General features: G+C 56.5%; 210 protein-coding genes, 1 tRNA gene and 4 pseudogenes (2 of these 215 only partly in view). 93 read left to right on the top strand and 122 right to left on the bottom strand.

From position 1 onward, the window contains the following. Positions 1-350 carry the 5' portion of an imidazolonepropionase gene (gene hutI / locus ACR0I8_RS10905; protein ID WP_170690482.1) on the bottom strand. The gene continues 859 nt to the left of window position 1, outside the view, so the window shows 350 of its 1,209 coding nt (coding positions 1-350); it begins with the start codon at positions 348-350; the stop codon falls past the left edge of the window. Between the two features lie 82 nt (positions 351-432). Between hutI and ACR0I8_RS10900 the strand changes: the two genes are divergently transcribed. Together ACR0I8_RS10900 and ACR0I8_RS10895 are read left to right on the top strand one after the other, a co-directional pair. After that, positions 433-1,791 (top strand): formimidoylglutamate deiminase, encoded by a 1,359-nt coding sequence (locus tag ACR0I8_RS10900; RefSeq protein WP_170690481.1) that lies wholly within the window; start codon positions 433-435, stop codon positions 1,789-1,791. Between the two features lie 78 nt (positions 1,792-1,869). Next, positions 1,870-2,571 carry a GntR family transcriptional regulator gene (locus ACR0I8_RS10895; protein ID WP_170690479.1) on the top strand — a complete coding sequence of 234 codons (702 nt, stop codon included), beginning with the start codon at positions 1,870-1,872 and terminating at the stop codon, positions 2,569-2,571. Between the two features lie 18 nt (positions 2,572-2,589). Here ACR0I8_RS10895 and ACR0I8_RS10890 read toward each other — a convergent pair whose 3' ends face one another. Beyond that, complete coding sequence (locus ACR0I8_RS10890) at positions 2,590-3,546, bottom strand: LysR substrate-binding domain-containing protein (RefSeq protein WP_170690477.1); 957 nt, start codon at positions 3,544-3,546, stop codon at positions 2,590-2,592. 358 nt (positions 3,547-3,904) lie between these two features. On the opposite strand from ACR0I8_RS10890, the gene ACR0I8_RS10885 reads away from it, so the two are divergent. Genes ACR0I8_RS10885 through ACR0I8_RS10875 form a run of 3 tightly spaced genes read left to right on the top strand, consistent with a single transcriptional unit; the run spans position 3,905 to position 10,263 of the window. Next, positions 3,905-7,084 (top strand): CHRD domain-containing protein, encoded by a 3,180-nt coding sequence (locus tag ACR0I8_RS10885; protein ID WP_170690475.1) that lies wholly within the window; start codon positions 3,905-3,907, stop codon positions 7,082-7,084. Between the two features lie 21 nt (positions 7,085-7,105). Next, positions 7,106-8,896, top strand: a complete 1,791-nt coding sequence (locus tag ACR0I8_RS10880; protein WP_170690474.1) for a type I secretion system permease/ATPase — start codon at positions 7,106-7,108, stop codon at positions 8,894-8,896. Continuing rightward, the gene (locus tag ACR0I8_RS10875; protein ID WP_170690472.1) at positions 8,893-10,263 is read left to right on the top strand and encodes an HlyD family type I secretion periplasmic adaptor subunit; all 1,371 of its coding nucleotides are present in this window, start codon (positions 8,893-8,895) and stop codon (positions 10,261-10,263) included. Before ACR0I8_RS10880 ends, ACR0I8_RS10875 begins: the two co-directional genes overlap by 4 nt. A gap of 77 nt (positions 10,264-10,340) precedes the next feature. On the opposite strand, the gene ACR0I8_RS10870 is transcribed toward ACR0I8_RS10875, so the two are convergent. Next, positions 10,341-10,958, bottom strand: a complete 618-nt coding sequence (locus ACR0I8_RS10870; RefSeq protein ID WP_170640170.1) for a TetR/AcrR family transcriptional regulator — start codon at positions 10,956-10,958, stop codon at positions 10,341-10,343. Between the two features lie 147 nt (positions 10,959-11,105). On the opposite strand from ACR0I8_RS10870, the gene ACR0I8_RS10865 reads away from it, so the two are divergent. The 4 genes from ACR0I8_RS10865 (at position 11,106) to ACR0I8_RS10850 (ending at position 14,887) form a co-directional block, all read left to right on the top strand. Beyond that, positions 11,106-12,035 carry an AEC family transporter gene (locus ACR0I8_RS10865; protein ID WP_170690459.1) on the top strand — a complete coding sequence of 310 codons (930 nt, stop codon included), beginning with the start codon at positions 11,106-11,108 and terminating at the stop codon, positions 12,033-12,035. A 105-nt stretch (positions 12,036-12,140) separates the two neighbouring features. Next, the gene (gene fghA, locus ACR0I8_RS10860) at positions 12,141-12,974 is read left to right on the top strand and encodes an S-formylglutathione hydrolase (RefSeq protein ID WP_170690456.1); all 834 of its coding nucleotides are present in this window, start codon (positions 12,141-12,143) and stop codon (positions 12,972-12,974) included. 3 nt (positions 12,975-12,977) lie between these two features. After that, a complete protein-coding gene (sthA, locus tag ACR0I8_RS10855; protein ID WP_170377338.1) occupies positions 12,978-14,435 on the top strand; it encodes a Si-specific NAD(P)(+) transhydrogenase in 1,458 nt (485 codons plus the stop codon). Beyond that, complete coding sequence (locus tag ACR0I8_RS10850) at positions 14,432-14,887, top strand: YaiI/YqxD family protein (protein WP_170690455.1); 456 nt, start codon at positions 14,432-14,434, stop codon at positions 14,885-14,887. Before sthA ends, ACR0I8_RS10850 begins: the two co-directional genes overlap by 4 nt. An 84-nt stretch (positions 14,888-14,971) precedes the next feature. On the opposite strand, the gene ACR0I8_RS10845 is transcribed toward ACR0I8_RS10850, so the two are convergent. Beyond that, positions 14,972-16,213 carry an MFS transporter gene (locus ACR0I8_RS10845; protein ID WP_170690453.1) on the bottom strand — a complete coding sequence of 414 codons (1,242 nt, stop codon included), beginning with the start codon at positions 16,211-16,213 and terminating at the stop codon, positions 14,972-14,974. Between the two features lie 149 nt (positions 16,214-16,362). Between ACR0I8_RS10845 and zapE the strand changes: the two genes are divergently transcribed. The 7 genes from zapE (at position 16,363) to ACR0I8_RS10810 (ending at position 24,934) form a co-directional block, all read left to right on the top strand. Next, positions 16,363-17,421, top strand: coding sequence for a cell division protein ZapE (gene zapE / locus ACR0I8_RS10840; RefSeq protein ID WP_480703144.1), 1,059 nt, complete (start codon positions 16,363-16,365; stop codon positions 17,419-17,421). Between the two features lie 325 nt (positions 17,422-17,746). Next, entirely contained in the window at positions 17,747-19,051 is a 1,305-nt protein-coding gene (locus tag ACR0I8_RS10835) for an amidohydrolase family protein (protein WP_170690450.1), read from the top strand. 36 nt (positions 19,052-19,087) lie between these two features. Beyond that, positions 19,088-20,071 carry a BMP family protein gene (locus ACR0I8_RS10830; RefSeq protein ID WP_170690448.1) on the top strand — a complete coding sequence of 328 codons (984 nt, stop codon included), beginning with the start codon at positions 19,088-19,090 and terminating at the stop codon, positions 20,069-20,071. Beyond that, positions 20,052-21,446, top strand: a complete 1,395-nt coding sequence (locus tag ACR0I8_RS10825) for an amidase (protein WP_170690447.1) — start codon at positions 20,052-20,054, stop codon at positions 21,444-21,446. Before ACR0I8_RS10830 ends, ACR0I8_RS10825 begins: the two co-directional genes overlap by 20 nt. Beyond that, the gene (locus ACR0I8_RS10820) at positions 21,443-22,963 is read left to right on the top strand and encodes an ABC transporter ATP-binding protein (RefSeq protein ID WP_170690445.1); all 1,521 of its coding nucleotides are present in this window, start codon (positions 21,443-21,445) and stop codon (positions 22,961-22,963) included. Before ACR0I8_RS10825 ends, ACR0I8_RS10820 begins: the two co-directional genes overlap by 4 nt. After that, positions 22,953-23,996, top strand: a complete 1,044-nt coding sequence (locus ACR0I8_RS10815; protein WP_170690444.1) for an ABC transporter permease — start codon at positions 22,953-22,955, stop codon at positions 23,994-23,996. Before ACR0I8_RS10820 ends, ACR0I8_RS10815 begins: the two co-directional genes overlap by 11 nt. Further along, on the top strand, positions 23,993-24,934 hold the full coding sequence (locus ACR0I8_RS10810) for an ABC transporter permease (RefSeq protein WP_170690442.1): 942 nt from the start codon (positions 23,993-23,995) through the stop codon (positions 24,932-24,934). Before ACR0I8_RS10815 ends, ACR0I8_RS10810 begins: the two co-directional genes overlap by 4 nt. A 508-nt stretch (positions 24,935-25,442) precedes the next feature. On the opposite strand, the gene ACR0I8_RS10805 is transcribed toward ACR0I8_RS10810, so the two are convergent. Genes ACR0I8_RS10805 through ACR0I8_RS10790 form a run of 4 tightly spaced genes read right to left on the bottom strand, consistent with a single transcriptional unit; the run spans position 25,443 to position 31,697 of the window. Beyond that, complete coding sequence (locus tag ACR0I8_RS10805) at positions 25,443-26,717, bottom strand: bifunctional folylpolyglutamate synthase/dihydrofolate synthase (protein ID WP_170690441.1); 1,275 nt, start codon at positions 26,715-26,717, stop codon at positions 25,443-25,445. After that, entirely contained in the window at positions 26,714-27,646 is a 933-nt protein-coding gene (accD, locus tag ACR0I8_RS10800) for an acetyl-CoA carboxylase, carboxyltransferase subunit beta (protein WP_170690439.1), read from the bottom strand. The genes ACR0I8_RS10805 and accD overlap by 4 nt, the downstream gene beginning before the upstream one ends. A 60-nt stretch (positions 27,647-27,706) precedes the next feature. Then, positions 27,707-28,597 (bottom strand): type II CAAX endopeptidase family protein, encoded by an 891-nt coding sequence (locus ACR0I8_RS10795; RefSeq protein WP_170690437.1) that lies wholly within the window; start codon positions 28,595-28,597, stop codon positions 27,707-27,709. Beyond that, entirely contained in the window at positions 28,590-31,697 is a 3,108-nt protein-coding gene (locus tag ACR0I8_RS10790) for an ABC transporter transmembrane domain-containing protein (protein WP_170690435.1), read from the bottom strand. Before ACR0I8_RS10790 ends, ACR0I8_RS10795 begins: the two co-directional genes overlap by 8 nt. 204 nt (positions 31,698-31,901) lie before the next feature. On the opposite strand from ACR0I8_RS10790, the gene ACR0I8_RS10785 reads away from it, so the two are divergent. The 3 genes from ACR0I8_RS10785 to ACR0I8_RS10775 all read left to right on the top strand — a co-directional run bounded on the left by ACR0I8_RS10785 (position 31,902) and on the right by ACR0I8_RS10775 (position 34,638). Further along, on the top strand, positions 31,902-32,663 hold the full coding sequence (locus tag ACR0I8_RS10785; RefSeq protein WP_170690433.1) for a DUF6478 family protein: 762 nt from the start codon (positions 31,902-31,904) through the stop codon (positions 32,661-32,663). An 11-nt stretch (positions 32,664-32,674) separates the two neighbouring features. Continuing rightward, on the top strand, positions 32,675-33,034 hold the full coding sequence (locus tag ACR0I8_RS10780) for a hypothetical protein (RefSeq protein WP_170690431.1): 360 nt from the start codon (positions 32,675-32,677) through the stop codon (positions 33,032-33,034). 77 nt (positions 33,035-33,111) lie between these two features. Further along, entirely contained in the window at positions 33,112-34,638 is a 1,527-nt protein-coding gene (locus ACR0I8_RS10775; protein WP_170690430.1) for an MFS transporter, read from the top strand. A 32-nt stretch (positions 34,639-34,670) separates the two neighbouring features. Here the strand turns inward: ACR0I8_RS10775 and ACR0I8_RS10770 are convergent, their stop codons facing one another. From ACR0I8_RS10770 to gpmI, 3 genes are read right to left on the bottom strand one after another with little or no spacing between them, the layout of a single operon-like run. After that, entirely contained in the window at positions 34,671-36,008 is a 1,338-nt protein-coding gene (locus ACR0I8_RS10770; protein WP_170377303.1) for a S41 family peptidase, read from the bottom strand. Positions 36,009-36,014: 6 nt separating this feature from the next. After that, the gene (locus ACR0I8_RS10765) at positions 36,015-37,145 is read right to left on the bottom strand and encodes a murein hydrolase activator EnvC family protein (RefSeq protein WP_480703140.1); all 1,131 of its coding nucleotides are present in this window, start codon (positions 37,143-37,145) and stop codon (positions 36,015-36,017) included. Then, entirely contained in the window at positions 37,142-38,656 is a 1,515-nt protein-coding gene (gpmI, locus tag ACR0I8_RS10760) for a 2,3-bisphosphoglycerate-independent phosphoglycerate mutase (RefSeq protein ID WP_170690426.1), read from the bottom strand. Before gpmI ends, ACR0I8_RS10765 begins: the two co-directional genes overlap by 4 nt. A gap of 213 nt (positions 38,657-38,869) precedes the next feature. Here gpmI and ACR0I8_RS10755 point away from each other — a divergent pair, with 213 nt between their 5' ends. After that, positions 38,870-40,003, top strand: a complete 1,134-nt coding sequence (locus tag ACR0I8_RS10755; RefSeq protein WP_170690424.1) for a DUF819 family protein — start codon at positions 38,870-38,872, stop codon at positions 40,001-40,003. 3 nt (positions 40,004-40,006) lie between these two features. Then, positions 40,007-41,428 carry a pyridoxal phosphate-dependent decarboxylase family protein gene (locus ACR0I8_RS10750; protein ID WP_170690423.1) on the top strand — a complete coding sequence of 474 codons (1,422 nt, stop codon included), beginning with the start codon at positions 40,007-40,009 and terminating at the stop codon, positions 41,426-41,428. Here ACR0I8_RS10750 and ACR0I8_RS10745 read toward each other — a convergent pair. From ACR0I8_RS10745 to ACR0I8_RS10730, 4 genes are all read right to left on the bottom strand, one after another. Continuing rightward, positions 41,425-43,065, bottom strand: coding sequence for a sulfatase-like hydrolase/transferase (locus tag ACR0I8_RS10745; RefSeq protein ID WP_480703165.1), 1,641 nt, complete (start codon positions 43,063-43,065; stop codon positions 41,425-41,427). The genes ACR0I8_RS10750 and ACR0I8_RS10745 overlap by 4 nt on opposite strands. Before the next feature lie 93 nt (positions 43,066-43,158). Continuing rightward, on the bottom strand, positions 43,159-43,395 hold the full coding sequence (gene nqrM / locus ACR0I8_RS10740; RefSeq protein ID WP_170377292.1) for a (Na+)-NQR maturation NqrM: 237 nt from the start codon (positions 43,393-43,395) through the stop codon (positions 43,159-43,161). Between the two features lie 15 nt (positions 43,396-43,410). Then, positions 43,411-44,436, bottom strand: coding sequence for an FAD:protein FMN transferase (locus tag ACR0I8_RS10735; protein WP_170690419.1), 1,026 nt, complete (start codon positions 44,434-44,436; stop codon positions 43,411-43,413). A gap of 66 nt (positions 44,437-44,502) precedes the next feature. Then, the gene (locus ACR0I8_RS10730; protein WP_170377287.1) at positions 44,503-44,688 is read right to left on the bottom strand and encodes a hypothetical protein; all 186 of its coding nucleotides are present in this window, start codon (positions 44,686-44,688) and stop codon (positions 44,503-44,505) included. A 112-nt stretch (positions 44,689-44,800) separates the two neighbouring features. On the opposite strand from ACR0I8_RS10730, the gene ACR0I8_RS10725 reads away from it, so the two are divergent. After that, positions 44,801-45,325, top strand: coding sequence for a CBS domain-containing protein (locus tag ACR0I8_RS10725; RefSeq protein ID WP_170472451.1), 525 nt, complete (start codon positions 44,801-44,803; stop codon positions 45,323-45,325). A gap of 43 nt (positions 45,326-45,368) precedes the next feature. Here the strand turns inward: ACR0I8_RS10725 and ACR0I8_RS10720 are convergent, their stop codons facing one another. Continuing rightward, on the bottom strand, positions 45,369-46,112 hold the full coding sequence (locus ACR0I8_RS10720; RefSeq protein ID WP_170554961.1) for a metallophosphoesterase family protein: 744 nt from the start codon (positions 46,110-46,112) through the stop codon (positions 45,369-45,371). A 125-nt stretch (positions 46,113-46,237) separates the two neighbouring features. Here ACR0I8_RS10720 and ACR0I8_RS10715 point away from each other — a divergent pair, with 125 nt between their 5' ends. Then, complete coding sequence (locus ACR0I8_RS10715; protein WP_170690415.1) at positions 46,238-47,251, top strand: SDR family NAD(P)-dependent oxidoreductase; 1,014 nt, start codon at positions 46,238-46,240, stop codon at positions 47,249-47,251. Between the two features lie 15 nt (positions 47,252-47,266). Further along, on the top strand, positions 47,267-48,550 hold the full coding sequence (gene tviB / locus ACR0I8_RS10710) for a Vi polysaccharide biosynthesis UDP-N-acetylglucosamine C-6 dehydrogenase TviB (RefSeq protein WP_170690414.1): 1,284 nt from the start codon (positions 47,267-47,269) through the stop codon (positions 48,548-48,550). A 44-nt stretch (positions 48,551-48,594) separates the two neighbouring features. Here the strand turns inward: tviB and ACR0I8_RS10705 are convergent, their stop codons facing one another. From ACR0I8_RS10705 to ACR0I8_RS10675, 7 genes are all read right to left on the bottom strand, one after another. Next, positions 48,595-48,966 (bottom strand): hypothetical protein, encoded by a 372-nt coding sequence (locus tag ACR0I8_RS10705; RefSeq protein ID WP_170377278.1) that lies wholly within the window; start codon positions 48,964-48,966, stop codon positions 48,595-48,597. Positions 48,967-49,082: 116 nt separating this feature from the next. Next, positions 49,083-50,306: an NADH:ubiquinone reductase (Na(+)-transporting) subunit F gene (nqrF, locus tag ACR0I8_RS10700; RefSeq protein WP_170377276.1), complete on the bottom strand. Its 1,224-nt coding sequence runs from the start codon at positions 50,304-50,306 to the stop codon at positions 49,083-49,085. Positions 50,307-50,316: 10 nt separating this feature from the next. After that, a complete protein-coding gene (gene nqrE, locus ACR0I8_RS10695; RefSeq protein WP_170377273.1) occupies positions 50,317-50,925 on the bottom strand; it encodes an NADH:ubiquinone reductase (Na(+)-transporting) subunit E in 609 nt (202 codons plus the stop codon). Continuing rightward, positions 50,925-51,578, bottom strand: coding sequence for an NADH:ubiquinone reductase (Na(+)-transporting) subunit D (locus ACR0I8_RS10690; protein WP_152460184.1), 654 nt, complete (start codon positions 51,576-51,578; stop codon positions 50,925-50,927). The genes nqrE and ACR0I8_RS10690 overlap by 1 nt, the downstream gene beginning before the upstream one ends. Then, positions 51,578-52,405 (bottom strand): Na(+)-translocating NADH-quinone reductase subunit C, encoded by an 828-nt coding sequence (locus ACR0I8_RS10685; protein ID WP_170377271.1) that lies wholly within the window; start codon positions 52,403-52,405, stop codon positions 51,578-51,580. Before ACR0I8_RS10685 ends, ACR0I8_RS10690 begins: the two co-directional genes overlap by 1 nt. Further along, on the bottom strand, positions 52,398-53,606 hold the full coding sequence (locus ACR0I8_RS10680; protein ID WP_170472437.1) for an NADH:ubiquinone reductase (Na(+)-transporting) subunit B: 1,209 nt from the start codon (positions 53,604-53,606) through the stop codon (positions 52,398-52,400). Before ACR0I8_RS10680 ends, ACR0I8_RS10685 begins: the two co-directional genes overlap by 8 nt. A 5-nt stretch (positions 53,607-53,611) precedes the next feature. Continuing rightward, entirely contained in the window at positions 53,612-54,955 is a 1,344-nt protein-coding gene (locus ACR0I8_RS10675) for a Na(+)-translocating NADH-quinone reductase subunit A (protein WP_170690576.1), read from the bottom strand. A gap of 296 nt (positions 54,956-55,251) precedes the next feature. On the opposite strand from ACR0I8_RS10675, the gene ACR0I8_RS10670 reads away from it, so the two are divergent. Together ACR0I8_RS10670 and ACR0I8_RS10665 are read left to right on the top strand one after the other, a co-directional pair. Continuing rightward, positions 55,252-56,367 (top strand): THUMP domain-containing protein, encoded by a 1,116-nt coding sequence (locus ACR0I8_RS10670; protein WP_170659348.1) that lies wholly within the window; start codon positions 55,252-55,254, stop codon positions 56,365-56,367. A 105-nt stretch (positions 56,368-56,472) separates the two neighbouring features. Then, a tRNA-Pro gene (locus ACR0I8_RS10665) sits at positions 56,473-56,549 on the top strand. Positions 56,550-56,875: 326 nt separating this feature from the next. Here the strand turns inward: ACR0I8_RS10665 and ACR0I8_RS10660 are convergent. Further along, positions 56,876-57,724, bottom strand: coding sequence for a TauD/TfdA family dioxygenase (locus tag ACR0I8_RS10660; protein WP_170690412.1), 849 nt, complete (start codon positions 57,722-57,724; stop codon positions 56,876-56,878). A 144-nt stretch (positions 57,725-57,868) separates the two neighbouring features. Between ACR0I8_RS10660 and ACR0I8_RS10655 the strand changes: the two genes are divergently transcribed. Beyond that, the gene (locus ACR0I8_RS10655; protein WP_170690410.1) at positions 57,869-58,756 is read left to right on the top strand and encodes a LysR family transcriptional regulator; all 888 of its coding nucleotides are present in this window, start codon (positions 57,869-57,871) and stop codon (positions 58,754-58,756) included. Positions 58,757-59,405: 649 nt separating this feature from the next. Beyond that, the gene (locus ACR0I8_RS10650) at positions 59,406-59,831 is read left to right on the top strand and encodes a GFA family protein (protein ID WP_480703137.1); all 426 of its coding nucleotides are present in this window, start codon (positions 59,406-59,408) and stop codon (positions 59,829-59,831) included. A 312-nt stretch (positions 59,832-60,143) separates the two neighbouring features. Here the strand turns inward: ACR0I8_RS10650 and ACR0I8_RS10645 are convergent, their stop codons facing one another. From ACR0I8_RS10645 to ACR0I8_RS10625, 5 genes are all read right to left on the bottom strand, one after another. Further along, positions 60,144-60,407, bottom strand: a complete 264-nt coding sequence (locus ACR0I8_RS10645; protein ID WP_170690408.1) for a hypothetical protein — start codon at positions 60,405-60,407, stop codon at positions 60,144-60,146. A 413-nt stretch (positions 60,408-60,820) separates the two neighbouring features. After that, entirely contained in the window at positions 60,821-61,711 is an 891-nt protein-coding gene (locus tag ACR0I8_RS10640; RefSeq protein ID WP_170690406.1) for a DMT family transporter, read from the bottom strand. A gap of 58 nt (positions 61,712-61,769) precedes the next feature. Further along, positions 61,770-62,393, bottom strand: coding sequence for an NAD(P)H:quinone oxidoreductase (gene wrbA, locus ACR0I8_RS10635; protein WP_170667022.1), 624 nt, complete (start codon positions 62,391-62,393; stop codon positions 61,770-61,772). A gap of 106 nt (positions 62,394-62,499) precedes the next feature. Beyond that, a complete protein-coding gene (locus ACR0I8_RS10630; protein ID WP_170690405.1) occupies positions 62,500-63,387 on the bottom strand; it encodes a LysR family transcriptional regulator in 888 nt (295 codons plus the stop codon). Positions 63,388-63,728: 341 nt separating this feature from the next. Then, positions 63,729-64,184, bottom strand: a complete 456-nt coding sequence (locus ACR0I8_RS10625) for an Lrp/AsnC family transcriptional regulator (RefSeq protein ID WP_170423874.1) — start codon at positions 64,182-64,184, stop codon at positions 63,729-63,731. 115 nt (positions 64,185-64,299) lie between these two features. Here ACR0I8_RS10625 and ACR0I8_RS10620 point away from each other — a divergent pair, with 115 nt between their 5' ends. Together ACR0I8_RS10620 and ACR0I8_RS10615 are read left to right on the top strand one after the other, a co-directional pair. Next, positions 64,300-65,499 (top strand): methionine gamma-lyase, encoded by a 1,200-nt coding sequence (locus ACR0I8_RS10620; RefSeq protein WP_170667018.1) that lies wholly within the window; start codon positions 64,300-64,302, stop codon positions 65,497-65,499. Positions 65,500-65,513: 14 nt separating this feature from the next. Next, positions 65,514-67,886 carry a 1-deoxy-D-xylulose-5-phosphate synthase N-terminal domain-containing protein gene (locus tag ACR0I8_RS10615; RefSeq protein ID WP_170690403.1) on the top strand — a complete coding sequence of 791 codons (2,373 nt, stop codon included), beginning with the start codon at positions 65,514-65,516 and terminating at the stop codon, positions 67,884-67,886. 510 nt (positions 67,887-68,396) lie between these two features. On the opposite strand, the gene ACR0I8_RS10610 is transcribed toward ACR0I8_RS10615, so the two are convergent. The 9 genes from ACR0I8_RS10610 to ACR0I8_RS10570 all read right to left on the bottom strand — a co-directional run bounded on the left by ACR0I8_RS10610 (position 68,397) and on the right by ACR0I8_RS10570 (position 77,724). Then, positions 68,397-68,576 (bottom strand): NAD(P)/FAD-dependent oxidoreductase, encoded by a 180-nt coding sequence (locus tag ACR0I8_RS10610; protein WP_170377249.1) that lies wholly within the window; start codon positions 68,574-68,576, stop codon positions 68,397-68,399. A gap of 266 nt (positions 68,577-68,842) precedes the next feature. Further along, positions 68,843-69,769: a 3-hydroxyacyl-CoA dehydrogenase NAD-binding domain-containing protein gene (locus ACR0I8_RS10605; protein ID WP_170690401.1), complete on the bottom strand. Its 927-nt coding sequence runs from the start codon at positions 69,767-69,769 to the stop codon at positions 68,843-68,845. Next, on the bottom strand, positions 69,769-70,515 hold the full coding sequence (locus ACR0I8_RS10600) for an SDR family oxidoreductase (RefSeq protein WP_170690400.1): 747 nt from the start codon (positions 70,513-70,515) through the stop codon (positions 69,769-69,771). Before ACR0I8_RS10600 ends, ACR0I8_RS10605 begins: the two co-directional genes overlap by 1 nt. Continuing rightward, positions 70,508-71,929, bottom strand: coding sequence for an aminobutyraldehyde dehydrogenase (locus ACR0I8_RS10595; protein WP_480703135.1), 1,422 nt, complete (start codon positions 71,927-71,929; stop codon positions 70,508-70,510). Before ACR0I8_RS10595 ends, ACR0I8_RS10600 begins: the two co-directional genes overlap by 8 nt. A gap of 12 nt (positions 71,930-71,941) precedes the next feature. Then, the gene (gene kce, locus ACR0I8_RS10590; RefSeq protein WP_170690397.1) at positions 71,942-72,871 is read right to left on the bottom strand and encodes a 3,5-dioxohexanoate:acetyl-CoA acetone transferase; all 930 of its coding nucleotides are present in this window, start codon (positions 72,869-72,871) and stop codon (positions 71,942-71,944) included. Between the two features lie 154 nt (positions 72,872-73,025). Then, entirely contained in the window at positions 73,026-73,820 is a 795-nt protein-coding gene (locus ACR0I8_RS10585) for an SDR family oxidoreductase (RefSeq protein ID WP_170690395.1), read from the bottom strand. 1 nt (position 73,821) lies between these two features. Beyond that, positions 73,822-75,354 carry a choline-sulfatase gene (gene betC / locus ACR0I8_RS10580; protein WP_170690393.1) on the bottom strand — a complete coding sequence of 511 codons (1,533 nt, stop codon included), beginning with the start codon at positions 75,352-75,354 and terminating at the stop codon, positions 73,822-73,824. 96 nt (positions 75,355-75,450) lie between these two features. Next, entirely contained in the window at positions 75,451-76,590 is a 1,140-nt protein-coding gene (locus ACR0I8_RS10575; protein WP_170690392.1) for a ring-hydroxylating oxygenase subunit alpha, read from the bottom strand. Positions 76,591-76,686: 96 nt separating this feature from the next. Continuing rightward, on the bottom strand, positions 76,687-77,724 hold the full coding sequence (locus ACR0I8_RS10570) for a GlxA family transcriptional regulator (RefSeq protein ID WP_170690390.1): 1,038 nt from the start codon (positions 77,722-77,724) through the stop codon (positions 76,687-76,689). Between the two features lie 449 nt (positions 77,725-78,173). Here ACR0I8_RS10570 and ACR0I8_RS10565 point away from each other — a divergent pair, with 449 nt between their 5' ends. Beyond that, positions 78,174-78,308 (top strand): hypothetical protein, encoded by a 135-nt coding sequence (locus ACR0I8_RS10565; RefSeq protein ID WP_480524902.1) that lies wholly within the window; start codon positions 78,174-78,176, stop codon positions 78,306-78,308. Between the two features lie 165 nt (positions 78,309-78,473). Here the strand turns inward: ACR0I8_RS10565 and ACR0I8_RS10560 are convergent, their stop codons facing one another. The 15 genes and pseudogenes from ACR0I8_RS10560 to ACR0I8_RS10490 all read right to left on the bottom strand — a co-directional run bounded on the left by ACR0I8_RS10560 (position 78,474) and on the right by ACR0I8_RS10490 (position 96,008). Next, positions 78,474-80,657 (bottom strand): esterase-like activity of phytase family protein, encoded by a 2,184-nt coding sequence (locus tag ACR0I8_RS10560; protein WP_170690388.1) that lies wholly within the window; start codon positions 80,655-80,657, stop codon positions 78,474-78,476. 458 nt (positions 80,658-81,115) lie between these two features. Next, the gene (locus ACR0I8_RS10555; RefSeq protein ID WP_480703133.1) at positions 81,116-81,418 is read right to left on the bottom strand and encodes a hypothetical protein; all 303 of its coding nucleotides are present in this window, start codon (positions 81,416-81,418) and stop codon (positions 81,116-81,118) included. 4 nt (positions 81,419-81,422) lie between these two features. Continuing rightward, positions 81,423-81,821 (bottom strand): annotated as a pseudogene (locus ACR0I8_RS10550) (M24 family metallopeptidase); the annotation flags it as partial. 665 nt (positions 81,822-82,486) lie between these two features. After that, positions 82,487-83,416 (bottom strand): SMP-30/gluconolactonase/LRE family protein, encoded by a 930-nt coding sequence (locus ACR0I8_RS10545; protein WP_170690385.1) that lies wholly within the window; start codon positions 83,414-83,416, stop codon positions 82,487-82,489. Positions 83,417-83,508: 92 nt separating this feature from the next. After that, complete coding sequence (locus tag ACR0I8_RS10540) at positions 83,509-85,011, bottom strand: aldehyde dehydrogenase (NADP(+)) (protein WP_170690383.1); 1,503 nt, start codon at positions 85,009-85,011, stop codon at positions 83,509-83,511. Between the two features lies 1 nt (position 85,012). Further along, positions 85,013-85,924 carry a dihydrodipicolinate synthase family protein gene (locus tag ACR0I8_RS10535; protein ID WP_170690381.1) on the bottom strand — a complete coding sequence of 304 codons (912 nt, stop codon included), beginning with the start codon at positions 85,922-85,924 and terminating at the stop codon, positions 85,013-85,015. Then, positions 85,925-87,100: an L-rhamnonate dehydratase gene (locus ACR0I8_RS10530; RefSeq protein ID WP_170690380.1), complete on the bottom strand. Its 1,176-nt coding sequence runs from the start codon at positions 87,098-87,100 to the stop codon at positions 85,925-85,927. A gap of 10 nt (positions 87,101-87,110) precedes the next feature. Beyond that, a complete protein-coding gene (locus ACR0I8_RS10525) occupies positions 87,111-88,115 on the bottom strand; it encodes a 4-hydroxythreonine-4-phosphate dehydrogenase PdxA (RefSeq protein WP_170377218.1) in 1,005 nt (334 codons plus the stop codon). Then, positions 88,112-89,074 (bottom strand): YncE family protein, encoded by a 963-nt coding sequence (locus ACR0I8_RS10520; protein WP_170377216.1) that lies wholly within the window; start codon positions 89,072-89,074, stop codon positions 88,112-88,114. Before ACR0I8_RS10520 ends, ACR0I8_RS10525 begins: the two co-directional genes overlap by 4 nt. Before the next feature lie 74 nt (positions 89,075-89,148). Continuing rightward, positions 89,149-90,300 (bottom strand): substrate-binding domain-containing protein, encoded by a 1,152-nt coding sequence (locus ACR0I8_RS10515; RefSeq protein ID WP_170690378.1) that lies wholly within the window; start codon positions 90,298-90,300, stop codon positions 89,149-89,151. Between the two features lie 84 nt (positions 90,301-90,384). After that, positions 90,385-91,512: an ABC transporter permease gene (locus tag ACR0I8_RS10510; protein WP_170690376.1), complete on the bottom strand. Its 1,128-nt coding sequence runs from the start codon at positions 91,510-91,512 to the stop codon at positions 90,385-90,387. An 11-nt stretch (positions 91,513-91,523) separates the two neighbouring features. Continuing rightward, on the bottom strand, positions 91,524-92,285 hold the full coding sequence (locus tag ACR0I8_RS10505) for an ATP-binding cassette domain-containing protein (RefSeq protein ID WP_170690374.1): 762 nt from the start codon (positions 92,283-92,285) through the stop codon (positions 91,524-91,526). Between the two features lie 119 nt (positions 92,286-92,404). Then, positions 92,405-93,451 carry a substrate-binding domain-containing protein gene (locus tag ACR0I8_RS10500; protein ID WP_170690372.1) on the bottom strand — a complete coding sequence of 349 codons (1,047 nt, stop codon included), beginning with the start codon at positions 93,449-93,451 and terminating at the stop codon, positions 92,405-92,407. A gap of 20 nt (positions 93,452-93,471) precedes the next feature. Next, positions 93,472-94,491 carry an ABC transporter permease gene (locus tag ACR0I8_RS10495; protein ID WP_170690370.1) on the bottom strand — a complete coding sequence of 340 codons (1,020 nt, stop codon included), beginning with the start codon at positions 94,489-94,491 and terminating at the stop codon, positions 93,472-93,474. A gap of 11 nt (positions 94,492-94,502) precedes the next feature. Continuing rightward, positions 94,503-96,008 (bottom strand): sugar ABC transporter ATP-binding protein, encoded by a 1,506-nt coding sequence (locus tag ACR0I8_RS10490; RefSeq protein ID WP_170690369.1) that lies wholly within the window; start codon positions 96,006-96,008, stop codon positions 94,503-94,505. Positions 96,009-96,136: 128 nt separating this feature from the next. On the opposite strand from ACR0I8_RS10490, the gene ACR0I8_RS10485 reads away from it, so the two are divergent. Next, a complete protein-coding gene (locus tag ACR0I8_RS10485; RefSeq protein ID WP_170377202.1) occupies positions 96,137-97,174 on the top strand; it encodes a LacI family DNA-binding transcriptional regulator in 1,038 nt (345 codons plus the stop codon). Positions 97,175-97,350: 176 nt separating this feature from the next. Here the strand turns inward: ACR0I8_RS10485 and ACR0I8_RS10480 are convergent, their stop codons facing one another. The 7 genes from ACR0I8_RS10480 to ACR0I8_RS10450 form a co-directional block, all read right to left on the bottom strand. Beyond that, positions 97,351-98,787 carry an arylsulfatase gene (locus ACR0I8_RS10480; RefSeq protein WP_170690367.1) on the bottom strand — a complete coding sequence of 479 codons (1,437 nt, stop codon included), beginning with the start codon at positions 98,785-98,787 and terminating at the stop codon, positions 97,351-97,353. Between the two features lie 298 nt (positions 98,788-99,085). After that, the gene (locus ACR0I8_RS10475) at positions 99,086-100,102 is read right to left on the bottom strand and encodes a DUF2955 domain-containing protein (RefSeq protein WP_170473361.1); all 1,017 of its coding nucleotides are present in this window, start codon (positions 100,100-100,102) and stop codon (positions 99,086-99,088) included. Then, the gene (locus tag ACR0I8_RS10470) at positions 100,092-101,156 is read right to left on the bottom strand and encodes an HlyD family secretion protein (RefSeq protein WP_170377197.1); all 1,065 of its coding nucleotides are present in this window, start codon (positions 101,154-101,156) and stop codon (positions 100,092-100,094) included. The genes ACR0I8_RS10475 and ACR0I8_RS10470 overlap by 11 nt, the downstream gene beginning before the upstream one ends. After that, positions 101,153-102,232: an AI-2E family transporter gene (locus ACR0I8_RS10465; protein WP_170377195.1), complete on the bottom strand. Its 1,080-nt coding sequence runs from the start codon at positions 102,230-102,232 to the stop codon at positions 101,153-101,155. The genes ACR0I8_RS10470 and ACR0I8_RS10465 overlap by 4 nt, the downstream gene beginning before the upstream one ends. Positions 102,233-102,412: 180 nt before the next feature. Further along, positions 102,413-102,682, bottom strand: coding sequence for a potassium channel family protein (locus ACR0I8_RS10460; protein ID WP_480703130.1), 270 nt, complete (start codon positions 102,680-102,682; stop codon positions 102,413-102,415). Between the two features lie 141 nt (positions 102,683-102,823). Beyond that, positions 102,824-104,437 carry a mechanosensitive ion channel family protein gene (locus ACR0I8_RS10455; protein WP_170690363.1) on the bottom strand — a complete coding sequence of 538 codons (1,614 nt, stop codon included), beginning with the start codon at positions 104,435-104,437 and terminating at the stop codon, positions 102,824-102,826. After that, positions 104,434-105,759 (bottom strand): mechanosensitive ion channel family protein, encoded by a 1,326-nt coding sequence (locus ACR0I8_RS10450; RefSeq protein ID WP_170377189.1) that lies wholly within the window; start codon positions 105,757-105,759, stop codon positions 104,434-104,436. The genes ACR0I8_RS10455 and ACR0I8_RS10450 overlap by 4 nt, the downstream gene beginning before the upstream one ends. Positions 105,760-106,131: 372 nt before the next feature. Here ACR0I8_RS10450 and ACR0I8_RS10445 point away from each other — a divergent pair, with 372 nt between their 5' ends. Beyond that, positions 106,132-106,464: a DUF1254 domain-containing protein gene (locus ACR0I8_RS10445; RefSeq protein WP_170377187.1), complete on the top strand. Its 333-nt coding sequence runs from the start codon at positions 106,132-106,134 to the stop codon at positions 106,462-106,464. After that, positions 106,465-106,638 carry a hypothetical protein gene (locus tag ACR0I8_RS10440; protein ID WP_170690361.1) on the top strand — a complete coding sequence of 58 codons (174 nt, stop codon included), beginning with the start codon at positions 106,465-106,467 and terminating at the stop codon, positions 106,636-106,638. Between the two features lie 181 nt (positions 106,639-106,819). Here ACR0I8_RS10440 and ACR0I8_RS10435 read toward each other — a convergent pair whose 3' ends face one another. Beyond that, on the bottom strand, positions 106,820-107,731 hold the full coding sequence (locus ACR0I8_RS10435) for a LysR family transcriptional regulator (protein WP_170377183.1): 912 nt from the start codon (positions 107,729-107,731) through the stop codon (positions 106,820-106,822). Between the two features lie 113 nt (positions 107,732-107,844). Here ACR0I8_RS10435 and ACR0I8_RS10430 point away from each other — a divergent pair, with 113 nt between their 5' ends. Then, entirely contained in the window at positions 107,845-108,780 is a 936-nt protein-coding gene (locus ACR0I8_RS10430; RefSeq protein WP_170690359.1) for a VOC family protein, read from the top strand. Positions 108,781-108,794: 14 nt separating this feature from the next. Next, complete coding sequence (locus ACR0I8_RS10425) at positions 108,795-109,415, top strand: alpha/beta hydrolase (protein WP_170690357.1); 621 nt, start codon at positions 108,795-108,797, stop codon at positions 109,413-109,415. Here ACR0I8_RS10425 and ACR0I8_RS10420 read toward each other — a convergent pair. Then, entirely contained in the window at positions 109,377-110,351 is a 975-nt protein-coding gene (locus ACR0I8_RS10420) for a LysR family transcriptional regulator (RefSeq protein WP_170690355.1), read from the bottom strand. The genes ACR0I8_RS10425 and ACR0I8_RS10420 overlap by 39 nt on opposite strands. A gap of 113 nt (positions 110,352-110,464) precedes the next feature. Here ACR0I8_RS10420 and ACR0I8_RS10415 point away from each other — a divergent pair, with 113 nt between their 5' ends. The 9 genes from ACR0I8_RS10415 (at position 110,465) to ACR0I8_RS10375 (ending at position 119,594) form a co-directional block, all read left to right on the top strand. Further along, complete coding sequence (locus ACR0I8_RS10415; RefSeq protein WP_170690354.1) at positions 110,465-111,226, top strand: pirin family protein; 762 nt, start codon at positions 110,465-110,467, stop codon at positions 111,224-111,226. Continuing rightward, positions 111,223-111,477 (top strand): DUF1427 family protein, encoded by a 255-nt coding sequence (locus ACR0I8_RS10410; RefSeq protein ID WP_170556323.1) that lies wholly within the window; start codon positions 111,223-111,225, stop codon positions 111,475-111,477. The genes ACR0I8_RS10415 and ACR0I8_RS10410 overlap by 4 nt, the downstream gene beginning before the upstream one ends. 30 nt (positions 111,478-111,507) lie before the next feature. Further along, entirely contained in the window at positions 111,508-112,212 is a 705-nt protein-coding gene (locus ACR0I8_RS10405; protein ID WP_170690351.1) for a hydrolase, read from the top strand. A gap of 132 nt (positions 112,213-112,344) precedes the next feature. After that, complete coding sequence (locus ACR0I8_RS10400; protein ID WP_170690349.1) at positions 112,345-114,078, top strand: amidohydrolase; 1,734 nt, start codon at positions 112,345-112,347, stop codon at positions 114,076-114,078. A 24-nt stretch (positions 114,079-114,102) separates the two neighbouring features. Then, positions 114,103-114,411 carry a GNAT family N-acetyltransferase gene (locus ACR0I8_RS10395; protein WP_170473324.1) on the top strand — a complete coding sequence of 103 codons (309 nt, stop codon included), beginning with the start codon at positions 114,103-114,105 and terminating at the stop codon, positions 114,409-114,411. Then, on the top strand, positions 114,395-116,005 hold the full coding sequence (locus tag ACR0I8_RS10390; RefSeq protein WP_170690348.1) for an MFS transporter: 1,611 nt from the start codon (positions 114,395-114,397) through the stop codon (positions 116,003-116,005). Before ACR0I8_RS10395 ends, ACR0I8_RS10390 begins: the two co-directional genes overlap by 17 nt. A gap of 14 nt (positions 116,006-116,019) precedes the next feature. Continuing rightward, the gene (locus tag ACR0I8_RS10385; RefSeq protein WP_170690346.1) at positions 116,020-116,904 is read left to right on the top strand and encodes an efflux RND transporter periplasmic adaptor subunit; all 885 of its coding nucleotides are present in this window, start codon (positions 116,020-116,022) and stop codon (positions 116,902-116,904) included. Positions 116,905-116,959: 55 nt separating this feature from the next. Continuing rightward, positions 116,960-117,412 (top strand): (2Fe-2S)-binding protein, encoded by a 453-nt coding sequence (locus tag ACR0I8_RS10380; RefSeq protein WP_170690344.1) that lies wholly within the window; start codon positions 116,960-116,962, stop codon positions 117,410-117,412. A gap of 1 nt (position 117,413) precedes the next feature. After that, entirely contained in the window at positions 117,414-119,594 is a 2,181-nt protein-coding gene (locus ACR0I8_RS10375) for a molybdopterin cofactor-binding domain-containing protein (RefSeq protein WP_170690343.1), read from the top strand. Between the two features lie 7 nt (positions 119,595-119,601). Here the strand turns inward: ACR0I8_RS10375 and ACR0I8_RS10370 are convergent, their stop codons facing one another. From ACR0I8_RS10370 to ACR0I8_RS10325, 10 genes are read right to left on the bottom strand one after another with little or no spacing between them, the layout of a single operon-like run. Next, positions 119,602-120,423 (bottom strand): 3-oxoadipate:acetyl-CoA acetyltransferase, encoded by an 822-nt coding sequence (locus tag ACR0I8_RS10370; RefSeq protein WP_170668339.1) that lies wholly within the window; start codon positions 120,421-120,423, stop codon positions 119,602-119,604. A gap of 1 nt (position 120,424) precedes the next feature. Then, on the bottom strand, positions 120,425-121,309 hold the full coding sequence (locus ACR0I8_RS10365) for an intradiol ring-cleavage dioxygenase (protein WP_170690341.1): 885 nt from the start codon (positions 121,307-121,309) through the stop codon (positions 120,425-120,427). Between the two features lie 39 nt (positions 121,310-121,348). Further along, on the bottom strand, positions 121,349-123,106 hold the full coding sequence (locus tag ACR0I8_RS10360) for an FAD-dependent oxidoreductase (protein WP_170690339.1): 1,758 nt from the start codon (positions 123,104-123,106) through the stop codon (positions 121,349-121,351). Between the two features lie 28 nt (positions 123,107-123,134). Then, complete coding sequence (locus ACR0I8_RS10355; protein ID WP_170690337.1) at positions 123,135-123,716, bottom strand: VOC family protein; 582 nt, start codon at positions 123,714-123,716, stop codon at positions 123,135-123,137. 3 nt (positions 123,717-123,719) lie between these two features. Then, complete coding sequence (locus ACR0I8_RS10350) at positions 123,720-124,787, bottom strand: branched-chain amino acid ABC transporter permease (protein WP_480703125.1); 1,068 nt, start codon at positions 124,785-124,787, stop codon at positions 123,720-123,722. Beyond that, positions 124,787-125,650 carry a branched-chain amino acid ABC transporter permease gene (locus tag ACR0I8_RS10345; protein ID WP_170680886.1) on the bottom strand — a complete coding sequence of 288 codons (864 nt, stop codon included), beginning with the start codon at positions 125,648-125,650 and terminating at the stop codon, positions 124,787-124,789. The genes ACR0I8_RS10350 and ACR0I8_RS10345 overlap by 1 nt, the downstream gene beginning before the upstream one ends. Next, the gene (locus tag ACR0I8_RS10340; RefSeq protein WP_170690335.1) at positions 125,647-126,357 is read right to left on the bottom strand and encodes a branched-chain amino acid ABC transporter ATP-binding protein; all 711 of its coding nucleotides are present in this window, start codon (positions 126,355-126,357) and stop codon (positions 125,647-125,649) included. The genes ACR0I8_RS10345 and ACR0I8_RS10340 overlap by 4 nt, the downstream gene beginning before the upstream one ends. Further along, positions 126,357-127,076 (bottom strand): ABC transporter ATP-binding protein, encoded by a 720-nt coding sequence (locus ACR0I8_RS10335; RefSeq protein ID WP_170690334.1) that lies wholly within the window; start codon positions 127,074-127,076, stop codon positions 126,357-126,359. The genes ACR0I8_RS10340 and ACR0I8_RS10335 overlap by 1 nt, the downstream gene beginning before the upstream one ends. Positions 127,077-127,125: 49 nt before the next feature. Continuing rightward, positions 127,126-128,400, bottom strand: a complete 1,275-nt coding sequence (locus tag ACR0I8_RS10330) for an ABC transporter substrate-binding protein (RefSeq protein WP_170690332.1) — start codon at positions 128,398-128,400, stop codon at positions 127,126-127,128. Positions 128,401-128,425: 25 nt separating this feature from the next. Continuing rightward, entirely contained in the window at positions 128,426-129,487 is a 1,062-nt protein-coding gene (locus ACR0I8_RS10325; protein ID WP_170690330.1) for a maleylacetate reductase, read from the bottom strand. 105 nt (positions 129,488-129,592) lie between these two features. On the opposite strand from ACR0I8_RS10325, the gene ACR0I8_RS10320 reads away from it, so the two are divergent. Next, on the top strand, positions 129,593-130,522 hold the full coding sequence (locus tag ACR0I8_RS10320) for a LysR family transcriptional regulator (RefSeq protein ID WP_170690328.1): 930 nt from the start codon (positions 129,593-129,595) through the stop codon (positions 130,520-130,522). Positions 130,523-131,150: 628 nt separating this feature from the next. Here the strand turns inward: ACR0I8_RS10320 and ACR0I8_RS10315 are convergent. Next, complete coding sequence (locus tag ACR0I8_RS10315; protein ID WP_170690327.1) at positions 131,151-132,062, bottom strand: LysR family transcriptional regulator; 912 nt, start codon at positions 132,060-132,062, stop codon at positions 131,151-131,153. 107 nt (positions 132,063-132,169) lie between these two features. Here ACR0I8_RS10315 and ACR0I8_RS10310 point away from each other — a divergent pair, with 107 nt between their 5' ends. From ACR0I8_RS10310 to ACR0I8_RS10290, 5 genes are all read left to right on the top strand, one after another. Further along, positions 132,170-132,946, top strand: a complete 777-nt coding sequence (locus tag ACR0I8_RS10310; protein ID WP_170690325.1) for a CmcJ/NvfI family oxidoreductase — start codon at positions 132,170-132,172, stop codon at positions 132,944-132,946. A gap of 13 nt (positions 132,947-132,959) precedes the next feature. Then, positions 132,960-133,925: an LLM class oxidoreductase gene (locus tag ACR0I8_RS10305; RefSeq protein WP_170690323.1), complete on the top strand. Its 966-nt coding sequence runs from the start codon at positions 132,960-132,962 to the stop codon at positions 133,923-133,925. A 12-nt stretch (positions 133,926-133,937) separates the two neighbouring features. Next, a complete protein-coding gene (locus ACR0I8_RS10300) occupies positions 133,938-134,726 on the top strand; it encodes an SDR family NAD(P)-dependent oxidoreductase (protein ID WP_170690321.1) in 789 nt (262 codons plus the stop codon). 92 nt (positions 134,727-134,818) lie between these two features. Further along, positions 134,819-135,664: an enoyl-CoA hydratase/isomerase family protein gene (locus ACR0I8_RS10295; RefSeq protein ID WP_170690319.1), complete on the top strand. Its 846-nt coding sequence runs from the start codon at positions 134,819-134,821 to the stop codon at positions 135,662-135,664. A gap of 80 nt (positions 135,665-135,744) precedes the next feature. Next, positions 135,745-136,731, top strand: a complete 987-nt coding sequence (locus ACR0I8_RS10290) for a zinc-dependent alcohol dehydrogenase family protein (RefSeq protein ID WP_170690318.1) — start codon at positions 135,745-135,747, stop codon at positions 136,729-136,731. Between the two features lie 183 nt (positions 136,732-136,914). Here the strand turns inward: ACR0I8_RS10290 and ACR0I8_RS10285 are convergent, their stop codons facing one another. Both ACR0I8_RS10285 and ACR0I8_RS10280 read right to left on the bottom strand, forming a co-directional pair. Then, the gene (locus ACR0I8_RS10285) at positions 136,915-137,814 is read right to left on the bottom strand and encodes a histone deacetylase family protein (protein WP_170690316.1); all 900 of its coding nucleotides are present in this window, start codon (positions 137,812-137,814) and stop codon (positions 136,915-136,917) included. A 288-nt stretch (positions 137,815-138,102) separates the two neighbouring features. Then, a complete protein-coding gene (locus tag ACR0I8_RS10280; protein WP_480524970.1) occupies positions 138,103-139,062 on the bottom strand; it encodes a LysR family transcriptional regulator in 960 nt (319 codons plus the stop codon). 137 nt (positions 139,063-139,199) lie between these two features. Here ACR0I8_RS10280 and ACR0I8_RS10275 point away from each other — a divergent pair, with 137 nt between their 5' ends. The 7 genes from ACR0I8_RS10275 (at position 139,200) to ACR0I8_RS10245 (ending at position 147,152) form a co-directional block, all read left to right on the top strand. After that, positions 139,200-140,207, top strand: a complete 1,008-nt coding sequence (locus ACR0I8_RS10275; RefSeq protein WP_170690314.1) for a TAXI family TRAP transporter solute-binding subunit — start codon at positions 139,200-139,202, stop codon at positions 140,205-140,207. An 80-nt stretch (positions 140,208-140,287) separates the two neighbouring features. Further along, positions 140,288-142,501 (top strand): TRAP transporter fused permease subunit, encoded by a 2,214-nt coding sequence (locus ACR0I8_RS10270; RefSeq protein WP_170690313.1) that lies wholly within the window; start codon positions 140,288-140,290, stop codon positions 142,499-142,501. Between the two features lie 4 nt (positions 142,502-142,505). Continuing rightward, a complete protein-coding gene (locus tag ACR0I8_RS10265; RefSeq protein ID WP_170690311.1) occupies positions 142,506-143,744 on the top strand; it encodes an FAD-dependent oxidoreductase in 1,239 nt (412 codons plus the stop codon). Positions 143,745-143,772: 28 nt separating this feature from the next. After that, entirely contained in the window at positions 143,773-144,513 is a 741-nt protein-coding gene (locus tag ACR0I8_RS10260; protein WP_170690309.1) for an aspartate/glutamate racemase family protein, read from the top strand. A gap of 37 nt (positions 144,514-144,550) precedes the next feature. After that, a complete protein-coding gene (locus ACR0I8_RS10255; RefSeq protein WP_170690307.1) occupies positions 144,551-145,279 on the top strand; it encodes a TSUP family transporter in 729 nt (242 codons plus the stop codon). A gap of 16 nt (positions 145,280-145,295) precedes the next feature. Further along, entirely contained in the window at positions 145,296-146,312 is a 1,017-nt protein-coding gene (locus ACR0I8_RS10250; RefSeq protein WP_170690305.1) for a D-cysteine desulfhydrase family protein, read from the top strand. A gap of 354 nt (positions 146,313-146,666) precedes the next feature. Beyond that, positions 146,667-147,152, top strand: coding sequence for a DUF3124 domain-containing protein (locus tag ACR0I8_RS10245; protein ID WP_170690303.1), 486 nt, complete (start codon positions 146,667-146,669; stop codon positions 147,150-147,152). 274 nt (positions 147,153-147,426) lie between these two features. On the opposite strand, the gene ACR0I8_RS10240 is transcribed toward ACR0I8_RS10245, so the two are convergent. Beyond that, positions 147,427-148,083, bottom strand: a complete 657-nt coding sequence (locus tag ACR0I8_RS10240; RefSeq protein WP_170690301.1) for a class I SAM-dependent methyltransferase — start codon at positions 148,081-148,083, stop codon at positions 147,427-147,429. A 96-nt stretch (positions 148,084-148,179) separates the two neighbouring features. Here ACR0I8_RS10240 and ACR0I8_RS10235 point away from each other — a divergent pair, with 96 nt between their 5' ends. Both ACR0I8_RS10235 and ACR0I8_RS10230 read left to right on the top strand, forming a co-directional pair. Next, positions 148,180-149,079: a LysR family transcriptional regulator gene (locus ACR0I8_RS10235; protein ID WP_170690300.1), complete on the top strand. Its 900-nt coding sequence runs from the start codon at positions 148,180-148,182 to the stop codon at positions 149,077-149,079. Between the two features lie 16 nt (positions 149,080-149,095). Then, on the top strand, positions 149,096-149,587 hold the full coding sequence (locus ACR0I8_RS10230) for an ATP-binding protein (protein ID WP_170690298.1): 492 nt from the start codon (positions 149,096-149,098) through the stop codon (positions 149,585-149,587). A 467-nt stretch (positions 149,588-150,054) separates the two neighbouring features. Here the strand turns inward: ACR0I8_RS10230 and ACR0I8_RS10225 are convergent, their stop codons facing one another. Continuing rightward, positions 150,055-150,177, bottom strand: coding sequence for a hypothetical protein (locus ACR0I8_RS10225; protein ID WP_480703169.1), 123 nt, complete (start codon positions 150,175-150,177; stop codon positions 150,055-150,057). Here ACR0I8_RS10225 and ACR0I8_RS10220 point away from each other — a divergent pair. Beyond that, the gene (locus ACR0I8_RS10220; protein ID WP_480703163.1) at positions 150,131-152,083 is read left to right on the top strand and encodes a bifunctional 2',3'-cyclic-nucleotide 2'-phosphodiesterase/3'-nucleotidase; all 1,953 of its coding nucleotides are present in this window, start codon (positions 150,131-150,133) and stop codon (positions 152,081-152,083) included. The genes ACR0I8_RS10225 and ACR0I8_RS10220 overlap by 47 nt on opposite strands. A 586-nt stretch (positions 152,084-152,669) precedes the next feature. On the opposite strand, the gene ACR0I8_RS10215 is transcribed toward ACR0I8_RS10220, so the two are convergent. Genes ACR0I8_RS10215 through ACR0I8_RS10190 form a run of 6 tightly spaced genes read right to left on the bottom strand, consistent with a single transcriptional unit; the run spans position 152,670 to position 157,413 of the window. Next, a complete protein-coding gene (locus ACR0I8_RS10215) occupies positions 152,670-153,452 on the bottom strand; it encodes a TonB family protein (protein ID WP_170690295.1) in 783 nt (260 codons plus the stop codon). Positions 153,453-153,490: 38 nt separating this feature from the next. Continuing rightward, entirely contained in the window at positions 153,491-153,886 is a 396-nt protein-coding gene (locus ACR0I8_RS10210) for an ExbD/TolR family protein (protein ID WP_170690293.1), read from the bottom strand. Continuing rightward, positions 153,883-154,254: a biopolymer transporter ExbD gene (locus ACR0I8_RS10205; protein WP_170690290.1), complete on the bottom strand. Its 372-nt coding sequence runs from the start codon at positions 154,252-154,254 to the stop codon at positions 153,883-153,885. Before ACR0I8_RS10205 ends, ACR0I8_RS10210 begins: the two co-directional genes overlap by 4 nt. Further along, a complete protein-coding gene (locus tag ACR0I8_RS10200) occupies positions 154,244-154,909 on the bottom strand; it encodes a MotA/TolQ/ExbB proton channel family protein (protein WP_170690289.1) in 666 nt (221 codons plus the stop codon). Before ACR0I8_RS10200 ends, ACR0I8_RS10205 begins: the two co-directional genes overlap by 11 nt. A gap of 4 nt (positions 154,910-154,913) precedes the next feature. Further along, positions 154,914-155,321 (bottom strand): hypothetical protein, encoded by a 408-nt coding sequence (locus ACR0I8_RS10195; RefSeq protein WP_480703120.1) that lies wholly within the window; start codon positions 155,319-155,321, stop codon positions 154,914-154,916. Between the two features lie 52 nt (positions 155,322-155,373). Next, positions 155,374-157,413 (bottom strand): TonB-dependent receptor domain-containing protein, encoded by a 2,040-nt coding sequence (locus ACR0I8_RS10190; RefSeq protein ID WP_480703118.1) that lies wholly within the window; start codon positions 157,411-157,413, stop codon positions 155,374-155,376. A gap of 238 nt (positions 157,414-157,651) precedes the next feature. Between ACR0I8_RS10190 and ACR0I8_RS10185 the strand changes: the two genes are divergently transcribed. The 4 genes from ACR0I8_RS10185 to ACR0I8_RS10170 are packed head-to-tail and all read left to right on the top strand — an operon-like array spanning position 157,652 to position 161,401. After that, positions 157,652-158,704 (top strand): ChuX/HutX family heme-like substrate-binding protein, encoded by a 1,053-nt coding sequence (locus ACR0I8_RS10185; RefSeq protein ID WP_170690285.1) that lies wholly within the window; start codon positions 157,652-157,654, stop codon positions 158,702-158,704. Beyond that, positions 158,704-159,555: a heme/hemin ABC transporter substrate-binding protein gene (locus ACR0I8_RS10180; RefSeq protein ID WP_480703116.1), complete on the top strand. Its 852-nt coding sequence runs from the start codon at positions 158,704-158,706 to the stop codon at positions 159,553-159,555. Before ACR0I8_RS10185 ends, ACR0I8_RS10180 begins: the two co-directional genes overlap by 1 nt. Next, complete coding sequence (locus tag ACR0I8_RS10175; RefSeq protein ID WP_170690283.1) at positions 159,552-160,625, top strand: iron ABC transporter permease; 1,074 nt, start codon at positions 159,552-159,554, stop codon at positions 160,623-160,625. Before ACR0I8_RS10180 ends, ACR0I8_RS10175 begins: the two co-directional genes overlap by 4 nt. A gap of 2 nt (positions 160,626-160,627) precedes the next feature. Beyond that, positions 160,628-161,401, top strand: coding sequence for a heme ABC transporter ATP-binding protein (locus ACR0I8_RS10170; RefSeq protein WP_170377086.1), 774 nt, complete (start codon positions 160,628-160,630; stop codon positions 161,399-161,401). A 49-nt stretch (positions 161,402-161,450) separates the two neighbouring features. Here ACR0I8_RS10170 and ACR0I8_RS10165 read toward each other — a convergent pair whose 3' ends face one another. Further along, on the bottom strand, positions 161,451-161,879 hold the full coding sequence (locus ACR0I8_RS10165) for a hypothetical protein (RefSeq protein WP_170377084.1): 429 nt from the start codon (positions 161,877-161,879) through the stop codon (positions 161,451-161,453). Positions 161,880-161,984: 105 nt separating this feature from the next. On the opposite strand from ACR0I8_RS10165, the gene ACR0I8_RS10160 reads away from it, so the two are divergent. Continuing rightward, a complete protein-coding gene (locus tag ACR0I8_RS10160) occupies positions 161,985-162,749 on the top strand; it encodes an MmyB family transcriptional regulator (RefSeq protein WP_480703114.1) in 765 nt (254 codons plus the stop codon). A gap of 256 nt (positions 162,750-163,005) precedes the next feature. Next, the gene (locus tag ACR0I8_RS10155) at positions 163,006-164,334 is read left to right on the top strand and encodes an MATE family efflux transporter (protein WP_170690280.1); all 1,329 of its coding nucleotides are present in this window, start codon (positions 163,006-163,008) and stop codon (positions 164,332-164,334) included. Between the two features lie 80 nt (positions 164,335-164,414). Here the strand turns inward: ACR0I8_RS10155 and ACR0I8_RS10150 are convergent. The 4 genes and pseudogenes from ACR0I8_RS10150 to ACR0I8_RS10135 all read right to left on the bottom strand — a co-directional run bounded on the left by ACR0I8_RS10150 (position 164,415) and on the right by ACR0I8_RS10135 (position 167,327). Beyond that, a pseudogene (locus ACR0I8_RS10150) lies at positions 164,415-164,795 on the bottom strand (GFA family protein). Next, positions 164,788-165,249: a DUF2087 domain-containing protein gene (locus ACR0I8_RS10145; RefSeq protein ID WP_480703161.1), complete on the bottom strand. Its 462-nt coding sequence runs from the start codon at positions 165,247-165,249 to the stop codon at positions 164,788-164,790. The pseudogene ACR0I8_RS10150 and the gene ACR0I8_RS10145 overlap by 8 nt, the downstream one beginning before the upstream one ends. A 335-nt stretch (positions 165,250-165,584) precedes the next feature. Then, entirely contained in the window at positions 165,585-166,001 is a 417-nt protein-coding gene (locus ACR0I8_RS10140) for a VOC family protein (RefSeq protein WP_170690276.1), read from the bottom strand. A gap of 75 nt (positions 166,002-166,076) precedes the next feature. Next, positions 166,077-167,327 (bottom strand): MFS transporter, encoded by a 1,251-nt coding sequence (locus ACR0I8_RS10135; RefSeq protein WP_170690275.1) that lies wholly within the window; start codon positions 167,325-167,327, stop codon positions 166,077-166,079. A gap of 119 nt (positions 167,328-167,446) precedes the next feature. On the opposite strand from ACR0I8_RS10135, the gene ACR0I8_RS10130 reads away from it, so the two are divergent. Continuing rightward, positions 167,447-168,226, top strand: a complete 780-nt coding sequence (locus ACR0I8_RS10130; protein ID WP_170690273.1) for an AraC family transcriptional regulator — start codon at positions 167,447-167,449, stop codon at positions 168,224-168,226. A 211-nt stretch (positions 168,227-168,437) separates the two neighbouring features. After that, positions 168,438-168,818 carry a hypothetical protein gene (locus tag ACR0I8_RS10125; protein WP_170377070.1) on the top strand — a complete coding sequence of 127 codons (381 nt, stop codon included), beginning with the start codon at positions 168,438-168,440 and terminating at the stop codon, positions 168,816-168,818. A gap of 314 nt (positions 168,819-169,132) precedes the next feature. Here ACR0I8_RS10125 and ACR0I8_RS10120 read toward each other — a convergent pair whose 3' ends face one another. The 5 genes from ACR0I8_RS10120 to ACR0I8_RS10100 form a co-directional block, all read right to left on the bottom strand. After that, positions 169,133-170,149: a GlxA family transcriptional regulator gene (locus tag ACR0I8_RS10120; protein ID WP_170690271.1), complete on the bottom strand. Its 1,017-nt coding sequence runs from the start codon at positions 170,147-170,149 to the stop codon at positions 169,133-169,135. Positions 170,150-170,221: 72 nt separating this feature from the next. After that, a complete protein-coding gene (nhaC, locus tag ACR0I8_RS10115; protein WP_170690269.1) occupies positions 170,222-171,694 on the bottom strand; it encodes a Na+/H+ antiporter NhaC in 1,473 nt (490 codons plus the stop codon). Positions 171,695-172,215: 521 nt separating this feature from the next. Beyond that, the gene (gene tcuB / locus ACR0I8_RS10110; RefSeq protein ID WP_170690267.1) at positions 172,216-173,295 is read right to left on the bottom strand and encodes a tricarballylate utilization 4Fe-4S protein TcuB; all 1,080 of its coding nucleotides are present in this window, start codon (positions 173,293-173,295) and stop codon (positions 172,216-172,218) included. Then, on the bottom strand, positions 173,285-174,679 hold the full coding sequence (gene tcuA / locus ACR0I8_RS10105) for an FAD-dependent tricarballylate dehydrogenase TcuA (protein WP_170690265.1): 1,395 nt from the start codon (positions 174,677-174,679) through the stop codon (positions 173,285-173,287). Before tcuA ends, tcuB begins: the two co-directional genes overlap by 11 nt. A gap of 20 nt (positions 174,680-174,699) precedes the next feature. Then, a complete protein-coding gene (locus tag ACR0I8_RS10100; protein ID WP_170690263.1) occupies positions 174,700-175,371 on the bottom strand; it encodes a GntR family transcriptional regulator in 672 nt (223 codons plus the stop codon). A 78-nt stretch (positions 175,372-175,449) separates the two neighbouring features. On the opposite strand from ACR0I8_RS10100, the gene ACR0I8_RS10095 reads away from it, so the two are divergent. Beyond that, complete coding sequence (locus tag ACR0I8_RS10095; protein ID WP_170639206.1) at positions 175,450-176,514, top strand: AbrB family transcriptional regulator; 1,065 nt, start codon at positions 175,450-175,452, stop codon at positions 176,512-176,514. Here the strand turns inward: ACR0I8_RS10095 and ACR0I8_RS10090 are convergent. The 5 genes from ACR0I8_RS10090 to ACR0I8_RS10070 form a co-directional block, all read right to left on the bottom strand. Next, on the bottom strand, positions 176,483-177,463 hold the full coding sequence (locus tag ACR0I8_RS10090) for a D-2-hydroxyacid dehydrogenase family protein (protein ID WP_170690261.1): 981 nt from the start codon (positions 177,461-177,463) through the stop codon (positions 176,483-176,485). The genes ACR0I8_RS10095 and ACR0I8_RS10090 overlap by 32 nt on opposite strands. Before the next feature lie 14 nt (positions 177,464-177,477). Further along, complete coding sequence (locus ACR0I8_RS10085; RefSeq protein ID WP_170690260.1) at positions 177,478-177,696, bottom strand: hypothetical protein; 219 nt, start codon at positions 177,694-177,696, stop codon at positions 177,478-177,480. A gap of 51 nt (positions 177,697-177,747) precedes the next feature. Next, positions 177,748-178,836: a 4-oxalomesaconate tautomerase gene (locus ACR0I8_RS10080; RefSeq protein WP_170690258.1), complete on the bottom strand. Its 1,089-nt coding sequence runs from the start codon at positions 178,834-178,836 to the stop codon at positions 177,748-177,750. A gap of 87 nt (positions 178,837-178,923) precedes the next feature. Next, positions 178,924-180,954, bottom strand: a complete 2,031-nt coding sequence (locus ACR0I8_RS10075) for a tripartite tricarboxylate transporter permease (protein WP_170659840.1) — start codon at positions 180,952-180,954, stop codon at positions 178,924-178,926. A 79-nt stretch (positions 180,955-181,033) separates the two neighbouring features. Then, a complete protein-coding gene (locus tag ACR0I8_RS10070) occupies positions 181,034-182,122 on the bottom strand; it encodes a type 2 periplasmic-binding domain-containing protein (protein WP_170690257.1) in 1,089 nt (362 codons plus the stop codon). A 139-nt stretch (positions 182,123-182,261) separates the two neighbouring features. On the opposite strand from ACR0I8_RS10070, the gene ACR0I8_RS10065 reads away from it, so the two are divergent. The 4 genes from ACR0I8_RS10065 (at position 182,262) to ACR0I8_RS10050 (ending at position 187,098) form a co-directional block, all read left to right on the top strand. Further along, on the top strand, positions 182,262-182,930 hold the full coding sequence (locus ACR0I8_RS10065; protein ID WP_170377045.1) for a response regulator transcription factor: 669 nt from the start codon (positions 182,262-182,264) through the stop codon (positions 182,928-182,930). Then, the gene (locus ACR0I8_RS10060; RefSeq protein WP_480703109.1) at positions 182,927-184,294 is read left to right on the top strand and encodes a sensor histidine kinase; all 1,368 of its coding nucleotides are present in this window, start codon (positions 182,927-182,929) and stop codon (positions 184,292-184,294) included. Before ACR0I8_RS10065 ends, ACR0I8_RS10060 begins: the two co-directional genes overlap by 4 nt. Before the next feature lie 301 nt (positions 184,295-184,595). Then, positions 184,596-186,080: a BCCT family transporter gene (locus tag ACR0I8_RS10055; protein WP_170690255.1), complete on the top strand. Its 1,485-nt coding sequence runs from the start codon at positions 184,596-184,598 to the stop codon at positions 186,078-186,080. 316 nt (positions 186,081-186,396) lie between these two features. Beyond that, positions 186,397-187,098, top strand: coding sequence for a hypothetical protein (locus tag ACR0I8_RS10050; RefSeq protein ID WP_170690253.1), 702 nt, complete (start codon positions 186,397-186,399; stop codon positions 187,096-187,098). 341 nt (positions 187,099-187,439) lie between these two features. Here the strand turns inward: ACR0I8_RS10050 and ACR0I8_RS10045 are convergent, their stop codons facing one another. The 6 genes from ACR0I8_RS10045 to ACR0I8_RS10020 form a co-directional block, all read right to left on the bottom strand. Further along, entirely contained in the window at positions 187,440-188,840 is a 1,401-nt protein-coding gene (locus ACR0I8_RS10045; RefSeq protein WP_170690252.1) for a TRAP transporter large permease, read from the bottom strand. Positions 188,841-188,851: 11 nt separating this feature from the next. Next, entirely contained in the window at positions 188,852-189,484 is a 633-nt protein-coding gene (locus tag ACR0I8_RS10040; RefSeq protein WP_170690250.1) for a TRAP transporter small permease, read from the bottom strand. A 68-nt stretch (positions 189,485-189,552) separates the two neighbouring features. Beyond that, entirely contained in the window at positions 189,553-190,563 is a 1,011-nt protein-coding gene (gene dctP, locus ACR0I8_RS10035; protein WP_170690248.1) for a TRAP transporter substrate-binding protein DctP, read from the bottom strand. 125 nt (positions 190,564-190,688) lie between these two features. Continuing rightward, positions 190,689-192,029: a sigma-54-dependent transcriptional regulator gene (locus tag ACR0I8_RS10030; RefSeq protein WP_170690246.1), complete on the bottom strand. Its 1,341-nt coding sequence runs from the start codon at positions 192,027-192,029 to the stop codon at positions 190,689-190,691. Then, positions 192,026-193,756: an ATP-binding protein gene (locus tag ACR0I8_RS10025; RefSeq protein WP_170377032.1), complete on the bottom strand. Its 1,731-nt coding sequence runs from the start codon at positions 193,754-193,756 to the stop codon at positions 192,026-192,028. The genes ACR0I8_RS10030 and ACR0I8_RS10025 overlap by 4 nt, the downstream gene beginning before the upstream one ends. 340 nt (positions 193,757-194,096) lie before the next feature. After that, positions 194,097-194,513, bottom strand: a complete 417-nt coding sequence (locus ACR0I8_RS10020) for a hypothetical protein (RefSeq protein ID WP_170377030.1) — start codon at positions 194,511-194,513, stop codon at positions 194,097-194,099. A gap of 167 nt (positions 194,514-194,680) precedes the next feature. On the opposite strand from ACR0I8_RS10020, the gene ACR0I8_RS10015 reads away from it, so the two are divergent. After that, positions 194,681-196,315, top strand: a complete 1,635-nt coding sequence (locus tag ACR0I8_RS10015) for a winged helix-turn-helix domain-containing protein (protein ID WP_170690244.1) — start codon at positions 194,681-194,683, stop codon at positions 196,313-196,315. Positions 196,316-196,354: 39 nt separating this feature from the next. Here ACR0I8_RS10015 and ACR0I8_RS10010 read toward each other — a convergent pair whose 3' ends face one another. The 9 genes from ACR0I8_RS10010 to cuyA form a co-directional block, all read right to left on the bottom strand. Beyond that, positions 196,355-198,268, bottom strand: a complete 1,914-nt coding sequence (locus ACR0I8_RS10010) for an adenylate/guanylate cyclase domain-containing protein (RefSeq protein ID WP_170690242.1) — start codon at positions 198,266-198,268, stop codon at positions 196,355-196,357. Positions 198,269-198,561: 293 nt separating this feature from the next. Beyond that, positions 198,562-198,759 carry a hypothetical protein gene (locus ACR0I8_RS10005; protein ID WP_170690240.1) on the bottom strand — a complete coding sequence of 66 codons (198 nt, stop codon included), beginning with the start codon at positions 198,757-198,759 and terminating at the stop codon, positions 198,562-198,564. Positions 198,760-198,843: 84 nt separating this feature from the next. Beyond that, a complete protein-coding gene (locus ACR0I8_RS10000; protein ID WP_480703106.1) occupies positions 198,844-199,098 on the bottom strand; it encodes a hypothetical protein in 255 nt (84 codons plus the stop codon). 240 nt (positions 199,099-199,338) lie between these two features. After that, entirely contained in the window at positions 199,339-199,641 is a 303-nt protein-coding gene (locus tag ACR0I8_RS09995; protein WP_170690236.1) for an SH3 domain-containing protein, read from the bottom strand. Positions 199,642-200,340: 699 nt separating this feature from the next. Then, complete coding sequence (locus tag ACR0I8_RS09990) at positions 200,341-201,063, bottom strand: alpha/beta fold hydrolase (RefSeq protein WP_170690234.1); 723 nt, start codon at positions 201,061-201,063, stop codon at positions 200,341-200,343. Beyond that, positions 201,060-202,604 carry an ABC transporter permease subunit gene (locus ACR0I8_RS09985; protein ID WP_170377015.1) on the bottom strand — a complete coding sequence of 515 codons (1,545 nt, stop codon included), beginning with the start codon at positions 202,602-202,604 and terminating at the stop codon, positions 201,060-201,062. The genes ACR0I8_RS09990 and ACR0I8_RS09985 overlap by 4 nt, the downstream gene beginning before the upstream one ends. Continuing rightward, positions 202,601-203,656 carry a betaine/proline/choline family ABC transporter ATP-binding protein gene (locus tag ACR0I8_RS09980; RefSeq protein ID WP_170690232.1) on the bottom strand — a complete coding sequence of 352 codons (1,056 nt, stop codon included), beginning with the start codon at positions 203,654-203,656 and terminating at the stop codon, positions 202,601-202,603. Before ACR0I8_RS09980 ends, ACR0I8_RS09985 begins: the two co-directional genes overlap by 4 nt. A 69-nt stretch (positions 203,657-203,725) precedes the next feature. Continuing rightward, positions 203,726-204,685, bottom strand: coding sequence for an ABC transporter substrate-binding protein (locus ACR0I8_RS09975; RefSeq protein WP_170377011.1), 960 nt, complete (start codon positions 204,683-204,685; stop codon positions 203,726-203,728). A 31-nt stretch (positions 204,686-204,716) separates the two neighbouring features. Continuing rightward, a complete protein-coding gene (cuyA, locus tag ACR0I8_RS09970) occupies positions 204,717-205,730 on the bottom strand; it encodes a D-cysteate sulfo-lyase (protein ID WP_480525153.1) in 1,014 nt (337 codons plus the stop codon). Positions 205,731-205,924: 194 nt separating this feature from the next. Between cuyA and ACR0I8_RS09965 the strand changes: the two genes are divergently transcribed. Further along, a complete protein-coding gene (locus ACR0I8_RS09965) occupies positions 205,925-206,890 on the top strand; it encodes a LysR family transcriptional regulator (RefSeq protein ID WP_170690231.1) in 966 nt (321 codons plus the stop codon). 109 nt (positions 206,891-206,999) lie between these two features. On the opposite strand, the gene ACR0I8_RS09960 is transcribed toward ACR0I8_RS09965, so the two are convergent. From ACR0I8_RS09960 to ACR0I8_RS09945, 4 genes are read right to left on the bottom strand one after another with little or no spacing between them, the layout of a single operon-like run. Continuing rightward, the gene (locus ACR0I8_RS09960) at positions 207,000-207,431 is read right to left on the bottom strand and encodes a cytochrome c (protein ID WP_170377010.1); all 432 of its coding nucleotides are present in this window, start codon (positions 207,429-207,431) and stop codon (positions 207,000-207,002) included. Then, entirely contained in the window at positions 207,428-208,738 is a 1,311-nt protein-coding gene (locus ACR0I8_RS09955) for a multicopper oxidase family protein (RefSeq protein ID WP_170690229.1), read from the bottom strand. Before ACR0I8_RS09955 ends, ACR0I8_RS09960 begins: the two co-directional genes overlap by 4 nt. Positions 208,739-208,746: 8 nt before the next feature. Then, positions 208,747-209,613 (bottom strand): CopD family protein, encoded by an 867-nt coding sequence (locus tag ACR0I8_RS09950; protein WP_170690227.1) that lies wholly within the window; start codon positions 209,611-209,613, stop codon positions 208,747-208,749. A gap of 2 nt (positions 209,614-209,615) precedes the next feature. Then, complete coding sequence (locus tag ACR0I8_RS09945) at positions 209,616-209,957, bottom strand: copper resistance CopC family protein (RefSeq protein ID WP_170690225.1); 342 nt, start codon at positions 209,955-209,957, stop codon at positions 209,616-209,618. 528 nt (positions 209,958-210,485) lie between these two features. Between ACR0I8_RS09945 and ACR0I8_RS09940 the strand changes: the two genes are divergently transcribed. The 3 genes from ACR0I8_RS09940 to ACR0I8_RS09930 are packed head-to-tail and all read left to right on the top strand — an operon-like array spanning position 210,486 to position 212,971. Further along, positions 210,486-211,067, top strand: a complete 582-nt coding sequence (locus ACR0I8_RS09940) for a GbsR/MarR family transcriptional regulator (RefSeq protein ID WP_480703103.1) — start codon at positions 210,486-210,488, stop codon at positions 211,065-211,067. Between the two features lie 42 nt (positions 211,068-211,109). After that, entirely contained in the window at positions 211,110-211,811 is a 702-nt protein-coding gene (locus tag ACR0I8_RS09935; RefSeq protein WP_480703101.1) for a DUF4166 domain-containing protein, read from the top strand. Next, positions 211,808-212,971, top strand: coding sequence for a saccharopine dehydrogenase NADP-binding domain-containing protein (locus tag ACR0I8_RS09930; protein WP_170690222.1), 1,164 nt, complete (start codon positions 211,808-211,810; stop codon positions 212,969-212,971). Before ACR0I8_RS09935 ends, ACR0I8_RS09930 begins: the two co-directional genes overlap by 4 nt. A gap of 292 nt (positions 212,972-213,263) precedes the next feature. Here ACR0I8_RS09930 and ACR0I8_RS09925 read toward each other — a convergent pair whose 3' ends face one another. The 3 genes and pseudogenes from ACR0I8_RS09925 to ACR0I8_RS09915 form a co-directional block, all read right to left on the bottom strand. Next, a complete protein-coding gene (locus ACR0I8_RS09925) occupies positions 213,264-214,274 on the bottom strand; it encodes a cytochrome d ubiquinol oxidase subunit II (protein WP_170690220.1) in 1,011 nt (336 codons plus the stop codon). Positions 214,275-214,280: 6 nt separating this feature from the next. Next, complete coding sequence (locus ACR0I8_RS09920) at positions 214,281-215,648, bottom strand: cytochrome ubiquinol oxidase subunit I (protein ID WP_170690218.1); 1,368 nt, start codon at positions 215,646-215,648, stop codon at positions 214,281-214,283. Between the two features lie 103 nt (positions 215,649-215,751). Next, positions 215,752-215,978: pseudogene (locus ACR0I8_RS09915) on the bottom strand (hypothetical protein); the annotation flags it as partial. Positions 215,979-216,569: 591 nt separating this feature from the next. Between ACR0I8_RS09915 and napF the strand changes: the two are divergent. The 14 genes and pseudogenes from napF to ACR0I8_RS09845 all read left to right on the top strand — a co-directional run bounded on the left by napF (position 216,570) and on the right by ACR0I8_RS09845 (position 228,986). Further along, on the top strand, positions 216,570-217,082 hold the full coding sequence (napF, locus tag ACR0I8_RS09910) for a ferredoxin-type protein NapF (protein ID WP_170690216.1): 513 nt from the start codon (positions 216,570-216,572) through the stop codon (positions 217,080-217,082). Then, on the top strand, positions 217,079-217,351 hold the full coding sequence (locus tag ACR0I8_RS09905) for a chaperone NapD (RefSeq protein ID WP_170641165.1): 273 nt from the start codon (positions 217,079-217,081) through the stop codon (positions 217,349-217,351). The genes napF and ACR0I8_RS09905 overlap by 4 nt, the downstream gene beginning before the upstream one ends. Before the next feature lie 17 nt (positions 217,352-217,368). After that, positions 217,369-219,861 carry a nitrate reductase catalytic subunit NapA gene (gene napA, locus ACR0I8_RS09900; protein ID WP_170690214.1) on the top strand — a complete coding sequence of 831 codons (2,493 nt, stop codon included), beginning with the start codon at positions 217,369-217,371 and terminating at the stop codon, positions 219,859-219,861. 27 nt (positions 219,862-219,888) lie between these two features. Next, entirely contained in the window at positions 219,889-220,707 is an 819-nt protein-coding gene (gene napG / locus ACR0I8_RS09895; RefSeq protein WP_170690212.1) for a ferredoxin-type protein NapG, read from the top strand. Further along, positions 220,704-221,621, top strand: a complete 918-nt coding sequence (gene napH, locus ACR0I8_RS09890) for a quinol dehydrogenase ferredoxin subunit NapH (protein WP_170690211.1) — start codon at positions 220,704-220,706, stop codon at positions 221,619-221,621. Before napG ends, napH begins: the two co-directional genes overlap by 4 nt. A gap of 12 nt (positions 221,622-221,633) precedes the next feature. Continuing rightward, entirely contained in the window at positions 221,634-222,071 is a 438-nt protein-coding gene (locus tag ACR0I8_RS09885) for a nitrate reductase cytochrome c-type subunit (protein WP_170376987.1), read from the top strand. A 29-nt stretch (positions 222,072-222,100) separates the two neighbouring features. Beyond that, positions 222,101-222,793, top strand: coding sequence for a NapC/NirT family cytochrome c (locus ACR0I8_RS09880; protein WP_170690209.1), 693 nt, complete (start codon positions 222,101-222,103; stop codon positions 222,791-222,793). Between the two features lie 13 nt (positions 222,794-222,806). After that, entirely contained in the window at positions 222,807-223,070 is a 264-nt protein-coding gene (locus tag ACR0I8_RS09875; RefSeq protein ID WP_170640276.1) for a hypothetical protein, read from the top strand. A gap of 383 nt (positions 223,071-223,453) precedes the next feature. Beyond that, positions 223,454-223,559: pseudogene (locus ACR0I8_RS09870) on the top strand (IS5/IS1182 family transposase); the annotation flags it as partial. A gap of 205 nt (positions 223,560-223,764) precedes the next feature. Then, positions 223,765-224,715 (top strand): LysR family transcriptional regulator, encoded by a 951-nt coding sequence (locus ACR0I8_RS09865; RefSeq protein WP_170690207.1) that lies wholly within the window; start codon positions 223,765-223,767, stop codon positions 224,713-224,715. A 113-nt stretch (positions 224,716-224,828) separates the two neighbouring features. Continuing rightward, complete coding sequence (locus ACR0I8_RS09860; protein ID WP_170690206.1) at positions 224,829-225,818, top strand: pyridoxal-phosphate dependent enzyme; 990 nt, start codon at positions 224,829-224,831, stop codon at positions 225,816-225,818. A gap of 92 nt (positions 225,819-225,910) precedes the next feature. Then, the gene (locus tag ACR0I8_RS09855) at positions 225,911-226,864 is read left to right on the top strand and encodes an ornithine cyclodeaminase family protein (protein ID WP_170690204.1); all 954 of its coding nucleotides are present in this window, start codon (positions 225,911-225,913) and stop codon (positions 226,862-226,864) included. A 22-nt stretch (positions 226,865-226,886) separates the two neighbouring features. Further along, the gene (locus ACR0I8_RS09850; protein WP_170690203.1) at positions 226,887-228,014 is read left to right on the top strand and encodes an aminotransferase; all 1,128 of its coding nucleotides are present in this window, start codon (positions 226,887-226,889) and stop codon (positions 228,012-228,014) included. Positions 228,015-228,056: 42 nt separating this feature from the next. Then, the gene (locus ACR0I8_RS09845; RefSeq protein ID WP_170690564.1) at positions 228,057-228,986 is read left to right on the top strand and encodes a Rossmann-fold NAD(P)-binding domain-containing protein; all 930 of its coding nucleotides are present in this window, start codon (positions 228,057-228,059) and stop codon (positions 228,984-228,986) included. Here ACR0I8_RS09845 and ACR0I8_RS09840 read toward each other — a convergent pair. Both ACR0I8_RS09840 and ACR0I8_RS09835 read right to left on the bottom strand, forming a co-directional pair. Then, on the bottom strand, positions 228,983-230,086 hold the full coding sequence (locus ACR0I8_RS09840) for a mandelate racemase/muconate lactonizing enzyme family protein (protein ID WP_170690201.1): 1,104 nt from the start codon (positions 230,084-230,086) through the stop codon (positions 228,983-228,985). The two genes, ACR0I8_RS09845 and ACR0I8_RS09840, sit on opposite strands and share 4 nt — an antisense overlap. A gap of 66 nt (positions 230,087-230,152) precedes the next feature. Beyond that, positions 230,153-230,686, bottom strand: partial view of an FAD-dependent oxidoreductase gene (locus ACR0I8_RS09835; protein ID WP_170690199.1) — the 3' end only. It continues 1,944 nt past the right edge of the window; the window shows 534 of its 2,478 coding nt (coding positions 1,945-2,478); its start codon lies off the right edge, out of view; the stop codon is at positions 230,153-230,155.

Raw genomic sequence — 230,686 nt, 5'->3', positions numbered from 1 at the left:
TCATCCAAACTGGCATCGCGCGTGGCCGTTACCGTCGAGATGATCCCCCCTCCGGCGCGGGCGACCTCTTCATAGCTCGCCCCATTCAAGCGCATCTCAAACTCGACAGCGCGGTGGCCGCCGTGGATGACATGCGTGTGGCAATCGATCAGAGCGGGCGCCACCAAACGCCCCGCGCACGACGTCTCAGACAACCCGACATAGGTTTCGGGCAATGCAGCCTGCGGCCCGACCCATGCGATTTTTTCGCCCTTGATCACAATTGCCGCTGACTCGATCACACCATAGGGCGCGCCATTCTCCGCCATGGTTGCGGCGCTCAAGTCCTTCAGGATGTGGGTTGTGGGCATTTGATTCTCGCAGTGGATGCAATTCTCTCTTTTCTAGTACATTCCAATATGTTTTATGTCTATCCATAAAATGGAGAGCTACATGACCATCTTCGCGAAGCGCGCATTGCTACCAACAGGTTGGGCAGAAAATGTCAGGCTGGACCTGAAAGGCGGGCACGTTGCCGCTGTGACAGTTGGCGCTAAAGCGCAGGACGCAGATGTCACGGTCGACACCCTGTTGCCTGCGTTGGCCAACCTTCACAGCCATGCCTTTCAGCGTGCCATGGCAGGAATGACCGAATACCGACGCGCCGGGCGGGACAGCTTTTGGACGTGGCGCGATGTGATGTATCGCTTCACTGCACAACTGACGCCCGGTCAGATTCAGGCCATCGCTGCACTTGTCTATATGGAGATGCAGGAGGCCGGGTTCGCCTCCGTCGGAGAGTTTCACTATCTGCACCATCAACCCGGCGGCGCACCCTATGAGCGGCTAGCCGAGCTCTCCGACCGCATCATGGCTGCCGCCGTCGAAACAGGTATCGGCCTGACGCATCTGCCCGTCCTCTACTCCTATGCCGGGGTCGGAGAAGTGCCTTTGGAACCCGGGCAACAGCGGTTCGGCAACGACGTGACACGTTTCCTGCGACTGGTGGACGAGGCCAAAGCGGCCACCGCTGCACTTCCCGAGGACGTCCAGGTCGGTATTGCCCCACATTCTCTCCGCGCGACCTCGCCCTCGGATCTCAATGAAGTGCTGAGCCATCACAGTGGTTTGGTCCATATCCACATAGCCGAGCAGCCCAAGGAGGTTGCGCAAGTACAGGCTGGTTTGGGCGCGCGCCCGGTCGAATGGCTGCTGGGCAATACCCCTGTCGACAGGCATTGGTGCCTGATCCACGCCACCCACATGACGGATGAAGAGACGCGCGCATTGGCGGCCTCCGGCGCTGTCGCAGGCCTTTGCCCAATTACCGAAGCCAATCTGGGCGACGGCCCGTTCAACGGCGCTGTGTACCTGACCGCAGGCGGAGCATTCGGTGTGGGATCAGATTCCAATATCCAGATTTCACTAACCGAGGAGCTTCGGACGCTGGAGTACTCCCAACGCCTGCGCGACTTGTCACGCAATGTGTTGGTGGTTGGCGAAGGGTCCGTTGGACAAACCCTCTATTGCGGCGCCGCGACGGGTGGAGCGCAAGCGCTGGGTCGCAACGCGGGGCAGATCGCTGAGGGCGCTTTGGCCGACCTTATTGCCATCGACAGCAGCGACCCGGCGCTGTGCGCTTTGCGACCTGAACAGTTGCTGGACGGGCTTGTGTTTGCCGCACAAGACAGAGTGGTGACCGACCTCTGGTCGGCTGGGCGACACAAGGTCAAGGAGGGTCAACACGTGGCACGTGACCAGACCGTGACGCGGTACAGAAAAGCCATAGCCGAGATACTGCCTAACTTGTAACGCTCGGCATCCTCTTTACGCGAGGGTCGCCTGCCATACATATTATGAATAAGCTTATTGAGGAAACGGGATCAGATCGTGACGGAACAGAAGAACATCGGTTTTCAGGATATCCGTGACGAGGTGATCTACCGTATCCAAAGCCGCATCTGGCCTCAAGGCAGTTTGCTTCCAACCGAGCTGGAACTGGCCGCCGAGTTCGGCTGCGCGCGTGCCACCGTGAACCGTGCGCTTCGAGAGTTGGCGGAACAGGGCATCATCACCCGTAAGCGAAAAGGCGGCACCCGGGTCGTCACCACCCCGGTCAAACAGGCCAAACTGCCGATCACCGTTGTCCGCCAGACGATCGAGGATATGAATGCCGAATACCGTTATGCGCTTGTCAGCCGCACGCAGATCGACTGCCCCGCGTGGCTACAGGCCAAGCTGAGCCTGCAGGAAGGCGCACAAATCCTGCATCTGCAATGCATGCATCACGCCGACAACCGCCCCTTTCAGTTCGAAGAGCGCTGGATCAATTTCGATGCCGTACCTCACGTGGTAAATGAGAGCTTTGTGACCACCGGCCCCAATGAATGGCTGCTGTCCGAAGTTCCCTTTTCCAATGCTGAGATCGCCTTCTCGGCGGTTCCAGCCACCGGGCAGTTGCAAGACTTTCTTTCTGTGCCACCCGGCACACCGCTGTTCCAACTGGAACGCACGACATGGTTCCAAAGCAAACCGGTCACATTCGTCAGAATGACCTTCCATCAAGGTTATCAGATGCGGACAACCTACTAACCCTTTGGCCGGACACGATCAGGTCGTCGCAGGCTGTTTTGGCGGATTGACATGCTCGGGTTGATAGGTCGGGATCACTCCGATTGGGGGTTTTTCGCGGATGTATTCTCCGATCCGCGCCAGCATCGGTTTGCGCGGGCAATTGGGACGCGTCGCCGCCCCTAGATCGCGCAGATGGCCTGGCCCTTCGAACGGAATAAAGCAAAGCGGCCAGTTGTCCCGCTTGAACTGCTCGGCCGCCACGGCGGAAACAATCGTGCAATCGTCAGAGTGGCAGATATGACGGCAGATCGTCTCGAACCGCAAAGCGGTCAGATCAAAGCGCTTACTGATACGGCTGGAGGGATCCTGCTTGGGCAACCGTTCTTCCAGCGCATAGCCGAAACTATGGGGCAGACGGATGAAATCATGCACTGGCACCTCATCGGCGGAAATCGAAGGTAGCGTATGCAGCGGATGCCCTTCACGCAGCGCCAGAAACAGAGGCTCGGACCAGATCGAGGTGAAATCCAGCGCGTCGCTGTTGTTGATCTTGGCGACAAGCGCCAGATCCAGCGTGTGATCTTCGACCATCTTCAACATGTTTTGCGGCAGGTCTTCGATCATCGTCACCCGCATGCGCGGAAACAAAGTGCTGAACAGCTCTGAGAAATACTGCGTTAAATATGGGGCCAGCGTGGGCGTCATACCAATGGTGAAGGGCACCGCCTCGGGGTCGCGGAACTCGGTCGCTGTGTCGCGAATCTTTTGCGCGTCATTCAGCATCCGGGTTGCGATGTCGACGATTCGTGCGCCGCAGGCGGTTGGGCGGACCTCATTGTTCAGGCGCAGGAACAGCTCGGCCCCCAGCTCCTGTTCAAGCTTCTTGATCTGGTTGGACATCGCAGGCTGAGACACGTTGCAGGCCGATGCGGCCTGACTGAACTGACCGTGTTTGGCGATGGCAATGACGTATTCCAAGTCTCTGAGGTTCATGGCGGGGCAATTCAAACAATCAAATAGGTCAAGTTACCTGTGACACTACGCGGTGACCCCCTGTTTCAGAAGCCCGGACAGCGGTTTGAGGGGGATTTGACCCCCACAATTCGTCACAAATAGGTGAAACTTCGTCATCAAATAAGTGAGCGACCCGCGTTTTCCCATCGCATCGCCGTTTGAATCAAGGCCCTGACCAGCGAAGACTTCACGAAACCCGTGAGTATTTGCGTTGGTTATACCCCCAATTTGGACCATGAATTTCCGCTGACCACGGGCCAGGCCTACTGATTTGTTGCGTCGGTTGCCCGATCAAACGGGCCACCTGCATCACGCAACAAACCAGACGGAGTGACCCATGCTGTCCCAATTCGTAGAAAGCCTGCGCGCCCGTCTCTTGACCACGTCAACACTGGCGCAAGAGACCACACGTGACGGCCAAACCCTTTTCAACAACTTCTTCCAGAACACGATCGTGGATGACACGCCCGCCTTTGTTCTGGCCAATGACTTTTCGCGCTTGCTGAACTTTGGCGAGATTATCACCAACAACGCCGTCGCCGCCGTTCAGGCGCAGGGCGAGGATGTTGACGTGTTCAACTTCCGCTCGGGCGTGATTGAGGCGAATAGCGGCCCCGATACACTGGCGACCGGCATTCAGGTCACCGGCAGCGCCGCCGTGCGCAACTTCGGTGAGATCTCGGGCGACTTTAACGGCGTTCAGTTTGCAGGCGCCGACAGCTCGGGCAGCCTGGACAATTTCCGCGGCGGCGTGATCTCCTCCGACAGTCGTGCCGTGGACATTCAGGGCCAGGGCATTGATGTGCGCAACTTCGGCGACATCCTTGGCACCGGAGATCAACGCAACGGCACGATCTACACCAACAGCACCGCCGAAGATATCTCGATCTCGAACTTCACGGGCGGAACCGTGGATGCTGGCGTAGGCAATCAGGGTGCCGGGATCTCACTTCAAGTCGGGGATGAGGTTGGTGACCGCGTGGAAACCGATATTTTCAACGGCTTTGGCGGCACCATTCAGGGCCGTGGTCAGGCGGCATCGAACACCGGTCTGGCCGGTGACGGTATCCGGATCAACAACGGTGCCGAGGGCACGATCCTCGAGACCGAGATCCTCAACAGCGGGTTGATCACATCGGAAAGCACGCAAGGCACCGCAGCCGGTATCCGCATCGCGGATGGTGCAAGCGCCGAGGGCGAGATCCTGAATACCTCGACCGGGGTGATCGAGGGTGCTGCAAACGGGCTTTACATCGGTCAGGGCACGCATGATCTGGATGTTCTGAACTTCGGCACGATCCAGTCCGACAGCCGCGCGGTGAATATCGACGGCACGGGTGTGAACCTAGTGAACGGCGGCGATATCCTTGGCACGGACAGCCAGCGCAACGGCACCGTTTATGCCGACGGCACCGCCGATGATTTCGCAGTCAACAACCTGTCCACAGGCACGATCGACGCGGGTGAAGGCAATGAAGGTTCGGGCTTTGGCGCCGAGATCGCAGGCGAGAATGCGTTTTCGCTGAACAATGACGGTCTGATCCAGGGTCGCGGCAATGCCGCAGCGGGCACCAATGCCGCAGGTGACGGTATCCGCATCGGTAATGTCGGCAACGCTGGCACGTTCACCGGCTCCATCACCAACGCAGGCACCGTCCTGTCGGAAGGTGCAAACGGAACCGTCGGCGCGTTCCGCGCGGTGAACAACGTCAACTTCCAAGGCCAATTGGTCAACGAAAAAGGCGGCGTGTTCGCAGGCGTGCAAAACGGCGTCTACTTCGGGACCGGTGATCATACCGGCAGCTCGTTTGTGAACCGTGGAACCGTCACGTCGGACAGCCGTGCGGTGAATATCGACGGTGAGGGGCTTGAGGTCGTCAACGAAGGCGAAATCCTCGGCACCGGCAACCAGCGCAACGGCACCGTCTATGCCGATGGCACTGCCGACAACTACACCTTCAACAACACCGGTCTGGTTGATGCGGGTCTGGGCAACAACGGCTCGGCCGTGTCGCTGCAAACCGGCGATGTCGCAGGCGATATCGTGTCGGCAGCCATTCTGAACGAAGGCACCCTGCAAGGTCGCGGCGACGCGGTTGAGGGCAATCAGGTCGGCGATGGTCTGCGCCTGTTTACCAGCCAGTCCGAGGCCGGATTTGCCGGAGTGGTCGTCAACGAAGGCCTGATCGCAGGGTCCGAGACCTCGGACGCAGCCGCAGGTATCCGCGTTGACGGTGGCCTGAAACTTCTGGGGGCGATCCTGAACGAAGGTGAGATCCGCGGGACGGTCAATGCAATCGACGCCTCGGATGCGGGTGACGTGACCATCGTCAATGACGACGAAGGCGTGATCAACGGCAACGTCCTGCTGGGTGCGGGCGATGACATCTTTGTCGATCTGGGCACCACCAACGGCAATATCGACGGTGGTGCGGGCGACGACGTTCTGATCGCTGGCGATGCGGACAATGTTCTGACCGGTGGTCTGGGCAATGACTTCATCGACGGTGGCGACGGTATCGACACAGCCGACTTCTCGGATCTGGATGTCGCGGTCGAAGTGCGCCTGGGCGCCAATGGCAACGGCACAGCAACCCGCGATACGGGCTTCAAAGTCTCGGTCAAGGACGCCGTGGTCTCTGCCCCTGGTCAGTTCGGCGCGAACATCGCCAACGGTGCGGCCTTTGTGGAACAGGCGCTTCAAGGCAACCTGTACTACAACATCCACACATCGGACTTCCCAGGCGGCGAAATCCGCGGGCAACTGCTGGTGGACAGTGTCGAAACCGAGCATGGCATTCGCACCGTCACCCTCAGCGGCGGTCTGGACGCGGCGCAGGAACCGGGGCCGACCTCGGACAGCGAAGCCACCGGCGAGGCCTCTCTGGTCATCACCCAAAACCTGCGCACAGGTGAGGTGACCTATTCCAGTGAGCTGACCGTTGTGGGCCTGAACGAGGCCGACCTGAACACGCCGATCCCGGGTGTTGTCTCGGCTATCCATCTGCACAACGCTCCGGCTGGCAATAATGGCCCGGTCGTACAAGACACGTTGGTGGATGCAGGTGCCACGCTGGACGTGAACGCCACAGGCGGCACAGGCGTCATCGGTCAGGACGTCATCGACAACCAGATCGAGGTCGATGTTCTGCAGTCGATCGAGAATGTTATCGGGTCCGACGATGGTGACATCATCATCGGCAGCGATCTGGACAACAAACTCAGCGGTGGTGACGGCGATGACCTGATCTTGGGGGAGGGTGGCAATGACATCCTGATCGGCGGTGCAGGTGCGGATACCTTCACCTTCGGCGCGAATTTCGGAAACGACGTGATCCAAGACTTCGAGGTTGGCCTCGACCAGCTGCAGTTCGGCGATTTCGGTCCCGATTTCGGCGGTGCGGTGAATGTCGCACAGGATGGGAACGACGCCGTGATCTCGTTCGGAACCGAAGGCTCGGTCCGTCTGGCGGGCGTCAACACCACCGAACTGACCGAAGACGACTTCGTCGCTTAATTGAAAACGGACGGGGCGGCATTGACCGCCCCGTTTGCCAAACCGGAAAAGGGCAAGACGATGTTTCAGAAATCCACCCCCGTACAAACCGCATGGGCCTCGTTGCGCAAAGGGTTTGTTGCCGTCGCTTTCTTCAGCCTGTTTCTCAACCTGCTGATGCTGGCCGGGCCGCTTTACATGCTGCAGGTCTATGACCGGGTCCTGACCAGCCAGAATGTCGACACGCTGATCGCGCTGACCCTTCTGCTGGGCGGCGTCTTTGTCGTGATCGCCTGTCTCGACCTGATGCGGATGCGCATCCTGGGCCGCCTGGCCGCCCGGTTCGAAATGGCCGTCGGTGCGCCTGTTCTGGGGGCCGCCATGCGCCGCCGGGTTCAGGGCGAGGCGCAGAGCGCTGAGAATCTGGTCGACGACGTCAACGGATTTCGTGAGTTCATCTCGGGCTCGACCCTGACCGCCTTTTTCGACGCGCCGTGGATTCCCATTTACCTGCTGGTCCTCTATGTCCTGCACCCGCTGCTGGGTCTGCTGGGACTTGCCGGAGCCGTCACCCTGACCGTCATGGCGCTGATCAACAACGCCCGCGCGCAGAAACCGATGCGAAACGCCGCCGAGGCCCGAGGGCGCTCGGACGCGCTGTTCAAGACCTCGGATCGCAATGCCGAACTGGTCCAGGCTCTGGGTATGAAATCTGATCTGGTGCGCCGCTGGACCGCCCTCCAAATCGACGCCCACGCGCACAAAACACGCGCAGCTGATCGTATCGCCGGTTTTTCGGTATTGTCGAAGACCATTCGCATGGGCCTGCAATCAGCCATTCTTGGCTTGGGCGCGGCCCTTGCAATTACCGGCGAATCCACCGCTGGCGTCATGATCGCCGCCACCATCGTGTTAGCGCGCGCGCTGGCGCCGATTGATCAGCTCATCGGCCAATGGCGTGGTTTTCTGGCCGCGCGCGGTTCCTACGCCAAGATCAATGCGCTGACAGAGGAGTTCGCCGAAGACACTCCCAATCTGCATCTGCCGCGCGCCTTCAAAACGCTGGACGCGAAAATCGCTCAAGCCGGGCCGCCGCGCGCGATCAATGCCACCATTCGGGGTATCGACTTCGATCTGGCCGCGGGCGACGTTCTGGCTGTCATTGGCCATAGCGGCTCTGGCAAGACGACGCTGGGTAAGATGCTGGCCGGGATCTGGCACCCGCAACGGGGTGAGGTTCTGCTGGATGGCAGCCCGATGTCGAAATGGAACGCCGAGGATTTGGGCAAACAGATCGGCTACCTGCCGCAGGATGTCGAGCTATTCGACGGCACGATCCGCGAAAACATCGCGCGCTTTTCGGTCGCCATCGACGACGCTGAGGTTTTCCGCGTCGCGCAGGAGGCGGGCATTCATGAGATGATCAGCGCCCTGCCCGAAGGCTATGAAACGCGCATCTGTCAGGGGTTCTTTCTGTCCGGCGGTCAGCGGCAGCGTCTGGCCCTGGCCCGCGCGCTTTATGGTGATCCGTTTGTGCTGGTGCTGGACGAGCCGAACTCGGATCTGGATGCCGAAGGGGAACAGGCCTTGCGCGATGCAATTCTGGCCACTCAGGCCCGCGGCTCCATCGCCATCGTCATGACCCACCGCCCCGCAACATTGCAGGCCGCCAACAAGGTCATGGTTATGCGGAACGGGTCCCAGACACAGTTTGGCGACAAGGATGACGTGCTGAAAGTCAATCGCCGGAATGTTCTGGACAGCTCGGGCAAGGGCACCCGCCCGACCCCTCAGCCCGTCCCGGAAACGCAAATCACAGGAGCAGCCCAATGATACAGATTGTCCCGCACAACGCCTCTCGCAATGCGCTGTCGCTGAATGAGGCAGAGTTCATCGACATCTCGGACGCTTCCCCCCGGATTGGACGCTATGTCTGGGTTGGCGTGATCACCCTAATGGCCTTTGTCGGAGGCAGCGCCTACTGGGCCTTCGCCTCGAAACTGGACGGGGCGGTGGTTGCCCCTGCCTCATTCGTGGTCGAAGGCGATCGCAAAACGGTCGAACATCTGGACGGCGGCATCATTCGCGACATCCTGATTGCCGACGGAGATTTCGTTCAGGCCGGTCAACCTCTGATCCGGCTGGACAGCACCGACATCGACGTCGACCTGAACGTGCTGGGCAGTCAGATGGGTGAACTTTCGGTGCGCCGCGCTCGCTTGCTGGCACAGATGAGCGGTCAGGATCGGTTTGATGAGGCCTCGGCCACGGCCGGTTTTCAGGCGGGAATGGAGAGGCTGCACTGGACGTCCGCCTATCTGACGCAAAAACAGCTGTTTGACGCCGAAGCCCGCGCCCGCCAGACAGAAACCCGGATCAACGAACAGCGGATCTCGGGCCTGAAGGATGAGGCGCAGGGGCTGACCGAGCAGCGCGTCAGAACCCAGAATCAGATCGAGATCACGCTGACCGAACTGACCAACCTGCAGACCCTGCTGGACAAGGGGTTGGTGTCAGCCACCCGCGTCAGCTCGCGCCAGATTGAGCTGCAGCGTCTCTACGGCGTCGATGCTTCGCTGCGCACCCAGATCGCGCAGGCTGAAAATCAAGTTAGAGAGCTGGAACTGACGCTGATCAGCCAGCAAAAGCTGCGGGATGAGGTGATCGCGGGTGAGCTTGCGGTGGTTGAAGCGCAGCTTGATCTCGTGCGCCCGCAATATGCAGGCACCGCCGAGCGTCGCAAGCGGATCGAACTGTTGGCCCCGACCAGCGGGCGGGTGGTCAATCTGGCGGCCTCGACCACGGGCGGCGTCATTCGTCCGGGCGAACACATCATGGACATTGTCCCGGCGGATCAGGCGCTGATTGTCGAGGCGCGGGTCAAAACCGGTGATATTGACAAGCTGCGGATCGGCCAGTCCACCCGCATCCGCTTGTCGGCCTTCGCACAGGCAGACGTCCCCGAGGCCAGCGGCAAGATCTTCGATATCTCGGCCGACGCGTTGGAAGACGAACGCACGGGCGAGCCCTACTACAAGGCGCGGGTCAAACTGGATGCCCAGCAGCCCGACGCGGTGGCCGCGCTGGATCTGGTGCCCGGCATGCCGGCTGATCTGTTCGTCAATACCGGCGAGCGGGCCGTGATCGCCTATCTGTCACAACCCATCAGCGACCGGTTGGCCAAAACCTTTATTGAGTGAGTGGGTACCCAGGTAACGAGTAAAATTTTAACCAGTGGGAATGGTCTGCAGATGGGGCTGCAGGCCATTTCACTTTGTCAAACGCCGTAACGAGCCATGAACATATCGACAGCTTGCAGGGCAACCTCGTCGATCTCCGCTTGGGAGAACTCTTCCTGGATGCCAAAGGCGGCGCGCAGCCATAGGCGCACTTTGCACAGCTCGGCGAATTGTTCTGCTGCGATCGTCACGTCCTCGATCACCAATTCGCCTTTGGCGACGGCCTTTTCCAGATACTCGACCATCTTGCGCTGACCGTTCTGAGGCCCAGCTTCATAAAAAACGCGTCCAAGTTCCGGGAAACGATCCCGTTCAGCCACGCAAACGCGGAAAATCTGGCGATTGAAGTCCGAAACGAAGAAGCTGACCAACTGCGTCGCGGTAATCGTCAGAACCTCACGCGCTGGTTTGGTTTCGTCGATCATCGAGATCACGCGCTCAGCCATGCGGCGGCACTCGGTTTGCGCCACCTCAATAAACAGCAGGCGCTTGTCGGGGAAATAGCTATACAGCGTCGCTTTTGAGACACCCGCCGCCCGCGCGATGTCATCCACGCTGGCCCCCTCGAACCCATCCGCGAGGAAAACCTCTCGGGCCCCGCGCAGAACCTGGTCGAATTTTCGGCCGGTGCGCAGGATGGTGGCGGATTGGGTCATGATGGCTCCTACAGCGGGTTGTGGAACGAATTTATAAACCGATCTGTTCAGACACAAGGATTCTTGGTGTTTTCTGACGGGCCGTCACACAAAACGCCGTTCGATCCGTGACTTGCAGGTCGCGCAATCCATGTTAGGAGGGTATCCATGGTCGAGATCTTTCTGCGCACCCTTCCATTCTTCGTGATCATCGGCCTGGGTTACTGGGCTGGGCGCACGCGGTTTTTCACAGAGGAAGCCACCGCCTATCTGACGAAATTCGTCTTTTTCTTTGCCCTGTCGGCCATGCTGTTCCGCTTTGCCGCCACCCTACCCTTTGCCGAGATCTTCAATGGGCGGCTGATCATCGGTTATCTGATCGGCACACTTGCGGTCTATGCTCTGGCGTCACTGGTTGCGTGGATACGGGGCCTCGACATCCCGACCGCAGCGGTTGAGGCCCAGTGCGCCGCCATCGGCAATGTCGGGTTTCTCGGTCTGCCCATGTTGGCCATGCTGCTGTCCGAGGCTGCGATCGGGCCTGTCATGCTGATCCTTGCGGTGGATCTGGTGGTGTTTTCCTCGCTCATAGTGATCCTGATCAATGGCGGCCGGGACGGAAAGCTAACGGTCAAAACGCTGCGCCTGATCGGGTTTGGGTTGCTCAAGAATCCGATGATCGTGTCGATCTCGGCCGGATTGATCTGGTCGGCGCTGCAGATTCCGGTGCCCGGCCCGATGAATGATTTTCTGACCATTCTGGGTGGGGCCGCAACGCCCGGAGCACTGTTCGCAATCGGCGCCTCGCTGGCTGGGAAATCGGCCGAACGGGTCCAAATCGCGGGCTGGCTGAGCTTTTGCAAGCTGATCGTCCACCCCGCCTGTGTCGCCGTCGCCCTGCTGTGGCTGGTTCCAGTCGATACATTCTCAGCCACGGTTGCAATTGCCGCCGCTGCGCTACCGGTTGCGGGCAACGTCTACATGTTGGCGGCGCATTATGGGGTCGCGCCTCATCGCGCCTCGGCGGCGATCCTGCTGTCTACGGCGGCCAGTATTCTGACGGTTCCGCTGATCATCGGATGGCTTACCGCTCTGTAAACGCGCAACCCCACCAAAAAGTCATGCACATAGCGACTGCCGCACTTTACGCGGCGTCCTTAGGGCGATAGCCATGGCGCGACCCTAGATTAAGGACTCGACCAGATGGAAACCCTTTCGGAAAATGCCTGTTTTGGTGGTGTGCAAGGTGTCTACCGCCATGCCTCGACCACCTGCCAATGCGATATGACCTTTGGCCTGTTCCTGCCTGCCGAGGCCAAGGACGGCCCCGTTCCGGTGTTGTGGTACCTGTCTGGCCTAACCTGCACCCACGAAAACGCGATGACCAAGGCTGGCGCACAGGCCTGGGCCGCCGAACAGGGCATAGCAATTGTGTTTCCAGACACGTCGCCCCGCGGCCAAGGCGTCGCCGACCACGAAGACTATGATCTGGGCCAAGGCGCGGGTTTCTACGTCAACGCAACGCAAACCCCGTGGGCCCCACATTTCAACATGTGGGACTATGTGGCCGAGGAACTGCCCGCGCTGATCGCCGAGAATTTTGCTATCGACATGGATCGTCAGGCCATCACCGGCCATTCGATGGGTGGCCATGGTGCGCTGACACTGGCGATGAACCTGCCGGGGCACTATCGCTCGGTCTCGGCCTTTGCGCCCATTTCGAACCCGACGGGCGCGGATTGGGGCCGCAAACAGTTGAGCGCATATCTGGGCGATGATGAGGCCGTTTGGGCCAAGCATGACGCCTCGCTATTGATGAAAGAGGTCGGATTTGACGGCCCGGTCCTGATCGACACGGGTGCGAGCGACCAGTTCATCGACCTTTTGCGCCCCGAAGCACTGGCGTCGGCCATCGCCGAGCGCCGACAGCAGGCGACCTATCGTCTGCAACCAGGCTATGACCATTCCTATTTCTTTGTGTCCACCTTCATGGAAGACCACATCACGTTCCACGCCGAAGCGCTGTACGGAGACTGAGGCATGAGCAAGTATGACTATGACCTGATCATCATCGGGTCTGGCCCTTCGGGCCGGTCGGCAGCGATTCAGGCGGGCAAGCTGAAGCGTCGGGTGCTGGTCATCGACCGGCACGATCGTTTCGGAGGCGTATCGGTGCATACCGGCACGATCCCGTCCAAAACCCTGCGTGAAACCGTGCTGAACCTTTCGGGCTGGCGTGAGCGCAGCTTTTACGGCCGCTCCTACCGGGTCAAGGAGCAGATCCGCGCCGAGGATCTGAAGGCCCGGCTGCACATGACGCTGGACCACGAAGTTGACGTGCTGGAGCATCAGTTCAACCGAAACCATGTGGATACCCTGAACGGGCTGGCCTCGTTCACGGGCCCGCATGAGATCGAGGTGGCGACGGATAGCGGTGAGAAAACCCGCCTGACCGCCGCAAAGTTCCTGATTGCGACCGGAACCAAAACCTATCGCCCGGACTATGTGCCTTTCAACGGCAAAACCGTTGTGGATGGCGATGAATTCCTTGAAATGGCCGAGATCCCTCGGTCGTTGGTCGTGATCGGTGCCGGGGTGATTGGCGTAGAATACGCCACTATGTTCTCGGCCCTGGATGTCCGTGTCACCCTGATCGAGCCGCGCGACACCTTCCTTGATTTCATCGACAAACGCCTGATCCACGATTTCACCCATCAGATCCGCGAAAATGGAGTGGATCTGCGGCTCGGCTCGGCCGTCGAAAAGATCGAAGATGCGGGCGAGCATGTCGAGGTCACTCTTGAAAACGGTCGTCACGTCCGGGCCGAGATGCTGTTGTTTGCTGCCGGTCGGATGGGCGCGACCTCGACGCTGAATCTGAAAGCTGTGGGCGTGGAAACCGATCACCGCAACCGGATTAGCGTGGATCGCAAGACCTACCAAACCGAAGTGCCGCATGTCTACGCTACTGGCGACGTGATCGGGCACCCTTCGCTGGCCTCAACCTCTCTGCAACAGGGGCGCGTGGCGGCCTGTCACGCGCTTGAAACCCCAACCTTGCCGGAAAGCCCTTGGTATCCTTACGGGATCTACTCCGTGCCCGAAATCTCAACCTGCGGCATGTCCGAGGAAGAGTTGCAGGAGCGCGGTATCCCATACGAGGTCGGCGTAGCGCGGTTTCGCGAAACCTCGCGCGGGCATATTATGGGGTTGGAACATGGCATGTTGAAGATGCTGTTTTCCCTGAAAACCCGCCGGGTGCTTGGTGTGCAGATCGTGGGCGAAGGCGCGACGGAGCTGATCCATATCGCGCAGGCCGTACTGAACCTGAAAGGCACCGTGGACTACTTCGTGCAAAACACGTTCAACTATCCGACGCTGGCCGAGGCCTATAAGATCGCGGGTTTGGATGCCTTCAATCGGATGCCGATCCCCGAAGAGTTCAAGGTCAAGAAAAAGCCTGTTGAACCCGCAAAGAAAGAGGCAAAGAAGGCGTGACAACGCTCTATGTCGATGGAGACGCCTGCCCTGTGAAAGCCGAGGCTGAGCGGGTCGCCACCCGACACAAAGTGCCTATGGCGCTGGTGTCGAATGGCGGGTTGCGGCCATCGGCAAACCCTCTGGTGCAGGTCGTCATTGTGGCCGAGGGCGCGGATGAGGCGGACAAATGGATCGCCGAGCGTTGCGGAACCGGCGATGTGGTGGTTACCTCGGACATCCCGCTGGCGGCTAAGTGCGTCGAGGCCGGTGCTCGTGTGCTGCGGCCAAATGGAGAGGCTTTCACAGCTGCCAATATCGGCCAGCAACTGGCGATGCGCGACCTGATGGCGGATCTTCGGGCTGCAAACCCTCTGGGCTCAGGAGGTGGCGGCAAACCGTTTGGAAAGGCCGATCGCTCGCGGTTCTTGGACGCTCTGGAGCGGGAATTACGAGCAGCGCTGCGCGGCTGACCCTCCCGTCAGTCAAGGACGCATCAAAGATGCGCCCTCGCCTGTTGGGCCAAGCAGCGCGTGCCGCGCTGAGGGTGCGCCCAGCTATGCAGCGGCGGGGGTTGGACCTCGGTTCTCGCGAATGGGCAGGTGGACAATCGCGCTAAACGCGCCCACGGCGATACCGATCCACCAAACCATTGTGTAGTCGCCATAGACGTCATACATCCGACCGCCCAGCCAGATACCAAGGAAACTTCCAAGTTGGTGGCTGAGGAAGACAATTCCATACAGCGTACCCATGTAGCGCAGACCATAGAGATGCGCGACCAGACCGGATGTCAGCGGTATTGTAGCCAGCCAGAGAGAGCCCATAGCCAACGAAAAAACGATGACCGAAATTGGGGTGATCGGAAACATGATGAACACGACAGCAGCCAGCGTGCGCGCCGTATATACGATGGCCAGCAAGTATTTCTTAGGGAAGTGGTTCCCAGCCCAGCCTGCCAAAAGCGTGCCGCCGATATTAGCCAGCCCAATCAGCGAAATGGACAACGCACCCAAGGCGGACGTGGTCGTTATGCCTATCGAATGCAGCACGCCGCCCGGCTGGATGGGGCCGCACATCTCGGTCACGAACGCTGGGAAGTGAGCTGTGATAAAGCCGAGCTGATAACCGCAGCTGAAAAAGCCAAGAGAGATCAGCGTGTAAGACGGGTCTCGGAGAGCACGCCCTAAGATTTGACCCATGCTTTCTTCCAACTCGGCCTTACTGCTTTGCTGAGGCGCGCGCATGAAGGGCAGGATCAGCACGAGGCAGAGAATGGCGACGGCGAACACGATATAGACCTGATGCCAGGGCAGGAAGGTCAGCATCCATTCGGCCGTGGGCGCACCCAGAACCTGACCGAAACTGCCCGCTGCCGTGACGATGGCCAAAGACATGGATCGGTTTTCATCAGAGGACGCCCGCCCAACCACGGCCAGAACCACGCCGAAGCCGGTCCCTGCAATGCCGAACCCGACCAACCATGCGTAGATCTGGTGTTCAAACGGAGTGACGGACCAAGCTGAGAGCACCATACCAGCGGCATAAGTCAACGCACCAAGAACGATGGCCTTTCGGTCGCCGATCTTTTCAGCGATAGCGCCAAAGATCGGCTGCCCGATCCCCCAGGCCAGGTTCTGGATCGCAATTGCCATTGAGAAATCGGTGCGCAGCCAGCCGAACTCAGAGGCGATCGGAATCTGGAACACCCCGAACGAGGCGCGCACCGCGAAACTGACTGTAATGATGATACAGCCCACGATCAGAATTGGATTCAGCAGACGTGCGGAGTGCGGCATTAGGACCTCAGACAAACAAGTCTTGCGACGCTACTGTTTTTCGTCGGCCCGTCAATTCAGTAGATTTGCGGTTCGACATAAGGAAAATTGATGCGTGCCTGAAAATGCCTACTTTTCAACGCGTAGTGCGGGCGCTATGGCTCAAACCCATGACGGATCTGATTTCGCTTTATAACGAACGTATCTCCGATGGGTCCCTGACGCGGGATGACGCGCAGGAAGCCGTTCTGCCGCATTTCGAGCGTATCCGGGCCGAGTTGAGCGCGCCGGTGAAGCGGGGATTGTTCCGCAAGGCTCCGCCGCCGCCCAAAGGGTTGTACCTGTGGGGCGGGGTTGGACGTGGGAAGTCCATGCTGATGGATATGTTCGTCGATGCGCTGGAAGATATACCGGCGCGGAGGGTACATTTTCACGCGTTCATGCAGGAAATCCATGCGGGTATGCACAAGGCACGCAAGGAGGGTGTTGAAGACGCGCTGGCCCCGGTCGCGCAGGAGGTCGTGAAATCTGTCAAGCTGCTGGCGTTTGACGAAATGCAGATCACCGATATCACCGATGCCATGATCGTCGGACGCCTGTTTGATCTGCTGCATGCGGGGGGGGTGGTCATCGTAACGACCTCGAACCGGCATCCGGATGAACTGTACAAGGACGGTTTGAACCGACAGCTGTTTTTGCCCTTCATTGCCCATATCAAAGAGCAGCTTCAGGTGTGGGAGCTGGTCTCGCCGACCGACTACCGCCAAAACCGCCTTGAGGGCGCGCCGGTCTATTTCTCGCCAATTGGCCCGGAAGCGCGTGAGAAGATACGCGCCGTTTGGACGGATCTGTCAGGCGGCACGGCAGAGCCCTTGATCTTGCAGGTCAAAGGTCGCGCTGTTGAGCTCCCAGCTTTTCGCAATGGGGTTGCGCGGGCCTCGTTCTACGACCTGTGTGGACGGATGCTGGGTCCCGGGGACTATCTGGCTATCGCCGAAACGGCCAAGGTTTTGGTGTTGGAGGATATTCCCCGCCTGTCGCGCAACAACTTCAATGAGGCCAAACGCTTTGTGACGCTGATCGACGCGCTGTATGAGGCCAAAGTTCGGTTGATCTGTTCTGCAGCGGCTGAGCCCGAGATGCTTTATGTCGAGGGCGAAGGTACTTTTGAATTTGAGCGAACCGCTTCTCGCCTAAGGGAAATGCAGGACCAGGATTGGGGGAAGTAGGGGCGTTGCCAAGTCTTCGATCGCACTGTTGGTTGGCACACGTCGCACTTGTCAATTTTGGCCAAATGCCTTGATGCCGCGGCAAATAGATTGGTGCCAAGGCGATCACCGCGCCATTAATTTAATGCGGTCAGGATATTTGGACGGCGCGGATGGCTCCATAGCCGCCATCCATCGATACGACGAATTGCTGCGTTCGCATTCCGCCTTGCAGGCATTCGAATTGCGTCAGACTATCCGAGGCGATGGTTCCTGAAACACAGCAAAAAAATGTAGCATTTTTTCAGAATACTTTTACCTTGTGGTCAAATTTGGGGGAAGATGAATGCTAGACATCATCATTAGACAAGCCCAACTGCCGGATGGCCGAGGGCCGTTGGATATTGCGATCAAGGGTGACCGCGTCACAAAGATTGCCCCCAAGATCGAGGCTGAAGCAGGCGAAGACATTGACGCGGCTGGGCGCTTGGTTTCGCCCCCGTTTACCGACCCGCACTTCCATATGGACGCGACCCTGAGCCTTGGAACGCCTCGCATGAATGTCTCGGGTACATTATTGGAAGGCATCGCGCTTTGGGGCGAATTGAAGCCCCTGCTGACACCCGAAGCAGTAATTGAACGCGCCATGCGATATTGCGACCTTGCCGTATCGCAGGGATTGCTGGCCATCCGATCGCATGTGGATGTTTCATCCACACCTTTGGTTGGCGTTGAAGCGCTGTTGGAGGTCCGCAAACAGGTCGCTCCCTATATTGATCTACAATTGGTAGCATTTCCGCAAGATGGCCTTTACCGCGCAGAGAATGCGGAAAAAAATTTGATCCAAGCCCTTGATATGGGTGTCGATGTCGTGGGCGGCATCCCGCATTTTGAGCGTACGATGTCGGAAGGTGCACGGTCGGTCAGAAGACTGGCCGAGATAGCGGCGGACCGAGGCCTGATGCTGGATTTGCATTGCGATGAAAGCGACGATCCAATGTCGCGCCACGTGGAAACCTTAGCCTATGAGACCACGCGCCTTGGGCTTGGCGGGCGGGTAGCGGCAAGTCATGTCACCGCGATGCACTCGTATGACAATTACTATGCATCGAAGCTCATACCGCTAATCGCAGAAAGTGGCATGAACGTGGTGCCCAACCCGCTCATCAATATAACGCTGCAAGGTCGCTCGGATACCTATCCGCGTCGTCGGGGGTTGACCCGAGTGCCAGAGCTGCGCGCGGCAGGTGTAAATGTCGCCTTCGGGCAGGATTGCACGATGGACCCGTGGTACTCGCTTGGTTCCGCCGACATGTTGGAAGTGGCTCACATGGGCGTGCATGCCGTGCCGATGACATCCCGCGAGGCGATGGAGTGGGCGTTTACGTCCGTTACTCAGAATGGTGCCAAGGCAATGGACTTGCCCGACCCGACGATCCGCGAAGGCGGCCCCGCGAATATGGTTGTGCTGCAAGCGAAGGACCCGATCGAAGCAGTTCGCATGAAAGCCACCCGGCTTGCCGTTATAAAAAACGGAAAGGTGTTGGCCCGCACAGAACCACGAATGGCCGCGCTTTCTTTGGCTGGCCGTCCCACGACCCTGGATCCCGCAGACTACGCGCCCAGGCCCAATACTCAGGAAGCTCAATAACAAGAAGAATTGCCACCAACAGAAGAGGATCTACCAATGAAACTCAACACAACCCGCCGTCAATTGATGGTCGGCGCTGCGGCCACGCTGGCCCTGCCGGCTTATATCCGTCGCGTGAATGCGCAATCTGCGATCCGCGTCGCCGGCGTGCACATGTCTCCGGTCGAAAATGCGTGGAACAGCCGCATTCACCTGGCGATGCAGGAAGCCGCCGGCGCTGGCCTTATAGAGTATGAGTTTTCAGAAGGAGTAGCTCCGACCGACTATCCCCGCGCGATGCGCGAATATGCCGAGGGAGGTGCGCAAATCATCTGGGGTGAATCTTATGCTGTGGAGCGTGAAGCACGCGAAGTGGCGGGTGACTACCCCGACACCGCGTTTCTGATGGGGTCTTCCGGTGGGCCAGAAGGTGACAATTTCGGTGTCTTTGGCACACGCAACCACGAGGCAGCCTATCTGGCCGGTATGCTCGCGGGTCAAATGTCCGAAAGCAATGTCTATGGCTCGGTCGGTGGTTATCCGATCCCCGAGGTGAACCTGTTGATCAATGCTTTCCGCATGGGCGTAAGCGAAGTGAACCCAGACGCCACCTTCGTCAACGGCTTTATCGGTGCATGGTTCGATCCGGCCCGCGCGCAGGAAGCTGCGATTGCCCAGATCGATGCGGGCGCGGACATACTGTTTGGTGAGCGCATTGGCACTGCGGATGCGGCCCAAGCGCGAGGTGTAAAGGCCATCGGTTCGCTCATCGACTATACTCCACGCTACCCGGGCACGGTTTTTGCCAATGCGATCTGGAATTACGGTCCCACAATCGAGGCCATCGTGGCGGATGTTCAGGCCGGCAATCCAACAGGTCGTAACTACACGGAATATTCTTTTATGGCCCATGGCGGCAATGAACTGATCTATGTCGCCGATGAAGTGCCAGCCGACGCCATCCCGGGGATGGAGGCCAAACAGGCCGCGATTCAATCCGGTGAGTGGGACGTTCCGATTGATGAAAGCGAGCCCTCCTGATCCAGAGGGTCTTGACGTGACCGATGCCACGGCTCTTGCAGCTGCCATCACGGCAGGGCAGATGTCTGCCTGCGAACTGATGGAATCCAGCCTTGCCGCCTGCCACGCACGGGCGGATTTGGGGGCCGTGGTATATCTGGACGAAGAAATGGCCCGCGATGGGGCAAAAGTGGCAGACGCTTTGCCACCAGACCGGCGCGGTCCATTCCATGGGGTTCCGTTTTTAGTGAAAGGCCTCGGCGGATTCGCAAAAGGGCTGCCGGCGGCGGCGGGATCTGCAGCAATCCGTGCGCGATGTCGTAGACCCAAAAGTGACAGCCACCTGCTACAACATCTTCGCCGAACCGGCGTGATCCCTTTCGGCTTGACCGCAACACCGCCGTTTGGCCTTTCACTTACATGCGAACCCGATGGCATGGCTGCGACGCGCAATCCATGGAACCCTGCACTGTCACCCGGTGGTTCATCCGGCGGCGCCGCGGCCGCGGTTGCGGCTGGTATTGTTGCAATTGCTCATGCCACGGATGCCGCCGGGTCCATCAGGGTTCCCGCTGCGTGTTGCGGCTTGACCGGACTCAAACCTTCTCGTGGCGCGGTGCCCGGAGGCCCTGATTTTGCCAATCACCTGATGGGCATAGCGTCTGAGCTTGTCCTTGCGCGGTCGATCCGCGATGTGAAGACCGCCTTTGACGCGGTAGCTCAGCCCTTGGCACCGGTATATCTGCCAGAACGCCCCCGCGTCGCATTGGCATTGCCGGAGCGGTGCGGTGCCGACCAGTGCAAGGCAGCGAAAAGTGCTGCCGACGCGCTGCGCGATGCAGGCTGTGAGGTGTGCGATATTCCTGCCCCCGACCAACTTGGGGATGAGGCTCACGCAATCGCCCGAGCCATACTCGCTGTTTCCTTGGCCGAGTGGCTGACTGCGCTCAGGATAACTGATGATGAGATTCCACCACTTGCCGCAGCCATGGCTGCCGAGGGCCGTGCGACGTCCGCCACGGCGCTTTTTGCGGCCTCGCGACAACTCGCACGTCTGACAAATCGATCTCGCAAGCTTTTTAAGTCTGCCGATGCTGTCCTGATGCCGATCCTCTCGTCTGCGCCGCCCTTTGTTGGCGCTTTGGATCTGTCCGGCTCCTCCCCAGACGATCACATGGCGCGGCTAGAGGCTTTTGCCCCGAACGCAGCACTTGCAAATGTAGCGGGCTTGTCAGCTTTGGCGCTGCCTTTTGGCATGGCAAATGGTCTTCCAATCGGCGTTCAGCTGATTGGTCCCCCCGGCTCGGATTTTGCTCTGCTGAAACTTGGCGCACTTATCGAAGCCCGCGCGCCCGCAATCCCTTTTCCACACGCAATCGCAGGCCTGACCACATGAACAAGGTTCTGGAACTAAACGGCATAACCAAGCATTTCGGAACACTCACCGCCAATGACGATGTGACCCTAACACTAGAAAAAGGTGAAATTCTTGCTCTTCTGGGCGAAAATGGTGCGGGTAAGACCACGCTAATGAATATCCTGTTCGGCCATTACGCAGCCGACGAAGGCTCGGTCAGGGTGTTTGGCAAAGAGCTGCCCCCGGGTCAACCACGCGCAGCGATCGAGGTGGGTGTGGGAATGGTACACCAACACTTCACGCTTGCGGGCAACCTCACGGTTCTTGAAAACGTTATGCTTGGCTCCGAACCGCTGACGCGTAGCCGTTCTGCTCGTGGCGAGGCGCGCAAGAAACTGTTGCAGATCTCAGAGCGGTTCGGCCTGCCTGTAAATCCAGAGGCCAAGGTTCGGACGCTTTCCGTTGGTGAACGTCAACGGGTCGAGATTCTGAAAGCGCTCTATCGCGACGCGCGCATACTGATCTTGGATGAACCTACTGCTGTTCTGGCCCGGCCCGAGGCGATGCGCCTGTTCGAGACGCTGCGAGATATGACGAAAGAAGGCCTCTCGCTTATTTTCATCAGCCACAAGCTGCACGAGGTCATGGCAGCTTCTGACCGCGTGGCGGTGCTTCGTGGCGGCAGGATGGTCGCGGAACGCAATACATCCGAAACCACACCAGAAGAGTTGGCGGAACTGATGGTTGGCCGCAAGGTTGAACGCCCCGTACGTCTAGACCATGAGATTGGAGCGCCAGTCCTGATCGCAAAGGATGTGAGCGTAGTGGAAGACGGTGAGTTGCGGCTGGATGATATGTCGTTCGCTGTCCATGCCGGTGAAATCCTTGGTATCGTTGGCGTATCAGGCAATGGTCAGTCTTCCCTCGGAGCGCTGCTGTCAGGATTGGCACACCCGAGTACGGGTCAGTTAACACTTTTGGACGAAGATATCGGCCATCTGGGTCCGCGCGGCATGATCCGCGCGGGGGCAGGCAGGGTGCCTGAAGACCGGCATGCAGAAGGCGTTGTGGGCGAATTGAGTTTGTGGGAAAACGCGGTGCTTGAGCGCTTGCGCACACCGGAATTTTCGCACCGCGGCTTTGTTCGACAACGCGCCGCCCGGGATTACACTGCAGGGCTGATCGAACGTTTTGATATCCGTGGCGCCAGCCCCGATACGCGAACAAGGCTGCTGTCCGGCGGCAATATGCAAAAGCTGATCCTTGGCCGGGTTCTGACCAACGGGCCGCGCTTTGTGCTCGCAAACCAGCCAACGCGTGGTCTTGATGAAGGGGCAATTGCTTCGGTTCATGCCGAGCTTTTGGCAGCACGGGCCGAAGGTGCCGCAATCCTGCTCATCTCAGAAGAATTGGAAGAAGCTGTAGCCCTGTCAGACCGAATACAGGCCATCGTAAAAGGTCGCTTGTCAGAACCGATATCGGCGGATGAAGCCAACCCACAACGCCTTGGCCTGATGATGGCAGGTGTCTGGAAGGAAAATGATGATGCGGCTTGAACGACGCTCACATGTGCCGCTGCACCTCGCGATTTTTGCACCTCTGGCCGCGATCTTTACTGCATTGCTTTTGGCCGCAGGTCTCATCGCTGCTGCTGATGTAGATCCGCTAACGGCTTATGGCGAAATGGTGAATGGCGCATTCGGCTCGCGCCTTTCCATCGCCGGAATGCTGACCCGCGCCACTCCTCTTATATTTACGGGGCTTGCCGCAGCTGTCGCCTTCAGAGCGCGGCTTTGGAACATCGGGGGCGAGGGACAGTTCTTTGTTGGGGCGCTAATCACCGCTTGGATCGGTCATTCACTCGGAGTTCCAGGGTGGATAGGTATTCCGATCTTGATGTTGGCAGGCATGGCGGCAGGCGCGGCCCTGTTGGCAGGGCCTGCCTTTCTACGCTTGCGTTTCGGCGTAGATGAGGTGGTGACAACCCTGCTGCTCAACTTCATCGTGATCCTTTTCGTTGGCCTCATGATTGAGGGTCCTATGCGCGATCCGCTGGCCTTTGGGTGGCCCTCTTCCGTGCCCGTAGACGGGAATTACCGCCTTCCGGATCTGATCCCCCGTACACGTCTCCATATCGGTCTGCTTATTGCTATCGCTGCAGCAGGTACTGTTTGGCTGATCCTTGCGCGCACTGTTTTTGGTGCTGAAACACGAGCTGCAGGCTTAAACGCCAGTGCCGCTGCTTTTGCCGGAATTTCCCTGCCCCGAACGATCATGGGTGTGGCCCTGCTTTCGGGCGCGCTGGCTGGGCTTGCCGGGTCAGTCGAAGTCATGGGGGTCACTGCGGGTGTCACCACCACTATGAGCCCCGGATTTGGTTATGCAGGCATTGTCGTCGCCATGCTCGCCGCTTTGCATCCGGCCGGAGTGGTCGCTGCCGCTGTTTTCGTCGCCACTGTCTTTGTCGGGGCCGACGCCATGAGCCGTGCGACGGGTGTTCCCAGTTTCATTGCTGATGTTATCGTGGCGCTTTGCCTGCTCACCATGATCGTGGCCCTTCTTTTCACAACCTACCGGGTGCGCAGATGAGTGATGCAATTGACCTGCTGCTGAATACCAGTCTTTGGGCTTCCGTGCTGCGTATTGCTACACCGCTCATATTTGGTGTTCTGGGTGCGTTGCTTTGCGAACGTTCGGGCGTGCTCAATCTTGGAATCGAGGGGATCATGACCATGGGGGCGATGAGCGGTTGGCTTGTCGTCTATATGGGCGCACCATTGCTTGCAGGCCTCATTTTTGCAGCGTTTTGCGGCGCGGTGATGGGATTGCTTCATGCAATGCTGACAGTTCCACTTGGGCTTTCCCAACACGTCTCAGGGCTGGGCATAACGCTGTTTGCATCCGCTTTGGCCTATTACCTGTACAGGTTGCTTGTTGAGGTGGGAGATCTGCCCCCTACGATCGAGGCTTTTAAGCCGCTCGATATTCCGATCCTGTCAGATATTCCCGTCTTGGGACCGATCCTTTTTAATCAAGCTTTGCCGACCTATCTGGCGCTCGCCGCGGTGGCTGTGATGGCCTATGTTCTTGCCCGCACGCCCTTGGGGTTGGCTATTCGTATGACCGGAGAGAACCCTCATGCGGTTGAGGCGCAGGGGCTGAACCCGATCCGTATCCGTATCGGCGCAGTTGTTGTCGGGTCGGCTTTGATGGCGGTGGGCGGGGCCTTCCTGACCACAACGGCGTTCAACAGCTTTTTCCCGGGCATGGTGCAGGGGCGCGGTTGGATCTGCATTGCATTGGTAGTCTTCGCTGGCTGGCGGCCCGGTAAGGCTCTTATTGGCGCGATGTTGTTCGCTTTATTCGACGCCTACCAACTACGATTGCAGACAACTGTTGAGGGTGTGCCATATCAGTTGTTCCTTATGGCGCCGTATGTACTTTCGATCGTTGCGCTTGTCCTTGTCGCCCGCAGAGCCGAAGTCCCCGCGGCATTGATGGCACCCTACCGACGCGGCGAACGTTAGTTGCAAAGTCCGAATATATTGGCCAGGAAACGATAAACTCATCAAAAAATCATCTACTCGACCAGATAACGAAGCGCTGCGCACAAGACCTAGATCACAATCCGGAATTCTCTGCACAATATCTATTTTTTCACTTTCCGGTGTCATTCAGTCGCGCAGATCGAAGTCCGGACTAAAGATCACTTGAATGCCTGCCTCCGATTATTCTACCTGACAAGCTCGCGCACGCGGCGAATGGACGGTTTCCGCCCTTCGATGAATGCTGCGCTAATCGCATTGGTCGCTTTTGCACTCGAACCAGACCTTCGATGCCGCTGACGCAAATAGCCGCTTCGAGCCAATTTTGACTTTCGTGCTTGGGCCCTGCCACAGAGATCGCAATCAGGGGAAATAACTTCTCGGTCACAATTGAAAGTGCGACTATCGAACGGGCTATCGTACCTGCCGCCGCCACTCCTGTCGGCTCCTGCGGGATTTCTTCAGCAAAATGAAGCCCTGTGGGCGGATCTTAGCCGTTTTCGCGCAGGATATTGCCCGCAAGGTAGAGGGACCCGCAGATCAGGATACGTGCATGCGGGTCTTTGGCGACGATTGTGTCGAGCGCCTCGGCCACGCTGTTGGCGGTTGATGCGGGCAGATCGACCTTGGCGGCAGCGGCGGCTGTTTCTTCGGCGCTGAGGGTTGCAGCCTCACCCGGAATGGAAACGGCGGTCAGGCTCAGGGCCTGTTTGGCAAGCGGCGCGAGGTAGCCTGTTACGTCTTTTGTGTTCAGCATACCGCAGATCATATGGGTCGGGCGTTTCGGCAGGTTCGACAGAACCTCGGCCAGAGCGATCCCGGCTGCGGCGTTGTGCCCCCCATCCAGCCAAAGCTCGGCCTGACTTGCGACTTGCACAAGCGGGCCGGTTTTGAGGCGTTGCATCCGTGCGGGCCATTCGGCCTTGGTCACGGCGGCCTCATAGGCGGCATCGCCAAGGTCGAGGTGGCGCAGAACGGCAAGGGCCGCTCCTGCGTTCTGGATCTGGTGGGCACCCAAGAGGTTGGGCAGACGCAGGTCACGCAACCCGGTTTCGTCCTGATAAATCAGGCGGCCGTTTTCTTCGGTGACGTGCCAATGTTGACCATATGCAACAAGAGGCGCGCCGAGACATGCGGCGGTCTGTTCAATCACCTCCATCGCCTCATCAGGTTGCGGGCCGACGATGCAAGGCACGCCGCGTTTGATGATACCGGCCTTTTCACCGGCGATTTTCGCCAGGGTATTGCCCAGAAACTGCTCATGGTCGATGGAGATCGGAGTGATCACCGTCACGGCAGGTTTTTCGATCACATTGGTCGCGTCCAGACGCCCGCCGAGGCCGACCTCAAGCAGGGAATAGTCCGCTTTGGCCCGCGCGAAGGCCAGAAGGGCCGCGCAGGTCGTGATCTCGAAATAGGTGATGTTCTCGCCGCCGTTGGCCGCGTAGCACTCATCCAGCACCGCCGTGAGGTCGGGTTCCGAGATCAGTTCTCCGGCCAAACGAATGCGTTCATGGAACCGTGCAAGATGCGGTGAGGTATAGGCGTGGGCCGACAGCCCTGCCCCTTCAAGCCCGGCTCGGATCATCGCTTGCGTCGAACCCTTGCCGTTGGTCCCGGCGATGTGGATCACTGGTGGCAGCTTGTTCTGCGGGTTGTCCAATGCCTCTAGCAAACGCCAGACGCGATCCAAGGTCAGGTCGATGATCTTGGGGTGCAGCGCCATCATCCGGTCGAGGATGGCGTCCGATGTTTGGGCGGTCATTTCTGATCCGTATCTTCAGCAGGTGCGTCTGCGGCGGCCTCTTCCGGTTCCGGCGCGGGCAGGTCGCCTTTGATTGCCGGCGGCTGGTTCATCAGCATTCGGGTGATAGTGATCAGTTCCTCACGCAGCTCGGTGCGCTTGGTCACGCGGTCGAGCATACCGTGGTCCAGCAGATATTCGGCGCGCTGGAACCCTTCGGGCAGTTTTTCACGGATGGTCTGCTCGATCACGCGGGGACCGGCAAAGCAGATCAGCGCGTTGGGTTCCGAGATATGCACGTCGCCCAGCATCGCGTAAGATGCAGTCACACCACCGGTGGTTGGGTGGGTCAGAACGACGATATAGGGCAGGTTCGCCTCTTTCAGCATCTCGACGGCCACGGTGGTACGCGGCATCTGCATCAGGCTGAGGATACCTTCCTGCATCCGGGCACCGCCCGCAGCCGAGAACAGAACCAGCGGACGCTTTAGCTTCACCGCCTCTTGCGCGGCTGCGATGATCGCGTTGCCGACATACATGCCCATAGACCCGCCCATGAATGAGAAATCCTGCGCCGCTGCAACAATCGGGGTGCGCCCGATTTCGCCAGTGGCCACAAGCATGGCTTCTTTCTCGCCGGTTTTCTTCTGAGCCGCCTTCATGCGATCAGGGTATTTCTTCTGATCACGGAACTGCAGCGGGTCATCTTTGGGCGCAGGCACCGCAACTTCGGTGAAAATCCCGCCATCGAACAGGTGACCGAACCGGTCGCGCGGAGTGATTGCCATGTGGTGGCCGCACTGGGTGCAGACGTTCTGGTTTTCGGCCAATTCGCGATGAAACAGCATCGTTCCGCATTCACCGCATTTGTGCCACAGGTTTTCTGGCACTTCTCGGCGCGAGAAGATCGAGTTGATCCGGGGGCGGACGTAGTTTGTGATCCAGTTCATATCAGAGCCTTGGATTGTGCGGCGTTGACGTCAAATAAGACGCTACGGAAAGAAATGCAATCAGCGCCTGATGACTAGTCGTGCTGTCAGCCAGCAAACCATCATCGAGCCGAAATCCACCCACAACCACTGCCGCAACACCCCATCATCCGACATATCGTAGGGCAACACGAAAAGGGCCAGACCACTGAGTGTATCGGGCAATGAGATAATCAGGAGAGAGATCACATTATTGAAGAAATGCAAAGCGATAGCCGGACCCAAAGTGCCAGAACGAGCCGTCAGATCAGCCGCCAGAACGCCGAACACACAGGACCAGACCGCAACCAGCAGCGCGTTGTCGCCAGCAATCCCCGGCGCATAGTGACCCGCTGCAAACAAGGCCGAAGGCACGCCTACCCAGATCAGCGGTGACTGAAACCGCGCGGCCAGAGATTGCTGCAGGTAGCCGCGAAACAGGATCTCTTCGGCGCTGGTCTGAATCAGCACTGCGCCTGCTGCGAACGGCAGGAGTAAGATCCAGGTCGAGAAGGCAAGGTTCTGGGTCAGCGGATCCCCCATTCCGTAAGGCGGTAGGGCTGCCAGTGCCAGACCGAGAACCACCAGGGCCACCAAAACCCGTGTGAATTGACTGATTGCCAGGCGGCGCTCTCCGAGAATCGCCCAGAGTGATCTTTGCTGCATCTGTTTTGCAGCAACAGCAACGCCAATCGTCAGAAACCCAAAGCTGGCCAGCAGGACAAATGTCGCAAGGGGAGACGTGCCGCGCAAAAACCCTTGGGCCTGAGAGGGCGGGATCAGCGCTCCGACGATCGCGAAAAGTACAGTGTTCGCCGCCAAATATAGCGCGCAAACAATCACCAGCCCGACCAGCAGCCGCCACAGATCAGGGCGCGCGCGGGCGTCGCGCACCAGATGTTCATGCGCAGCGTAGGCAGCGGGTTCAATCATCACGTTGACCCTCGTCAGAAACGGTTTCCTGCACCACGTCCGGGAAGACATCCGCCGGGTTGGCAACCGTGTTCACGCGCGTGGCGAGCGTAGTCAGGTATCCCGCGACGGTTTGCAGCAACTGCGTCGCGACCGAGGCGTCGCTTTCGACAACGGCGCGCAGTTCTTCGGCTCCGATACGCAGGAAGGCGCAATCTGTGTTAGCGACCAGATCAAGTTGTCGGCGGTCACCGGTGATGATCGACAGGTCCCCGATTAGGCGGCCCGGCTCAACAATCGAAATGGGACGTTTGTTGCCATCTTCATCCGACCAGTCCAACCGGGCCTGACCCCGAATGCACAGGTAGGCTGCGTCCGCCGTCTGCCCTCGCGAGAAGATCACCTGCCCCGCGGCGACGTCATACCATTGTGCCGAGAACGCCAGCAGCCGTTGGTTCCGCGCGTCGATGCCCGAGAAAAGCTCGGTGGTCGAGATGATTTCGAGCTTTCTGCTGAGGTCGGCAGTAGCCCCCTCTTGATGCAGAACGGGCGTGCGTGAGACACCGTCGATGCGGCCATCCTTTACCTCGACGAACAGGTCATAGGCTTCGGGATGGGCAAAGTGATCCTCCATGAAGATCATGATCGACTCGGGCAGCAATTCCCGCAGGCGCAGCCGGGTGCGCAGGCGGCTTTCCGAATCATGGCTGGCCAGCGCCTTGTCGAGGATCAGGATATCGGGCCGTTTGATACCCGCACGCGAGAACGATGCGCGTTCCTGGAACACCGTAGGCAGGTTGTTCCCCCCCAAGCCCGAGGGTAGGTCGAACATGGTAGCTGCAGCGCGGCGGCGCAGACCGGCCTCATTCACGGCCTGGGCAACCAGATCCTCAATCTCTTCGGCGTGCGCACCCGCCATGAGAGAAACGCGCCCATAGAGGACATTCTCGATCACGGTCAGGCGCGGGAAGTAGGCGTCAGGTGACAATGGGACGAACATCCCATCCAGCGCCTCATGCATGGCGGCGGATTGCTGTTTTCGGATCGCAAGGATCTTGTCCTTGTATTCATCCGGAAAGTCGGGGCCAATTTGCTCGGCCGTCAACAGGAACGGCACCGTCAGCATCAACGCACAATCCGGTTCTGAGACCGCATCGTCCCCTTTGGTTTTCAGGCGATCCTTGATGTCCAAAAGCCTGTGATACATGTCTTTGGACATTCCCAACCGTAGGAAAAGCGGGTGATCGGTGCCATCGCGACCAAAGGCCTGGTCCAACGTCTCGATCACGGTGCTGGCCATGTTCATTGCTTCCTCGGCCAGATCATGGCTGCGCAACATGTTGCGGAAACGCTGATCACCAGCCAACGACTCTGGTGTGATATCCCGCGCGGGCGTTGCAAACAGCAAGTTGCCACCCAAAGGCACTGCCGGATTAAACTGATCCGGGTCGAACCGGTAGACATAGCGATCGAGGCCCTTGTCCTGCAATTTCTGGGCCACTGTCTCGCGAAGTTTCACAAGCTCTTGCGCCAAGCCTGGATGCAATTTCGGGTCAAACTGCGTGCGCAGGGTGCGTCGCAACATGAACTCGTCAATGCCCATCGCCTCGACCAGTTGGAACCACCACGCTCGGATGTCGTCGATATCGTCCAGCCCGGCCAGCCCCGGATCGACCCACTCATCCTCGAGCGAATCTATCGGATTGCCGGACCGAACGGCCTCGATCTGGCGGTGGGTCGGAGCCTTCTTGGCCTCAGTCTCGTGCTGAGGATATGGGCGCAGCGGCATCAGCAGGTTGTCACCCAGAGTTCCATCGAACAGGTAGGGCCGCGAGTAGGCGTATCCGATCCGAGCAGCAATCACCGCCTGATGCAGCTCGTTCAGATTGTGCCCGGCCAGCAGGACCTCGCCCTGAACCGGCACCACCTCACGCGTCAGAAGCTGCGCCAAGGCGGTGCGTTCGGCCGCGTTGGTTGACTGAATCGCCACCCGCGCGCCCTTGGGAATTCTCAGATCGATATCTTCCAGAATGGTTTTGCCGTCATCATCGCGAACGGTGATGTTCCGCAGCTCAATATCACCGGTGAGGTGCGGAATGACCTCGGGCCGGCCTTCGAACAGGTGTTCGGGGATCATGTTGGATGGGGCGAAGCGTTCGGTCACGATCTCCCATCGCAGCGACATGTCCTGCACCTGATTGTAGTAGGTCAGCAGATCCTTCCACGGGCCACTCAGATCTTTGTACGCCCCCAAGGCAGCGACCAGAGCACCTACCGTCACCTCTCCAGTGATCGCCAAATACCCGCCGACCGAGTAGAACAGGAACGGCGTCATCTGAGTGATCAGATTGTTGAGGAACTTCATGAAGAACTTTTTGTTGTAGATCTTGAAGCGGATCTCGAACAGGTTCCCCAGACGGTAACTGAACTGCGCCAACCGGTAGCGCCAGCCACCATTGGTGCGCAGATCGCTGATCCCAGCGGCACTCTCGCCGATCTCGGAACTCAGGTGACGGACCTCCTGAATGCGCTCTTTATTTAGCAGGTTAATCTGGCGTTGCAGTTTCGGGATCAACCACGCCTGCAGCGGGATGAGGGCGATACTGGCGAGCCCGAACCAGACGCTCTGCATGAACAGGAAAGTGACAATGGTCATCATCTGACCGAACTGGAACACGGGCTGGGCGATAGCGTCGCCCATCAGACCGCCCATCGGCTCGGCCTCGGAGGTGATCATCGAAACCAGTTCACCCTGACTGGTGGTGGCGAAATACGAATTCGGAAAGCGCATCGACCGGTTGATCAGCGTAAATCGCAAGCGACGCAGCATCCGTTCCGCCAAAACGCCCTTCATCGTGTTGATACGCATCTTCATCAGGCCGCTGGCGATCACAGTGGCCAGAAAGGCAAAACACAGGATCATAAGGTATTGAATCTGCGTGACAGTCACCCCCCAGATCGTGACCGTATCCGCGGGCGCACCAATGGCGTCGTTGATGATTTGCTTGGGCAGCTCAAGCGAGGCATAGAGGAACGGAAACGAAAGAACCGTCAGAACCAACAGCACAAGCTGTTGTTTTTTGGAGTGTTTCCAAATGAACGAAAACAGGGTGGGTTCCATGGCCGGGCCTTGTCGAATGAAAAACTGATGCGTGGCGTGGTTGCTGGCGACCCGCTTTTTCAAGAGGCCCGACCCTAAGCACAGACCCGGCGTAATGCAAGAACCGACGGTGGCCTCACGCACCGAAAACCGACAGATCCAAATTCCGGGTTTGTCCCTCGCCCGCTCTTTGACTAAAGAGGTCCTACGTCGGACGAAGGGACCATGGGCAGGATTCTCGAACGCTATTTTCACCGCAGGGTTTTGGACCGCTGGCGCAAGGCCGCGCAGATGGCGGGTGTCGCCCCTCAGGCCGAACTGCGACGCCAGCGCGACAGCGCGCGCGCCCTGCAAACACAGCTTCGGCAGGTGATTGACACGGCGGACATGCGGCTGCGCGACCCGCAAATCGGCTCGAACCAGTTTCCCAAACCGATCGGCACGGATTGGAGCTGGCGCCCGGATCTGTGGCGCTGGCCCCTTGCGACGCCCGGCCTTGCCTCCCCTCCGCGCAAAGCGTCCCTCAATGATCAGGTGCAGGTGTTTCATGATTGCCCACAGGCCGAGATCGCTATGCGCCAGAACCGCAACCGTCTGCCCAGTGATCTGGCCCCCTTCAACATGGGCGTGGAGGTCTTTGGCTTCGAAGGTAGCTTCCTCTCGCTTTCGATCCAACTGCCAAGCGATGCCTCTCAGGGCCTGAGCCTGCAGCACCTTATCCGCCTGGACACGCATATTGACGCGGAGCAGGAGATCGACCTCTTTGCCCGGCTCAACATCCTCAGCGGTCCGAATACCGAGCAGGTTCTGCGCAAGCTTGATCTAGCCAGCCCGTCGCCCAGCGTCGATTTCGATCTGGCCCATCTGCCGTTGAATGAGAAACGGATCGAGAAGATCTGGTTGGACCTGATCCTTGAAAACCCCGGCATGAACAGCGTCACTCTGCGCGATCTGACTTTGTGCCGCCACCATCGCGCTGATTTGTGAGGTCTTTGGGAATGACTGAGCCACGACTGACCCGGACCCGGTTTGAAAACGGAATTTGGCAAGGACATCTGCGCGCCCAGACCCAGCCGGATATTCAGGTGCTTTACCGTGGCGAAGATGTCGAAGGCGTCACCCTCTCGGATGTCGAGGACGGTTGGACCGTGACCATCCCGGTGCCGGCCGCGGCCCTCTCGGACGGAGTCCACAGCTTTGTCATATCCGAGCGCTCAACGGCCCGGAAACTGGGTGATTTCACGGTGATATCGGGCGAACCTGCCGCCGACGACCTACGCGCCGAAGTCGAGCTATTGCGCGGTGAGCTTGACATGCTCAAGCGGGCTTTTCGCAGAATTTGCCGGGACCCGAGCTGAGCCACTACCCGGGTTTTCCTATCTTTTTCGCCATTTACATGCATCATTGAGGTAGCCGCAACACTCCGGAAGCCGCCATGGATCGCAAAAGTATCATCAAAGTCATTGCCTTGATGGTGACCGCATTTGGCATCGGCATCGACTTTACCGGGGCTCTGATGCTGGTTCCGTCAATCGAAAGCAGCTTTGACAGCGATATCACCAGCACCCAGTGGGTTCTGAACATTTACGCACTGTTCTTCGCCATGACCATGGTCGCCGGAGGTCGTTTGGGCGACATGTACGGACACCGCAGAGTGATGATCATCGGCCTGTCGATCTTTCTGTTTGCCTCGGTGATGTGCTTCTTCGCCCCCGGCCTCGATTTCCTGATCGGCGCGCGTGCCTTGCAAGGCATTGGTGCAGGATGCGTCTGGCCCTGCACCTTGGCCTTTGGGGCCACCAAAGTCTCCAAACAGGAACACCGCGCGCTTGTCATGGGTCTGATCCTGGCGGGCGTGACCACGGGCAATGTATTTGGCCCAATGATCAGCGGACTTGCCGTCAGTTTCGGTGAATGGCGATACTTCTTCCTCGCCAACGTCGTGTTCTCCTGCATCTCGATGGCGACCGCGCTGATTTTGATGGAACGGGAGACCCAGCACAAACAGGGCGAACATATCGACTTTGCCGGGATGGGGATCCTGTCCTTTGCCGTGCTTCTGTTGCTCTATGGGTTGGACGTGGGGGCCGATTGGGGCTGGTCGTCGATCCCGCTTTTGCTGCTATTCTTTGTTAGCGCCATTCTGTTCCTGCTGTTTCCACGCGTTGAAAAGCGGGTGAAGGAGCCGCTCCTGCTGCCGCAATTAATGCAGAACCGAGAGTTTCTGATCACGCTTGGCCTGAATATGTTCAACGTCTCAGCCGCCTTCGTCGCGTTGCTGTATTTCCCGCAATACATGCAAAAGGTGCTGGGCTGGACAACATTCCAATCAGCGCTTGGTCTGGCCCCTCTGACCATTCTTCTGGCGGTGGGGTCAATCGTCTCTGGCACGCTTTACAATGACTTCGGCCCCAAACGCCTGCTGTTCTGGGGCTATGTTCTGGCGACCGTTGGATCGGCTAGTATCGTGATCCTGCCCAGCAGTTTGGGCTATTTCCACATCCTGCCGGGTATGGCGATGATCGGTTTGGGCGCGACCCTAACGGTCGGACCGTCCGGAACCGCTGCGGTTTGCGCGGTCAAACCTGAACGCGCCGGGCTGGTTGGTGGCCTCAGCTTCATGACGCATCTGGTCTATGGGGCAATCTCGGTCGCCTGTGCGACCGCCATCATGTATGCGGTGTCGCTGTCTACCCTACGAGACAAATTGGCCACCGCCGGCATTGATCTGACCGATGCCGAACAACGGGCGATCAATGGCGGTTCCCTTAGCACCGACTCTGCGCATGCGGTGATGGCAAAGCTGAACGCGGATCAAGTGGAAGCGGTCAAGTCCGCGCTCACAACTGCCTTTGACAGCGGCATGAGCATGGCGTTCATCTTTTCCACGATCTCGGTGTCCGTGGGCATTCTTCTGGCGTTGATGCTGGACGAAGCCAAGCTGCATAAGATCGAAAGTTGAAAGGGCCGCGCCTGGCGCGACCCTTTTGGGTTTTACTGAGACGGGCCGTCAGGATTGAACGCCGACAGACCTTTGAGGATGTCGATGGCATAAGCCAGCTGGTAATCCTCTTCCCGCAGCTCAGCGGTGGCTTCAGCTTTGGCGCGGTCTTCTTCGATCTGACGGATTTCATCCTCGCTGAGGCTGTCATTGTTCAGACTGCCGCGAAGATCCGCCTCGGAGCGTGCCGGACGATCATCCTCTTCTTCAGTTTCCGGAGCCGGGCGCGGTTGTTCCACGATGATGTCCGGGCTGACACCCAACGCCTGGATCGAGCGGCCAGACGGCGTGTAATACCGAGAGGTGGTCAGACGCATCGCCCCATCACCGCGCAGCGGCATTACCGTCTGGACCGAGCCTTTCCCAAAGCTCTTGGTGCCAACAACAATGGCGCGACGGTGGTCCTGCAAAGCGCCGGCCACGATTTCAGAGGCCGAGGCCGATCCACCATTGATCAGCACCACAATCGGCTTGCCTTCGGCCAGATCACCGGGGGTCGCGTTGAACCGTTCACCGTCCTGCGGATCACGGCCACGGGTCGAGACGATCTCACCTTCGTTCAGGAACGCGTCCGAGACCTTGATCGCCTGCGTCAGCAGACCGCCCGGGTTATTGCGCAGGTCCAGCACAAAGCCGTTGACCTTGTCGATCCCGCCTGCTTCCTCGATCTGCTCTTCCATTCCGGCCTGCAGGTTCGGGAAGGTTTGATCGTTGAACGTGGTCACCCGCATGACAACGCTGGTGCCCTCCGTCCGTGCGCGTACGGCGGTCAATTTGATCGTGTCGCGAATGATGGTCACATCGAACGGATCAGGCTCACCCTCGCGCACAACGGTGATCACGATTTCCGAGCCGACAGGGCCGCGCATCAGCTCAACCGCCTTGTCCAGTGTCAGGCCCAGAATGCTTTCGCCATCCACATGGGTGATGAAATCTCCGGCCTCAATCCCGGCCTCATCGGCGGGCGTGTCGTCAATCGGAGAGACGACTTTGACAAAGCCTTCCTCTTGCGTGACCTCGATACCAAGCCCGCCAAACTCACCCCGGGTCTGGACGCGCATCTGTTCGGCGTCGTCAGGCGACAGGTAGCTGGAATGCGGATCGAGCGAGGTCAACATGCCATCAATCGCGGCTTCGATCAGCTCTTCCGGCTCAACCTCTTCGACATATTGCGCGCGGATGCGTTCGAAAATGTCACCGAACAGGTCGAGTTGCTGGTAGACATCGGCCTTGCTCTCGGCCTCCTGCGCCAGCAGGGGTCCTGCGATCTGAGTTGTTGCAATGATGCCTGCAACCGTTCCGGCCAGTCCGGCCATCACAAATTTCTTCATACTCGTTTATCCATCCTTGCTGGTCCGAAACCACGACTCGGGGTCCACGGGGCTGTTATCTTCTCTGACCTCTATATAGAGCGTTTCTGACCGGTCAGTTCCAGTGCCATCACCACGAGTTGACAAAATAGCACCGATTTCCGGCGTTTCACCGGGCATCAAACCGACCGGAGTGCCCTCTGGTATCACTTGACCTATGTCTCCGTAGACTTCCTGCAAGCCCGAAAAGACAAACAGAAGGCCGGGCTGAGGCTCAAGAATGATCAGATTGCCAAGGTCCAGAAGCGGCCCTCGGTAGCGAATTGTAGCCGCCGTGGGCGTTGTTACCAGGGCACGCGGGCGTGCTCCCAGTACAAGTCCGGGCCGCGTCACGCCTGCCGCGTCTATTTCCCCGGCCCGGTGCAATAAAACGCCTTGAACCGGCAGAGGCACTACGCCCTTGCGGCTTTGAATAGAATCGTCACTTTGCGCGATCTCCCCTTCCGAGATTTCCGAAAGGCCTGTTGCAAACCCATCCAGTGTTTCGGTCGAGGAGATCAGGATCGCAGTTTTGATCGGATCCTCGACAAAACGCTGCGGCAACCCGGTGCGATCCGCGATGGCTTCGCTCAGGCGGGTGCGGGCGGACTGCACCCCGGTCAGACCTTCGGTCAAGGTTTCCGCTGCATCCTGCTGCAACAGGCGCAGGGTCTGAACCTCTTGCAAATCCTGTGCCAAAGCCTGCGCCTTGGCATTCAGGCCCGGTGTCACTTCGGACAGCATCATCCCGGCTCGCGCAGCCCCCAAGGGGCCCGAAGGGTGCAACATCAGCACCGGCGGGGTGGTCGTTTCAATGGTCTGCAATACACCCAGCAACTGTGCCACATCCTGTTCCCGTGAACGCAGCTCCGCCGACAGCTGCGCCTCGCGCGTGGCGGCCATGCGCAACCCGTCCCGCATGGCGGACAACCCAGCCTCGTAAGCTTGGATCGTCTCTGTTAGAGCACGCACCCGGTCGCGCGCGCTTTCTGCCTCAGACAGCGAGATGGACGCCTGTTCCAACATCTCGGCCGCCGCCAGCGCCGCCTGAGAAGGCGTGTTCTGCGCCTCCGCCGGGCCACAGAAAACCACCGCCAAGGCTGCGGCCAGAACCCTCATGACAGCAGGCTTTCCCCAGTCATCTCAGGCGGTTTGGGCAGGTTCATCAGTTCCAGCAAGGTGGGCGCAAGGTCCGACAGACGTCCGGAGCGGAGCGTCGCACCCTCGGGGCCTCCAACCAAAGCCACCGGCACCGGATTCAGCGTGTGCGCCGTATGTGGGCCACCTGTCTCCGGGTCCACCATGACTTCGCAATTGCCGTGATCGGCGGTGACGATCATCGCCCCCCCGGCTTTTTCCAGCGCGGCCACCACGCGGGCCAAGCCTTGATCCACGGCCTCGCAGGCTTTGATTGCAGCGCCAAGGTCTCCGGTATGGCCGACCATATCGGGGTTGGCATAGTTGGTGACGATCAGATCATAGCCCGCCTCGATGGCCTCAATAAACTTGTCCGTCACCTCGGCCGAAGACATCTCGGGCTGTAGATCGTAGGTGGCCACTTTGGGCGATTTGGGCATGAAGCGATCTTCGCCAGCTTCGGGGACCTCCTTGCCGCCGTTCAGGAAGAAGGTGACATGGGGGTATTTCTCCGTTTCGGCCAGACGGAACTGACGCAAACCCTGTTTGGCCACCCACTCGCCCAGAGTGTTCACGATGGCTCGTTTTGGGAACACCGTCGTCATATAGGCATTGTGGCCGTCGGAGTATTCAACCATGCCAAGTAAAGCAGACAGCGCTGGACGTGTGCCGGTTTCGAAATCGTCAAAGCCCGGTTCGGCAATCGCGCGCAGAATTTCCCGCGCCCGATCGGCGCGGAAGTTCAGACAGAAAAACCCGTCACCATCTTTGATGCCATCATAGCCTTCCAGCACGGTCGGCACGATGAACTCATCCGTTTCGGATTGGTTGTAAGCGTAGTCAACCGCTCCATGCGCCGAGTTACCGGCTCGGCCCTGACCTTTGATCATGGCGTTGTAGGCTTGGCTGACACGCTCCCACCGATTGTCGCGGTCCATGGCGAAGTAACGCCCGCAGACGGTGACGATACGCGCTCCTTCGGGCAGACGTTCCTCAAGCTCGGAGATGTAGGTGAAAGCCGATTTCGGAGCGACATCGCGCCCGTCGGTCACTGCATGCAGAGCCACCGGAACGCCAGCATCCGTGATCGCTTTGGCCGCCGCAACGATGTGGTTCACATGCCCATGGACACCGCCATCCGAGGCCAGCCCCATCAGATGCGCCGTCCCGCCCGTCGCTTTCACCTTAGCAATGAAAGCTTGCAGCGCTGCGTTGTTAAAAAATGAGCCATCCTCGATCGCCAGATCAATCTGGCCCAGGTCCATCGCCACCACACGGCCCGCGCCGATATTGGTGTGCCCAACCTCGGAATTACCCATCTGACCGCTGGGTAAGCCCACATCCGGGCCATGCGTAATCAGCGTGGCATGCAGGCCCTGCATGATCGCATCGAATGTAGGTGTATTGGCCAAATATGGCGCGTTGGCCTGAGTGTCTTCGGACAATCCCCAACCATCAAGAATACACAGAACTACGGGTTTGGGCGTGGCCATTTTGGTCTCCGGTAACTGCTCTTGGCGAACCTTCTATCGCCTGACCGCTTTGGGGTGAACCGCCTTTACGCCCATCGGCGCAGATTTAATCGTTTCGTAAACCGACCCAGACACCCGGATTTCCTTACCCGAAAGGAACGTGAACCTTACGTCAGACCACCTTGTGCGAACGGCGTCGTGCTGCCTAGTCTCACCTTCAGGGAGAGGGAACCTATGCAGCCAGAGATCGCAGTCTTCGCACTGATATACCTTTTAGCGCCCGCCGCGATGGTGCTGCTAGCGAGGCATTCGACTTTGGCCGGACGGCTGGGGCCGATTGTGCTGTGCTATATGGCCGGATTGGCGCTGGGGCTATCTGGTCTGCAACCTGACGCGGCGGGTCAGGTCCGTGACGGGGTCATGGAGGCCAGTTTAGGACTGGCCCTGCCTTTACTGCTGTTTGGAGTAGACCTTGGGGCTTGGGGGCGCATCGCAGGTTCTGCGCTTTTGTCGATGGCATTGGCCGTTGTCTCGGTCACGCTTGTTGCAACGGGCCTGTTCTTTGCGTTTCAAGCAGGCGGCACCGCGCAGAGTGAGCAGCTGTCCGGCATGGCCGTGGGGATGTATACGGGCGGCCTTGCGAATATGGGCGCGATCAAACTGGCGCTGGATATCCCCGAGAACCGATATCTGCTATTTGCAACCGTCGATACTGTTGTCGGTGCAGGTTACCTGCTGTTCGTGCTGACGCTCGCCCCGTTGGTTTTCGCCCGCTTTCTGAAGCCGTTCCCGGGTGATCGCGACACGCAAGTGCCCGACGCGGGCGAGGCCAATGCGCCGAATATGCTCCGTCAGGGGGTGTTGGCCTTTCTGGTCAGCACATTTTGCGTGGCCGCAGCGGTGCTGTTGACCCCTCTGTTCAGCTTTGCGCCATCGCAGGTCATGACCGTGGTTCTTCTAACGTCGCTGGGTCTGCTCGGCTCGGTCACGCCGTCTTTGCGCAAGAACCGGGCCGCACCTCATATGGGCATGTACCTGCTTTACGTGTTTTCGTTCAGCGTTGCGGCGTCGATGGATCTGGCAGAGTTGCGCGATATGGATCTGTCCGTTCTGGGATTTGTGCTGATCGCCACCTTCGGCAGCTTCGGTCTGCACGCACTGCTTGCACGCACCGCCGGGGTCGACCGGGATACCTTCCTGATCACCTCGGTCGCTGCCCTTATGTCGCCTGCCTTTGTGCCCATGGTCGCGCGCAGCTTGCGCAACCCTGCGATCTTGATGTCGGGCATGGCAACCGGCATTCTGGGTTTTGCCATCGGGAACTATCTGGGCATTTCACTGGCGCTGCTGCTGGCCGGGAAAGGATAGGATATGGATCATCAAAAACTACCGGAAACGGGCCGCCCCGAAGGCGAGATCCTGGACCAGCTAAAATCCTTTGCCGAAAACGACCCGAATTACCGTGAGGGCCGGACATGGAGCCTTGTGTATCATCTGGACGATGATCACGACGCGTTCACAGCCAAGGCCTATGGCGCGTTCTCATCGGCCAACGGGTTGAATCCAGCCGCGTTCCAAAGCCTCAAGCGGATGGAGACGCAGATCATCTCAACCATGGCCGGGCTGCTGAAGGGTGGGCCGGAGACCTGTGGCGTGGTCACTGCGGGCGGCACCGAGAGCTGCCTGATGGCGGTCAAAACCTATCGGGACATGGCCCGCAAAAAGCGTAAGGTGACCCGTCCGAACATGATCCTGCCCAAGACCGCCCATGTCGCCTGGTTCAAGGCGGCCGAATACTTCGGCGTTAAGGCGCGCCTATTGCCGATGACGCCGGACTACGCCACAGACATCTCCAAGCTTAGAAGGATGATTGACGCGGGCACTGTGATGATCCTTGGTTCCGCGCCTGAATATCCGCATGGAACCATTGATCCGATTGCCGAGATGGGCGCAATCGCGCAGTCAAAAGGCATTCCCTTGCATATCGACGCCTGCGTCGGCGGGTTGATCCTGCCCTTCATGGAACGGAACGGCGTTGACCTGCCCGATTGGGATTTCCGGGTGCCGGGGGTGACGTCCATCTCGGCTGATCTGCATAAATACGGCTATGCGGCCAAGGGGGCGTCGACCATCCTCTATCGCAATCTTGACCTGTTGAAGCACCAGATGTTCGTCTGTCAGGATTGGCCCGGAGGAGTTTTTGCCTCGCCCGCCTTGCTGGGCACAAGACCGGGCGGCGCCTATGCCGCCGCCTGGGCTGTGATGCAGAGGCTCGGTGAGGACGGCTACTGCCGGTTGGCGAAAGACACGACCGAAGCGGTCGAGACGTTGAAGGCAGGCATTGCGGCGATAGACGGCCTGCGCATTCTGGGGAACCCGCAGGGGCCGCTACTGGCCTATGGCTCAACCGATCCGCAGCTCAACATCTATGCCGTGGCGGACCAGCTGGAGCGCGCCGGTTGGAGCATCAACCGCGTTCAGAACCCCGACGGCATCCACTGCATGGTCACGGCCAAACACCGGCATGTCACCGATGAATACCTGAGCGATCTCGCCCAGGCGGTTGCGACCGTTCGCGCCAACCCCGAGCTCGCCAAAACCGGAGGGGCCGCGACCTATGGCATGATGGCCCATGTCCCGCTGCGCGGTATGGTGAAATCCAAGGTGCTGGATGTGTTTGCCGAGATGTACCGGGCCGGTGGTGGAGATTTGCATCTGGATAACGGCAAAGCCCCGAACCTGCTGGAACGCGGTATGGCCCGATATGTTCAGTGGAAAGCGCGACGCAGCTAGTCCTTGAGATAACTCTTGTACGGCTTGGCTTTGCGGTTTCGGTATTTGACCGTCAGGTCCAGCGGCATGTCATTTTCGTCGTAGATCCCCAACACGATCCCCCTGCCCCGGCTTTTGGTTCGCATCTCGATCAGTTGCTGTTCAGACCGCGTCGTGCGCTGTGACGGGCGGCGTGCCCAGGCAAACAGGTGGTCGTACATTTCACCAATCACCTCTGTATGATCTTCGCTGTCGCCCAGATCAACCAGCTCCTCCGGGTCGTTTTCAAGATCGAACAGGATCGGACGGTGCCCACCCTCACAATGGATCAGCTTCCAGCGTTTGTTTGCGACCATGAACATCACCGCATCGCGGACAGAGGCGTTTATCCGCTCAGCAATTGGCGACGCGGAATAGTCGTATTCGCAGATCACCACACCCCGAGGAAGCTCCTGTGCCTGTCCATGCAGGATCGGCAACAGGGAATGACCTTCGAGGACATGACTGGCGACGTCGCCTCCGGCCACTTCGACGAACGTCGGAGCAAGATCAATGGATTCGACCAGCGCATCGCTCACCATGTCTCGGGTCGCGTCGGCCTCGGGCGAAGGGTCATAGATGATCAGTGGCATTTTGGTCGAGGTATCGTGGAAGAACGTCTTTTCGCCCATCCAATGGTCGCCGAGAAAATCCCCGTGATCCGATGTCAGGACGATCATCGTATCGTCCATCCGACCGGTCTGCTCCATCCAGTCGAACAACCGGCCCATTTGATCATCGGCCTGCTTGATTAGGCCCATATAGGCCGGGATCACCGCCTCACGCACATCCTGGCGCGAGAAGGTCTCACCGATTTTGGTCTCCATGAACGCTTTCAACACCGGATGCGCATTTTGGCGTTCCTCATCGGATCGCACCACCGGCAGTACATGCTCAGGTCCGTACATCGAGGCATATGGCTCTGGCACGATATAGGGCCAGTGCGGTTTGATGAAGCTCAGGTGACAGCACCATGGGGCGTCATGGGTTTCCATGAACTCGATCCCGCGCCCGGTCAGATAGGGAGTCTCGCTGTCTTCTTCGGCAATGTTCGCAGCCTCGCACGAGTTTTTCAGGAACCAGCCGGACAGAACATTGCCGTGCGCGTCCAAACCAGAATTTGCGAAGTCATGCCAGGGGTTGTCGCTTTCATAGCCTTTGTCGCGCAGGTATTCATTGTAGGCCTTGGCCCCATCGGGGTCATAAAACCCGTCCGGCCCTTCGGGGCGCATCCCGTCGTCGCGTTCGAAGACATCAAAACCACATTCCGCCACACGAGCGCCAATAAAGCTGTCCGGTTCAAGGCCGAGCCGCGCCATGCCCTCTGCATCCGCGCGCATATGGGTTTTGCCAACCAGCCAGCATTCCATCCCCGCCTTGCGCAGGTGGTCGCCCATGGTCATCTCGCCAACCTTCAAGGGGATCCCGTTCCACGAGGCACCATGCGAATGTACGTACCGACCCGTATAGGTCGACATGCGCGAACTGCCGCAAATCGGCGATTGGATATAGGCGCGATTGAATCGCACACCCCGAGCCGCCAGACGGTCGATATTGGGCGTGTGGAGGTGCGGATGCCCGTAGCAGCTCAGGTAATCCCAGCGCAGCTGGTCGAACATGATGAACAGGATATTCTTGGCTTTGGCCACACGCGCCTCCGATCTGGTCCGGAGGCTATCTAGCCAATTCCCAGCAGGTGGTGCAAATGCTGATTAGGCCTGACGCTCCATCTGCTCCAGCATCTTCTTGGCGCGTTTGCATTGCAGCTGGTCCCGCAGAGGGCTGTCGGGGTCGATGTCCTTTTGGCAGACCACGCATTTATCTGCGCCTGAGATCGCGTTCAGACCGCCGCAGCTGCCCTTGATGGTTTTACCCATCAACATCACGCCCAACGACATGCCGACCATGACCAGAGACAGAAGAATAAAGGCCAGAATGAAGGTGCTCATCTCGGTTCCTACCAATCAGTTGGTGCCCAGGGCGTCTTTGAACGCGCTGCTGTGGGAGGTTATATAGGCATCATCGCCGCCTGTCACATCCCGCGAGATGAAATACACGGCAAGTTTATGCTCTTCGGCCAGTTGCATACCCTTTTCCTGACCCAGTGCCAGCATTGCAGTCGCCCAGGCATCCGCCATCATGGCGTTTTCCGCCAGAACGGTGACCGAGGTCGTACGATGCGTGATCGGACGCCCGGTTGTCGGGTCGATGATATGCGAATAGCGCACGCCATCCTGTTCGAAGTAGTTCTTGTAATCGCCCGAACTGGCCATACCGCGATCATCCAGCGACACGATCAACTGCAGGCTCTGAGACCCGGCCTGAGGCTTTTCGATCCCGATTTGCCACGTTTCGCCCTTGTCGTTCTGGCCTTTTGAGACCAGATCGCCGCCGATCTCGACCAGATAGTTTTCGATGCCTGCGTCCCGCAGGGTCTCGGCGACAGCGTCAATGCCATAGCCCTTGGCGATGGCCGACAGATTGATCCCAACGCCAGGTTCGGATTTTGCCAGCGTTCCTGCCTCAGCATCCAGGGTCAAAAGCCGCATTTGTCCAACGCCTGCCAGCGCGGCCTCGATATCAGCATCGGATGGCACAGGGTCTTCGGGCTTGCGCGGGCCAAAGCCCCATAGCTCGATCAACGGGCCGAGGGTGACGTCAAAGGCTCCATCGGTCTTGTCGTGAACGTCATTTGCGGCGGCCAGAACCAGTACGAATTCGTCGGATACCGCAACGGGGTCGGTGCTGGTGGACGCCGAAAAGGTCGAAACCTCGGAATTTGGATCCCAGTTCGACATCTTGGCGTTGACTGCGGCCAGAGTCTCTTCGACCGAAGCAGCCAACGCGGTTTCATCCAGATCCTCGCCAATCGCAGTGACATTGAAGGTCGTGCCCATGGTCTCACCCGACAGGCGCACCACATCGTGTTCCTTGTCGAACAGGCAACCAGTCAAAAGGGTGGTAAGGGCCAGCGCAGGCAGTAGACGCATGGATCAGTCTCCGGGAAAAGCAGTGCCCGGCATATGCCAGCCACCCCGGTCAGAGTCAAACCGGCTTCACAGCTTCAGCGGCAAAAAACCCAACATCAAAAGGCCGATCCCAGCTGGAAGTCCGAACAACCACGCCCGTTTCTGCCACCCGTCCGGCTGCTGTTTCCACACCATGCGAAAATTATGGCCGCAGACCACCACAACAAAGAAAATCAGCGCAGCAATGGGGGGTGTCAGATAGATGTCACTCACAGGCTTGGACTCCGGGTTTTCGCCGATGCGGGCATTTGCACCCTATACAGGCCATTTAGCTGCGCTAAGGTGAAAGGGAAAGACTTTGCAAGAACCAAAAAGGAGATTGCCCATGGCCCCAACCTCATACCAGGCCCCCACACGCGGCGACAAGCAGGACAAGTCCACCTACAGCCAGTCGACGGGATCGAACCTGTCGCAGTCGCAGACGACCGTGGCGAAACTGCTTGAGGGGAAAGGCGACGCGGTGTTCTCGGTCCGTCCGAACGAGACGATCCACACGGTGGTCAATATTCTCAAGGAAAAACACATCGGTGCCGTTTTGGTCACTGATCAGAACGGAGCGCTGCAGGGCATCCTGTCCGAGCGTGACATCGTGCGCCGTATGGCTGACACGCCCGGCCAGACCCTGCCGCAATCGGTCGAGGATCTGATGACCAAGGAGGTTCAGAGTTGCTCGCCCGACGATACGTTGAATGCGGTTCTGAAAACCATGACCGAAGGCCGGTTCCGCCACATGCCAGTCGTCCGCGATGGTCTGTTGTGCGGCATGATCACCATCGGTGACGTCGTGCATTTCCGTCTGAAAGAGCTGGAATACGAAGCGCTGCGCATGAAGCAGATGATCGTGGGCTAAAGCAACCCGGCCCGCGGCGACCTGACGCCTCGGGCCAGACAAGCTAAGCTGTTGCCGTGAACGTGACCCCTCCGGGGTACAACTCAGCAGCGGTCAGGCAGTTTGTCGCGAAAGCGCCGGTGTCGATCGAAATCACCCCGTCTCGAACTTGAACATGATCCACGATCGTGTGCCCATGCACCACCCATTGACCATCCCGGCGCGGCTGCTGTCGGAACTTGGGATGGCCCCAAAGACAGGTTTTCCGGTCCTGTTTTTCCGCTGATGCCCGAGGGTCCAGAGCGGCGTGAACGACCGAGACATTGCCGCTGGTCCACATCAGGGGCCGCTCGGTCAGCCAATCAACAAGCTCCTGTCCCATGGCAATGCGCAAACGTTCCGCTAGATCGCCCTTGTCGGCATCGAAATCTTTTATTCCAAAGGAGGCAAGCGTCTGGGCGCCCCCGTTGTTCATCCACAGCGGGCCAATTCCGAACGGGTCTTCGAGAAACCGCAGTAACATCTCTTCATGATTGCCTAAAAGGCACGTCACACGCCCGTTTGACGTTAAACTCAGATGTTTCAATTGCCGCAACACCTGCGCGCTGTAATCGCCCCGGTCGACATAATCGCCGACAAACACCCAGGGCAGGCCCTCGTCGAGCTTCGGCAGCAGGGCTTGCAACAGGTCCAAACGTCCGTGGATATCTCCGACCGCCACAAAGCGCGCCTCGGGCCTTATGCCCGACACATCCGCGCCGCGCATTCCGCCCGGTCCAAGCAGCCCTCTGATCCAGCCCGTCACCATGCAAAGACCTCTACTCTGACCGGCTGCGACGGACAATCAGCAATCGGTCCGGAAACGGGCGGTTGACCAATGGGCGCGCAACCTTGATAGACAATGCAGACGGGTCGCCGAAGCGTGAGGGATGTATGAAGCGGGTTTTGATCACGGGCACGGCCGGATTTATCGGCTTTCACCTGGCGAAGCTGTTGCTGTCCGAAGGGTTCCGTGTGCATGGCTATGACGGGATGACCGACTATTACGACGTCGCCCTCAAGCAACGCCGCCATCAGATGTTGCTGCAAAATCCCGGCTTTACCACCACTGAAGACATGCTGGAAAACCATGAACGGCTGATGCAGGTCGCGGATGAGTTTCAGCCCGAGGTGATCATCCACCTCGCCGCGCAGGCCGGTGTGCGCTACAGCCTAGAAGAGCCGCGCAGCTACATCAACTCGAACGTTGTCGGCACCTTCAACGTGATGGAGGTCGCGCGTCAGCACAAGGTGCAGCACCTTCTGATGGCCTCGACGTCATCGGTCTACGGCGCCAATGAGGATCTGCCCTTTACCGAGGTCGAAAAAGCCGACACGCAGCTGACGATCTATTCGGCCACCAAGAAAGCCAATGAGGCGATGGCGCACTCCTATGCCCATCTTTGGGACCTGCCGACCACCATGTTCCGGTTTTTTACGGTCTATGGCACCTGGGGACGGCCCGATCTGGCGCTCTATAAGTTCGTCGACGCGATCCTCGAAGACCGCCCGATTGATATCTACAACCACGGCGACATGTATCGCGACTTTACCAATGTCGAGGACCTGGTCCGTGGCATCCGTTTGCTGATCGACGTGCCTCCGGTGCGGCCCGCCGGCGCCGATGAGATCGAGGACGGCGACAGTCTGTCCCCCGTCGCGCCGTACCGGGTTGTCAATATCGGCAATGGTGACAAGGTGCGCCTGATGGATTTCATCGAAGCCATCGAAGCCGCGATCGGAAAAAAGGCCAACCGCAACTACATGCCCATGCAAATGGGCGACGTCCCCGCCACATGGGCCAATACTGACCTGTTGCAAAGTCTGACAGGGTACCGCCCGGAAACCAATTTCAAAGACGGGATCGCGCAGTTTGTTGCGTGGTTCCGCGACTATCACGGCAAGTAAAGGGCCAAGACCGGAATGCTGGAGACCAATCCTGACGCCCGCAAAATCGCCGTGATTGGGTTGGGCTATGTCGGCCTGCCGCTGGCGGTCGCTTTTGGAAAAATCGGCCCCGTGGTCGGGTTTGATATCAACGCCGCACGGATCGACGCCTTGCGCAATGGCAAGGACGCAACGCAAGAGGTCGAACCCGAAGACCTAGCCGCCGCATCGGGCCTGAGTTTCACGACGCAAGCCTCCGACCTTGCGGCATGCGACACCTTCATCGTCACGGTGCCCACACCAATCACCGCAGGCAAACAACCTGATTTGACACCTCTACTCGCGGCCTCGGAAACCGTGGGATTGGTCCTGAAACCCGGCGACCTGGTGATCTACGAATCCACCGTCTATCCCGGCGCGACCGAGGAAGACTGCGTACCTGTGCTGGAACGCACCTCGGGCTTGAGCTTCAACACTGATTTTTTTGCCGGCTACAGCCCCGAACGGATCAATCCCGGCGACAAGACCCATCGGATCGCGGATATCTGCAAGGTGACCTCGGGCTCGACCCCGCAGGTGGCGGATCTGGTCGATGCGCTTTATGCGCGGATCATCACAGCGGGAACGCACAAAGCTGAAAGTATCCGCGTGGCTGAGGCTGCAAAGGTGATCGAAAACACCCAGCGCGACCTGAACATCGCGCTGGTAAACGAGCTGGCGATGATCTTTGGCCGGATGGAGATCGACACCGAGGCCGTTTTGCGCGCCGCGGGAACCAAGTGGAACTTCCTGCCCTTCCGCCCCGGTCTGGTCGGCGGGCACTGTATCGGCGTGGACCCCTACTACCTGACCCATAAGGCCGAGGCCGTGGGGCATCACCCTCAGATCATTCTGGCCGGTCGACGACTGAACGATCGGATGGGCAGTTATGTGGTGTCTCAACTGGTCAAACGCATGACCCGCAACGGCATCAATGTCGGTGCGGCACGGGTTCTGGTTCTGGGCCTGACCTTCAAGGAAAACTGTCCTGACCTGCGGAACACACGCGTCGTTGATATCATTGAGGAATTGCAGAGCTATGGCATCAGCGTTGATGTCCACGATCCCCATGCCGACCCTGCCGCAGCCGAGGCTGAATACGGCCTCTCGCTTTCAAGTTCCCCTCAGGACGGAGCTTATGATGCAGTCGTTCTGGCCGTCGCGCATCAGGAATACAAAGACGCTGATCCGTCAACGTTTCGAGCTTACGGCAAACCCAACAGCGTGGTGTTCGACATCAAGTCCTGCCTGCCAAGGGACGCGAGTGACTTGAGGCTGTAGTGACTTTGAAAGTCACGGTCGGGTCTACTTGCTCGTAGCTAGAACTATTCAACTTGACCACAGTCTTGCGGAACCAATCCGATTTCAGTCTTGAGAATAACGTCCGGTGCACAGTGTTTTGCATCCAGGTGGAACAACAGCGTCAACGCTCCGACCGTTGCCGCAAATGACGCACAAGTAAACATTGCATTTCGTCCCATTGTTTTGACTGCATTGGCATTCCCTCTATTGCGGAGAACTCGCCACATCGAGAAGAAGCCGCCTGAGAAAGAGTATTCACGAGGCCGATCTCGACCGGCATCCAAGGTCGCAAAGATGAGACTATGCAGCGATGCGAGCAGCATAAGAAAGAAGTACATAGTCGCAAACAAACCGACGATAACCCCAAGAAAAAGGGCAACAATTAGTAGTTTCACGTGGGTCTAATTCTGTCAAAATAGCTTAATTCAAACATCAGCGGGTGAAACGAATACCTGCTTGTGAAATAGGGATACGAAAAAAGCCGGCGCACCATGCGCCGGCTTTTTGTCTCTTACCCGCCGAAATCGTCGAGCATGATGTCTTCGCGGTCCACACCCAGATCCAGCAGCATGTTGATGACCGACTGGTTCATGATTGGAGGACCACACATGTAGAACTCGCAATCCTCGGGCGCGGGGTGGCTCTTGAGGTATTCTTCGAACAGAACGTTGTGGATGAAGCCGGTATAGCCTTTCCAATCGTCCTCGGGCTGCGCGTCCGACAGGGCAACGTGCCAATCGAAATTGTCGAACTCTGCGGCCAATTGGTCGAAATCTTCGACAAAGAACATCTCTTTCTTCGACCGCGCACCGTACCAGAAGCTGATCTTGCGATCACGGTTTTCCAGACGCTTGAGCTGGTCGAAGATGTGGCTGCGCATGGGGGCCATGCCTGCACCACCGCCGATGAAGACCATCTCTTTTTGGGTTTCGCGGGCGAAAAACTCTCCGAACGGACCCGAGATGGTGACCTTGTCACCCGGTTTCAGGTTGAAGATGTATGACGACATCTGACCCGGAGGGATGCCATCGGACCCAGGAGGGGGCGAGGCAACACGGACGTTCAGCATGATCATGCCCTTTTCGTCCGGATAGTTCGCCATGGAATAGGCACGCTCAATCGGTTCAGCGACGACGGACTCGTACTGCCATAGATTGAAGCGATCCCAGTCTTCGCGATATTCCTCTTCCACATCGAAATCGGTATATTTCAACTGGTGCGCGGGAGCTTCGATCTGGATGTAGCCACCAGCGCGGAAGTTCACGTCCTCGCCTTCGGGCAGGTCCAGGGTCAGAGCCTTGATGAAGGTCGCCACGTTCTCGTTCGAGCGAACGGTGCATTCCCATTTCTTAACGCCAAAGACTTCCTCGGGGACTTCGATGTCCATGTCCTGCTTGACCGCAACCTGACAGGACAGACGGTCACCACAGGCCGCTTCACGCTTGGTGATGTGGCTTTCCTCGGTCGGCAGGATCGATCCGCCACCGGAATGCACCTTCACCCGGCACTGCGCGCAGGTACCACCGCCACCACAGGCAGACGGAACGAAAAGCTTTTCGGCCGCCAAGGTCTGCAGCAGCTTGCCACCGGCAGGGACCGAGATGGTCTTTTCGCCGTTGATGGTGATGTTCACATCACCGGTCGAGACCAGTTTCGAACGGGCGGCCAGAATGATCGTCACCAGCGCGATGACGATCACTGTGAAAAGGGCAACGCCTAAACCAAAAGTTTCCATTCTGCCCTCCTTACAGTTTCACGCCCGAGAAGGACATGAAGGCCATCGCCATCAGACCCGCGGTGATGAAGGTGATCCCCAGACCTTGCAGGCCGTCGGGAATGTCCGAGTATTTCAGCTTTTCACGAACGCCCGCCATTGCGGTGATGGCCAGTGCCCAACCAAAGCCTGAAGACAGCCCATAGGTGGTTGCCTCGGCAAAGTTGTAATCCCGTTCCACCATGAACAGCGAACCACCCAGGATGGCGCAGTTCACCGTAATCAGCGGCAGGAAGATCCCCAGCGCGTTGTAGAGCGGCGGGAAATACTTATCCAAAACCATCTCGAGGATCTGAACCATCGCCGCAATCACGCCGATATACGAGATCAGACCAAGGAAGGTCAGATCAACATTGGGGAACCCGGCCCAGGACAGCGCACCCGGCTTGAGAAGGTAGTTCAGCAGCAGGTTGTTGGCAGGAACGGTGATGGCCTGCACGACCATGACCGAAATTCCCAGACCCAGCGCGGTCGAGATCTTCTTCGACACGGCGATGAAAGTACACATCCCCAGGAAGAAGCTGAGCGCAAGGTTTTCGACAAAGATGGCCTTTACGGCCAGTGAGATCAGACCTTCCATCAGTGGGCCTCTACCTGCTGAATTTTGTATTCACGCTCTTCCACCTGGTTCGGCTTCCATGTGCGGAAGGCCCAGATGATCAGACCGATGATGAAGAACGCCGACGGGGGCAGCAGCAACATGCCGTTGGGCACGTACCAGCCGCCGTTGTTGACGGTCTCCAGAATGGTGACACCGAACAGCGACCCTGCACCGAAAAGCTCACGAATGAAGCCGACCAGCAGCAGGATCAGGCCGTAGCCCATACCATTGCCCATGCCGTCGATAAAGGACGCAACCGGAGGGTTCTTCATGGCAAACGCCTCGGCGCGGCCCATCACGATACAGTTGGTGATGATCAGGCCGACGAAAACCGAAAGGGTTTTCGAGATCTCAAACGCATAAGCCTTGAGGATCTGGTCCACTAGGATCACCAGCGAGGCGATGATCACCATCTGCACGATGATCCGGATCGAGCCGGGAATCTGGTTGCGCAGGCATGAGATGAAGAAGGACGAGAACGAGGTCACGAAAATCACCGCCAGCGCCATCACCATCGACACCTGCAGCGACGAGGTCACCGCCAGCGCCGAACAGATGCCCAGCACCTGCAAGGTAATCGGGTTGTTGTCGACAAGCGGGTCGACCAGCATCTCTTTCTTGGTCTGGGACATCAGAGCTCTCCTGCTTGCAGTTTGGCCAGAAACGGTGCGTAGCCCGCATCGCCCATCCAGAATTTCACCAGGTTATCGACACCCACCGAGGTCAGGGTCGCCCCCGCGAGCGCGTCGATATAGAAGTCGGGTCCTGCGGCGGGCTGGGATTTCGACACGGTGATTTGCAGATCACCATTATCGTCACGCAGCTTCTTGCCATTCCACAGCGCCTTCCAGCGTGGGTTGTCCACCTCAGCCCCAAGGCCGGGGGTTTCACCGTGCTGATAGAACTGCAGGCCATAAATGTCGTTGCCGTTGTTCTCCAAAGCGATAAAGCCATAGAGCGTGGACCACAGGCCGTAGCCGTGCAGCGGTAGGATCACCTTGTCCAGCGCGCCCGCATCATCCCGCAGCAGATAGATCACCCGATACTTGGCCTTGCGCCCAATACCCGCCGGGTCATTGTCCAGCGCGACGCTGAGGTCGGGATCACTGGCCGCGGCGATGTCATCGAACGTGGCCGGGTCGAACTGATCATCGACGAAATCGCCGGTGGACAGCTCCAGCACGTGGGGTTCAAACGCGGCGAAGGCTTCGGTGACGTCGATGTCAGGCTCATAGACACCCGCTACCTGCAAAACGTTGACCTGCTTGTCCTTCAGGCGGTTGGTCTCCTGCACCGGGCGCAAGCTAACGGCGGCTGCGGACACGACCATCGAAGCGACCAGACAGACGGCAACCGCGATGATAATCGTCTTGCCGACAGAGTCCGGCGAGGCTGCCAGGAACTTGGCGATCGCGCCTTTAGGTGCCTCGTTTTGATCTGGGGATTGCGTATCAGACATGGCGACGCGCCCTCCGTTTGATGTTGGCTTGGACGACGAAGTAGTCGATCAGCGGAGCAAAGACGTTGCCGAACAGAATGGCCAGCATCATGCCTTCTGGGAAAGCTGGGTTGATGACACGGATCATCACAACCATGATACCGATCAGCGCGCCATAGATGTAGCGGCCCATGTTGGTGTGGCTGGCGGAAACAGGCTCGGTCACCATGAAGGCCAGACCGAAGGCATACCCACCGATGACCACGTGCCAGTACCAAGGCATCGCGAACATCGGGTTCGTGTCCGAACCAATGAGGTTCAGCAGCAAGGTAAAGCCGATCGTACCGGCCAGACAGCCGACAATCAGGCGGTAGTTGGCGATCCGCGTGGCCAGCAAGAAGGCCAGACCGATCATACAGGCCAGCGTTGAGGTTTCACCAAAGCTGCCCTGGATCGACCCGAAGAACGCGTTCCACCAGGTGATGCCATCAGCCGCCAACGCCTGGAAGCCCTGCGACGCAGAGACGGACAGGGCAGTCGCGCCCGAGAACCCATCAACCGGCGTCCAGACTGTGTCACCGGACATGCTCGCCGGATAGGCGAAATACAGGAACGCACGACCAACCAGAGCCGGGTTCAGGAAGTTCTTGCCGGTGCCGCCAAAGACTTCTTTCCCGATCACGACGCCGAAGATGATGCCCAAGGCCACCTGCCAAAGAGGCGCGGTTGCGGGCATGATCAGCGTGTAAAGCATTGAAGTAACAAGGAAACCCTCGTTTACTTCATGACCGCGCACAGTGGCAAAGATGACCTCAAAGATACCACCCGCGACAAGTGTCACGATGTAGATCGGCAGAAAATAAGTGAGCCCGTGCATCACATTGGCAAAGACGCTGGAGGGATCCAGCGAGATACCAAACATCTGCAGCAGAGCAATCCGCCAGCCGGTGGCCGATTCAGGCCCCAGCAGCGCAATGGCCGAGTTCGCCTGATAGCCGGTATTGTACATCCCCCACAGGATACAGGGGATCGTCGCTATCACGACGTAGGTCATGATCCGCTTCATGTCGATATACGACCGAGCATGCGGCGCGGCGGTGGTTACAGTTTTCGGAGTGTAGATGAAGCTTTCCACCATCTCGTAGATGGGGAAGTACTTCTCGTACTTGCCGCCCTTGGTAAAGTTTGGCTCGATCCGATCAAAGAAGCTGCGCAAACCCATTTGGATCAGCCCTCCTTTTCAATCTTGGCGAGGCAGTCGCGAAGCGCCAGCCCATATTCATATTTCGCCGGACAGGCAAAGCTGACAAGGCCCAGATCCTCTTCGTCCAGCTCCAGTGCACCCAGTGCCTGAGCGGTATCGGTGTCCATCACCAGCAGGGCGCGCAGCAGCTGCGTGGGCAGGTAATCCTGCGGCATCAGCCGTTCGAACACGCCTGTCGGTACCATCGCGCGACGGCCACCATTCAGGTTGCTGGTCAGATTATACAATTTGTTGGACAATGCCGAACCCAGAACCGGTTGGACCGAGTATTTCGACGGCATCGGACGAATCCAGCCCATCGGAATCTGATCGTGGTCTTCCCGGATGATGGTGATCTGACGCGCGAACCGGCCCAGATAGGCGGTCGGTCCCTCGGCTTGAGTACCCGACAGAACCGAGCCCGAAATAATCCGGGGTGTTCCCTCCAAGTTGATCTCATCCTTCGTCAGCTCATCTGTCGAGGCACCCATGGCGGTGCGGATCAAACGCGGCTGACGTGCGCCTGGCCCAGACAGAGCGATCACGATATTCGGATCCAGATGGCCGGACTGCATCAGGCGGCCGATCGCGATAACGTCCTGATATCCGATGGTCCAAACTTGTTTGTCGCCAGCGAGCGGCTCCAGGAAGTGGATGTGAGTACCAGCCAGACCGGCAGGGTGCGGGCCTGCGAAGGCCGCCGCTTCCACTCCGGCAACGTCTGCACCGGGGATTTTGTCGCCATCCTTGAGGCAAAGGTAGGTCTTGCCCTCCGACAGCTTGGCAACCGCCGCCAGACCGGCGGCAAAAGCTTCCCCTGCATCGGCGATGATCACGGCGGCGTCCGCAGCCAGCGGCTCGCTGTCCATCGCGGTGACAAAAATTGCTGCTGGTTTGGTGCCTGAGGACGGCATTTTCGAATAGGGCCGTGTGCGGAACGCCGTCCAAAGACCCGCCGCGCAGAGTTTTTCTGCCACGCCCTCGGCCGTGTCGCCATTGCCCACGCCCGAGAAATCGACGCCCGCGTCATTCGGGTCGGAGATTTCGATCACAACGCTCTGCAAAACGCGGCGCGCACCCCGGTTGATTTGAATGACCTTGCCGCTCATCGGGGCAACCATCATCGCCTCGGCGACGTCCTTGTGGCAGAACAGCGGAGTGCCACGCTGCACCTCATCGCCTTCCTGCACCAGCATGCGGGGCTTCAACCCCAAATAATCGCCGCCCAAAGCCGCAACCTTGCTGAATTCCGGCCCTGGCTGGATCGTTTGATCCGGGGCACCCTCAATCGGCAATTCCAGCCCTTTTTTCAGTTTGAAAGTTTGCATCTCGCTACTGTCTTCCAAGCCTCTCTCCTGCGCCAGCTATCATAGCCCAATTGGAAGGGGCATGTGATAGCGCGGATGATAAACCAACCGGGTCGCAAAGAGCTATTTGCTGGTCGGAATCCGCAGGCGTGTGTCTGATGTCGGTCCTTTACGCGCCGACGACCAGAAACGCAAACCCGTTAGGCTCGAAATTATCTATTGTTTGTCACTTTGTCTTAATCGAATGTTCATATTGGCGCTAACACACCGATATTTTGCCGGTCGCACCTCTGCCGCATCCGGTGTAAGCAACAAAAATGAGCATGACTCACGACCTTGATATCTTCCTGGTGGCAACACCGGGCCTCGAAACCCCGCTCTGCGCCGAGGCCACCCAACACGGATTCGCAGGCGCGCGTGTCGTGCCCGGCGGCGTAAGCTGTACGGGCGACTGGTCCGAGGTCTGGCGGGCCAATCTTGTCCTGCGCGGTGCCAACAAGGTACTCGTGCGCATCGGCAGCTTTCCTGCCGTCCATCTGGCCCAGCTGGACAAACGCGCGCGCAAGTTTCCCTGGTCGGACTTTCTCTGCCCCGACGTGCCCGTCAAGGTCGAAGCTACAAGCCGCAAGTCTCGCATTTACCATGCCGGGGCCGCGCGCCAGCGCATTGAGCGCGCAATCTCTGACACCTTGGGCGCAGCAATTTCTCCCGAGGCCGATCTGCGCGTTCTGCTGCGCATCGAAAAGGATCTCTGCACGCTGTCGATCGACAGCTCAGGCGAGCCGCTGCACAAGCGCGGTCACAAAACCGCTGTTGCCAAGGCCCCCATGCGCGAGACCATGGCCGCGATGTTCCTGCGCGAATGCGGGTTCGAGGGAACGGAGCCGGTTCTCGACCCTATGTGCGGCTCGGGCACCTTTGTTATTGAAGCCGCCGAGATCGCCCTTGGGCTGGCGCCGGGACGTTCGCGATCCTTCGCTTTCGAGCAGCTGTCCGGGTTCGACAAAGCGGCGTGGGAGGCAATGCGGAGCGCGTGGCGCCCATCCGAGAGCCCCCTTCAGTTCTACGGCTCCGACCGCAACACAGGCGCTGTCGAGGCCGCCTCTGTCAATGCCGAACAGGCTGGTGTGGCGGAACATACCCGTTTTCAGCATCGTGCCGTTAGCGATGTCAAACCACCCCCCGGACCCGCTGGTCTGGTTATCGTGAACCCCCCATACGGTGCACGGATCGGTGACGAAAAACGTCTGCGTTCGCTTTATGGCAGCCTTGGCAAAACGCTGATGAACCGCTTCCAGGGGTGGCGCGTCGGCGTCATCACCAGCGCCCCTGCCCTCGCTCGCGCGACGCGCCTGCCTTTTCTGCCTACTGGTCCGTTCGTCGATCACGGCGGCACGAAAATTCGCCTGTATAGAACCGAGATTCTAGAGTAGTGCATTCAGCCCAACCTAGTAGAGAGCGCCAAGAATTTTCCAATTTCACGCACAAGAATCCCTCTTGCGCATCCCAACCCACGCGTATAGACCCGCCGCCACGGTCGGAGTGTAGCTCAGCCTGGTAGAGCACTGTCTTCGGGAGGCAGGGGTCGGAGGTTCGAATCCTCTCACTCCGACCAAATTTTACAACAATTTCAATATCTTGTACACTTTATGCCGAGTGGACATTGCTCGTTAATCGCGTGGGGCAGCACCAGGGCAGCACCAAAAGAATCCGTTTGACTAGGAAATTATTTTTCGCGGCATCGCCCCTAAACGTCGGTACAAATTCGACCAGGGCTTTCAATACCGTTGACTTGAAATGAGTGGCCCGCAAAAATACTGATCTCTTTTGTAAACTCTCGAATGTCGGCTGTGAGACCGAAGTGGAAGTTCAACTGACCTTTGGTCGCTGACGTATTCTCCGTATAGCGAACTCGGCTAGAGCAATTCGGTTCGGTCGAGACTAAACAGGTCTATCGCCTTTCACGGTCACACGTCGCCCTTTACGCTCTTCGGGCCAATAGTCCCAGATAGCACGATGCATACAGCACCGGTTGTCCCAAAAGGCCATGTCGTTAATCGACCACCTGAACCGGATTTGATAGTTGATATGTTCCGCATGCTCGAAAAGCATGTTGAGGATCGCATCGCTTTCCTTATCCGACAAGCCCACAATCTTTGTAGTAAATGTTCGGTTCACAAACAGCGATTTCCGGCCCGTTTCCGGATGAGTTCTAACAATCGGATGAACTGCTTCGGGACAATCAATATCGCTGTCTTTTTGGCCCCGGTCGCTATAGCGGCCTTTATAGATATGCTCTGAACTATGAAGTGCAGATAACCCGTTGATCATATCTTTTATCGGTTCAGATAGATCGTCGTAGGCCGCATACATATCACTGAACATAGTGTCCCCGCCACAGGGGGGGGCGATATGGATTTGTAGCATAGTTCCAAGGGGCGGCGTTTCATCGCAAGAGACGTCAGAGTGCCAGAACTCACCGTTGGCTACTTTGGAATTCTTCGTTGCATGGATTTCGAATATCTCTGGATATCCTTCCATTGTCGGGGCCGCAGGGTGCGCATGAAGCGGTCCAAAACGTTTCCCAAATTCGATGTGCTGCGTAGGCGGTATTTCCTTCTGCTCTTTGAAGAACAGCACCTGGTAGGTGTGAAAGGCGTCGCAGATCTCAGCAAACTGATCGTCAGGCACAGGCTGGCTCAAATCGACTCCGTAGATCTCGGCGCCAAGGTTTGGAGCGAAGGGTTTGGCAACGATGGAAGTATAGGCGTTGGATTTGGCAGCAACCATAAGCACCTCTGGGTTTGATTTCTTTGGGCATGCTATGCGCAAGTTACACTCCAACAAAAATGAACTAAAACGAAATTTCTTTGACTAATTGATGAAAAACTTTCACATATCGATCACGGATTAGGCGGTAGCGAGGTTACCGGAATGAGCATTCGGTCACTGCGAACTCTAATAGCAGTTCATCGACATGGTAGCTTCCGTGCCGCGTCAGAGGCGGAGCATCTAACTCCGTCTGCGGTTAGTCACCAGATGCGGAATCTGGAGGTCACGTTGGGGCTCGAATTATTTGACCGATCAGCCAAATCGCCCAAACTTACTCATACCGGGCTAACGTTCGTCGGTGAGGCCGCTGCGGTGGTGGCCGCATATGATGGTTTGGCGGAAAGGGTGAAGTCGAACAACGAACTCTTTGGTGAAATAACTTTGGGTGCCGTTCCAACGACCCTGACTGGACTGGTGCCGATTGCGCTAGCGAGGCTAAAGTCCGTGAATCCGGATATCCATGTACGGATTGTTCCAGGTTTGACTAATCAGCTTTTGCTACAGTTAGACCGCGGGCAGATTCAAGCGGCGATCATTTCCCGACCAGATGTTCTGCCAAACACGTTGGAATTCTCTGAAATTGTATCCGAAAAACTGGTCCTACTTGTCTCGGAAAACACCCCAGATTTACCTCCGAAAGAACTGCTTGGTGCGTCACCGTTTATTCGTTTTACGCGTGATGCGGTTGTAGGAAGGCAAATCGAGACTTGGCTGCAAAGAAAAGGCATTGAAGTCAAAGACGCTATGGAACTAGAGAGCCTTGAAGCAATCTCAAGTATGGTGGCCGCTGAACTTGGAGTATCAATCATCCCTGACAGCCGCTTAGCTGCATATGACCACTTGCGTCTTAAAAGGATCCCCCTTGAACAGAACGGACCTAAGCGCATTGTTGGTTTGGCAAGTATGACCGCATCGCCTCACACTAAAATGATCGACGCAGTTACTGCGGCGCTATTGGAGGCAGCAGATGGCCAACGGGTTTATTCTTGAGTTGGCACTCTATTTGGTATCCACAAGATGTTTTCGACCACTTGAACTAAGAAAACTGGAAGTCAAAATTGGGCTTGGGTCAGTCACTAGCATGCAATTTGGAGAAAAACAGCTTCGAGCCTATAGAGAGCACACATCCGATGTCGTTGTGCCGTTTTGCAAAGTATCTCTGACACTGGCCACAAGTTAAATTCAGAGATGTAGAGGCAACGTACGGCCGGAAGAACAGCATTGACGCTCTTAATTTGCATTCTAATTCGCTGGTTGCCCTTGCAAAAAAAGCAGACTGCCTTTGTAATCTAACATTTTAACTTTACGGTCACTTGCGGTCCAAGAGTAAGGTGCCCACGTTGCTGGTTCGTCGGTAGTGAGTGACGTTGAACCAGTTTCGTCGGTACGGCTTTAAGCGCTGTCTAAGTGGGGCCTCGCGTGCGCTAGACTTTCCCCAACTCGGCCTCGCGAGGTTTCAGACACCGCTTGAGGGGTTCCCGGTTAACTTAGCGCCAGCTATCCAACCATCGCTGTCGGACCTCTTTTTTCGAGCCCGAATTGACCATGAACTTCGACGTTTTCTGCTTACGAAACGTCCAAAAGTATCCACCAAAAGAACACCAGATTTTTATGCTTCGGGAGGTTAGGAGAAAAACGAATGGTGACGCGGGGGTACTGTCTGTGTAAGAAAACTAGCTGGGCCTATCAGGGTGAACAAACATGGGCATGCTATTGCCACTGCGACGACTGCCGTCGGAATTGCGCCGCGCCGGTGGTTGCTTGGTTCGGTGTGCCGATAGAAAACTTTGAATGGACAGGTGATAAACCACGCACTTATGAAAGCTCTAAAGGCGTTTGCAGGCACTTCTGTGGAACTTGCGGGCCACCAATTGGGTTCGAAGCCGATCACTATCCGGGTGGTATGCACCTCTACGCCGCGTCACTCGAAAACCCGGAATATTTCGAGCCGACTTTTCATGTTAACAAGCAAAGCAAGTTGCCTTGGCTTCAAATGACTGATGATCTCGACGCCTTTGAAGGCACATTATTGCACACCCCAAACGACCCAGACGGATATCAGTAGATTGGGAAGCCAACTAGTTTTCCATATCGCAGGTTTGTTCGTAAAGCGGTCACTGGCGCACTGCGCAGCGAACAACTGTTCCGAGCCCTAAGTGACCAAGCATACCGCCGCACCTATGCCAGAAGACGAAGCACAGAAATGATAGCTACAAGACCGAAGAGCCCCTCGAATAATCGCCCGAAGAAATGCGCAAAACCAATCAGCGCTATCCGTATGTGAGAACGCCTTAGTGGATCGTCTCTTTTTCGGAACGATGCGGGCACAAGCGTAAGTAAATTGAGGCTTATGAGCTGACCAGACTCCATTAGTGCTTTAATCTCTGGCCTTTTTGTTTGGCGGCGAAAGCTCAGCGGCATCAAAACAAACAATAAAATTATCCAAATGAGGCCCAATAGATTTCTGTACTCGGTTGCGTCCATAGAACAGTTCCGACAATGATCCCACGACAACGCGGTTCATCGCACTAGAATTTGCAATCGTTCCAAGTGACTTGGATGTGAGAATTGGTTGGCGCAAAATACCCGTTCCAAAACAGTAAGCAATGGCGGCTTTGTTCGCATAGCTTTCGCGTTCCAACGCGGTTCGCCTTCAAGGGTGGTAGAGAAACGGCCCTTTCCAGTGCCAGAAACGCTGCCATCCAGCCACTGCCAGAACCCCGACCTTCGGTCCTTACGCGCCGTCTCTGTGCCCCCAGCCCGCCCCACAGTCGTCCCGATTATATCGCGCTTCTAGGTCAGACCGGGCGTGTCCTAGCGCTAAGGCGCCTTTGTTGTTTTCAGAGGAATGGCCGCAACGATATCCGCTACGTTTCGTTCGATAAATGTGCTCAGTTCGTTCACTACCGACATCCACCAACTACTGAATTGGCACTTAATATCTTCTAATTTATAATTCCCGCTGCGTTCTTAACGCATCTGGACTGTAGGACCGATAGACGTTTTCCAAGGTTTCGCGCGAGGTTGCAAAATAGGCCGTGGCGTCCTCCAATGTCATGCCGCGCATGCTGGTCTCCATTTTTTCAAACCCGAATTGTCCCTTCGACTCACGCTCTGGCCAACCACAACAGAACTAATAGCTATGACCGCTCCTATGGACTGGGTGAGGCTAAGCGTTTGCCCCAAATATACCCAGCCGAGCACGACAGCTGTTACAGGACTCATCATGCCAAGCATCGAGACTGCACCGGGCTCCAGGCGCGCTATACCACGAAACCAAAGAGCATAGGTTGCTGCAGCACCAATCAACCCGAGCCAAATCAGGCCGGCGACATTTGTCGCGCTGAGCGCAGGTAGAGGCGGTTCAAGGAACAGTGCGAGTGGCAGCAGTATCAAACCACCGGCTGTCAATTGCCACGCAGTGAAGCTTAGCGCCGAGACCGGAGGTTGCCATTTACGGCTGAGAACAGTGCCAGCAGCCATTGACGCGGCTCCTCCCAAACCCGCTACGATACCGATCCAATCAAGTTGTGCTTCTGGTCCGATCAACAGCAGAGACACACCCATTACGCCAGTCGCTGCGGCGCCGAGTGCACCAAGTCGGATTGGGGTTCCCAACCATCCCCACGCCATCAAAATCACGATCATCGCTTGCAACGATCCTAGGGTGGCGGCCACACCACCAGGCAGCCTATACGCAGCAACGAAGAGGAGCACCCAGAACAGAGCAAAGTTAAGACTGCCTAAGACGAAAGTTCGACCGAGCCATTCGCGCGGTGGAACGCAGCGCGTCACTGCAAGTAACAACAAGCCAGCAGGCAGAGCTCGTAACGCAGCCAGGGTAATCGGATAGCCAGCCGGGAGCGCTTCGGTAGCTACCAGATAGGTGCTTCCCCATACCGCTGGGGCGAGTGAGGTGAGAAGAATATCGGTTAAGCGTGACATGGTATGTCTCCCGGCTTAGGCGTTTGAGAATTTGAGTGAGACGTCAGACGCGCGCAGGTTACGCTGCTTCCGCTTGCAGATTTGATCCAGCGAGGCACGCTGCAATCCTTGCAACATGAGCGCCCTGGAACCGCGCTCCGGCCAGGTCAGTTTCCGTAGGCGTGCGGGAACCATCAGCACCGGCGATCGTTCCGGCACCATATGGTGCGCCGCCAATGATTTCTTCTGATGTAGTCTGACCAGCAAATGTGTAGGGCATTCCGGCAATCAGCATACCGAAGTGTTGCAGCGGAACTTGCGTTGTAAGAAGGGTCGCCTCGTGCCCACCATGCTGCGAACCCGTAGATGCAAAGACCGCCCCGACTTTACCAACCAGAGCATTCCTGGCCCAAAGCCCGCCGGCCTGATCCAGGAACGACTTCATTTGACCGGCCATCATGCCAAATCGGGTCGGCGTTCCCAGAATTATTGCATCATAGCTTTCCAGGTCTGTCGGCGAGGCAATAGGTGTATCATCGACGACATAGCCGGCCTTTTGGCGGACTTCTTCAGGGACGGTTTCGGGCACACGCCGAACATCAACTTCGATGCCAGGAACACTTCTGGCGCCTTCAGCCTCGGCACCGGCCAATGCGCGGACGTGGCCATAGCTTGAGTAGTAGAGAACGAGAATACGTGACATAGGATACCTCTCAGGGCTGTGACTTGTTCCCTGAGAGAATGGAATTTGTTACGCCGCCAATTAAGTCGCGCTCTTTGACATCACTCTTTAACTGTATTGAACAATGTCACGACCTGAGAGCCAGGCGCAGATGATCAAGAAAGGCTTTGACCTTTGCGTCCATTCCCAAGCGAGATGCTGTAACGGCGAATACTTCCGGCGCAGGCAGTTCATGGTCAGGAAGAACTCTCACCAAGGCCCCGCTAGCTTCAGGAGCATCAGAGACGAACTCGGGCAGAGTTCCGATACCTTGCCCCGCTATCAGCAGATCCCGCAAAACGAGGCTGTTGCCAACCCTCACACGTGGATCAAGCTCCAATGTTGTGACACCATTGGCGGCCGAGAGCTTCCAGCTCGTCAAATGATCAGCAAGCAAAAAGCCAATCATCGCGTGATTATTCAGATCCGCCGGCTGGGTCGGCGTCCCGCATCGCTCCAAATAGTCAGGAGACGCAAAAATCCGTTGTCGCATCACGCCGATCCGTCGCGCAACAAGGGCCGAATCCGGCATGGCAGCGCGGATGCGTATAGATAGATCGAACCCGCCCTCGACCATATCGATCACCTTGTCGTCCATCGAAAGCGTAAATCGCAAATCGGGATAGGCTTCCAAAAACTCGGGCAGCATCGGTGCAATAACGGTTTGACCGAAAGAGCTTGATGCATTCACCCGAAGGTGCCCGCGCACTGCTTTTGAACCATCCCTGATGGTTTGTTCCGTTTTTTCAACCGCATCGAGGATTCCAATTGCATCTTGGTAATAAAGGCTGCCTGTTTCAGTCAGTGACATGGATCGGGTCGTTCTGGTCAGAAGGACGGTTCCCAGACTTTCCTCCAGAAGCTTGATTTCTCTGCTGAGAAGCGCAGGAGAAACACCAAGGTCTTCCGCCGCACGAGCAAAGCTGCCGCGTTCAACGATACGGCGAAAAGCTTGCATGACTGACAGTTTGTCCAACTCTTGGCCCCCGAGCAGTTTTTTGAGCCGCCCAGTTGGGCGTAACGACTTGCAAGTTATACGACTGCGTCACTGGTGCGAAGGGGCGACGCGCCTGTGTTTCTTGCGGTGATTTCCGGGCGATTGCAGAAGATGCAGAAAGGTGCCTCAAGGGTTCAATGAAGCTTCTCTCTTGAAGTCGCCACACGAACTTCCAAAGGAACAACAGAACATACAATCAAAGTACAGCCTTCAATACGCTTTACTGCTAATCACAGGCTATCCAAAGAGCACTTAGAAGCAACGGAGCATAAAAAAGTCTAGGTAGGCATTCGGAGATAATCCATTCTAACGCGGTCCATCTATCCGGGTGGAAAAATAGCGGTCTTTTTTACCGTTCCATAGACAAAGCTGGTATCGATCGAGGCTATCCCACCGATCGGATGAATTCGGTGGCGAATAAATTCCTCGTAGGCCTCGAGATCCGATACCAAAACCCGCAACTGGTAGTCCATTGCCCCTGTCAATACGTGGCATTCAAGAACTTCATCGATCATCCGAACGCGTTTCTCGAAGTTCTGAACATCCGTTTCGTTGTGTCGCTCCAACCTGATACGCACGAAGACGGTAATGGCCATCCCATACGCGGCAGCGTCAACGTCGGCGCTGTATCCCTTTATCACTCCGTTGGCTTCTAGGTTTTTGACCCGGCGCAAACACGGTGAGGGAGACAGGTTCACCTCGTCGGCAAGATCCTGGTTCGTCATGCGCCCGTCCCGCTGAAGCGCTCGAATGATCTGCCTATCCTTAGCGTCCATTTATCCCTCTTGCTTAGCAGAATATGCCAATATCACCACTCATGTTGGTATATTTCGCAACCATTAGCCCAAAGTAAAGGCGCAAACTAGCTTCAGCATGATTCAGGAGCTTCTAATGACTCGTCCAACCGGATTTGCCACCCGCGCCATTCACCACGCTTATAACCCTCTGGAAAATGACGGTGCGCTGACACCACCGCTGCATTTAACGTCCACGTTTACGTTTGAAACCGCAGAGGCTGGTGGAGAGATGTTCGCCGGCGAGCGTGAAGGTCATATCTACAGCCGTATTTCAAACCCCACATGCGACCTTCTTGAACAACGCATTGCCGCGCTTGAGGGGGCCGAGGCTGGACTGGCGCTCTCAAGCGGCATGGGGGCGATCACGGCAGTGCTTTGGACCCTGCTGTCACCAGGTGACGAAGTCATCGTGGATAAAACTCTTTATGGCTGCACCTTCGCCTTCATGCGTCATGGTTTGGCGAAATGGGGGGTCACCATCACACATGTCGACATGACAGACCCTGAGAACCTTAAAGCGGCTGTTTCTGACAAAACCCGCGTTGTCTATTTTGAAACTCCGGCCAATCCGAACATGCGTTTGGTGGACATCGCCGCGAGCGCCGCAATTGCGCATTCAGTCGGCGCAACGGTCGTCGTCGATAACACTTACGCCAGCCCGTATCTGACCCGCCCGATCGAGCACGGTGCAGATATCGTTCTACACTCCGCCACCAAATACCTCGGCGGCCATGGAGATGTGGTTGCCGGTCTGGTGGTAGGAACCGCCGAACAGATTGCTGAGATCCGCCTTGTTGGGATGAAGGACATGACCGGCGCGGTAATGGCCCCTTTCAACGCGATGCTGATCCTGCGTGGCCTGAAGACACTGAACCTGCGTTTGGATCGTCACTGTGCGTCCGCCAAGGTCGTCGCAGATTTCCTCAAAGCACATCCCGCCGTCAGCGAGGTTTTTTTCCCCGGGCTTGAGAGTTTCGCCCAGCACGAGGTAGCGCAGCGACAGATGTCCCAACCGGGCGCTATGATAGCGTTTGAGGTCAAGTCCGGTCTGTCTGGTGGAATTGAATTCATGAACCGCCTGAACATGATCCAGCGCGCAGTGTCCCTGGGCGATGCGGAAACCCTGATCCAGCACCCCGCATCCATGACCCATTCGACGTATACCCCGGAAGAGCGGGCCGAGCATGGGATCAGCGATGGCCTGATCCGTCTGTCCGTCGGGCTGGAGGATGTCGAAGATATCCTTGCAGACCTGGAACAAGCTTTGCCCTACCCTGCTCGCAGCGCCGCCTAAACCCGGAGACCAACATGCACATCGATCCCACCCAACTGAAGATCGTCGAACAGCGCCTGTTGTGGTTGTCTCATTGGATGATCCACCATGCCAACCATGTCCGACCAAAGGTGGATGGGATCAAAATCGGTGGCCATCAGGCTTCGTCCGCTTCGATGGTATCGATCATGACAGCGCTCTACTTCTCGGCCTTACGTCCTGAGGATCGGGTAGCAGTTAAACCCCATGCCTCTCCGGTTTTTCATGCGATGCAATATCTGATGGGCAATCAGACGCGTGAGAAGATGGAGAACTTCCGCGGATTTGGCGGCGTGCAAAGCTATCCGAGCCGAACCAAGGATATCGACGATGTTGATTTCTCGACCGGGTCGGTTGGATTGGGTGTCGCGATCACCTCGTTTGCCCAAATCATTCAAGACTACATCAAGGCCAAAAGCTGGGGCTCAGACGCGCCAATGGGACGTATGGTAGCCCTGGTAGGCGACGCCGAACTGGATGAAGGCAACGTCTATGAGGCATTACAAGAAGGCTGGAAAAACGACCTACGAAACACGTGGTGGATCATCGATTACAACCGACAGTCGCTGGACGGTATCGTCCGGGAAGGACTGTTTGAACGGATCGAGAAAATCTTCGATGCTTTCAGCTGGAATGTCGTTCGTGTGAAATTTGGCGTCTTGCAACGCGCGGCCTTTGAAGAGCCCGGCGGCGACCGCCTGCGTGATTGGATCGACGCTTGCCCCAACCAGGATTACTCCGCTTTGACTTTCATGGGTGGTGCGAATTGGCGACAGCGCCTCATGGACGATCTGGGGGATCAGGGGGATGTGACCGCCTTGATTGAAAGGCGGACGGATGCAGAGCTCGCGGCCCTTATGGAGAACCTCGGCGGCAACTGCGTCGAGACCATGGCCCAAACATTTGCCGACATCGATCATGATCGCCCAACATGTTTCCTGGCCTACACAGTCAAAGGATGGGGCACCCCAATTGCAGGCCACAAGGACAACCACGGCGGGCTGATGAACAATAGCCAGTTTGCCGCGTGGCAATCGCATATGGGTGTGCCAGAAGGCGAAGAATGGGAGCCACTTGCGACAGTGCAAGACCCAGACGCGCTCAAGGGTTTTCTGGCCAGCACCCCGTTCTTTGCCAAAGGTCCGCGCCGCTATTTTGATGACAAGCTGGATGTGCCTCCAATCGGGATCGACACCAACCGCGAAATCTCGACACAGATGGCGTTTGGCAAGATTCTTGACGATCTATCAAAAGGCGACAGCCCATTGGCCGAACGCATAATGACGACCTCCCCAGATGTGACAGGCACAACAAGCCTTGGTCCTTGGGTTAACCGGCGCAAACTGTTCGCCCGATCCGAGCAATCCGACGCCTTCATAGAACACCGGATCCCTTCGACGGCAAAATGGGAATTCACTCCGGAAGGGCAGCATATCGAGCTTGGTATCGCCGAAATGAACCTCATGTTGCTTCTGGGAGCTGCGGGTCTGTCGCATTCCCTGTTCGGTAAGCGGCTGATCCCAATTGGCACCGTCTATGATCCGTTTGTCAGCCGCGGTCTCGATGCGCTGAATTACGCCTGTTATCAGGACGCGCGTTTCATGCTGGTTGGCACACCTTCGGGCATCACACTCGCCCCGGAAGGTGGAGCACACCAATCCGTTGGAACACCGCTCATCGGTATGAGCCAAGACGGTTTGGCCGCTTTTGAACCCGCCTTTGCCGACGAGCTGGCGGTGATTATGGAATGGGCCTTCGATTACCTGCAGCGCGATGGCGAAGGGCAACCGGATGAGCGCACATGGCTACGTGATCAAACCGGAGGCTCCGTCTATATGCGCCTGACCACCAACCCGATTGAACAGCCCGGAAAACGTGTCGACCAAGAGTTCCGCCAAGGTGCCATTGATGGGGCCTATTGGTTGCGAAAACCCGGGCCCAATTGCGAAGTTGTAATTGCCTATCAAGGAGCAGTCGCGCCGGAGGCAATCAAGGCCGCCGGTATGATTGGTGAAGGCCGTCGCGACATAGGTGTATTGGCCGTGACATCCGCAGATCGCCTGAATGCCGGATGGACCGCCGCTCAACGGGCACGTTCGCGCGGCAACCAAGCGGCACGCTCCCACATCGAAACCCTTATGTCCGACCTTCCGCCACACTGCAAGCTCGTCACCGTTATCGATGGTCATCCTGCAACTCTATCCTGGCTCGGGGCAGTGCTTGGACATCAGACTATTCCAATGGGTGTCGAGCACTTTGGTCAGACCGGAACAATCGGCGATCTATATCGCCACCATTGCATTGACGCAGACGCTATCCTAGAGAAAGTGAATGGACTGACCCATGGCAGAACTCTTCACCGTGCATAAGTGGGCTTGATCTGGGCAACAATGCATAGAACAAACTAGCATCGAACATAGAGAGCTGGATGACCTACTGAAAAACAAGAGCTTACCAAGATACGACAGGGGCCGGGTTTACTCGCAATGAAACCGCAACGTTATCGCAGCGCTATCTGCTACTGAAGTGCAATGGTTGGCACTCAAGGCCCTTACTTTATTTACTTTCACCCCAGGAGCTCGCCTTCGGGTGGCAGGGGTCGGAGGTTCGAATCCTCTCACTTCGACCAGTTTTCATAATAATTACAGAATGTTGCCGCGATAACTTTAATCTAATTGCAGTTGCCTATTGTTTCGCGCTGCGCTGGGATGGCACGAAAATAAAAACCGTCTCAATTATGAAAATTATTTCTCCGTGAAGCGCCCCTCACAATTGAAATCTGCACGATTGTCAAAAGCAAAGCCTTAAGGCGATCTCCCTCACGCTAAAATCGTAGGTTCTTCAAGTCCGCATCCGTCCGACTTTTTATCTGTAGACTACTACTTAATCGGCACCAAGACATCCAAACGTCGACTTGCTGCCTCGGCATCTGTCGGATCGCGCATGGTCAACACGCCGTTCAGGTTACGCCCAACGACATCTGGCAAGCGCGGCGAGGGAGAGCCAGTTGTCAGCACCAGATGATCATCGAAGACGGAGCCGTCTGTTTCGGTGCGCACCTAACTGTTTACCCGGTCTATTTCCACATCACGGCAGCCTGTGCGCAGAGTGATGTCATTCTCACCGCAATACCCTTCAGACCGCAGAAGCAAACGCGCGCGCCATCCCGCCCAGAAGAAGCACCTTGACACCAGAGGGCGTTGATAGGGCAGCGCGGCTCCTCTCCGACCAGCGTGATCGGCTCTTAATGCCCGCGCTCACGCAGGTCAGCGCAGACCGAAAACCCGGCCCGCCCGGGGCCAATAGCCACAACGTGGTTCATCAACTAACGCAAACCTGAAGTGGCTTTCTGCATCGCCAGGATCAACGCGTCGCGTTTTGCCGACAGCTCGGCTGGGCTTTGCCCGCGTGTCTCGTCGCGCACACCTTGGATCAAGATGCGCGAAACATCGTCATCCAGATGCACCTGTCCCAGATCATCCCACCAGCTGTTAAACGTGTCGGTGAAATGGTCGCAAAACGCCTGAAGCCCGCCTGCGCCCGCGCCCAGGTTGAACAGCATGGTTGGCCCCATCGCGGCCCAACGCAGGCCGGGTCCTGCCCAGACTGCCTTGTCCACGTCTTCGACGCTCGCCACGCCTTCGACCACCAATGAAATCGCTTCGCGCCAGATTGCGGCTTGCAGGCGGTTCGCGACGTGGCCGTTCTTTTCCTTGTTCACCCGGATGGTAACCTTTCCCACTGCTTCGTAAAACCGTTCGGCCCCGTCCACCGCCGCCGGGTCGGTAAGGTCATTGCCCAGGATTTCCACCAACGGGATCAGGTGGGGCGGATTGAACGGGTGCCCCAGCACGAAGCGTGCGGGGTCTTTCCAGCCTTCCTGCATCTGGCTCAGCATCAGGCCCGAGGCCGAACTGGCGACAATGGCCTGCGGGTCTAGAACCGGCTCGATCTCGGCAAAGGTGCTGTGTTTAATAAGCAGGCGTTCAGGCACGTTTTCCTGGATGAACGCGGCTCCGGCGACTGCCTTGGCGGCACTGTCGTGAAAGCTGATTGCGTCAGGGGCGCCGTTCTCGGTCAGTCCCAGCTCGGTCAGGGTTGGCCAGGCCATCTCGACATAGTCGCGCACCTGCTTTTCCACCTTCGACGCCGGATCGAACACCGCAACCGAACGTCCAGAAGCCAAGAAAAGCGCCGCCCAGCTGGCCCCGATGACTCCACCACCAAGGCAGGCCGTATGTGCAAATTCCATCAGAACAATCCCGGGTTGAGGGGCGAGGCAGCAGTCATGCCGCCATCGACTGTGAAACATTCGCCAGACACATAAGCCGACTGATCCGAGGCCAGCCAACTTACCATGTTGGCAATGTCGGCGGGTTCCCCGAACCGGCCCACCGGGTGGCGGGCCAATGCGTCGGCCATGGCTTTCTGCGGGTCTTTTGCCAGTGCAAACCCGTCCTCGGCCATCTCCGTCATGATCCAGCCCGGGCGGATCGCGTTGCAGCGTACTTTTGGCCCGTGATCAACGGCAATCGAGCGGGTCAGCCCGTGTACAAAGGCCTTGGACGCATTGTAAAGCGCCATGTTTGGGTCCGCGACCATGCCGGAGATTGACCCGATATTGATGATGTTGCCGCCATGTTCGGCCATATCCAACAAGGCCACGCGGCACATGTTGAACACGCCTTTGCAGTTCACGTTCATCACCAGATCCCAATCGTCATCATCGCTGTCGGCCACGGTTTTTTCGACCTGAACGCCTGCGTTGTTGACCAACAAGGTGACTCGACCGAATGCGTTGTTTGCGGCTTTGATCAGCATCGCCGCATCGCCGGATTTCGACACATCCGCCGTGACCCAAACGACCGCATCCGGCATGTCCTCAGGCCGGACGCCGCGTCCGCATGTGACAACATCAAAACCGTCTGCCAACAGCCGGTCCACAATAGCCCGGCCAATCCCCCGGCTTCCGCCGGTAACAATCGCGCAATTATCCATGAGCGATCATCACATGTCTGACGGCGGTGTAGGCATCGAGTGCAAAGACGCTCATATCACAGCCGGTTCCCGAAGATTTCATCGCTGCCCAGGGCATCTCCGGGGTCGCGACGCCGTGGGTATTCACCCAGGTAAATCCGTAACGCAGTTTCGCCGACATCCGCATCGCCCGTCCGGTATTGTTGGTCCAGACCGACGAAGCCAGCCCGAACGGCCCGGCATTGGCAACCCGCAGCGCCTCGTCCTCGTCGCTGAACCGCGAGATCGTGACGACGGGGCCAAAGATCTCGTTGCAGAACACTTCCGCATCATGGGGCACATTCGCGAGCACTGTGGGTTCATAGAAGAAGCCGGGGCCGTCGATCATCCTGCCACCCGCGACAACCTCGCAAGTGTCGCGCGCCCGGTCGACAAATCCGGCCACGGAGTTGCGTTGTCCGGCCGAGATGATCGGGCCCATTTCCGTGCCCTCAGTCTTTTGCGCACCAACCTTGATCTGCCCAACCTGATTGAGCACAGCGGCGACCACCTTGTCATAGACGGCATCCTGCACCAGCAAGCGGCAGGGTTGCGCGCAATCCTGACCGGCGTTGAAGAACGAGCCATAGCGCACGGTTTCTGCAACCGCGTCGATATCGGCATCGTCAAAGACGATCACGGGGGCCTTGCCGCCCAGCTCCAGATGCACGTGGCGGATCTGACGCGAGGCCGCTTTCATCGCCTCGGCCCCAGTCGCATTGGACCCGGTGATTGAAATCGCCTCGGTGCGCGGGTCGTTGATCATCTGGCTGCCGATCTCACGGCCCGAACCGTGTAGAACGTTCACGACGCCTTTGGGGGCGATGTCTGCAATCAGCTCGGCGGCCTTCAATGTGGAAAGTGGCGTGAGCTGAGAGGGTTTCAGCGTCACGGAACAGCCCGCCGCCAAAGGCGCAGCCAGCTTCCAGGCGGCCATCATCAAAGGGTAGTTCCAGGGCGCAATCGCCGCCACTGGTCCGACCGGATCTTTGCGGATCATGCTAGTGTGGCCGGCTACGTATTCGCCCGCCGTCACCCCGGTCATAGTGCGCGCGGCACCGGCGAAAAAGCGGAAGGTGTCCAGCGTCAGCGGGGTTTCATCGTTCAGCGCCGAGTGCCAAGGCTTGCCTGCGTCCAGACTTTCCAACTCGGCCAACTCCTCGATATTGGCTTGAAGGACATTGGCGATATCTGTCAACAGTTGCGACCGCTCCGCCGGGCTGGTCTGCCCAAACGTGTCAAACGCCTCATGCGCGGCGGCAGCTGCGGCGTCTGCTTGTTCCGAGGTGGCGGCATTGACGGCGCAAATCTCTTCTCCGGTTGCCGGGTTCAGGACCGGGATCGCCGCCCCGTCTCCTTCGACAAGCTCGCCATTGATCAACATCTTTGTCTGCATGTGCTCCCCTCCTTAGAATGCGACCTGATCGCCGCCCTTCAGACCCAGACGCGCGCGCGCCTCGGCGGGGGTGGCAACCTGAAGCCCCAAATTTTCGACAATCTCCCGAATTTTGCGAACCTGCTGGGCGCTGGACACAGCTTTCTCTCCGGGTCCGATATATAGGCTGTCTTCCATACCCACACGCACGTTCCCCCCAAGCAAAGCGCTTTGCGTGGTGAACGGCATCTGGTGACGCCCGGCGGCCAGCACCGACCATTCATAGTCATCACCAAACAGTTTGTTGGCAATGGTGTGCATGTGCATCAGGTTGTCCAGATCAGCCCCAACCCCGCCCAAGATGCCAAACACCATCTGCACGAAAATCGGCCCCTCGATCCAACCCTGATCAATGATCCAAGCAAGGTTATAGAGGTGGCCAAGGTCATAACATTCGAACTCGAAACGCGTACCGTGGCCCTGACCGAGTTCCTTTAGGCAGTATTCGATATCCGCGAAGGTGTTGCGGAAGATGAAATCGCGGGTCATGTCCAGGAATTCGGGCTCCCAGTCATGCTTCCAGTTCGAATACTTGTCCTTCATCGGGAAAATGCCGAAGTTCATCGACCCGATATTCATGCTTGCCATTTCCGGGCTGGCGACCGTTGCGGCGCGCAGGCGTTCTTCACGAGACATGCCCAACCCACCGCCCGTAGAGACATTCATGACCACATCTGTCGCCTGCTTGATGCGCGGCAGGAAATCCATGAACAGGTCGGGGTTCGGGTCGGGCTTGCCGGATTCCGGGTCGCGCGCATGCAGGTGGATGATCGAGGCGCCGGCCTCGGCGGCCTCGATGCTGGCGGTTGCGATCTCGCTCGGAGTGACCGGCAGGTGCTCCGACATGGTGGGGGTGTGAATGCCGCCTGTAGGCGCGCAGGTGATGATGACGGGCTTGGTCACGTGATTGGCTCCTCGAAGGTCTTAGGGACAACTAAGAGGTGGCGTGGGTTCTCTGGCATGCCCCAGATCGGCTTTCGCCAAGCCATCTCTCCAAACGCGAACAGAGGCATCCCAGCAGCGACCTCTGGCTCTTGAGAGCGCAGCGCTTCTGACATCACAGTCTCATCTGCTGGACTTGCGCAGACAGTCCGCCGTCCAATACCCAAAGTTGACCGCTCGCATAGCGGGCCTCGTCCGAGGCGAGCCAGTTGACAAGGTTCGCGATATCCTCGGGCGTGCCATAGGTGCGCATCGGGTGTACGTCGCGAACAGCCTGTTGCAGCTCGTCAATCGACTTGCCTCCGCCGCCGGACCCGTCGCCGGTGAAGAAACTTTGCAGCATTGGTGTGTCTATATAGCCCGGGCAGATCGCGTTTACGCGGATGCCCTCAGGGCCGTGGTCACAAGCCATGGCGCGGGTCAGCGCATGCACCGCGCCCTTGGTGGCACAATAAGCCGCAAGGCCGGGATCGGCGATGAACCCGTCATAGCTACCAAAATTGATGATGCTGGCCGAAGCGCCGATCTTCGCCGCCGCGCGCATCAGGGGCAAGGCGTATTTCGATGTCAGGAAGGTTCCGGTGCAGTTTACAGCGAAGCTCTGGTTCCATTCCTCAAGCGTGGTGTCTTCGATGGTCTTCTCGATCTCAATCCCGGCGGCGTTCACCAGAATATCGAGCTTGCCTCCGTCAGCCTCGATCCTCGCCATCGCAGCTTTTACCGCAGCCTCGTCTGCCACGTTCATCGCAACAAAGCGGCTGCCATCATCGTCATGTTTGGTCAATGATCCTTGTGGTGTCAGATCGGCGGTATAGACAATAGCACCTTCGCGCAGAAAGCGCGCGACGATGGCCCGACCAATCCCTCCACGACCACCAGTTACGAGGGCGATTTTTCCCTGTAGTTTCATATTAGTCGTCCTTTTGTGGCGGGAACCGATAACGGCCTGCGGCTTCGGTCCAATCCATATGATTGCGCACATATTGCTGGCTGGCATCAGAGGGTGGGTTGTAATCCCAATGCTCACCAGCATCGGCTTCCATCGCCGCATGAAGCGCGCGGCGGGATTTCTGCGTAGCGATCACATCTGTGCGCAGCTGGTCGCTGTTCCAGCGGGCTCTGACTTCGGCGGCAAAGCCTGCAGCGGCTTCGGCATAGGCTGGATCAGCAGCGACATTCACCTTCTCCAACGGGTCAACCGACAGGTCATAAAGCTGTGGTGGATCGATGTCGCAATGGATGTATTTCAGTGGCCCGCGTCGGATCATGAAGACCGGCCAGGGGGTCATTTCGGCGCAGTATTCACCGATCGCCTCGTCCACCGGGTCGAGCTCACCGCGCGCTAGTGGCATTAGTGATCGACCGTCGACCGTTTCACCAAACATCTCCGGGGTGCCGCCTCCGATATCAACAAAGGTGGGCAACAGATCCAGTAGCGAACAGGCGTTGGGCGCGCGGCCCTTGGCCACCCCCGGCCCGGCCATGATCAAGGGCACGCGAGCCGAGTGTTCGAAGAAGTTCATCTTGTACCACAGGCCGCGCTCTCCCAGCATGTCGCCGTGATCTGCAGTGACAATGACGATGGTGTTGTCCAGCTCGCCAATGTCTTTGAGAGTCTTGACGATCTTGCCTACCTGACTGTCGAAGAAGCTGACATTGGCCAGATAGGCACGGCGGGCGCGCCGGACTTCTTCGTGTGTCAGAGGTATATAGCTGGCTTCGATCCCATCCATGACGCGACGCGAGAACGGGTCTTGGTCTTCAGGCGATAACGTGAACTCGGGCATGTCGACGTCATCATCGTCATAGAGGTCCCACCATTCCGGCTGCGCAATATAGGGATCATGTGGGTGAATGAAACTGGCGACCATACAGAAAGGCGCTTCCGATCCGTGCGCCCGATCGCGCCCGCGATCTATCAGCCAGCGGCGCGCGGCAAAGCCGACCTCGTCGTCATAGTCGGTCTGGAAGGTGGCGACGGCCACGCCGCTTTCCTTGACCGTCTGCATGTTGTGGTACCACTTGTCGATGCGCTCATCATGGGCCTCCCAATCGGGCGTCCAAGCGAAATCGGACGGGTAGATGTCGGTCGTCACCCGGTCCTGAAACCCGTGTTTCTGGTCGGGGCCTACAAAGTGCATCTTGCCCGACAGGCAGGTGTGATAGCCCAACGTTTTCAGGTAATGCGCGAATGTTGGCACGCTGGCGCGGAATTCGGAGGCATTGTCGTAGGCGGCGATACGGCTGATCAACTGGCCGGACATGAAGGCAAACCGGGAAGGTGCGCAAAGTGGTGAGTTGCAATAGGCCGCATCAAATCGCATCCCGCGCGCGGCCAGCGTATCGATATGCGGTGTCTTGGCGACCGGGTGGCCGTAGGCCCCGCAAAATTGCGGTGCCAATTGGTCGGCCATCACGACGACGATATTTGGTATTCTTGGCAAAATGCTGTTCCTCCCTGCCTGCCAATATGCGGTGACTGCGCGCGTTCAGTCACGAGCGGGGAGGAGGTTGGAACTGCATTCTTTTGGAAAACTGACTCACCCGGCGGCCCTTTTGTATGCGTCCAAAACAAGACCGTGGAAATGGTGCACCGCATGTTCCGACATGCCCGAGCCATCAGGGTCGTTCACGATGCGGCCCGCGTCGAAGGCTGGAGTGTTCATCCCCTTCTGCACGCTTTCAACGATGTTGATGTCTTCAACCTGCAATACTTCATCCAGATAGCGGATCGTTTCGACCTCGGCCTCGTTTGGCTGCTTGGTCTCAAGGAAGAAGTCGTAGGTTTCCAGCGTCCGATCGGGGCCTGCAGGGATGATGTTGAGGATGATCATCGACGACCGACCCGGATACCGCATGATGCAGGTGTTGGGCCATAGCCACCAAACGGCATGGGTTTTCACCGTGGCATTCGACACGTCATAAGCGCTGTTGGTCGTGTTGCCCGCGTCTGCCATGTGACTGGAATAGATGCCGTGCGTGGTCACCTTGTAGGTGTCCATATCGACAAGTTCGCAAAAATCCTTGTGGGCGGTCGGACAGTGGTAGCACTCCAAGAAATTGTCGACCACGTTCTTCCAGTTGGACTTGATGTCATAGGTCAGTCTATGAGCAAATGTCAGCTCTTCGATATCCGGCGCCCAGTGGCGGATTTCTGTTTCCAGATCGCCGGACAGCTCCGACAGGGGTGAGGCCTCTCGATCCAGGTTTACATAAACAAACCCACAGAATTCCTCTACCTGCACCTCGTCCAGACAAATCTCCTTGGGCTCGAAACCATCCAGATTCTCGGTATGCGGGGCACGCACCAGCTGTCCATCCAACTTGTAAACCCAGGCGTGATAAGGGCACATGATGCGGGTTGTGTTGCCCTCGCCCGACAAAAGCTCATGGGCGCGATGTTTGCAGACATTGTAGAACGCACGCAGAACGCCTTCCCGATCACGTACCACAGCTACCGGCTGACCAGCGATCTCGATCGTGACAAAGCTGCCTGGTTTGCGCAGCTTTTCGACATGGCAGACCCATTGCCACGTCTTGGCGATGATCTCGCGCAGGTCCACAGCGTGCCAAGCTGGATCCGTATAGGCCTCGGCCCGCAGCGAAAACGAACTGGATGGGTTTTCGTGATAGCCCTTGGCAATATCCGCGAATTGCTGGGACGTCGGCTGTTCGGTCATTGCGGGCGTCTCCTGTGAACAAAACCCTGCCGAGTGACTCGGTCAGAGGTATAGGATCGCGTCTCTCAGACATGACCAATGTGCACAGATCGCCATCTACTTAACTTTATTCGCCACCCGCCTATCGGTCTTGCGGTGCATGGGCCAGGCTCGAAATTCAAAAGGAACGCGGCCTTCCACCCGATCATTGCGCGGTGACAGCCCAAACCGTTCGCGGTATGCGCGGCTGAAATGAACCTGGCTGGCAAAACCCGAGGCCACCGAAACCTCAAGCAAAGACATATCTGTCTGTGTCACCAGCCCGCGTGCACGGTCCAGCCGGATGTCACGATAATACATGGTTGGAGTTTTCTTGACGTGCCGCGCGAACAGCCGATTCAACTGGCGTTGTGACAGGTTTATGGAATCACAGATCTCGGGAATGCTTAGCGGTGTTTCCAGGTTCTGCTCCATCAACGCTATCGCCCGTTTTACCGCTGTGGGGGCCAGTTGACCCATCGGCTCGGCCAGTCCCGGACTTTGCATAGCGCCTTGGGGGCGCACGGTCTGGTGAAAAACGTATCGTGCTGCCGCATTGGCCAAAGCGTCGCCCTTGGTGCCCTTGATGATATGCAAGGCAAAATCCAAGGCTGCCGCGCCGCCGCAACAGGTGATGCGGGCCTTGTCGAATACGAACAACTCTTCACTGACCTCGACATTGGGATAGAGCTCTTTCATCGCGTCGATATGCTCATAGTGCACCGTGGCCCGACGCCCCTTGAGCAAACCAGCTTCGGCGAGGATGAAAGCCCCGGTGTCCAGCCCGCCCAGCGTGCTCCCTTGACCGGCCCAACGCCATAGCGACGTATGAAGCGGGGTCGAGTTGTAGGCTTCCGGCGCCCAACTAGACGAGACGATCACGAAATCCTTGCGCCCTTCCTGAACCTCGGCCAGCGCAATCGTGTCGATGGTCATCCCGTTGCTTGCAGTGCAAGGACCACCATGCAGGGATGCGATCTGCCAATGAAAACGTGCCTTGCCTTCGAGATAGTTTGCGGCGCGAAACGGGTCGATGAAACCCACTGTTGCTGCCATGTTGAAGTTTGGTGTTACCAGGACAAGAAGTGTCAGAATGTTGTTTGGTTGAGACGCCATGAGGCCATCTAGGTTAAATGGGCGTCGGGATTGGTCAAGACTATCATTTCGATCAGGACCAACACGTGTCGTCTTTTAGTCGCTGTTTAAAAAATGCCTGTCGGTCGAATTCGCATTCGGCTCATTTGGGCAAGAAATATTTCCCCTACATGCCAGCGATCTGAAAGGCCGCCTTTCTCAAATCGGCACAGGCTGGTTGGGGTTCAAAAGGTCTGTTCAGATTCAGCGCACAGAATGGTGATACGGTCCTTCTGAGTCGAATTTTCACGACATCATTTTAGTCATTGAGCGTTAGGGTACCGAGATGCGCTGTTGCTAACTTCGTCATACACCAAAAATGCCACAAACTTCGCCAAAATACACATGTGCGAACGACTCGGCAGACCTGAGATGACATGCTAGGTCGCCGGTTTTTCTAGCGTATGAGAGCCAAGTACAATTGATGGCCCGTGAAGGTTAACCACCACAATGCGAAGTGGTTCGGCACCGAATGGGATGGCAGGATGCGCTACCACAAGATCACCCCTGTTGGCCGCGATGATGACAGGTCGGAGTTCTTCAACTTTGTCGAGGCGTGGTGGTAACTCGAAGTAGATCCCCGAAGAAAGCGACAGACGAAAACAACTTTCCAATCAGGCTGCGTGTAAAAGTTCATTAGAAAACATACGGCCAAAGGGATCAAAACTGGCTTTGAATGCAAAAGCCCCGCGCAATCTCTGCGCGGGGCCTTTTGATTTCTGATGTTTAGTCTAGTTCCCAGCCGAAACCGAGCCGATCGACCAGAACATCGTCTCGCCCGAGGCATCATCGACGCCGTCATTGTCGGTCATAACGAATGCCTCGCCCGAAGGCAGGATGGCCAGACCTTCGATCTTGTCCAGTACGTAGCCGCCGGTCGAAGTCAGGTCGGGCAGCAAGTCACGGACCTCTTCCTTACTGACCACGGGCAGCTCACCACCCAGCGGGGCCGGGGTCATTTCAGACAGCGGGATGCGGTATATTTTCTTGGTAACTGCACGGTGGTCGTGCTGGTTGTCGCGTTCGATGACATAAACATGGTCACCGAATGCAGTGATCTCCGACAGACCTACCCAACCAGTTTCCGGGTCAGCTTTGGGATAGTGCACCGCGCCCCATTCCTTGGTTTCAAGGTTATAGGCGACAAGTTTCACGTGGTTTTTGGGGTCGTCCTTCCATTCGCGCTGAACTGCCATCCACAGGGTGTCTCCAACCTTGGTAATGCCTTCGAACCCGAAGCGTTTTTCGACGGCCATCAGTTCCGGCGGCAGGCCGATCTCACCCTTGCGGTCCTTGATCTTGCCTTCGGCCGAGACATGGTAGATCGCGTGGGGGATGACACGGTCGGTTCGGCCTTCAGAGGCGACGTAGAAGCCACCTTTGCCGTCCAGCGTAATTCCTTCCAGATCCAGCTTTTGCGCCGGGTTGCCGTCCTGACGGTGGATACGAATGACGTCCATGATGCGGGCAGGTTGCTGGCTGGGATCGATCTTGAAGATCGAGGGCTGGAAGCCGTAGAAGCTGTCATTGACCGCATAGATCATGCCGTCCTCATCAGCGACCAGACCGGACAGCGCGCCCCATCCGATCAACTCATCCGCGCCGGCGGAGGTCAGATGCGGATAAGCGGCGGGTGCATCCTGATATTCAAAGATCGACACATGCGCACGCGGGCCGCCATCTTCGATCAGGTCTTTTTCATTGGCCGAGACCAGCAGATTGCGCTCAGGGATAGCAACGTAGCCTTCCGGCCCCACGCCCGAGGGCAGCAGTTGTTTCAGAACCGGGTTGGCCGGATCGGTGGCGTCGTAAACACCCACGACCGAGGCGCGTTCGGCACCCACAAAGATCATCGGCGTACCACCAAAGGTCGCTGCAGTTACGCTTTCTGGTTCTACACCTTTTGCGTCTGAGCGTTTGTCGGGATAGTGCCCGATCTGGATGATGGCTTTCTCGAAATCGGTGCCGTTCTCGTAAACAACGGTGCCGTCCTTGTGGAAGATCGTCCAGCCGCGCGAGCCACCTTTGTAATCACCTTCGTTGGCGGTGGCAAAATGGTTGTCGTCGATCCACTTCACCGCATCAGGCTCGCGTAGACGGCTCTTTTGGCTTTCTGTGAAGATCAGCGCGCCGCGCTCGTCCGTGGCGTCAATACCTTCCAGATCAACCGCGCCAGCCGAGAAATGGCTGACTACGTTCCCGTCCTTGTCAACAACCGCGATGTGGTTGTTTTCCTGCAGAGTGATGACGGTTTCGCCCAGAGCGTTGATGTCCACAAACTCAGGCTCGGGGTCGGTGGGCGCGACGTCTGCCAGACCAGTCAGCGAGGCCATCTTCATGCCGCCGCAATCCAACGCACCGTCTTTCAAAGGCACCAGCGCCAGCGATCCGGCGGGCAGTTGCGGGATAACGCCGTCGTTCAGGTCTTCGTCCCGCTCGTTCTCTATCGCTACGGCTACAAAGCTGCCATCTGGGGCAACCGCGACGCTGTCGGGTTGACCACCCAGATCACAGGCGCCGGTTTCCGCCTTGCGTTCGATGTCGACCGAGATCAGTTTGCCCGACGGAGCGGTGTAGCTTTCCGAAGTGTTCACGCCCACAAAAGCCGTCCCACCAACGATCCCAACTGACGTCGGCTCGCCGCCCACTTCCATCGCGCCCAGAGGTGCCGGGTTCGCTGGGTCGGTGATGTCGACCATGCCGATTACACCCAACGGGCTATCTGTATAGACCAACGTCATCCCGTCTGCGGTCGCAGCGATGATCTCGGGTGAGGTCTCACGTTCGGTATCAGTTCCCTCGGCCATATTCTTAACGACGGGGAAAGAAGCAATTCGGTTGAAATTCATTTCTGCCGAAGCCTGGCCGGCGGTCAGGGCAAGGGCAGATGTCAGGCAGGCAAAGCGCAACGACATCAGGTGGTATCCTCTCTCACTTGGATGAGAAGGGGATGAACCCGGGTCATTGCGGTTTTGTGACGGTTTGGATTCAGTTTGGTGACAAACGCAAAAAAAAATGAAGTTCGCATCGTATTCAGTGACCAATTCGAACACCGTCAGATCAAAGGTGGTGTCGCAAATATTCAGCGTTTCTATCCGAGGCGAGATACTCGTGTTGGTCGCGTCCCGTGCTTTCACATGAGCCAACCGTGGCAAACTCGTTCAGGCGCAAACCTCCTGTCGCTGTTTCCTTATTTCCCATACGGATTTTCCCTTGGATAAGTCGCGTGGGGATGATTTGGTCAGAGCTCAAAGTCACGGATGCTGTAATCGGCACAGATTTCTGCATGATACGGGAAACAAACATGGAACTGGAGCCATACGAGCCAAAGCTGTCGTTAGAGTTTCCGAAATTCGATGTCCTCCGTAAGGAATCAACTGAAGTGCTTGAGCGTTGGGTACATTGATCGGCTTGTTGGCAGCAGGTGATTTACTTTTAATCGCGGTTTAAGCGAACTTGGTGTTTCGACGGATCCAGATACGTTGTTGACCAGATGGGCCCGCCTCTGATCAAAACGTCCGCGGGTTGTTGTTTCGAGCGCTGCGTCGGTCAGGAACAAGTCCAGAGCATAGGTCACCTTCGCACCGGGAGCCGCCCAGTCGATAACCTTGAAAAACGCCTGCGCCGGGTTTGTGGTGCAGCTGACGTCAACTCCCTCCGCTATCACTGCCTGCACGCTCTTAGATCCGCGGCTGAGGAAATGCGGGTTGAAAACTAAGGTCCATCAGGCTCTCTTTGAAGGGAAACTCCGACAGAAGTTCAACGCCGGTCTCTGTCGCCAGCACTTGTTGTTCCAGCTTAACACCCTCATGTCCCTCCTCCTCACCGATATAGCTTTCGACACAAATGGTCACGCCCGCCTCGATCACACCGTCATAGCCCGCATCGCGGGAGTCACCACGGTGGTAGAGATAGGGAAATTCGCCGGTCATCCCGCAATCATGCGACGACAGGTAGAAACGGTTGGCATAGTATTTCTCCGCAACATCCAAGGCCTGTTCAGCATAGTCTCGAAGACTCATACCCGCCCGCAGGATGGACATGTTGTGATATACCTGCCGCGGCGCGGTCTGGTAGAGCCTACGCTGCGCGCCCCGTTAAGGATTGTAGCAAACTCTGCGGTGTCGCTGTTCTGGCTCAGTCCGCTATTGAAAGCCTTCGGTCTGTCGGATCAGGCCTGTGCTGTGGATCTAGTCACGTCCGACCAGGCGAAGTCCGGCTTACTTGGTTCGCGACCTGCTGCATGAGCAAAATCCCAAAGCACGATTAATGGCCGGCATGCGCTTTTGCTTTCAGTCGGGACACACATAGAGAATGCCATGAGCGAGCCCCAAAGCTACAGATTAAACGGTTGTGAAGAATGTCAGCTTAGTTCCAGAATACGACGCGGGTTTGAGGCTTATCGCGTCTCCGTATCTTTCATCTGGAAAAGAATTGGGTGGGAGTGCGGGCGCCTGGCAGGTTGGTCAGTTCCGGCTCAATCATGCCATTCGACTGCGTGCTTGAATGCTGCAGTCTTACTCAAATTGTGGACATTCGCTAGGTTCATCTAAAAATGCCTTGCAGACCCGGGCACTACGATTTGCACGGCAGGCACAAAGAACGCTTTAAAAGCGGTTTCTTAAAAAAGTAGCAGTCCTTTCATAAGCTTGTGCTGTGACTAGTTCAAGAAACGTTCGATTGGGATTTGCGTCTACTTCTGCTGATGTCTCCCCAGCTTACAACTCTACTTTAGCAAGTAAAATCAAACCGGTGAGACACCGTTCACATTGAGATAGATCGCGTAAAGGCTGCTTGTACCCGCCGCAAAGAGCCGGTTTAATTTGGCCCCGCCAAAACAAACATTTCCTACCATCTCGGGTATGTGCACCTTGCCGATTAGATCTCCTTGCAGGTTCAGGCAATGAATACCGTCCGCGGCGGAACTCCAGATGCGGCCTTCGCGGTCTGGCCTAAAGCCATCGAACAGCCCTGCGGAACACTTCGCAAACACCTCGCCCCCCGTCAGAGTTTTTCCATCGCTAGAGACACTGAACCTGCGAATATGGGCAGGACCGTCCGGGTCATGGGTTATGCCCGTGTCGGAGATGTAGAGAGCGCTCTCGTCCGGCGAAAAGGCCAAGCCATTGGGTTTCACGAAGTCGGTGGCGACAGCTGTCACCTCGCCTGACATCGGATCTACACGAAACACATGACACGCCCCGATCTCGCTTTCGGCGCGCTCACCTTCATAGTCCATCATGATCCCGTATGAAGGGTCTGTGAACCAAATGGAGCCATCGGATTTGACAGCAACGTCATTGGGAGAATTCAGGCGCTTTCCCTTCCATTCGTCCGCCAGAACCGTGATAGAGCCGTCATGTTCAGTCCTTGTGACACGCCGGGTCAGATGTTCGCATGACACCAACCGACCCTCGCGATCCACCGTGTTACCATTGGCATTGTTCGAGTGCTGCCGAAACACTGAGACCGAGCCATCGGTGTCATCCCAGCGCATCAAGCGGTTGTTGGGGATGTCAGACCAGACCAAATAACGCCCGGCGGCAAACCAGGCTGGCCCTTCGGACCAGCGCGCACCGGTCCACAACCTTTCGACCCGCGCGTGGCCGATGAAACAGGCTTCGAACTCTTTTTCGAGGACCTCAAATCCGGTGCCGTCCAGAACGCCGTACATCCATTTGCTCCTTTATTTGTCCTTTAGCCGCCGCCGAACCTGTGCGTTCGTGGCGTTTTGGGGTCAGGCCACAGATGGCCTGACGTGGATCCTCAGCCCTGCAGTTCATTCGGCAGCAAAGCACCAGGCATGTTCTGATAGCTGACCGGGCGCAGCCATCGCGCAATACCGAGAGTGCCGACGGAAGTCGCGCGCACGTCGGTGCTGGCCGGGTAAGGCCCGCCATGCATCATCGCCGAGCACACCTCGACACCCGTGGGAAAGCCATTGGCCAACAAACGTCCGGCTTTCTCTTCGAGAATGGGCATTAAGGTACCGGCGAAGTCATGATCTGCGTCATCCATGTGCAACGTAAGGGTCAGTTGGCCTTCCAGTCCTTCGGCAAGAGCCACCATCTGATCCGTGTCGTCGCACAGAACAATGATACCCGCTGCGCCAAACACTTCGTGCTGCAATTTGGGGTTTGCCATCCACTCTGCAGCGCTGACTTTGAACAACGCAGGCAGGGCTGCGCGTTTGCCCACGGCAGAACCGGAGGACGTGACCTCGGTCATCAGATCACGGAAGGCGCGGACGCCCTGTTCGTATGCATCGAGGATACCGTCGGTCAGCATCTTTTGTTCCGCCGTTTGGTTCAGTGCGGCCACACAGGCGGTTTCTAATGCGTCGGCATCTGGTCCATTTAACATGACCGCGACGCCGGGGTTGGTGCAGAACTGCCCGGCCCCCATGGTCAGAGACGCGGCCCAGCCCGCGCCGATCTCTGCCGCACGCTTGTCCATAGCGGCGGGCAGACAGAACATAGGGTTGACCGAGCCAAGCTCGCCGTAAAACGGGATCGGGTTCGGGCGCGCGTGACACAGATCATAGAGCGCCCTGCCCCCAGCCAGCGATCCGGTAAAGCCAACCGCGCGGATATCTGGATGCTGTACAAGGGCCGAGCCGACCTCGCGCCCCGATCCCTGCACGATCTGGAACGTACCCGTCGGCATATCGCAGACCTCAATCGCCTTGGCGATGGCCTGAGCCACCAATTCAGCGGTACCCGCATGGGCGCTGTGGCCCTTGACGATCACCGGGCATCCAGCGGCCAAAGCCGAGGCGGTATCCCCGCCCGCCGTGGAAAAGGCGAGCGGGAAGTTCGACGCACCAAAGACGGCCACAGGGCCGATGGCTTTGTGCGTCAGGCGCAGATCAGGACGGGGGAGTGGCGTCCGATCAGGAAGTGCGCCGTCTTTGCGGATATCGAGATACCCGGTCTCTTCGATCAGATCGGCAAACATGCTCAACTGACCGGTGGTACGGCCGCGTTCGCCCACCAAGCGCGCCTCGGGCAGTCCAGTCTCAGCCATGCCGGTCTGGGTAATCTCCTCCCCCAGAACATCCATCTGCTCGGCAATCGTACGCAGGAATGTGGCCCGCTCGGCCCGCGACTTGCCCGCATAAGCACGGAAGTCACGGCGGGCGGCGCGACAGGCCTCGTCGACCTGCGCAGCTGTCACCTGAGCGAAGCTCTGCCCGTCCAGATCATCTGAGGCACGCTGGTTTTCTGAGCCAACCCAGTTTCCGTCGATCAGGTTTTGTCCAAGGATCATCTTATTTTCCCCACTTCAGGACCATCGGGTCCAAAGGTTTTAAAAGGTCGATCAAACGGTCGCGGATCGCCGGTTGAAGCAGGTCAATCGGGTGACGGCAGAACTCGGACCGGATCACACCACCTTCGACCATCGCAGCCTTGCAGGATTGCCAGCCGCATTGGCGGTTTTCATGGTTGATCACCATCGCGACACGCCCATAAGCGACGGTGGCCTCGTCAATGCGGCCTGCATGGTGATGGGTGATCACTGGTTTGATCTGATCGACGATCATGCCTGAAGTCATCGACCCCGTGGCCCCCGCATCCAGATCGGCCAGCAGGGTGATCCCCTCTTCCCCATCAAACGGCGCTTCAATCGCGTCGCCCCCTTCGGCAATCAGCGCACGCAGCTTGTTGGCGGCACGGGGACATTCGATCTTGAACAGCTTCACCATCTCGATCTCTTGCGCCATACGCACCAGCAGAGGCACCGGCAGGTCGATACCCGACAAAGGCGCATCCTGCACCATAATCGGAATGCCGACCTCGCCCACTGCAGCAAACTGCTCGAAGGTCTGCTGTGCATTCCCTTTCAGAAGCGCCCCGTGATAGGGCGGCATCATCATCACGATGTCCGCACCCAAGTCCTTGGCAAATTGCGCCCGTTCCACCGCGATCTGAGTGGCGAAATGGCTGATCGTCACGATCATTGGAACGCGTCCTGAGACGTGCTCAAGGCTCAGCCGAGTCAAAGTCTCGCGCTCGGCATCAGAGATCAGGAACTGTTCCGAGAAATTCGCCAGAACACAGATCCCATCCGCGCCCTGATCGATCAGACAATCAAGAACGCGCTTCATCCCGTCCAGATCAAGCGTTCCGTTCTCGTTGAACGGTGTTGGCGCAACGGGCCAGATACCGGTGTAGGTCATCATCTACTCCGTAATGTCAAAATGTTTCAGATGTTTATCGGTGATTTCAATCCCCAGACCCGGCTTGTCGTCATCCAAATCCAGGAACCCATCCACGGCTGCCGGATCCCCTTCGAAGATGTAGTAGAACAGCTCATTTCCGACCTCGACGTCGAAGACGGGGAAATACTCGCTGATCATGCAATTGGCGTTTGCCATTGTCAGATGGTAATTGTGCATCTGGCCCGCATGGGGGATCACGGGCACCTGAAACGCCTCGGCGATCGCGTTGATCTTCTGCGATGCCGTAATCCCGCCCACCCGGTTTGTGTCATATTGCAGAACCGAAACGGCCTTTTTCTCGATCAAGTCCTTGCAGCCGATGACCGAGAATTCATGCTCACCGCCCGAGATTGGCACGATATTCATCGCATTCAGTTCGCGGTAGCCTTCGACATCATCGGCGATCACCGGTTCCTCCAGCCAGCGGGGTTCATATTCGACAAGTTTGGGCAGCATCCGCTTAGTGTAATCGAGATTCCAGCCCATGTAGCATTCGAGCATGAGATCGACGTCATAACCGATGACCTCTCGCACGGCCTCGACCCGTTTGAGGTTCTCGCGCATCCCGGCCATACCATCTTTGGGGCCCCAGCCGAACCGCATCTTGTAGGCGGAATAGCCGTTCTTTTGCGCCTCTGCGGCCTCGGCCTGCATCACTTCGATGGGGCCGGAATAGAGCTTGGAGTAGTAGACGGGGATTTTCTCTTTCGTGCGACCGCCCAGCAACTTGAAAACCGGTTTGCCCGTCAGCTTGCCCATCAGGTCCCAGATCGCCAGATCGACAGCCGAGATCGCCGTCATCCCGATGCCCTTACGCCCCCAGGCATGGCTGCGACGGTACATCTTTTCCCACAGATAGGCATAGTCGAACGGGTCTTCGCCGATCACCAGCGGAGCAAACCATTCGTCAATGGCAGCCTTGACCACCGAAGGAGCCAATGCCGCGTTGCCGATGCCGATGGTGCCGTCTTCGGTCTCGACCTCGCAGGTCAGCCATTGATGGAACCGGAAAGACGACATCGCATCGCCTTTTTCGTAAAGCACGTCTGAGGCGTTGGTGCAGAAATTGCCCGTCGGCGGCACGGTTGGTCCAGTCCAGTTCCAGACGCGGGTGCGCACGGATTTAATCTTGGTCATCTTGGTCTCCTCAGTCCGCGCGGCGTTCGGCGCGATGTGTTTTGGCCATGCGCACCAGCAGATCAAACGCCTGCCGCGTTGCGCCCGGATTGGCCTTGTTCTGTCCGGCGATATCAAAGGCCGTGCCATGCGCGGGGGTTGCGACCGGAATGGGCAAGCCGCCGGCCACGGTCACGCCGCGCTCAAAGCCCATCAGCTTGATCGCGATCTGACCCTGGTCGTGATACATGGTCACTACCGCGTCGACCTCGCCCCGCTGCGCCTTCAGGAACACTGTGTCTGAGGGCCACGGGCCGGTCACATTCATCTGTTTCTGCTGCGCGTTGCGCACGGCGGGCTCCAGAATATCGATTTCTTCCCGGCCAAACTTGCCGTTGTCGCCTGCATGGGGGTTCAAGGCCGCCACCGCGATATTGGGACGTGCGTTGCCTGCTTTGCGCAGCGTGTCATTGGCCAGATTAACCGCCTTCAAAATCCCGTCTTCGGTGATATTGGCCGCCACATCCTTCAGCCCGATATGTGAGGTCACGCGGGTCGTCATCAACTCATCCAGAACGTTGAGTTCAGAGTGATATCCAGTATGTCCCATGTAGCGCGCCATATAGCGGTGCTCGTCCTCGGCATTCAGCCCGGCGGCGGTCATTGCGGCCTTGTTGAACGGGCCGAACAGGATACCATCCACCTGTCCCGCCATCGCCAGATCCATCGCCTTGTCGAGACAGCGGAGCGATGTCGTACCGCCCTCGACGGTGACCTCGGCGATCTTCACGTCCTCAGGCGCGATGGTATCGAGCTCAAGATGCGACAGGCCCGGTTGATCTGCCACCGCATCCACCGTGTTGATCGGCACGTTCAGATCAGCCTGTTCCGCGCCGCGCCGCCATAGATGACTGTCTCCAACAAGCACAATATCCGCGGCCTCCTGCACGCCGTCCTGATTGAGCAGTTTGGCGATCAGTTCCGGTCCGATCCCCGAAGGGTCGCCGGGCACAATAGCGATACGAGGCTTGGTCATGCCGCGTTCTCCCAGTGTTTTGAAAATCCGTCGGGCAAGATGACCATCACGTCCGGTTCCTTGCCCGTATCAAAGGTCTGCACCACCTCGAACGTATCAAGGTTGAACCGCTGCACCTGTTCGCAATCGATGGCGATATAGGCAAATGCGGCCTCATCATCGATGCATAGTGCCAGCGGGTTCGCGGGCGTTTTCTGTTCGTGCAACATCTCGCCCGTGGCTTCATCGAATACCGAGAACGACCCTCCGAAATGGTTCATCGTTACCAGCCGGTTGCGTTTCTCGTCGTAGTAGATGCGGCAGGGATCATCTGGCGTTGGAAAGGTGCGCACGATCTCAAGCGTGTTGGTGTTGACCACGGCGACGGTGTTCGAGATACGCTGCGAGGTATAGAGCGTCTGTGCCTGTTCCCGCAGGCAGCGCCCTTCAGGTTTCTTTCCGGTCTTGATTGGGATCGGCGAAACCGACGCATCATAGGGATTGAACACGGTCACATCGCCCGAAGTCAGGTTCATTGAATACGCTGTGTGTCCGTCCCTGGTCAGCGCAAACAGATGACACTTGGTGCCACCAGTGGGCGTGATGTGATCCCAGCCTTGATCGAAGGCACGGGGGTCTTCCTTGACCAGCAGATGGCCTGTCCATTCCGACAGCACGTAAAGACGCCCCTGCCCGTCCAGCCCAATCCCGTGCGGGCGGGCATGCTCACCCAGATCATAGCTGTGCACGATTTCCTGTTTGCGGATGTCGATCACGATCACGGACCGGCCATCGGTGCCTTCGATACCGGAATTCTGCACGCCGTAGTGACCGACATAGGCATAGTGAAACTCGTCATCGACCACGAATTCATGAGGGAAATGAGGCAGATCCAACCGCCCCTGCCGGGCACCGGTTTCAATGTCATACCAGCTCACGCAATGGCTGCATTTTTCAATCAACATCATGGATTGCGCCATTCGGGCTCTCTCCGTCTTTGGTTACTTCAGGTGCCTGTGGCCGGTCCCGCTAGGGCCAGCCACAAGCGGGTTTGTCAGCGCTCCAATGCGCCCACGCCCGAGAAGCGGAACGCTTCCTGTTCCAGCGCATCGATCTCTTCAGCGCTCATTTGGTCATGCGCAACGGTGATCCGGCCCAAGAACACAAAGGGCAGTTCGTCCTGCCGGCCCTCCATATGCGCCTTGATTGCTTCGGCTGTCGCCGCGCCCACATCGTCACCCATGCGCATGGGCGTTGCGTCCAGCTCGCCCCGGCGAATGGCGTCCAGCTCAAGCCCGGTGCCGCCCCAACCGGTCGAGAACACGTCTTTCTCTTTCCCGACCGCAAGCTGAGCCTCGACCGATCCCATGGCCATCGCGGTGTTGGCGTTGTGGATGATCGTGGCTTCGGGATAGGCTTGCAGGATCAAGCTGGTGCCCTCAAAGCCGCCTTCTCGCTGGTACTCACCGTAATGTTCATAGACCGTGGTCCAGTTGCCTTTCTCTTCGACACAGGCCTTGAAATCACCTGAACGCTGGTCGTCGGTGATGCCCGGAATTCCGCGGTTCATCGCCATCGTGACGTCACTGCCCAGCCGTTCCAGCATATAGTCGCACATGGTCAGAGCTCCGGCGGCAGAGCTGAAGTCGAACCACGCATCAGGCTGATTTGTCAGCTCTTTCGGCGGCGTGTGGAAGGCCCAGACGAAGGTTGCAAACCCGTCATTTCCGGCCATCTTGTCGATATTGTCGGCCTGAATGGCCAGTTCCGACGGGCCGAAGATCACGAAGTCATACAAGTCCGCATCCTGAACCACCTGATTGGCATAGGTAGATTGCAGGCTGTGTTCGATCTGACGACTGGCGAATTCGGTGGTTTCATATTCGATACCCAGCTCGTCCAGACGTTTAGTCATCGCAAGATAGTTGCGCGCCCAGAAGTCGGAGGTGTCAGCAGAAGGATAGATCAGTGCGATCTGCAAAGGTGCATCCTGAGTGCCTTCATACTTGACCGCTTCGGCTCCTGTCATCGCCTGCAAGGCTTCCAACTTGCCGTCGGCGTTAACCTCGCCCGGGACCCAGTAGTCCCGATCTTCGATACCCGGCAGTTCCTTAAGCGGTAGCTTTTCGTGCCCATCAGCAAAGGCTGTAGTGGCACAAAGGCAAAATGCGCTTGTCGTCAGTAGTGCTTTGTTCAATTGTTTCACGGTAAGTCCTCCCTTTCGCGAACATTGTGGGGCCTTGCAGGTGCGCCAGGACTCCTACCTCCGGGCGCACCACTTTTGTTTGCCTTAGCCGCTTGGCGTAGGCTCAGTTGCCAGTCCCGCCCCTAGGGCAAGCAACAGGATTAGTGCGCCGATCAGAGCGGCCGAGAAGCGGATGAGTTTTTGCGCCTCTTTACTGCGCAGACCCGCCAGCAGGCCCTGCGCCCCGTCCCGGTCTTTCTTTTGCATCCAGGTGTAGAGCGCGACCGAGCTGACGATCACCACGCCCGAGGCGACGGATTGCCAGAAGAACTCGATCCGCAGAGTCACCAGTGCGTTGATCATCATCGACAGCAGCAGCACACCGGCCAGAGAGCCCAGCATCGAAGCGCGTCCACCGAACAGGGACGTGCCGCCCACGACAACCGCGGCAATGACATGCAGGTTGAAATACGGTGCCGAGGTCGCCTGAATAGCATTCAGCTTTCCGGTCAACATGACACCTGCCATTGCCGCTGCGGCACCCATCAGCACATAGGCATAGATCTTGTGCCGATCGACGGCCACACCGGTCATTTCACTCGCTTCGGGGTTCGAGCCAATCGCAATCGTGTAGCGCCCGAAATAGGTGCGTGTCAGGACGACATAGCCAATCGCCATTGTGATCAAGCCCAGCACCACAGGCACCGGAATAAAACCCGGAATCTGGCCACGTCCGATTTCGGTGATCAGGTCGGGGAAACGCGCGAGTACCAGACCTTTTGCAATAACCAGCGCCAGACCGCGATAAACAAGGTCCATCGCCAGCGTTCCGATCAGGTCCGGCACTTTGAAACGGGTGATAACCAGACCGTTGATCAATCCCATGATCGCGCCCAGCACAATCGCCAGAGGAACAGCTACCCAGGCCGGAAAACCGTATTGTTTCACCAGAAAGGCCATGAGAATGGCCGACAGCGCCGCAATCGAGCCGATCGACAGGTCAATCCCGCGCTGGGTGATGACAAAGGTCATCGCCATCGCCATCGGCATATACAGCGCCGCATCCAGCAGGATCAGATTGAGGTTGGTCAGGCGGAAATACCGGGCCGGTTCCGCAATCCCCATGAAGATGAGAATGGCCAGGATCATCACCATCGGCCCGACAAAAGCCAGATAGGGCTCCAACCGGTCCATGATGGTTCTTTGTTCAGTGTTTGTCATCGCCGCGGACATATCGTTCTCCTTCACGCAGCTGCATCCTGGGCGCCGACAATCAGGCCCAGAACGTCTTGAACGGAACTCTCCGCAGTTTTAACAACGCCAACGGCGCGGCCCCGGCGTTGCACATGCACGCGGTCCGCCACTTCGAACACGTCATCCAGCGAGTGCGAAATAAGGATCACAGCAAGGCCCTGTTCACGCAGCGCCTTGATGAGTTTCAGCGTCCGCGCCGTTTCCTGCGGCCCTAGCGCGGCGGTAGGTTCGTCCATCACCAGCAAACGCAAGTCTTCGTGATAGACCGCGCGCGAGATCGCGACCGCCTGACGTTGGCCGCCTGACAGGCTTTCCGTCATCACATCCATCGACCGCAGCCGGACACCAAGACGTTCTTCCAGAACCCGAGCCGCCTCGGACTTCATACGCTTGTTGTCCAGAAACGGGACGCCGAAAACGTTCTTGGTCAGCTCGTTACCCAGAAACATATTGGCCGCCGGAGAGAGATGATCGGCCAGCGCGAGGGTCTGGTAAACCGCGTCAATCCCGTTTGCGATTGCGTCAGAGTGGCTGGCCATCTCCAACGGTTTTCCATCCATCAGGATGTGGCCTTCGGTGGGCTGGTACACGCCGGTCAGGATCTTGATCAGGGTGGATTTACCGGCCCCGTTGTCCCCGACGATGGCAAGCACTTCTCCCGCATAAGCCGTCAGGTCGACATCTTGCAGCGCGGTCACCCCGCCGAAGCGTTTGGTTATGCCTTGCATTTGAACCAATGGCTGTTCGCTCATGGTTTCCTCCTTTGCGCAAAGCTCCGCCAGGGCGGTCGAAAGACCGCTGAGTTGGCTTTGCGCTGTGTCATCTTTTCGAACGGGGCCCTTGCCAATTCAGGCAAGGACCACCGGATCGGTTACTTGCCCCAAATCTTTGCGTAGGCTTCGCGATAGGGGCTGTCGGGGTCGAACTGATTGCTGTCGCCCAGTTTGGCCAGACCTTCTTCGGTCACCAGCGCGGGCGAGGTGATGTAACCCGAGCACGCCTCGCCCTGAATGGCGCGGTTCAACTCGTCCACCAGTTGCCAGCCTTGCAGGTTCAGCGGTTCGGCCACCGTGATTGTCTGGTAGTTGCCGCTGCGGATACGCTGAAACGCGGCCTCGGACCCGTCGCCCGCTGACCCAGCCTGAGGCCCGTCGTCGGACGAGATACCCGCCGCCGCCAATGCAGGTCCCATGAAGTCAAAATACAGATCGTTAATCGCCAGCGCGTGGGTCCACTGGTCGCCGTATTTCTGCAGCAGGCTCGTAGTCAGTGGCCCCATCCGGGCCGAGGTATCGGCGATGGGCGTGTCGACATATTCCAACACGGTGCCGCCCGCAGCTTCGATGGTTTCCTTAATGCGGTCGGCCTTGTCGATGGCGATCTGATAGGTCGAGTCGGTAAAGATGATTGCGCCAACCCCGTCGCCGCCGTCTTCCATGGCCCATTCAGCAGCCACTTCGGATACTGTCATGGCGTCGGTCGAAACATTGGCAAAGATGCCCCCGGGCGCGTCACATCCGATCTTTGGACCGGAATGCCAGGCGACCATTGGAATGCCTGAGCTGACAACACCTTCCAGTGCGGCCTGCTGTTCCACCGCGTCAAAGCCGTTGATGATGATCCCGTCCGGTTGCAGGGCCAGCGCCTGGCCGATGGCTCCGGTCCGGCCCTGAATGGACCCGGCCCCGTCCAGCACGCGCACGTCCCAGCCAATGGTGCCAACTGCTTCTTCGACGCCATTGGTCACCCCAAGAATGCCACCATTTTTCAGATCGCCAGCAACGACGACAATTGATTTGCCCTCGGCGGCTTTGGGTCCGCTGGTGGGGCCGTCAAACGCTGTCTCGGCGGTCACCGGAAACCCCAAACCTGTGAGCAGCGCGGCAGCGGATACCGCCATGAAAGTCCGTTTCAGCATAATCTCCTCCCTTATGCTGTTTACTTTTTGGCGCCTTTGCGACGCTGAGCGTAACCGGCGATACCGATTGCGATCAGAAGCGTGACACCGTTGAACATCGGCTCGACCCAGAAGGATCCACCGAATTGCTGAATGCCCGAGATACCAACAGCCAGGATCGCGACACCCACGACTGTTCCCCAAACATTCACGCGTCCCGGCTTGATGGTGGTGGACCCAAGAAAGGCCCCGACCAAAGCAGGTAACAGGAATTCAAGACCGACCGAGGCTTGCCCGATCCGCAATTTCGACGCCAGCAACACCCCGGCAAAGGCGGTGATCAGGCCTGATGACATGAAAGCGCCTATAACGAATTTCCGGGTCGGAATACCGTTCAACTGCGCAGCACGCTGATTGGCGCCGATCGCGTAGAGGTACCGACCGATTGGCGTGTATTCCAGGATCAGCCACATCGCGACAGTGATCGCCAGAACGTAGAAGCCAGTGATAGGTAGACCGAATACAAAGGTGCCGTTGATGGCATAGAAACTGTCAGGCAACGCGCCGACCATCTGACGTCCGCCTGTGTGCCACAGCGCCAGCGCATACAGGACCGTGCCTGTGCCAAGCGTGGCAATAAAGCTGTCGATCTTGGCGACCTCGACCAGCAGACCGTTCAGGAAACCAGTCAGCAGGCCCAGCAACAGAACAATCGCCACCGCAATCGGCCACGGAATGCCGTACAAGGTCTGTAGAGAGATCGCCAGGATATGCCATAGCACAATACCATACCCGACCGTGAGGTCGATACGGCCTGCCGCCATCGGTATCATCGCACCCAATGAGAGAAGCGCAATGATCGCCTTGTCCGAGATAATCGCCCGTAGGTTCAGAAGCGTTGGGAAGGTGTTTGGCAGGAGAATCGAAAATAGGATGATCAGAAAACCTGTCAGCAGAACCAACCCGTAAACCGGCAAGAACCTGAGCATTCGCGTTTTTAACGAGGCGTCTTTCAACTCGGCTTTGGTCGGTTCCAGCGCATTGGATTCAAGCGATTGCATAGTCGTATTCCTTAACTTGCCACGGCGTTCGAGGCCGAGGCAGCCTGTATCAGGTTTTCAGTGGTCAGTTCGGTACCGGTCAATTCGCGCACGATCTGACCCTGGCTGAAGACAATGGCGCGGTGGCAGATGGCAGCGACTTCCTCGAAGTCGGTTGAAACGACGATGATGCCAACGCCCTCCTCCATCGCACGATTCAACAGCGCGTAGATTTCCGCTTTGGCCCCTACATCGACACCCGCGGTCGGGTCTTCGCAGATCAAAAGCTTGCGTTTTGTTTCAAGCCAGCGCCCGATGACAACTTTTTGTTGGTTCCCGCCCGACAGGCTCTCAATCGTCATGCTTTGATCATTGGGAGACAAGGCCACATCGGCACCGATCCGCGCGGCGCTCTCTGTCTCGGCCCGGTGGCCCATGAACGATAGCAAGGACCGCCCGATGGCTGCCGGATTCAGGAAGGTGTTCTCGCGGATGGTCAGCGACATGGCGACCGATTCCTCGGTCCTGTCCCGTGCCACCAAACCAATCCCAGAGGCCATCGCAGTCTGCGGAGAGCTCAGGTCAGGCGTTTCACCATGCAGGGTTATCTGGCCACTAAAACCTTCCGACCCGAACAGCGCGCGCGATACATTCTCGTGCCCTGCCCCGCGCAGCCCGACAAGCCCAACGATTTCATTTGTCTGTAACTGGAAACTGACGTTGTGCGCCGCTTCCATGTTCAGGCCAGACACTTCAAGCAGCGTCGCACCCGGAGGCGTATCTGGTTTCATCACCTGCCGAGTCTTGCGACCGACGATCATGTAAACCAGTTCTTCGGGAGTAGTATGGTCGATGCTGCGCAGACCGACCATCTCGCCGTCTCGTAGAACGGCAACCCGATCAGCAATCTGAAATATCTCGTCCAGCCGATGCGACACGTAAATCATGCCGACGCCTTGTTCCTTCAAGGGGCGCAACGCTTCGAACAGCCGTTCAACCTCATCCGCTGGTAGCGATGCGGTTGGTTCATCCAACACCAGATAGTCACAATCCACGGCCAAAGCACGGGCAATCGCGACAAGAGACTTCTCGGTCCGCGACAAGTCCTGTACCCGCGTGGTTGGGCCGAATTCACAGCCCACTTTGTCCAACGCGTCCTGTGCAAAGCTCTCCACCGATTTCCAATTGATCAGTCCGCTTTTGCGGGAGTAGCCCAGAGCGAGCGCGATATTCTCGGCTACGGTCATCCATTCGATCATGCCCAGATCCTGGTGGATAAATGCAACTGACTGGCGCTCACCAAACCCACCTGGGCGATGTTCGTAGGGCTCACCGTTGATCAGAACCCGCCCTTCATCCGCCTTGTGAATGCCGCCAAGGATTTTGATGAGGGTCGATTTGCCCGCGCCGTTTTCGCCCAGCAAAGCGACAATTTCACCGCGCTCAACGTTTAGCGAAACATCCCGCAACGCATAGGTGCCTCCAAAATGCTTCTTTATCCCGTCAAAGAACAGATTGTTTTGCGCAGTGCCGGGCACAGGCCGCCTCCTCCTAGACTTAGGTAACCCCAATGCTCCTCAACATCGTATTGAGTTACCCGTAACGTTACGCTAGCATTCGCACAGACCCGGCCATTGTCAATAAAAAAGAGTTACCCGTAACGTAAATGAGCAGTGACACTGATAAATCAAGTAAAAACAACAAAGTAAGCCTTGCTGAAGTAGCGAAGGCTGCGGGAGTGTCGAAGATGACAGCAAGCCGGGTTCTGCGTGACGAAGGTGGGTTTTCGGAAAAAACGCGCGACAAGGTCATGGCCGAAGTGGACAGATTGGGCTACCTGCCGAATCGCTTGGCGACCGTTTTCGCGGGTGACAAGAAGTCCACTTTTGTCGGGGTCAGCATCCCCGAATTGGGCAACGAAATCTTCGCGCAGGTTCTGGAGGGCATCGACCGCAAACTCGGCGCTTTCGGGCACCAAACTGTGCTTGGCCTAACCGAGCATGAAATCGACCATGAGGAAAAATGGATCGAGACCGTTCTGTCCTGGCAACCCGCCGGGCTTATCATCACCGGTCGCTCGCACAGCCAAAAAGCGATTCAAATGCTACGCGGCGCGGGTATCCCGTTGGTCGAAATCTGGGATTTCAATTCAAGCCCGTTGGACATGTGCGTGGGGCTCAACCACTTTGACAGCGGCTACAGTATGGGTCGTTATCTGGCTGGAATGGAGTATCAAAAATTCGGCTATGTCGGCACTTCACATGACGTCGCAAATGCCGCAACCGCGCGTCTGAACGGCTTTTCCAAAGCCATCGAAGATGCAAACGGACGGTTGGAAAAACAATTGCTGTTGAAGGACACACCGGGTTTTTACACCGGGTTCTACGGCACCGAGCAACTGCTTGCCTCCCACCGCGATATCGAAGTTGTTTTCTACCAGAATGACAACATGGCGATTGGCGGGCTTCACTATGCTCAAAAAATCGGATTGAGCGTCCCGAACGATATTGGAATTGCCGGATGGGGCGACTTGCCGATTTCAGCGATTCAACCCTATCGTTTGACGTCGATTGCTGTACCCCATCTTAAGATTGGACAGATCGCAGCCGAGATGGTTCTGGCCCAAATCAATGGAGAGCCAACGAAGTCCACCAAGGACGTCGGATTTCGGCTTATTCCTGGGAGTACGGTAGGAAAAACCTGACCGAATGGGTAAGTTGGGAATAGCCGTTAAGGCGGTGCAAGAAATGTGGCCTGACTTTCCCGGCCCATTACTACCGTTCGCGAGTACGCCGGGATGCGGCCCCTCGAACTAGCCATTCGCTACAAGCGTAAAGCTGCGTCACTTTCAGAGGTCGGCAGAGCGGACAAAGCCGCCCTTCAGTCAGTGGGTGGTTCGTAGGGATCCGGCGTTCCTGGGGGGATCGGAGGAAACTCCTCGAATGTAGCAATGTGCTCCTGCAACTGCGGCAGCGCCTTTTCGGCCGCCCATGTGTGCGGGAAGAGTACGCTTTCGCGCTCATGCGGATCGTTCAGAAGGTTGTAGACCCTTGGTGTGTCGAAAGACTCCGTCGCGCCAAAGGCGGTTGTGTTCTCTTTGAACAGAACTTTCCAGTCCTTCCATTTTACACCGAATATCTGTTCTCCCATGTAGACGATCACGCCTTCTCGATTCGATCTCGGCTGGACGCCCAGAAAGAACTGGGACTGGTCGATGCCATCAAATGCCCGGTCGTCCGGCACTTTGCCGCCTGCGAATGCCGCAAGTGTTGGAAAAAGGTCCATCGAGTGGACAACGTCATTGCTTTCTGAACCAGCGGGGATCTTCCCCGGCCACTTGATGGCGAAGGGCACGCGCATGCTTCCTTCGAGGCTGGTGAACAGAGTGCCGCGCCATGGCCCCGCAGTACCATGTACCGCAGGAACCGGCGAGACATTGGCGTTTCCAACCGGAAGAGCTTCGGGGCCGTTGTCTGCAGTAAATATCACCACGGTGTCGTTGGATACGCCTGCCGCCTCGATCGCATCTACGATACGTCCGATATAACTATCTGTTTGAAGTAGAATGTCGGCCCAGACGCCGTTTCTAGTGACACCATCAAACTCCTTCGACGCGATATTTGGATAGTGGGTCTGCGTGTAAGCAAGATAGATGAAGAATGGCGCGTCTTCGGCACTCTTAGCTTCGATAAAATCGATGGCTTTCTTAGTCAGGTCGCCATCTATCTCGCCGCGGTAGTCCAAGTCATAGTCCCGCGCAACGGTCGCCGGTTCGCCCGCAATACCCTGCATCACAACAGGCTCTTCCATGTTGGCTTCAGCAAATCCCGGAAGCGTGCGCCAGACTGTAACGTCCGTGGTTTCAACACCGTAAAATTCGTCGAATCCTTGATTCGTTGGATAGCGCCCTTCGGTCCATCCAAGGTGCCATTTTCCGTACATGGCCGTGTTGTATCCTGCTTCCCTGAGCATTTCGGCCATCGTGATTTCCCACTGGGTCAGACCGTAAACGCCGCCTCCCAATGGGACTGTATGGTTTCCGCTCCGAATGCCATATCGTCCTGTCATGGTCGCTGCGCGGGACGGCGTGCACTGACTCTCGACGTTGAAGTTCGTAAGCCTTAAGCCCTCAGCGGCCAGAGCATCCATTTCCGGAGTGGCGGTGCCGCGAATTATTCCTCCACCATTGAACCCTGGCTCACCCCACCCAAAGTTATCGAGAAAAATAAAGACTATATTGGGCTTGTCCTGAGCTGAGGCGACAGTGCCAATTAGAAGAGAAAGCAACAGTAGGAATGTTCGCGAAAACCGCTTCATGATGACGCTCCCTATAGATATCATTCGTTCGAGACTGGCGAAGTTGGATGCCTGCGGGCGAAAATGACCGTCTTCTAAGGGCTCGCTTAGAACTTTGGCAGCACCTTGAACGAACGGCAACTTTCAGGTCCAGAGTAGCCAGCAAGCGAAGCGGTCCGGTGGCAATTCGTAAAAAGCGGAAAGTAAACTTCCCGATTTTGGATGCATCCTTGAAGTGTGCATTCTGTGTCATGAAACGCGACTTAGAACAGCAAAACTTTCAAACCTTCTGTGGAGTGAATTGTCTAACGGTTCCACCTTAGGCTTCTGATGCAGGCTGTCGTTTCTTTTCAGGCCAGAATTCGTCAACCACGACATAGGCAACAATTACGAAGATCGCAGCGCTGGCGACTTGCAGAACTCGCGTAATACTCTTTACGTCAGCTTCGTCGGAAAAGGGCGCAATTGACCCACCGTAGACGATCAAAGCAGTCGTAATTGCAGAGCCAGCGGCGGCGGCGAGCGGGGCTTGTGATTTTCCAAGTGCTCCGAGGGTCAGACAAAAGAAAAAACACAGCAGAATAGAGGTGAGAATGACCGGGGCTATTACGTTTACTTCGTAACAAATGATGGAGACTGCCGCCCCAAGAAGGTTAGCCGTCAGCATTGCTTTCGCTACGGTTTTGCCCGCCGCAGGCATCGCCGCGAGTTGCTGGCTCAGCAGCGCGACAAAAAACAGAACCAGTAGTGCAGATGCACCTGAAACAAAGAACGCCATAGCAAACGGAACTGTGACAAGTGACATCCTGACGATGCGGCGATGTGGGTCAAAGTCTGACGACGTTGCTGCTTTCTTCTGAGCGGCCGTCGGAGGTTCAGCGGGAATTAGCACAAACATCAGCGTTGAAACAAAGCCCGCAAAAAACAAATTCAGCGGTATCCAGTACACGAGCACCAAGGCCAAATCCTGCGATTGCAGAACCAAGTTCGGGATCATCAACGCCCCCATGAGAGCGATAACACCCGGCAATACTCCGGCACCAGAAACCGACCAAACGAAAGACAGGATTATTCCAATCGCCACGAGGATGAGAAACACAACAGGATATGGTGAGAAAATTGAGGACAGCAGGAACGAAATGAACATCAATCCAATTGAGAAGACAAACAGCTTGCCAAATGCCGCCAAAGGCAATGCGGCAGGCGCTTGCAGAAACAGTGCAGTGAATACCGCCCCGACGACTGCGAGTGGCCAACCAAGAAACAAGCCCAACGAAAAGACACCGGTCACACCCAGCGCAAGCCGGGCGACAGAGCGCTGGTCCTCAGTACGCATAGGACAGAATTGAAACCACGCGGATATAGGTACGGCCGACGAGGTTCAGCAACGAGTTGTCACTTAGATACATAATTACATCGGCCTGCCCGTTCAGCTGAAAGCGAAGGTCATCTTCAGCACTTCCAGCTTCATAACCGGGTAAGACGATCCTGACCGGGAACCTTTCAGGCTCTCGCAAGAACCCCTTGGTACTTGGTGCGCTTGCCAATTGCCCGGGTTCATCACCACCACTCAAAGACACAGCGGCACTGAAGCTCTCAATGACGCCAGGGACAATCTTACCGGGATGCATATCCAATACCACATCAACCGGAGACCCTATCGACGCTCTTCCCAGGTTGTTCTCAGTAAAATACGCCTCGATCCAGACGTCTGTTGCATCCAGAAACGTCAATAGATCTTGCCCTGATCGGGCATACGTACCTGGGGCTATCAGCAAGTTTGAGATGACACCTGTTGCCGGAGCACGCAGTTCAGTCCATTCAAGGTTCAGTTCCGCATCCGCCAAAGCAGCCAACGCGCGCTGGATCTTCGGGTTTTCAACCCCATCGTCACCGAGCCTCTGCTTTGCTTTTTCCAGATCCGCTTTTGCGTTCTCAAAGTTTGCCTCAGATTCTGCAAGCTGCCCTCGCGCATCGTCAGCCTTTGAGACGGCAATCAGCCCTTTCTTTTCGAGCGCAAATACGCGCTCAGTCTGAAGACGCATAGTGTCGAGATCACTCTGCGCCCTCGCCAGTTTGGCCTGAGCAGCGCTTACTTCGGCTGACGAGGCACCCACCTCCTGAGTGGCCGCCTCGAGATCGGCTTGGGCTTTGTCACGATCGATTTCGTACGGTCTGGCATCAATGCGAACTAAAACATCCCCTGCCGAGACCACCTGACCGTTTTGAACAAGAACCTCGGTCACCGTCCCAGTGACCTGCGGAACGATCTGGGTCGCCACGGCCTTTACTCTGGCATTTCCTGTGAACGGTGTCTTTCTGTCAGCGACCAGATACCAGACGAGAAAAATGAGAATGACGGCTAATGTCGACCAGATCGTCTTCCTCATTCTGCAGCTCCTTCAGCGGCGTCTTCGCTAACCGGTGGTGCGTCAATCCAAACTTTGAACAACTCATAGAAGACCGCAAACAATACGGGTCCCATGAAAATGCCGATCAAGCCATAGGCCATCATGCCTCCCAGAACCCCGATGAGGATCACAAGCATCGGCGTTTCAAGGCCTTTTGAGATAAAGACGGGGCGCAGGAAGCTGTCCATTATGGTCACGGGAATGGCCAGTATGGTGAAGATCAAAGCTGCACCTCCGGACATGGAACTCCATGCATAGATGATCACTGGTATAAGCACCAAACCGGGTCCAATCTGGATGATCGAGAGGATCAGGCAGACAAACGCCAGCGTAGCGGCCGAGCCTATCCCAAACAGCACCAACAATATCCAAACGACGACGGCTTGAATGGCGGCGACACCAATTACACCCTTAGTGACATTTCGGATTGTTGCGCCTGCCAGAGTAACGAATTCACCACCACGCGGCGCAAATACACGGTTGGCAAAGCGCTGAAGGCCCTGAACCATACTTGGTCCGGGACTGAACAAAGCCCCCATTATCAATACCGACAGGGCAAGGCCAAGAAGCCCAATTCCGATCCCCAAAACCTTACCAAAAAGGGACTTGGTGATTTCAAGAATTTGGGTGCCGTATTTTGCAAGCGCACCGTCCAGATTCCGCTCGAACATGCCCCAAACATCAGCAATTTTCCCGCCGACTACCGGTAGTTCCTTGAGACCTTCGGGTGCTGGAGGGATTTTTATTTCGCCTTTGTCGGCCTGTTCCGCAAACTCGGATCCAAGTTCAGCAGCACCGGAAACCGCAGTTGCGACAGGCCCCAGGGTCAGAACAAGGCCCAACAAAACCAAGATCGTCGCTGCAAGCTTCTTTCGCCCTCCCAATTTGGATTGCATCCAATCAAACACCGGATAGAGCGCCACGCAAAGGATCGTTGCCCAGATGACCACGCTTGCGAGCGGGGCCACCATGACCAATGCGCTATAGAGAAATAGTCCGAGAAACAGCAAGCGTATCGCTAGATCGACAATCTTTGCGTCCTGAGTTTTTTCCATTCCATCCCCCTGGGTTTGTTTTCTGATTATTATACTCAAAAAACGTTATATGTATATTATTTTGAGATTGGGCTGATCACCTATCGATTTGAAGACAAAAGTGAATCCGCAATAGGGTTTGAAATGCGCTGGCAATCTGATGCCTGTGCACGAACTCGGTTGGACGAAACCAGGTGCAGTTTATTCGTCTGTATTCTTGTCGTCTTGGGATAAGATCGTATCAGCCACAGTGGTCGCAGCGGTTACAAAAACGCCCAGTCCTACAATGATGTAAAACATTGTAAAGATTTTCCCCACTGCGGTTTCAGGTGAAAAATCACCAAACCCTACGGTCGAAATTGTAACGACAGAAAAGTAGATTGAGTCGAGCCAACTCCAACCTTCTACAAAGTGGTAGAAGACCGAGGCCCATAAAATCATTCCGACCGTGAAGGCCAAAAGGCCTTTCACTCTGCCATCCTTAAAGGCCGTTCGTATCCCTCTGGTGATTCTGGTAAGCGCGTTCATTGGACTACCTTAGCAACTAACACATAATTACATAGCAGTTTTCGAATTTATTATGAATCGCCTATCGTCGTTTGGTCAAAGAACCTATTCAACTTCATGAGCAAGCCTGCCGTTCCATTCTTCTGTCGAAACTTTGGGTTCAGGCGGATCTGCTATGTAGGACGGTGTCATGATCTGTGTTCCGTTTTCATTGAACACTTCGACTATATTCTCGCGAAGATCGGACAAGATTTTGGGCAAGCTCGATCCACGCGACGTATACGCATTGATCTCATAATTGATCGCGTAGTCAGCCAGTTGCGTCCAAAGGACAAAGGGTTCCGGCGTCTTTTTCAAACCTTGAGTTCGAAGAGCTGCCTCCACAAGCATAGCTTTGATTTTCTTTGGAGGTTCCTCGTATCCGATCCCGACTGAGGTGTGAACCAGCAGTCCTCGCCCATCCACTTTGCGCGAGTAATTCACAACCTCGGAATTTAACAATTGCGAGTTTGGAATACTAATCATCTCGTTTTTTATCGACTTGATGAGTGTTTCCATCAGCTTGATTTCGGTGACATCCCCTATCTTGTCGCCGACCTGAATGCGATCGCCAATGTTGGTACTGCGTCTATAGATAACAAACAGGCCCGCCATCATATTTGAAACAACCGTGTTTGACCCGAGTGAAACCATGATACCTGCGAGAATGGTCAGACCCTGAAAAGCTCGTGAATCAGACCCTGGAATGTAAGGGTAAGCGAATACTAGCGCGATCACGATGATCAATGCCCTGACCAGCATTTTTGTAGGTGCAATCCAATGGTCTTCAAAGTCCTTGATCTTGAAAGCACCATTCTCGAGGTTTTCAAAGAATAGATCGATGCCACGAATGGCCATTCTTGTGACAGCGGCAATGATGGCGAGCATGATGAGGTTTGGAATGTAGCTCATAATTGCCAAGACAACGCTGATGAGGGGCTCACTGACGTACTTCAAAAGGATTTGAGCAATACCCTGTGTTTCGGCGAAAGAAAGCAGGACCAGAGAAAGATAGTAGTAGAAGAAGAACAGAAAAAGGACCCACATCAAGATGTGAATTGAATAGACGATGATCGACGCGATAGCCCTGCTCCTTAAGATGGACTTGGTGGCTTCCTCGACGCCTTCCGCCCTCTTCTCCAAGATTTTTCTTATGTATTTCAATAACTTTTTACGTTTTGCAAAAAACCCATACGAAGCCAAAGCAAAGATTACCGTCCAAGCAAATGCCGCCATGGCACTGCCCACTCTGCCCTCATTGGACCGACCTTCTCGGTATTGGAGGATTGCTGCCTCGATCGCTTCGGATTGAAGCCCAGCAAGAACCTCAATGGCCATTTGTTCGTGTTCAGCGTCCGCTTGCGTGGTGATCGTAACCATTTGTCCATCCGCGCGGATTAATTTTCCGAACTCGGCATCCGAAATCTGCATCTGGACCGTGTTTCGTTGAGACGCATCTGCGACCTGAGCAATTCGTTCCTCAATTTTTGCCGCCCTTTCAATGGCAGGCAACGCGCTCGATCCTCGAACCATGAACAACTCCGAGCCGTCGATAACAACCGGCGCTATGAACTCGGGATCGTCTCTTTCTTCGGGTGCAACGAGGATCTCCTCGGACTGGGCAAACGCGACATTGCACAAGAGAAGAAATGATACGAACCAAACTGAAAAAGCTCTCATGAGTTTGCTCCTTCCACAGGTATCAAGTGAACATCCCGTTGTGGGAACGGGATCGAAATACCCTCTTCGTCAAACCGCTCCTTTGCTTGACCCGTTAGGTCCCAATAGACTGTCCAATAGTCGTCTGATTTGGACCACGGTCGGCAAAAGATATTGACAGAGTTGTCACCCAACTCGCCCACAAATACTTCCGGCTCCGGCGTCTTCAAACACAGCGCATGTTGGGCTACCAAGTCTTTCAGAACGTCAATTGCCTCGGCAGCGTTGTCCGAATAGGCGATGCCAAAAACCAGATCGACCCGACGTTCTTCAGATGCGCTCACATTGGTGATCACATCCCCCCAAATCTTGCTGTTTGGCACCACTATGATCTGGTTGTCGAACGTTCTGATTTTGGTCGAAACAACTGACATCTCGTCCACAAAACCTGATGAGCCCCCTACCTGAATATAGTCGCCGGTATCAAACGGCTTGAGAACCATGATCATTAAACCGCTTGCAAGGTTGCCCAAAGTTTCCTGCAAAGCGAAGCCGAGAATAAACGACAAACCGCCAAGCACCGCAAACAGCGGCGTGACGTTGACTCCGAAAAGAGCTAAGACGACGAGTATGCCAAGCACAAAGACAACCCAGTAAACCGTTGTGGCTATGAAGCGCTTGAGCATCCTGGAAATCGTCGGGATTTTGCCCAGGCCGCGTTCGGTGATCCGTCGCATCATTCTTGCGACAAACATCATGGCCCAGACAGCCAACAAAACGCCCAAGGCGGCCATCAGCACGCCAACGCCGCCATCCCAGGAAAACAGCCAAGTCCAGGCGTTCTGAAAAAGTGTTTGAAGATCGGTTGTCTTAAGAGCGCCAGCTTTCAAGGCAAGAATATAGTCGGTGTGAGGCTCTAGTTCTTCCGCCTTTGCTCCCTTCAAAGTCCAGGCTTCAAGCACCAGTCGGTAGTTGTTCAGAAAATCTGATCCAGATTCACTTAAGGAAGACAATTGAGACCGCAAGCTAGCCTCTTGCTCTCCGCTTGCTGACCGAAGCTGAAGGTTGATTTGCGCGACGTCTTCGAGTTGCGATCGCACGTAACCTTGCCAACTACCTGCGACGTCGGATAACTCTTCCGCCGTTAACGGGACGAGCAGGATTTCCAAGTCATCTGCCGGGATTGTTTTTTCAACCACCTCTTCCAACAAGTTGTTGTTTTCCAGCACAACAACTTCCTGCTCAGGTTCAGTGACTTGAGCGACAACAGGAAATCCATTCGACGACACCGCAACGCACCAAAGTAATAACCAGACCAGTCTAAATCTGCTCAGTCGTTTCATTTGAAGTCCCCTACTCCTATAGCGCTTGAGGAGAGCATAGGAGGACCCATCAAATCTAGACTTATGTTTATTTTTGCATGTTTAAGTGCAAGTAACGACTTCGCTAACCCCGCCTCGTGGTAGAAAATGGCAGTCACTCCAATTCGCCGATGTTACTGCATTCCGAGTATAGAAAATTCATTTTTGCAGCCGTTCTAAGGTCGACCCAAAAAGGGAAAGGGCTTCATCTGATTTGGACAATTTTGGAAAGATTTCCTCCATGATGCGCTTGAAAGATATCACAATTGCAAAGGCACTTGCTTTCGGCCTAGCTGCTACAAGAACCGCCGATGAAGTGAGTTCGATCTAGCGAATGCCACCACTGCCGAGCAGATGACCTATCATCGAGCTGCCGACGCAGCCGTTTGGGCGATGCCGCTGATGAATTTCAAATTTTATCGTGATGCACTTGCCAATGCATGGGTTGGTTCCAATGACATTGGGTACAATTCAGAAGCCCAGGATTGGCGTTTCCAGACTGCAACACCGAATAACACGACGCCCTACTTACACGCTTATTGGACTATCGAAGACGGCCCGATCGTTATTGAAATGCCTGCGTCCGAAGAGGGTATCGGAATCTTCGGCACAATTGTGGATGCATGGCAATGCCCTCTGGACGACGTCGGCTCCAACAGTCGGGACCGCGGTTCAGGAGCAAGGTAAATGCTGGTGCAGCAGGGATACAACGTCCCTCCGCTTCCGAACACTCTGGTCTATGAACAGGACACAAACTTAAGCTTTGCCGTGCTTCGTCCGATCCTTGCCGGCGGCGCCACCGAAGAAAACCTTGCGAAAGCCTCGGCGCTGACCAAACAACAAAGTTCACCCGTTGTCTGAAGCAGGCGGTAAGGTGTCAACTCAGTATGTCGACGTTTACGCGGTAAACTTGGAAATGACGACCGTGATGGGTGGCGGCATTTATGACCATAAGCACCCCCATTTCATGTTACCGTAAGCAGTGTCGTTCAATCTGACTTGCCCTGCGGAGAACCAGCGCCAATTTGCAGCCCAAATGGCTTCAAACTTGTGTTTCCAGGTTCGGGTGGTCCTGCACAAATTTTTCAAAGTACTCGGCAAACGTTCCGACGATCGGTGGGAGTTGTTCGTATGGGGGGTAGTACAGCGTCAACCATAACGACGTGATAGACCAGTTTGACATGACCTGCACGACTTGCCTGCCAGCTAATCCCTTGTCAATAATGAAATCCGGTAGAACACATATGCCCTCTCCTGCGACCGCAAGAGCGTAGAGAAAGTCTCCATTGTTGGAGATTATCTTTCCGCCTGCTTGAACTGAAACGTTGCTACCTGCATGCGAGAAATCCCAAGTTTCCGAGCGGCCTTGCGCGCTGTAAGACATCAGAAAGTCTGGATTCAGATCGCGCGGATGATCAGGCCGGGGTATGTGTTCAAACAGAGATGGCGCAGCAATCATATGCCGCGGAACTTCGCACAGTTTGCGCCAAATTGTCGATTTGTCGGTAGGCGGGCCCGATACACGTACAGCGAGGTCGCAGTTTTCCTCAATCACATCAAGTAGGGTGTCGGTGAAGTTGATCTCGACTGAAATATTCGGATAGGCGAGACGAAACCCCGAGATCACTTGCGGCAGCAACGTGACGCCCAGCGATACCGGCGCGGTCAGACGTAGATGGCCCTTGTCAGGTTGGTTGGCCCGTTGAAGACTGCGTGTGACCTTTTCAAACCCCTCCAATAGCGGTCTGTACTGCGCAAGGACAGTCGCTCCGGCGCTGGTTAGTGAAACTTGCCGTGTCGTACGCACCAGAAGCTGTGTGCCGAGGTCTCTCTCAAGCTGCGCTATGATGCGTGTTGCTGATGCCGGCGCGATGCCCAGTTCGCGCGCTGCTAGGGAAAAGCTTTTCAGGTCTGATACGGCGCGCAGAACGCGGATGGGCTTCAGCTCGATCATCTCAGTTCAATAATTCCGTTTTCGACAATAATAAAGCCTCATAGTTGTCTATTAACTTTAATAATCGATGCGCCATCTTTGATGCAAGTTGAACACTAGCCAAGGAGCGGAACATGATCAAAGACATCAAAGGGCTGCACCACGTCACTTCGATGGCTGCGGACGCCAGCACCAACAACGCTTTCTTCACCAACACCCTTGGCATGCGCCGAGTGAAAAAGACGGTCAATTTCGATGCACCTGAGGTGTATCACCTCTATTACGGGGACGAGGTTGGAACGCCGGGCTCGGTCATGACCTATTTTCCTTTTGGTCAGATGCCAAAGGGACGCAGAGGTGCCGGCGAGGTAGGTGTGACCGAGTTTGCCATCCCCACAGGTGGTGTCGAATTCTGGAAACAACGTCTTGCATCTGAGGGCGTGACTGGGCTGACCGATGGCACGGCCTTCGGAGAAAAACGTCTGTCCTTTGACGGCCCCGATGGCGACAGCTTTGCCTTGGTCGAGTCTGATGCGCGGGATCGGACAGCCTGGACCCAGGGCGGTGTTCCCGATGAGGCCGGGATTCTTGGGTTCCGGGGCGCTCGGTTCTCTCTGAAGGATGTCGATGCGACGGGTGAACTGCTGACCTTCATGGGATACCAGAAGGCTGAAACCGAAGGTGACGTCACTCGCTATGTGATCGAAGGGGGCAACGCTGCAGACACGATCGATCTGCAGCAGCTACCGTCAAGTACCCCGACCGCTGGTCAGGGCGCTGGGTCCGTTCATCATATCGCTTTTGCCGTCGACGACCGCGCCGCGCAACTGCGTGTTCGGCAGGCCTTGCTGGATACAGGCTATCAGGTCACGCCGGTTATCGACCGTGACTATTTCTGGGCGATCTATTTCCGCACGCCGGGTGGTGTGCTGTTTGAGATCGCTACCAACGAGCCCGGTTTTGACCGCGATGAAGACACGGCCCATCTGGGTAAGGCGCTTAAGTTGCCTACCCGCTACGAGCCACATCGCAGCAAGATCGAAAGTCTCCTGCCCTCACTTGCATCATGATTTCAGAGGTTGAAATGTCCAAAGATCTCTATCAGGCGCTTGTGCATGCGCCGCAACCCGCCCGTCCGCTGGTCTTTGCCTTTCATGGCACCGGAGGGGATGAGCATCAGCTTGTTGAATTGGCCGGCACTCTTGTTGCTGGCGCCGGGGTCGTATCACCACGCGGCGATGTCTCTGAAATGGGGGCCGCGCGGTTCTTCCGCCGCACGGCCGAAGGAGTGTATGACATGGAGGACCTTGCGCGTGCGACAGACAAGATGACTGCGTTCATCGAGGCCCATCGCGCGTCTCATCCCGGTCATCCGGTCTATGGCTTCGGCTATTCGAACGGGGCAAACATCTTGGCGGCGGTCCTTCTAAAACGCCCTGACTTGTTCGAGCGGGTCGGCCTTTTGCATCCGATGGTTACGTGGGAACCGAACGCGCATCCTAAGCTGGTGGGGCGGAAAGTTCTCGTGACCGCCGGACGACGCGACCCAATCACGCCATGGCCAATGACGGAACGCCTTATCAGTTGGCTTTCTGAACATGGTGCCGAGGTCACTTCGGACGTCCATGAAGGCGGACACGAGCTGCGAAACTCTGAACTGACGGCTTTAGCCTCCCACTTCAACGGGAATGTCGGCCCCGGGTGAAGGTTCACGCATTGCATTCAACGTAGACAACACGGCGGCTTCTTTGCGCGCCCAGGACATGAACTCATGAATATGCTCTTCAAGTTCCCGGCCCGGGTGGCAACATATGAAATAGCTGAACCCGGTTTCCACTACCGGGCCGAACGGGCAAACAAGCCGACCGTCCGAAAGCGCGGAATAGACCAGCAGCGACCCGCAGAGCGCGACACCCGCGCCTGCGATCGCAGCGTCCACAATCTGGCCACCCGGAGGTCTTTCGAACCGCATGGCTTTCGAAGGATCAACCGCATTCGGAAGCCCGGCGTGTTGGCTCCAAAGAACCCAACTGGGAACCCACCCGTCCAGCATCGGCGTTGTATCGTACAGAACATGCGCGGCCTTGATGTCGACAGGGGACTTTATGTCGAACGCGTCGAGCACACCTGGGCTGGCGACCACCAGCATCAACTCCCGGTGAAGCAACTCCGTATAACGGTCCTCTGGCGGTTCGCTGGTGTATCGAATTTCGATATCGGCGGTCGCGTGGGTTTTGTGGTCCGAAGGGTTTTCAGACTCAATGTGGACCTGAACGTCGGGGTGGTCCTTGGTGAACTTGTGCAGCCTTGGCAAAAGCCACTTGCTGATCAACGCATTGCTGGAACTGATGCGCAGTTTGGGCGTCTTCTTGGGTCGGACCTCATCGACGACCTGACGGATCTGCAAGAACGCTTCGCTGATCGTTGGCTGCAAGCGCTGCCCTTCCGGTGTCAGATGAATCGCACGGGTCTTTCGCACGAACAAAGCCACCCCAAGGTCGGCCTCCAGCGCCTTGATCTGCTGGCTAACCGCACCCGGCGTCACCGAGAGCTCATAGGCCGCTTCCTTGATCGAGCCGCGCCGCGCCGCGGCCTCAAAGGCGCGCAAACTTAGCAAGGAAGGCAATCGGGACAGCGGCATGGCAATTCAGAAAAACAGTTTAGCCTAACTAATGCATACCCGCAGAACTTCTGCTTTGTCGAGTTCAAACTACGCCCCACATCGAAGAACAACAGAACTTGGAACTGAGTGAAATGATCAAGATCCACGAAAAAGCATCGCGGGGACGCACGCAAAACGGATGGCTGGACAGCTATCACACGTTTTCGTTCGGCCAGTTCCAAGACCCGACGCGGATGGGGTTCGCCAATCTGCGCGTGATCAACGAAGACAGCCTGATCCCGGGTGGTGGTTTAGCGGCGCATGATCATGCGGATATGGATATCATTACACTGGTTCTGGATGGACAGCTGCGCCACGAGGATGATCAGGGCAATGTCGCCAGTATAAGCGCAGGCGAAGTGCAGGGAATGTCGGCAGGCACTGGCGTGCGCCATTCCGAATACAACGGCTCCACATCAGACCTCGCAAAGTTCCTGCAAATCTGGCTGATCCCGGATCAGGTAGGTGGTCAACCTGCATACACACAAGCCTCGGTTCCGAACGAAGGGGATGTCCTGCTCGCGGGACCCGCCACATTGCACCCTTTGATCCCGTTGAGATCAAGGGCGCGACTGGCGCTTCGTCGGTTCACCGAAGGTCAAGAACTTGTGCTTTCTGCAAATGGCGAAAGTTACCGCTTCGTTCATCTGCTGGATGGCCTTGCCTATGCCGAGCACGAACGTCTGAGCGCGGGTGACGGACTACAAGTTCCGCGATCCGAACAGGTCACTATGCAATGGCACACTGACGGTGCTGCGCTGGTTTTCGATATGCCAAGCCCCGCGGCAAGGAAAGAACCTAAAACCCTCAAAGTCAGATCAATCGAACCAGAATTGCAAGGAGACCCGACGTGACTTGGCAACCATATCTCATATCGCTCGCAGCGGGCCTCGGGATTGGGGTCATCTATGGCCTGATCGCAGTCCGCAGTCCTGCCCCGCCAATCATCGCGCTTTTGGGCCTCTTGGGCATGCTCGCCGGAGAAGCTGCAGTGCAATGGATCCGGGGTCATTCCGACGCTGTGTCACAGGCCCTGCATCTGAAATCCTTCGCTGTCACCCAGGCGGAAGAGACGGGCAAATCAACCGAACCCAAAACCCTTTAACCTCATCCAACCTCAACCAAGGAATGAAAAATGTCCAAACTTGAAGTCCTTACACCAGAGAACAGCCAGATCATCTTCATCGATCATCAGCCACAGATGGCTTTTGGCGTACAATCGATTGATCGTCAGACACTGAAGAATAACACCGTTGCCTTGGCCAAAGCCGCCAAAATCTTTGACGTGCCCACTATCATCACCACGGTCGAGACGGAGAGTTTTTCCGGGCACACCTATCCTGAACTTCTGGATGTAAACCCGCAGGCGCCTTTGCTAGAACGCACGTCCATGAATTCCTGGGACGACCAGAAGGTCCGTGATGCACTCGCACGCGGGGCAGCTGAAGGACGCAAGAAAATCGTTGTCTCGGGTCTTTGGACCGAAGTCTGCAATATCACCTTTGCGCTGAGCTGCATGGCCGATACGGACTACGAAATTTACATGGTTGCTGATGCGTCGGGCGGTACGTCGGTTGATGCCCACAAATACGCGATGGACCGGATGGTTCAGGCCGGAGTCGTCCCTGTGACCTGGCAGCAGGTTCTTCTGGAATGGCAACGGGATTGGGCGCGGCGCGACACCTATGATGCTGTCATGGACTTGGTGCGCGAACACTCGGGTGCCTACGGCATGGGCGTCGATTACGCTTACACGATGGTTCACAAGGCGCCATCGCGCAGCCGCCACGCTGGTCCAACGCTGGAAGCGGTGCCCGCCGGAAAAGTCGCCGCAGAATAGTCTGTCGCGCAACGCCCGCTCGGTCCCTTCATCCCTCCCAATGAAACCGAGCGGGAGACTTTCCAAACCTCTCTATATCTGTGCTCCTCCGATGGGCACAGACACCTCACGTTTTGCCAAAGGATCTGCACCATGGCCGCCCCAGACAAGATACTCTTCAACGGCAAGATCACGACGATGGATCCCGACAGGCCCGAAGCAACCGCTGTGGCCGTTTCAGGGGATCGGATCACCGCCGTTGGAACAGACAAGGACATGCTTGGATTTGCGGGACCCGAAACCGAGACCATTGATCTGGGCGGCCAGCGTGTAATTCCCGGTCTGATCGACAGTCATACGCACATCATCCGACAAGGCAACAACTTCGCGATGGAGCTGCGTTGGGACCACGTTCCCTCGCTTGTTGACGGTCTTCGTATGCTGAAGGCGCAGGCAGAGCGCACTCCTGCCGGGCAATGGATCCGCGTGGTTGGTGGTTGGTCCGTCGATCAATTCGCTGAAAAGCGCCTGCCGACCATTGATGAAATCAATGCGGTCGCGCCGGATGTGCCTGTCTACGTGTTGCATCTCTATGATCGGGCGTGGCTGAACAAAGCCGCCCTGCGTGCAATCGGCATCGACAAACACTTCTACGAGCCCTTTGTCTCAGGGCGTCTGGAGCGGGACGATCAGGGCAACCCGACTGGTCTCGCGATGGCGCGCCCCAACGCGCAACCGCTTTACGCGTTGTTGGATATGGCCCCCAAGCTGGATTTCGAACAGCAGGTCACCTCGACCAAGCACTATTTCAAGGCGCTGAATGGTCTTGGATTGACCTCGGCTTTGGATTGCGCGGGTGGGTTCCTGAACTATCCAGTTGATTACGGCGTCATCACCGAGTTGAACAAACGCGGCGAGCAAACCGTGCGCATCGGCTATCAGCTTTTTGCGCAGCGCCCGATGTTTGAGCTGGACGATTTCAAACGTTGGAATGACATCGTCAAACCGGATGAAGGCAACGACTACCTGAAATGCGTGGGCGCGGGCGAGATGCTGGTCGCGTCGGCCTATGATTTCGAAGATTTCAGCTACCCACGCCCCGATCTGCCCAAGCGGATGGAGGGGGACCTCAGGCCAGTACTCGAGTTTCTGTTCGAAAACCGCTGGCCGATCCGCTTCCATTGTACCTACGAGGAAAGCGCCCACCGGTTGCTGAGCCTTATTGAAGAGGTCGGCCGTGATAAAGGGCTGGAAGAGCTGAATTGGATTTTCGATCACGGCGAGACGATCTCAGAATCCACCATGGAATGGGTCGCGCGCCTGGGCGGCGGGATCAGCTATCAAAACCGCATCGCTTTTCAGACCACAGCCTATCGCGACCGTTACGGTGAAGACGCCCTGCGCGAGGTCATGCCGGTCAAGAAGATGATGGCCTCGGGTGTGCCTCTGGCTGCTGGCACGGATGCGACGCGGGTGTCGTCCTATAATCCGTGGTTGGCCATTCACTGGGCCGTTTCTGGCAAAGGTCGTGGCGGAGACGTCATCTGGAGTGCAGCGAACCGCTTGGATCGGCACGACGCGCTGCGTCATTGGACCGCTGCCGGGGCTTGGTTCAGCCGAGAAGCGGGAAAGAAAGGTCAGATTAAGGCGGGTCAATGGGCGGATATCGCCGTGCTCGACCGGGACTATTTCTCGATCGCCGAGGATGAGATCACCGAAATCGAGGCCGACCTGACACTGACGGGCGGCAAGATCGTGCATGCCAAGGCTCGATTTGCGGCGCATGCGCCTGCCCCACTGCCAGAGCTTCCGGATTGGTCACCCGTTCCAATTTTCGGCGCTCCCGGCGCTTCGACGCAAAGCCAAGGCAGCCTTGCCGCTGAATAGCGGCAAGACCTTAGGAGATTTCCCATGTTGGACGACCAAAAGCTAAAAATCACTTACAGCGAAAGCGATACAAAAGCACGATACGGCGCTTCGGTGTCCGGGATCGTGAGCGAGGCGGAACTGACGCTGTCAAAAGTTACGCCCAGCCTCGTTATCGCCGACCACACGTTTGTCCCGGAAGAGTTGCGTGGTCGCGGCTTGGCTCGGACCTTGGCCGCGCAGCTTGTGGCGGACGCGCGCGAAAAAGGTCTTCGCATCGTGCCGCTTTGCCCGTTTGTGCGGTCCTATGCTGAAAGAAACCGCGAGGAGTTGGCAGATGTCATCCAGTGGTAGCATCGCGAAACCTGCACCTGCGGCATCAAACTCGGCTTGGGCCCCGTTCAAACATCGGGCGTTTGCGCTTCTTTGGGTTGCGACCCTGATCTCTAACGTCGGCACTTGGATGCATGATGTGGGAGCAGGGTGGCTGATGACGACGCTCAACTCATCTCCGGCGGTTGTCTCACTTGTGCAGGCGGCAACAACCCTGCCAGTGTTCATCTTCGCCTTGTACGCTGGTACGCTGGCGGACCGGTTGGACAAACGTAAGCTGTTGATCACAGTGAACGTGGTGCTTCTGGTACTGGTTTCGGTGCTAACCGTGCTGGTTCAGCTTGAACTGGTAACACCGACGCTGCTGATCCTGTTCACATTGGCCATCGGAACTGGCACGGCTTTCATGGCTCCGGCCTGGCAAGCGATCGTGCCAACTCTGGTGCCGCGTGACGCGTTGCAGCCAGCCATTGCCTTGAATTCAATGGGCATCAACATCAGCCGCGCGATCGGCCCTGCTTTGGCGGGCGTTTTGATTGCATCGGTCAGCCTGGCAGCGCCGTTTGCAGTCAATGCGGTCAGCTATCTCGTGATCATTGGCGCTCTGTTGTTTTGGAAGCACGACGTCGGCGTTTCGAAGACATCTCAGCCTATGTTCAACGCGATGATGACCGGCATGCGTCACGTCGCACATAACAGCCCGCTCAAGGCCACGTTGATCCGATCCTTTGCCTTCTTCATCTTTGCATCTGCCTATTGGGCTCTGCTGCCGCTGGTCGTCCGGACGATCGAAGGGGGCGGGGCGACGCTGTATGGTTTGTTGCTGACTTTGATCGGTGCCGGGGCTGTCGCGGGTGCTTTGACACTTCCGCAGTTCCGAGCGAAGCTTGATGCAAGCACGACAGCTGCAGGCGGCACTATCGGCACTGCCGTTGCCATGGCAATTCTCGCAACGGCGACAACTCCTCCTCTGGCCTATATCGCGGCACTATTGGGTGGCTTTAGCTGGATTGCCGTTCTCACCACGTTCAATGTGTCGGCGCAGACCGCGCTGCCCAACTGGGTCAGGGCCCGAGGATTGTCTGTGAATCTGATGGTTTTCTTCGGATCCATGGCGTTTGGATCAGCATTCTGGGGTCAGGTGGCCACGGCAACATCTGTTTCGATCACCTTGCTGATCGCAGCAGGCGGATTGATCGTCGGCTTGCTTCTTACGCGCAAGTTTCAGCTTGGTCAGGGCGAAGATCTGGACCTGACGCCCTCTATGCATTGGCCGGCGCCGCAAGTTGCCCTTGAAGAGCACGGCTTGGCATCCCGCGGTCCTGTCATGGTCGAAGTTGAGTATCGCATCCGACCCGAGGACGAAGCTGCGTTTCTGTCCGCGATTCAAGAATGGTCAGGCGAGCGATGGCGCGACGGAGCCTATGACTGGCGCGTTTTTCAAAGTGCAGAAGAGCCTGAGCTATGGGTCGAGGCCTTCATGGTCTCATCTTGGGAAGAACATCTGGCCCAGCATGAGCGTGTGTCACACCAGGATCAGGATCTTCAACGGACCGTCGCAGCCTTCGACACCCGCGAAAGCGGACCCGTCGTTCGCCATCTAATCGCACCATGATGAGAGTGTTTGTGATGCTATCGATTTTGGTCACCCAAAGGCCCATTCTTTCGGCCACAGTCTTTGCGGCTCTGTTCTGGGCTCATGCGCCTGAGCAGGCATCTGCGGGTGGAGCGGAGTTTGAAGGCCGTATCGAAGCAGTCGAACGCTCGGACGTCTATAGCCGGGCGGAGGGCATTGTCGAAGAAGTGCTGGTTGAGCAAGGTGAGTATGTCCAAGCGGGCACGCCATTGCTGAAGCTTCGAAACGATCTGGAAAAACTGGCGGTCGATGCCGCGAGTGCAGAGTTGGCCAAAGCCGAGGCTCTGTTGCTTCAAGCCCAAGATAGGTTGGCCCGCGCCGCCCAACTCTCAACGCGTGGAGCGGCAACAGAAGTTGCTTTGTTGGACGCTGAAACCAATCTAGCTTTGGCTGAGGCTGAAAGGACCTTGGCGGAAACCGAGTTGGAGATCGCACAAACCAACTACGAAGACACCCTCATACGTGCGCCGATCTCGGGAAATGTTGAAGACCCGCGTGTTGGACCGGGTTCGCTGGTTGAGTTCAATTCCGGCGACCCGCCCCTGTTTCAACTCGTAAATCTGAACCGCCTCCGCGTTGTGTTCGAGCTTCCCTATGCCCAATGGGTTTCAGGGTTGAACAGGACCAATACGCGCTCAGAGGAGTTATCAAATTCTGGCTGGTTCCGTGTTGAAACGGAAATTGGTCGGGTTCTGGCTGATGCAATTCCGCTCACCGGATCGGCGGTTTGGTTCGATGAAAACAGCGGAAAAATTCGCGTGTGGGCAAATCTAGAAAACCCCGACCAAACGTTGCGACCGGGAATGAAAGTTCGTGTCACGCCCTTTGTCCAGCCAGTCACAGGCGCCGAGCAGGACCACTCCATGGTCAGGCCATGACGAAATCCACCCCACAAGACCCCCTCAACATCAGGCATCACAAGGACTGTTCCAAATGATCAAATTCGAATTGAACGGCCGACCCGTAGAGGTTGATAACCCCCCTGACGAAATGTTGCTGCTGGTCCTTCGAGATACGCTCAAACTCAAGGGTACGAAATACGGGTGCGGTGCTGCCATGTGTGGAGCCTGCACGGTGCATGTGGATGGTGTGGCGAGCTTCGCGTGTCAGATGTCGGTTAGCGACGTGGAGGATGCGCGAGTCACGACGATCGAAGGGTTGTCCGAAGACGGCTCGCATCCTGTTCAGAGGGCCTGGATCGAAGAGCAGGTTGCCCAATGCGGCTATTGCCAGTCGGGTCAGATCATGCGCGCGGCAGCACTTCTGGCGGACAATCCATCCCCGACGCGCGAAGAAATCGTCGATGAGATGAGTTCGAACTTGTGTCGATGCGGAACGTACAACCGAATTTTCAAAGCCATCGAACGCGCAGCCAGGGAGGTTTGAGATGACGATTAACATGAACCGCCGAGGGTTTCTACAAGGCGCAGCTGGATTGACATTTTTCATCGGTGCGGGTGGCATCTCTTCCGTGCGTGCTGAGGCAGGGGTCGGCACGCTGGATGTCAATCACTGGTTGACGATCCGGGCTGATGGAAGCATCCGCGTAGTCTTCCCGTCGACCGAAATGGGGCAAAGCAGCTACTCCACGTTACCCCAAATCCTTGCTGAGGAGTTGGATGCAGCATGGGACGACGTTGAGATCGAACAGCTAAACGCTGATGATCGACGCTTTGGAAATCAGCTGTTTGGCGGGATTTTGTATACGGCTGGCAGCACCGGAACACAGTTCTACTTCGATCCGCTGCGCAAGGCGGGCGCGCAGGCGCGCGACGTATTGCTGCAAATTGCAGCGCGCGAATGGGGTGTGGACAAAGCCAGCCTCAGGACGGAACCAAGTGTTGTTTTGGGCCCCGATGGCCAACAGGCCGGGTATGGTGAACTGGCGGCGCTTGGTTCAAGGGATGTGACGGTACCAGACGCTGAGACCGTGCCGCTGAAAGACCCGTCCGCGTTTCGGATCATCGGGCAAGACCTGCCGCGTCGCGATGTTCCGGCCAAGAGCACAGGTCAGGCTGAATATGCCATTGATGTGGAAGTGCCCAATATGGCCTATGCGGCTGTTCTGCGCGCACCAGTCGAAGACGAAATTCCGCTTTCCATCAACGACCACGCCGCACGCGAGGTACCGGGCGTCATCGATATCGTGACTGTACCCGACGGTGTCGCCGTCGTCGCGGAAAGCTTGTGGTCTGCCCTGGGAGCACGAGGTTTGCTTATGGTCGAATGGTCCACCACCTCACCCTTCCGGACCTCAAACAGCGAAGACACGCTGGCCGAATACGCCGCCGCTGTCAGCGCCCCGGACGCGTCAGGGGCAACCTGGGCTGAAAAAGGCGACGCCGCTGCAGCTATTGGCAACGCTGACCGTCAGTTTTCGCAGCTTTATTTGTCGGACTACGCCTACCACGCTCAGATTGAGCCGATGGCGGCTGTCGCTGATGTCGACGCGGACGGACAAGGTGCCGAGGTTTGGGCAGGCACGCAAACGCAGTCATGGACCGCGCGCACCGTGTCGGAGGTGTTGGGCATCCCCGTCGAAAACGTTCGTCTGAACATGATGACTATGGGCGGAGGCTTTGGTCGACGCACAGCCCTGATGCAGAACTATGTGCGGGATGCGGTGCTGTGCTCTAAGGCCGTTGGATGCCCTGTAAAAGTGATCTGGCCGCGTGAAGATGACGTGAAGCAAGGGACTTTCCGCCCCGCTGCGGCCCAAAAGCTTGAGGCAGGGCTGACAGCGGACGGAACATTGGACGGGTGGTATCACAAGGTCGCAACACCAACGGTCATTGGTTTCTTCAACCCGCTGCGTTGGGACGCGGTGAACCCGAACGATGTGATCTCGATGCGGGGTGCAGAGAGCAAATTCTATGGGATCAAGGATTTCCGCGCCGATCACCTCATCATGGACCGGCACGCCCGCCTTGCCCCCTATCGCGGTATTGGCGCGTCCTATACGGCCTTTGCGGCAGAGTGTTTTATGGACGAACTGGCAGAACAGGCCGGGCGGGACCCATTGGAGTTCCGGCTGGACCTTGTTTCCGAAAACCCGCGTGGGCGGCACCTGCTTGAGAAGGTGGCCGAGATGTCCGATTGGCAAAATCGGGGAGATCGAAACCTAGGGCTTTCTTTTGCAGGCTACAGCTCGTCCATGGCCGCAGGTGTGGCGGAAGTTGAAGTCGACGCGGACAGTGGAGAGATCCAGATCACCAACTTCTGGGCCGCAATCGATGCGGGCCTGATCGTCACGCCAGACAACGCACTCAATCAGATCGAAGGTGGCATCGTGTTCGGAATCTCGATGGCTCTTTCCGAAAAGATCGACATCGAAAACGGCGAAGTGGTGCAGAGCAACTTCTGGGACTACGAGATCACACGCGCGGCGCAGATGCCGGAAATCGAGATCTACATCGCAGAGGTCGATGCGCCGCCTGTTGGTGTTGGCGAAGTTGGAACTCCGATGGTGCCTGCGGCCATCGCAAACGCGTTCTATACCGCGCAAGGTAAGCGCCTGCGCCACATGCCGTTTACGCCGGAACGTGTGGCGGCTGTATTAGACAGCTAGTTCCGGTTCATAGCCCGAGTATCTCACGCGCCTGGTTGGCAGTCGCAACCGGGCGGTTGTATTGGGCACAGATCTCTGCAGTCCGCGTTACAAGCGCCGCGTTTGACGGTGCCAGCGTACTGCGATCCAGGCGCATGTTGTCTTCGAGGCCGGTTCGCGCGTGGCCACCGGAGGAAATGGCCCAGTGGTTCAGAACCTCCTGCTGCGCACCAATGCCTGCAGCGCACCAAGGCGCACCCGGAAACAGTCGTTCAACGGTCTTCACGTAGAAATCGAATACGTCCCGATCCGCAGGCATTGCGTTTTTCACACCCATGACAAATTGCACATAAGGCGTGTCTTTGATTTGCCCTTTCTTGTGCATCTCGGCCGCCTTCAGGATGTGGCTCAGATCGAACGCTTCGATCTCTGGTTTGACGTCATATGTCGCCATTTCAGCCGCGAGCCAGTCGACAAGATCGGGTGGGTTTTCGTAGACGCGCGTGGGGAAATTGTTCGACCCCACGGACAACGACGCCATATCCGGCCGCAACGGCAACATGCCGCCCCGCGTCTTGCCCGCCCCCGATCGCCCTCCAGTCGAAAACTGGATGATCATACCAGGGCAGTGTTTCTCGAGCCCCTCTTTCAACCTTGCGAACTTTTCCGGGTCGCTCGAAGGCGTCTCGTCATCATTTCGAACATGGGCATGGCAGATGGATGCCCCTGCCTCAAAAGCGGCCTGTGTGCTTTCGATTTGTTCTTCGACTGTGATGGGCACAGCCGGGTTGTTGGCCTTGGTTGGCAACGACCCGGTTATTGCAACGCAGATGATGCAGGGTTCGGACATTTCAGGCCTCTTTCGGTGCGAGGACAAAGTCGAATTCGACATCCCAATAGGGACCTTCAAAGCCAACTTCCGCAAATCGCGCCGGATCATCGACGCGATTGAATTCGGCGATCAGGCTTTCTTTGACGCCAAATACAGCATCCGAGTTGATATATTGGTCATCGGGATCAAAGATATGCGTGGTCAGGTCGTCGTATCCGTCTTTTGAAACGATGTAGTGTAGATGCGCCGGTCGGTACGGGTGTCGACCAAGGCGCTTCAACAGATCGCCAACTGGCCCATCATCTGGGATTGGATAGTTCTTTGGCCGCACCGCACGGAACCAATAGGTCCCATCAGCGCCGGTCGTGAAGACGCCGCGCAGGTTGAAATCAGGTTGAATACCTTTTTGCTGCACGTCGTAAAACCCGTCATCATTGGCTTGCCAGACATCAATCTTGACACCTTCCAGCGGGTTGCCCTCAACATCGGTGACACGACCCCGCACCACCATGTCCTCACCCTTTTGGTCGAGACAAATGTTCTGCCCCATCTCGTATTCCGGGGCACCTCCCACGTGGAACGGCCCCAGCACCGTGTTCTCGGAGGCCCCGGTGGGGCGACGTGAGTTCACCGCATCCACCAGCATCGACACGCCTAGAACATCGGACAGAAGAATGTATTCTTGCCGCCAGTCATCGCACATATGCCCAACCTTGGTCAGGAACATGATCGCCTCGAACCATTCCTGCTGCGTGGGTTCGATTTCCTTAACGGCTTCGTGTAGCTTTCTGGTAATGACCTCCATCACCTGCTTCAGCCGTTCGCTTTCTGCGTTTTTGTTGCGTGCCGTGACGACCTCGGCCGAGTTTTCCTCGGTAAAGTATCCCATCTCATGCGAGTCCATTGTGGCCTCCTGACTTGTGTAAGTTTGCTCCAGATTGGCTCATCGCGAAAGTACTGTGGTCAGCGCGCGACGCAGTTCGGCTTCGGCATCCGCGGCCATATCGGCTGAGCGCCACGCCACGTGTTGATCGGGACGGACCAACAAACAGCCCGTATCCAAAATCTCGGACGCGCGCGCCCAATCTCCGGTGTGGTCGACATAGGTCTGGCGCGGACCGATGACGTGACAGCGAATGGGCATACCCAATTCTTTCGAGACGGTTTCCGCCGCATTCACCCACGCCTCACCACCGATGCCGGTAAGCACAGTGAATTCCCCACGACCGCACAAATCCAGAGTTGAATGCTTGTTCCCTGTATCATGATCAAACACCCAAACATGTGGAATGCGCGCGCCGGGCCAAGTCGTCGGCTGATAGTGCAGCTCAGCATCCTGATCAAAACCGGGATTGGGTTGACCATCCGTTTCAATCGCACAGGAGTCGTAGCGCTGGTTCATTTCAACGCCATGCGCATCAAACTCATATTTTTTGAAAGCAATCGCCTCGCGAATGGCCTGCCTTTGTGCTGCAGCTTCAGGCGTTGATCCTGTGCGAGCCTCCAGATTGCTTTGCATGACCTCTGGGTCGACACCTTCTGCCATTCCGAGCGATTCAAAGATGGGACCGAATTCACCGATGGATTGATTGGCCCGTGTGACGATCTGTTTAGCTACTGGCGCCCGTTCTTCGCTGTAGCTGTCCAGCAGGTTCTCTCGGGCATGGCCTTTCAGGACTGCGGCCAGTTTCCAAGCCAAGTTGAAGCTATCCTGAATTGAAGTGTTTGACCCCAGCCCGTTGGAAGGCGGGTGTCGGTGTGCCGCGTCTCCCATGATGAACACGCGATCCTTCTGCATGTGTGTCGCGTACATGTTGTTAACGGTCCAGGTGTTGGCGCTGATCAGTTCGATCTCAAGCTCGGGGTCGCCAACCAGTTGCCGTGCAACCTGAGTGGCCATGGCCTCGTCAACCTCGGGGGCGGGTTGGTTGATGTCATAGCCCCAGACTATGAGCCATTCGTTCCATGGGCGGACCATGCGGACCAGACCCATGCCGATGCCACCGACATTCGCACCCGGTTGCATCACCCAATAGAGGACCGATGGCCGATGCGCCACGTATCTGCTGAGATCGGCCCGGAACAGGATATTCATCGATCCGCCGACGCCCATCTGACCTTCAAAAGGCAAACCGGCATGTTCCGCGACCAGAGAATTACCCCCATCCGCGCCGACCAGGTATTTCGAACGGATCGTGATTTCTTCGCCCGACAAACGATCCAAACATGTCGTTGTCACACCATCTGCGTCTTGCTCATGCCGCAAGTATTCGGTGCTCATCCGTGCCTGAGTGCCACGGCGACAGGCGGTACCGAAAAGGATCGGTTCCATGAACGTCTGTGGAAGATCATTCATCATGGTCGGGCTGGACAGCAGGTGCTCGGCCTTAGACAAAGGATGATTGCCCCAGCTTTTCATGCGCCCGATTTCCTCACCGGCGAGGCTTTCGCAGAACACGTTTTCACCCATCAGATCCTGATGCGCGGCGTGCATATAGGCTTCGGCCTCGACCTCATGACCAAGGTCGCGCAGAACCTCCATGGTGCGCTGATTGGTGATATGCGCGCGCGGCGTATTGGCCAGCCAGCGATAGCGGTTGATGACCATGTTCTCGACGCCATAGCTCGACAACAAAGCCGCCGTCGCCGAACCGGCCGGTCCGGTCCCGATGATCAGGACATCCGTTGTGATGGTGGCCATAAGCTCTCTCCCTTGTTCTTTGAATTTCTCAGGACCGCGGATCCCAGAGGCGGCCGTCATATTCGGCCTCATAGGCTTTGCCGTCCGGGTAGCTGACCAATTCCAGCTGCATGCCCCAGGGGGCGAGGAAATAGACCCAGGTTTCGCCAGCGCTTGGCCCGTCGGTCATGGTTGTCGGGTTGCCCAGGACCTCAATACCTTTGTCCTGCAAATAGCTGACGGCACCGTCCATATCGGTGGTGTAGAACGCGATGTGATGCCCGCCGATATCCGAGTTGCGCGGCAGTTTCGTATCCTGATCCGGTGCGGTATATTCGAAGATCTCGAAATTTGCGCCATTGCCGCAGCGTACCAGCCGCATCGTCGGGATCTCGGCCTTGGCGTCCACGTTTAGATGGTCCGCCATCCAAGTGCTGTCACCGCCCGAGAACGGTCCCAACGGGTAGAACACATTGCAACCGATGACGTCCTGAAAGAAGGTGACGGCCTCATCGACACTCGGGACTGTAAATCCCACGTGGTCTGTGCCCGTCATTCCCGGCAGGGAACTGCCCGCAAATGCGCCAGTTCCCAATGCTGTGACTGCGACCGTCAGTGCGAGTGTTTTCATGGATCAATCCTCCTTGTTCGATTGCGCGCCAATCACCAGCCGTCGGCGCACAGGGAATATTTGAAGTCCGGTTTTTTCCGTGATCAGCCCCCACAGTCCGCGCGGTGCGAAGAGCATGACGGCGATCCCGATCAGCCCGAGCACCATGAGGTACCAGGAGCCGTAGTCGGCGAGCAGGCTTTGCAGGATGAAGAAGATCAGCACGCCCAGGATCGGGCCTTCGATGGTCCCGATGCCTCCGATCACGACGATGAAGATCACGTAAGCCGTCCAGTCGGTGACCGAGAACGCCGCATCCGGAGAGATGCGCAGTTTCTGAACGTAAATCAGAGCGCCCGTCAGCCCGGTTCCCGCGGCTGAGACGAGGTAGACCAACCACTTCATCCGCACCGCGTCGACGCCGACGGATTTCGCTGCTTCGACATTGTCGCGTACCGCAGCCAATGCCAGCCCGCGCTTTGTTCTGAGCAGCCAGTAGATGCCCGCAATCGTTGCGATCACCAGCGCCAAAGCCAGCCAGTAGGTCAGGATATCGCGCGCTGCCGCTCCGCGAACATCAAACGTGGTCTGGATCCATTCGGTAGCCCACATCTCACGCGTTGCGGTGCGCGGCAGTGAGGTTCCGGTGCCACCGCCGAGCACTTTCCATTGGGCCACCAGAAGGCGCATGACCTCGGCGATGACCCATGTTCCGATGGCGAAATAAGCCCCTTGTAACCGGAAGGCGAAAAAGGCCGTGGGTATTGCGACGATTAGGGCTGCAACGCCGCCCAGCAGGATCGCCGGAACCGGGTCCATACCCCAAAGGATGACGCCGCCGAACATGGCGTATGCCCCCATGCCGACGAAGGCTTGCTGGCCGACGGACACAAGGCCACCATACCCGGCCAGCAGGTTCCAAAACTGCGCGAGTACAAGCATGGTGAAAATGAAGAACAGGTCTTGAATCAACCCCCTGCTGGCAAATGTCGGCAGCAGGATGAACAGGATGATCAAGGCGATGCAGACGGCTCCGGCACTGTAGGACGCGCGGGTCTGAGTCTGGACGCGGTACATTGAAGTATCAGCCATCAGTCCACCGCCCTTGGAAACAGGCCTCTGGGTTTGATCAGAAGCACGATGAGAAACGCCAGGTGGCCAGCCAGGATTTGCCATTCGGGGTTGATTGCTGCGCCGACAGTCTGCGCGACACCGATGATGATGCCTCCGATCAGAGTGCCCCACAGGCTGCCGAGGCCACCAATGATCACGGCCTCAAAAGCGTAGATCAGGCGCGCTGGACCGATGTTCGGGTCAAAGTTCGCCCGCATTCCCAAGTAGAGCGCCGCCAGCGTTACCACCAACATCGCAATGGCAGTCGCGGTGGCGAAGATACGTTCTGGCCGGATACCCATCAGACCCGCTGTCACCGCATCGTCCGAGGTCGCGCGGAACGCCCGACCCAACTCCGTGCGGTAGAAAAGTTGGTTCAGACCGACGATGACAAGGATTGCCGAGGCAAAAGTCAGCAGCGGCAGAACACCGAGGTTCAATCCACCCATTTGTACCGAAGCCGTAGCGATCTCACCTGCTGGCAGACGTTGGCTATCGGCCGAGAACCCTTCGAGCAGAGCATTCTGCAAGACGACCGACAGACCGAATGTCACAAGCAAAGGCGGCAGGATATCAGGCCCCAGCACGCGGTTCAGCACATGTCTCTGCAAAGCCCACCCCACGCCAAACATGATTGGTGCGGCAATGATCGCTGCCAGAAACGGCGAGAGCCCAAGCAGCGAGACCAGCAGAAGGATCAGATAGGCGGCAAAGACGATGAGATCGCCATGGGCCAGATTGACCAAGCGCATGATCCCGAACACAAGGCTAAGTCCTGCGGCGAACAGCGCATAGAGCCCGCCCAACAGAACGCCCTGAATGATGGTGTCGATCCAGATCATGCGGCGGCTCCTCCGAAATAGGCGTCGTGAATGGCTTCACGGCTGAGCGTTTCGGCGGTGCCTTCCAGCGTGACGCGACCCTCCATCATGCAGTAGACGCGATCCGCGACGTTCATCGCCTGACCAATGTCCTGCTCCACCACGATCAGGCTGGCCCCGGCCTCCTGAATGCAGGGGACGGCATCGTAGATGTCTTTGATGACCACTGGCGCAAGACCAAGGCTGATCTCGTCACAGAGCAGAACACGGGGGTTGCTCATCAGCGCGCGACCGATTGCAACCATCTGCTGTTGCCCGCCAGACAGGGCTGTGCCGGGGTGGTTGCGGCGCTCTTTCAGAATCGGGAACAGGTCGTAGATTGTTTGCAATGACCAATGGCCCGATACCTTGCGGCCATAGGTGCCGATCAGCAAGTTTTCCTCGACGCTTAGGGAAGGAAACAGCCGGCGCCCCTCGGGCACCATGGCCACGCCGCGCGCCATGATCTCATCAGCAGCCAAGCCCCCAATGGGTTGGCCGTCAAAGCGCACTTGATCCGACCCGTTGGTCAGAACGCCCGAGATCGAGCGCATGAGGGTCGATTTCCCGGCCCCGTTTGCCCCGATGATGGCGACGGTTTCACCTTCGTCCAGATGGATATCCACGCCGAACAGGGCTTGGAAATCTCCGTAGTGGGCGGTCAGCGCGTGGGTCTCTAACAGGCTCATCAGACTTCGATCCCCAGATAGATTTCTTTAACTTCCCGGCTGTTCATGATCTCGTCCGGATCGCCGAGACCGATGACCTTGCCGAAATCCAGCACCAGAAGGCGTTCAACAACAGAGGTCAGCGCATGCAGGACATGTTCGATCCAGATGATCGTGACACCGCTGCTGTGCAGTCCTTTGATCGTGTTGATCAGTGCTGTGCATTCCGCGTCGGTCAGCCCCCCGGCAATCTCGTCCAGCAGCAATAGCTTTGGATTGGTTGCCATCGCGCGGGCCAACTCCAGCCGTTTGCGTTGCAACAGCCGCAATCCACCGGCCGTGTCATTGGCCACATCCAAAAGTTCCGTTTTCTCGAGAATGCGGGCGCAGTCCTGTTCAACCTCATTTTCGGATTTGTTTTGTCCGTGCGTCGCGGCCACCAGCAGGTTTTCGAACACCGTCAGATGATCAAACGGCTGAGGAATCTGGAACGAGCGCCCTATGCCCGACAAGCAGCGCTGCATGGGCGGCACGCGCGTCACGTCAGCCCCGTCGAACTGGATCGACCCCGCATCAGAGGTCAGGTTGCCGGTAATCAGATTGAACAGCGTCGACTTGCCCGCCCCGTTTGGGCCAATTATCCCAAGGGCCTGCCCCTGCGCGACATCAAAACTGACATCGTCAGTGACGGTGAGCGCACCGAAGCTTTTTGAGACGTTTTTGAGCGAAAGAATGGTCATACCGGAGTTCCTGCCCCGGACAGGGTCCGGGGCGCTGGTTTCATTGCGATCAGGAGATTTCTTCCATCACACCTGCGGTCGGGATTTCGGGTGCTGAAGAGTTGTCGACGATCACGAGGTCATAGTTGCCATTGTCGAGCAGCCTCCACTGCCCTCCGACCAAGGGCGTTTTCGCAACGTTCTGTGCGGCGAAGGGAGGCAGACCCGCACCATCAAAGGCGATACGGCCAACAATGGAATCCAATTGCGTGGCAGATATAGCCTCGGCTACGGCATCGCCATCACCTGCGTCATCAACACGTCCCATGACGTTCGCAGCCATTTCGAACAACGCGTGTACAAATCCGATAGGCTGGGTCCACTGGCGGCTTGTGGCCGCCATGTAACCCTGAGCCAGTTGCGCTGAGCTCGCACCGGTCAACGACGATGAGAACGGATGCGTAGGTGACCACCACACCTCGGAACTCAGGTTGTTGCCTGCGTTACCCAACGCCTCAACCGCTTGCGGAAACAGGATGGCTTTGCCGATGCTCGCCGCCTTGGGGGTAAAACCTTGCTGCTTAGCCTGGCTCCAGAAGGTGGTGAAGTCAGGCGGGATGGGAACGCCGGTTACGATTTCAACATTCGCCTGGCGGAACGCGTTGATCTGGGCCGAGAAATCGTCGGTCAGGTTCTGGTACCGTCCGGGATCTGTCAGGCTATATCCCAACTCGGATAGAACCGGCGGGAAGCCCACATTCGGGTCGCCCCAAGCATTGCCATCACCGTCATTCGGGAACAATGCACCGACCTGCTTGTTGGTCTCCAATTGGCCCCACATCGCCGTAAAGACTGAGATAACGTCCTCAAGGCCCCAGAAGAAGTGATAGGCGTAGTAGAACGGCTCCCAGCTGGCTGGATCGCCGGGATTGCCCTGTTGGCCGATGAACCACGGCTGCCATGGCGCAACAGTGGAAATACACGGCACTTCCTCAGCCTCACAGGTCGAGGCAACCGGGTTGGTCGTTTCGGGTGTTGAAGCGACCAGCATGAGGTCGATCTCATCATCCACGATCAACTCGCCCGCCACGTCTGCTGCCCGGTTCGGGTTCGACTGGCTGTCCTTGACGATGACTTCGAAATTCGCACCGGCCTCAGATGCGGCGAAATTGTCGAGAATAAACTTGTCGGCCTCAGAAAAGGCGGCCAGAGGACCTGATTGCGGGCTGACATAGCCCAGCTTGATCTTGGCGCCCTGAGCGATAGCGGGCGCAGCGAGCGTGCCGGCGGCTAGGCCGAGGCCGGTTGCAGCGCTGGATTGCAGCAATTTGCGTCGTGTGATCATGTGTCCCTCCCTTGACACGGTGGAGTCAAACGCTTGGGGCGTTGCCCGCCCACGCGTTTTGAAGAAGCGCCCGCAGCCCATCAGCAGTGACCGGCTGTGGGTTCCAATACGGGTTCTTGAGTGCAATTTCGGTGGCGCGGTTCAGATCGGCCTCTGACAGGCCAAAGTCTCTAAGAGCCATTGGTGCGCCCATGGATTTGGAAAAATCCCAAAGCGCCTGGCCGGGCTCAGAACCGCCGAGAATTTCTGACACGGGTGCCAGAAGCTCCGGCACACCCGCCGCGTTGTAGGCGATGGCATGGGGCAGAACGACTGCGTGGGTTTCCGCGTGCGGCAGATTGAAGGACCCGCCCAGCGTATGGCAAAGCTTGTGATGCAGAGCCATTCCGACCAGACCAAGTACCGTGCCGCAGGCCCATGCACCACGCTGCGTTTCTTCCCTAGCTTCTAGGTCGTCAGGGCTTTCGACAACGGTCGGTAGACCTTCCGCAAACGCCCTAAGGCCGTCGATCGCCAATTCCGTGGTCTGATCCGTGCGATCCTTCGCATAAAGCGCCTCCGCTGCATGAGCCATTGCGTTCAAGGCGCTTGTCACGGTCATTGCGGGCGGCAATGACGCGACAAGTTCGGGGTCGTACAGAATGACCCGCGGCAGAACCTTCGGATCTGAAAGGGTGGTTTTGATGCCATCCTCAGTCTGACCCAGAATCGGAGTAGCCTCGCTGCCGGCATATGTGGTCGGGATGGCGATTTGCGGCAAACCGGTCCGAAGGGCAATCGCCTTACCCAAGCCAATCGTCGAACCTCCACCGATGGAGACAATGCTATCGGCATTAACTGACAATGCGTGTTCAACCGCTTCCTCGGTCACGCCAACCGGGGTGTGCATTGTTGCCCGAGTGAACACGCCTGCGGCACGATCCCCAACTGTTGTCGCAAGCTCCATTGCCATATCGACTTGCTGAGGCGTCGACAGGATCAGCGCCTTATTCGATCCCAGCTCCGCCAGCTCTGCGCAGATGTCGTTGCGCAAACCTGCACCGAACCGGACTTTCTGGCCATTGATGCTAGTGGTGCTGAGAGCCATAGGGTGGGTTCCTGACAAGCGATGGATTGCGGGTCTGGAGGGAACGCTAGCAGGCAAAGACAGCACTCTTGATCGAATTATCGACCATCAATATAACTTTGAGTTATGAAGCTGGACCCAAGACATCTCGAGATTCTTGCCGCCATTGTCGAGGCCGGAGGTTTGACCGAAGGCGCTGCTTTACTTGGGAAATCTCAACCCAGTGTCTCCAGAAGCGTCTCTCTCTTGGAGGATAGGGTAGGAGAGCCCCTATTCCTGCCAACCCGAAGGCCATTGCAACCCACTGAGCTTGGTCTTGCGCTTGCTCAGGAAGGTCAAAGAATCCTAAGCGCAGGTCGCCATGCAAGCCGCGTTGTGGACGAACACCGTCAGGGCATTGCCGGTGCAGTGCGGGTTGCGGGTACGCCGATCTTTATGGACGGTGTCATCTCGAACGTGATTGCAGAGTTTCAGGCTGAGTATCCCAATATTCGGATCGACCAATCCTATGGATACCCCACTGAACTTTTGTCCCAGTTGTCCGCTGAAACTCTGGACTTGGCCATTCTTCCTATGCGACCAGCAGACGTGTCTGATGAGTACGAGTTTCGTCAAATCCTGCCTGGTCGAAACGTCATTGCGTGCCGTGTTGGGCACCCATTGGCGCGCAAAAAAGAGGTGAAGCTTGAAGACATCACTGAGTTTTCCTGGATCGCGCCACCTGCAAATAGCCCGCTTTTTCGTGACTTGCGAAACACGCTGGACGGTATCGGTATGCGAGACCTCAAAATCAGTTTCACAGGCGGGTCTTTGAGTGCGGTTGTGAACGTTCTGACGGGTTCAGACTCTCTAACAGTTTTGCCTTTTTCGGTGGTCTTCATGATGCAACGGCAAAAGACTCTGACAGCACTGCCGATAAAAATCGGTGATCCCGACCGACACTTGGGATGCGTTACGCTGAGCGCCCGAAGCATGCCGGCTTCGTCGGAGCGCGTTCTTGAGTTCATAAAGCAGAAGTTCGAAATGCTTGATCGCTTGATTTGTAGCGCGGGGTGATCTCTATGACCGGTCTAGCCTGAGAACCCCGAGAGATTGAGTTGGTTTGTGAAGCCCGGACGAGGTCATAGACGCATGTTGTTCAATGCGCGCTGCCTCAGGGGTCTTATTGGGTTTAGTGGACCTCTGTATATTTCAATGTTTTTAGGTCAGAGATGCTTGACGTTTGGGTCAGAATTGAATGACGAGATTCACCGATTTTCTGAGGTTTGGGAGTTTTGGTTAGGCAGTTGTCGGTGACGTTCTACATTTCTTGTTAGATGTCAGACGAATTTGACCTTTGCGTCAAAAACTGACCCAACCCCAACTTTTCATACTCCCGAAGACAGTTGCGTTCGATCTGACCTTCCTTACGGAAATCACAGCTGATTTGTAGACCAGACGGCGAAGCCGCCGCTTCCGACTGATCTGCCACGTGGCGAACGCGTGAGCGGGCGTAACAATTCTATTCGAAAGGAGTGGTGCAGCCCGCGTACCGGTCATTCAGAAACCGTGCAGCAATTCGATAAGGTGCGAAAACGGCTGGACGGGACAATCCAGAAACTTGCGATCGGACAAGGCATTTCAGCTTGGCACCTGTCCCCAATTTTAGTGTAATAGTGTCTAAATGCGCATTATCCTAAAGCGCTCATAACTCCCAAGGAGGCTTTGCGCCTATCTCTGCAACCAGAAAGTCCATGAACACCCGCACTTTTGGGGACAATACGTTGGACTTGGGATAGATCAGCCATAAGACATTGTCTTCACTGGCCTCGTAGTTTGGAAGAACCCGTAGCAAACGACCTGACTTCAGTTGGTCATGCACGCTCCATCGAGCATTCAAAGAAATACCGGCTCCGGCTAGTGTGGCGCGGACCTGGCTTTGACCGTCATCGATGATCAATTGGCCTTTGGCTGATGCGGGATCGAAAATAGCAGTTTCGTCCGCCGGTCCTTTCAGTGGCCGCGGTTGGAAGTTTTGGAAAGCGATCAGACGGTGGTTTGTCAAATCGGCTGGTGTATCGGGAACGCCATGCGTTTCGAGGTAGTGCGGCGCGGCACACAGAATTCGCTGGTCATCAGCCAGTTTGCGGCCCTTCAGGCTGGTGTCGACCAGTGGCGCATTCCTGAGCGCTAGATCATAGCTTCCTTCGATCAGATCAAACTGCACATCGGACAGCCGCAGATCGAGTGTGAGATCGGGGTGCTGTTCAAGAAACTTTGGCAGGATTGGCGCGATGTAGAGCTGTGCGAAACTGCTTGGCGCAGCAAAACGCAATGTACCTTTGATCGTTGTCATTTGCTTACCCAATGCAGCAAATGCCGCCTCTTCCTGCGCAATGATCTCACGGGCGAAGGGCAGGAAATCCGCTCCTTCCACTGACAACGACACTTTGCGTGTCGTGCGGTGCAAAAGCTCGAAACCGAGGTTCTGCTCCAGCTTGGCAAGCCTTGTGCTGGAAACCGCTGGGGCCATGCCCAGATCACGCCCCGCCGCGCTGATGTTCAGCATGTCTGCTGCCCTAATAAACAATCGAAGCGCGTCTGTGTCTAAGCCCATTATATTTATTTTCCGAATTATCAATACATGATTGGGCAGTTTATCTTCAATTTGATCGAGGTTAAATCCCTTTTAAAGAGACAGCAAAGCCTAGGCAGGAGGCGCACATGACACGGACAGCCACCGTCAACTACCATGTTCACAAATCCTACCGGCAAGCCTTCGAGCTTGATGCTGGCGGGGTCGCTGGCAACCTGATTTCCCCTGAGTTGGTCGCGACATCCGTTGTGCTAGCAGACAACCGCACAACGACCTCATCAGTTTCATTTGCATGTGATGCTGTTGAAATCATGCCACTTGAAACGCAGGTCCGAGACTTTGCAGGCGACAGCTGGAAACCGAATTACGATGCGGAACTTAAAGCTATGCTGAAGGACAAGCTGGGTGCGAGAGAGGTCGTGGTTTTTGATCACACTGTTCGGGTGGATGACCCCGACGCAATACGTAAACCGGCGCGCAATGTTCATAGCGACTACAGCAAGGACGGAGCCGAACAACGGCTTGTCGACTTGGTGGGTGCCGAGACCGCAGCGGAGTGGGCGCAAGGTCATTTTGCCTTTGTCAACGTATGGCGTCCTGTAGAGCATGCGATCAATTCGGCACCCTTGGGCTTTGTACGGCCGTCGTCTGTCGACCCGTCTGACTGGATTCTGCTGGACCTGATCTATCCTGACCGCGTGGGGCAAATCATGGGGTTGGCGGGAAACCCCAAACATGAGTGGATCTATCAATCCAAAATGACACCGGATGAGGTCGCGGTCTTCAACATATATGACAATCAAGGCCTGGCTTCGATTGCTCATAGCGCACTCGATATGGTCGAGGATCCAAACATCACTACCATTCGCAAAAGCATCGAAAGCCGCACTTTGGTGCGCTATTAAAGGAGGGCCAGACATGTTGGATGAAACGCAGCCGGCTGGGTTTGAGCAAATCAATTTGGCCTACAACCAGGTGTTCCGTCCCGGACGACTGAGCGTCGGCCTTGTATTGCCTCTCGAAGCCTATGCCGTCGGGGCAGAACCGACGCTACGAGGGCATTTGGAAGCGGCTCAGAAAGCCGAGGAGCTTGGGTTCGCAGCACTTTGGCTGCGGGACGTGCCCTTCAATGTTCCAAGCTTTGGCGACCCCGGGCAGGTTTTCGATCCATTTGTCTATCTGGGAGCGTTGGCAACGGCGACGGATCGGATTGCGCTTGGAACGTCGAGCGTGATCCTGCCATTGCGTCACCCCGCTCATGTCGCCAAGGCAGCAGCGACGGCAGATGTGCTCTCGGGCGGGCGGTTGCTTTTGGGTGTCGCGTCCGGCGACCGGCCCGAGGAGTACCCGGCGATGAACCAGAGCTTTGAAGATCGCGGGGCACGTTTCCGCGATAGTGTTGAGTACATCCGCGCCGTTGGATCGGCTTACCCGACGCATCAAAATGCACAGGGCAAACTGCATGGCGGGATTGATCTATTGCCAAAACCGCACGGGACGCGCCTGCCGATGCTCATTACCGGTGGCAGCCAACAATCACCTGATTGGGTCGCGCAGAACGGAGATGGCTGGATGACATATCCGCGCAATGCGGCGGCTCAGGGTCAAGTCATCGCGGACTACCGAAGACGTGTGAAGGCGGCGGGTCAACCGGATAAGCCTGTTATGCAATCGCTCTATGTCGATGTTGTTGCAGACCCCGCCGCGCCACCGCGCCCGATCCATCTTGGGTTTCAGTCGGGAACGGATTTCCTGCGCAGCTATCTGCGCGAGATTGAAACGCTTGGCGTCAATCACGTCGCGCTGAACCTAAGGCTCAATCAAGCACCGATCGAAACAACCCTCGAACATCTGGCGGACACTCTGCTGCCTGACTTTTCCTGAAGGATCAGACCGATGACCAAGACTATTCTCACTACAGGTTCAACCGACGGCATTGGCCTGCTGACAGCGAAGAAGCTGGCTGCCGGTGGGCACAAGGTGCTCCTCCATGGACGCAGCGCATCAAAACTGGAGAGCGCGGCAGCGGCCGTCGGAGGCGATGTTGAAACCTATGCTGCTGATCTCAGCGATCTGTCCGCGGTTCGAAAACTGGCCGAGAACGTTCGGGCCAAGCATGACAAACTGGATGTGTTGATCAACAACGCAGGTGTGCTGAAAGCCCTGCAAGCCGTGCTTGAAAATGGTCAGGACATTCGCTTTGTGGTGAACACGCTTGCGCCATATCTGCTGACCGAATTGCTTTTGCCGATCATTCCTGCTGACGGGCGGGTCGTGAATCTGTCATCGGCGGCACAGGCCCCGGTAAACCTCAAGGCCATGCAGGGCTATGTGCCAATGGCTGACATGGAAGCCTATGCCCAAAGTAAGTTGGCGATCACCATCTGGACCCGCGAATGGGCCAAATCGCTTTCGAATGCACCAGTGATGGTCGCGGTGAATCCCGGATCTCTTTTGGCATCAAAAATGGTGAAAGAAGGCTTTGGCCTCGCAGGGAACGATATGAATATTGGCGCTGATATCTTGATTGACGCAGCCTTGGGTGTGCGGTTTGCGGATGCCGCAGGAGCCTATTTCGACAATGACAGTGGGGCTTTCGCTGATCCCCATGCCGCAGCGCTGGACGAAAACCACGCCGCCGATGTCATGAACACCATCAAAGACTTGATCAGCCAGACGGGCTGACCATCCCGGCGTGAAAACGCCGAACACTTCCACGTCTAACACTCCCCTACCCCTCACGCGTGCTGCGTCGAGGCCCAAGAAAGGACTACCTGATGAAATACGAGAACTTTCAAACCTTTGACGTAGCTGTTGAGAACGGCATCGCCACGGTCACCTTCAACTTTGGCTCTGTGAACGTGCAGGGCCAGGAAATGCTGGCCGACCTCAACAGTCTGGCAATGCGGCTAGAGCGGGACCGCGACACAAAGGTCGTGATCTTTCAGTCGGCCAATCCGGAAATCTGGGTCTGCCACTACGATACCGAGCTACTTAAGGACATGTCGACCGAAGCCGTGTCCCGCGAGGACGCGCAGCTTTTGGATCTGCAATCGGTTTGCGAGCGGATCAGCAAGGTACCACAGGCCACTATTGCAAAGCTGGAAGGGTTTGCGCGCGGTGGCGGGCACGAATTGGCCTTGGCGTTGGATATGCGTTTTGCCGCGCGGGGAAAGTACAAGTTCATGCAGATGGAGGTCGGAATGGGCATCCTGCCCTGCGGCGGTGGCGCCTCGCGCATGGCCCGTCAAACCGGCCTTGGCAAAGCGCTTGAGATCATCCTGAGCGCACAAGACTACGACGCGGATGATGCCGAACGTCTGGGCACAATCAACAAGGCTTTGGAGCCCAATGAGATCGGCCCGTATGTAACCGCTCTGGCCGAACGGATCGCACAATTCCCCGCAGAGTCGATCAACGCCTGCAAACAGATGGTCTATGAATCCATCGACAAGCCCATTGATGAGGCGCTGAAGGCCGAAGCCTATTGGCTGTATCAGGCGACCAGCAAAACTCCGGCAGTAAAACGTTTCACGATCGCGGATGAACAAGGTTTGGAACACGACATCGAGAACCAGCGCAAATGGGGCGATCTGGTGATGCAGGTGCAGGACATCAACTGACCACCCCCAAGACAATAATCTCGTCAGGCGTGCGTGGTTCCGACGTGGGCCTGACAGCATCTCACAAAAGGAAAATCCCAATGAAAGCAATGGTTCTCAACTCTTACGGACCCGATGCGCTGTTCGAGCTTACTGAAATTCCCGATCCGGTCGGGACACCTGGACATGTTGTCGTCAAAGTGGCCGCGACCAGCGTCAACACCGTCGACACAATGATCCGAAGCATGGGCGCGGACCTGCCTCTGTCCCCTCAATTGCCCGCCGTACTTGGCATGGATTTCGCTGGTACGGTCATCGCAGTTGGCGACGGCGTGTCAGGTTTCGCCGTAGGTGATGAGGTATATGGCTGCGCAGGTGGATTGATGGATCTCCCGGGCACTTTGGCGGAGTACATTAACGCAGATGCCCGCCTGATTGCACACAAACCCAAGACGCTGAGCATGCGGGAAGCTGCAGCGCTACCTCTCGTCGGCATCACCGCCTATGAAGGGCTGACCCGCACCGGTGTTGGCGAAGGGCAGACCGTGCTGGTGCAGGGTGGTGCAGGTGGCGTTGGTCATGTCGCCGTTCAAATCGCCCGCCACCTTGGTGCCAAAGTGTCCGCAACCGGTCGCGGCGAGGACCAGTTGGCCCTGATCGAAGAGCTGGGCGCGCGGCCGATAGATTTCACAACGCAAAAGGTTCAGGACTACGTGGCTGAGCACACCGGTGGTGTGGGCTTCGATATGGTGTTTGATAGCGTTGGCGGGCAGAATATGACGAACTCGTTCGCAGCCACCAGACTCAATGGCCATGTCGCCTCAACGGTCGCGCTGGTCGAGATTGATTTGACGCCTGCGCATTTCAAAGGTCTGTCTCTGCACGTCGTTTTCATGCTGATCCCGATGATGCACGATGTCGGGCGGCAAACCCATGGCGACATCCTGAGGATACTGGCGGGTCTGGCGGATGACGGCGCGCTCAAACCGATTGTTGACGAACAGAAGTTTGGGTGGACCGACGTCGGCGCAGCTTATGCGCACCTGACGAGTGGATCTAAGGTCGGAAAAGTCGTAGTGGAGCCTTGACAAGATTCAATTGGGGTTGGTGCGCGCATAGTGACTAATCGCACCAACTCAGTCTGAGCTGCTATTGATGACACACATCTTGCATTGCTGACCTTAGAGCCGATTGTACCTATGTTACTTTGGGCTCACAGCCGTCCATCGAAATACGGCAAAAATGACAAATCACTGAGATCATATCTGTCATCAAAATCGGTGAAGGTTCTTTGCGACCCGGTAGGTATTGGCGTAAGCCGTTACGGAAGCCTCAATGGGGTCGGCATAGCCGCCGCCGATTGCCATCGAGACCGGGATGCCGAGGCCTTTGCAGGCGTGCAGCACCGCCTGATCGCGTTTGATAAGGCCATCATGGGTCAGCGCAAGCCGCCCTAGCTTGTCTTCTGCCAGCGGATCAACGCCTGCCTGGTATAGAATGAGGTCGGGACGAAATTCAAACACAGCCGGCAAGTGATCGGCTAAGGCGCGAAGGTAGTCCTTGTCGCCGGTGCCATCCGGCAGGGCAACATCGAGATCCGCTGGAAACTTGCGGAACGGAAAATTCTTTTCCCCGTGCATCGAAAAGACGAAGACCGATGGGTTGGTAGCGAAAATGGCGGCGCTGCCATCGCCCTGATGGACATCAAGATCGATGATCGCGACTCTTTTGACTATGCCAGCCGCAAGCATTTGGAGCGCCGCGACGGCCTGATCGTTGTAGACGCAATAGCCAGATCCAAAAGTCGGATGGGCGTGGTGCGTGCCCCCAGCGAGCTGCCCCGAGATACCGTACTCCAGAGCTGTCTCAGCAGCAGCAATTGCGCCACCGGCTGTGGCGCGAACCCGCCTCACGAGTTCCGGACTCCACGGAAACCCAATCCGTTTCATGGCTTTTTCTTCCAGTTCCCCGTTTTCAAACTGCGCGACAAAATCGGGGGCGTGCGCGCGCAGTATCGATTCATCGCTGGCTGGCAAAGACTCCGCCAGCTGCGCCTCCTGAAGAATACCGTCTTTCAGCAGTAGCGTATGGAGCATTCTGTACTTGTCCTGCGGAAACCGATGTCCGGAAGGCAGGGTAAGGGAGGATCTGTGGGGAGCGTAAAATCTCATGACTTAGTTAAAAGGAAACTCATGCAATGCGCCAAAGCATAGCTGATCACCGAACAGATCTGCAACGTCCGCCGCCAATAGCAATGCGTTTCATGACGGGCGCAAATTTGCAATAAGGTGACAGTTGATATCTGATGCGAATGTCCGGCGTACGGGACAAAACCAACTTTTGGTCCGGTCCAAGAAACTTGAGGTTCCGGCCCCATAGCTAACATTCGTATACTTGTCGCAAGTCGATCCAAGTCGGCATTCCCTCCGATCAGTTTTCTGTATGTAAAACAATGCCATTCAGGTTTGCTCTCTTCCTGTTTCATCTATCCCAATTGCATGAGGGTTGGCATTCACCCCTGCCAACATCTTTAAAACTTCAGCTTTCCAGCCCGCTTTGATCTTTAATGCCAGTTGAGACGGTGGTCGGTGGTCTGGCTCAAGAAGCGCGTACTCATATCTGAGCGGCTTTTCGAAGGGCACGAACGCGACTTTTCCGTTGGACAGGTTTAGTTCTTGTTCAGTCGCTACGGTCAAAGGATCCACGATCGAATAACATTGACCTGAGCTCACAAAGGGTATCAGGGGTAGAAAGTACTGACAGGTCACTGTTGGGTTGTAGTCAGCTGAAACATCTTGAAACTCTTGCCGAATTTTACGCTGGAACGGGTGCGTGGCATGCAATCCACCCATAGGCGCTCCGTCGAGATCGGAAATGGATATGGTCCCACGTGAAGCAAGTGGGCTGTCACGATCGACGGCACAAAAACAATCTGCCCGGATCAGTTCTGTTGAATACTGAGGCTCTTTCCCGGTTGAATGATCGAAGTCTGCAAAGCCGAAATCAATATTCTGCGTGCCTGCAAGCTCAATAATCTGAGGCGAACTGCGTGTAGACAATGTGATACGTATCTCGGGGTTTTCGCCGACTGATTGGCTGATAAAACGCGGGAACAAGAAAGCGGATGGACCCGGCATTGTAGCGATATTCAGACTGCCGGAATGCCCTTTAATCAACCCTTCCATTGTACTGGAAATCGTCGCGAGGCGATCCAGAATACCTGTTGTTTCGGCCAAAAGGTAATGCGCTTCGGGAACCGGGACCAATCGCCGTCCCTTACGCTCGAACAGTGTCAGGCCAAGGGTCTTTTCAAGGTTCTTCAAGGCCAGACTGATCGCAGGCTGGGTGCGGTTCAGTTTTTTGGCTGTTTGAGAGATAGAGCCGGTCTCCATCACTTCGCGAAAAACGGTCAACTGCATAAGGTTCATGGTCAATATATAAGCTAAACCTTAGTTTTATGAAATATAACAAATTTGTATTTATGAAAATTGCTACTACGCTTGCAGGATCGAAATTCGGCCGAACCGAATCCGACGATCCAACAAGGGAGATGATGATGAAATTTGTGAAATGTTTGACGGTACTGGCCCTGGCAGGCGCACTTGCCGCCCCGGCACTAGCACAGGACCCAACTTTTTTCCGCATCGGCACCGGCGGCGCAGGCGGAACTTACTTCCCCATTGGCGGCACCATCGCAAACGGAATCTCCGCCCCTCCAGGTTCGCGCCCCTGCGAAGAGGGCGGCCAGTGCGGCGTACCGGGACTGATTGCTATCGCTCAATCCACCACCGCATCGGTGTTCAACAACGCCGCCGTTCAGAACGGAGAGCTTGAGGCCGGTCTGGCCGCAGCCGACGTCACCCGCTCGATGTATCTGGGTGAGGGTAAGTTCGAGGGCAAACCTCACCCCAATCTTCGCATCGTGGCCAACCTGTTCCCCGAAGACCTGCACTTGGTTTTGCCTGCCGGTGAGACGATCAACGATCTGAGCGATCTGGAAGGCAAGCGCGTCGGCATCGCGCAAGCCGGTTCCGGTACACAGGTTGCCGTGCTGCAGATGCTGGATGCTTGGGGCGTCAACCGTGACAACATGGATGAGGCCGAGCTGAACAACAGCCAAAGCGCCGAGCGTCTGGCAGACGGACAGCTAGATGCCTATTTCTACGCTGCAGGCTGGCCTGTTGCCGCGATGGTGCAGCTGTCGTCAACCAAGGGCATGAACCTGCATTCCTTCAGCGACGAGGACATGGCGAAGATCAACGAGATCATTCCGGCATACATCCCCTCGGCCATCCCGGGTGGCGTCTATGAAGGTATCGACGGTGAAACCAAAACCCCGGCGGTCAGCGCGATGTTGGTAGTGTCTTCGGAATTGTCCGACGAACTGGTCTACGGCCTGACCAAGGCGCTGTGGAACGACAATACCCGCAAGCTGTTGGACAATGGTCACGCCAAAGGCAAGCAGATCACGCCCGATACGGCGCTGGATGGTGTCGAGGCGCTGGGTGTGCCTCTGCATCCTGGGGCCGAGAAATTCTATAAGGAAGCCGGTCTGCTTCAGTAATCGTAGCTTACTGACAATTGTCGTCGGTGCCCCTGCGCGGGGCACCGCACTCTGGAATTATGCGAAATCGGGGGGCCATCATGTCCGAGACCCAGAAACTTGATGACCACGAACTGACGGCCGAGGAACTGGCCGCCATCGAAGAACAGTTCGACGAAGGCGCCGCCGTCCGGCAGGTCACGCCCACCGCAGGCAAGGTACTGCGCGTCGTTGCCCTGATCCTTGCGTTCTACGAATTCTTCACAGCCGGTTTCGGCCTGCCCGCCGACCATTGGCACATGGGTATCTATCTGGCGTTGCTGTTCATTCTGGTCTACGCGACAATTCCTATCATCGGCTCCAAAAACCTCTATGCGCTCAAGGTCAGCCGGTTCCGTATCGGCAACATCCCTCTGTACGACTTGGTTTTTATGGCGCTGGGGATCATCGCTGCGCTGTATGTTGGGGTCGCATGGCGCGGCATTCCGTTTCTGGGGATCGAGGAACAGACGTTCCGAATGGGCAACCCGAACACCTATGACGTGGTTTTGGGCGTAATCATCATCCTGCTGGTTCTGGACATCGCACGCCGCACGCTGGGTTGGGTGCTGCCGCTGATCATCTGTGTGTTTATCTCATACGCTCTGTTGGGCCCATACTTCCCCGGCTTGCTGCAGCATCCCGGTGTGAACTTCAAAACATTCGTGTCGTCGATGTATTTCCCGCAGGAAGGCATCTATGGCGTCACCCTCTGGGTCGTCTCGACCATCGTGTTCCATTTCGTCCTGTTCGGCGTGATCGCGCAGCGCACCGGATTGGGGCAACTCTTCATCGACAACGCAACCATTTTGGCGGGCCGCTATACCGGCGGGCCGGCAAAAGTGTCGGTGGTATCCTCGGCATTCTTCGGCACGATCTCGGGATCTTCGGTGGCCAACACCGTTTCGACCGGCGCGCTGACCATTCCCAACATGAAGCGCCTTGGGTACCCCGGCCATTTTGCGGGCGGCGTCGAAGCCGCATCGTCAGCCGGAGGGCAAATCACACCGCCGATCATGGGGGCAGCGGCCTTCATCATGGCAGAGTTCCTTGAGGTGCCCTACACCACCATCGTCATCGCCGCGATCTTCCCAGCGATCCTTCACTATGTCGGCGTCTTTGCCGTGGTGCACCTGATGGCACGCAAGCTGAACCTGCAGGGCTTGGCGAAAGAGCAACTGCCGCAGCTCAAGGCCGTCTGGGCCGAAGGTTGGGCCAACATTGTACCGCTGATCGGTCTGCTGGTCGTGCTGTTCACAGGATATACGCCTTTCATGTCCGCCTTCTGCGGGATTTCTCTGGCAGTGATCGCAGGCATGTCGCGCATCAAACAACCGCCCACGCTGATCTATGCCGCGGCGTTCCTAGCCTTCGTGCTGTGGAAATTCTCGGATGGCGGGTTCGATCTGACGATGACGGCGATCCTTTGTGCCTTGTCGGTGATCGCCACGCTGAACCCGCAGAAACGGATCGAAGTGCCCGAGATGCTGCAAGCGGTTGAGTTGGGAGTGAAATACTCGCTGGCCGTGGGCGCCGCGGCTGCCGCCGTCGGCATTGTCGTCGGTGTTATCAACACAACCGGCATTGGCTTCCGTATCGGGTTCATGGTCACTCAGGGCGCAGGCAACCTGGCCTCAGACCTCTACAATATGATCTCGTTTGGCAGCTGGCAGCTGTTTGCGATGGAAGACCTGCAACTGTTCATCTCGCTGGTCTTCATTGCCATTGTTTGCATCCTGATGGGCGCCGGCATCCCCACCACTGCGCTTTACATTATGCTAGTCTCTGTCGCACAGCCCGCGTTGGCGCAGCTGGGTGTCCCGCCGATCGCAAGCCACCTGTTCGTACTCTATTACGGTGTGGTGTCCGAGATCACGCCGCCCGTCTGCACCTCGGCCTATGCGGCAGCGGCCATTGCGAACTCCAACCCGTTCCGAACTGGTCTCTCTGCCTTTACCCTAGGGTTGGGCAAGGTGATCGCGCCAATGGCCTTCGTTTATGCGCCTGTCCTATTGTTCGTGTCCTCAACCGGGTTCAACCTGTGGGAGTTCACCTACACCGCCACGAGTTGTATCGCCGGGGTCATCGCCCTGTCCGCAGCTGTGGTCGGATACTGGCTGAAACCACTGAACATCGCTTCGCGTATACTGATGGCCATCGCGGGGGTGATCTTTGTTGCGCCCAGCCTGACGGCTGACCTAATCGCGCTTGCTGTCGCCTCGCCGGTTATTGTCAGCCAACTGATCGCGCGCAATCGCAGCCATTCCCCGGCCTGATACGATGACAGAGCAAGTAACTATCATCGGCGCAGGGATCGTCGGCATTTGTTGCGCGCTGTCGCTGCAGGAGCGGGGTATACCGGTCCGTTTAATCGACCGGAGCGACCCCGGGCAGGAAACCTCGTTCGGCAACGCGGGGGTTGTGTCGCCTTGGTCCATTATTCCGCAGGCCGTTCCGGGGATTTGGAAAAAGCTGCCCCAAATGCTGTTGGACCCGAAAAGCGCGCTTTCGGTCAGGGCGTCCTTCTGGCCGAAGATGATCCCGTGGGGGCTGCGCTTTCTGGGTAAGTCCGGCGAAAAGACGGTTCGCGAAATCTCGGATGCGATGGAGATTTTGTGTCGTCCGTCCATTGATCTGTACCGTCGGCACCTGCAGGGCACGGGCCACGAATCGCTGATCGTGGACAGTTACTATATCCACGCATTCCGGAACCCTGAACAAGCCAACCTCGATGATCTTGGCTATCTAATCCGCCAGGAAAAAGGCGGTGAATTGGAGCGTGTCGATGGCGTTGAATTGCGGCGCCTGGAACCAGCGCTGTCAAAAGACCTCAAGGCTGCGATTGTGATCAAAGGTCAGGCTCGCGCAACGTCTCCCGGGCGTTTGGGCGCTGTATTGGCCGAAAAAGCACGTGCGCAAGGGGCCGAGTTTGTGCGGTCCGAAGTCACCAAGCTGAGCCACACCGAAGACGGTATTTGGAAGCTTGCCACGTCACATGACACACTGCACGCGCGCAATGTTGTCCTCTCGGCCGGAGTGTGGTCTGCCGACCTGCTCAAACCCCTTGGCATACCTGTGCCGTTGGTGGCCGAGCGGGGTTACCACGTCGAATTCCCGGCCCCCTCGGCTGTGCTGAACAACTCGGTCATGGATGTGGACGCAAAGGTTGTCGCAAGTTCGATGCAGGGCGGCCTCAGGGTTGCCGGTACGGCGGAGTTTGGCAGTGTCGATGCCCCAGCAGATCCGCGCAAGAAAAAAATACTCACCGATCAAGCAAAATCTTTGGTGCCGGACCTCAACACTGGTGAGGCACAGTTCTGGATGGGCCGGCGCCCCTCTTTTCCCGATAGCCTGCCAGCGATTGGGCCGCTGAACGGAAATGGCGGGCTTTTTGCCGCCTTCGGCCATTCTCATTACGGGCTGATGATGGCGCCAAAGACCGGAGAACTTGTGGCGGATCTGGTGTCCGGACGCAGCCCGAATATCAACTTGGACCCGTTCTCGCTGGCCCGTTTCTAAATCTCCTATTCGAAAGGACCTGAGCACCATGCCAATTTACGAAGGTGGCCAAAACATATGTGGGGCTTCGATCGGGGTTTTGTGCCTTGAAAGCTATTTCCCCAAACCGCCCGGGCACATCAAGAATCCGTCCAGCCTTCCGTTTCCCGTTCTCTACGAAATGATCGACGGCATCACCGTACCGACCCTACTCAACAACCCGACACCCGATCTACTGGCACCCTTTATCAAGGGCGCGCAACGGCTTGAGGCCGAGGGCGTTCGGGCAATCACGGGAAGCTGCGGATTTCTGGCTTTGTTTCAAAAGGAACTGGCTGCGGCGGTTTCCGTTCCCGTCTTTGCATCCAGCTTGATACAGGTGCCTTTGGCCTTTCACATGTCCGGGGCGAATGCGCCGGTGGGCGTGTTGACCGCGGATGCATCTGCCCTGACGCCGAAGCATTTCGAAGGCGTCGGCGCGGCGGGCATTCCCGTCGCGGTACAAGGCCTAGAGGACACCAACGAATTCGCTGAGGTGATCCTACGAAACACGCGCACCCGCATGGACACTGATCTCATTGAGGCAGAAGTCCTTGAGGCGGCGCGGCGACTTAAACGCCAAGCGCCGGACATACGGTCGCTTGTGTTGGAGTGTACCGATCTGCCGCCTTATGCGGCGCGCCTTCAGGACGAGTTGCAACTTCCCGTCTTCGATTTGACGACACTGGCGCAGATGGCGCATACCGTTGCGACACGCAATTCCTATGTTGGCATCATGCCTTGGACCTAAAGGAACAGCAGTATCGCGCGGGACTTGGAGGATTTTAGTGTCCGTCGACCTAACCATCCTGATGGTTGCCATCGGCCTTGGCGCAATGCTGCAAGTCGGTGTCGGCATCGGGTTTAGCATCCTTGCCGGACCGCCTATGATGATCTTGCTTGGTACATCAACCGCCGTTCCAATACTGCTGCTTTTGAATACTGTCGTTTCAGCGGTCGCGACAGACCGGCAGGTGCTGAAGGCCGACCGACAGACCATTCGAACGGCAATCATCGGATGCCTCATCGGAGTGGTCGCGGGCCTTGTCGTATACCCTTGGCTGAGCGAAGCGTTTGTCCTTGCCCTAACAGCCAGCCTGTTGCTGATCGGGTTTGTGACGACCTTGCTGCCCCTGCGTCGCTCACTTGGAACAGCAGGGTTTTCGACCGTTTCCGGCTTGTCCGGGTTGGCGACTGTTTGGGCAGCAACGCCCGGCCCGCTAATGGTTTTCGGATTGATTGCGAAAGGCCGCCCAACCAAAGAAGTTGCCAAGTTGGTTCAACCCATTGCGCTGGTGGCATACGGCATCGCATTCCTGTTGCATAGCCTGTCCGAGACTCAAGCCTTCGCTTATGGCCCGCAGTTATGGGGCTTCGTGGCGCTCACGTTGATCGGAAGTTTTTTTGGTCGTGCAATGGGGCCACATTTACCGCAGGCCTTGGTCACAACCGCTATCCGCGTGATATCTCTGATAGCCTGTGGCGTTCTCTTTCATCGCGCATTCACGATCGCGTAAACTCGAAGGGCAGACGATGACACAAGACAACAAACTGGACAGATTTCCTCGCGCCCATTTCATGTCGGGTCCAACCCCATTGGAGCGGCTGGACAGGTTGTCTTCGGAATTAGGCATCGACCTCTGGCTGAAACGCGATGACCTAACCGGGCTTGGGTTTGGCGGAAACAAAACGCGGCAGCTTGAGTTCTATTTCGGTGATGCCCTTCAGAAAGGTGCGGATACCATTCTGATCACCGGCGCAGTTCAGTCAAACTTTGTTCGGTCTGCTGCAGCCGCCGCAGCAAAACTGGGCATGCAATCCGTCCTGCAACTGGAAGAGCGTGTGTCGGATATGGGCGAGGAGTATTACAGCTCTGGGAATGTGTTGCTGGCACAAATTCTGGGTGCCGAACACATGACCTACCCCGAGGGCGAGGACGAAGTCGGTGCGGACGCTGCGTTGCACGCGCGCGCCGACGAGTTGAAGGCGCAAGGGCGTAAACCTTATGTCATTCACCTGGGACTAAACCACCCGCCTTTGGGTGCTTTGGGCTACGTCGTCGCTGGACAAGAATTGTGTCAGCAGATGCCTGATATCGATGCGGTTGTCGTACCCTCAGGCAGCGGAGCCACACATGGAGGCTTGTTGACTGGAGTAGCCTTGGAAGAAAAAGCTGCTTCTGTGTTTGGCGTTTGCGTACGCCGGGATAGCGAAAAGCAAATGGTCCGAATGAAAACCGTTCTGCAGAAACTGGCGGATTTGTTGGATATCAACGCAACGCCGTTGCACGACAGGCTTAACGTCATGGACGAAGCGCTGCCTCCCGGCTACGGGAAACTCAGTGGAGGCACGCGGGCTGCATTGGATAAGATGGCTCGCACCGAAGGAATATTCCTTGATCCCGTCTATACCGCGAAAACCTTCGCTGGATTGTTGCATTTGGTAAACGCAGGAAAAATCCAAACCGGGCAGAAAGTAGTCATGGTTCACACGGGTGGGTTGCCTGCACTCTTTGGGTACCAAAACGAGTTGGCAAGCGACCTATCCTAAATCCGCCAATACCCCCCCTAAAAAACTTCCCCTACTGGGAAAACAGAAAACAAAACCATAACCCGGATCGAACCCGCGCTCTTCCAAGGCCTTAAGCGGAATTCATTTCCCGCCTCCAGAACACCCTGTAGACAGAATAAACCTAAGATCAAATCAATTCCCTTTCCGTGCCTCGATGACCGTTAAAGCACTTGATGCTCCGATGCCGACAACTGCAACAAGAGCTCAAGTGGGGACCTTAGCAGCAAGACCCGTAGATGACGGAGCGGCGGGACAAAGCAGACATATTCTTGCGCCGAATCTTGTCATCCGTATGCTCATTTTGACAACAGAAGAAACGGAGCATTCGCCTACATGAATTTTTTCTCCCGCAGAACTCTCTGGTCCTTCTCAATGGTTTTCGCTTCGTTAATGACCGTACCAAGCCTTTCATTCGCACAGGTTTCGGAGACCGTAACCTCTCAAGTCATTTATGTTCCCTCTTACTCGCGAGTTTTCACACAGGAGGGCCGCAGCGAGCCGCTCGCGTCTACCCTTGTTGTGCACAACATTAGTGTTCAATCAGAGATCAAAGTTGAGCGTGTCGATTATTACGACAGAGCGGGGCAGCTTCTTGAAACTCTCATAAATGAGCCCGTTCAACTGATGCCATTTGGGTCGATCAATGCGCTTATACCTATTGGTAGCGTCGGAGACGGGATTGGCGCGAACTTCGTCGTCACCTGGTCGGCAGAAGTGCCAGTACAGCCCCCCATTGTTGAAGCAATCATGGTCGGTGGAAGCGGCACTCAAGGAATCTCGTTTACCAGTCGAGGTCACGTGTTGTCGCAAACACGGTAGCACCCATCACCACTTTTGCTTCGATATAACCAACTGGATCATCGCGCTAATACTTAGTCCTATCTGAGTTTTTGATTACCACAGCGACAGGAGCCCACTTTGGAATCATAGCCAACCCTAGCTACAAGAACTTCGGAAGGCGTTAGGGCGGACAAAACAGCCTTTCGCGATATCTTTCTTTAGGCAGAAGCAGAGCCAAGTAACTCCGTTCATTCCAGCAAGAGAGTAGCGCAATGTGACGCAAAGATCGTTCAACGGGTGCCGCTGAACGAACTTAACCTTCAAGTTTTTTTTGCGCGACAATATAGCGGCTTTGGAGCATTGAGGCTTGATCAGACGTATAGAGGATATCGAAGCTCGAGGACGCAATTTTCCTTTCAAGCACTGATCCAGGCACAAAATGCACAAATGGGGCTTTACCAATTGCCTGCATGATTGGGATCGCGACCCGACTGATCATCGCATACTTGAAACCACCGCTCTCAGGGGCGCAAACAGTTTTGGATATGAAAAACCCACCGGGTTTTGTAAGTGCGAAAATGTGCTCGAGCGCTTGGTCCAAATCGGGCAGGAGATGAAGCAAATTGTGCGCCAGGACCGCATCGTAAGACCCTTCGTCAAGACCGTGCTCAAGAACTTCGGCCACCTTGAAAGTGACATTCTCCAATCCTTCTTTCGCACGCTTCTCATCGGCAATCTCGATCATGCCCGGAGCGAGGTCCGTCGCGGTGATATGGGCAACATGCGGTGCAAGCAGCAGCGCGGTTGAACCCGTCCCGCACCCGATTTCCAGTACGTTGTCGTCCGCTTTCAGGTACGATTTCGTAATCTCGAGCGTTTTCAGATACCCTTCCATGTTGCGGATTGGGTCTGCCGCATACTTTTTCGAAATTTTGCTCCAGAACGCCGCATCCTTGGACAAAGCAGTCATTTCATTTCTCTCTTACAAGGTTGTTGCCGTACCCTTTACTTCCAAACAATCATTTATGGAATTGCCACAATCCGCAGAACTGTTATGCATAAATGCATGAATTGGAACGCCATCAATTTCGACTGGAATCAAGTAAGGTCCTTTCTTGCGACAGCCGAAGAAGGCTCATTTTCCGCAGCGGCGCGCGTTCTTGAGCAAACTCAACCCACTGTCGGTCGTCAAGTTGCGGCACTGGAAACGGCGCTTGGCATCACCCTGTTTGAAAGAGTTGGCAAGTCGCTTAATTTGACGACCGCTGGCGCCGAGCTTTTGTTGCATGTCAGAAAAATGGCGGATGTAGCAAACAGGATTTCTCTTACTGCGACAAGCCTGTCGCAAGCTGTTGAGGGGCAAGTCAGGATTACTGCATCCGATGTGATGTCTGCCTACCAGCTGCCGCCGATACTGAAAAAGATCAGACTTGCGGCACCGCGACTAGAGATAGACATCGTTGCTGCAAATGACATAAGAGACATACAGCGTCGTGAGGCTGATATCGCCATCAGACATGTACGCCCAACTCAGCCGGATCTGACAGCAAAGCTTGTCGCCGAGGCCAGCGCCCATTTTTACGCAGCACCTTCGTATCTTGATCAGGTGGGACGGCCGAAAAATGAAAATGAACTTGCGAAATTGGACTTTGTCGGGTTCGGGGACATCGACACGATGATCGGTTTTCTCGATCCGGCGGGCATTAAAGTCACCCGAAAAAGCTTCAGGATTGGCTCACAAAGTGGGATTGTATCCTGGGAACTAGTACGCCAAGGTTTTGGCATAAGTGTAATGTCGGATGATGTGGCTGCCTTAACGCCGGGTGTGGAGCGCGTGCTCCCCGAGCGTGAGCCGTTTAAGTTCCCGATTTGGCTGGCGACGCACTCCGAGTTACACACCGCAAGAAGGATCAGGTTGGTGTTTGATCAACTGGCGGACCAACTTAGCGCAGGGACCATCAGGTAATCCGGGAGTTCGCTTAATGTCACAGGCTATTCCAACGCTTCACTTGCTATGCGGCAAAGTTGCTTCTGGGAAATCAACTCTGGCAGCGGAACTCGCGGAAAGAGACGCGGCCGTGCTCATTTCGGAAGATGAATGGCTCAGCGCCCTGTTTGGCGACCAGATGAAGTCCCTTCAGGACTACAGGAATTGCGCTTTGAAACTGCGGCCGGTCATGGGTGGTCACGTAGCTTCTCTGCTGAAGGCTGGCGTTTCCGTCGTTCTCGATTTCCCAGCGAACACAATTGAAAATAGAGCTTGGATGCGCGACCTGCTGGAAGACACTGCCGTGAAGCACCACCTTCACTTTTTGGATGTGCCAGATGATGTTTGTCTGCACCGGCTGCGCGAGCGCAACAGAGAAGGCGCTCATGCCTTTGCAGCAACGGAAGATCAATATCGCCGAATTGCGCGGCATTTCGTGCCACCATCACCCGTAGAAGGTTTCAACATCATAACTCACCGTCAGTAACGCCAGAAATTCTAAGTGTCGCGGCGGCTCCAAACATTGTTCCGCCCCCTGCTCTGGATCGACGGATGGCGAATGCTCACAGACAACTTTCACGGGGTCTCAAGTTCGGAGTTCGAGCGACAATAAGAGGCGCATGTCAGTGGGTTCTTCATGGGTCAAGGCGGAGGCAACACCGGCAATGTCGCTTAAGCCGACTATCGGTTAGTGTACGTCACTGGCAGGCCTGGGCAACGCACCGGCCAGAACAGGCTCCAGCAATCACCTTCAGAATAGTTTTGCGCCGTCAATGCAGCATGGACAATGGTGCGAAGCACCGAGCAAGTTACCCACAAGCTATCAAAACATTTCTGGCTTGGTTTCACCTCAGACAATCACTGAGCAACTTCTCGGGAGCAGGTGCATGGTGCTCGTCCAAACCCCCTGAAATAAGCCTGCAAAATGTGGTAGGAAAAACTGTCATAAGATCGTTATGCAAAAGCGGCAACAATTCTCGTTGCCAGCCAATTCGAAAGGTCACCCATGTCATTTTCCAGCCGCTCGTCAATTTCGCGTCGCCACTTTCTTGCAACAACTGCCGGTGCAGCGGCCATCACCTTGCATCCTTTTTCAGTTTTTGCTGCCAACAACCAAGCGCATCTGCGCATTATGGAAACAACGGACATCCATGTTCATGTGTTCCCCTATGACTACTATGCTGACAAAACCCGTGACACCGTGGGCTTGTCCCGTACGGCCTCAATCATCAACGAAATTCGTTCTGAGGCGACGAACTCGATCTTGGTCGACAATGGCGATTTTCTTCAAGGGAACCCAATGGGCGACTACATCGCCTATGAGCGTGGTATGAAAGAAGGGGACGCCCACCCGATTATCACCGCGTTCAACACGATTGGCTATGATGCCGCCACTTTGGGCAATCACGAATTCAACTACGGACTGAATTTTCTGGAAAAATCACTCGCGGGCGCGGAGTTCCCGGTCGTTTTGGCTAACGTTTCAAAGGCACAAGGCGCAACTCCACGTGACGACAAAACGCTGATCAAACCTTACGCAATGATCGACCGTGAAATCGAAACTGGCGACGGGGCCAAGCACTCAATCAAAATCGGCGTAATTGGCTTTACACCGCCGCAGATCATGAACTGGGATCGAAAGCACCTGGAAGGCAGTGTTCAAGCCCGCGATATCGTCGAAACCGCGCGCGCATACGTGCCAGAGATGAAAGAACAAGGGTGTGACCTAGTCATCGCCCTTTCACATTCTGGGATCGGCGACGCCAATCATGTCGACGGTATGGAAAACGCATCCGTCGTTTTGGCGGGTGTTGACGGGATCGACGCGTTGGTCACGGGCCACAATCACCTTGTTTTCCCCTCGCCGACATTTTCGGACCGACCCGGTATCGATGTCGAAAAGGGCACCCTGATGGGCAAACCTGCTGTCATGGGCGGCTTCTGGGGATCACATCTTGGTTTGCTGGATCTGTTGCTGGAACGAGACGGAAACGAGTGGCGCGTGGTTACCACGACGTCCGAGGCCCGTGCGATTTCTCAACGCAATGAAGACCGTTCAATCACCGCTTTGGTCGGAGACGATCGGAAGGTTCTCGACTCGGTTGCGAAGGATCACGACGAAACGCTCGCCTATGTCCGTCGAGCAGTCGGCAAGACATCTGCTCCATTGCATAGTTATTTCGCGCTGGTTGCTGACGATCCGTCTGTGCAGATCGTTTCAATCGCACAGAAATGGTATGTCGAAGAAATGCTGAAAGGTACCGAGCACGCAGGTTTGCCGATCCTGTCAGCGGCGGCGCCGTTCAAGGCGGGTGGTCGCGGAGGCCCCGACTACTACACCGACGTCCCGGTCGGGGATGTTGCTATCAAAAATGTGGCTGATCTGTATCTCTATCCAAATACGGTGCGCGCAGTGCGCGTGAACGGTGTTCAACTGCGTGGTTGGCTGGAGCGTTCGGCCGGAATGTTCAACGAGATCGAGCCAGGCTCAGAGGACGCGGTTCTACTGAACCCTGAGTTTCCGTCCTACAATTTCGATGTAATGGATGGTGTGACATACCAGATCGACCTTTCACAACCGTCGCGCTTTGGACCAAAGGGCGAAGAGGTGAATCCAGACGCAGCCAGAATTGTGAATTTGTCCTTCCAAGGTAAACCGGTCACTGATGACATGGAGTTCATCATCGCCACCAACAATTATCGTGCATCGGGCGGAGGTTCATTCCCCGGCGCACTGGGTGATACAATTGTATTCGAGGCCCCGGACACAAATCGCGACGTCATTGTGCGCTATATTGTTGAACAGGGAACGATCAACCCAAAAGCGGACGCCAATTGGTCTTTTGCACCTCTTGAGAACACAACCGTGCTTTTCGAGACCGGTCCTAAGGCCCGAGACTACATTGGCGAAGTCAAAGGCGTTTCAATCGAAGACGCCGGAGATGGCACAGACGGTTTCGCAGCTTTCCGCATCAAGCTCTAGTACAATCTCATTTGCTTACTTTCAAAAATCTAGGGGTCACCTAAAGCAGCTATCATCGCGCTTATGCTGACCGCCCGCCTGCGATGCTTAAACTCTATAAGTATTTATAAAAAATACTGATTTTGGATCCTTGCGAACCATTGAGCAGGCGCAGCATAAGCCCCTGCCCTGCTTTCCCACCACCTATCAACGGCCCAAACTAGATTCTCGACGGCCTGACTAGAAACTGCGGTCGCAATTTGCTTTCCCACATTCGATGCAGAAGCTAAATGTGTAGTGGGTTAAACCTACGCGCAGCGGACTAAAACCACCGTTAACACTTGCTGGCAAATCGGCCGCTTCAATCGAAACAAAAAACTCCACGGATTCAAGTGATCGTTCGCTGTAGTTGCAAAAGGATTGAGCAAAAAGGATGACGCGAAACTAAGCTCGCAAAACTCCCCTGTCGGAAACGTCAGAACGGCTGCTGCGTAGTCTATCTAACGCGTGCTGTGGGGCATTTGAATTTACCGTTCACACTCGCGGTGTCGCGATCTGGTGCTGATCTCATGGTACTCAGAAACCTTCCGGCCTCGTGCATTCACCACTACTTGCTCAAAACTTCTATAGTGTATTCTCGACGGGCCCCGGCAGGCGGAATTGGAAAAGGTGCAGCCGCGCGCACCTGTGACAAGGCGATCCGGTCCAAACGCTTTGAACCTGAACTGCGGGCAATGTTGGCCGATACCAAAGCTCCGCTGTCAGCGATGCGAAACGTCACTAGAACCACGCCGCGGATGTTCACGCTTTTGCGTCTCGCGCGAAGGATCTTGCGTTTGACCTTGCCCGCGTAGTTGCTTGCATCGGCATTGCCCTGGGCCGAGGTTGTACGGGCTGTCTTTTCTGCGGCGGCTTCTCCCTTGTTGGTTTCGCCCGTTGTATTGCCCTTTTTTCGAGTGCGTTCACCATTGCCTGCTTTCGTAGCTTGCTGGGCGACTTTCTTTTTCTCAAGTTCTGAGGTTTGCACGGGAGGCGTTGCAGGTTTGCGTTTGGGCTCAGACTCAGACTGTTTGGCTTGGGTCACTTCGGGCCGGCTTGCCTTTTGAGGAACCGTCGCTTTCAATGCTCCTTTCGCCGAAGGCACAACCTGTTTTGCGATAGGTTTTGCGGTCTTCGCTGTCTGCACCTCGGAGTTTGCTCGTTTTACTGGTTGATCAGGCTCTACAGTCGTTTTCCGTGCCACGGTCGGCGCAGATGCAATAGTTCCAGTAGTGAAATCCTTAAAGGACGTCCCAAGCGCCGCAGTGTCGACCGAGCTTCCACCTTCGATTCGCGTCGTCGTTTGTGTACCAAAGTCATGCACAGCAAGACCATGGGTCGCGGCGGCCAACACGATAGCAGATACGGCTATGGCGCGAGAACTGGGGATCATTGCAGAGCCCTTTGTGTCACCACAAAGACCTTGTTTGCGCCCAAGGCACGAAGGGCATCACTAACCGCTTTCAGCCGTACCGCTGGAAGCGCGCGGTCGGGAACCAAGCGTACTACTTCCAGCGGCAGGTCAATAGAAGCGCGTTCAACATAGGCTTCAACATCTGTCAGCTCGGCCCCGCGATACTCGAGCACACCATCGGCACGGATGACGAGCGCATCTGGCGGCTCGCGCCCTTCAAGGTTCTGCGTTTCGACCAGTTGCACCGAGTTGCCAAGCGGTGGGGCAAGCGTACCCGCAATCATGAAGAAAACCAGCATCAGGAAGACGACGTTGATCAGAGCAATTGTGGGTTCTCGGGTTCGCCTCGCCCTTGGCTTCAGTTGCATCATCCGATCACCTGTGTCCGCAACTGCGCCACACCTTTCAAAGCCGTCAGCAGGTCAATCAGTTGTTGCGAGGTTGCGCTCTGGCCGAGACTGATCAGTGCCATTTGTTCAGAAGTCCCATCGAAAAGCTCTGTAACGCTATCCAGGGTTGTTACGGTCCCGTCGACCAGAAGACGATCCTGTTCAAGCTTCACAAAGCGGATCGGGATGTCTTGGTTAGCCCCTCCTGCCGAAGCCGTTGAAAACTCAATCTCGCCCAATTTCGAGAAGGTTGAAGTAAGCATGAAAAACAGCAGCAGCAAAAAGATGACGTCGATCAACGAGGTCATCGACAGGCGCTTGCGACGCTTGGAGCGGGTCTCAAGTGCCATGGGCAAGGGCTGCCTTTGGCATCTCGGTCGCTTTGCACTCTGCGGCGTGACCAGGTGCGAAAGCGGTGCGTAGGGCACGGTTGGTAAAGATGCGCTCACGCATCATGCGTGCCTCGAACCAAGTCAGCACAAGCGAGGTTGGCATGGCGACGGCCAACCCCGCAGCCGTTGTCAGCAGGGCAACCCAAATGCCACCCGCCAGCAGTGCCGGGTCTACCGAATTGCCCGCACCTTGCAGGGTCTGGAAGGCTTCGATCATGCCAAGAACAGTGCCGAACAAACCCAACAGTGGCGCAAGCTGAGACACCACATCAAGCACGTTGAGGCCCCGTTCGAGCCCCGCAAATCGCGCTTCGGCCTCGGCATCGGCACGCTCAGACAGCGTGCTGCTATCACCACTGAACGACATGGCGATCACTGGGACCAGATAGCTGCGGCTTTTGTCCAGATGCGCCATCGCAGCAACCCGGTCCCGGCGGTCCCAGGCTTCAATCGCCAAAGACAGCTCGATATGGCGACCGACGCCGGCGGCCGCATATTGCCAAAGCTTGTAAATGACGAGCGACAGGGTTGCGACCGAGGTTGCGATCAGGATCACAACAACCGGCCCGCCAAGCGCAAGGATGTCTGTTAACTTCTGAATGATCGTATCCATTGGCCTATCCAATTATTTCCGTTTCGAGGCGGCTTTTTACTTTCAAGTTTGACATGCAGGCATTCTTCGTGCCCCCTTGATGCGCACAGTCCTGCGCACCGTTGATCAGGATACGAGTGATGTGGTTACAGGCCATTCCATCGAACTGAAATTGGCGGACCCTAGGACGCCCTGCGGGCAGATCCTCGAAATCCAGAAGCGTTAGCAGAGCAACGCCACCTTCGGCGCCGAATAAGACCATTTCGTAGACGGCGCTTTCGATATCGGCGTCATGTTTATTCTCTACCAAAAAGCTGAGCAGGCAGCTTTGGTCGCGTTCTTCCGCAGAACTCAGCTCTATCGAAACGCCACCGGTTTCTCCGGCTGAGGCAAGCCCCGCCCCCAGAATTGGGAGCAGGACCAGCAGGACCAACCGAGCATTTCTTTTCGACGCTATTCGCATAACTGGTCCTTTCTTTTCTTGATCAGAAAGTTTTGGCCACGGTCAGCTTGAAGTTCCGGCCCGGCGCATTGCGCGTCGACAGGTTCGGCAGGTAGTTTTTGTCGAAGATGTTCTCGATACCTGCCCTAACTTCGAACCCTGCGAGCGCGCCTTCTTGCGGGAAGTAGGACGCGCGCAATGTGTTCACGCCAAATCCGGCAACCGGGTCGCCTGAGGAATCAAAGCCAGACCTGGCTCCGAAAAGCTCCCAGCTGACATCAAGCGTTTCGCCAAACCGTTTGCCGAATGTGATCCGCGACGAATCCGATGGTTCGTTGCGCCAGCGGGACTCCTGCCTGTTTTCATTGGTTTCCGTGCCGCTTACGACATTCGCGTTAAAGTCGACATAGAATCCGCCAACGTTCGCGTATGATGCTTCAATTTCCACACCGTGCGTTTCGACCTTGTCCAAAAGAACAGAGGCTCCGGTAATCGGATTCGACTGATTGTACGATGTGACATCCCGCAAGTTAGTGTCGTAGAAATTCACCTTGGCGCGTATGATGTCGCCCTCGGCAAAGATATCTCCGCGATTGAACGAAAACCCTGCTTCCCAGGTGCGCGATTTCTCGGGCTGGGTCATGAATGCCGGGGTACCAAGGTCGTCGATGATGGGCAGGCTTTCAGTGTATGCACCGCCGCCGAAGATGCCGAAACCGTTTGCGAATTCGTACCGCGCCGACAGTCCCCCCATCAGAGCATTGTTATCGTAGCTCTCATTAAAAGGTGCTGTATCGCCATCCCCCTCGATGTCCTGCGTTTCGTAACGCAACGCTGGTGTGATGGTCAGTTGATCGCCGATCTGAATGTCATCGACAGCGAACAAGGCAATCCGACGATCGGTCCCACCCGGGGCTGACGGGGCATCCAGACGCTCTCGATTGATGAACTCGATCCCGGCTCGAAGATCATGCGAAGCGATTCCAGTTTGGAAATACGAGGTATTCTTGATCGTCAGTTTGGTGGTTTCATAGTTATGTGACGCGTCCGCCAGAGCCCGAATGCTTGGGAAAAACGGAGTTCCCTCTAAGCTGGAAGAGCCAGGAACATAGCTGCTGTCGATGGACTGCTCGGAATAGCTGAGGTTCACATCCAAATCGATCAGATCGTTGTCCGCTGGCCGGTATTGATATCGCAGGATGCCAATCCGGGTTTCGATATCACGATCCACGTTTCCAAAAGCGTCTGCAGATGTACCGAATGAGTCATATGGCACGTCCCGTTCTTCCGAGGTCGACTGGTTCCAGGACGCGGTGATCGAATGCTCCAGATTGTCGCCGAAGCTGTATTTACCCTTCGCCAACAGGGAAGGCAGGGTAAAGGCACTGTTGCCGATTGTATCGCCATTCCCGTCTTTCTGATCGTCCTGATCGCGATAGGTGTAGTTGAACAGGAATTCGGTCTGTTCGTTCGGCTGCCACGCCAGAATCGACGACGAGGCAAAGCCGCTACCGTTGGAATACCCTTCCAACGTCTGTCGGAACCGGAAGCCGGGCTCACCGCCGGTGAAATCCGAGGCGTCTTTGGTTTCCAATTGAACCACACCGCCGACGACTCCCGAGCCGAATTCAAACGACCCGACAGTGCCACGGATCACCGACACGCTTTTGTAAAGCTGCGGATCGGTGAAGAGTTGGTTGCCGATCCGATACAGCTCTTCCGAACCGGTTGTTGCCCCGTCGATCAGAATGAGAACCTTTTGGTCGGTACCGAAGGTGCTGTTGGCGCCGAAGCCCCGAATGTTGATGCCAGACCCCTGCGGTGTCGAGCCATTCACCAGAGTCACACCAGGCACGGTGTCGATCAGCTCTGCAACCGTGTTGGCCTGACGGTCATTGATCTCTTCCTGATCGATATTGGTAATAGGTACTGCGGTGTCGGTCTGGATTTCCCGTTTGCTTTCGCCCAGCTCAAGTGTGCCCAGGAACCCATCATCCTGTTCCTGCGCCCAAGAGGCCGCTGCGATCAAACTGAGGCAAGAGGCGGTGCCAAATAGGCCCGCCTTTCGAATTGAAGCACGCATTTCTGTCCCTTCGAGTGGTTTGAGGACCGGAGATGCTTGCAGTTCGCTGGCTAAGGTCAGTCTTTTTTGGTGTTTTTTGGAATCGCCTTTCAGCGATGACTTGTGCTCGCTAATAAAGCTTACTAAAAGAGTCAACATATTTCCGTGACTGATTTTTCAGTCACTGCCAGCGGGCCAATGACGGGATCATGGGCCGGGCCAGCGCCTCACAGAACCACTCGAAGATGGGAAATCCACTATGGAACAGGTGCTTACGGCCCCTCAGGATATTCGTGCTGCCTATGCAGAGAAGGCTGGCAAACGTGATCGCGATCTGGCGGAATCACTTGGTTTGTCCGAAGGGCAGCTGGTTGCAGCCTTCGCTGGGCAAGGTTCAACAAAGCTGACATCCGACCTAGATACGCTGTTTGGTCAGTTGAACGGGTTGGGAGAAGTCATGGCGCTAACTCGCAACCCGTCCTGCGTGATCGAGAAAGTCGGGCAATACGACAACTATCATCCCGGCGCCCATGCCGCGATGGTCCTGACCCAAGAGATTGACCTGCGCATGTTCCCCAGCCATTGGGTTCATGCCTTCGCGGTCGAGCGTGAAACGAATTCCGGAACACGCCGCTCGATTCAAGTATTTGATGCGGCCGGAGATGCGGTTCACAAGATTTTTCTGCGGGACGGCTCGGATCTGGATCACTGGGCACATCTGGTCCAGACGCTGGCCGCGGACGATCAATCTCAGACGATGACTGTCGAGCAGCGCAAACCAACCGAGGCACCTAAGGCCAATCCAGACAAGGTTGAAGCCCTGCGCAATGAGTGGGCCAAGATGACGGATACGCATCAGTTCCTGCGCTTGACGTCGAAGCTCAAGATGAGCCGGTTGGGGGCCTATCGTATTGCCGGTGCGCCTCTGGTTCGGGCGCTTGACCCAGATACAATTCCGCAAATGTTTGAACAGGTGCGCGACCAAAGGCTTGAGGTCATGGTCTTTGTCGGCAATCGCGGTTGCATTGAAATCCATGGTGGCCCATTCAAAACCCTGAAACAGATGGGGCCTTGGTTCAACGTGTTGGACCCGGATTTCAACCTGCATCTGCGCACCGATTATATTGCCGAGGTCTGGGCCGTCACCAAACCCACCCAACGAGGACCCGCTGTTTCAGTCGAAGCGTTCGACGCTGAAGGCGGATTGATTTTCCAGATATTCGGTCGACGCGCCGGCGATACTGACCACCGCCCCGCCTGGGATGCGCTGGTCGCCGGGTTATCCGACAAAGCCGAAGAAGAGGTGGTGTAGTGCGACAGCTTCTATCTCTCTGCACGGCTGCTTTTCTCTCTGCCACAACTCTGAAAGCCGACGAACAACGCGTGATCGCGATTGGCAGTTCGATCACCGAGATCGTCTATGCTCTCGGGCAGCAGGACCGGCTTGTGGGCCGCGATCGGACCTCAACTTACCCGGCCGATGCGATGGACTTGCCGGATGTGGGCTATCGGCGCGCTCTATCACCCGAAGGCGTGCTGTCCGTCGCGCCCGACCTGATCCTGGCACTGGAAGGCTCCGGCCCGCCAGATGCCATTTCGGTGCTTGAAGAAGCCGGTGTGGAATTCGTCACCATCGATGATGAGTTTTCTCGCGATGGGATAGTGGAAAAAATCCGCGCGGTGGGCGCCGCTTTGGGTATTGAGGCCGAAGCCGAAGAGTTGGCTGCAAGCGCCGCGCAACAACTGGATCAAGCGCAAGAGAGTGCCTCGATCGTCGCGGGTGCGGACCCATTGAGTGTTTTGTTCATCCTTTCGGCGCAGGATGGGGAAATTACCGTCGGTGGCGGCGACACTCAGGCAGATAGCATTATTAGAATGGCGGGCGGCGAAAACGCTGCGGCAGGCGTTAGTGGCTTCAAGACCATGACACCGGAAGCGTTGGCTGTCACAGCGCCCGACGTGATCCTGATGATGGAGCGGCGCGGCAATCACGCAACCACAGACGAGGACCTTTTTGCAATGCCCGCGATCCAACTGACCCCGGCAGGGCAGAATAAAGCCCTCATCCGTATGCCGGGTGCATACCTTCTGGGCTTTGGTCCGCGCACAGCGGATGCGATTTCAGACCTATCGGCGGCGTTGCAAAACACGAGCGGATCATGACGCTGGCGTTAGACCACAGCGCTCCGATGCGCGCCGACGCGCGAAGGATCAGGGCCAGGCGCGTGACGCTGTCTCTAATTGTCGTCCTGACCGCAACAAGTGTGGTCAGCGTCTCGGTCGGAGCGTCCGGAGCCTCGCTGACGATTGCGATCTTGGATTTACTTCAAGGGCGCGAGTTGTCGGACCTGAACCGGATCGTACTGTGGGACATCCGCTTGCCCCGTCTATTGATGGGCATACTTGTTGGCGCGGCCCTGGCGGTCTCGGGCGTGGTGATGCAAGGGCTGTTCCGCAATCCGCTGGCCGATCCTGGCATTGTCGGCGTGAGCGCGGGTGCTGGGTTGGGCGCGATCACAGCAATCGTCTTTGGCGGTCTCCTGCCTGGCACGATGCTCGCGTGGGTAGGCGATGGGCTGATTGCCGTGGCCGCCTTTCTGGGGGGATGGGCCTCAGTCCTGGTCCTATATCGCGTGTCAACGCGCCAGGGGCAAACATCGGTCGCCACAATGCTGCTTGCGGGCATTGCACTGGCAGCTTTGGCGGGAGCGGTATCTGGTGTGATGATCTACATGGCTGACGATCAGCAACTCAGAGACCTCACCTTCTGGGGCATGGGCTCGCTGGCTGGTGCGACGTGGACCAAGGTTGCAACGGCTGCCCCGATTATTTTGGCTGCAATTATCTGCACACAGTTTCTTGCCCGTGCTTTGAACGGTTTGGCGATGGGTGAGGCTATTGCCCATCACATGGGTATTCCAGTCCAGCGAAGCAAAAACCTCGCGATCCTGACGGTTGCTGGGGCAACTGGTGCCGCCGTTGCCGTGTCGGGTGGCATAGGTTTTATCGGAATCGTGGTGCCGCATCTGCTGCGTCTCAGCACTGGACCAGACCACCATCGCTTGCTGATGAATTCAGCTCTGCTGGGGGCCACGCTGCTGTTGTGCGCAGATATGATCAGTCGCGTGATCGTTGCTCCGGCGGAGTTACCGATTGGGATCGTGACTGCGATCCTTGGCGCGCCGGTGTTTTTCTGGATCCTGCTTCGACGCCATGGCTCAATGGGAATGTAAGTATGAAAGCTGAAAACATATGCGTCCGCATCGGAAGCAAAGAGATCCTGAAAGGCGTGGATTTTAAAGCAGAACCCGGGCAAGTCACGGCCATCATCGGCCCGAATGGATCCGGTAAATCGACTTTGCTGAAAGCACTCTCAGGAGAAATCCAAAGCTCCGGCAGGATCTCATTAAACGGCCACGAGATCACGGCACTAAAGCCTTGGGAATTGGCTGCCATACGAGGCGTTCTTCCGCAGTCAACAACCGTGGCTTTCCCCTTCTCTGTGCACGAAGTCGTCAGGCTTGGTCTGGCGAATGGCTTGGCTGCCGAAGACGACACGTTGCCGTCTCGGGCATTGATGCAAGTTGACCTCGGCGGCTTCGAAACGCGGTCCTACCAAAACCTATCTGGCGGTGAGCAGCAACGCGTCCAGATGGCGCGTGTTCTGACGCAGGTCTGGGACACCAAAGATCTGGATCAGCCGCGCTGGCTGTTGCTGGATGAACCCGTTGCAAGCCTGGACATCGCACATCAGTTCATCGTTTTGCGCATCGCGCAGGACTTCGCAGCACAAGGAGGAGGTGTTGTCGTGGTTTTGCACGATCTGAACCTGACAGCTTTGTTCGCCGACAGTGTATACATTCTGAGCGAAGGGAAGGTCTGGTCGTCAGGTACAGTGTGCGACGTTCTCAACAATGAGACGATGCAGCAGGTTTACGGTATCGACTTACCGATCAGCACAATACCTTCGCGCGGGATGCCATTTGTTCTACCGCAGGCGATGATCTGAATTGGATGGTCCTTCCGTACTTTTCCAACCCAGTGAATTCCACTTCACGTCAGGATGTCGCGTGTTTGCTTGCCGAGCCGGCACGGCAAGACAACAGGATCAGGACCAAAAAGGACAGGTTTAGTACGGCGTTGAGGGGCGCCCCGACCAAAATCGAGCCTGAGCTGTCGACGCAAAACCAGGACCATGCCGCAATCTGAGCAGTCTTGGTCGTAGCCACCGCCGATACCGGGGCAACGTATGTGCCCAGCGCCCATTGCATTCCTCCTAGACCGACCGTCAGGCCACCGGTGATCACCAGCAGTACAGGCACTGGAACCGTCAGTTCCGAGGGAACGGCGTGAATTGGCCAATACGCGACTTGCAGAAAGATATGCGCGACGGGGTGCAGAAACGGCAGTGCGGCCAGAGCAAAGAGCACCCCGGTTGCAACAAGAACTCCGCCTGAAATACGCATTGCTGACTGTTGTTGGGTCATGACTTTCTCCTTTCAGTTTTTGCTCTTCATGAGACTCGCGGCGGGTGCAAATCAATTACCTCAGAGGTAAGTGAATTCTGTTCGGACCCTTGCTAAACTCAGGTCATGACACCCTATCCCGGCATGCTGAAAGAGTGGCGAAAACGACGCAGAATGAGCCAGTTGGACCTTGCGATCGAAGCTGAGGTCAGCGCGCGCCATATCTCCTTTCTTGAAACAGGGCGGTCCCGGCCCAGCCTAGACATGATCCTTCACCTGTCCGAGGTCATGAACCTTCCGGTCGAAACCCGAAATCAGATGATGCGCGCCGAAGGCTTCGCGCCACGTTTTGCGGCAACGCCGATTGATCACGCGGCGATGTCGCCAATCCGAGATGCAGTCAAATGGACACTTCGGCAGCATGCCCCTTACCCAGGAATGGTTCTGGACCGACTCTGGAATGTTGTGATGCTCAACAGCGGAGCACAAAGGCTTTTCAAGCCGCTGGGGATCGGCGAGGGGCAAAGCCTGTTGGACCTGCTGACCAGTCCGGTGATGCCTGAGCTTGTCGAAAACTGGCCCGAGGTCGCGCATCACACGATGTTGCGGCTGCGCGCAGAAAGCGCCAACGCAGGCGGCATACCCGCACTGGACACCGCGGCGCGCGCTCTGTCACAACAAGGGCACGCCCGCAGTGATGCGGCGATCGGGCCGACAATTTCTACGATATACCGCTTTGGTGGTCAGAGGCTTTCCATGTTTGGAACCATTGCGCAATTCAGCACAGTCGCGGACGTCACGCTGGACGATTTGAAGATTGAGCTGTTTTTTCCGGCCGACGACCAAAGTGCTAAATTTCTACGTGACCTTGCCCAATTGGCTGCCAGTTAAATGATGGTTTGACCAGAGCCATACTGCATCCCGATGATCCCCACTCATTCCCAAAGCCGGCAAGATTCGACAAACCGCCCTGCAAAAGCGATCTGGACGTCAAACAATTCTTCCCCTAGAACCTTACCTGTAACCTAGTCCCTAAAAGGACCAATTTCATGGTGTTCCCGTCGCAGGGCTGAGCAGCCCCCTCTCATTCTGAGCCTCAAGCTCTATACCGCGACTTTTTCGCCGGACGTTGTCCGGCAGGTGACCCATGACAGACCAAATCCTGATTTCGCAGGCGCCCACCCGCGCCGAATTTACACCGCTGATCCGGTTGGCCGTTCCGCTGATGGTCGGGCTGGCCGCAGCGCTATTGATCGGCGTCGTAGATACGGCGATGATTTCTCCGCTCGGGACGGTCCCGCTGGCGGCGGCTGGTGTGACCACGGCCGTTCTGATCATCCTGATTTCCGCTCTTTGGGGCGTGATCACCGCTATTTCCGTACAGATCAGCCAAGCCGAGGGTGCACGTGATGCTGCGCGGGTTGCGCTGGCGCTGCGCAGCGGGCTTTTGCTGTGTCTTCTGGGCGGCGGCGGCGCGGCATTGGTGATGATGGCACTCTATCCGTTGCTGGGGCCTTTGGGTCAACCGAAGGAGGTTCTGGCGATCTTGTTGCCGTACTGGATGTCAATGGCGATCTGGATCGTGCCTTTCACTCTGTTTTTCGGCCTGAAAGCTCTGTTTGACGCCGTTGGACGGCCTTGGACGGCTGTTGCGCTATCCTATCTGGGCGTCCTGTTCAACGTACCGGCAAACTATGCCTTCATTCACATCCTTGATCTTGGAATTTTGGGCGCTGGTCTGGCCAGCATACTCTCGCAATGTACGTCGTTGGTTGCCGGGATCTATGTGTTGATACGCGCGCCTGGGCTGGCCGCCTTTCGTCAGCGGGTGACCGTTGCATGGGCGGACGTCTGGTCACAGGCCAAAGACGCCCTGCCGCTCTGTCTTGGCTATGCGGGTGAAGGCGGAGCCTACGCCGTAGTGGGCCTGATGATGGGCTGGTTGGGGGCCGAGGCGCTAGCCGCCCATCAAATCGTCAACGCGCTTGCGGGGCTGGCCTATATGATCCCACTGGGCATGGCGGGTGCAGCCTCGATCCGTGTGGGTCTTGCAGTCGGCGCAGGTAGTCAGGAAAGGCTCAGACCGATCCTGAAGGCGTCCTTTACGATGGTCACGCTCTGGCAGGCGATTGCCGCCATCGTCTTCATTGCTGCGGGCCGGTTGATGGCGGAAAGCATGTCGGATGACCCGGCCGTCATTGACCTCGCGGTCACCTTGTTTTTCATCGTGGCACTGCTGCAGGTTGCGGATGGCGTTCAGGGCACTGCGTTGGGTGCGCTAAGGGGAATGTCGGACATGAACCTGCCGACGATCATCACTCTGACGGCCTATTGGCCACTTGCCTTGCCGGCTAGCTATACACTGGGATTCCTTTTCGACCTCGGAGCGGTCGGCGTCTGGATCGGCTACACTCTTGGCTTGGTGGTAGCAGCCGTCGCCCTGCCCTTGCGGTTCTGGGCGCTGACAAGGCCCTGAATTGTGGGGGCCGGTCGATAAGAGAAACTTAACCGCGAGCAGTTTCCGCTTCTGTCCTCTAAAAGAAACGATAGCCCGGGCTACCGTTCGTTCTGTGGCAGTCCATCATCGATTTCGTAGTAGTAGCCTTTCTCTGACTCAAAGACATGCAGCGAGAGCGAGGTGTTCTTTGGTCCGTCTAATGTGCCCATGGCAACAGCCGTCCAGTCATGGTGGATCGGATCCCAGAACAATGTTGACCCACACGTGCCGCAGACACCCCGCCGGACCTTCTCGGATGAATGGTACCATCGCTCTGCGTCTACTCCTTCTACCCGAAGCGCCGTCCGGGGAATGTCGATTGAGGCTTCGTAGTGACCAGAATGCTTACGGCATTACTGGCAGTGGCAAGCAGTTGGCCGCGGTAGGTGACCGTCCATTTCGATCCGCACGGCGCCGCAGAGACACGATCCCTTATGCATGGCCCACCTCCTTTGAACCCTGCGAGTTTGTTTTGCGTCGCAGATCGAGAGCTTTGATCAGAGCTTTGGCCTCCGCTGGCGGTTCCTGTTCGATGCGTCGGTAGTCTGTTCCATCGTTGCGGCGAGTGAGAAGACCGCAGGAAACCATTGTTCGGCGGAGTGTTGCGGGATCTTCGAAGAGGTGGTCAAGGTTCAGGCGTTCGTTTACCACACGTTCTTGCATAGGCTTTGCAGCAGGGAATCTCGCCCAAAGCGCCCAAAGAGCAAGCGTCTGCACTTTGCGTTTGGACGGCCACCGAATGAGGCGACCAACAGCATCGAATTGATGTACGGCACGTTCTACAACTCGGGCATCAAAAGGCGGCTCGTTAGTCGAGCGGACAAGTCTTTGCCCAGCCGCATGAACCGATCGCAAATGTTGTAGGTTTTGAAAGCCCGCGGCACGCGCTGCCATGTTCATGAGCACTAGGTGCGATGGGCTTGCGTCGCCCAACTGTTTGGACAGGGAGCGCACAAAACCAGTCAGGTCGTCCGTGTACAACGGCAAAGGGAATCTAGGCATGGGTCATCCAATTCGAGCGCCGGTGCTGGATCGTCGGTCGCTGGCTTGACGAAACGGCGCTCTCATCTGTGTGAATAGTGCGATGCCGTTTGTTCTTTTTGGCAGGTTTAGCTCTCCAAAAGGAGCAGCGACGCCTCGGTGTCTGCCGACCGTGAACGAGGCATAACAATCTTTGCGACTTTAGCCAAGGCTGCATTCTGATGACCATTGCGTCATTACCTTTGCTGTCATCCATCCCGCCCCGGTTCGCTCGGATCGCTTGAGAACAATGCGATCTTGTTGCCCTGAGGGTCGCGCAGGTATCCGACATAGAAGTTTGGCCCGTAATACTCTCGGAAGCCCGGTGCGCCCTCCTCGGACCCACCGGCCTCAACAGCGGCTGAATGAAGATCTCGAACCTGTTGTTGATTGCGTGCCTCAAAGGCAATCATTGTCCCGTTTCCAGCCGAGGCCTGAGACCCATCGAAGGGGGATTTGACATAGAACTCAGGTAGGTTTGGTGTTTGTCCTGGTTTCGCAGGTAACGCATAGCTCAGATCACCGTGATAGTACTCCAGCTGATATCCAAGATCCGGCAGGAATGCGGAATAGAAGCGTTCCGCAAGCCCTAAGTCGTCGGCACCAACAGTAATGTATGCGATCATTGTCTAGCTTCCTTAAAAGGTTGTTTTTTCTAACCGAAATCCGTCTATATACCCTTTGCGATCCCCAACTTTTGCCTAGAGAAACCAGTATCGGCGCGCATGCTCAGCTTTGGCTTCTTCGATTGTCATGCGTTTTCCACCTCTCGGGGCCACCGAAGTGGGAATGCTGGATCGCTCTGAGCGACTCAGGCCCCCAACGCTTAGTAAAGTTACAGCAACTGCGAGGGCGGTGCTGAGGCCAAACATGGCACCCCATGAAAAACCTGCCGCCACTCCAGCTAGCACCGCACCAAACGCGCCAACGCCATCCAATATCGCGAACGCGAAACCTAGCGTAGTGCATTCACTTCGATCCGAATGATCAACAGCCGCCGCAAGTATCACCGGCCGAACTGCGTCCAACGACGCAACCCCAAGCGTCATCATGGCGATCATGATCCAGAACGGAGGTTCGAACATCAGTGTGCCAATTGCCAAGGCCGCAAGCCCATTTCCGGTTGCAAGTACTGGCAAGCGGCCAATCCTGTCGGAAATTGATCCAACCCAGGGCTGAGCCAGTGCACCACTTAAGACAATTGCCGCGAAGGCGATCCCGATGGTTCCTGGTGCAAAACCGTGAGCTGTCGCCAGATAGAGCGGAATCATGCTCAACAATCCGATCAGTACCATGTTGTAGAGTGAAACTGTCACGACGAGGCGTAACCCGCTTCGGTTCCGCCATTCCTGCATCAGCTCAGAAATGTCTTGTCGGTTCACACGCGGATTTTTGACGGCAGGGACTGCTTGAGCCACCCTAAGAAAGCAAAGGCCGACGAAAACAGTCGGCAGTACCGAAACGACCAGAGCACCACGCCAATCGACCGTCGATAGAACCAAACCGGCGGAGAGTGGAGCCAAGACTTCAGCGAGCGAACCGCCAACCGCATGTATACCCAAGGCACGGGCGCGAGTATTCCTGTTGGCGCTCGTCAACACACCCGTTGCAATCGGATGCCAGGCCGCATTTCCCATCCCAGCAATCGCCAAAAGTACGGCCAGGCTCCAAAACCCCGAAGCCAGTGACGCAATCGCGTAGCCGATAGCGACCCAAAAGAAGGTGCTGAGGAGAAGGCAACCTCGGTTGGAGACATGGTCCGCCACCAGACCTGCAGGCACGTAGGCCAAAGCACCGCCAATGTTGGACAGCGTGAAAAGCAAGCCGACCTCGGCAGGCGAAAGGTGCATTGAAAGGCCAGCAGCGGGAACGATCAGCCACAGGGCTGCGATTGGCCAGTCGTTCGCGAAGTGGCCCACGGCGAACCAGGCCATTAGGGTTCGGTTTGTCATGGTAGCTTTTTCTTTCAGAGCAACACATCGGACCCAATGCCCGAAGGATTGGTAATACCTAGCCAGCGGTGATATGTCTGTCTGTCGAAAGCAAGGCTATTACCATCGAGGAATCGTCATTGTCCGAAGGCATAACAAAACAAGCTGTTCGCCCCAGATATCTAGGGGAGACAATCAAGCCAGCGTCAGGCGAAAGCTACGACTGGCATTGTCACGATTTTGGCCAACTCATCTCCGCAGCTGCGGGCTCGATGTACGTGGGCACACCTGACCGAGTTCTGCTCCTAAGCCCGGCCATGGCGATTTGGATCCCCCCCGACCAACAGCACTGGATGCGCTACGGTTCGAACAACGTCATGCATTACGTGGATGTCAATTGTGATGAGGCGGTGCGGCTTGGTCCAGACTGCCGGGTCGTCGCTATGACCCCGCTTCTTGATGCGCTGTTTGTTGCAGCGATGCCAGAGGCCACAAAAACGCGCACGACCACTCATAACACAGCGCTGCACACCCTTCTCAGACACGAACTGCTCGCTGCGAAAGACGTACCGCTCACTCTGGCTTTGCCGAAAGACGCGCGACTGCAGGGAATTGCGCAAACTGCCCTTGATGACCCAGGCAGCGTTCGCTCGGTAGTGGCTTGGTTGTCAGATGTGCCTGCAAGTCGAAAAACCATTGAACGACTTTTCATTGCAGAAACGGGCATGCCACCGTCAAAATGGCTACGGCACGTAAGGGTCCTTCATGCCGTCTCGCTGCTTGCATCAGGTGCAAGTGTAACTTCGGTGGCGTTCGACATGGGATACGAGTCAACGAGCGCGTTCAGCTACATGTTCCGACAAACGCTTGGCATAAGTCCGAGAGAAGTTTTGAAAAACCAATCTGTTGTTCCAAATTGACTGGGCGATCCTCCCAAAGGGGATATCAAGCCACCAAAAGCGATACTGCGTTGCGGCCCGTCGAACCTGCCATTCGCCGCGCCCGCGCAATCTGATTTTCGATGGACTACCGCAATGCGGACTTAGCAGATGTTAAAGAGATGAGTAACTTTACTCAAAACGACAATTTTGACAGGATACCACGCCAAACGAACGGCAACAGAACTGATTAATGAAGGGACAGCAAATGAAGCTTGGTAAATTGACAATTGCGTTTCTCAGTTCGGCACTTTTGACGATAATGCTTTTCAATGTTCCAAATGACGCCCAAGCACGTGATGTCGGCGATCGAGGAGCGCAGAGAGCGCAAGATCGCGTGGATAACAGAGGCGACCGCGTCGACGGGGACCGGATCGACGGCGACGCGCGCGATGCTGTAAAGGACGCGGGCGAGAAGGTCGGCGACGAAGTCCGTGACGAATTGGAAGACGAAGCTGACGAAATTCGCGAAGAGTTGGAAGACGAGGCCGACGACGCTCGTGCTGATTTGGAAAAGGAAATTGATGAGGCTTGTAAGGAGTTGAAGGCGGAAACCGACAAAGAGTGCGATTAAGCCGTTTAAGTGTCTAAATCACTCTTCGCGCCTAGATATTAATATAATTGGTCGACACAGTCGCAGCGAAGGCTTCGTCAAGGGGCTACTCTACGACGACAGATTACCAACCGCTCTGAACTCCAACCAGACGTCGAAGGCAGCGCAGCGTCGAACCCACCAACGCTGCGTCGACCGGAATTCGCGGCTCATTGCGGATATTTTCCACGGTGAAGGTGCCGCGTTGCAGTATTCCCAAAACGGATCTTGGTTGGCTGCAGAAAAAATACTGGGGTACGCTCAGATATCTCAAATTATGAATGTTCAGACGCAAGTTATTCACGTCTTTCAGACCACCCCCTTCTGAATGAAGTTGGCGCTTCGCCGTAGCGTTTCTTGAAACGTGCTGTAAGTTGCGTCGCACTGCTAAAGCCGGTGGCTGCCGCGATTTCCGCGACCGCCATCTCGGTTTCGCTGAGCAATGCGTAGGCCCTCGAAACGCGCAGTTCTATATAAAACTGGACAGGCGAAGTTTCGACGTACTTTTGGAAGAGACGCTCTAATTGGCGACGAGATATCTGCACGGCTTCTGCTATTTCAGAGATATCTAAAGGCTCTTCTAGGTTTTCTTGCATGATCTGCATCGCGTTGATCAGGTACTGGTTGCGACTACCCAAAGCTACCGAAAAGGCTGATTTCTGGAGCGTTTTACTATTGTTGGACCGAAAGTGAATGCACATGTCCGAAACGATGACCGCCAGGTCATTTCCGAAATCGGATTCGATCATGTCCAACATCATGTCGGTTGCGGCAATTCCTCCGCCACATGTCATAAGCTCATTGTCGATCTCATACAGGTTTGACGATGGCTCCAAACCATCAAAGTGTTCGATGAAAGCAGGGTGGTTTTCCCAATGCAATGTGAACCTTTTGCCTGACAGAACTCCTGCCTTGGCAAGGGCGAAAGCCCCTGTGCAAATACCACCCAGATTACACCCAAAGGTTCTTTGGCGGCGGATCCACGACAGGACCTTTGGGTTCGTACTTTCTGCCGGTTCAATTCCCGAGCAAACAAACAGCCGCGAAGATCGCGGTAGATTGTGCAACGCAAAATCCGGCGTGATTCCAACACCATTCGAACAAGAGACCGGATTTCCATCTTCAGTAATGAGAAACCATTTATACAGTTCTTTGTTTGTAACCTGATTAGCGATCCTCAGAGGTTCCACTGCGGCGCTAAAAGCCAGCATGGTCAGCTTTGGCAGCAGTAGAAAATAGATTTCCTTGGCCGGTCCATCGTAGCCTATGCGATAGCTGGCCGCGCCCTTTGGAACAAAGTTTCTCGGGTCCATATTCTCTCCTCCCAGTATCGACCAAGGCGGATGAAGGGCACCAACACCTCCTTTGGTGTTGGTGCAGAAAGATTACGCACTCATCTGTGCAACAGGTTCGCCGCTTTCCTCCCAGGAGCGGACTTCTTTTTCGCTTGCTTTAGGCGAAAAAAGCCCTGTCATGGCATAGAAGATACCGATGACCGGTGACAGCCAGCAAGCGAATGCAAGCGGAATATACAACAGGTTTTCGAAGTTGCCGTCTGCGATACCCAAACCAAGCGCCGTGATGACAAACGCACCACCTGCATTCCACGGGATTAGAGGGGACACCAGTGTTCCGCCTTCCTCGACCGCCCGGGACAGGTTCAGTGGGGAATAGCCCATCGCGCGATAGACCGGTGCATACATCCGTCCAGGCAGTGCAATTGACAGATAGGGGTCACCTGCAACGGTGTTGGTCGCCACAGATGTTAGGATGGCCGAGGTTTGAATGCCGGCAAACGTTTTCACCTTCGAGATGACAACTTTGATGATCGCCTGAAGGCAACCGACGCGTTCAAGCGCTCCACCAAACCCCAAAGCCAGCAGCACCAGTGAAATCGTCCACATCATCGACTGAATACCTCCGCGGTTCAGCAGGGGATCGATCTCCGGAACCCCAGTATCGATCGAATAGCCGCTATTGGCAAAGGTGAACGTCTCATGCAATCCAGCTCCCTGACAGAAGATAGCCATGATGCCGCCCGCAACGGCGCCTGCAAACAGTGACGGGATCGGAGGTTGTTTCATGACTGCCAGCACAATGACCAGAACGGCTGGAAACAGCATGATCGGCGAAATCCAGAACGCGTCATCCAGTGCCGTCGTGATTGCATGAATGCGGTCAAACGATACCTCGGACGTGTCGATCATAGTGAAGCCAACGACAAAATAAATCACCAGCGCAATCAGCATCGAAGGAACGGTGGTTGGAAGCATATTCCGAATGTGATCGAACAGATTGGTTCCTGTCACGGCTGGTGCCAAGTTCGTCGTGTCCGATAGAGGTGAGATCTTGTCTCCAAAGAATGCTCCGGAGACGACTGCTCCCGCTGTCCAATACATTGGAATTCCGAACCCCGCACCGATCCCCATCAGCGCTAAACCGACAGTTCCTGTCGTTCCCCACGAAGTGCCCAACGAAACGGAGACAATGGAGCAAAGGACCATTCCAGCGGCGAGGAAAAGTTCAGGCGACAAAATCTTGAGACCATAGTAGATCAGCGTTGGCACAGTTCCGCTTGCGATCCACACGCCGATGATCATTCCCACTGTGATCAGAATCGAAACGGAAGGCAGTGAGATATTGATAACGTGGAAAACGCCCTCTTCGATACTGGGCCATTTGTGACCCAACATGAGGCCAACAATGCCGGTGATCGCGATCCCGAATGCCAACGGGATATGCGGGGTAAAGTCACCGAAATAGAATAGTTGCAACCCAAGCACACACAGGGTCAGCACTATTGGCGCGAGCGCCAGCAGCAAGCCGGGCTGCCGTATGTTATCTTCATTCCCAGGCATATGGGTCTCCTCCTTCAGATTGGTTCAGAACCTTGTTGATCTGCGGAAGAAACCAAGTTTGGCGATGTGAGGCTGTCGGTCAGAGCGTACATCTTGTTAGAATTTGCGACATTCGGGCGGCGGATTTCAGCGTCTTCGAATGAACTGAAGACTGACCATTGCGATCACGCCAAACAAATCGCCTGCGTTTGAGCCATCTTACCTCCTCTATTGGAGCACCTACAAATTTTGCTCAAGTTTGAGTGGTTGTGTTGGTCAAGGCCCATACCAGTAATTGACCGTCGGCAAACGATGCTGCGACACGGCTCGTCGAACCTGCCGTTCACAGCAATGCGAAAATCTACGACAGTTGGAAACGCGTTCTGCGGAAAAAGCTGCATTTCATGCCGATGCTGTCAATCTCAGCAAACGCCCCATTCCCGGACGTTGACCGCCACTTTCAGCAATGGAACGAAGCCTAATTTGGCATCCAAATTCGCTTGAATTGCGACGTCTTCTGCTCCCTTAGCTTTGGTTATTTACTAGGAAGCAACTGACATTTCTCTCTTCCGCTGCGCGTCCCTGATCAAAGCCGCGAGCCGATAGAAGCCATGAGCCATCTTGGTGTAGGGCATTAGCAGGAAGAACGTCAGAACCGATCCAAGGTGGATGGCAAGCAACGCAGGCATCAGAGACGTTGAACCAAGGGCATAAAGGACTAGCCCGCTCAGGCCGACAAATCCGAGCAACAGTATGAAACCGATGTCACCACCCCAAGCAGACCGGTCGCCAAGCTCTCGATCAGATTTTTGCTTGAGCAGAACCATAGCTCCGCATCCCACTGTCAGCAGGATACCTCCGGAAACGCCGAAGAGTTTTGGCAGGGACCAGAACCCGTAAGGCGCGTGTAACCCGAACCCGTAGTGCATAACCGTCGCCACCGAGGTCGACGCAAAGCACAGCAGGAAACCATACATGATAGCGTGGTGAATGTGACGGCGCCCCTGGCTGAACCGATCTTCATCTTCAAAGTTACATCCCTCACCATGCCCGGCAGCCAGATCCTGCATCTTGCCGGCACGCTTGAAGGCAGCCATCAAGTCAGACATTTGGAGTGGTTTGCCGCCAACTTCCGCCCAATAGCGCCTTAGGCTGATAGCCACGCTGAAGAGCGGCAACAGGAATGCCGGCGCAAAGATTGCGACCATCGCATTGTGGGACAGGACAGCATAGAACCCCTCTCCTCCGCTTGATCCAATGGCGCGAATTGCCCAGAACAACAGGGCAAATCCAATTACCAGTGCCAAGGCAATAGCCCCGCCGTGAGTGTGAAACCGGCGCGCCAGAGGCTGCGGCCAGGCGAAGCTTTCCCAGCTGTCCCGCCGCACTTCGGCCAGAGCTTTCGGCAGGTTCAGGTCAAACTCGTGCGGAGCTGTGTACTGACAGGCATAGTAGCAGCCTCTGCAGTTGTGGCAGAGGTTGGCGAGTTGCGTGATGTCTCCATCGGAAAACGCGCGTTCTGCATGCAGGGATGGAAAGACTGAGCAGTAGCCCTCGCAATACCGGCAGGCATTGCAAATCTCGGCCTGACGGCGGGCTTCTTGAATTAGTTCAGTTTGCATAAGCGGCGGCCTCACGTCCTGCGATGCGTCCAAAAACGGTTCCGATAGTCATGCCGAACCCGGCCAAGTAACCTTGCCCCAAGATCGACCCGGCCATGGTTTCGCCAGCGGCCCAAAGGTTTTTGATCTTGCCGCTGGACGTCGAGCACTGCGCTGTGTCGTCGACCTTCAGACCCAGATAGGTGAAGGTCACGCCGGTGCGCAGCGAGTAGCCATAAAAGGGCGGCTCGGTGATCGGACGAGCCCAGTTCGTCTTGGGCGGCGTCAGACCCGAGGTCGTGACACCGTCCAACTCGGTCGGATGAAATCCACCGGTATCACCGCATGCTTCGTTGAATTCAGCAACGGTTGCTTTCAACTTGTCGGCAGGCAGATCCATCATTCCGGCCAGTTCTTCCAAGGTGTCCGCCTTTAGCGGTGGAAAGACCGAGGGCATAAACAGGTTCAGCGACTTCGCATCGATGATCACATAGCCAACTTGATCCGGCTGGGCCGCAACAAGACGCCCCCAGATCGCATAGCGCTTGGGCCATACGTCTTCGCCCTCGTCATAAAACCGCTCGGCATTCTTGTTCACGACAATTGAAAACGGCACGCAGTCCAGGCGGGTGACGATACCGCCGTCAAACTTCGGCGCGCGCCCGTCAATTGCGACGGCGTGGCACTGGGTCGGATCGCCGACGCTGTCCACACCCTGATCCAGCAAATCAGACAGAACCACGCCACGGTTATAGGGTGTGCCCCGGATCAAGAAATTCTTGGCAGGTTCACCCCATGCACGGGTCAGCCAATCGGTGTCGGCCTGAAACCCACCCGAGGCAACGATGACCGCCTTGGGCGTGATGCGATGAGACTGGCCTTCATAGGTGTAGTCGACCCACTCGATCCGATCACCTTTCAACTCCAGATGCGTGACAGAAGCTTCGTACAGAACATCGACACCCAAACCAGCAGCAGTTCGGTAATAGGCGTTTACCAGAGACTTCCCGCCCCCCATAAAAAAGGCGTTGGTCCGCGCCAGCGACAATGTCCCGGACAGAGAGGGTTGGAACCGCACCCCGTGTTCTTCCATCCATGGCAGGCATTCCTCGGAGGTTCGGATCGCGAGGCGAGCAAGATGTTCGTCGGTTTTGCCGCCAGTGACCTTGAGCAGATCTTCAAGATACTCATCTTCACTGTATTCTTCGATCAGCGGGCCGAGAGGAGCGCCATGCATACAACGAAAATTGCGAGTATGGCGGGAGTTACCACCACGATAGGGTTTTGGCGCCGTCTCGAGGATCAGAACACGGGCGCCTGCCTCGGCAGCGGTCATCGCGGCGCAAAGGGCTGCGTTCCCACCGCCGATCACAGCGATATCATAAGCTTCCTTTTGGGTGGCCATAACCTGTCTACCTATTGATTTTAGTCGGTTGTCCGGTCGCGCTCTTGCAACGCCCGAATACGCATCCGTTGTGCGGCCTGAATATGCGCACGCATTTCTGTTTCAGCCGCTGCGCCATCGCGGGCCTTTAAGGCAGCCATGACGCGCTTATGCTCTGCCACTGCCGTCTCGGCCCGATCACCGTCCAGCAATTGCGACGGCCCAAGGATCAACAGCGCTTTTTGCAAAGACAACATAGACTTGGCAAGAAACCGGTTCTTTGCTGCGTCCAAAAGTGTGGCGTGGAAAATCCGGTTGATCCGAGCCGCTTCCGAACCGGTGCCAGACTCAGCCAAGCGATCATTCAAAACGCTCAGCTCGTCTAACTCGACATCCGACGCAGCACGAGCAGCTAGACGGGCGGCAGTTCCCTCGAGCACCGCGCGCATTTCATAGAGTTCCATTACTTCGGCGTAATCAAGGCTGCGGACGGTTGCGCCCTGCCGGGGCACATGAGTGACTAGCCCGTCGGCCTCTAACTGCCGGATAGCCTCGCGCACGGGAGTACGGCTGACGCCTAGTCGTTCCGACAGCTCAATCTCCCGCAGGCGTTCGCCAGGCAGAAGTGTGCCATCCCGAATCTCATCCAGCAGGCGTTGATACGCTGAATTGCCTTGTGGACCAGGCTGTAAGGGGTCGTCTTGAATGGTCATCGAACGCTCTCTTGTCTTCTTGCGTCCAGTTGTATACATTTGGATACACAGCGAGTCAATATAGTCGGAAGCCGCGCCTTGCCTGCCCAAAACAAAACACCTTCTCTCCTGACAAAGCGGGCCGTAACACTGGTCCTTGCACTACTGGGCACCGGAGTATTTTGGTCGTTGAACCTGCCGCTGCCCTTTCTTTTCGGCCCGATGAGCGCGTGTCTGATCGCTGCCCTGGCGCATGCCCCTATGGAAGGTTTTGGTCAGGTCTCGGTTGCAGCGCGCACCATACTCGGCGTTGCAGTTGGGGCTTCGATTACCCCTGCCCTTTTCGCCGAGCTGCCGAAAATGGCCGCGTCTATTGCACTGGTCCCGTTCTTCATCCTGCTGATCGCACTGGTGGGCGTGCCCTTCTTTCGCAAGATCTGGGGGTTTGACACCACGACCGCCTTCTACGCCGCCATGCCGGGCGGATTGCAGGACATGATCATCTTTGGAGCCGAAGCAGGCGCCAATCCACGAACGCTGTCTTTGATCCACGGTACGCGCGTGCTCATTATCGTTACTCTGGCCCCGCTGTTTCTAACGGTGTTTTACGATGCCCAACTCACCAATCCGATCGGAGAGCCTGCGCGCGAGCTCCCAATACATGAGCTGGCGCTGATGGTGCTGGCCGCCCTTATAGGCTGGAAAGGCGGTGAGCGGATTGGCCTATTCGGGGCATCCATCCTCGGCCCTATGATCCTGACAGCAGCCTTGTCACTAGGGGATTTCATTCACACCCGACCACCGCGCGAGGCCATCCTTGCAGCGCAGTTCTTCATCGGTTGCGGGATAGGCGTGAAGTTCGTGGGCGTCACTTGGGTCGAACTCCGCCGGGTGGTTGCAGCAGGCTTCGCCTATGTCATTGTCCTTGCGATCCTCGCGGCCGCCTTCACTGCTGTTGTCACCACGTTGGGCTTCGGTCAACCGGTCGAGGCTTTCTTGGCCTTTGCCCCCGGCGGACAGGCTGAGATGACAGTGCTAGCTATCGTTTCGGGCGCGGATCTGGGCTTTGTGATCACGCACCATCTGACAAGGATCGTGCTGGTGATCATCGGTGCGCCCATAGCGGCAAATCTTATCCTGCGCTGGTCCAAACCTCGGGGTTGATCATGTGAATGGGAGCGCCTTCAGCATAGGCGTTCACCTGATCGAAAATGTCTGCGAATTGCAGGTCGAATTCGTCCTCGGTCACAAAGCCGATATGCGGGGTCGCGATCAGGTTTGGGTGCGATAGCAACGGGTCATTCGGGTCGGTGAGTGGCTCTGTATCGAAGACATCAATGGCGGCCTTGCCCGGGCGACCGGCGTTCAGCGCGTACAACAAAGCACCCGGAGCGATCAGCCCGGCCCGGGAGGTGTTCACAAACAACGCTCGCGGTTGCATCTGCGAGAAATCTGACGCTGTGATGATGCCGTTTGTGTTTGGCTTCAGACGAACATGGACAGACACAACATCACTATTGGCAAAGAACGCTTCGCGGCTTGCTGCGACCTGCACGCCGTCTGCCTGCGCCCGTGCCCGGCCTTCGTCCGAGGACCACCAGACCACATTCATGCCGAAAGCCTCGGCATAGCCGGCAACGGCACGGGCGATGCGACCATATCCATAGAGCCCCAGCTGCCGCCCCCTCAGGGTCTTGCCAACCCCGGCCTGCCAATGCCCGGCTTTGACCGAGGCCATCTGCGCAGGCAAATCGCGCATCCCAGCCATGATCAGCGCCCATGTCAGTTCAGCTGCGGCATATGAGGGTGTGCCGCCGTGCATGTTCGAACACAGCAGCACTCCGCTATCCGAACATGCCGACACATCGACATGCGGGTATACGCTGCGTTGACTGATCAATTTCAGGTTTGGGAGTTTTTGAACCAATTCGCGGGTGACCTTGGTACGTTCTCGAAACAACACCAGTGCCTCAGCCTCCTGCAAGCGTTCAGCCAATTCGCTGGTATCTTCGACATGGTCTGTCCAGACCTTTACGTCATGGCGAGATAGCTTTTCAAAACAGGGCAGGCCCTGCAGTGTATCAAACCAATCATCCAGAATGTGAACTTTCATCGGTTTTCAATACCCTATTCGGTGCTCAGTTTTCTTGGCGTCGGCACAAAATGACGTGTGTCGAGCGCTTCTAACGCGTTGCGAACACGTTCGCGTTGATCCAGCAAATGGTTGAATTGCTCATCACATCCGGCAATCGGCGTCGGGTAGTCCGCGATGTCCCTCCGCAGAACCGACTGCGCAAGCCTGAGTTCCTGACGCGCGATACCAAGGCATTCGGAATAGTCATCCATCGGAACATCCCCTTTATGTATACCATAGTATACCTTTTGAGATCCGCCTTTTCAACTGCTGTTCCACACAGATTCCGGTACATAAACATGCCCATCCGCCAATTTGCGCGCTGTTCTCACCAGACCGGCGGCATTCACGTTGAACTCCTCGTCGTTTGAGAAGTCCACCAGAACGTCGATCTTGCCTGAGGCGTGCTCCAACACAACGTCAGCCGGGCTTGAATCCGGGCGATCAAGCAACCCGTCTGCGACGGTTCCGGGCGTCAAAGCGCAAGACGCCATGCACTGCGCACCCGTAACGGCCATTGTTGGGTGGGTTTTCCATGGCATGAAGTACCGAACCGCAAGGGTTCCACCCTCTCTGGCGGGTGCCATCAGGCCGAATTTGGGAGTTACCGATTTCGATACGTCCCCCATACCCATCAGTTCCCCGGCTTCGATCCGCACGGCCTCCATCCGATCAAAGAAAGCACGGTTGGCATCCAGCTCTTCGGCGCTTTCATATCCTGTCAGCCCAAAATCCTCTGCTCGGGCTATCGCCATCGGCATAGCGACATCCATGCACGTCAGCTCGATCCCCTGTACTGTATCGCGCAAATTTCCAGTTGGCAGAAATGCACCTGTTGCTGAGCCCACAACGCCCATGAAACTCAGTTTCACCGGTGCAGAATGGCCGGGAACTCCGGCGATTTCCGCGTCACCCTCATAGACCAACTCACCTCCTGGGGTCTGCACATTGGCAACGACGCGGGCGCCTGTATTGACGGCGCGAATGCGGATTTCGGTCTCATCGCCCTTGGGCTGAAACAATCCCATTTCGATCGCAGCTGGACCAACTCCTGAGAGAATGTTTCCGCAGGTGGGTTTGAAATCGACCAGCTTTTCTTCAACAGAAACTTGCGCGAAGAAGTAGTCGATATCGGCCCAGTCGTCCTCGCTGGCAGACAGCATCGCCACTTTGGTCGTCACCGCGTTGCCGCCACCGATCCCGTCGATATTGAGCGCTTGCCCAGCCCCAAGGGCAGCAACCAGCACATCAGCCAACTTATCCCTATCTTCAGGCAGATCAGAGCGTCGAAAATAAGGCCCTCGGGAAGTACCGCCGCGCATGAAAACATATGGGATTGCTGTCTGGGTCATTGCGAACCCTCCTTTACAAACCGTTGAAATTTCTGATTTCAGTGCTGCCCGGTTGCCAGATAGGCAGGCCGGGCAGACATTGAGCGCCTACTTGAGCGGCCATGGCAGGTTCACCATGTCTTGCAGCAGACCCGGCGGGAAATCCCGGTTCAAAGCGCCAGCCATGAAGCACATGAAACCGATGCCGCAGGCCGTTAGGAGCAGCGTCATCTGCCAGCTGGACCCGGCGCGAATGCGGAAGAATGCGATCAGGAACCCGATCAGGGCGAGGATGAACCCAACAACCCAAGTGGCCGCGATCAGACCTGCAAACCACGCGAGCGTTGACCAAAGTCCGTGCGGCGCGCTTGCATCCTCACCGGCGAGTTCCTTGTCAGCAAAGATCGCGTCACCCTCGGGCCGCCGCATCATCTGGATTAGCAGGATGACGCAGCAGAACAGCGACACGCTACCGATCACAAGCGGGATGATCTTGTCAGTCATGTTGTAGTCAGGGATCATGTTGGCATTGATCAACGCCACGATCAGATAGGCCATGATCACCAGCAGGAAGATCAGCGGCGCGCGCTTGCTGCCGGATTTAACCTCACCCTCGGCCATGATCATCTTGGCTTGACGAATGCCAAGTATAACCGAAACCACGGTGACCACGATCAGGACGATGACGATTGGGCTGAAGACGTACTCCATTCCTTCGCCAAAGCTTTTGCGGAAGCGGAAAGAGGCAATCTGGAACGCCTGGTTGGTGAACTTCTCAACCGGGTTGGACAACACGAATCCAATCAGGAAGGCCGGGCGTGACCAGTCGAAACGGCGCAGGAAGATGCCGATCAGGCCGATGACAAACAGGGCCAGAAGGTCTTCGAAATTCTGACCGGATTGGAATGCCGCAAAGCTGATCAGCATGAACAGAAACGGCGCCAGATAGGTGAAGCGGATCGTCGTTAGTTTGGCGATGCCACCCGAGGCAGCGATACACAGGATGGTGCCCACCACGTTGGCAAGTGCCAACAACCAGACAATCGAATAGGTGATGTCGAGATTATCCTTGAGCATGCTCGGACCAACCTCGATATCGCCGGATCCCAACAGCGCAACTGCGCCGATAAAGATCGCCATCGAACCCGAACCGGGGATGCCAAACAGCAGCGTCGGGACCAGCCCCCCGCCCTCCTTGGCGTTGTTCGAGCTTTCCGGTCCGATGACGCCACGCACTTCGCCCTTGCCGAAGTTGCTTTTGTCTTTGGTCGATTGAACAGAGTGGCCATAAGCGATCCAGTCAACAACCGAACCCCCAAGGCCGGGAATGACACCGACAACCACGCCAATAATTGAACAGCGGACCGACAGCCAAATGTTCGCAGCCCAGTCTTTGACGCCATCAAACCAACCCGCTCCCAGCGAAGCGCCCTTTGCAATGGATCGGTCTTGACGCAGCAGCGAGACGATTTCCGGCACCGCAAAGATACCCAAGCCGACGATGACCAATTTCAGACCGTCGGTCAGGTAAGGAATGTCATAAGTGGCCATACGAAGTGAGCCGCCTGCATCCGCCTCGCCAATCGTGCCAACCATCAGGCCCAGCCCAGCGGCGGCAACGCCTTTTAGCGGGATACGTCCGGCGAGAATGGCGACCATGGAAAGACCAAGTATAGTGATCATCAGCATCTCGGGCAGGCCGAATGCCAGAACGATTGGCCGCGCGATCAGGATGAACATGGTCAGAAAAGTCGCGCCGACCAAACCGCCAAACAGCGATGACGCAAAGGCCGCTGACAATGCCCGCGCGGCCTCGCCCTTTTTCGCCATCGGGAAGCCATCCAGCACCGTCGCCTGTGAGGCGGAACTGCCGGGGATGCCCATAAGAACCGACGCAAAGGTGTCAGAGGTCGGAACAACGGCAACCATCCCGATCATCAACGCCAACCCGAGGATAGGGTCCATGCCGAACATAAAAGGCAGCAGCAAGGACAGACCAGCAATACCGCCAAGCCCAGGGAAAACACCTACGGCCAGTCCCATGACGACACCGAGAATAAGATAACCCAGAACAATAGGTTGCAGGATCAGACCCCACGCATCACTGAGCGCAGGAAGAGCTGTGGCGAAAACCTCCATAGCGGCCGCCTTTCATAAACTGTCTTGTGTTTGGAAAAGCGCGCGCCCGACATTGGGGCACGCGCGGTGGTGTCTGGGCTTAGTTCAGCTCGACACCATAGGCTTCTTTGAGCCAGTTCAAAACGTAAGCTTTGGCGTTGTCGTCGACATTTGTCGCGGTTTGCAGCGCCGCCTTAGAGCCGTCACCGACGAACACCGGATACTTGCCCACGCGCTTCGAGGAGATTTCGGCAAAGTCGCCGCGCTCGGTTACTGCCTGGAATGCGGTGGTGTATGCGTCGACCACTTCCTGAGGTGTATCGCCCGGCAGGAAGGCTAGCTTCTGCACCGGGAAACCGGCTACAAAGAACGCTTTCCACGCATCCCACGCCTCACCGCTGGTTTCACAGCCATCGGTGGCTTCGCAAACTTCCTTGAACGTCGGGATGTCCGGGAAGGTCGGGTCACGGACGATATTGCCATCTGCATCCAGAGCACCCCAGGTCATCATCGGCACAGCCTGACCGGATTCAACCAGCGGGGCCGAACCACCCAGGTAACCGGACGAGGTCTGATAATCGATGTTGGCTTCGCCGCGCTCGAACATCAGACGACCATCGCCACGGCCTTTGATGCCAAAGACAGGCTCGACATTCATACCCAGCATTTGCCACGCCAGCAGCGGCACAAGGTCAAGACGTGTCGCGCCCTGCGAACCGTAGATGAAGTTGGTGTCTTTCAGCGCATTAGCGGAGCCATCAAACTTGGCGCCATCCTCGGCGTTCAGATAGGCAACACCACCAGTGCCCGACGCCATAACCGGGATCCAGTCGTTGTATTCATAGCGCACGCGTGGATCGCTCAGCAGATAGGGGAATTGAGTTGAACCGGAGGTGCCAAACAGCAGCGTTCCGTCATCATGGCTCTGCTCTTGGAACCAGTTTGCGCCTTTGGTCGATCCGGCACCGGGCATGAATTTCACAACAACAGTCGGCTGACCTGGCAGTGCTTCGGAAAGAAGCGGCGCAAAGAAGTTGGCCCATTTGGCAGACCCGCCTGTTTCCGAGAACGGGATAACCCATTCAACTGTCTTGCCCGAGAAATCAACCTCGGCAGCGGCAGGTGCGGCGATACCGGCGGCGGCGATCAGCCCCACGACGGCGCGACGGGTGAAGTTGGAAATGGTCATTGGTTCCTCCCTGTTGACCAGACAACCACGCTAGCGCCCTCTGCGCCACCGTGATCGCAAATAGAACTGTGGGGTTGATTCCCCCTCCCATCTGGCAATCATGGAGCGCCAACCTTGCGCGAAACTTGCAGGAGACTCGATGCGGATCGTCATCGTAGAAGACAACGAGACCCTCGCCAACGCTGTTGCTTATCGTCTGCGTGACCGCGGTCATGCGGCAGAAGTGCTTACGGATGGCGACGAGGCTAACTTGTATCTTGCGCAAGAGGGTGCCGACTTGGTTGTTCTGGATATCAATTTGCCCGGGCAGTCAGGACTGGAGATCCTGAAATCTCTTCGCAATCGTGGTGACGGCGTACCAGTGATCTTGCTTACGGCACGTGCCGAAACAAGCGACCGGGTTTCGGGGTTGGATATGGGCGCCGATGATTACCTGGTTAAGCCGTTCGAGATGGACGAGTTGGAAGCACGCATCCGGGCGCTTTCTCGACGCAAAGATCTCGACTACGGCGCAAAGGAGAGCATTGGTGGTATGGAATTCGACCGCGCTGCCCGTCAGGTGAGTGTGCAGGGCGAAGTTATGGATATTCCGCGGCGGGAAATCGCGGTGCTTGAATGCCTGTTAGAGCGCAGGGGTAGAATTGTTCCCAAAAGCCAACTTACAGATTACGTCTATGGCGTGGGTGCCGATGTCGAGGCCTCGGCCGTTGAGCCTCATGTGTCTCGGCTGAGAAAACGTCTTCAAGATCTCGGTATTAGAATTAAGACAGCTCGTGGTCTGGGATATCTGCTTGAGGTGCAGAAGTGATCAATCACGGCTCGCTCAGGTTAAGACTTTTCATTCTTATCCTAACCCCCTTGGTGCTAATTGCCGCTCTGCTTGGTCTTTGGCGTTTTATGATTGCGCAGAAAACGGCTCAGGAATTGTTCGACGACAGCCTGCTATCTGCTGGCCTCGCAATATCGCGAGATGTTGCGATTTCGGGGGGTGACGCGCTGTCACCAACGACACGCAGCATGATCCGGGACGCGTCGGGCGGAGAGATTTTTTACCACGTAACGGGCCCCGGCGGCATCTATGTGACTGGTTATGCCTATCCGCCGGCAGCCACCAACCCGTCTGCTCAAGAGGTGTACAAGCCGCAGTTTTTCGAAGCGCTCTACCGCCAAGAACCAGTTCGCGTTCTCAAGATGACGGAACGCGTGACCATAGAAAATCTAATCGGAGATGCGACAGTTACGGTTTGGCAACGTACGGCGGATCGCAACGCTTTCGCGAATGAACTGTCAATCCGCGCAGGAATTCTTATGGGAATTCTGCTGGCCACTCTCGCAATTGTGGTATGGTTCGGAGTCGCGCGTGGTCTGAGGCCCTTGTTGGATTTGCAGGACGCTATTGACTTGCGTTCACCAGATGACCTCAGTGAGATCAAGCGCCCCGTCCCGATCGAAGTGCAAGGTGTTGTCAGAACCTTGAACCGGCTTTTTGGACAGGTGGAAAACAGTATCAACGCCCATCAAGTGTTTATTTCCGAAGCTGCACATCAGCTGCGGAATCCAGCGGCCGCCGTGCAATCGATGGCCGAAGCGCTGCAGGACGCAAAAACGGATGACGACCGAGAAAAACGCATCTCAGAACTTGTTGCGGCAGCAAAAAACTCAGCAACAGTTGCTGAACAGCTGTTGTCACTTGAGAGGCTTAGGCAGCCGACGCACCAAGACCAAATGGATAAAATTGACTTCCGCTCGGTCGTGGAAGAGGCCTGCGCGGAGATGGGCGTTCACATCCTCGCAAAGGGTATCGAGTTTGATGTCACAATGCATGAGACAGCAGTCACGGTATTCGGCGACCGTATCTTTCTGATTGAGGCTCTAAAGAACCTGTTGGACAACGCAGTCAAACACGGTGGCTCAAAGTTGAGCCAAATCTCAGTTGTGCTGCGGAGTGACGGCAAATACGTCAAGCTAACGGTGGCCGATGATGGTGCTGGCCTGTCGCCCGACCAAAGCGAAGCAGCATTCGGCAGGTTTTCCCAGATAGAGTATTCCGAGGGCAGCGGATTGGGGTTGTCAATCGTCTCGGCAGTGGCGCAGCGCCACGGAGGAATGGTCGAAATCAACCAAGTCGAAAGAGGCGCGAGCATTACCCTTAAGCTCCCCATAGCCCTGTAAGCTGTTTCCAATTCCGCTCGAAACCCGAAACCAGTCAAAATCAAAACGCATATTTGCGATTGCAGCGAAAGTCAGATTTTCGCCCTGAGCGACGAGCGCGGCGCTCAACATCTATGCCTGTGTCGCCCTTGAGCTCAAACTAGGCATCTGATGGAATTGGCTGGTCTATACGAATCGAACGACTGTAAGGCGGGACAAAACGGCTATCTGTTCCAATCCGGAAAGAAAAGTTTCCAGCTATTAGAGCTGGATAATCGCTGATACGATTGAGCGAAGCCATTCTTCTTCGATTGGGTAGTTTATGAAAGTTAATGCGCTTTTGATTTCGGCTCTCTTCGTCAGCAGCTGTATTGCATTATGGGGTGTTGTCGACCCGCACGGCTTGGGTTCCGTCTCCTCAAGAATTGTCACAATCCAGTTCGAAAGCCGAGGCTGGTTCATTATGCTCGAAGCTAGCGCACTTTTGTTGCTGGCAATTTATCTCGCAGTTTCCAAGTACGGCTCTATCCGAATTGGACCGGAAGGTTCAGAGCCCGAGTTTTCGACTACAGCTTGGATTGCAATGCTTTTCGCCGCAGGTATGGGTGTAGGCCTACTGTTTTTTGGCGTATCAGAGCCGCTCACCCACTTTTCGGTAATACGCGATTTTTCTTCCGATCCAGAAGCCGCAAGGCTCGCCATGTTCGTCACCTATTTGAACTGGGGGTTCCACGCCTGGGCCATCTACGGTGTCGTAGCACTGATAGTTGCCTATTTTGCGTTTCGACGTGAGCGCTCGTTGCTGCTAAGCGCTCCGTTGCTGGACGTGTACGGCGAGAAAACTTGGACCCGCGGATTGGCTTGGCTGTTCGATTTCTTATCCGTCGTCGCCATAGCCGTTGGCCTAGCGGGTTCGTTGGCCATGGGTGTGTTTCAAATTCAAACAGGACTGGCAGGAGTTCTTGGAATTCCAAATTCTCCTTATCTGACAGCAATTATTTTTGCCGCCATGTGCGTTGCTTTCCTTATTCCTCTGAGACGTGATCTGGGAGAAGGAATGTCAAAACTGTCAAATTTGGCCATGGCGATCGCGATCAGTCTTTTGGTTTTTCTACTTGTCGCCGGTCCCACGTCTTTTGTGATGAATTCGATCGTCTCGGGTTTTGGACGTTATGTTTACAACGTCATACCTGCCGGTTTTTCGACAACAGAATTTTTTGATCAGAGCATTTCCACCTGGTTTCAAGACTGGACGCTGAACTACATGATCTGGTGGCTTGCGTGGTCTCCATTTGTCGGCATTTTCATTGCACGCATTTCGCGCGGGCGCACAATACGCGAGTTTCTGGCAGGGGTCATAATTGCGCCCACTCTTTTTTCGATTTTCTGGTTTGGAGTGCTCGGCGGTGTAGGTTTTTTTGATGTTTTGGATGGCAGTGGTCATCTTCTTGAGGTCAACGAAAAGAGCCTTGATGCGACGACATTCGCGCTCCTGCAACAGTTTCCATTGAAGTTTATCACGCAGATCGCAACGATCACGGCCGCTTTCCTCTTTGTTGTAACGAGCGTTGTGAGCGCAGGCTTCACACTTGCAATGATTGGAACAGGCGGAGACGAAAACCCCTCGCCGAGCGTTCGAACCGTCTGGGGAGTGGTGCTCGGCGCACTAGGGCTAGCCATGATCCTTGTAAACGATGTTTCACTTGTCAGATCCATTATCGCACTCTCGGCCATTGCGTTTGTGTTCATCGTACCAATTCTTGTGGTCTGTCTCCTCAAGTCGCTCTCAAAGGAGGCCACCAAATGACGGGTTCGATCGTCGATACGGTTTTGAACGTATCTGTTTTTGTGTACATTGGTTTTTTGATCTGGCTCGCGCTTCATCGCGTTTAGACATTTATGTCTGAAGCGACATTAGTGTTGAGCCGATGCTCTAAGGAACTGACTGTTTGGGCCTCTTAGCAGACATTTAGAGCACTATGTCGATTGTTGAGGCTTTCTTAGCTAGCTCAATGGCGGCAGTGCGGACGAAGCGGCCATCGCACTCTTTCGATTTTCTGGGTTGTGCTTTTGATCCGAACAAGTGTCTCATCGACGTTTAATGTGTTCATTGGAACTTAGCCGTGTTCGACGCGCCGACATACCTCGCGATAACATCGATTGCAGTCATCGGAACTGTTCACGTCTTCTGCGTGTCTTTTTACCAGAGATTCCCCGCCCTAGCAGGCTGGCTCTCTGATTTTTCATCGGGGATCGGACTTGGCTATGCTTTCCTTTTCTTACTGCCAAAAATTGGTGAATTGTCAGCCAATTTAGCTGCAAGCGGCAAATGGGAAAACTCGCTTTTCGGTTACTCGCTGCTCGGATTTCTCATTTACTACTTGCTGGAAGCCAGTCGCGACACGAGGGCCGATAACAGGTTGTCGCTTGGCTTGGACACAGTGGCACTTGGAACCTATAACTGCTTGCTTGCCGTTACCGTCATGCAAACGACGGGAACTTCACCTGAGCTGTACGCTGTTGGAACGTTGGCCTATTCATTGCATTTGTTTGGGGTGAATATCTTTCTCTACAAGACCCACCCCGGACACATGTCTGGATGGCTACGCGCATACTTTGTCGCGTCGCTTGCAGTCGGCATATTGATCGGTCTCAACGCAGACAAAAGTAGCATGATCTATTCAATTGCGACTGGGTTAACAGGAGGTGTGATAATTGCCCTGTCTCTTCGGGTTAAACTACCCAGCCTTTCGGCAGTGAATACAAAAGCTCTGTTGATTGGTGTCGTGTTTGCTGCGGTCGCAGTCGAGGTCACCCGATACTGATCCAAGGACACTGGATGTATTGGGGGGTGCCATAAGGTTGAGGCGCTCGTTGATTTTCGGCCTTTTGCCAACGGATCCACAAACTCTAGGGCTAACTCAACGTTATTTTCGATAGCTGCTGCAATCAAGATAGTAGGTGCATCCCCTGCCCAACGGTGACGGCTTTGGGCTCGAAGCCGTCATTTGGTCAACCGCAACATAGACCGACCATGTCGCTAACGGTCCCAGCAAGGACGTCCCAAACCGGACATTGAACAATTGTCATGTATTCTGAGACGCAGCTGATTGATGCAGGCCATGGCCGCACCGGCAAACCGCGCTCCCAAATCATCCCATGTGGCTCAAACCTGTCCTGGAAGCCATAGAACGATTGTAGGGAAAGCAACGAGCATTGCGATGGTCGCAGCGTCCGCCAGAAAGAAAGGCGTTACACCTTTGAAGACATCCTGAACGCTTAGGTCATCACGCACGCCAGCAACTACAAAGCAATTCAGCCCGATAGGCGGGGTGATCAGGCAAAACTCGGCCATTTTGACAACCAGAATTCCAAACCAAATGGCACACATGGGCCCGGACATGCCGAAGGTGCTCTCGGCTGCACTTACTGCCTCACCACCGTTCAGAGCCATGACAGCAGGGTACACGACCGGCAGCGTCAGCAGCAGCATCCCAATCGCATCCATGAACATACCCAGCACTGCGTAAGCCAGAAGAATACAGATCAGGATCAGCATCGGAGACATTTCTAGCGAGGTGATCCAGTCGGAGAATGCACTTGGTAATTCGGCAAAACCAAGAAACCGAACGTAAACCAAAACGCCCCAGATGATCGTGAAAATCATGACGCTCAGCTTGGCGGTTTCTAAAAGCGCGTCTTTGAGTTCGGCCCATCGCATGCCCCGATACAGCGCCATCAGGAACACGACAAATGCTCCAATTGCGCCGCCTTCGGTTGGCGTACCCCAGGCATCGCCGCCGAAGGGGTTGTAGACAAAGAAAATGATGGTGACGACGACAATCACGATGGGCAGTGCGGGCGGCAACGAGAGGAAACGTTCTTTCCAAGTAAATCCGGTCACTGCGGGACCAAATCCTTTGATCACGACGGCCATGCCGATGATCAGCAAGCCATAAATCACAGCCGAGAACATGCCAGGGATGAATCCGGCCAACAGCAGTTTGCCCACGTCCTGTTCAACGATAATCGCGTAAATGACCAGAATGGCCGAAGGCGGGATGAGCGAGGCAAGTGTACCGCCTGCAGCGACGACACCTGCAGCGAAACGCTTGTCGTAGCCGATCTTCAGCATCTCGGGGATGGCGATACGGGCGAACACAGCGGAAGTGGCGACCGAGGCCCCGGATACCGCCGCAAACCCAGCGGTTGCAAAAACGGTCGAAACCGCCAGACCGCCGGGGACCCACGCCAGCCAACGCTTTGCGGCTTCGAACAAGGCTTTGGTTAGCCCCGCATAGTAAGCGAGGTAGCCAATCAGAATGAACGTCGGGATAAGGCTCAACGCCTGGCTTGAAATTTTGGAGTGCGGCACCTGCCCCGCTGTTTTGACGGCCACAGTCACAGCCTTACCGAACCGCGCTGGGTCATACCCAAACTTGGCCCAGAAGATCCAGATCAGACCAACCATGCCAGCTGTAGCGGCGGCGAAGGCCACGCGCATCCCCAACACCACAAGAACAAGCATACCGCCCGATACGATCAGACCAATATCAATAGGTTCCATCAGATTTAACCTCAGTTGTCGTGGCCCGAGACGTGCTCGGCTTCCATTGCAGCTTGAGTGGCTGCATCGGCTATCAACGGGACGGCAATTGGTGCCTGATCGGGGTGCCGGATCGCACGACCGTAGGCCCAGAGTTGCAGAACAAGCCTCAGGCAAAGCACGCTGAAGGCGACAGGGGCCAACAGCTTGGCAGGCCACAGCGGGATACCAATGTCGATGGAGCTGTCGCGGCTCCAGAGTGGAGCACCAAAGTCAAAGCTGCGTGCGAAATGCGCCCAGCTCCCCCAGATCAGCAAGACGATCAGCGCCAGAATGACAGCGGTCGTGATGAACTCAACGATATAGAGCGTCCGGCCTCTGAGCGCTCCAACAACCATGTCCATTCGGATATGACCGCCATCACGCTGCGCATAAGAAATCCCCATGAAGGCGATCAACGGCATGGCCTGCTCGATCCAGTCCACGTAACCGGGAAGCGGCGCGTTGGCGAAATTCCGGCCACCAACGGAGACCACGGCCATAACCATCAGCGAGAACACTGCAAGACCGCTGATCAGAGCCAGAAAGCTCTCCAGTTTATAGAGACGTTGATCGAGAATGCTGAGACGGCTGTCGTCAGACAGCACCTGGGATGACCCGGCCATCGTTGTACTCCGCTGTCGGGGAAAAAGGCACCCGGCGCCAGCTTGGCCAGCGCCGGGTTGTGAGTGGATTAGCTGCCGTTTGCGATCTTGCCAGTCACAAGGTCATAAAGCTCTTGTGCTGGCAGGCCACGCTCGGTGTTTTCTGCAATCCAGGCCTCTGCCGCGGGGGCGGCAGCGGCTTCTTTGAACGCTGCGATTTCTTCATCGCTGAAAGTAACCCGTTCGATGCCGCGTTGATCCAACTCTGGGCCCCACGCTTCCATCGTTTTGGTCTGGTAGTGGCTCACGTAGTGATCCAGTGCCTCTTCCACCGACCCCAGCAGAGCGTTGCGGTGTTCGTCAGATAGATCTTCCAGCGCCAGCGTGTTAACCACGACAGGGCAGTTGACGGTGCCGGGGTTTAGGTTCGTCGTCCACCACGTGCCATTTTCAATGGTGCCGAAGGACACATGCGCGTGTGGCGCAAAGCTGACAGCCTTAACGATGCCGCTGTCCATTGCCTGCCGCACTTCGGATGCAGACATTGATGTCGGAACCGCCCCAACCGTCTCCATCGCTTTACCGATGCCGCCGGTCGCCCTTACGCTCAGACCTTCAAAATCGGTTAGAGATTTCGGCGCTTCACCGACACCTACAAGGTTGTACTGTGGCAGCGGCGACGGCATCAGCAAAGTCGCGTCCCAGCGGGCCAGATCCTCCACAACGGCCGGATGTTGATAAACGGCCATCGACAGATCGACTTCTTGTTCAAGGGATGTCACGCCCAGAAACGGCAGTTCCAAGACGGTGATCGAGGGGTTTTTGTCGCGGTGATAACCAGCACAGAACTGCGCCATTTCAAACGCACCAATCGAAATCCCATCGAGGTTTTCTTTGTTCTTCGACAGGCCGCCATAGCTGATGTTGAGTGTGAACTCTCCGCCCGTCTTTTCGCTCACCAATTCGGCAAGTTTCTCGACGTGTTCGGTAAAGGCACGGCGCTTGCCCCACAGGGAAACGTTCCATTCGACAGCCAGTGCTTCGGATGCAACGGTCAGTGACAGGGCCGCAATAGCCGCCCGGTTAAGATGTTTGCGCATAATGGCTCCTCCCAGATCACGCAATTCGCTTGGGTGGAGTATTCAGAATGCGCAGCAGCCTGCCTATGAAGGAAAACGCGCGAGAAATCACTGTTCCCCTGCGGATATCCGCAGAGTGGTTTCGCTTACAACAGCGCCTCTTTATCGAGACCTAGTTTGACGATCTTTTCATTAAGCGTCCGGCGGCCAATCCCTAGCGCTTCGGCGGCGGCATCCATGCGGCCTTTATGTGCCTTGATGGCTTTGCCAATGAGCTCGCGCTCAAAAGCAGCAACCGCTTCGCGCAGCGTATCCGGTACTTCGTCAAAGTGTTGATCGCTGTGTATAGCCTGCGCCATCGACCCTCCTCCGCGTCGGGCCGCCAAAATACGCCGTTCGCAGATATGGCGCAATTCACGCACATTACCGGGCCAGTCATGCGCAAGCAGAGCGGCCAAATCGTCCTGATCAAGCTCTGGCGCGTCAAACTCATAAACCTGCGCGTATTCGCTCAAGAAATGAGTCGCCAGCAGAACCAGATCATCCCGTCTCTGCCGTAGCGGAGGTAAAGTCAGGACGACAGTATTTAGTCGAAACAATAGGTCCTGACGCAGGCGGCCTTCCTCGGCGGCCAGTACAACGTCTTCGTTGGTTGCTGACACGACCCTGAAACGTACCGGCACCGGCGACACAGCCCCCACCGGCAGGACCTGCTGATCTTCGATGACCCTTAGTAGCTTGGCCTGCGCCGCTGGTGGGCACGAGCAGATTTCATCCAGAAACAAGGTCCCGCCCGATGCCGCCACCAGCCTTCCGTCGGATTCACCCGCGACGCCGAACATTTCCGCTTCAAACGTATCGGCCGACAAGGCGGCGCAATTCAGCGCCAGAAACGGTGCCTCCGGCGAGCGGCCCAAATCATGCAAAGCATGGGCAACCAGCTCTTTCCCGGTGCCGGTATCCCCCTGCAACAAAACCGCAACCGATGTATCGGCAAGATCAAGTACGTCTTGTCGCAAGTCAGTAATGACGTCTGTTTGGCCCAGAAGGATACGGTCAAGGCCTGACAGTTTGAATAGTCTGTCTTTAAGGCGGGCATTGCTTTTCCGCATGCGGTTTTGTTCAGCCGCGTGCCTCAACACCGTCAACAATCGCCTAGGTTCATATGGCTTTTCGATAAACCCGTACGCGCCTTCCTGTATGGCCTGAACCGCCATTGGGATGTCACCATGTGCCGAAATCAACACCACCGGAGGCGCCACATGCTTGTCTAGACTGGCCAGCAATTCAAGCCCCGTCATGCCGGGCATACGCACGTCGGACAGAATGACATCGGGCGACGCGCTGACTAGAGACTCCCTCACCTGGGTCGCGCGCGATAGGGCGTTAACAGTCCAGTCAGCAGCTTCAAGCAACTCGACAAGAGATTGTCGCATCGATTTGTCATCATCAACGACCAGAACTTTGAAGGCTTGCTGTTGGGTCATTCGTCCGTTTCTTCAGTATCTGAGGCCATCGGGAAGGTGACGCGGAAAATTGTTCCTCCGCCATCGCGGTTTCGGGCCGTCATTGTGCCATCGTGATCTTTGACAATGCTGGTGGAAATCGCCAGTCCTAAGCCCATGCCTCGCCCGCTCTCTTTTGTGGTTACAAATGGCTCTTGCAACTCAGCCAGCGTTGCCTCGCCCAATCCGTGACCGTTGTCCTGAATTTCCAACACTGCCACACCATCAGAAGCCGTGACAGCGATTTGGATTTCAGGCGCATCCGCACCATCCGTAGCGTCTATGGCATTGCGCAACAGATTGGTGATGACCTGTTCGATCCGCAGGGCACTACCCCGGATGAAGACCGGACTAGTCGGCGCATCAACTGAGATTTTCACCCCGCCCTGCTCGATGTTTAGCGCAACCAGAGCCAAGGCGGTATTAACCGAAGTGCATAAGTCCACGTCGTCGAACGTCTCACTCTCAGACCGTGCAAAAAACCGCAATTGGCGTGTGATCCCTTCCATCCTGTCGACCAAACTTCCGATTTTTTGCGGTAGCTTGGTCTCACCGGAAGATGAGATCTCTGCTGCCACCAAGTGATTGCGCATCGCAGCGATGGGCTGGCCCAGCTCATGCGTGACAGACGCGGAGAGTTGCCCGAGAGCCGCCAATCGGCTTGCGCGCTCCAACTCGCTCTGGGTTCGTTTGAGGCTCCTCTCGGCTGTCTTGCGGTCGTCGATTTCGATTGCAAGCCTTTCATTCGCCTCGCGCAGTTTTGCTTCTTCTTCTTCGGACCGCGCCAAGGCCGCGCTTACGCGTCTCGCGCGTTGTATCTGGAAGAAGATAAATGTAAGCCCCGCCAAGAGGACAAAAATTGCAGTTACAAGCCAACTGCGCGCCACGGCCTGATCGTCACTCGCAAAGTAGTGAAGCGACCAGCCATGAGGTAGATCCTTAGCTGCAAGATGCAGGCGCTTCGTCCCCGCAATTCTGGCCTGGTCTCCCGGCAACTCAACCCAATCCAACGCATCTAAGTCTCGCCCCGGAAACTGCCTGGCATCTCGAATTCGCTCTCGCTGTGGTTCCGACAATGGCGTCAACGCGCGATATTGCCAATCCGCGTTCGAAGACAGCAGAACGACGCCGTCTTCATTGGCCAAGAAAACTTGTTCACCCGAGTTTTTCCAACTGTTCTGGAGATCAGAGAAATCGATCTTAATCGCTATGACACCAGTTGAAGCTCCTCGGTCGTTAAGCACTGCATTGGCGATGAAGTATCCTGGCAGACCGGTCGTCGCCCCGATGGCGTAGAAGCGGCCCTGTTCACCAGAAATGGCGCTTTGGAAGTACGGGCGGAAAGCGTAGTTCTGGCCAACAAAGCTCCCTATTTCGCGGTAGTTCGATGCGGAAATCGTGATCCCGTCTTCGTCCATCAAGTAGATCGCATCCAGACCTGCCTGTTCGGCAAAATCCTCAAGGCGTCGGTTTAATGTTCCGGTGCCATCGCCTTCGGCGGTTCCAATTACATAGGAATCCTGTGACAGCACATATGTGAGGTGGGAAAATCGTTCGAGTTCGCTGTTCACCGAACTTTGGTAGAGAGAGAGTCGGCCCTGAGCTTTCGAAAGCTCCTCCGAAACGAAATACTGGTAGGAAACCAAATAAAGACCAATGCTGGCTACAATGGCTACCAAGATTCCTACGATGTACGAAGTTGACCGCATTGAATGCCCATGAACTGCGACGGCATAGGATCACAGTAGGATTGGGCCGTCCATCCCAAGAGTTCTAATCCGACATTTGGATGTTCAGGCCCAGCAAGAGTAACCGAATGGTTTGAGGACGCGAAGCAATGGGCAAACCTGCCGAAACAAATATTTGCACTCCGCAAGCAGATTTAGGCCCAAAGCTGACGCTTGAGGTGTTTGAACTATGATAAACCATATCCGTTGAATGCGGGCATTCATTGTGCTTGGAGAATAGGCCCATGATACTTGCGGCTGCCATTTTTCCTCAATCAGAAAATTGGCAGGTCCAGGGTCAGAACCATTTTGAAACCAATACTCAGAGGCCGGTAGACGGTACAAAGCTGTGCAGCTCGAAAGTTCGCTGTCCGTCCGCGCTGAACTTCTGGACCGAGTCCCCTAAACGCAGCACTGTCATACAGCGATAGCGCCCATTGTCGGCAACCATGGAAACGCAAACCTTATCTGTATCGGTGATGGCAAATGCGCCAGCACCGCTCCAGCCACCGTTCGTAAGCTCTCCGCTCACGACATTGTTCGGGTCATAGAAAAAGCGAAATCTCTTCTCTCCGGATGTGGCTGTGACAGTGTTTCCGATCAATAGCTCTGCGATCTGATCGGCGTTGAGGCGTTCGGCGCCGCTATTCAATGCCGCCTCAAGATCCGTTTCAGCGAATGCAGTGCTGCCCGCCAGAGCGAACGCGGCCGTCATGCAAAATGTTTTTAGTTGTGCCATATCATTTCTCCTAGTTGCTTTAGGGGATGCTACGGAGCGCGAACCCCCGAAAAACGCTACGCCCGGAGAACGCGCCGTGCTTGATCGGAAGCTGATTTTTTCTGACATTCATCTGACAATCCGCAAACTTCGTTGAGCCAAGGACATGGCGGAGTGTAGGTTTCAGTATGTACCGTTTCTTGGAGTTCCAACTTGATCCGACACAGGGATTGAACCGCAGTGGCGAACCGGTTGCTTTGGAACCTCAGGCCCTGCAATTGCTGGAATTTCTTGTCAGGAACCGAGACAGGATTGTTGGCAAGCAAGAGATCATTGATGAGATTTGGGGCGGCGCAGCGATCACGGATGCCGCGTTGAACACACGCATTCGATCCGTGCGCAAAGCCTTGGGCGATACTGCGGCAAGCTCAGACTACATCAAGACCTTTCCAAAGCGTGGGTTCCAATTTGTGGCCCCGGTTACATCGGATGAGCCGCCTGAGCGCATTACTCAAGCTCCCAAACGCGGCGTTCTTGTTGCGGGCGTTCTGTTGGCTTTGGCAATCGCTTTGCTGTCGCTCTCCATATTTGCCGACCGGGAGCGATTGCCGGACACCGGGAAACCCTCTTTGGCCGTTGTGCAGTTTGACAATATCGGGGACGAAAGAACGGGACAGTATTTCGTCGATGGTCTCACCGACGACCTGATCGCGCATCTGTCGCGGAACCGGGAACTCTTCGTTGTGTCCAGCGCGACGATGTTCTCTTACGCGAAGGATCAGGCAACCCCGATCGAAATCGCACGCGACCTGGGGGTTGGCTATGTTGTCCGCGGCAGCGTCCGCCGCGCCGATGGTCAGATGCGCATCAGCGGAGAACTCATTGATGTCGACAGCGCCGAAACCATCTGGGCCGAGGTTTTTGATCGTCAAGTAACGGATGTCTTTGACGTTCAGGACGAGATCAGTCGAGCCATCGCGGGTCAGTTGTTGCCTGAGATATATCAGTCCGGCGAAGAACGATCGCAGGAAAAACCGACCGAGGACATGGGTGCATGGGACCTGTATTTACGCGGTCGGGCGCGGCAGGCCGTGTTTTCGCAAGTGGCCCAGCAGGACGCGGTGACGTTTGCGCAGTCCGCCATCGCAGCCGATCCGGAATTCGCGGCAGCACACAGCCTGTTGGCCCGCGCGCTGGGAACGATATTCTTCTTTCAATGGTCAGATAACCCTCAAGACACGTTGATTGCCGCGACTGAGGCGGCGAAACGGGCAATTGAACTGGACGATCAGGACGCGCAGGCACATGCGGCTCTTGGTTATATTTACCGATTTACCGGAGAGGCCGATCCAGCCATCGCAAATCTCGAACGCGCTGTCGCGCTCAATCCCAATGACGCGCGTATCCGGCTGGAATTGGCGCACACTTATGACTGGTTCCGTATGCAGGACCTTGCCCTGCCCGAGATAGAGATGGCAATCCGGCTAAGTCCACGCGATCCGATGTTGCAAAACATGTACTTCTACCAGGGTCATATCCTGTTTCACCTGGAACGCTACGAAGAAGCGCTGGACGCAGCCCGGCAGTTAGGCGCGGTGGCAACAAGTAATACTTGGCGACTGTTTCATCACCTGTTGAGCGCGGCCACTCTTGCCGAGATTGGCAGGCAAGACGATGCCCAAGAGGCTGTCAACGATGCGCTTGAGATTAACCCCAAACTGTCAATCTCAGCGATGCGCAGGCAATTCGCAGGATCGAAGAACCATCCAGAAAACCGGCGGATCTGGTTGGCAAGTTTGCAAAAGGCGGGCGTGCCCGAATAAGAATTCAGCGCAACCCTTAGCCTTACCGCGCAGTGTCGTTCAGCCTGCACTCTCCTGAAGCGGGGCAAACTGTCCCTCGGGCATGTCCACAGCTCTGTAGGCTTCAACGAACGGCAGGATGTGCACATCCGGGCGCGCAAAGCGCCGGTACATCCAGACGATGTCAGCAATTTTTATCCCCGGACGGATTTTGTTCAGCCTGTCCCGTGCGGCAATGGCGACGTCGCGCGGACCCAGTTCAGCCAGAATTGCGACTTCGATTGAGACCGACCACCAAATGTCCGGCTGTGCCCCCTTGCGATAGGTGCTCAGCGCTGTTTCATAATCTCCATTCAGGAAATGATACTCGGCCAGTGACTGATACCAGTTCGGGTCTGCAGCATTGGGGTCAAGCGCGATTGCATTCTCAACAAGAGCAGCGCCCAAATCCAGACGCCCAGACCATATGAATTCATAACCAATTTGCCCTTGCAGATACCGATCTGTCCCCAATGCCAGCGCCGTTTCAGCAGACGAGAAGAAACCGTCAAGATCGCGCTGAATCTGAAGCACAAGCGACAGAAGGAAGTGAGAGCGCGCAGAATACGGGTTCAGCGACACCGCGTTCCGAGCCGCCTCTTCCGCGCGTTGGATTTTCTCATCCTGTGTCCCTGGATACAGCCCGGTAAATAGCTTCACATCGGTCAGCAGTGCCTCGGCCAATTGCGCCCACCCGCGCCAATACTCGGGTTCGTCTTCGACGACCCGCAGGATACAGCCGCGGACGCGCTCTTGCATATCTCGCCGGTTCAGAAAACCAACGCGCAGCAGCGAACATTCATACGACGAGAGGTGTTCCGGAGGTTTCGCACGCGCATGACCAGCGTGAATGCGCTTGATCGCCCCACCCGCGTCACCCACAGCCGAGGCTACTTTTTCGGTAATGCTAAGTTGAACGTCTAGAATATTTGAAGTCGTGAGGCTTTCGTCATATGCGTCCGACCAGACCTGGAGCCCCGAGCTTGTGTCTATCAGTCGCGCCGTCAAGCGCAGCCGATCTGCAACCTGGCGGACAGAACCTTCCAGCACATAGTCAGCGCCGAACTTCTGCCGGATACTGCGCGGGTCACTTTCGTCCGGCCCAACGGAATGGGTGGATTGACGGGACAGTACGTTGAGGTCCTGGTAACTCCCTAGCTCAACGATGATGTCTTCGCCAATGCCAACAGCCAATAAATCACGGGCGTCCGTATTGCTTAGGTTTTGAAATGGAAGAACCGCAACGGTCGGACCTGTTGGTTCTGCCAGCAGAGCAGCTTCATCAAAGGTCATGGCATCGAGCGGCTCGTGATCAAAGCCGATCCACCACGTGAACAAGCCTATAACGCCCAGACCAACCAGCGTGGATGCGCTGGTCATCACTGGAAGCTTGTTTGATCGCCGTTTGGATGCGGGCGCTCTGCCGGACATGACGCGGAAAACCCGAACCGGTTCAGCGATGTTTTTCAGGTTTTTCAGGCCGAGATCCTCAAATTCGGCATCTACCTTGCCCATTGCCTGACGTGCGACACTCTCAGACACCGCGACGCCACCCGGGTCAGCCAGACCTTCAATGCGGGAGGCAATATTCACCCCGTCACCATAGAGGTCACCATCAGCGATCATGACATCACCGAGGTTTACACCGATCCGAAGCCGCAACTGCGATCCGTTGGCCAGGGTCGGAGTAGCCTCAGCCATTGCCCGCTGGATCTCGACGCCACAGGTTACGGCATCGACAACCGAAGCAAATGCGACAAGGGCACCATCCCCCATCACCTTGACGAGGCGCCCGTGATGTCTTGCGATTGCGGGATCAAAAATCTCTGAACGCAGAGCTTTGAGAGCGGACAATACCCCTGCCTCGTCGCTGCCCATCAACGACGAATACCCAACGACATCGGCAGCCATGATCGCGGCGAGTCGGCGCTGCATGGAACCCTCCTGCTCGCAGTCTAACGGATGTCACGAAATCTCGACAGTGCATGCTCTTCTGGCAATCCAACTAATTTGGCTGCAATGGCACAGGCTAAATTTAAGCTTTGCCTTGACGTCTCCTACTCTCTGCACCCGCAACCAAATTCAACTTTCCGACCCCTCGATTTCGTTCCATATGCTCCCAGCATTGCTGACGAGGGCATTGCGCATAGCCCTCCCCACTCTTATTCAGGCGTATTGATCAGCGGCCACTGCACCCCAAACAGAGGCCGGATCGCCTGAGCTTTGTTCTAAGAACTTGATGCCCGTTCGAAGATCTCCAGCAAGCTTCTACTGGGCGGCATCCCGTCCAGCGCCAGGAGATTGACCGATTTCAACCGCGGATCAAGCGCTGCCTTGGCCTTCAGTGCGAACTCTTTCCGAGCGAAATCCCAGTGCTCCGACAAGAAGGCATCAATCGCGCCAGTGTGTACATCGACCGACCTCATGACATCGTCATGGTAGGGTTGAACCTGCACGGCGGTGTCTGGTGCCAAAAGCGTTAAGACAGCGCCCAGCGCACCTTTGACGTCTCAGGCCAACAGGTTCTTTTCATGCGCCGATCCGGCAAGCGCTTTGTGACGTATGACATAGGCGTAGGCATTGATTTTCAGCCTTTGGCCGTCTTCAAACGCGATAGCGTAACCTTCGACGCCGTCTAATGCCCGTGCATCCGTCCAGAACCGGTGCATGTCATAGGCTCTGTCGAACTGCTCGCCAATCGAAACGCTATGCCGTGTGGCAACCGCCATCAACTCCATTTGCGGCATGTACGCCCCGGTCCGCATATGCCAGATCGCCGGCAAGGTCAGCAGCGGAACGTCGTAGGTCAGATCCGATCAGAGAGACAGGCTTTCGAGCGGCCGACTCCTCTACCCGTCAAAAGCACGTAATTTCAGCAGGGCCGCGACTGATCCAGCGAATGTGATGGTTAAATCGACTAAAAAACGTAGTCACCGACTAGCCCCACAGCGAAGATAATTTTCTGTCGAAGCTGCGAACAAACTGCGTCCTTTGGATTGGTCACATTATATCTTTCGCAAATAGGCCCAAGAGACATATCCCTTGAGCTGACGCACGCGATCTAGCGACACACGACACCAACGGGTGCTTCCGGTTTGCTCACAACTGTGAACCCGCACGGCGGTTCCATTTGGAAGGCCAACGATTACTATATAGCCCGTCCCCGGCCCAGCCCTCATCTTCAACATGTCACCCTCTTCGACACCATATACCTCGTATCGCCCCAGAGAGGCCGCCGTAGCAGAGTCAGTTGTCACAAGTATCCCGAGAACAAATGCCACCAGGGTGATGAAGATTGTGCTGCGCATTGGTTTTTCCTGCCTGTTTCCTCAGACCCTATCTTAGCGAGCCCGATCGACAAGCGGAACAACTCCCAGCAACAGCTCTAGCAAGTTAAACAAGATTCAGAGTTTGTTAAGGCTAGTTGACAGATCATGTTGCCAAAAGGTTTGGTCGGCCTGCCGGTGCTCCTCTGGCACCCAGTCTTCGGCTTCACTCTTCCAGAACCTATTTGGGTTGTATTCGTCCGTTCTGTCCGCCCTCAGCGATTTTCGGACAAATGGCTCTTTGATCGAAGAGAGGATTTGGTTCAACTGGTCGGACTTATCTTGCACCGGACTTGTGGTGAAGAAGGCGTCTGATTTCGATTGCCTTCTGTTTGATCCTTTCTCGTTGATTTAGAATGGTTTTCCCGGGTGCCAAGCAAACATCCTATGGCACAAGGTTTTGTAAGCCTTTGGCCATGCCAATGCGCGGGCGTCAGTATTGTTAAGCAAGATCTAGATACCCGTCCGATTTGCGATTTCTGACGGTACTCGCGCCTCGGTCGAGAGGTGAATGTAAGACAAACGGATGATCGGCTCTGACTAACTTTGGCCGAGCCATTTTCACAGGCGCTTCGCCATCATTCGCCGCATGAGCAAATCTGAGGGCAGCTCGGTTTCAGATTGCGCAAACAAAGTTGCCTTCGGCTCGACCCCTGCCATTGAAAGAGTCGGCTGCACACCTCAGCTATCCAAAAAGTCGGATACAAGGCGTTGAAAAAGTTCGGATTTCTCCGCATGGAGAGCGTGTGCGCAGGCCGGTACGACAGCAAGCGATGTATTTGGGATCGCCTCCCAGAGCATATTGGTTTGGCTCCATGGATATGTCCGATCTTTGTCGCCCCAAAGGACGAGGGTCTCTTGCTGGATTTGGGGGAGGTTCTGTTCTCCTGACCAAACTTGCATCGCGTCTAAGCCCGCCTCCAGAGCCGGCAGCGTGGTTTGAGCGGCAATCGCGGCGCAGTGCTCATATCCGGGTGCAGCTTCGCGATCCAGAAACCAAGTTGCTGCGATCCGGCGTGCTGTGGCAGCCGCGCCGTCTTCCGCAGCGCGCTTTTTACTCAGTTCAATGGTCTCGAACCGCCCTGGTAAAACACCGATGGCACCAGTTGCGTAAAGCACCAGGCGTTTAATCCTTTCAGGGTCGCGCAAGGTAATTTCCTGAGCGATCATGCCGCCCATGGAGTGACCCAGCAGATGATACTCCTCCACTCCAAGGCCGCGGAGGTGCCAGACGACCCATTCCGCATATCCGCCGATGCTGTCGATTGGCGGCAGATGGGCATTTGCTCCGAACCCGGGCAGGTCGACGGCAATCACATCAGCATGCTGCTGCAGGGTATCGCGACATCCATCCCATTGTGCGCTGCCCCCCATGAAACCATGAACAAGGACAAGGGGGGTCACTTTCGCTGACCTTGAACGATCCGGTCAAGGATCATCGCGCAGAAGAGAATGGCAAAGCCTGCGAGGATACCCTGGCCCACGTTGGCGTATTGCAGCGCCTCGAGAACGTCTTCACCCAGCCCTTTCGCGCCAATAAGCGAGGCCACCACGACCATGGCCAGCGACAGCATGATTGTCTGGTTGATGCCTGCGCGAATGGAGGGGCTGGCGAGCGGAAGATCGACCTTGGTGAGAAGGTACCACTTATTGGCGCCAAAACTGATCGCGGCTTCACGTACGCTTTCAGGCACACCACGCAGGCCCAAAACGGTAAGGCGTACCACGGGTGTCCCACCGAAGATCATAGTGACAATGACTGCCGCTGGTTTACCAACCCCGAAAAAGGCAATCACAGGCACCATGAAGACAAAAGCAGGCATGGTCTGCATGAAATCCATGATCGGTTGGATGACCGCGTAGAAGCGCGGTCGACGCGCAGAGAACATGCCCAAAGGAATGCCAATCACGATGGAAAGCAGCGCCGCAGTGCCGAGAAGCGCTAACGTCGTCATAGCTTTTTCCCAAAAGCCGAGAAGGCCCATATAGGCCAGAAAGGCACCTGACCAAATAGCCATACGCAAGCCAGCCGTGAGCCAGGTCAACAGAACGATCAGCGCGGCCACCACGATCCAAGGAGTCTGAACCAACGCCACCTCCATGGCATCCAGCAACCAGCGAATAGCTGCGGTGAGACCGTCAAAGAACGCCACACTGTTGGCGACGCACCAGGCGATAAATGCCTCTACGCTGTCAATACTGGCCAGGCGAATTGAGTTATCTGTCGGAAATTCGCTAAGAAATGAAAAACGGCCCGGGAAGCTGTAGTGGATCATTGCGGTCGCGACTAACAGGATCATGAAACCCGCGCTGAAGACAATCTGACTGACCGGCATGCCAGAGCGAATGGTGCGGTCCGATAGCCAGTCAGAAAACCGTGCCTCCAGCGCCCAGTTGGCGGCCACAGCCTGTATGAGCTTGGCCACAAGCAAGATGGCAACACCGGTGAGCGCAATCGACGGCCCTTGCGCGGCGAGCAACTCTGCCTCGGCGCGGAAGCCCTCAATATTGGCCTCCAACCCTTCGATCTGGCGCTGGATGGCTGCGGCTCGATCCGAGCCGCTCTCTTGGGCGGCCGCAAGCTGCTGGTAGCGCAAATCGAGCGTACCTTCGATCGAGGTCACACGGGCCAGCGCGTCTGCTCCCAGATCTCCGAATAAGCCCCGCGCGATCTGCACAAAGCCGATCGCCTCGACTACAAGAAAGGCCAATGCCCAGGACCAAAGTCCGCGTGCACCGAACCAGATCGGACCAAAGAGCCCGGCCATCACATTGAAGGTTGCCGTAAAGCGCGCGGACGCCCCGATCTTGTCGAAGTTGCGGATGTAGTAATCGGGGCTTGTGCGCACAAAGGTTCGGATATTCTCGCGGCGTTCCTCGGCATAGGCCTGCGCGGCTTCGCTTTCTGTGTCTTCAAGGGGGTTCACACCAAGATCTTCGCTCATGACATTTCCGTCCCTTCAATCACGGTGCGCAATAAATCTGCGCGAGTGATGACACCTTTGTCCTCGCCGCCTTCGGAAACCAGAACCGGCCGTTCGTCGTCGATGGCTCGCGTAATCAAAGCTGAAAGCGTCTCATTGTGGTCCACCCGATCAATGTCAGCAGGCAGTGGGCCGTGCGTAGCGAGATAGCTGTCCAAGGGCTGCATCGCCGCATGAGCATGCACCACCTTCAAGCGCGATATCCCGGCTACGAAATCAGCGACGTAGTCATCAGCGGGATGCATGACAATGTCCTCAGCCGAGCCGATCTGCACCATCTTGCCGTCACGCATGATCGCGATCCGGTCTCCAATGCGAACGGCCTCATCAAGGTCGTGGGTGATGAAGATCGTGGTCTTCTTAAGGATTTTGGACAGCCGGATGAACTCATCCTGCAACTGCCGCCGGATCAGGGGATCAAGTGCGGAGAATGGCTCATCCATCAATAGAACATCAGGATTGGCCGCGAGCGCACGGGCAAGCCCCACACGCTGCTGCATACCACCAGAGAGTTCGTGAGCGAATTTCGACCCCCACGCCCCCAGTTCGACAATGTCGAGAATGGCGGCCGCCTGCCGCATACGCTCGTTTTTGGCGACCTGGCGGATTTCCAGCGGCATTGCCACGTTGTCGAGGACCGAACGGTGGGGCATCAGAGCAAAATTCTGGAACACCATGCCGATTTTCCGGTTGCGGAAAGCCTGAAGCTCCTTTGTGCCGAGCGCCATGACGTCCGTGCCCTCGATCTCGATCTTGCCCGCCGTCGGTTCGAGCAGGCGATTGAAATGGCGCACGAGTGTGGATTTGCCGCTCCCTGATAGGCCCATGATACAAAAGATCTCACCGCGATTGACGTTGAGGCTGACATCGGCCACGCCCACCACCGCGTTGAATTCAGCAAGGACTTCAGCCTTGGTCAGCCCCCGCGCACGAATGGCTTCCAGAGCGGCCTCTGGTTTTACCCCGAAGATTTTCCAGATATTGGAAATTTCGATTACAGTCTCGTCGCTCATCCGCCCACCCGTGCGTGCCTTTAAGTGGGGCGGCACCGCTAGGTGCTGCCCGTTGTCTATTGGTCTGGCTCAGAGACCCAGCATCGCATCTACGCGCTCGGAATTGGCGTTAACCCACTCGGCCGCAACTTCCTCAGCATCGCGCCCATTGGCACTGATCTCGAAGGCCAGCGAGCTCACGTCATCGGCGGTTAGGGAGAAGTTCGCGAAGAATTCCGCAATCGCCGGTGAGCGATCCCCAAGCGAGTTGGACCAGGCGATCTGAACTTCCTTCAGAGCGTCCTTACTGGCCACCATGGACTTGTTGTACCAGTCAGGGTCGTCGGAGGGCTGCACCATCACGTATTTTTCAGGGTCATAAGTCGGTTCGGTCAGCATCACCACGTCAAACATGTACCAGACGGCATGCGGCTCATAGCAGTAAAAGGCATATCCTTCTTTTTTGGCGATACTGTCCTTGATGCGCGCTGTCTTCACAGCTTCCTCGGCACGGATTGGATCAATAAAGTCCAACAGGCCATAATCGCGGACTTTCACCTCGTTCACATTGGCCGAAGCCCAGCCGGGTGCGCCGATCCACATCTCACCCTTGCCATTGCCATCGCTGTCCATCGCGGCCGCCACATCAGGGCGTCCAAGGTCCGCGATGTCGGTGATATTCATCTCTGCTGCAAAGTCTTTGGAGACGCAGAAACCCTGATTGCCCTGATAGGGGTTCGATGACAACGTTACGGTGCCAGCCCCATCAACATATTGCTTGGTGAATGCTTCCTGATTAGGCAGCCATACATCAGGGTGCACATCGATATCACCCTTACCCTGATCCATCGCTTGAAAAATCGTGGCGTTGTTACCGGGCACATACTCCACCGTGCCGCCAATGCGGGTGGTCACGATCTCACCCAAGACATGGGCAATAGCCTGTGCGCCTGTCCAAGTGGGAACGCCGATCTTAACCTCTTCAGCGGCGAGTGGCGCGCCGAGAGCTGAAACCAAAGCCGCGCTGATCAAGTATTTTTTTAGTTTCATTTGATATCTCCTTGTTGGTTTGTTGTAGATTTCAGGCCACGTAGCCAGGAAGTTCAAAGGTTTCGGGATAGCCAAACAGTGCTGCGCTTCCGCCGGTGTGCAGAAAGACGACATTGTCCATCCCATCGAAATAGCCTTTGCGGGTTTGGTCGATGAGACCATCCAACCCTTTGCCCGAATAGACCGGGTCGAACAAAAGCCCTTCGGTACGGGCCAACAGCTTGAGCGCGTCAATCATCCCTTTGGTGGGAAGACCATATCCTGCACCGACGTAGTCGCAGTTTGCGCGCACATTTTCTCGCGCAATGGGCGTGTCCGTCTCCATATAGTCGACAGTACGCACGGCCAGATCATGTACCATGCCTTCCTGTTTGTCTTGTGGGGCCCGCACGCCGATGCCCAAAAGGTGAATGTCACTTTCAAGTGCTGCAAGACCGGCGACCAATCCGGCTTGTGTGCCCGAGCTGCCGGTCGCATGGACCAGCGCGTCGATTTTTAAGCCGGCATGGGCGGCCTGTTCGCATAACTCGCGCGCGCAATTCACGTAGCCCAAAGCCCCGATCGGGTTCGATCCACCGCCGGGAATGATGTAAGGGGTTTTGCCTTCTGTCTTCATCTGCGCGGCGCAGGCTTCCATCTCGGCATTCATGTCCGCACCACCGGGACGCTTGGCGACGCTGGCGCCATGCAAACGATCCAACAGGACATTTCCATTCAGAATATAGTTCGGATCATTGGAACCCGTACGATCCTCAAGCAGGATATGGCACGCAAGGCCAAGTTTTGCGGCCGCCGCCGCTGTTTGGCGCGCGTGATTAGATTGCGTCGCCCCCTGCGTGATGATGGTATCTGCACCTTTCTGGACTGCGTCAGCCATCAGAAATTCTAGCTTACGGGTCTTGTTCCCACCCGACGAGAGGCCGGTGCAATCATCCCGTTTGACCCATAAACGCGGGCCACCCAAAACCTCGCTCAGGCGATCCATCGGCTCCAAAGGCGTAGGAAGATGACCAAGCGATACCCGGGGAAATTTCGCCAGCGTCAGCGATAGCTCCTTGCACAAGCTCAAAACCATCTCCGGCGCGACCATCGCGTCACCGCCGGTCATCTGAATTGTCTCAGCCACCACACTCTCCCTGCTTTTGCCTACAGCCAAACAGTTTCAAAAGAAAAAGAATAAAAACAGTGCATATTTCGCAGGCTGCCCATACATTTTCTTTGGGTGCGTTGGAGGTGCGGATGAATATGCTGTGGTTTGACGATGTTCTGGCCCTTCTGGAGGAGCGGAACATGACACGGGCCGCGGCCCGCAGAAACATCACGCAACCCGCGTTCTCAAGGCGTATTCGCAGTTTTGAGGAGTGGCTGGGGATTGAAGTTCTCGATCGCAAATCGAACCGGGTCGAGATCAGTCCCGCACTGGCCTCGAACGAAGCCGAAATCCGCTCTTTGATCGCAAGGCTAAATGACCTGCGCACAAAAATTGCGCAACATGGTCCCACCGTTTCGATTGTTACAATCGCCGCAACACATGCGTCGGTGGTCTCCACCTTCCCTGATATGGCATTGCGTGCACGTGCCGCGTTCAAGGGGCTTCGGTTTCGTCTCAGAACTGCCAATCTGAACGATTGTGTCACTCTGTTCCTGCGTGGCGATACCAACATGCTGCTATGCTACGAGGCGCAAACCGTCGCCCCAATGCCGTTCGGAGCAGGCATTCGTCGCGGCACTTGGGGTCACGACTACCTCATTCCAGTCATCGGTGGCGGATTGCGCTATGCAGTGCGCGGAAACGGTGACGTGCCTTTGGATACGCCGGCCATCGTCTATCCCGAAAACAGCTACTTCGGCGAAGCGTTGAACAAGAGCAAACTCCCTTTCGGAACCGCCGATTTTAGCAAAAACCCCGTTTGCCAGACGGCTTTTTCAAGTGGAGCAAAGGAAATGATCCTGAACGGTCTCGGTGTTGGTTGGCTGCCGTTCAGCATGGTGCACAAGGAAATTGAAAGCGGCGAGTTGATATCCCTACGCAACCAATTGGGTCAGGAAAAGCTCGACGTGGTGGTCTACGCCCACCACCAGACCGAGATAGCGAAAACGTTGCTTGATTTCTGGACAAACAAGCCGTCTTCAAAGTCTAGAGTGGACAAAATGCCCGCTCTGGCCAGAGGTCAAGACAATCCGTTGGAACCGAATTTTGAGTGACGGAACCCTTCGAAATGAAGCCGTAACCCTTTGGCGTCTTGGCAGCAAACGGACCAGTCTTGGATGTGGACGGCCCTACTCCCTGGCAGCGCACAGAAGACCGTCTTCCTCAATTGTGCGGCGGATTGCGACTCGCTTGCATTTCCTGAACGCGATCGGGCCAAGTTGACCTGATATAAGCCAGAATATCCCAAATCTCAGTGTTGGTGAGTTCATCACTAAATCCCGGCATGCCGCTTTCAAAGCCAGTGACCCCGCGCACGGCTAACGCTGCTTCGCCACCAAGTCGTGTGTACTCAAAGAGAAGCTGGTTATCATGGTGCCAAGTGTGCCCTGTCTCGTCATGCGGTGGTGCAGGCAGAACACCATTGTCATCAGGAGTCTGCCAATTTGGCTGTCCTTCCAGATTGATGCCATGGCAGGACGCGCAGTGTTCGCCGTAAAGAACACGCCCATTAGTCAAATCTCGGTCTTCCATTTCGTGGCTGGCAATTGCTTCGCTCGCAACGCCACATAGAGCCAGTACCAGCAAGCGTTTCATACGACTTCCACCCATGTTTTCATGCCAGCCGCCTGATGCCCTAGCATGTGACAGTGCAACAGCCATTTACCGGGATTGTCGAACACGCAAACGATTTCGCGGGTCTCACCAGGATTGATCAGCGCCGTATCCCGGAAAGCGCCTAAGCTGCTGCCCGCCCCGACTTCAAAGAAATGATGCCCGTGCAGATGGATGCCATGCGGGAAACGGGTGTCGTTCACCAGACTTATGCGCGCCGTTTGGCCACGTTCAAACTTGTGGAGCGGCGTATCCGATAGGCCAGATTGTCCGTTGAATGCCCAAATGTCAGTTTGCGTGCTTGCGGGACGGCTCATCGCCCCGCCTTGCATGGTGAGCGACAGGTCCAACGCATTGTCCAGATCCGGCTGCTTCCGCTCGTTTGGTGGCAACGTGGGAATCGCGGACGGTTGCCGCGTGGTGTTTACCCCTTCGACCGGAATTTCACCCAACAGGTAAGGATCGTCGCGCGTTGGGAAAACAAAGGCGATGTGATCAGCTGATGTTACGTCAGCAATGATATCTAAGCGTTGAGCCGGTGAGAGAATAAGGTTTGAAACCTCTTGCGGGTCCGGCAGTGGCATGCCGTCGAACGCAACGATTTTGCCGTCGATGCCTTCAAGCTCAATTGGAAATATCCGGTCTGTTGCGACATTGATCAACCGCAAGCGCACGCGATCACCGAGCCGGACCGGCGTACTCGGTTCGACAAGCGCGCGGGCATAGTTCCCCAACCGCCCTTGATGCGCCTGGTCGTGCCTGTTCTCAAAGCCGTCGACAAGCGCTCCGTCTTCGGTGATGCGCCAGTCGTCAATCATAACAATAAGATCGTGATCCACATCGGGTGGGGTTAGCTCCTCAACGATCAGCGGCCCGTAGAGACCTCTGGCGACCTGTTCCCAGGATCGGTTGTGGGAGTGATACCAGAACGTGCCAGCATCGGGTGCTCGAAAGCTGTATTCGAACTCAGCACCCTTCTCGACAACGTCTTGGGTCATCCCCGGCACGCCATCCATCGAATTGTCGATGCGCAGCCCGTGCCAATGGACGGCAGAACCTTCACCAATCTGATTCAGGAACCGAATATCAAATGTATCACCCTGACGGGCGCGAAGCACCGGACCGGGCGTACTGCCATTAAAGCCAAGCATCGGAGTTGCCGGATCACCTTCGGGCAGAATTTGCGCATTGACCGGCTGTGCGACCAGTTCAAAGGGCGCTGATGCAAGAGCGATGCGCGGTGCCAGTGCCGCCGCGCATGTTGTGAACAGGAAGTCTCGCCTTTTCATAGAATGCCTCAATTCGGTAGGGTCAGAACGCTGGTGAGCGTCGCGGTGGCGACAAGCACCATCAGTATGACCGTAGTTTCGATTTCAATCGAGCGCGCTAGATGACGCGCCGCCTTATCGTCCCCTGCTTGCATGGCTGGAACGAAGCGGAGTTTGTTTACGGCCGCCAACGTCAGGACCACTCCTACAAATGCAATTTTGATCAGAAGGGTTTGACCGTACCCGGTAGTCGTCAGCGCCCTCACATCGCCCAACAACATCCAAGCCATTATTAGCCCTGCCAAAAACATAGCAGGGACAACAATCGAAGCCGCCTGGCCAAATCGATGGCCCAACTTGGCTGCGTCGCTCAGATATTCTTGCCGTAGCGAAAGGGTGCGCAACGGTCCGAGGATGCCGATCCAAAACGCGACCCCTAAAAGGTGCAAGAGCAAGAGCAAGCGAACACCTATTGGTTCCAATTCAGGAATATGCCCAACCTGAGCAAAGGACCACAAAGCAAGCAATCCACCCGCGAGGGCGATCCATTGCCCAACAAAGGGAATAAACACTCCGGCGAGGATTAGTATGGCTCCAGTGATCCGATAGACGAGAACGTCGCCAACCGATGTCTGCCACAACAGACCGAGCATTTCAGGATCGATCATCCCATCGGCCCCACCCGTCAGGGCAGCGCCAAGCAGCATGAACCCTAGGACAGAGGCAACAAGCGCAAGCGCCGCCAACAGCACAACCTGCAGACGCACCCTATCGCTGAGAGGCGACAAAAGGTCGGTGAAAGCAATCTGAGTGATCAAAAGCCCAGTCGAACCGCCAATACCGACATAGAGTATCAGTTTGGACAGTATTGCGCCTATTCCCCAGATATCGGGCATACTCAGTCCACTGTAAATGTGAATTCACCCTGCATGGCATGCCCGTCCACACCCAAGCCCCGCCATTCAATTCGATAGATGCCTTCACCCATACCTTGAAGCGGGAGCGCGAACGCGCGGCCAAAACTTGTCTGGTCTCCCAAGTCGAGCGTGACGGCATGCGCATCCTGATGGATCATGTTAACCTTTGTCAGGCGAATATCATCCGTGAAATTAAAGCTGATCTCAGAGGGCACCTCAGTAACTGTCGCGCCGTCTTCGGGTGTGGTGGTGTCCACTTTCGAATGGGCAAAAGCGCTTGTGGCAAGCGTGGAAATCAATGCAAATATGGGGAGCATTTTCATTGGTAGGTTCCTCAGTTTATTCGATTGGCACACTGTATTCTGCGGATGTTGTCGATGACCAGAGTCACTTCAGCAAGGGTCAGGCCTTCACCAGAGGCGTGTCGCTAAGCCGTTGCTCGCGGCCTAAATCAAACACTTCAAGTGAAAACAAATGCTGCGAGTACGCCCAAATTTGCGAGCACGACCTGCACTCGAAAATTTTGAATACGCGTAAGTTCACCAATCGGAGAACAGGTGGCAGCGTTTCTGTTCTCGCCTTATTCTAAAAAACCCTCTTTCCGACCCCCCCAACTTAGCGTCTTACTACGCTTTCTTGTTACGCGCGACTTGATGTAAAGCCGAAAAGGGCAATGCACCGATCTGGGCGCATGCAAAGTTATTGTTGAGATCAAGCGGACGGCCCAAATCAAAGCGCTCATGAAAAACCGTTTTCAGCCAGTATTTTATCTCATATTTGACGCTTCAGCTCCCATTCCACTTAGCTTTATTGTTTGAAATTCCAATCGTGCTCTTGATTTTCAGGGCTTTATGCCTGATATTTCTGTCATGACAGAAACTATCGACATAACGAAATCAAATGCTGCAAGCCAGTTCATCCTGTATTGGGGCGACATGGGGAACCAGTGGGGTGTCAATCGTTCCGTGGCACAAATACACGCGCTTTTATACCTCAGCTCCCGACCCCTCAATGCGGAACAGATTGCTGAGTCTTTGGGCATTGCCCGATCCAATGTGTCCAATTCACTAAAGGAATTGGTGAGCTGGCGGCTCATCCGTCGCGTACCTGTACCGGGTGATCGGCGCGAACATTACGAGGCCGAGGTAGATGTTTGGGAGATGGGGCTCCGTATCGCTCAGGGACGCAAAGAGCGCGAGATTGATCCCGCAACGCAGGCTCTGCGCGCATGCGTTGCCCAAGCTGAAACCGAAAGCGGGTTGGACCCAATCACGCTGCAGCGGATGCATGATATGCAAGAGTTCCTAACAACGGCCGACACATGGTTCCGCGACATGCTGACAGTGCCCCGTCCGAAGCTGATGATGTTGATGAAAATGGGAACCAAGGTTGTTTCCCTGCTCAGCCTTACCGGAGGCAAAAAGAGCCGCTAAAAAATTTTAACCCTCAATTTCTCTTATGTCGGAAACAACAGAATGCTCGAAATGCAGGAAACCTCGACCGCGCTTGGAACAGAACCAATTCAACCGCAATTCAATAAAGCCTGCGACCAGGACGACCGGTTCAAAAACCTACTGGGGGCTACGGCATGGGCCCGTTTACCCAAAGCAATCCGACGCAGATTCAGCAAACGGCTGCTGGGTGATGCCAGCCTTGCCTATCAGGGGCGCGCAGCCCACATGCAGATGAACTTCATTGGACGCGCTTTCGCCATTGTCCTGCGAGTTATCGGTGCACCGTTGCCTTTCGATCGCACCTCGGTCGGTCGCTCCGCCGTGGTGACAGTTACAGAAGATGCGGCAACGGACGGTCAATTTTGGGTTCGGCAATATGGCCGGGCCAAAGGGTTTCCGCAAATGGTTGGCAGTTCCAAACGCTTTGCCGGACCAACCGGGTTGGAGGAATATATCGGCTTTGGGATCGGCATCTCGCTCAGACTCAAAAGCACACAGACCGGCCTCTACTTCGTCAGTGACCGGTATTTTCTGAAACTGGGACAAAGACGGCTGTCTTTTCCGCGATGGGTATGCCCAGGGCGTCTGGTAGTCGGCCACGAAGAGCTTAGTGGTGGATATTTCCGATTCACCCTGGAACTGACACATCCGTTGTTTGGCGCGTTGATCTGGCAGGACGCCACCTTCCGCGATGCGGAAATAATTCGGAGCATCAGGTCATGAAGGTCGTGATCATAGGGGGGTACGGCGTCTTCGGATCTCTAACTGCCCGCTTGCTAGCGCGGGACGGACACAAGCTCTGGTTGGTTGGACGGCATCCCGAAAAGGGCCGCGCTCTGGCTCAGGACCTGAATGCGCAGACCTTAAAACTAGATGTCAGCGCAGCACCCGAGGCGCTGTTTGATCAGAAACCGGACGTTGTTATTGATGCCGCAGGACCGTTCCAGCACTATCGCGGCGACCCTTATGCGATCCCAAGGCTTTGCATCGCCAATCGCTGCCACTACCTTGACCTGTCGGATAGTGCGACCTTCACACAAGGCATTGCAACCTTGAACACCGATGCCAAGAAGGCCGGTGTTTTCGCGTTGTCGGGCGCGTCCAGCGTGCCCGGCCTGTCCTCGTGTATCGTCGCAAACCTGATCAAAGGTCTGGAAGACGTTGACACGATCGACATTGCAATCCTACCCGGCAACCGGGCACCGCGTGGCATGTCCGTTATCAAGAGCATCGTGAGTGGCGTCGGGCGTCCATATCAACAATGGCGTGATGGTGCCTGGCGGACGACCATCGGATGGACGGATCGCAAACTGTATGAACTGGAGCCGGGTTTGATCCGCGCTGGATACAGCGTCAACGTTCCCGACATCGCGCTTCTTCCAGACCTGACTGGCGCTCGGACCGTAACCTTCCGCGCTGGCCTTGAACTGCCGGTGATGAACGGGGCTCTCCGTCTGCTGGCGCAGCTGAGGCAACACGCGAGGCTCGAATTACCAGAATGGGCCTATTTTTCACTCTACATGCTTTCGCAAGCGCTCTATCCCTTTGGGAGCGACCGTGGAGGCATGGAGGTGAGTGTTTCTGGCAAATGCAACGGACGAGGCGTAACTCGCAAGTGGCGGCTGATCGCCGAAGTGGGTCACGGTCCGTTTGTGCCCGGGATCATGTGCCGCACGATCCTAAGAGAGTTGCCAAACATCAAGACCGGTGCGCGTCCGTGCCTGAACGAGGTTCGGCGGCCCGTGGTTGAACACGCGATGGAAGATTTGCAGCTTCGCACCGAGGTGTTCGAACACCTAGATCCGAGAGACACTGAAGAGACGGTCGGAACCATAAGTCGTACCCTTAGAAATCAGATGTGCCAAAGTACCGCCCAACGATAACCCCGCGCCGAACGGCTGAGAGTGCCAAGAATGTATTTTCCGCGGGTTGCGAGATGAGTTGCAGCTGGAGCTCGAAGTCTGAACAGCCACGACAGAGTTCGGCTTAATATTTGTTTTTAAATGGTTTTGAGATTGGCCTGTTGTCGTATTTCCAAGAGTTTTGGATCATAACACAACCAGTTGCTCGAGTTTCTTGAGGTTCGGGTCTAAGAAATGGATGATTTCGGCCGCTCCAGACTTTGCGAAAAAACCCGTTTTCCAGGTCCACGGGTCATTCAAAGATTGTCGCGGCTCAGTCGTATCGCAACTCAATCGCCTTCCCCCGAAAGATCGTGTAGGCCATCACCGTGTATCCGGCGATCACTGGCAGAACAAAGACTGTCCCTATCAGAATGATAAACAGGCTTTCCGGAGCGCTTGCGGCTTCGTAAATCGTCAGTTGCTCGGGCACCACATAGGGGTAGAAGCTGTATGCCATCCCGAAGAATGCCAGTGTGAACAAGACGATAGATGCCGCGAAGGGAAACCAGGCCCAACTGTCGTTTCGGGTGGGCAGGTGACGCAAGGCATACCGCAGCAAAGCGATCAAAATGCCCGACATGAGGGGCAGAGGCAGCAGCAGGAAGAACTCGGGGAAGGTGAACCATTTGTCAAAAATGCGCGAGCTGACCCAAGGGGTCGCCAGTGACACCGAACTGATGCCGATGATCAGCCCCCAGATGCCACCTTTGGCCCAGTCAACGGCTTTTTGCTGCAGCACCCCGTCGGTTTTGAGAATGACCCAGCAGGCCCCGATGAACGAATAGCCGACGGCCAGAAACACGGCAGTGATGGCGGCGAAAATCCAGGTGCCGAACGTGCTGTCCAGCCCCATGATGTATTTGCCCAGCATGAAGCCCTGCGCCAACGCCGTCATCACCGAACCGGCAAAGAACGCCATGTTCCAGCTGCGTTTGTGATGCGCCGGGGCTTTGACCCGGAATTCGAACGCGACACCGCGCAGGATCAGGCCAATCAGCATGATCGCCACCGGCAAATACAGCGAGGTCAGGATAACCCCATGTGCGGTTGGGAAGGCCACCAGAAGGATGCCGATGGCAAGCACCAACCACGTCTCGTTCGCGTCCCAGAACGGCCCGATCGAGGCAACCATTCGGTCCTTTTCGGCCTCATCGGCAAAAGGGAACAGGATCCCAACGCCCAGATCAAAGCCGTCCAGAACCACGTAGACAAGGATTGAGAGCCCCATAAGCGCCGCAAAGGTCAGGGGCAGCCACTGTGTCGGATCACCAAAATAGGTCATGGTTCTTTACTCCGCTGGAACTGCTTTGGGGTATTTCGGATCTGGGCGGGAGGGTTGGTCGCCCTGCGCCGCCTTCCGCGCCAAATAGAACAGAACACCGATATAGGCGGTCAGAAGCAGGGCGTAGATCAGCAGGTAGGCTGCCAGTGTCGTTCCCACCATCGGCGCGGGGACATCAGCCACGGCTTGTTCAGTTGTCAGCACACCATGAACCAGCCACGGCTGACGGCCAATCTCGGTTGTGTACCACCCGGCCAGCGTTGCGACCCAACCCGAAAAGGCCATCGGGACCAATGCAATTTGCACGAGTTTTGGTACTCCCGCAGGCCCGCGCCGCATGAACAGCAGTGTCGCCCAGCTGAGCAGCAGCATGACCAGACCGGTCCCGACCATGATGCGGAACGACCAGAAGACAGGCGCAACAGGTGGGTGCAGCACGGTGCCGTCCGCGGCAACAAAATCATTCAGGCCGGGCACCACACCCTCTGCCTTATGCGTCAGAATGATCGAAGCGAGGTTGGGGATGCTGACCTCATAGTGGTTTTCGCGCGCGGCTTCGTCGGGGATAGCAAACAGTAACAGCGGTACGTTAGATTGCGTCTCCCAATTGCCCTCCATAGCGGCGACCTTCTGCGGCTGATATTCAAGCGTGTTCAGCCCGTGCATGTCTCCCATGAAGATTTGCACCGGGATCAACAATGCGCCCAGCCAAGCGCCGGTCATAAAGGTTGACCGCACGTCCTGCCCGCGATCTCCGAGCAGCCATCGGAAGGCCGAGAAGCCAAGCACCAGGAATGCCACCGTCAGGCCGCTGGCCAGCAGCATGTGGGTCAGTCGGTAAGGCATTGATGGGTTGAAGATTATTGCCCACCAATCGGTTGCGAAAGCTACACCGTCCCGCATCTCGAACCCGGCAGGTGTGTGCATCCAGCTGTTCAGGACCAAAATCCAGAAGGCCGACATAGTCGTTCCGAACGCCACTAGGAAAGTCGCGGTTGTGTGCAGCCAGTTGGGCACGCGTGAAAAGCCGAACAGCATGACGCCCAAGAACACTGCCTCGAGGAAGAAAGCCGTCAGGATCTCATAAGCCAGCAACGGCCCGGCGACATTGCCCACGGTCTCCATGAAACCGGGCCAGTTGGTGCCAAACTGAAAGGACATGGTGATGCCCGAGACCACACCCATCGCAAAGGACAGGGCGAAGACCTTCACCCAAAAGCGGTAGGCATCCATCCAATTAGTGTCTTTGGTTGCGTTGAAGCGCAGTTTGAAAAACAGCAGCACCCATCCCAATGCGATCGTGATCGTCGGGAAGAGGATGTGGAAAGATATGTTTGCCCCAAATTGAATGCGGGACAGCAGAAGCGCGTCCATTGTTCACCTGTAGAAGTCTTGCTTGAAACTCAGATAGGTGTGGCCATTTTGGTGTTAAGGGATGTGCGACAGCCGGTCATGCGGCAGGGTGGCGCATAGCTTTAGCGGTCACAGATCCGATGTTCTGATCGGCCGGGATTTGATCAATCAACTTCGGCAACATGGGGGCACCCATTGACCCGCAGGCACATCCGCAGGATGCTACCGAAAGGGGGACACATTGCTCATCGTGACCTCCACCGCCCTCACTTCAAGCGTTTCCTCGTAGACCCCTATAGGTATATTGCGCCAGATTCGGCGCTTTGTGCCGCCATGCTCGCGCCTGCTCCAACGCCTAAAAACTGACAAAAGACCAATCGGCGGCTGCTACGAGTGTTCGGTAGTTTGCAAGCAGCGGGTCTTTTCGCCTAGCTTCTTACCTATGCACAAATTTTGCTAGAAATCTTGTGAATTCCCCGGGCAGCCGAAACGCATCATAGCTGTGAGTGGCAGGTGTTTTCTGAATTTTTTTCCGATCGCTCAGCCAACTCAATTTTTCAATTCTCCCTGCTTTACCCAGAAACCGAGGGGTTCAAAATTTTGACCGCAGAGGCCGGTATCAACGTTGAATTGTGAAAAGAAAACCAAGGCGGGGTTTTGAAAGTTCCGAGACGTTCGCTGACCTCAATGTGGCATTGCGGACTTTCAAACAATCTGAACAGAGGCGTATATCGAAGAGACTCGATGATTGGCCTGGATTGAGATGCACCGGTGAAATACGGGGGTAGAAACAAATTCTCTTCTTCTTATGCGTGAAATGTGCATAGTTTTAAGAACGATCAAGAATTAATCAAATTGAACATGACATAGGTCAATTTTTGGCCTGCGACAGTTCGATAATGAGTTTGGTAAGTCTCGAGATCAACAGCGGACCGCAAGCCTATGAATAAGCTAGCCAGCCGCCGTGCCTTTCTGCGTGGCGCTCCGCTGCGCGAAGACCGGACAGCAATCATTCCGCCCGGCGCGGATCAGGGCCACTTTTTCGAATTGTGCATCCAATGCGACGATTGCGTCTCGGCTTGCCCCGAACACATCATCACCTTTGATCGGCAGGGCTGGCCAGTTGTCAGCCTTGAAGCCTTGCCCTGCACATTCTGCGGCGCCTGCGCCGAGGCCTGTACGACCGGTGCTTTGAAACCTGAAAACCTGAGTGATTGGCCGTGGCGGGCCTATGTCACTGCGGGATGTCTTTCGATGAATGGCGTGAGTTGCCGTGTGTGTCAGGACGTCTGCGACAGCAACGCGATCGGGTTCAAACTGTTACTTGGGGGGCGGTCGGAACCCGCCATTGACCAACAAGCCTGTACCGGTTGCGGCGCCTGCGCCAGCGCGTGCCCCGCTAGTACAATCCGATTTGAGCGCCACGAAACAGTCCCCCAGGAGAGCTTGCAATGAACATTTGCGGATGCCTTGTCCATGTCGCCCCCGACGTCGCGCAAACCGCCCAGGAGGCGATGCTAGGGTTTGACGGTGTCGAAATCCATGCCACTGCCGAAGATGGTCGTGTTGTCGTCGTGGTCGAGGACACGCCCGAAAAGCTGGCCTCCGAGACGATCATGGATCTGCACCAGATCCCGGGCGTGATCTCTCTGACCCTGACCTATCACCATTTCGAAGACCTCGCGGAGACCCGTCCGCATCTTAACGCTTCCTGCCAGACCTGAAACCGGAGACCCATGCCATGACCATCTCTGAATCCCGCCGGACCTTCCTGAAATCAACTGCTGCCGCCGCGACCGCTTCGGCGGCTGGTCTTCCGCTGGCCACAGGCGCAGCGCAGGCGCAAGTCGGCACGTCTGACATTCGTTGGGACAAGGCGGCGTGCCGGTTCTGCGGCACGGGTTGCTCGGTTCTGGTCGGCACCAAGGAAGGTCGTGTGGTAGCCACCCAGGGTGACCCGGACGCGCCTGTAAACCGGGGCCTGAACTGTATCAAAGGCTATTTCCTGTCCAAGATCATGTACGGCAAGGACCGTCTGACCACACCCTTGCTGCGTAAGACCAATGGCGAATACGACAAGAACGGTGAATTCGAACCGGTCAGTTGGGACGAAGCCTTTGACGTCATGGCCGAGAAATGGAAAGAGGCTTTGGCCAAGAAAGGCCCGACCAGCGTTGGCATGTTTGGCTCTGGCCAGTGGACCGTCTGGGAAGGTTATGCGGCTGCCAAGATGATGAAGGCCGGGTTCCGCTCGAACAACATTGACCCCAACGCGCGTCATTGCATGGCATCAGCGGTTGTAGGCTTTATGCGGACCTTCGGCATTGACGAGCCGATGGGTTGCTATGACGACTTTGAGCACGCCGACACCTTCGTGCTATGGGGGTCGAACATGGCGGAAATGCACCCGATCCTGTGGTCGCGCCTCACCGACACGCGCCTGACCAAACCGGGTTCCGAGGTGCATGTGCTGTCCACTTTCGAACATCGATCGTTCGAGCTGGCCGACAATGGGATGGTGTTTGCGCCTCAGACCGATCTGGCGATCCTGAACTGCATCGCCAATTACATCATCCAGAATGGCGCAGTGAACGAAGACTTCGTCAAGAACCACGTCAACATCACGAAAACCGTCACCGATATCGGGTATGGCCTGCGCGACAACCATCCGCTGCAGGAAGCGGCCGAGAACCCAAATGGCGGCAAGATGGAACCGATCAGCTTTGAGGAATATGCCCAGGCGGTTTCGAAATACACGCTGGAATACACGTCCGAGCTGTCGGGCGTACCTGCCGAGCAGCTTGAGCGTCTGGCCCAGCAATATGCAGACCCTAACCGCAAGGTCATGAGCCTATGGACCATGGGCTTCAACCAGCACACACGCGGGTCTTGGGTGAACTCACTGATGTATAACGTGCACCTGCTGGTCGGGAAGATTTCCGAACCGGGCAACTCGCCGTTCTCGCTGACCGGCCAGCCGTCGGCCTGTGGCACTGCACGTGAGGTTGGCACCTTCGCCCACCGTCTGCCCGCCGACATGGTGGTTACGAACGATAAGCACCGTGAGATTTGTGAGACCGCGTGGAACATTCCTGCTGGCACCATCCCGGACAAACCCGGATTCCACGCTGTTCTGCAGCACCGCAAGCTGAAAGATGGTGACCTGAACGCCTATTGGGTGCAGTGCAACAACAACATGCAGGCCGCGCCCAATATCAACGAAGAAGGGTTTCCCGGCTATCGCAACCCGGAAAACTTCATCACCGTGTCCGACCCCTATCCGACGGTCACAGCCGTGTCTGCCGACCTGATCCTGCCCACCGCCATGTGGGTCGAAAAAGAAGGCGCCTATGGCAATGCCGAGCGCCGCACTCAGTTCTGGCGGCAACAGGTGCAAGCGCCGGGTGAAGCAAAATCGGACCTCTGGCAGCTTATGGAATTCTCTAAACGCTTCACAGTCGAAGAGGTTTGGGGCGAAGAGCTTCTGGCCGCCATGCCCGAGCATCGCGGCAAGACCATGTATGATGTGCTCTATGCCAACGGCAAGATCGATCAGTTCCCGCTGTCTGAGACGGCCGAAGGCTTCCACAACGACGATGCGGAACATTTCGGTTACTATGTCCAGAAAGGTCTGTTCGAAGAATATGCCGATTTCGGGCGCGGTCATGCGCACGATCTGGCGCCGTTCGAAATGTACCACGAGGCGCGCGGTATGCGCTGGCCGGTCGTGGACGGTAAGGAAACGCTCTATCGTTTCCGCGAAGGCTATGACCCCTACGTGCCCGAAGGCGCGGGCGTGAAGTTCTATGGCAAGCCCGATGGCAAGGCCAGCATCATCTTTGCCCCCTACGAACCCGCCGCCGAAGAGCCCGATGAAGAATTTGATCTATGGCTGTCCACGGGCCGCGTGTTGGAGCACTGGCACTCGGGCTCGATGACCCGCCGGGTGCCGGAGCTGCACCGCGCCTATCCGAACGCGGTTGTCTACATGCACCCGCAGGATGCCGAAGATCGGGGTCTGCGCCGTGGGCAAGAGATCGTTCTGTCCACCCGCCGCGGTGAGGTCACAAGCCGGGTCGAGACCCGCGGGCGCAACAAGGTGCCGCGCGGTCTGGTCTTCATGCCCTGGTTCGATGAGCATCAACTGACCAACAAGTTGACGCTGGACGCAACTTGCCCGCTGTCGAAAGAGACCGACTTCAAGAAATGCGCCTGCAAGGTCGAGCGCGCGTAACCGGGAAGGATCGCAAAGGTTGTCCCCATGTCCCTGACCGGTACTCCTCTTTCGCCGCAACGGCGTCGCTTCCTGCAGGATTCGGCGCGCGCGGCAGGCGGCTGCGTAGTCGCCGGGTCATTGCTGGCCTGGTTGGCCCGCGATGCGCGCGCACTGCCGGCGGAAGCCTTGCGCCCGCCCGGAGCATTGTCGGAAGATGAGTTCCTGTCAGCCTGTATCCGCTGCGGGCTCTGCGTGCGGGACTGTCCTTACGATACCCTGAAACTGGCTGAGCTAGGGGTCGATGCTGTTGCAACCGGCACGCCCTATTTCACCGCCCGCGATGTACCATGTGAGATGTGCGACGACATACCCTGTGTCGCCGCTTGCCCTACCGGCGCGCTGGACCCGGGTTTGGACAATATCGATGATGCCAACATGGGCGTTGCGGTTCTGGTTGATCAGGAAAACTGCCTGAACTTCCTCGGTCTGCGCTGCGATGTCTGTTACCGCGTCTGCCCCGTTATTGACGAGGCGATAACACTGGAAACCGCGCACAACGCGCGTTCAGGCCACCATGCGATGTTCATTCCCACCGTCCATGCCGACCGCTGCACCGGCTGCGGTATGTGCGAGAAAAGCTGTGTTCTACCCGAAGCTGCGATCAAAGTACTACCCGCCCGATTGGCGCGCGGCAGCAGCGCGGACCACTATCGCAAGGGCTGGGAAGAAAAAGAAAGCCACGGCGGTCCGCTTGTGGACGGATTGATCGACCTACCCGACCGCCTGCCTGGGCCTGGCACAGACAATCTGGCCGCGCCGGGCGGCTTTTCGCCCTCCTATGACCTACCGGGGGCAGGCCAATGAGCGCGCGCACTCATATTCCCGTTGGTCAGGAGGCTATTGAGGCCAAAGGCTGGATCGGTGCGCATAAGTTCCTGCTGCTGCGTCGGACAAGCCAACTGTTCTTTTTGGCGTTGTTTCTGCTGGGGCCTTGGTTCGGTGTCTGGATCGTGCAGGGAACGTTGGCGGGGTCGCTGACCCTTGGCATTCTGCCCCTGACCGATCCGTTTGTGCTGTTGCAAAGCTTTGTGGCCGGGCACTGGCCGGAACTGACCGCCTTGATCGGCGGGATCATCGTTCTGGTCGCCTATGCGCTGATCGGCGGGCGCGTCTATTGTTCGTGGGTCTGTCCGATCAACCCGGTGACTGATGCCGCCAACTGGTTGCACCGCAAGCTGGACCTGCCCAAAGGCTGGCAACCCAAACGCACCACCCGTCTGTGGATACTGGCGACGGTCCTGATCGTCTCGGGCCTGACTGGCGTCATCGCGTGGGAGTTGGTCAATCCGATCACCATGCTGCATCGCGGACTGATTTTCGGCGCGGGCTTTGTCTGGGCACTGATCGCTGCGATCTTCATCTTTGATCTGGTCGTCGCCCGTCACGGTTGGTGTGGCCATATCTGCCCCGTCGGCGCCTTCTATGGCCTGATCGGCAGTAAAAGCCTGCTGCGTGTCAGCGCCGCCAACCGGACTGCCTGCAATGACTGCATGGATTGCTACGCCGTCTGCCCGGAGAACCAGGTCATCTCGCCAGCGCTGAAAGGCAAACCGGATGCGACGCCGCTGATCCTGTCGCCCGATTGCTCAAATTGCGGCCGCTGCATCGACGTATGTGCGGTGGATGTCTTCAAGTTTACTCACCGGTTCGACGACAAGGTCGTCGCGCCTTTCGATCCCGTTCCCGCGCCCGATGCGCGTACAGCCAGACCTATCTAAGGGAGTGCACAGATGAACAAGCCAATCCTGACAGGCGTCGCCGCCCTGATCCCAGTCGTACTCCTCAGCGGGTTCGCCCTTGCGCAATCCGCCCAGGTTGAGACCCTGCGAGGCGGCGAAGTGGATGAAACGGTCCCGCTGGATCAAGTCCACAAAACGATGGAAGGACGTATTGTGCGGAATTACCGGCAGCAGCCGCCGCTGATCCCACATTCGATCGAACAATACCAGATCGACACGCGGACCAACCAGTGCCTTTCCTGCCATGACTGGACAGTTGCAGGCGAACGCAACGCGCCCACCTTGTCTATGACCCACTATCTCGATCGCGACGGCAATGAGTTGGATCACATCGCAGGGACCCGTTATTTCTGCAACCAGTGCCACGTGCCGCAGGTAAATGCGCCTACATTGGTCGATAACCTGTTTGAACCATCCCACAGCAACTAATCCAACGTATGACTGAAAGGAGCACCACGATGGCAGACTCTCCTGAAAAACGCGGCTGGATCGGTCGCTTGTGGAACGCGTTCTGGACACCGGCTGTTTTGTTCAGTTCGGGTTTTTTGATCTTGGCCGGCTTTCTTGGGGGTATCCTGTTCTGGGGCGGCTTTCACTGGACGCTTGAACTGACCAATACAGAAGAGTTCTGCGTGTCCTGCCATACGATGGAAACCAACCTGGGTGAATACCGCGAGACGATCCACTACAACAACCACTCGGGCGTGCGCGCGATCTGTTCGGATTGTCACGTGCCGGATGAGTGGAACCACAAGATCAAAGCCAAGATCATGGCCGTGAAAGATGTCTATCACGAACTCGCAGGCACAATCAGCACCCCCGAGAAATACGAGGATCACCGTCTGGCAATGGCCTCGGCCGTTTGGAAGAAGATGAAGGAATCCGACAGCCGCGAATGCCGGAACTGTCACAACTTCGACTATATGGACTTTACCTTGCAGGAGACACGCGCCGCCAGCGAGCACCAGCGTGCGATTGACACCGGGATGACATGCATCGACTGCCACCAGGGCATCGCTCACAGCCTGCCGCCGGGATATCTTGAGACCTATCAGGACATAGCCGAAGCGGTTGACGGCAAACCGCTGCACAAACAAGCGGCGGTGTCTGGTAATGACATCCAGTCCTTCCTCAACACCAGCGTCGATTAAGAAGGGGGCAGAGATGTTAGATATACTTGGGACAATCGGTGGAAACATCCTCAGCCTGCCCGGCATTCTTGGGCTGGCGCTAGGAATGATGACCAGACAAATTTGGCTGGGTGCGGCGCTGGGCGGACTTGTCGGCGTGTTCGAAACACTGGTCTTTGCCGGTTTTCAATTTGCTCAAATCGAAGCTCTTGAGCTCGTGATTGCAATACTGGTTGGCGTGTGTGCGGGCGGTTTAGGGAGCATTATCCGAATTAAAGGAACACAAGTCAGGCCTTAGAGTCAGGATGCCTTTATTTCCAAAGCGCTGCAGGATTCACGGCTTGGAAAACGGAGCGGTGGCAAGCGAGATCTGTTCTGGCTGAGCCACGAGTAGATGGCCGAGCTTTCCCCTTTGTTCCCGAAGCCGCACGGCAGGCCATGGGTCGATGATGGAAGGGTGCTGATTGAGATCTTCTTCATCAATCATAGTGGGAAACGATGGCGAGGCGCGCTCAGGTCCCATGGGCGGCACAAGACGCTTTTCAGTCGATAGAAACTTAGGAACGAGAAAAGCACTTTGCCCAGACAATGGTCGGCCCAGTTGCCGAACATGGCGAGGAATAAACCATGGTGATCCCCTTTCGGGACATCACTGCGCGATGCACTGCCAAGCAGTGATGTAAGATCATGTTTGGTAGGTTCAGGTATTGGATGCGCGTGGCGACACGTTATGATCGCCGCCAAAGTCTTCCTTTGTACAATCGCCCTCGCAGCGACAGTCATTTTTAGGATTTGCATCCTGAACCTAGGTGTTGGTTCACAGGTTGTGATGCTGGACCCTGCGCCCTGTACTTAAAGTGGAAGGCCCCCTTGCGGCTCTTAGGATTTTGGCGTCTCAGCTATTCCGGGTTCTACACGCTCTGAGAGTTGCACCTCTTGTTTGTCCTATCTTAAAGATATTGGCGAAACCGGATCAGCGACGGGCGGATCAATTGAAAGACAAGACCCAAGACATGCGCACGGCTGATCAGGGCGGAACGTCCGCTGTTCAACTGCGTTTGCAAGATGCGGACATGAAGCTTTTGCAGGTGTTTGCCCATGTCGTCGAGGCCGGTGGGCTATCCCCCGCACAATATGGGCTGAACATGAGCTTGTCTGCCGTCAGCGCCGCAATCTCGAATCTGGAAACCCGGCTTGGCTTTCGGCTTTGTGACCGCGGACGCGGAGGATTTCAGCTGACCGAAGGGGGGCATCTTGTGTATCAGGAACTCCGTTCGCTTAGCGTCGCGATCGGGTCCTTCAACAGATCGGTTCAAGCCTATACCAGCGACATGCAGGGTCAATTCAACATCGCGATGGACGATGCGATTCTGACCAATCTATCCTGCCCGATCTACAAGGTGATCCAGAGATTTGCCGCGCAAGCGCCGGAGATTTCGCTGAACATCACTATCATGAGCGCCCCTCAGATGGAGCGCGCCTTGCTGAACAATGAACTCAACATTGCCATCGGGCCATTTCAGGAATTGTCCCCCTCGCTGCGCGCCGAAACAGTCTATGTCGAACAGCAGCTGTTGTGCTGCGGTCGGTTGAATCCGATTTATGATCTGTATGACCCCGACGAAATCGAAAAGGCAGTGACCAAAGCGCAATTTTCCAAACGCAGCTTTGATGATCGCGACCGACACCAGGCACCTGGGCCTTTCACCAGCACGGCAACTGCGGCCACAATGGAGGCGATGCTGGCGATGGTCCTTAGCGGCCTTTACCTCGGCTACCTGCCCCGCCACGCCTGCGAGCCATGGATAGAGCGGGGTGAGCTGAGGTCAGTTCTACCGCAGGTCTTTGCCTATGACACCGATATTCAGTTGGTCTCCCGCAAGGCCCGCGGGGACAAACGTGTCGATTTGTTCCTGGCCGCGCTGGCTGAAACTCAAACCTGAGCGCCCTCACTTTTGCACCGCAAAAAGTTCACTTCAGAAAAAATGGATTTTCTCGCGCCCGGTTTCTGACATGGTGTCGCGATGGCATTGAACGAAACGGCAGGACCCCTGACATGACGACCCCCGACAGCTATGTCTCGCTGCAAGAAATCATGCGCACCGCGCAGCGGATTGCGCCCATTGTGCGCAAGACACCACTGGTGTTTTCTGAGGCCCTGTCGGAGCGCGCGGGTTTTGAAATCTGGCTAAAGCTGGAGAACCTGCAAACCACAGGCAGTTTCAAGCTGAGGGGGGCCTCAAACCGTATTCTGCAACTGACCGCCGAGGAACGCGCACGCGGGATCATCGCTGTGTCCAGCGGCAATCACGGCAGGGCCGTCGCCTACCTGTCCAAACGTCTGGGGATCACGGCCCGTGTAGTTGTCTGCTCGCTCTGTCCCGAAAACAAACGTCAGGCGATGCGCGACCTCGGGGCCGAGGTGATCGTGCATGGCGACACGCAGGACGAGGCGCAGGATCACGCGGATCGGCTGATGGAGCAGCACGGCTATACCTGGGCCGATCCCTTTGACGATCTGAACGTCATCGCAGGGCAAGGCACGATCGCGCTAGAGGCGCTGACCGATTTGCCCGATGCGGACATGATCATCGCGCCTTTGTCCGGTGGCGGTCTTTTGTCTGGCATTGCGCTGGCCACCAAGTCGATCTCACCCAAGATCTCCGTTGTCGGGTCTTCGATGGAGGTCGAACCGGGCATGGTGCGCAGTCTTGAGGCGGGCAAACCGGTTCATGTCGAGGAATTCCCAAGCCTCGCCAGCAGCATCACCGGGGCAATCGGCCTGCGTAATCGCTATACCTTCCCGATCATTCGCGATTTCATGGATCGCGCCGTTCTGATCCCCGAAGACGCGCTGGTGCCTGAAATGGCTCGGTTTGCTGAAAGCGAAGGGATGATCGTCGAGGGCGGCTCGATCACCTCGGTCATCGCAGCGCTTAGCCCTGAGGTCCGCGAAATGGCCCCCAATCGGGCAATCGTGGTCATGAGTGGCCGCAATATTGGCCTGCCGACGTTTCTGTCGGTGCTCAATGACACCGGGATCTGACCCCGCCGGGATGATCGGGCATTTCCTGCCCGCATCCCTCCCGTTAAAAAGCACCGGGGATTGCCCCGCACCGAAGGACCAAGGACTCCGTCATGACCGACACCTCCAAATCCGCAATCGTACTGAACGCCTCAGACGTTGCCGCGCTTTTGCCCTCAGTTGACGCGCTGGCCGCGATGCGCGCGCTGTTTACCGAGCTTGGGCGCGGGCAAGCCGTGCAACCGTCGCAAACCCTGACGCTGTTCCCCGAAGACAAGGGCGATTTCATCACCTATCTGGGGGCAAGCACCGGGGCCGATCTGTTTGGCGCCAAACTCTCGCCCTATTTGGTGCGCCCTGGCAAACCCGTGATTACAGCGTGGACAGTTCTGATGTCGATGGAAACCGGCCAGCCCCTTATGCTGTGCGATTCCGGTGAGCTGACGACCGAACGCACCGCGGCCACGACCGCTTTGGCCGTCGACCACCTCGCCCGCCCCGAGGCCAAGGTTCTGTCGATCATCGGCTCCGGCAAGGTGGCGCAAGCACATCTGAAGCATGTTCTGGCCCTGCGTGACTGGGGCGTCATTCGCGTCTATTCCCCCAACCTTGCGCAAAACGCCGAGCTTGCAGCGCAGTGGCAGGCGACAGACAGCCGCGTCCAACTGGCTGACAGCGCGGAAGCCGCCGGTCAGGACGCGGATGTCGTCATGCTCTGCACCTCGTCCGGTACGCCTGTCTTCGACACGGCGTCGGTAGCTGCGGGGGCGTTGGTTACCTCGATCAGCACCAATGTCGCCAACGCGCATGAGGTCGACCCCGCTTTCCTGACCACGGCCGAGGTCTATTGCGACTATCTCGCCACCACGCCCGGTTCGGCCGGAGAGATGAAATTGGCGGCCGAGGCCGGCTGGCAACCGGGCAGCATTCGCGGTGATCTAGCCGAATTGCAGGTTGAGGCCTGCAAGACACCGTCAGGCGACAAACCAGTCTTCTTCCGCTCAATCGGGTTGGGGCTGGAGGACATCTTCATGGCCCGCGCCGTCTATGACGCGGCTTCGGCGTAACTGAGAGCAGGAGGAGAGACCCATGGATATCAGACCTTTCGGCGTCGAAATGTGGATGAATGAGTATGAGACGAAATGCGAGCTCAACCTTGCGGAAACCTGCGTGGAATCCATAACTCTGGGTGAGTTGTTCGAGATGGCCGGGCAGCACAACAGCATCCTGAGCGACCTGTCGGCGATGAAAATGACTTATGGCGCGATCGAAGGCTCGGACCGGTTGCGCGATGCGATTTGCAGCCTGTACGAAAACCAGACACGCGAAAACATCCTGACCACGCATGGCACCATCGGAGCGAACTCGCTGGTGCATCAGACCCTTGTGGCGCGCGAGGATCACGTGATTTCGGTAATCCCGACCTATCAGCAGCACTACTCGATCCCCGAAAGCATTGGGGCCGAGATCGAGCTACTGCACCTGAAGCCCGAAAACGCGTTCCTGCCCGATCTGGATGAATTGCGCGCCATGGTCCGTCCCGACACGCGAATGATCGCGATCAACAACCCGAACAACCCAACGGGCGCGTTGATGGACCGCGAAATGCTAGAACAGATCGTCGAGATCGCGCGCAGCGTCGGTGCGTGGCTGCTGTGTGATGAGGTTTATCGTGGCACCGATCAGACCGGGGATGGCTTCACGGCCGCGGTCGCTGATCTCTACGAAAAAGGGATCAGCACGGCGGGGATGTCCAAAGCCTATTCTCTGGCCGGTCTGCGCGTTGGCTGGATCGCGGGACCCAAGGACATGCTACATGACGTGATGATCCACCGCGATTACAACACCATCTCGGTCGGTCAGGTCGATGAGCTGTTGGCCGCTATGGCACTGGAAAATCGCGACAACATTCTGGATCGCGCGCAGCGGATAACCCGTGAAAACCTGCAGATCGTCAAAGACTGGATCGCGCAAGAGCCTCTGATCACGTGGGTCAAGCCGAAATCCGGCACCACGGCCTTGCTGAAATACGACCTGCCCATGTCCTCGCGTGAACTGTGCGTGACTTTGCTGAAAGAAGACGGCGTGATGCTGACCCCCGGCAGCGCCATGGACATGGAGGGCTGGCTGCGTCTGGGCTACACAAATCCCACAGCGGATCTGAAAGCGGGTCTGGACAAACTCTCGGGCTTTCTGGCCCGCCACAGCGCCGCCTAAGAGGGGCATAGATGATCCAGCTGGACAAGGCGCAGATTCAGGATCGGTTCGTTTTTTTCAAAGGCCGTCGATGCGATCCGCGCGGCCTATGTTGCCGTCGCACAGGGACGGGTTCAGACCCCGCCAGTCACTTATCTGGGCTTCCCCGAGGCCGCCGGGGATTGCCACGTCAAATCCGGCCATATCGAGGGTGACGATACCTTCGTCATCAAGATCGCAACCGGGTTTTACGACAATCCCTCCATAGGCTTGCCCAGCTCGAACGGCATGAACATTGTCTTTTCGGCTAAAACTGGCGCGCCGGTGGCCTTTTTGCAGGACGAAGGCTGGCTGACCGATATCCGCACCGGTATCGGCGGGGCATTGGCGACGCAGGCGCTTGCGGTTGAGGGGTTTGAGCGAGTGCTAATTGTCGACACCGGCTTGCAGGCGCGCCATCAGGCAAAGTGTCTGCAACAGTTGATCCTGGATCGGCCTCTGTCGTTCCTGATCTGGGGGCGGTGCCCGGACAAGGCCAAGGCGGCAGCCGATGACCTGACCGCAATGGGGCTAAAGGCTGAACGGGTTGAAGATCTGCCCTCGGCCAGCAAGACGGCGCAGGTCATCATCACGACAACACCCTCTGAGAGCTTTTTGATCGCAAACGACTGGGTGCAACCGGGCACGCATATCTCGGCCATCGGAGCGGACTGCCCCGGCAAACAGGAGCTTGAGGCTGATCTGATCGCACGCGCCGATCTGCTGGTTTGCGACTCACCCGAGCAATGTCTGGATCACGGAGAGTTCCAAACCCTTTCCAAGACCGGCCTCCTGACCGAGGCCGATGTCACCACACTCGGGAACATTCTGTCCGGCGCTCATCTTGGCAGGCAATCGACTGATCAGATCACCATTGCAGATCTGACCGGGCTGGCGGCTCAGGACATTGCGATCTCAAGCGCGCTGCAGATAGAGACCCGGCAGCCAGCTTAGTCAAGGATCGCAACGGGCTGACCCAAGACGCCGGTATCGGGGGTCACCCCAAGCCCAACCCCTTCGGGCGGGGCGATACGGCCATTTTCGCGCACTGGCCCATCCGGCGCAAGGCGGGGGCCGACATAGTGGCTGAGGTCACAGGTATTCATGATCCCGCGCGCGGGGGTCGAGGCGGCCAGATGCAACAGCGCGGCCGTAGTGATGTCACTACCCCAGGTATCCTCGATACACATCTGCGTACCCAGGGTCAGACACAGGTCGCGGATTTGACGCATAGCGGACAGGCCGCTCATCTTGGACAGTTTCAACGCAACGGCCTGCATACAACCCAACTTATGCGCCTGAATGACCGAGGCAATATCGCGGGCGTTCTCGTCGATCTTCATCGGCAGACCGGTTGCGCGCTGAACATGGGCGCATTCTTCCAGCGTCGCGCAGGGTTGTTCCAGCATCAAATCCAGATGGGATGCCGCACGCCCCACGCGGATCGCTGTCAACGCATCGCTGCCGCAGTTCCAATCGCCATAGACCAACGGGCCGGGGCCAACTGCCTCACGCACTTTGGCCAATCGCTCGACATCCGTTTGCCAGTCTGCATCCGCACCCAGCTTGACTTGAAACTGGCGCATACCTTTGTCACGCGCGTCGCGCGCCATCCGGGCCATCTCATCCGGGGCGACGCAAGTGATCGAATGATAGAGCGGCATATCCTTGACCTGACGCCCGCCCAGTAACTTGTGCAAAGGCAGACCGGCTGCCTGCGCCGTCAGATCCCAAAGCGCCGTATCGATGGCCGATTTCGCATAGTCGTGGCCCGGAAGGTATGCGTTCAGTTTCTCCACCAAAGCCTCGGGTCCAACAGGATCGGCCCCGATCAAGACCGGGGCCAACTCGGTCACGGCCGGAACGACACCCTTGGCATAGGCCGGCAGATAATGAGGGATCGGGCAGACCTCCCCCCAGCCCTGCAAGCCTGTATCCGTATCAAGCCGCAGAACCACGGATGTCGTTGTATCGCAGGTTTTCCCATCCGCCATGTAGTAGGTTTCATGGCTGGTCAGAGGGACTTCCCAAACGGCAATACGGGTGATCTTCAACTTAGGCTTCCTTTTGGCGCAGAGCTTGTTGAGAGGGCAGGTGCACGCGCCCTGCCCCCTTCGTATTTATGCCGGAACGGCGGCCGGAGCGTCTGTTCTGGGACGCTCGGACTTCGGATCATAAGCCGCTTCGCCAAGGATACGCCCCTTGCGTGGGCAACCAGCGATCACGACCTCAACCTCAGTGCCGGGGGCATTCACATGCGGCTTGACGAAAGCAAAGGCGAGGATCTTGCCGACGGTGTGACCATATGCAACCGACGCCGTCGCGCCTACGACATTACCGTCGATGCGGATCGCCTCGCCTCCATGACCGTCTTCTATGCCGTCCGGCTCGATTTCAAGATAAGCGCAAATCCAAGGCATTTGACCGGCTTGGGCCTGCGCGGCACTGGCCCGCGTGGCTTCAACCCCCAGATAGTCTTTGTCCAGCTTGAAGAATCGGCCCACATTCGCCTCGGGCAAAGTGACCTCATTTGTCAGCTCACCAGCGCCAGGGAAGGCTTTCTCCATCCGCAAGCTGTTCATCGCGAACGAGCCGTAATTCTCGATCCCGAACTCCTTACCCGCGGCCCAGAGCGCGTTGTAGACGTCAACGCA

It is taken from the genome of Ruegeria sp. BG9 (assembly GCF_056538305.1).
The sequence above is the reverse complement of the archived record's forward strand: the minus strand, read 5'-3'. Positions and strand labels throughout refer to the sequence as shown.

Bases quoted from the DNA above. Each gene is read 5' to 3' on its own strand.
- ACR0I8_RS10900 (WP_170690481.1), top strand. From the start codon at position 433: ATGACCATCTTCGCGAAGCGCGCATTGCTACCAACAGGTTGGGCAGAA.
- ACR0I8_RS10890 (WP_170690477.1), bottom strand. From the start codon at position 3,546: ATGAACCTCAGAGACTTGGAATACGTCATTGCCATCGCCAAACACGGT.
- ACR0I8_RS10885 (WP_170690475.1), top strand. From the start codon at position 3,905: ATGCTGTCCCAATTCGTAGAAAGCCTGCGCGCCCGTCTCTTGACCACG.
- ACR0I8_RS10875 (WP_170690472.1), top strand. From the start codon at position 8,893: ATGATACAGATTGTCCCGCACAACGCCTCTCGCAATGCGCTGTCGCTG.
- ACR0I8_RS10870 (WP_170640170.1), bottom strand. From the start codon at position 10,958: ATGACCCAATCCGCCACCATCCTGCGCACCGGCCGAAAATTCGACCAG.
- ACR0I8_RS10865 (WP_170690459.1), top strand. From the start codon at position 11,106: ATGGTCGAGATCTTTCTGCGCACCCTTCCATTCTTCGTGATCATCGGC.
- fghA (WP_170690456.1), top strand. From the start codon at position 12,141: ATGGAAACCCTTTCGGAAAATGCCTGTTTTGGTGGTGTGCAAGGTGTC.
- sthA (WP_170377338.1), top strand. From the start codon at position 12,978: ATGAGCAAGTATGACTATGACCTGATCATCATCGGGTCTGGCCCTTCG.
- ACR0I8_RS10845 (WP_170690453.1), bottom strand. From the start codon at position 16,213: ATGCCGCACTCCGCACGTCTGCTGAATCCAATTCTGATCGTGGGCTGT.
- zapE (WP_480703144.1), top strand. From the start codon at position 16,363: ATGACGGATCTGATTTCGCTTTATAACGAACGTATCTCCGATGGGTCC.
- ACR0I8_RS10835 (WP_170690450.1), top strand. From the start codon at position 17,747: ATGCTAGACATCATCATTAGACAAGCCCAACTGCCGGATGGCCGAGGG.
- ACR0I8_RS10830 (WP_170690448.1), top strand. From the start codon at position 19,088: ATGAAACTCAACACAACCCGCCGTCAATTGATGGTCGGCGCTGCGGCC.
- ACR0I8_RS10825 (WP_170690447.1), top strand. From the start codon at position 20,052: ATGAAAGCGAGCCCTCCTGATCCAGAGGGTCTTGACGTGACCGATGCC.
- ACR0I8_RS10820 (WP_170690445.1), top strand. From the start codon at position 21,443: ATGAACAAGGTTCTGGAACTAAACGGCATAACCAAGCATTTCGGAACA.
- ACR0I8_RS10815 (WP_170690444.1), top strand. From the start codon at position 22,953: ATGCGGCTTGAACGACGCTCACATGTGCCGCTGCACCTCGCGATTTTT.
- ACR0I8_RS10810 (WP_170690442.1), top strand. From the start codon at position 23,993: ATGAGTGATGCAATTGACCTGCTGCTGAATACCAGTCTTTGGGCTTCC.
- ACR0I8_RS10805 (WP_170690441.1), bottom strand. From the start codon at position 26,717: ATGACCGCCCAAACATCGGACGCCATCCTCGACCGGATGATGGCGCTG.
- accD (WP_170690439.1), bottom strand. From the start codon at position 27,646: ATGAACTGGATCACAAACTACGTCCGCCCCCGGATCAACTCGATCTTC.
- ACR0I8_RS10795 (WP_170690437.1), bottom strand. From the start codon at position 28,597: ATGATTGAACCCGCTGCCTACGCTGCGCATGAACATCTGGTGCGCGAC.
- ACR0I8_RS10790 (WP_170690435.1), bottom strand. From the start codon at position 31,697: ATGGAACCCACCCTGTTTTCGTTCATTTGGAAACACTCCAAAAAACAA.
- ACR0I8_RS10785 (WP_170690433.1), top strand. From the start codon at position 31,902: ATGGGCAGGATTCTCGAACGCTATTTTCACCGCAGGGTTTTGGACCGC.
- ACR0I8_RS10780 (WP_170690431.1), top strand. From the start codon at position 32,675: ATGACTGAGCCACGACTGACCCGGACCCGGTTTGAAAACGGAATTTGG.
- ACR0I8_RS10775 (WP_170690430.1), top strand. From the start codon at position 33,112: ATGGATCGCAAAAGTATCATCAAAGTCATTGCCTTGATGGTGACCGCA.
- ACR0I8_RS10770 (WP_170377303.1), bottom strand. From the start codon at position 36,008: ATGAAGAAATTTGTGATGGCCGGACTGGCCGGAACGGTTGCAGGCATC.
- ACR0I8_RS10765 (WP_480703140.1), bottom strand. From the start codon at position 37,145: ATGAGGGTTCTGGCCGCAGCCTTGGCGGTGGTTTTCTGTGGCCCGGCG.
- gpmI (WP_170690426.1), bottom strand. From the start codon at position 38,656: ATGGCCACGCCCAAACCCGTAGTTCTGTGTATTCTTGATGGTTGGGGA.
- ACR0I8_RS10755 (WP_170690424.1), top strand. From the start codon at position 38,870: ATGCAGCCAGAGATCGCAGTCTTCGCACTGATATACCTTTTAGCGCCC.
- ACR0I8_RS10750 (WP_170690423.1), top strand. From the start codon at position 40,007: ATGGATCATCAAAAACTACCGGAAACGGGCCGCCCCGAAGGCGAGATC.
- ACR0I8_RS10745 (WP_480703165.1), bottom strand. From the start codon at position 43,065: ATGTTCGACCAGCTGCGCTGGGATTACCTGAGCTGCTACGGGCATCCG.
- nqrM (WP_170377292.1), bottom strand. From the start codon at position 43,395: ATGAGCACCTTCATTCTGGCCTTTATTCTTCTGTCTCTGGTCATGGTC.
- ACR0I8_RS10735 (WP_170690419.1), bottom strand. From the start codon at position 44,436: ATGCGTCTACTGCCTGCGCTGGCCCTTACCACCCTTTTGACTGGTTGC.
- ACR0I8_RS10725 (WP_170472451.1), top strand. From the start codon at position 44,801: ATGGCCCCAACCTCATACCAGGCCCCCACACGCGGCGACAAGCAGGAC.
- ACR0I8_RS10720 (WP_170554961.1), bottom strand. From the start codon at position 46,112: ATGGTGACGGGCTGGATCAGAGGGCTGCTTGGACCGGGCGGAATGCGC.
- ACR0I8_RS10715 (WP_170690415.1), top strand. From the start codon at position 46,238: ATGAAGCGGGTTTTGATCACGGGCACGGCCGGATTTATCGGCTTTCAC.
- tviB (WP_170690414.1), top strand. From the start codon at position 47,267: ATGCTGGAGACCAATCCTGACGCCCGCAAAATCGCCGTGATTGGGTTG.
- nqrF (WP_170377276.1), bottom strand. From the start codon at position 50,306: ATGGAAACTTTTGGTTTAGGCGTTGCCCTTTTCACAGTGATCGTCATC.
- nqrE (WP_170377273.1), bottom strand. From the start codon at position 50,925: ATGGAAGGTCTGATCTCACTGGCCGTAAAGGCCATCTTTGTCGAAAAC.
- ACR0I8_RS10690 (WP_152460184.1), bottom strand. From the start codon at position 51,578: ATGTCCCAGACCAAGAAAGAGATGCTGGTCGACCCGCTTGTCGACAAC.
- ACR0I8_RS10685 (WP_170377271.1), bottom strand. From the start codon at position 52,405: ATGTCTGATACGCAATCCCCAGATCAAAACGAGGCACCTAAAGGCGCG.
- ACR0I8_RS10680 (WP_170472437.1), bottom strand. From the start codon at position 53,606: ATGGGTTTGCGCAGCTTCTTTGATCGGATCGAGCCAAACTTTACCAAG.
- ACR0I8_RS10675 (WP_170690576.1), bottom strand. From the start codon at position 54,955: ATGCAAACTTTCAAACTGAAAAAAGGGCTGGAATTGCCGATTGAGGGT.
- ACR0I8_RS10670 (WP_170659348.1), top strand. From the start codon at position 55,252: ATGAGCATGACTCACGACCTTGATATCTTCCTGGTGGCAACACCGGGC.
- ACR0I8_RS10660 (WP_170690412.1), bottom strand. From the start codon at position 57,724: ATGGTTGCTGCCAAATCCAACGCCTATACTTCCATCGTTGCCAAACCC.
- ACR0I8_RS10655 (WP_170690410.1), top strand. From the start codon at position 57,869: ATGAGCATTCGGTCACTGCGAACTCTAATAGCAGTTCATCGACATGGT.
- ACR0I8_RS10650 (WP_480703137.1), top strand. From the start codon at position 59,406: ATGGTGACGCGGGGGTACTGTCTGTGTAAGAAAACTAGCTGGGCCTAT.
- ACR0I8_RS10640 (WP_170690406.1), bottom strand. From the start codon at position 61,711: ATGTCACGCTTAACCGATATTCTTCTCACCTCACTCGCCCCAGCGGTA.
- wrbA (WP_170667022.1), bottom strand. From the start codon at position 62,393: ATGTCACGTATTCTCGTTCTCTACTACTCAAGCTATGGCCACGTCCGC.
- ACR0I8_RS10625 (WP_170423874.1), bottom strand. From the start codon at position 64,184: ATGGACGCTAAGGATAGGCAGATCATTCGAGCGCTTCAGCGGGACGGG.
- ACR0I8_RS10620 (WP_170667018.1), top strand. From the start codon at position 64,300: ATGACTCGTCCAACCGGATTTGCCACCCGCGCCATTCACCACGCTTAT.
- ACR0I8_RS10615 (WP_170690403.1), top strand. From the start codon at position 65,514: ATGCACATCGATCCCACCCAACTGAAGATCGTCGAACAGCGCCTGTTG.
- ACR0I8_RS10605 (WP_170690401.1), bottom strand. From the start codon at position 69,769: ATGGAATTTGCACATACGGCCTGCCTTGGTGGTGGAGTCATCGGGGCC.
- ACR0I8_RS10600 (WP_170690400.1), bottom strand. From the start codon at position 70,515: ATGGATAATTGCGCGATTGTTACCGGCGGAAGCCGGGGGATTGGCCGG.
- ACR0I8_RS10595 (WP_480703135.1), bottom strand. From the start codon at position 71,929: ATGCAGACAAAGATGTTGATCAATGGCGAGCTTGTCGAAGGAGACGGG.
- ACR0I8_RS10585 (WP_170690395.1), bottom strand. From the start codon at position 73,820: ATGAAACTACAGGGAAAAATCGCCCTCGTAACTGGTGGTCGTGGAGGG.
- ACR0I8_RS10575 (WP_170690392.1), bottom strand. From the start codon at position 76,590: ATGACCGAACAGCCGACGTCCCAGCAATTCGCGGATATTGCCAAGGGC.
- ACR0I8_RS10570 (WP_170690390.1), bottom strand. From the start codon at position 77,724: ATGGCGTCTCAACCAAACAACATTCTGACACTTCTTGTCCTGGTAACA.
- ACR0I8_RS10560 (WP_170690388.1), bottom strand. From the start codon at position 80,657: ATGTCGTTGCGCTTTGCCTGCCTGACATCTGCCCTTGCCCTGACCGCC.
- ACR0I8_RS10545 (WP_170690385.1), bottom strand. From the start codon at position 83,416: ATGTACGGCGTTCTGGACGGCACCGGATTTGAGGTCCTCGAAAAAGAG.
- ACR0I8_RS10540 (WP_170690383.1), bottom strand. From the start codon at position 85,011: ATGATCCTTGGACAAAACCTGATCGACGGAAACTGGGTTGGCTCAGAA.
- ACR0I8_RS10535 (WP_170690381.1), bottom strand. From the start codon at position 85,924: ATGATGACCTACACCGGTATCTGGCCCGTTGCGCCAACACCGTTCAAC.
- ACR0I8_RS10530 (WP_170690380.1), bottom strand. From the start codon at position 87,100: ATGACCAAGATTAAATCCGTGCGCACCCGCGTCTGGAACTGGACTGGA.
- ACR0I8_RS10525 (WP_170377218.1), bottom strand. From the start codon at position 88,115: ATGACCAAGCCTCGTATCGCTATTGTGCCCGGCGACCCTTCGGGGATC.
- ACR0I8_RS10520 (WP_170377216.1), bottom strand. From the start codon at position 89,074: ATGGCGCAATCCATGATGTTGATTGAAAAATGCAGCCATTGCGTGAGC.
- ACR0I8_RS10510 (WP_170690376.1), bottom strand. From the start codon at position 91,512: ATGTCCGCGGCGATGACAAACACTGAACAAAGAACCATCATGGACCGG.
- ACR0I8_RS10505 (WP_170690374.1), bottom strand. From the start codon at position 92,285: ATGAGCGAACAGCCATTGGTTCAAATGCAAGGCATAACCAAACGCTTC.
- ACR0I8_RS10500 (WP_170690372.1), bottom strand. From the start codon at position 93,451: ATGCTGAAACGGACTTTCATGGCGGTATCCGCTGCCGCGCTGCTCACA.
- ACR0I8_RS10495 (WP_170690370.1), bottom strand. From the start codon at position 94,491: ATGCAATCGCTTGAATCCAATGCGCTGGAACCGACCAAAGCCGAGTTG.
- ACR0I8_RS10485 (WP_170377202.1), top strand. From the start codon at position 96,137: ATGAGCAGTGACACTGATAAATCAAGTAAAAACAACAAAGTAAGCCTT.
- ACR0I8_RS10480 (WP_170690367.1), bottom strand. From the start codon at position 98,787: ATGAAGCGGTTTTCGCGAACATTCCTACTGTTGCTTTCTCTTCTAATT.
- ACR0I8_RS10475 (WP_170473361.1), bottom strand. From the start codon at position 100,102: ATGCGTACTGAGGACCAGCGCTCTGTCGCCCGGCTTGCGCTGGGTGTG.
- ACR0I8_RS10470 (WP_170377197.1), bottom strand. From the start codon at position 101,156: ATGAGGAAGACGATCTGGTCGACATTAGCCGTCATTCTCATTTTTCTC.
- ACR0I8_RS10465 (WP_170377195.1), bottom strand. From the start codon at position 102,232: ATGGAAAAAACTCAGGACGCAAAGATTGTCGATCTAGCGATACGCTTG.
- ACR0I8_RS10455 (WP_170690363.1), bottom strand. From the start codon at position 104,437: ATGAGAGCTTTTTCAGTTTGGTTCGTATCATTTCTTCTCTTGTGCAAT.
- ACR0I8_RS10450 (WP_170377189.1), bottom strand. From the start codon at position 105,759: ATGAAACGACTGAGCAGATTTAGACTGGTCTGGTTATTACTTTGGTGC.
- ACR0I8_RS10445 (WP_170377187.1), top strand. From the start codon at position 106,132: ATGACCTATCATCGAGCTGCCGACGCAGCCGTTTGGGCGATGCCGCTG.
- ACR0I8_RS10440 (WP_170690361.1), top strand. From the start codon at position 106,465: ATGCTGGTGCAGCAGGGATACAACGTCCCTCCGCTTCCGAACACTCTG.
- ACR0I8_RS10435 (WP_170377183.1), bottom strand. From the start codon at position 107,731: ATGATCGAGCTGAAGCCCATCCGCGTTCTGCGCGCCGTATCAGACCTG.
- ACR0I8_RS10430 (WP_170690359.1), top strand. From the start codon at position 107,845: ATGATCAAAGACATCAAAGGGCTGCACCACGTCACTTCGATGGCTGCG.
- ACR0I8_RS10425 (WP_170690357.1), top strand. From the start codon at position 108,795: ATGTCCAAAGATCTCTATCAGGCGCTTGTGCATGCGCCGCAACCCGCC.
- ACR0I8_RS10420 (WP_170690355.1), bottom strand. From the start codon at position 110,351: ATGCCGCTGTCCCGATTGCCTTCCTTGCTAAGTTTGCGCGCCTTTGAG.
- ACR0I8_RS10415 (WP_170690354.1), top strand. From the start codon at position 110,465: ATGATCAAGATCCACGAAAAAGCATCGCGGGGACGCACGCAAAACGGA.
- ACR0I8_RS10405 (WP_170690351.1), top strand. From the start codon at position 111,508: ATGTCCAAACTTGAAGTCCTTACACCAGAGAACAGCCAGATCATCTTC.
- ACR0I8_RS10400 (WP_170690349.1), top strand. From the start codon at position 112,345: ATGGCCGCCCCAGACAAGATACTCTTCAACGGCAAGATCACGACGATG.
- ACR0I8_RS10395 (WP_170473324.1), top strand. From the start codon at position 114,103: ATGTTGGACGACCAAAAGCTAAAAATCACTTACAGCGAAAGCGATACA.
- ACR0I8_RS10390 (WP_170690348.1), top strand. From the start codon at position 114,395: ATGTCATCCAGTGGTAGCATCGCGAAACCTGCACCTGCGGCATCAAAC.
- ACR0I8_RS10385 (WP_170690346.1), top strand. From the start codon at position 116,020: ATGCTATCGATTTTGGTCACCCAAAGGCCCATTCTTTCGGCCACAGTC.
- ACR0I8_RS10380 (WP_170690344.1), top strand. From the start codon at position 116,960: ATGATCAAATTCGAATTGAACGGCCGACCCGTAGAGGTTGATAACCCC.
- ACR0I8_RS10375 (WP_170690343.1), top strand. From the start codon at position 117,414: ATGACGATTAACATGAACCGCCGAGGGTTTCTACAAGGCGCAGCTGGA.
- ACR0I8_RS10370 (WP_170668339.1), bottom strand. From the start codon at position 120,423: ATGTCCGAACCCTGCATCATCTGCGTTGCAATAACCGGGTCGTTGCCA.
- ACR0I8_RS10365 (WP_170690341.1), bottom strand. From the start codon at position 121,309: ATGGACTCGCATGAGATGGGATACTTTACCGAGGAAAACTCGGCCGAG.
- ACR0I8_RS10360 (WP_170690339.1), bottom strand. From the start codon at position 123,106: ATGGCCACCATCACAACGGATGTCCTGATCATCGGGACCGGACCGGCC.
- ACR0I8_RS10355 (WP_170690337.1), bottom strand. From the start codon at position 123,716: ATGAAAACACTCGCACTGACGGTCGCAGTCACAGCATTGGGAACTGGC.
- ACR0I8_RS10350 (WP_480703125.1), bottom strand. From the start codon at position 124,787: ATGGCTGATACTTCAATGTACCGCGTCCAGACTCAGACCCGCGCGTCC.
- ACR0I8_RS10345 (WP_170680886.1), bottom strand. From the start codon at position 125,650: ATGATCTGGATCGACACCATCATTCAGGGCGTTCTGTTGGGCGGGCTC.
- ACR0I8_RS10340 (WP_170690335.1), bottom strand. From the start codon at position 126,357: ATGAGCCTGTTAGAGACCCACGCGCTGACCGCCCACTACGGAGATTTC.
- ACR0I8_RS10335 (WP_170690334.1), bottom strand. From the start codon at position 127,076: ATGACCATTCTTTCGCTCAAAAACGTCTCAAAAAGCTTCGGTGCGCTC.
- ACR0I8_RS10330 (WP_170690332.1), bottom strand. From the start codon at position 128,400: ATGATCACACGACGCAAATTGCTGCAATCCAGCGCTGCAACCGGCCTC.
- ACR0I8_RS10325 (WP_170690330.1), bottom strand. From the start codon at position 129,487: ATGGCTCTCAGCACCACTAGCATCAATGGCCAGAAAGTCCGGTTCGGT.
- ACR0I8_RS10320 (WP_170690328.1), top strand. From the start codon at position 129,593: ATGAAGCTGGACCCAAGACATCTCGAGATTCTTGCCGCCATTGTCGAG.
- ACR0I8_RS10315 (WP_170690327.1), bottom strand. From the start codon at position 132,062: ATGGGCTTAGACACAGACGCGCTTCGATTGTTTATTAGGGCAGCAGAC.
- ACR0I8_RS10310 (WP_170690325.1), top strand. From the start codon at position 132,170: ATGACACGGACAGCCACCGTCAACTACCATGTTCACAAATCCTACCGG.
- ACR0I8_RS10305 (WP_170690323.1), top strand. From the start codon at position 132,960: ATGTTGGATGAAACGCAGCCGGCTGGGTTTGAGCAAATCAATTTGGCC.
- ACR0I8_RS10300 (WP_170690321.1), top strand. From the start codon at position 133,938: ATGACCAAGACTATTCTCACTACAGGTTCAACCGACGGCATTGGCCTG.
- ACR0I8_RS10295 (WP_170690319.1), top strand. From the start codon at position 134,819: ATGAAATACGAGAACTTTCAAACCTTTGACGTAGCTGTTGAGAACGGC.
- ACR0I8_RS10290 (WP_170690318.1), top strand. From the start codon at position 135,745: ATGAAAGCAATGGTTCTCAACTCTTACGGACCCGATGCGCTGTTCGAG.
- ACR0I8_RS10285 (WP_170690316.1), bottom strand. From the start codon at position 137,814: ATGAGATTTTACGCTCCCCACAGATCCTCCCTTACCCTGCCTTCCGGA.
- ACR0I8_RS10280 (WP_480524970.1), bottom strand. From the start codon at position 139,062: ATGCAGTTGACCGTTTTTCGCGAAGTGATGGAGACCGGCTCTATCTCT.
- ACR0I8_RS10275 (WP_170690314.1), top strand. From the start codon at position 139,200: ATGAAATTTGTGAAATGTTTGACGGTACTGGCCCTGGCAGGCGCACTT.
- ACR0I8_RS10270 (WP_170690313.1), top strand. From the start codon at position 140,288: ATGTCCGAGACCCAGAAACTTGATGACCACGAACTGACGGCCGAGGAA.
- ACR0I8_RS10265 (WP_170690311.1), top strand. From the start codon at position 142,506: ATGACAGAGCAAGTAACTATCATCGGCGCAGGGATCGTCGGCATTTGT.
- ACR0I8_RS10260 (WP_170690309.1), top strand. From the start codon at position 143,773: ATGCCAATTTACGAAGGTGGCCAAAACATATGTGGGGCTTCGATCGGG.
- ACR0I8_RS10250 (WP_170690305.1), top strand. From the start codon at position 145,296: ATGACACAAGACAACAAACTGGACAGATTTCCTCGCGCCCATTTCATG.
- ACR0I8_RS10245 (WP_170690303.1), top strand. From the start codon at position 146,667: ATGAATTTTTTCTCCCGCAGAACTCTCTGGTCCTTCTCAATGGTTTTC.
- ACR0I8_RS10240 (WP_170690301.1), bottom strand. From the start codon at position 148,083: ATGACTGCTTTGTCCAAGGATGCGGCGTTCTGGAGCAAAATTTCGAAA.
- ACR0I8_RS10235 (WP_170690300.1), top strand. From the start codon at position 148,180: ATGAATTGGAACGCCATCAATTTCGACTGGAATCAAGTAAGGTCCTTT.
- ACR0I8_RS10230 (WP_170690298.1), top strand. From the start codon at position 149,096: ATGTCACAGGCTATTCCAACGCTTCACTTGCTATGCGGCAAAGTTGCT.
- ACR0I8_RS10225 (WP_480703169.1), bottom strand. From the start codon at position 150,177: ATGGCCGCTGCACCGGCAGTTGTTGCAAGAAAGTGGCGACGCGAAATT.
- ACR0I8_RS10210 (WP_170690293.1), bottom strand. From the start codon at position 153,886: ATGATGCAACTGAAGCCAAGGGCGAGGCGAACCCGAGAACCCACAATT.
- ACR0I8_RS10205 (WP_170690290.1), bottom strand. From the start codon at position 154,254: ATGGCACTTGAGACCCGCTCCAAGCGTCGCAAGCGCCTGTCGATGACC.
- ACR0I8_RS10200 (WP_170690289.1), bottom strand. From the start codon at position 154,909: ATGGATACGATCATTCAGAAGTTAACAGACATCCTTGCGCTTGGCGGG.
- ACR0I8_RS10190 (WP_480703118.1), bottom strand. From the start codon at position 157,413: ATGCGTGCTTCAATTCGAAAGGCGGGCCTATTTGGCACCGCCTCTTGC.
- ACR0I8_RS10185 (WP_170690285.1), top strand. From the start codon at position 157,652: ATGGAACAGGTGCTTACGGCCCCTCAGGATATTCGTGCTGCCTATGCA.
- ACR0I8_RS10175 (WP_170690283.1), top strand. From the start codon at position 159,552: ATGACGCTGGCGTTAGACCACAGCGCTCCGATGCGCGCCGACGCGCGA.
- ACR0I8_RS10170 (WP_170377086.1), top strand. From the start codon at position 160,628: ATGAAAGCTGAAAACATATGCGTCCGCATCGGAAGCAAAGAGATCCTG.
- ACR0I8_RS10165 (WP_170377084.1), bottom strand. From the start codon at position 161,879: ATGACCCAACAACAGTCAGCAATGCGTATTTCAGGCGGAGTTCTTGTT.
- ACR0I8_RS10160 (WP_480703114.1), top strand. From the start codon at position 161,985: ATGACACCCTATCCCGGCATGCTGAAAGAGTGGCGAAAACGACGCAGA.
- ACR0I8_RS10155 (WP_170690280.1), top strand. From the start codon at position 163,006: ATGACAGACCAAATCCTGATTTCGCAGGCGCCCACCCGCGCCGAATTT.
- ACR0I8_RS10145 (WP_480703161.1), bottom strand. From the start codon at position 165,249: ATGGCAGCGCGTGCCGCGGGCTTTCAAAACCTACAACATTTGCGATCG.
- ACR0I8_RS10140 (WP_170690276.1), bottom strand. From the start codon at position 166,001: ATGATCGCATACATTACTGTTGGTGCCGACGACTTAGGGCTTGCGGAA.
- ACR0I8_RS10135 (WP_170690275.1), bottom strand. From the start codon at position 167,327: ATGACAAACCGAACCCTAATGGCCTGGTTCGCCGTGGGCCACTTCGCG.
- ACR0I8_RS10125 (WP_170377070.1), top strand. From the start codon at position 168,438: ATGAAGGGACAGCAAATGAAGCTTGGTAAATTGACAATTGCGTTTCTC.
- ACR0I8_RS10120 (WP_170690271.1), bottom strand. From the start codon at position 170,149: ATGGACCCGAGAAACTTTGTTCCAAAGGGCGCGGCCAGCTATCGCATA.
- nhaC (WP_170690269.1), bottom strand. From the start codon at position 171,694: ATGCCTGGGAATGAAGATAACATACGGCAGCCCGGCTTGCTGCTGGCG.
- tcuB (WP_170690267.1), bottom strand. From the start codon at position 173,295: ATGCAAACTGAACTAATTCAAGAAGCCCGCCGTCAGGCCGAGATTTGC.
- tcuA (WP_170690265.1), bottom strand. From the start codon at position 174,679: ATGGCCACCCAAAAGGAAGCTTATGATATCGCTGTGATCGGCGGTGGG.
- ACR0I8_RS10100 (WP_170690263.1), bottom strand. From the start codon at position 175,371: ATGACCATTCAAGACGACCCCTTACAGCCTGGTCCACAAGGCAATTCA.
- ACR0I8_RS10090 (WP_170690261.1), bottom strand. From the start codon at position 177,463: ATGAAAGTTCACATTCTGGATGATTGGTTTGATACACTGCAGGGCCTG.
- ACR0I8_RS10085 (WP_170690260.1), bottom strand. From the start codon at position 177,696: ATGGATGACTATTCCGAATGCCTTGGTATCGCGCGTCAGGAACTCAGG.
- ACR0I8_RS10080 (WP_170690258.1), bottom strand. From the start codon at position 178,836: ATGACCCAGACAGCAATCCCATATGTTTTCATGCGCGGCGGTACTTCC.
- ACR0I8_RS10075 (WP_170659840.1), bottom strand. From the start codon at position 180,954: ATGGAGGTTTTCGCCACAGCTCTTCCTGCGCTCAGTGATGCGTGGGGT.
- ACR0I8_RS10070 (WP_170690257.1), bottom strand. From the start codon at position 182,122: ATGACCATTTCCAACTTCACCCGTCGCGCCGTCGTGGGGCTGATCGCC.
- ACR0I8_RS10065 (WP_170377045.1), top strand. From the start codon at position 182,262: ATGCGGATCGTCATCGTAGAAGACAACGAGACCCTCGCCAACGCTGTT.
- ACR0I8_RS10055 (WP_170690255.1), top strand. From the start codon at position 184,596: ATGAAAGTTAATGCGCTTTTGATTTCGGCTCTCTTCGTCAGCAGCTGT.
- ACR0I8_RS10045 (WP_170690252.1), bottom strand. From the start codon at position 188,840: ATGGAACCTATTGATATTGGTCTGATCGTATCGGGCGGTATGCTTGTT.
- ACR0I8_RS10040 (WP_170690250.1), bottom strand. From the start codon at position 189,484: ATGGCCGGGTCATCCCAGGTGCTGTCTGACGACAGCCGTCTCAGCATT.
- dctP (WP_170690248.1), bottom strand. From the start codon at position 190,563: ATGCGCAAACATCTTAACCGGGCGGCTATTGCGGCCCTGTCACTGACC.
- ACR0I8_RS10030 (WP_170690246.1), bottom strand. From the start codon at position 192,029: ATGACCCAACAGCAAGCCTTCAAAGTTCTGGTCGTTGATGATGACAAA.
- ACR0I8_RS10025 (WP_170377032.1), bottom strand. From the start codon at position 193,756: ATGCGGTCAACTTCGTACATCGTAGGAATCTTGGTAGCCATTGTAGCC.
- ACR0I8_RS10020 (WP_170377030.1), bottom strand. From the start codon at position 194,513: ATGGCACAACTAAAAACATTTTGCATGACGGCCGCGTTCGCTCTGGCG.
- ACR0I8_RS10015 (WP_170690244.1), top strand. From the start codon at position 194,681: ATGTACCGTTTCTTGGAGTTCCAACTTGATCCGACACAGGGATTGAAC.
- ACR0I8_RS10010 (WP_170690242.1), bottom strand. From the start codon at position 198,268: ATGCAGCGCCGACTCGCCGCGATCATGGCTGCCGATGTCGTTGGGTAT.
- ACR0I8_RS10005 (WP_170690240.1), bottom strand. From the start codon at position 198,759: ATGAGGTCGGTCGATGTACACACTGGCGCGATTGATGCCTTCTTGTCG.
- ACR0I8_RS10000 (WP_480703106.1), bottom strand. From the start codon at position 199,098: ATGCGGACCGGGGCGTACATGCCGCAAATGGAGTTGATGGCGGTTGCC.
- ACR0I8_RS09995 (WP_170690236.1), bottom strand. From the start codon at position 199,641: ATGCGCAGCACAATCTTCATCACCCTGGTGGCATTTGTTCTCGGGATA.
- ACR0I8_RS09985 (WP_170377015.1), bottom strand. From the start codon at position 202,604: ATGAGCGAAGATCTTGGTGTGAACCCCCTTGAAGACACAGAAAGCGAA.
- ACR0I8_RS09980 (WP_170690232.1), bottom strand. From the start codon at position 203,656: ATGAGCGACGAGACTGTAATCGAAATTTCCAATATCTGGAAAATCTTC.
- ACR0I8_RS09975 (WP_170377011.1), bottom strand. From the start codon at position 204,685: ATGAAACTAAAAAAATACTTGATCAGCGCGGCTTTGGTTTCAGCTCTC.
- ACR0I8_RS09965 (WP_170690231.1), top strand. From the start codon at position 205,925: ATGAATATGCTGTGGTTTGACGATGTTCTGGCCCTTCTGGAGGAGCGG.
- ACR0I8_RS09960 (WP_170377010.1), bottom strand. From the start codon at position 207,431: ATGAAACGCTTGCTGGTACTGGCTCTATGTGGCGTTGCGAGCGAAGCA.
- ACR0I8_RS09955 (WP_170690229.1), bottom strand. From the start codon at position 208,738: ATGAAAAGGCGAGACTTCCTGTTCACAACATGCGCGGCGGCACTGGCA.
- ACR0I8_RS09950 (WP_170690227.1), bottom strand. From the start codon at position 209,613: ATGCCCGATATCTGGGGAATAGGCGCAATACTGTCCAAACTGATACTC.
- ACR0I8_RS09945 (WP_170690225.1), bottom strand. From the start codon at position 209,957: ATGAAAATGCTCCCCATATTTGCATTGATTTCCACGCTTGCCACAAGC.
- ACR0I8_RS09940 (WP_480703103.1), top strand. From the start codon at position 210,486: ATGCCTGATATTTCTGTCATGACAGAAACTATCGACATAACGAAATCA.
- ACR0I8_RS09935 (WP_480703101.1), top strand. From the start codon at position 211,110: ATGCTCGAAATGCAGGAAACCTCGACCGCGCTTGGAACAGAACCAATT.
- ACR0I8_RS09930 (WP_170690222.1), top strand. From the start codon at position 211,808: ATGAAGGTCGTGATCATAGGGGGGTACGGCGTCTTCGGATCTCTAACT.
- ACR0I8_RS09925 (WP_170690220.1), bottom strand. From the start codon at position 214,274: ATGACCTATTTTGGTGATCCGACACAGTGGCTGCCCCTGACCTTTGCG.
- ACR0I8_RS09920 (WP_170690218.1), bottom strand. From the start codon at position 215,648: ATGGACGCGCTTCTGCTGTCCCGCATTCAATTTGGGGCAAACATATCT.
- napF (WP_170690216.1), top strand. From the start codon at position 216,570: ATGAATAAGCTAGCCAGCCGCCGTGCCTTTCTGCGTGGCGCTCCGCTG.
- ACR0I8_RS09905 (WP_170641165.1), top strand. From the start codon at position 217,079: ATGAACATTTGCGGATGCCTTGTCCATGTCGCCCCCGACGTCGCGCAA.
- napA (WP_170690214.1), top strand. From the start codon at position 217,369: ATGACCATCTCTGAATCCCGCCGGACCTTCCTGAAATCAACTGCTGCC.
- napG (WP_170690212.1), top strand. From the start codon at position 219,889: ATGTCCCTGACCGGTACTCCTCTTTCGCCGCAACGGCGTCGCTTCCTG.
- napH (WP_170690211.1), top strand. From the start codon at position 220,704: ATGAGCGCGCGCACTCATATTCCCGTTGGTCAGGAGGCTATTGAGGCC.
- ACR0I8_RS09885 (WP_170376987.1), top strand. From the start codon at position 221,634: ATGAACAAGCCAATCCTGACAGGCGTCGCCGCCCTGATCCCAGTCGTA.
- ACR0I8_RS09880 (WP_170690209.1), top strand. From the start codon at position 222,101: ATGGCAGACTCTCCTGAAAAACGCGGCTGGATCGGTCGCTTGTGGAAC.
- ACR0I8_RS09875 (WP_170640276.1), top strand. From the start codon at position 222,807: ATGTTAGATATACTTGGGACAATCGGTGGAAACATCCTCAGCCTGCCC.
- ACR0I8_RS09860 (WP_170690206.1), top strand. From the start codon at position 224,829: ATGACGACCCCCGACAGCTATGTCTCGCTGCAAGAAATCATGCGCACC.
- ACR0I8_RS09855 (WP_170690204.1), top strand. From the start codon at position 225,911: ATGACCGACACCTCCAAATCCGCAATCGTACTGAACGCCTCAGACGTT.
- ACR0I8_RS09850 (WP_170690203.1), top strand. From the start codon at position 226,887: ATGGATATCAGACCTTTCGGCGTCGAAATGTGGATGAATGAGTATGAG.